Genomic DNA, 230,686 nt, shown 5'->3' on the forward strand with positions numbered 1-230,686 from the left:
GTGGGTGGGGCTGAGCGTGGGAGCGTGCAGGCGCGAGGAGTATGAATGAATAGCGGGATACAGCTCCTGAAATATATCGTTGTTATTTACTAAACTATTTCCCTGTATAAACGGGTTTTACTCGAATAAATTCAATAAGTTTGTAGGAGTTTTCCAAAAATAATTATAATGTCAGGAAATATTCTGATCATCGATGATGAGATCAAGCTCCTTAAACTCCTAGGAATGATCCTTTCCCAAGAAAATTTTAATGTAAAAGAAGCTTCTACGGCACGTTCTGCTATGACGATGCTGGAGCAGTATGACTTTGATGTAGTTCTAAGCGATGTACGTCTTCCTGATGCTTTTGGGGTAGAGCTGGTTAGGTCTATTAAAACCAAATATCCTCAGCTGGAAATTATCCTGATGACAGCATTCGGTAATATTACTGATGCAGTGCAAGCTATGAAAAATGGAGCTTATGATTATCTTGTTAAGGGTGATGATAATGAGAAAATTATCCCATTGGTGTATAAGGCTCTTGAGAAAGTAAAAGACAACAAGTCAAGAATAGTTCAGCAAATTGTAACGAAAGGATTTGACCAAATCATTGGTAAGTCACCTTTAATTTTGCAATCTAAAAAACTGGCAGAAAAAGTGGCTCTAACGGATGCAGCGGTTCTTCTTACAGGAGAAACAGGGACTGGGAAAGAGGTTTTTGCGAGTGCTATTCATGAAGGCAGTGACAGAAAGAAGAATAGTTTTGTAGCTATCAATTGCTCTGCATTCAGTAAGGAAATTCTGGAGAGTGAACTTTTTGGTCATAAACAAGGTGCTTTTACCGGTGCTTTGAAAGATAAAAAAGGGCTGATAGAAGAAGCTAATGGAGGGACTTTATTTTTGGATGAAATTGGTGAAATGCCTATAGAACTTCAGGCGAAACTACTCAGAGTTTTGGAAACCAGGGAATTCATCAAAATGGGGGAAACAAAAGTTTCAAGATCCGATTTTAGATTAATTGCAGCCACCAACAGGGATCTGGAAGGTGAAATAAAGCAGGGGAATTTCAGAGAAGACCTTTATTTCAGACTTAATGTCTTTGAGATCACTCTTCCGGCTTTAAGAGACAGAAAAGAAGATCTGAAGGCACTTGCGAAGAATTTTGTTGATATTTTTTCACATAAACTTCACCTGTCTTCTGTGCAGGTTGATCCGGATTATTATAAAGCTTTAGAGAAAAATGATTGGAAAGGGAATATCCGTGAGTTGAGAAACGCTGTAGAGCGGAGTTTGATTTTAATGGATAACAATATTCTGGATGCAGAAAGTCTTCCTCATTATTCTGAAAAAAATGCTAAAGAAAGTGATTCTTTAAGTATCAGATCACTGGAAAAAATACATATACAGAAAGTTCTGCAGTATACAAAAGGGAACAAAGCAGAAGCAGCCCGTCTACTTGAGATTGGTATAGCCACATTATACCGTAAACTGGAAGAATACGGATTAAAATAAATCTTTTATCATTTTAATAAAGAGCCTATCATTTTGATAGGCTTTTTTGTTTTAGTAGATGTTGTATTTTTATCGTAAGTGTTTTTATTTCAGTTGTTTAAGTGTTTTTATTTGAGAATGGACTTTCTTTTGGCATATAGTCTCTGAATAAAATATTTAACAATGACAATTTCAAGAAAAACGTTTAAAAAACGGGAGCATTCGACTTTGAGTCTGCTGATTGTATCGTATGTATTACTGACTCTTTTAACCCTAATGATTAAGATATGATGCTTATAAGTTTAATTCTGCTTTTTGCAGTATTGTTTTGGCTTTTATATAAATCAGTTGAATTTTTTGATAGAATATAAATTATGTGGAGTTTATTTTTCCTCTCAATACTTGCCTTTGTGTATATCTGTTATGTTTTAATAAAACCTGAAAAATTTTAAACGATCATGAATACAGAAATTTTAGGCATTATAGCAATGTTTGCTGTCACGTTAGTTATAGGAATATTTTTAGGTAAATATATAGCTAATGTCTATGGACACAAAAAGACTTTTCTTGATCCGGTTTTTGAACCTATTGAAAAGTTAATTTATAAATTATCGGGTATTAATCCTACCCGTCAGATGAATTGGAAACAGAATATGTACGCCATGCTGGCCATTAATCTGATCTGGTTCATCATTGGTTTTCTCCTCTTAATGAATCAGGCTTGGCTTCCTTTAAATCCAGATGGAAACCCGAATATGTCGCCCGATCTGGCTTTTAATACTACCATTTCATTCTTAGTTAACTGTAATTTACAGCACTATTCAGGAGAAACAGGAGTAAGCTATCTGAGCCAGCTTTATCTGATGTTTTTACAGTTTGTAACGGCAGCAACAGGAATGGCGGCAATGGCGGTTCTTTTCAAAGCTTTTAAAGAAAAAACAAGCACAGAATTAGGGAATTTCTATGATTTTTTTACAAAATCAATGATCAGAATCCTGGTTCCGATAAGTGTAATTGTTGCTTTAATTCTTTCCATCAACGGAAGCCCGATGACTTTCGAAGGGAAAGATCATATCATAACACTGGAAGGTCAGAAGGTTGATGTTTCCAGAGGTCCTGTATCCGCATTTGTTGCGATCAAGCATTTGGGAACTAATGGAGGTGGATTTTTCGGAGCAAACTCAGCGCATCCACTTGAAAACCCTAATTATATTACCAATATGACAGAGATGATCACTCAAATGATCATTCCATTTGCCTTGGTATTTGCACTGGGTTTTTATCTGAATAAAAGAAAACTTTCATGGGTGATCTTTACTGTAATGACCGTCGGTTTCCTGGCACTTACCATTCCGAATATCGTGAATGAAACCGGAGGAAATCCTTTAATTACCAAAATGGGAGCAGATAACAGTCTGGGAGCAATGGAAGGCAAGGAAATCCGCTTTGGTAGTGCAGCATCCGGTTATTGGAGTATTGCCACTACGGTGATTTCTACAGGCTCTGTAAATGCCATGCATGACAGTACGATGCCGCTTTCCGGAATGAATGAACTGCTTGCGATGATGATCAACTGTTTCTACGGAGGTTGTGGAGTCGGAATTCTGAACTATTTCATCTTTATTATTCTGGCAGTATTCATCAGTGGTCTGATGGTAGGAAGGACTCCTGAATTTATGGGTAAAAAGATTGAAGCCAAAGAGATGAAGATTGCGATGATTGTGGCTTTATTCCATCCTTTCTTAATTCTTGCAGGAACAGCTTTAACAGCCTACTTACCTGAGTTTGGAGCAAAAACATTGAACAATCCTGGCTTCCATGGTTTTAGTGAAATGCTGTACGAATTCACTTCTTCAGCAGCCAATAACGGATCAGGATTCGAAGGACTTGGAGATAATACACCTTGGTGGAATATTTCAACGGGAATTGTACTGTTACTATCCAGATTCATTCCGATTATTGGACCGGTAGCGATTGCAGGACTATTGGCACAGAAGAAATACATCCCTGAAAGTTCCGGAACCCTAAAAACAGATACAGCTACTTTCGGATTTATGACACTGGCAGTGATTCTACTGATTGCAGCACTGTCTTTCTTCCCTGCATTGACATTAGGACCTATCGCAGAGCAGATCCAGTATTTCTCAAAATAAATGTGAACATTAAAAATTATAATCAATATTCAACCATTAAGGAAGCTAAAGTTTGAGGAAGCTAGTCTGACACTTACTGAAACGTTCACTTAATATTATCCATATCTATCCTTATTATTTGGCAGACCTTGATGGTGATTATTGATTTACAATGATATAAACTCTTTCAAAAAAATGAAAAATCAGTCACAAACATTGTTTCAAAGAGATTTGGTAAACGAAGCGATAAAACAGTCTTTCGTAAAGCTGAATCCGAAAATTATGTTTAAAAATCCAGTAATGTTCCTGGTGGAAGTCGGAACAGTTGTCATGTTTATCGTGAGCATGTTCAGCCTTACTGGTGATAAAAGCCAGGGAAGCTTTTCCTATAACTTTTTAGTATTTATTATTTTATTTTTCACGGTTCTTTTTGCCAATTTTGCAGAAGCTATTGCAGAGGCAAGAGGAAAAGCACAGGCTGATACCCTAAGAAAAACAAGGGAAGAAACTCCAGCCAAACTAGTGGTTGATAACAAACCCGGATTTCAGGTAGAAACAATGCTGAAAATGTCTGCTGAGATGAAATTAGGGGATATTTTTCTTTGTGAAGCCGGAGATCAGATTCCAATGGATGGCGAGATCATTGAAGGTCTGGCTACCATTGATGAATCTGCAATTACCGGAGAAAGTGCTCCTGTAATCCGTGAAGCCGGAGGAGACAAAAGCTCTGTAACAGGCGGTACAAAAGTACTTTCAGACAGAATTAAAGTAAAAGTGACAACAAGACCCGGAGAATCCTTCTTAGATAAAATGATTGCCCTTGTAGAAGGAGCTTCAAGACAGAAAACACCCAACGAAATCGCATTAACTATACTTTTAGCAGGATTTACGCTTACATTTATTATTGTTACCCTCACTTTAAAGCCTTTTGCAGACTACGCGCAGACTCCGATTACCATAGCGGCATTTATATCTCTTTTCGTTTGTCTTATTCCGACAACAATCGGAGGTCTGCTTTCTGCAATCGGGATTGCAGGGATGGACAGAGCACTGAGAGCGAATGTGATTACCAAAAGTGGGAAAGCCGTAGAAACGGCAGGAGATATTGATGTTCTGTTGCTGGATAAAACCGGAACAATCACTATTGGAAACCGTAAGGCAACCCAATTCCATCCAGCTAATGGAATTCAGCTTGAAGACTTCATTAAAGCCTCGGCATTAAGTTCTGTGGCTGATGAAACACCGGAAGGAAAATCAATTATTGAACTGAGTGCTTTGAAATCTGAAGACTTGTTGGTTTCCAATCCTACTTATATTGATTTTACAGCGGAGACCAGAACTTCAGGGATCGATTTTGAAGAAACAAGAATCCGTAAAGGAGCTTATGATACCATAAAAAAACTGACTGAAAAAGCCGGGAATATCTTCCCTCAGGAAACGCAGGATGCGGTAACCAAAATTTCCGAAAATGGTGGAACGCCTCTTGTAGTTGCTGTTAATGAAAAAGTATGGGGCGTTATTGAACTTCAGGATATCATCAAAACAGGAATTCAGGAGCGTTTCCAGAGACTGAGAAAAATGGGCGTGAAAACCGTAATGGTAACCGGAGATAATCCCCTGACCGCAAAATTTATTGCAGAAAAAGCAGGAGTAGATGATTTTATTGCCGAAGCCAAGCCTGAAGATAAAATGAATTATATCAAAAAAGAACAGCAGGAAGGTAAGCTGGTAGCCATGATGGGAGACGGTACCAATGATGCTCCGGCACTGGCACAGGCCGATGTAGGCGTAGCAATGAACAGCGGAACACAGGCAGCGAAAGAAGCCGGTAACATGGTGGATCTTGATAATGACCCGACAAAGCTGATCGAAATTGTAGAAATCGGAAAACAGCTGCTGATGACAAGAGGAACATTGACCACTTTCAGTATTGCAAACGATGTTGCAAAATATTTTGCCATTATTCCTGCGCTCTTTATCACTTTTATTCCTTCGCTTCAGAAGCTTAATATTATGAACCTTCACAGTCCGGAAACTGCCATATTATCGGCCGTTATCTTCAATGCGGTGATCATTCCGTTCCTGATTCCGCTGGCCTTGAAAGGAGTAGCTTACAAGCCAATCGGTGCAAGTGCGTTATTGAGAAGAAACCTTTTGATCTACGGTCTGGGCGGAGTAATTGTTCCGTTCATTGGGATCAAAATCATTGATCTGGTAATCAGTTTATTCTATTAAAATTTAAAAAATGAAAAATCATATTGTTTCAGCATTCAGATTAACTCTTGTAATGTTGGTGGTTACAGGTATTTATCTGGCTGTTGTATACGGAGGTTCTAAAATACTTCCCAACAAAGGAAACGGAGAAATTGTGTATGATAAAGGGCAGAAGTTTTATGCCAATATCGGACAGGAATTTAAATCTGAAAATTACTTTCATGGCCGACCGTCTTCAGTCAATTATAATGCTGCAGGAAGTGGAGGAAGCAACAAAGGTCCAAGTAACGATGAATATCTGGAAACGGTACAGAAAAGAATTGACACGTTAAAAATGGAGAATCCTGAAATGAGTGGTGTTAAAGTTCCTGTAGAACTGGTGACGGCAAGCGGAAGCGGTCTGGATCCGGATATTTCTGAAGAAGGAGCATTATATCAGATAAAGAGAATTGCAAAAGTGAGAAATGTTTCAGAGGAACAGATCAAAAACTTGATTTATACCCAAATTGAAAAGCCTTTCTTAGGTCTTTTCGGACCATCAAAAGTAAATGTGCTGAAGCTTAATATTGCTTTAGACCAATTAAAATAGTAATTTAATAATCAATAATCATGTCAATGTTTTAAACCTTGACATGATTCACATACCTTAAAATAAAAGTGAAAAAATATCTAGCTATAAGTGCACTATTAGGATTATTTTTAACAAAAGCACAGTCATCAGATTCATTGAAAACAGGGAATAAAGTTACATTTTCCGCTTATGCAGAATTGTTTTATACCTATGATTTTAATGAACCGGGAAATCATATCCGTCAGAATTTCTTATACTCCTATAACAGGCATAATGAAATGAACCTCAATCTGGGATTGGTTAAAGCCAATTATCAAAGTGAAAATATCCGCGCCAATGTAGCTTTAATGGCCGGAACTTATGCCCAGGATAATATGGCTGCTGAACAAAATGCACTGCGCTATGTAAACGAAGCCAATGTAGGGATCAAAATATCGAAAAATAAAAATTTATGGATTGATGCAGGGATCATGCCTTCTCATATTGGCTGGGAAAGTGCTATAGGAAAGGATAATATCAACCTGACCAGAAGTTTTGCAGCAGAAAATTCTCCTTATTTTGAAACAGGTGCTAAAATTTCTTATACCTCAGATAATGGGAAATGGTTTTTAAGCGGATTAGTCCTGAATGGCTGGCAACGTATCGCTAAACCGGAAGGAAACCAAAGTATTTCTTTCGGACATCAGGTGACTTATAAACCAAATGAAAAAATCACGCTGAACAGCAGCTCATTTATTGGAAATGATAAAGCAAAGGATGATAAAAGAATGCGTTATTTCCATGATTTGTATGGAAGTTTTCAGCTGACAGATCAGTTTTCCGCGGTCTTGGGATTTGATATCGGAGCAGAGCAGAAATCAAAAGGAAGCGAGCAGTATAACATCTGGTACAGCCCGAATGTTCTTATGAAATATCAGTTTGATGGCAAATGGGCGCTGGCTGGAAGATTAGAATATTACAATGATAAAAATGGGGCTATTATCAACACCGGAACTCCAAATGGATTTCAGACCTTTGGATATTCTCTCAACGTAGATTATGCGATCTTTAAAAATGTGGTTTTCCGTACAGAGGCAAGAGGTTTTACTGCGAAAGATGCCATTTTTGCAAAAAATGATGAATTTAAAAAAGGAAACTTCTTCATTACAACAAGCCTTTCAGCCTGGTTTTAGGAGTCAGCTTAACCACGATTAAAGGTGTTTAAAGTAAAATTAAAAAGAATAAAATCAATGTCATCAGCAAAAGATTTTTTAGAACTTATCCAGAAATCCCGCAAAGGAAAATTCAAAATTTATATCGGGATGAGTGCAGGCGTAGGAAAGAGTTTCCGTATGCTTCAGGAAGCACATTCTCTTTTGCGAAATGGCATTGATGTAAAGATTGGGTATATTGAAACCCATGGCCGTGAAGAAACCGAAGCTCTGGTAGAAGGGCTTCCTCAAATTGAAAGAAAATCCGTTTTTTATAAAGGAAAAAACCTTGAAGAAATGGATCTTCAGGCCATTATCAATGAGCATCCTGAGGTTGTTCTGGTAGATGAGCTGGCTCATACCAATGTGGAAGGTTCTAAAAATAAAAAAAGATGGCAGGATGTACTGGAAATCCTGGATAACGGGATCAATGTCATCAGTGCTATGAATATCCAGCACATTGAAAGTCTGAATGAAGAGGTAAAGAAAATTACAGGAGTAGAAGTAGCAGAGAGGGTTCCTGATAAAATACTGGCACTTGCCGATGAAGTGGTGAATATTGACCTTACGGCTGATGAACTGCTGACCCGTTTAAAAGAAGGAAAGATTTACAAAAAAGAAAAAATTCAAACGGCACTCAGTAATTTTTTCCAGGGCGGACATATTCTTCAGCTTCGTGAGCTGGCTTTAAAAGAAGTAGCCACCCATGTAGAAAGAAAGGTAGAAACAGAGATTAAAACTGAAAATTTTAAACCGATAAAATTCCTGGCCTGTATCAGCAGTAATGAGAAGATTGCCAAAACAATTATTCGTAAGACTGCAAGATTAGCCAGCTATTATAACAGTCCGTGGACGGTTTTATATGTTCAGAAGCCCTCTGAAAATCCGGAAAAAATAGCGTTGGATAAACAGCGGTATTTAATTAATAATTTTAATTTAGCACAGGAATTAGGGGCAAAAGTAGTCCGGATCAAAGAAAGCAGTGTTCATAACGGAATTCTGGAATATGTGATTGCTCATAATATAACAACGGTCTGCATTGGGAAGCCTCATGCCAGTTTCTGGCAGCGGATGTTGGGGTACAGCTGGATCTATACTCTGATGAACAGATTGAATGAGAGACAGATAGATATTATTATTTTATCTTAAAAAATAATGAAACTTAAAACGAAACTTACCTTAGGCGTTGGCCTTTTATTTCTGCTGATTGTTCTGCTTTCAGTGATAGGTTCTGTATATATTAATAAATTAAAATCTGATACTGAAAAAATCCTTACTGCCAATTACAACAGTCTGGAGTTTTCCAAAAATATGCTTCTGGCACTGGATAATATCAGTACTGACAGTACCGTTGCGGTAGCAGATTTTCAGAAAAATAATAAACTTCAGGAAAAAAATCTTACTGAATTCGGAGAAAAAGAAGCCACTCAGAATCTGAATCTGCATTTCAACAGCTATCTGAAAGCTCCTGATATTCATAAAGAGAAACTCATCCGTGAAGATCTGTCCAAGATTATGTCTTTGAATATGAAAGGGATAGAACGAAAGAGTGATATCGCCATCATTACAGCAGAAAATGCCACTTTCTGGATTGTAAGTTTAGGAACGGTGTGCTTTCTGATTGCTTTTATTCTGCTTTTCAATTTACCACAAACGATTGCAGAACCTATCAATCAGCTTACTTTCAGTATCAAACAAATTGCTGATAAAAATTATAGTGAAAGAGTTCATTTTAAAGGAAGTGAGGAATTCAACAGCCTGGCAGAATCATTCAACAGTATGGCGGAGAAACTTCAGGAGTACGAAAGCAGTACACTTTCCAAGCAACTGATGGATAAAAAACGGATCGAAACATTGGTTAACAATATGCACGATGCGGTGATTGGGCTGGATGAAAATCATTTTATCTACATGATCAATGATGAAGCTTTGAAGATTACGAACCTTCACAAGGAAGAAATTATTGGAAAAACTGCCCATGAAGTAGCTATCAACAATGATCTGATACGTGAACTGCTGAAAAATATAGACCATCCGGTAAAAGATCCGATTAAGATTGTCCGTGATAACAAAGAAAACTATTTTGAACAGGATGTTATCCCCATCAATATAGTAAAGACAGGCGAAAAAGAGAAAAAATATATCGGAAAGGTAATCTTGTTGAGAAATATTACGCCTTTTAAAGAACTTGATTTTGCTAAAACCAATTTCATTGCAACAATATCCCACGAACTGAAAACTCCAATTTCAGCTATAAAAATGGGCGTACAGCTTCTTGGGAACCAAAAATTCGGAGAACTGAACGAACAACAGCAGGAATTATTGAAAAGCATTAATGAAGACGGACAGCGTTTACTGGATATCACAGGTGAGCTGCTTAACCTTTCCCAGGTAGAATCCGGAAATATAAGACTAACAGTGGAAAAATGCTCTCCTAAAGAAATTGTACAGACCGCTGTAAAAAATGTTGAAAAGCTTGCGGAACAGAAAAATATCTCCATCAGTACAGAATATCTGCTAGAAGATAGTGATGCCGTGACAGCAGATTTTGATAAAACAGTCTGGGTGATGAATAACTTTCTAACGAATGCCGTAAAGCACTCTTTCCAGGATGAAAATATTAAGATCGTGGTAGAAAAACTGAATTCATTGATTCAGTTCAGCATTATTGATACCGGAAGCGGGATTGATGAAAAATACCACCGCCAGATCTTTGACCGTTATTTTCAGGTTCCCGGAGAACATCAGAATGGAACAGGCTTAGGTTTGGCCATTTCAAAAAACTTCATTGAGAAACAACATGGAGAAATAGGAGTGAAGAGTTCTCTGAATAATGGAAGTACTTTTTACTTCAGACTGCCGGTTTCATAAGGATTATTGTTATATATTTGACTCAGAAAATATCTGATTTTCTTATTAACAACGTGTAATTCTATTCTTTTAAATTCATGGATCCTTTTTTCTATTTGCCATTGGCAGGTATAGCATTTTTTATCGTTTCAAGAGTTTTCTTTTATACCCAGAAAAATAAAATTATTGAAAAATATCAACAGCCGGATGCGGTAATTTTTAAAAATATCCATGGTACAATTGTTTCAGTAAGTAAAGGAGGTCTTAGCTATAGTAAAAAATTTCAATGGTGTAGTTTTGAAATTTTCATGAATCAGAATTCTATATTTTTGTTTCCTAAAGATTTTTATATTTTTCCTGGTAAGTGTATTAATCTGAGATTTGGATCAGATCGCAGAAATACAAGAAAGCCTGAAGTTCTGAGAGAGTTTCATATCCATGATAATTCTGTGGAATTGATTCTTTATCCTGATTGGATGCCCAATACAAAACGTACCATTTCTTTGGAAGGATTAAACAAGGACGAAATTTTACTGTTTCGGAAAGCTTTGATTAAAGAATAATAGTATTTCACACTACCGGTTTGGAAGGATTATTATATTTTAGCGCTATTAAATTAAATAACCTATACCTGTGAATATTAAAACAATTGCTCTTTTTTTTGGACTAATAATTTCGAATTTTTGCTTTAGTCAACAAGAATTTCGTGAAAATTTTACTTTAAAACTTCCGGTTGATTCTGTGAGATACTATCAGCAGGAAGTTAAAAAATCTCCATATTTTGTTGAGGAAAATACTTTGCAAATTTATCCTGGTGAACACTTATTTATTGAAGCAGATGTTAAAGAGGGAAAACTGGAATTTATGAAGGTGGTTAAAGAGAATGTAAACCCGTCAAAGACCATAGAAATAGAGTTTTCGCAGGATGTTGAAGACAGAAAACATAAAGGAATGATGCTTCAAGTAAGTAATCCCTTTGATAAAAATCTCTTATATGATGCGACAATGTATACTGTAGGGGAACCTAAATGGGTTGACACCTCCATTCTTCCGGTAAAACCTAAGTTAATAGGCTTTGAGTTATGGAACGACGTTATTATTACCCTTGTCCTTCATGACTGGAGATTACAAAACTGATAATCCTATTCTTTATATTTGTCATAAAAATAGAAATGAGAAAGACTTTAGCATTTATATTATTTTCAGTCGTACTGAGTATTCAGATCTCTGCTCAGACCTTCACATTAGAACAGCTTGACGGTTTCAATAAACTTACAATGGATGAGTTTAAAAAGGAAATGAAACAGCAAAAGTTCAAGTTTTATGACAGAACTGAAGGGCTGCGTTTCGCTTTAACCGAATATGAAGCCCCCGATTATACCTCAAAAATTGGGAAGTTTGAATATGCTGAAGAAAAATCAGAAGACAGAATTGAATTTGAGTTTAAAACAAAGAAAGAATATGATCAGTACCTTACACTGATTTTAGCCGACGGATATAAACCAACAGAAAAAGGAAAAATTATCACCAAAGAGCCATATGTAGATTACTACAAGGATAAAGAACATTTCAGGCTGATTCTGCCAAAGACAGGAGAAAGTTCTCCATATACTATTATTGCTTTTAAGTGAAATATGAATTTTGAGACAGATTCGAAAACATAAAAAGGCTGCGAATAATTTTCGCAGCCCTTTTTTATAACATTTACAAGTCTACTCTTTAATAAACTTCTGTACAATTACATTCTCTTTCGTGAAAGCTTTTAGAATATAGTTTCCTTTAGTAAGTTCAGAAACAGAAATTGAGTTTCCTGTTACACTTAATGAGCTGATAATTCTTCCAGTCGCATCATAGATTTCAGCTTTGATGATTTCCTGCTTGGATCTGATATTTAAAACATCTTTTGCAGGATTAGGATAAACAGAAATACTCTGGTTTTCCTTATGGGTTTCTGCTGTTGCCAATACATTTTGAACACTTGTCGTATAAGTATTGGTAATAATCGGATGGTTGTAATCAAAATAGATTTTTGCAGTATTGCTGAAGCTATCCCCAAGATTTAAGGTAGACTTTGTTTTGATTTTAAACGAAACATATCCATCATTATTCGCATTATTAAAAGGAAGCTGAATATTTTCAAAGATAAATTCAACGATATTCGGACTGCTGATTTTAGTCACAAAATTATGGCTTCCACTTAACGCAACAAGCGAAGAAATATCAAATTTATTTATGTCAATTTCATCCTTTACCACAATATTCTGTGCATTGGCTGTTCCTGTATTTTCAAACCGGATCAGGTAATGAACATAGTCTCCCACCTGAGTTTGGGTGATCGAAGTTCCCTCCAGACAGGTTTTATCATTGGGATCAAAAGAGTTGACCACAGTTTGGTTTAATGTAAAACTATTGTCAGCAGGCGTTTCATCAGTTGCACCATTGATCTGTGCCGTGTAATGCAGAATATCACCTCCATTGACTGGCGGAGTTTGTGTTGGAGTATTTAATTTCAGAGTTACGGTAATTTCTTTGGTTTCAAAAGGAAGAAGATTTGTGAAGTTCCAGTTCAACATTCCGGTAGATTGAGCGCTTGGAGATGTCGTTGCACTCAGATAGTTCATCAGGTTATTATTGAAATTAAAAACTATATTTCCCGACTGAGGTGCAGTACCTTTGTTTTTATAGATGATTTTATATTTTGATTCAAAACCAGGTGAAGCTGCTGTCACAGGGATAAGAACCGTTTCTAAATCATTGTGAATCCCGTTGGGAGTAATGCAGAAATTTTGAGTGAAAGGACTTACCTGTTGAGGGAAATTAACCGTAAAGTTTGCCGGAGAAATATTGAAATAGGTCGGATTTTCCAGAACCGGAGTTACCGTATGACTACCTGCCTGTACCGGAATACTGTAATTTCCGGAATTATTGGCAATCATGCTTCCTGTTATTCCGCCTCCTGCTATTGTGAATTTCTGAAAAGCTTTGTTGGGATCATTGGGATCGCATCCGTTATTGTTGATGTCAGCTTTTGTATTCCCTTGAATAGTATAGAATGTGCCTCCCGGGGTGAATGAGCAATAGGAATTGACCATAGTAGTGGGTAACAAAGAAGTGATATTGGGAATTTCAAAATCATCTGCACAGATATAAACAAGATTGGGAGTCCCTGAAAATGTTGAAGTATTATTCTGTGTAAAGTTATTGACCCCATTTTTAATAAATAAATACTTAAGATTCGGATTCATATCACATCCGAAAATTTGAAGTTTTTCATTTTGGGAGAGATCAATACTTGTAAATTTATTGTAGGTACAATTTAGGGATTCAATTTTTGGAAAAGCACTGAAATCGAGTGACGTAAACTTATTACCGGGGATCCCTAGAAATTTCAGATTAGGAGTCTGGTTTAAAGGAAGTGTCTGAAGATTATTGGAAACCAGTGATAAGTTGGTAAGATTCGTGTTGTTATTTAAAAAGATATTAGCAAGCTGGCACTGGGTCATATTCACATCATATAAATTTGTCAATCCTGATAGATCAATCGAAAGGACTTTAGTAAAGAAAATATCCAGATCATGCAACTGGCTGCAACCCTGAAGATTTACTGATGACAAAACATAGCATCTGCTGATATCCAGTTTATATAATACTGTATTGTTACTAAGGTCTATACTTTGTAACAGTGGAAAATTGTCAATATTAAAATGTGTCAGATTCGTAAAGCTTTTTATCCCTTCTATTGAAATCACATTATTAGAAAAGGAGGTGTAATTTTGCAAAGTAGTGGTGTCAAAGTTTAATTTACTGATGTTGGCGGCTTCAGATAACTGGATTTCTCCATCATGGTTGGTATCAATAATTGTACTGTTACCCATAATATTTGTAGCCAGATAAGGTATATTGGCTACCAGCAGGCTTTTAAAATTAGCATCAGGAATATTGACAATCTGCGACTGAAGTACAGAAAATAGAGTCAGCAGAATGGCTGAGTAGAGTTTTTTCATGGTTGAGTTGGTTACGTTTTAGTTTTTTACTATTTGATTACAAATCAAAAGCAAATGTAAACTTTTAAGTGAATACTTTATTGTTTTTTTATCTCTGAATTCAAAGCACTTATGTCAAAATGAAAATAAAAAAGACTGTGATAGATTTCACAGTCTTATATAAATGATTAAATCATTATTCTTTATTGCTTTTCAATCAAATCAAGGAACTGTTGTTCGTCCAGGATTTCAATGGTTCCGATATCCTGAGCTTTCTTCAGCTTGCTTCCTGCTTTTTCACCTACTACAAGGTAATTGAGGTTCTTCGATACGGCAGAAATGTTTTTTCCACCATGTTTTTCTACCATTTCCTCAGCAGATTCTCTTGTGAATAAAGACAATTTCCCGGTGAAAAGGAATGTTTTTCCCTCCAGCACATTGGATAATACTTCATTTGTGCTTTCTCCTTTTTCAAGCTGTACTCCGTAAGATTTTAAACGTTCGATCATCAATACGTTTTCAGAATTCTGGAAAAATTCAACGATACTTACTGCAATTTTAGCCCCAATATCTTCTACCTGGCAAAGCTCTTCTGCCGTTGCATTCCTTAATTCTTCAATGGTTGGGAAGTTCTTTACCAGTTTCTTGGCAACCGTTTCTCCCACATGCTTGATCCCGATTCCGTACAGTACTTTCTCAAAAGGAATTTCTTTAGATTTTTCAATTCCTGTAATAATATTCTGAGCAGATTTCTCAGCCATTCTTTCCAAAGGAAGAAGCTGATCTTTCGTTAAAACATAAAAGTCAGCAGGATTTTCAATTAATTTTTCTCTGTAAAGCTGTTCAATAGTTTCGCTCCCCAGATTATCAATATTCAAAGCTTTTCTGGAAACATAATGAATCATTCTTCCCACTACCTGTGGTGGACAGTGAAGTTCATTCGGACAGAAATGAATAGCCTGGTCTTCAATCTTTACCAGCTCAGTACCACATTCAGGACAATGTTTGATATATTCTATTTCCTTGCTTTCTTCCGTTCTTTTATCCGTGTTTACCCCTACAATTTTCGGAATAATTTCTCCCCCTTTTTCCACATAAACAAAGTCGTTTTCATGAAGATCCAGTTTCTTGATGATATCCTCATTATGGAGAGATGCTCTTTTTACGATCGTTCCGGCCAGTAAAACAGGCTTAAGGTTGGCAACAGGAGTAATAGCACCCGTTCTTCCCACCTGATAAGATACACTTTGAAGCTCTGTTTCTACCTTTTCTGCTTTAAATTTATAAGCCATTGCCCAACGGGGAGATTTGGCTGTATAACCAAGCTGTCTCTGCTGTTGTAATGAATTAACCTTCAATACAATCCCGTCAATTTCAAAAGGCAGATTATGGCGTTCAGTATCCCAGAATGTAATAAATTCCTGTACCTCAGCCATCGTTTTACATAATTTTGCCTGCTGAGAAGTTTTGAATCCCCAGCTCTGAGCCTTTTGAAGCAGCTCCCAATGGGTTTCTGCCGGAATATCTTCAGAGATAAACTGATACAGTACCGAAGAAAGTCCACGCTTTCTTACCTCAGCGCTGTCCTGCATTTTCAAACTTCCGCTGGCTGTATTTCTAGGATTCATGAAAGGATCAAGACCTTCTTCCTCACGCAGTACATTAAGCTTGTCAAAGTTTTTTCTGGTCAGATAAATTTCTCCACGCATAAAAAACTGAGCAGGGAAATCACCTTTTAAAGTCAAAGGAATATCCGAAATGGTACGTACATTCGGAGTAATCTCATCCCCCTGGAAACCGTCTCCCCGGGTAACTGCCTGTGACAGTTTTCCGTTTTCATAAAGAATAGAAATGGAAGCACCGTCATATTTCAGTTCGGCAACAAATTCTACCGGATCTTCAATCGTTTTGATAATTCTCTTTTCCCAATCTTCAAGATCATCAAAATCATAAGAATTATCCAGAGAGTACATTCTGAATTTATGCTGAATCGTAGGGAAAACCTTAGTGACACCACCACCTACACGGACCGTAGGAGAGTTCTCATCGTAAAATTCCGGATACTTGGCCTCCAGATCCTGCAGTTCCTGCAGAAGCATGTCGAATTCAAAATCCGTAATGGTGGGAGTATCCAGTTGATAATAGTTGTCGTTATGCTGGTGAAGCTCTTTGCGGAGCTGTTCTATCTTTTGTTGAATGTTTTCAGACATTGCTTTTCTATCTTTTGAGCAAAAATAACCAAAGTAATTGCATTTAAAAAATAACAGAATAAAATAGTACAGGAAAATTAAAAATAGGTAACATGCTTTAACAGGTTGATTGTGTTGTAAATAAAACATGTGTTTAAATTAATTTAACATAACGTTCTGATTTAATTAAAAAAATGTTAAAACTTTCTTAAACACTGCGCTCTTAAAGTCAAAATACCTTTGCACATCTAATGGAAAAACACCTCATCATGATCTATCATCATGAAAATCAAAGAGGTTTCCTGGCGAAAATCAAAAAATTAATAATATAGATCTTCGGAAGAAATGAAAAAAGTAAAGATTGTACTGGGATTATTGTTTTTAGGGCTTGGGACAATGGCATATGCACAGACCACGCAGGCTTCTATTGTAGGGAAAGTTACCGGGCCGGGAACTGTGGCTCAGGAAAAAGTGAAAGTAACGATCGTGAATGAATCTACCGGATTCAGAACAGAAACGGAAACGAACTCGAAAGGGGAGTATATTTTTAAAGAAATTCCTCTTGGTGGGCCTTACACTGTCATTGTAAATGATGATAAAAAAGAAGGTTACAATGTCAACTTCGGGGATCAGGTTACCGTAAATATGGATCTTGGAAGTGAGAAACAAATTGAAGAAGTAAAGATTACGGGAAATCTTAAAAACAAGATCGGAAACCTTGGAGCTGCTACAGCAATTTCTGCTAAAAATATCAGTATACTTCCGGTAAACGGACGAAACTTTGCGAATCTAGCCGAATTATCACCATTAAGCGGAAAAGGTGGAAACCTTTCCGGACAGCTTGGATCTTCCACAAACTTTACTATTGATGGAATGACAGCCAAAAACCCTACTTCTGCAGGAGCCACTACCAGCCGAAGTGGTGCCCCTTTCTCCATTTCTATTGAAGCAGTACGTGAATTCAAAATTACAACCAACCAATATGATGTGACATTGGGAAGAAGCGGAGGTGGAACGGTAAGTGCCGTTACCAAATCAGGAACCAATAAATTTTCAGGAAGTGCCTGGGAATATTTAAGAACCAACTGGCTTTCCAGTCCATATGATATCAGAGGGAACAAAAGAGATAATGATTTCTCTACTTCTCAGTTCGGATTTTCATTGGGAGGTCCCATCATTAAAAATAAATTACATTTCTTCGTAGCATGGGATCACCAGCTGGATTCAAGACCTTTGATCATTGCTGATATCAAATCTCCGGATGATGAGAAGAGGTTTAATACCACAACACAGACTCTTAATCAGTTTGTGGATATTGCAAGAGCAAAATATGGCGTGGGAAGCAGTCCTCAGTTTGGAAGTTTTGACAAAGTAAGAAACTCAGATGCAGGATTTTTACGTTTAGACTGGCAGATTAATGAGAAGCACTTATTAACATTAAGAAATAACTTCACCTATGACCTGAATAAAAACGGGTTGGGGGATAATACCAATATCAATTTCTTTGAATCTTACGGAAACGACAAAAATCTTGATAACAGCTTATTGTTAACCTTAAGGTCAAATCTGAAACCTAATTTAACCAATGAATTAAAGGCTCAGTATCTTTATACTTTCCAGGACAGTTACCAGAACAATCAGCTGGGAAAACCTGTGCCAAGAGCGATTGTTGAAGGAGTAGCATCAAGTGCCGGATCTACTAATATTCAGATTGGAGGACACCGTTTTGCCCAGGAAAGCTTTAGAAATAATGTATTCCAGATTGTAGACAACTTGTACTACAATACAGATAAAGTAAAATATACTTTCGGAGCTGATTTGATGTATACAACTTCAAAATCGGTCTACGGAAGTGAAGTAAACGGAAGATTCCATTTCCAGGGAATAAGTAATTTTGATGCGATGACTCCTTACAGATTCTATAGAGAAGTTCCTTTGATGGAAGATCCGTCTGTAAGGTCAAATATCTGGAATCTCGGTGTCTATGGACAGTTTCAGACGAAAGTGGCAAAAGGTCTTGACTTAATGGCTGGTTTGAGGTTAGACTACGGAGGGTATCCTAAAGCAGAATTCAACCAGAAACTGTTTGATGAAATGGGAATCAGAACTGATAATCAGATCAAATCATTTGTGATCCAGCCGAGATTCCAGTTTGACTGGAATATCAATGAAGGAAATAAAGACTTCCTTAAGTTCGGTGCCGGAATTTTCTCTTCCGATATCAACAATTATATGATCATCAACAACCTTGTATTCGATGGAAAACATTTGGCTACAGTGGATGTCACGGCTAAAGATGTCCCTTTCCCGGATTTCAACAAATATAGAAATGATTATAATTCGGTGCCTTCACTTTCCCAGTTTCAGATTCCAACCATCAATTATACGGGTAAAGATGCAAAGATTCCAATCGTTTATAAAGCGAATATCTCTTATACCCATTTCTTCAATGAAAGATTCAGAGCAGGTATTGCAGGATACATGGCATTAGGTAGAAATAATTACTATTACTACGACAGAAACATGGTGGCAAATCCTTTCTTTACATTGGCTAATGAAGGCGGAAGAGGTGTATTCATTCCTACAGGTGCCATTACCAATAATGCCAATAACAGTGTAAGTTTCGACTGGAAACAGGGAAGAATCAATAATAATTTCGGAAGAGTACTGGAATTGGTGAGTGATGGTAAAGTAAACCAGTTCTCATTCGTCATAGATACAAGCTACCGTTACTGGAAAGACGGAGAAATCACAGCGAGTTATACATGGTCTGATATCAAAGACAATACCTCTTATAACGGAAACGTAGCGAACTCAGCAACCTTGTCCACCATGATTCAAAGTGATCCGAGAGATTTAAGAATGACGTATTCTGATAACCAATTTAGAAATAAAGTAGTGATCTATGGGAATTCTCCTACCATTGCAGGATTTACCCTAGGAATCAGATATTCAGGAATTGGAGGAACCCGTTTCTCAGCAACAACCGGAGGAAATATCAATGGTGATTTCGTAGATTCCAATGACCTTGCCTTTATCTTCCCAAATCTTACCAAATCCATTCTGGATGATCCACAGGTAGGGCAGGCTCTGAAAGATTATATCAACGAGTATAATGGTAAAATTGCAGAACGTAATGGAGGTAAAAATGGCTTCTATGGCGTTTGGGATGTACGTGTAGCGAAGAAAATTAAATTTGATAAAGTAGGAGCTTTTGAACTTTCTGTTGATATCTTCAATGTGGCAAACCTGCTTAATAAAGAATGGGGTGTAAACAACTCATATGGAAATACCTCTCTGTATAAAGTAACCAAATTTAATAAGGAGACCATGCAGTATGAATATACTAAAAACGTAAGTGGAGGAGGTTTGGTTCCAATGTCTGGAAATCCATACCAGATTCAGATTGGGGCGAAGTATTCCTTCTAACAATTATCTTGTGTAACCACTGAAGGCATAAAAGAAAATGAGGCAGCTGCTGTAAATCTTACTTAGCTGTAGTCTGTAAATCTTTTATGTCTTTGTGGTTTTTATTTATTAATAACTACCTTTATCAGGAAGTTTCACAACTTTATTTTTAATAATTTAAATTATATTATGAAAAATTTTATCTTAGGGTTAGCAGTTTTAAGTACAGTTATGATGAAAGCACAAACCCAGATTATTGCCCATAGAGGATATTTCCAGGCTCAACCTCCTACAACGGAGAACTCACTTCAATCATTGGAGAATGCTCAGAAATTGAAAGTATATGGGTCTGAATTTGATGTAAGAATGACAAAAGATGGTGTATTGGTTATCAACCATGATGAACACCACGGTAAAATGGAAATTTCAGAAATGAACTTCAAAGAATTGGAAGCATTGAAATTATCCAACGGAGAAAACTTTCCTACTTTAAAAGATTATTTAAAACAAGGAAAAAAAGACAAATCTCTGAAGCTTATCGTTGAAATCAAACCAGCTAAGACTCCTGAAATTGAAAATGAGATTACGCAGAAAACAATCAAAATGATCAAAGATATGAAGCTGGAATCTCAGAGTGAGTTTATTTCATTCAGCCTTAATATCTGTAAAGAGATCAAAAAATTAGCTCCATCATTTAAAGTTCAGTACCTCAACGGGGAACTGTCTCCTGAGCAGATCAAAAAAGAAGGATTGGATGGGATGGATTATCACTACAGCGTTTTCCAGAAAAACCCTACATGGATTGCTGAAGCAAAAGGATTAGGATTAATCACGAATGCCTGGACAGTGAACGATGTGGCTGTGTATGATGAATTAAAAAAACAGGGAATCGGATTTGTAACCACCAATATTCCTGATCAGTTAAAGAATAAATAACCGTTGGAAATTTCTCACAAAGAGTACAACCGAAGGAAGAAACATTCCCCTCCTCCGGAGGGGTGGCAAAAATTCAAAGAATTTTTGACGGGGTGGTTTAACGAAATTTTTTAATCATCTCAACAGATAACCAATAATTTACACAGTCTGCCTCTTTTAAGGGGCAGACTGTTTCTTTTTACGGGCTAAGCTCTTCTTTTTAGGGATCGTAAAATAAAGAGTATCACTAAGGTGATATTTATTTTATTGTAAATCAGTTGATTATGTTTATTTTGTGGTATTATCTCAAGTAAAGACAATAAAGATACATAAATACCACTGGAGACAGGTATTAAAAATGATTAATTGATTAATTTATTGATAATTAGTTATTTGTGTAATGTTATTAAGGCTGGATTAATATATGGTTTAATTATTTTTTAAGAAACGTTAAAATTGTGTTAAGGCTATCCTTGTAATGTCGTTTTAATTTTGCGCAAACAAAAAGAAATGCGTAAAGAGACACAAAAACTGCTGGTTTTGTCGCTGTTAGGATGTATCAGTGTCAACCTGGCAGCTCAGCAGAAAGTAAAAAAAGATACCGTTAAAGGTCTTGATGAGATAGTGGTTACTGCTTTGGGGATTAAAAGGCATGACAGAGCTTTAGGATATGTTGCGGAAAAAGTAGATGCCAAAACATTTGAAGAAACCCAGAACAACAACTGGGCACAATCCATGGAAGGAAAAGTGGCAGGTCTTAAAATTCAGACTGCAGGTGCAGGACCGCTGGGGACTTCCAGAATTACGTTGAGAGGTGAAAAATCCATTATGATGGATCATAACTACGCGCTAATCGTGGTGGATGGTGTTCCATTGGGAAATTCTACTACAGGTTCCGGTACGGCAGCATATGGAGCGGGTTCCGGAGGTGATGTTCCGATTGATCTTGGAAATGGACTGAACAGCATCAATCCGGATGATATTGAATCTGTAACAGTTTTAAAAGGTGCTTCTGCTGCCGCATTATACGGATCACGTGCTGCCAACGGAGCATTAATGATTACCACAAAATCCGGAAAAACAAAGAACGGAAAACTGAGAGTAGCCTTCAATTCTTCCTCCAGCTTTGATTCCGTATTAAAGTGGCCGGACTGGCAGTATGAATATGGACAGGGAACTCTGGCAACCAATAATGGTAATTTTTACTACTCTTATGGTCTTTCTCCTGATGGACCAAGTACAGGAGGAACCAGTAGTGCTTTCGGACCTAAATTTGCCGGACAGTATTACTTCCAATATGATCCTAATGTACTGGGACAAAGCAAAGAAAGACAATTGTGGAGACCTTATGAAAACAACATCAAAGGTTTCTGGAGAACAGGTTCTACCTATTCCAACAGCATTTCCGTAGAAAGCTCTAACGAGAAAACAAGTTTCAGATCTTCACTTACCTACCTTAATAACGAGTGGATGATGCCGAATACAGGCTTTGACAGATTCAATTTTGCTCTGTCATTTGCCCATCAGCTTACCCAAAAATTAAAAATTTCTACAAAATTTGCCTATAACACTACTTCCAGTGACAATCTTCCTGCGACGGGATACAACAACCAGTCGATCTCGTATTTCATGATTTTCCAAAATCCCAATGTAGATCTTGAATGGTATAAACCGATCTGGAAACCCGGACAGGAGCAGGTTGATCAAATCCACCCGTTCAGTTCATATATTGATAATCCTTACATGATTGCTTACGAAATGCTGAATGGCGTAAGAAAGAAAACCATCACAGGTAATATCACCGCAGATTATCAGTTTAATAAAAATTTCAGTTTGATGCTGAGGTCAGGGATTGAAATTCTGAATGAAAAAAGAACCACCAAAAGACCGTGGAGTTCTGCCAATTACCTGAAAGGTTTTTACAGAGAACAGTTTATCAAAAATCAGGAATATAATAATGACCTTTTATTCTCTTACAAAGCAGATTGGAATAAATTAAGCATTTCAGCATCAGCAGGAGGAAGTATCCGTTATAATGAATACCTGATGACCGATTTTCAGGCAATAGGATTGAAAACTGCTGGAGAATACAGCCTTACCAACGCGCTTTCCATTCCTGTTAAATATCCCGCTCCAAGAGATAAACATGTAGACAGTGTTTACGGATTGCTGACATTGGGATATGATAATAAAGTATTTGTAGATGTCACTGGAAGAAATGATTGGAGTTCCACTCTTCCAAAGCAGAACAGATCTTTCTTTTATCCTTCAGTGAGTACCAGTTTCATTCTTTCAGATATTTTTAATCTGAAAAGTAATAACCTGAACTTATGGAAACTGAGAGCTTCATGGGCGAAAGTAGGAATAGACAGTGATCCTTATCTTTTGGATAACTACTATACAGCAAGTAATATCACCGGAAGTGTGATAGCACCAACTACGTTCAACAATCCTTCCCTTAAACCTGAAAAAAATACCAATATAGAAACCGGTATGGATTTCAGCCTTTTCAAAAACAGATTGAATCTTAACCTTACCGCTTACCAGAATGTTAGTGAAAACCAGATTGTCCCGGTATCGCTGCCTAGCGAAAGTGGATATTCCAAAAGGATAATCAATGCAGGGAAAATCCGAAACAGAGGTCTTGAACTTTCAGCCGATATCTTAGCGGTAAAAGGCAAAGACTTTTCCTGGAAAGTAGGGGGAAACTGGTCTACCAACGAAAACAGAGTAATGACCTTACCTGAAGGATTCGATGGAATTGTTTCCAACGTTGGAGATGTGGTATTCTATAAAATGGAAGTAGGAGGTTCTTTGGGTGACATGTATGGATTTAAATTATTAAGAACTCCGGACGGAAAAGTAATTTATGGAGATAACGGACTTCCCGCCAGACCTGCAGATATTGAAAAAGTAGGAAATGCCTTCCCGAAATGGAGAGCTGGTCTTCAGAATGATTTCAGAATTAAAAACTTTACCATCAGTTTTTCATTTGATGGACAATATGGTGGTATTGCTTATTCACAATCACATCACAAAATGTCTGAGCAAGGTAAGCTGAAATCCACACTTCCGGGAAGAGACAATCCTGGTGGAATGATTGTGGGAGACGGTGTTGTTCAGAATGCTGATGGATCTTTCAGCCCCAATATAAAAGGAGTATTGGTATCCTCTTATTACGGAGATTATTATAGAAGAGCCAATGTGGAAACCAACAGTTTCAGTACAGATTTTATTAAGCTGAGAGATGCAAGAATTGCCTATTCTTTCCCGAAAGAAACCATAAAATCCATAGGTCTGGATGATCTTACGATTGCCATTTTTGGAAAGAACCTGTGGATGTGGACAAAGTTCCCGCTTTTTGATCCTGAAGTCGCTACGCTGGATAATGCAACCATTACTCCGGGAGTGGAAATGGGGCAGCTTCCAACAGCAAGAACAGTCGGTTTTCAGTTAAATCTTAAATTCTAAAATTTTAAAAATGAAAAAAATAATCATACATCTGACATTGGCAGCTTCTGTTTTCATGCTTCAGTCCTGCGACAGAACTTTCGAGGAAATGAATACAGATACCAGCAAGATCAAAGATCCGTCAGTAGGAAGTCTTCTTGCTCCTATCCAGTATGAAATGGGAAGTTATGGCTATAACAGAGCCGACGATTTCACTTTTGATATGATGCAGATCGCTTTAGATTTTCCCAATGAAGGAAATTCCTACAGCAGATATTATATGGACGAAAAAAGTGGTAACGGCTACTGGAATACTTCTTACAGATGGCTTAAGCAGGTAAGTGACCTGAAAAAATATGCGGCCAAAGAACAGAATAATAATTACCTGGCTATTTCAATGGTTTTAAATGCATGGATTGCCTCCAATCTTACTGATGCTTTCGGTGATATACCTTTATCTGAAGCCGTGAGAGTTGAAGAAAATATTTTAAAACCAAAATATGATAAGCAGAAAGAGGTCTACATCCAGCTGTTAAACGATCTGAAAACAGCCAATTCTCTATTCAATACCAACCAGGCATTAACGGAAACAGATTTGTTTTATAATACCAATACCAACAGCCAGACCGGTATCTTAGGATGGAAGAAATTCTGTAACTCCCTTTCATTAAGATTACTGACCAGAATTCTAAGCAGAAACGGAGAAGTAAATGTATATGAAAGAATCCAGGAAATTGTGAATAATCCTACTCAATATCCTGTTTTCCAAAATAATACAGACAGTGCAGTACTGCCACTTTCCGGAATATCTCCATACTTACCTCCAATAGCTCGTCCACAGGATTTTACCGCTTACAGGGCAGCAGGCGAGTTTTTTGTAAATGCGATGAAAGATAATAATGATCCCAGGATGAGTCTGTTTTTTACGAAAGCAAAGGCCACATCGGGAGAAGATCTTGGCTATAAAGGAGCTCCATCAGGATATGCTCTGGGAACATCTTTCAACTATCAGCCTTCTAACCTTAACCAAAACCTTGCAAAAGCACCTTTAAAAATATTAATTATGACCTATTCTGAAGTTCAGTTTATTCTGGCAGAATTGGTTAACAAAGGAATCATCGCAGGAAACCAGCAGACCTACTACGAAACCGGGGTAAAATCAATTATTGAACAATGGGGAGCAACAGTTCCTGCCAATTATTTCAGTAATACCAAAGTGGCTTATGACGGCTCTCTGGAAAAAATTATGCTTCAGAAATACATTTCCCTGTTTTTTGTAGACCATCAGCAATGGTATGAATTCAGACGTACAAAACTGCCTGTACTGCCTAATAACGGAGGTCTTCAGAACGGAGGGCAGATGCCTGTGAGATTCATGTATCCTACCGCTACAAAAGTGATGAATACGGATAATTATAATGCCGCCGTACAATCCATGGGAGGAGACAATATCAACGTAAAAATGTGGTGGAATAAATAATATCCTTAATTGAAAAATTAAAAAATAATTTAAAGATTTAAAAATTATGAGTATCAATATAAAATTTTTAATGCCTTGTGTATTGGTTTCAGCAATGGCATTCTCACAAGCTTCTGTTTCCGGATATGTATACGAAGACAGTAATAAAAATCAAAAAAAAGAAAACCGCGAAAAAGGAATTGAAGGAGTAGCTGTTTCCAATGGTGTTCAGGTAGTTCTTACTGATAGAAACGGACGATACAGCCTGCCGGTTCAGGAAGATCAGACTATTTTTGTGATCAAGCCTTCAGGATATCAAACCGCTTTGAATGCAAATAACTTACCTCAGTTTTATTACCATCATAAACCCAAAGGTTCTCCGGCGGATTTTAAATACAAAGGCGTTGCTCCTACAGGAGATCTTCCCAAAGAATTGAACTTTCCACTTTATAAACAAAATGAAAACAAAAATTTTGATATCCTTGTTTTCGGTGATCCACAGCCTTACACAGAGAAAGAACTGGATTACTTCAAAAGAGGAATTGTAAATGAAGTGAAGAACACCAAGAAAAATGCTGTGTTGGGAATCAGTCTGGGAGATTTGGTAGGAGACAATCTAAGCCTTCAGAAGCCTTATGCAGAAGTGATGAAAGAAGTGGGACTGCCTTGGTACAATGTGATGGGAAATCATGACATGAACTATGATGCGAAGGAAGATAACCTTTCCGATGAAACCTTCGAGTCTAATTTTGGTCCTGCCAATTATTCCTTCAATTACGGCAATGTACACTTCATCATTCTGGATGATATTCTTTATCCGGATCCGAGAGATGGTAAAGGATATTGGGGAGGTTTCCGTGAAGATCAGCTCCAGTTTATAGAAAACGACCTGAAGCTGGTTGATAAAAATAAACTGATCGTTATATCTTTCCATATTCCATTGGAACATAAAAATGAGGATAGCTTCAGAAATGTGGACCGTCAGAAATTATTTGATTTCCTGAACCCTTTCCAGAATGTATTGCTTTTGTCCGCACATACTCATATCCAACAACAGATTTTCTATGGTAAAAAAGCAGGCTGGAACGGTATTAAAGAATTACACGAATATAACGTAGGAACCACTTGTGGCGACTGGTATTCAGGAACACCGGATGATGCCGGACTTCCTACTTCAACGATGAGAGACGGAACGGCCAAAGGATATTCATTCATCAGCTTTACAGACAATCAATATAAAGTAAAATACAAAACAGCCGGAAAACCGGAAGACTATCAAATTAAATTATATATCCCAAAAGTGATTCCTTCTTCAAGAACGTCAGCAAAAGTATTGGCTAATTTCTTCATGGGAAGCAAAAAAGACAAAGTAGAATACAGAATCGATGGTGGTAAATGGGAAGAAATGGAGTATGATGAAACCATAGACCCGAATTTTGCCCTTTCTGTTTTCAAATGGGATTCTACAGAGAATATTCTTCCGGGAAGAAGACCTTCCAATCCTGAAATGTCAAAACATATCTGGGAAGCAGACTTTCCTAAAAAATTATCATTAGGAAAACATAAAGTTGAGGTAAGGGCTGTTGACATGTACGGAAATGAATTCTCATCTTCAGAAGAGTTTGAAGTGCAGAATTCAATTCAGATTCCTTAAGCTTTTTATTTTTTTTACTATACTTTTTTTAGATTTTGAAACCGGTTCTTATGAGCCGGTTTTAATTTTATTAGAGGCTTAGATTAACCACAAAAGTCACAAAAGTTTTTTTACCTATAATTTGGGGGATAAGAAGTACATTTAAGTTGTATAAAAAATCTACGTTTTCATCTTATGTGAACTTTTATACAGGAGGATTATAACTTTTAAATATTCTCAATGTTAATCATCTTTTGTGACTTTTTTGGTTGAATAAAATATAAGTTAAATCTGTATTTTCACCGCTTCGTAAAAATGTTCTTTCGTAACTTTGTATAAAGAAAAGTATTACTACTATGAATATAAACGGAAAAAATGCCATCGTAACAGGTGGTGGAAGAGGATTAGGGAAAGCTGTAGCATTAGCTTTGGCCAATGAAGGAGTAAACGTTGCCATTACAGGAAGAAATGAGGAAAACCTTAAAATGACAGTTGAAGAAATCAAAAGACTGGGCGTAAACTCGGCCTATGCAGTTTTTTCTGTAGACAATGAAATTCAGGTAAAAGCGGGAATAGAATCTTTGGCAGAACAATTGGGAGGTATTGATATTCTGATCAATAATGCTGGAATCGGAGACTTCGGAAGTATCGAAGAAATGCCTTCTGAAACATGGGAGCAGGTGATTAAAACCAATCTGTTTGGGGTATACTATGCAGCCAAAGCAGCGCATCCATTTATGAAAGCTAAAGGGGAAGGTGATATTGTAAACGTAGCTTCCACAGCAGGACTTAAAGGTGGTCCAAATATGTCAGCCTATGCAGCTTCAAAAGCAGCCGTAGTATCTCTTTCTCAATCTATGATGGCAGAATGGAGAAAACAAAATATCCGTGTGATTACGCTTACTCCAAGTACCATTGCTTCGGATATGAGCATCCAGGGTGGACTTACCGATGGAAATCCTGATAAAGTATTACAACCGGAAGACTTTGCAGAATGGGTAAGAGATATCCTGAAAATGAACAGAAGAGCGCTGATCGCAAACGGTTCAATCTTCTCTACCAATCCATAATAAGGTTTAAAATTTAAAGTTCAAGATTTAAAGTTTACAGTTGTCAGCAAAGAACTGTTAATCTTCCATGAACAATGAAATTCAATAGGAGCGGGCTTTAGCCCGCTTTTTCTTTTCATAAGCTCTAATGACTTTAGTCAAAACTTATAATTTTTTAGCATTTCAAAAATCTGTGTCATCTGTGCAATCCGTGGGATAAAAAATCATAACTTAAACTTTCCGTATCATATTCATTAATAGAAGCGGGCTTTAGCCCGCTTTCTTTTTTACGTTTCCATTTAGGCTTTAGCCAAAAACTGGAATTTCTTGCATTTCAAAAAATCTGGGAATTTATTTCCATGTCTTTTATAATAAGTTTTGGCTAAAGCCAATGGAATTTGTCTTGATTTTGAAGACGGGCTAAAGCCCGTCCCTATTGAATATATGATGGTAATAATCTGCGTAATCCGTGCAATCTGTGGGATAAAAATTCCACAAATAAAACTTTCCTATCTTATTCATTCAATAAAACTGGCTTTCATCCCTTTAAAAAAAATAAAAATCCCCGGTTTCAGCCAAAAATCACAACTTCATTTTTTTAACCGTAATAACATTAGTATTTTTGCAGCAAATTAGTCACATGCAAAATTATTTAGAATTCAATTTCAAAATTTCTCCATTACAACCTTGGAATGAGATATTAATGGCGGAACTTATAGAAATAGGTTTCGACAGCTTTACAGAAGAAATTGACGGAATTTTAGGATATATTCAGACAGAATTGTTTCAGGAAGAGCAGTTGAAAGCACTTCCGATCTTTGAAAACGAAAATGTAAAAATTGAATATTCTTTCGAAGAAATGCCGAATATCAACTGGAATGAAGAATGGGAAAAGAATTTTTCTCCCATCAATATTGATGATAAGGTATTGATCAGAGCTGAGTTCCATGAATCTGTACCAGGAATGCATGAAATTATCATTCAGCCTAAAATGTCTTTTGGAACAGGGCATCATCCTACCACCCATTTGATGATCCAGCAAATGATGGATATTGATTTCAATGGTAAAAAAGTATTGGATATGGGATGCGGAACTTCTGTATTGGCTATTTATGCAAAACAGCAGGGAGCAGGCGATACAAAAGCCATCGATATTGATGAATGGTCCGTGGAAAATTCAAAAGAAAATTCTGTAAGAAACAATGTAGAATTGGATATTGAACAGGGAACGGCTGAAAACTTAGGAAAAGAGAACTATGATATTATTCTGGCCAATATCAACAGAAATATCCTTATTTCAGATATTCCAACTTATGTTTCAGTATTGAATAACGGAGGAAAACTATTGCTTTCAGGGTTATGTTTCTTTGATGTGGATGATATTCTGGAAGTATGCAAAGAAAGCGGCCTTGAACTTAAAAAGAAGCTACAGCGTGAAGAATGGGTAAGTCTTCTGCTTGAAAAATAACACACAAAAAACAAAATACGAATATGAAAACTTTATGGACAGCTTTATTCTTACTGATGCTGCAGTTTTTTACTGCTCAGGAAAATGAAGTATATGCAGATGGTGTCTTTGGTTTTGAAGAAAATAAAACCCAGAAGATCTTTACAGACCGTACCCGTGTGAGATTGGATCCTGGAGTGAATGCTCAGATAATAGACTCATTGTATACTAATCAGCAGATCATGATTCTTAAAAAAGAAGATGGCGTTTTAAAACTGGGCGAAAGAGCCGCTAATTGGTATAAAATCTCTTATCAGAAGGGAGAAAATACATTGGAAGGATATATCTGGGGAGGTAATCTTTCTGTAGGATATCGTAACAAAAACGGCTATGATTTCCTTTTTGGGCTTTCCAAAACGATAGACAGAAAGAATAAAGAATACAATGAGATCCAAAAACAGAATATTGCCGGAATAAAAGTAATGGAAGGAAATACACTTATTGATGAGGTGTATTTTGATACAGGAAGAGGAGAAGAATTGAGTTCAGCATCTTTCAATGTTGAAAGCAGTCACAAGCTTCAAAATGTAGAATTCACTCTTAAGGCAATGGTTTCCGGAGAAGCCTGCGGAATTGCAAGCTATGATCAGTATGTTCTTTTTAAAGATAAAAAACTGATTACACTTCCACAATTAATGAACGTAGGGGATGCAGGAGCTTTTTATCACAGCGAAGAATATGTTTTTCCGAATGATAAAGGAGGAATTTCCAACGCATTTATCCTAAAAGTGGAAGATATGGAAGTGGATGAAAAAGACAGAGAGAAAAAGAAAAGCTCTTCCAAAACTTATCTTTGGAACGGAAGTTCCTATAAACTGAAATAATAGTATGTATTTCCAATAAATTAAACCGTTGTATCCACAGCGGTTTTTTTTATAAAGATGAGAAGACTCTTTTACAGTTGAAAAAAATCGAATACATTTAGAAGATAAAAAAGCAAATGGACATACTTGAAGATTTACTTCCCATTCTATTTTCAGTTTTTGTAGGCGGTATCATTGGAATTGAAAGAGAATACCAGTTAAAGTCAGCCGGATTAAGAACCATGATTCTGGTGACACTGGGAGCCTGTATTTTTACCATGCTATCCATGAGTTTGGGCGGCCCTGGAAGTCCTGACCGTATTGCCGCCAATATTATCACAGGAATAGGATTCGTTGGAGCTGGAGTTATTTTTAAAGAAGAAAACAGGGTTTCTGGTCTTACAACTGCGGTTACCATATGGATTTGTGCTTCTCTGGGTATGACAATAGGAGCCGGATATTATCAGGAAGCAATTATAGGTTCTGTAGTTGTTTTTCTGTTGCTTATTATGTTCAAATATGTTCAGGATATTATTGACAGAATAAGTGTGCGTTATACCTATCAGATTACAATTCCCTATGAAGATGGAGTGGTGGAGAAATATGAGTCTATCTTCAATGAACATGGACTGAAATCGATCAGAGGAAAACAGGTAAAAAGCGGAGAAAAATACACCATTATCTGGCGTGTTCAGGGAGCAGCAAGAAAACACGAAGTTTGTACAAAAATCTTACTTAACGATTTATCCATTGAAGAATTCCGATTTTAAATAAAAATCAAAATAAATCCATATTATCCGCAAACATCTGTGAAAATCCGTGCAATATGTGGGAAAAAACAGATTCAAAAAATCATTTAAACATAAAAAAATAGGACTGGAAAAACCAATCCTACCCAAACATGATTAAGTGTATAGTTTAGCCATCAATGGCTATAAGGAATTAAAGCACAAAAAGATTTTTATTGATCCTTAATCAATGTTCCTTACTACTAATTAAACTAACTAAGTGACCTTTCGGCAGCGTTTACCATGTAAAAGTAGGGCGTCTTCTCATCCATTGACGTAAAAGATAAACTGATTCAGCGAAATAGATCAGTGAAACGGAATTTTCATCCAATGAAACGGATAGGGAAGAGGGAAATTGTTTTCTGCTTTTGTTAATTTTTGTTTTGCTGTACGATCCAGTCGTTGACCTTAATAACCTCTGCCTGCCTAGGAAAAACCTTTCTCATCAATACGTCATATACTTCTTCATCTCCGTCTTTACAACAGTCTTCAATCACGGTAAGGTCGTAATCTTTATCAGCAGCCTCTCTTAGCGTAGATAAAACAACCCCGCTGGTAGAAACTCCTGTCAGTAACAAATGTCTAACATCCAGTCCGCGGAGAACGACTTCAAGATCACTTCCTGTAAAAGCACTGAATCTTCTTTTGGTAATAACGACATCCTCCTCTTCAGGACTAAGTTCAGGATGAATGGCCATCCATTCTTTCATATTGACATTCGCCATATGTTGTTGAAGACCTGAAAATACTTTGTTATGAGCGCTTATTTCCGGCATTCCTTGTCTGAACCCGATGACAACATAAATAACCGGAATTTGGCGGTGTTTTGCAGCTTTAATAACCTTTTTAACGTTGGAGACCACCTGTTCAGGATCACTTAAACTGCTTACTATTGACGATTGCATGTCCATCACCAACAATGCTGTTTTTGTTTTTTCCATTTTAATTATACTTTATTGATAAATTGTTCCTCTGATTCTTCCAATAGCTGGGGATTGACAGCTTCAGTCTTATTTTTCTTAAATAATAAACGTCTAAAGACAATCACAATTAAAATTCCTGAAATCCCTTCCAGTAATAAAGTTTTGGGAGCTCCTATTTTCTCGGAGATAAATCCAATAAGTACACTTCCCAAAGGCAGCATCCCAAATATAGCAGTCAATAAGATGCTTATTGCTCTTGACCGCATTTCAGGAATCACTTCAGACTGCACAATAATGTTGCATGTGGTAAATTGTGCCACACCTCCCAATCCCGTTAATGCTGCAAAGAACATGGACCAGTAGAAATTGGTGGCATAAGAAAAACATATCAGCCCAATACTCAGAATAGCTGTACTCAGAATCAGAATGTTTCTCATAGAGGCTCCTTTCTTCAGTGAAGCCAGAAATACAGTTCCGAGTACCGCCCCAATCCCAATGAAGCTTGAAATATAACCGAATGTTTTAGCATCCCCTTTAAAAATTTCCTTTGCATAAACAGGAATCAAAGTATCGTAGGGTAAGATCAACAGGCCTGTAATACTCAGCATAATGATGACCAGACTGATAGAAGGTTCTTTTTTCAGGTATCTGAAACCCTCTGCCAGTTCTGTGAAAGTTCCTTTTTTAGTCGTTTTTTTAGGAATGATCTTTATTTTCATCAGCGAAATGGAAAGCATTACTGCGGCAAAGCTGGCTGCATTAATGAGAAAACAGGTTCCGGCTCCAAACTTTTGAAGGATAATTCCGGATAGGGCAGGACCTGCCAGTTTTGCAATACTTGCCATGGCTGCACTTAGAGAAAGGGCACTGGGAAGATCTTCATCATCTGTTACCACTTCATTGATCATAGCCTGCCGTGCCGGAATATCATAGGCGTTGATAATTCCGAGGAAAACACTAAGTACAATGAAGCTCCAAATATTCTGATGTCCGGTCATTACCAGGAATGCCAGTAAAGATGCCTGAATTAATGATAAAATTTGAGTGATCTGTATAATTTTATAGCGATTGTACCGGTCTGCAGCCACACCACCAAAAGCTGAAAATAAAAATGAAGGGAATTGTTCTGCAAAAATGGTGAGCCCCAGCATAAAAGCAGACTGCGTCATGCTGTATACCACCCATACCACGGCTGTACGCTGCATCCATGTCCCAAATTGTGAGACAGAACGCCCGAAAAAATACAAAGTATAATTGGTGCTTTTGAAAGCCCGGAATGTACTGATATTACTTAGTTTGTTCATTTTTTTTGAAATAGACTATTTGACAAATAATGTAAAAGTGTCAAAATTTGGATAAAAAATTTTAACTGATGTGCTTAATAACCATAGAAGTCAATGTGTTCACGGTATTGTTTAAGCTTTCAAAATTGTTTTTTAAGCTCATTTCACGCCTTATTCCTCTGATACTGCTCTGTAGAATGAAGATTATGGTTTCCTGCTCTTCAATGGCCACTTCCGGAATTGAACCTTTGGTAATGCCTGTTGAAAATAAATTGAGCAGAAGATTTCTTTCCGCTTCCATCATTCGGTTGTGGGCATCGGTAATATGTTTTGATTTCTCTTCATGATCCATTCCTGCTTCAATAGCTCTGAAAAATGAAGATCTTTCTTCTGAGGTCTTCACTTTAGCAAGACAAAACTCCTGAATCTTTCCTTCGAAAGTTCTTTTCTTCTTCATCTTGGAATCAATCTCAGAAATCACTTCTTTGATCAGGTTTTCCAGAACTGCCTGGAACACTTCCTCGCGATTTTTATAATAGTAATAAATTGAGGTTCTGCTTTTACCCACTGCTTTTGAAATGTCATCCATTGTCACCTTCTTTAAACCATACTTCAAATACAGCCCTGAAGCGGTATCCAGGATTTGTTGGGAAAGCTGATCTTGTTCTGTGTGAGATGACATTGTCTGAAAATTGTCTGAAATATGAGTACAAAAATAAAATATTTTTGACAAAAAAACAAATTTTGTCAAATTGTTGGTAGGTTTTTATTTTTTAATGCCGCTTAGAAAAATCTTAAAATAAGGTAATGTAAAAAATAAACTTTGCGTTTAATAAAAAAGACTCACTGTTTCCAGTAAGTCTTTAAGTGAGTGCGAAAGGATTCGAACCTTTGCCGTCCCGATTTAAATCGGGATGCTCTATTTCGTGAGCTATAATCATATTTTTGAATAAGGGTAAAAACAAAAAAGACTCACTGTTTCCAGTAAGTCTTTAAGTGAGCGCGAAAGGATTCGAACCTTTGCCGTCCCGATTTAAATCGGGATGCTCTATTTCGTGAGCTATAATAATATTTTTGAATAAGGGTAAAAACAAAAAAGACTCACTGTTTCCAGTAAGTCTTTAAGTGAGCGCGAAAGGATTCGAACCTTTGCCGTCCCGATTTAAATCGGGATGCTCTATTTCGTGAGCTATAATCATATTTTTGAATAAGGGTAAAAACAAAAAAGACTCACTGTTTCCAGTAAGTCTTTAAGTGAGCGCGAAAGGATTCGAACCTTTGCCGTCCCGATTTAAATCGGGATGCTCTATTTCGTGAGCTATAATAATATTTTTGAATAAGGGTAAAAACAAAAAAGACTCACTGTTTCCAGTAAGTCTTTAAGTGAGCGCGAAAGGATTCGAACCTTTGACCGTCTGCTTAGAAGGCAGATGCTCTATCCAGCTGAGCTACGCACCCATTAAGTAATTTTGAGAAAACTACTAAAACAGTCGGGGCGGCAGGATTCGAACCTGCGACCTCCTGGTCCCAAACCAGGCGCGATGACCGGACTACGCTACGCCCCGAGGGTGTCATCAGTAACGATATTTACTTCGTTTTTGCGGTTGCAAAGGTACAATACTTTTTCAAATAAAAAAATAAAATGAAGAATAATTTTAAATTAATTTTTCGTGAAAACTTTTTTGTTACCTTTACCCGGCTAATAACCATTGACTTATCTTGTTTTAAAAATGATGAAAAAATTTTCATTTTTTTTCTCCTTTATTTCATTTTTAAGACCTGAACCGTTTGTTTATGGGAGTTCGTTTTTAAGATAACTGGAAATGAAAAAAGAAGAATTTTATCAAATTTATATCCCCGTATTGGAAAAGGCTTTTCAAAATGATTCCATTAATTTGGGGTTTTATGTCAAATCTCCGGAAAATTATATGGATGATGAACTTGCTGGTAAAGTTGAACAATACTTAGAAGAACATGAAGATACATTTCTTGAAAAAGTTGCTTATTATTTTGATGCAAAATCTCACAACTTTCCCTCAGTTCAAAATGTTCTTATCGACTTATATAAAGCAGATCTAATGAATGAAATGGAACTGATAAAAAAGGAATTTATACAATGAAATCTAAAAATGTAAATCTAAAAACCGGATATGTTTTTATTCTACTCAATTGTTTTTTGATCATGTTATCATCTTGTTGTAAGAATGAAAAATTTGTAACCCATAGAATTTCCAATATATCCTTAAGTTTACCCCAATCATTTGTTGTGAAAAAAGAACTTGCTGAAGATTCTCAGGTATTTAGTATCAACGCCCGGAATAAGCGTGTCGGATATATTTATTATGGTGATTATAAGCCCTTTGAGGAAGATTCTTTTTTCATTACTGATGATAAAGAATTATATGAAAAATATAAAAACAGAGAGTTAAAAGCTTATTTCTCAAAAAATACTGAAAGAGATAGTAAAAATGGTATTTTTAATGTTAATTATTATTACTACGATACAATCAATAAATGCAGAGCACAAATTATGATGCCGAAAAAAGCAAATAAAGGACTTATCGGAATCCATTTTGACAGCGTAGATATTTACAAAAATAAAATGGCAATTATTGTGAATGATTTGAGTGAAGAAAATAAAGAACTGTTTTTAAAAATCTTTAAAACCATTAAAATCAATTCTGCTCAACATTAATGTTAGTAAAAAATAAAATACAAAGTGATCATTACTCAATTACATATACTAGACTGGTACGATGATATTATAACTTCAGTTACTTTATTTGAAAATGATGTATATGTTTTTAATTGCATTCAAAAAGATGTTAATAATGGAGAGAAAACATATTACTGTGTAAAAATAGATGAAATATCATCTCAGCAAATTCGGGATGTAATAGAGAAAAAGAAACTTACTACAAGTGATTGGAATGTTATCAATTTGATTTTTGAAAAGAATAATAAAAATGATCATGTTTTTTTATTGAAGGCAGAATCATTATTCATTGGCTCTGATATTATTTTTAAGAAAATAAAAAAAACGGATATCAGATCTATTAAGCTTCCTTTTGATATTTCAACTTTACATACTACAGCAAAATAATAATGAAGGATATATTTCAGTTTAAAATTCTGATTCATGAAAATCTGTCGGATACTTTTATTATCGAAAAATTTATTGTTTTTCTTGAAGAGCGTTTGGTGTATTGGGGTGGAGGCGGTTCTGATAATCAAATAAACGGAAGTCTATATACTGATGAGAATGTGATGATTACTATTAATGATTTTATAAAAGAGTTTGTTACATTTTTCATCAATCTTAAAATTGAGATCAGTAAAATTGAGATTAATATTGAATATGGTTATTCTCACTCTTTTGTATGATGATTTTATGAAGACCCATTTATCATTGCCTATACACATGAGCCGTTGGAAGATATAAAAAACCAAAGTATATAAGCATTTATCGAAAATTCCACTAAATTTTTATGAAAAAATATACAGATACCAATACCTATTACCTGTCAAATTTTTTAAGCAGCGATGAGATGCATTATGAGAATCTTTGGTTGTTTTATAATCGTGGAGATAGGTTTCAGCTGGGTGATTTTTTTCATGATCAAAAAAAAGTTTATTCTTTTTTATGGGAATATGGAGATACGGATATTTTAATGAAAATTGATGAATGGAAAAGAGCTTTCAGGAGAAATAATATTGAAATTTTACAGGAATCTAAGTTTCATAGCCGGAACTACTTATCATCTGGACAAAAGGTATATCTGGACTGCCTGGAAACCGATTTTATCACTGCTGATGAAAAATTTAATGACATTACAGCCTATGATATCGGACAACGCTTTGTTCAAATTGTGACCGATGAACATATTTCTTTTGAAGATTTCGACTTAAGTTTTCTGGAATGGTCTGATAAAGTGGATAAGTTTAAAGCTTTAATCAGGATTTTAGATATAAATGGTATCTGTGCATTAATCTTAAATGGCTATCATCACCGTGGAGAATTGCTTAAAGTCTGTATTGTTAAAAATGATGAAGTAAGTTTGGAAACAGCAGAGATTTTACCTTTACCTATTTTTGAAAATACTTATGTTGCGATGCCATTTAACTGGTGAAAATTGAAATTCTGAATACTATAAATTTTATCTCTGATGATGAGCGATTTATCTTATAGATAGAATGATTGAGATAATTTTGTCCTTAATAACCATTATCTTTGCCGCATGAAAAGATTAATGTTGATGTATGTACTTTTCCCTGTATTTCTATTCTCACAGACTACCGGAAAAGTAATCAAAATTTCAGACGGAGATACCATTACTTTATTATTAAAAGGAAACCAGCAAAAAAAGCTCAGACTGGCCGAAGTTGATTGTCCGGAAAGTGGGCAGGCCTTCGGAAAAAATGCGAAACAATTCACTTCAGCTCAGGTATTTGGGAAAACGGTAAGTTTTGTGGAAACGAATACGGACCGCTATGGAAGATCCATTGCAAAAGTGTATTATGATGACGGAAAATACCTTTCCAAAGAGCTTATCAAAGCAGGGATGGGATGGTGGTATTTTTCCTATTCAAAAGATGCTTCATTGGGGAAAATTCAGGAAAACGCCAAAAGTAAAAAGATGGGCCTTTGGCAGGATATTAATGCCGTTGCTCCTTGGGATTACCGTAAAATGAAACGTGATCTTAGGAATAATAAGAAAATTGAGGCTGCTAAAACCGGAACAAAGGCAAAAGCTGTGGCGTAAACATTTGGTCATGAAGCTAGAAGATAAGGATGATTTATGAAAACTTATCGTGTTGAATATGCTTTGTTTTTTTTAAAAGACAACACAAAAGTAAAGTAACCGTTCTTGAAATTTGATATGAAAAGGATTTTAATTCAAAATATTTCTTCCATTCAGCTTTAAAAAAATATTGAGAAAAAACCTTGGTCGGGTGTTGTAATTGGTTGTTTTATAGTGTTTTGTAATTACTCGTACTTCTTTTAAGAATAATCCGTACTCATTTTTTAAGACCAATAAGACAGAATACGTTTATTCGGTCGCACAGGATTTTTTACTTTTTCAAATTTGTATCAAGATAATTGTTAAACATTAAACAACGATACAATGAAAAACTCATTCACACTTTTAGCGGTTCTATTATTCATCAGTACCTTTTCTTTCGGACAGAATTTTTCACAAAAGATAGATTCTATTATAAAAGATAATTATCAGAAAAATCCGGATGTGGGAATCAGTGTTGGTTTCATCAGTAATAATAAAGAATATTACACAGCGTATGGTAAGCTGAGCAAAGAAAGCGCAATGAATATTGATAAGAATTCCTTATTCGAAATTGCTTCTATTACAAAGATTCTGACTTCAAATTTAATAGCACAAGCTGTTATTGATAAGAAATTAAAACTGGAGGATTATATTGATGGTTACCTGCCAAAAGGGTATCATCTCCATGAAAATCTTAAGAATAAAATAAAAATTTCGGATCTTGCTTCCCATCAATCGGGCTTACCTGATATAGATTTTGGGAAGTTGATCGAACTAAACCCTCAGCAGCCGGTAAGTAGTGTTACCGAAGAATCATTAATCTCCATCATCAATAATTGTAATGAGCTTATTGACTATGGCAAGTACCGTTATTCTACCATGGGCTATACATTACTAGGGCAGATATTGGAAAAGGTTTATGGCAAGAGCTATGATGAAATCATTCATAAAAAAATAATCAGTCCTTTGAAAATGACGAATACCTTCACAAAAGAATTTGATGTAAAAAATAAAACAACAGGTTACAATCCCAATGGTGGCGCTCAGGAGTTTTTCAAATGGAATATTACTGCATCCGCCGGATTGGTTAAATCCAATGCTTCTGATATGGTTACGTATCTGAGAGCGATTCTTGCAAAAGGAAATCCAGTTTCAAATGCCGCATTAATCACAGAAAACATCTATTATAAAGATGAAAAAAGAGAAATGGGCTTAGGACTTAACATCAGTACGGATGACCAGAATACAATCTATTTAAAGTCTGGTGATTCCATGGGAGAATCTTCAATCATCTGCTATAACAGGGCTAAAAATTGGGGATTTATCATCCTTCTGAATAAAAGAGACTCTAAAATGAGACAAAACCTGTTGAATGAAATCTACGAGAAAGTTTTGAAGTAAACAGGAAAAGATCATAACACATGAAACTAAAAACCTCACAATTTTGTTGTGAGGTTTTTAAATTTATATCTAAGGTTTAGATTTTATTTAGGGATTAGATTTCACTGCATCATACATCATAGAGTTTTTCTGCTGCTCAGTATAATCGTATTTGTAATGGTAGAATGAGGATTCCCAGTCTCCATACCCCACATTGGGAATAATAATGAATTTTTTACCAAAATCATCCGCTGAATTTTTCACGGCAGCAGAACGATCTATTTCTGATTTTTTATCAAATATATCTGAGAAATCGGCAAGGTTATCACCTAGCAGCAAAACAATATTGTAATTTTTAGCAATGTCTTTTCGTCGGTTTTCTTTACTGCTTTCTTTTGATCTTAAAATAAGGCTGGCATCACTTTGAAGCGGGAAATTGTATTTTTTTAAATTCTTCAAAGTTCCTTCGCGCTCCACTTCGGCACGGTTGGTCACATAAAAAACCTGAATTCCCTTACTGGCAGCATACTGATAAAATTTTTGAGAACCTGTAAGTGGAGTGGCAATACCTTTTGCAGTCCATTCTTCCCATGTTTTCTGGTCATAATTCTTTCCCATTTTTGAGCGCTCCACAGCGTAATAAGAATTGTCTAAAAAGGTCTCATCAATATCGGAAACGATGGCTAAAGGTTTGTCGGATTTCTGCGCTAACGCTTCATCCAAACGGAGGGTCGCAATATTATAAGCCTGAAGACATAAGGCTTCGTATTCAGCAGCTCTTTGCTGGTAAAAAGCAGCATATATTTTTCCGTCACGTCCAAGGTTTTGATAAGGTGTATCCTGGATGGAATTCTTTGAAACCGGTGCTGCCGTTGTACACGATATAACTGAAGCCAACAAACAGCTTGCGATAATGAGATTTAAATTTTTCATTGAATTTGAATAGGAAGAACAAAATTATGACAATTTGATTGTATGACAAGTATTTTTGGGAAGTAAAAAAAGGAGACCGGTAACAAAAACAGACCAGCCTCCTAAAAATCAAATATATCTTTTAAAATTATTTTCTCTTTTATTCTCCTTTAAAATCAGGGTTTCTTTTTTCTATAAATGCGCCAATACCTTCGTGATGATCCTTCGTATCGAATAATTCCCCGAATAAAGCTGCTTCCTGTTGCAAACCTTCTGTAATAGGTAATTCGACACCTGTGTTCAACGATTGTTTTGCTTTCGCTATGGCTACCGGACCTCTTGAGGCTATTGTTGCCGCTAATTTCCGGGCTTCATTCCATAATTCTGCAGGAGCAATCACACGGTTTACAAAACCTAATTCTTTACAGGCTTCTGCTGAGTAAAATTCACCGGAAAATACCATTTCTCTTGCTTTGTACAATCCAATTGCTCTCGGTAAGCGTTGTGTTCCTCCAAAACAGGGTAATAATCCAAGTGTTACTTCCGGTAATCCGAATTTCGCTTTTTCACTTGCCAGAATGAGGTCACAGGACAAAGCCAGTTCACATCCGCCACCTAGCGCAAAACCGTTGACTGCTGCGATCACTGCAAATGGTAATGCTTCAATGGAATCGAAAGCGGTTTGAGCCATGGTAGAAAAATCTGTAGCTTCTTGGGGCGTCATCCCCTGCATTGCTTTGATGTCGGCACCTGCAACAAAAGCTTTTTCCCCGGATCCGGTAATGATTAAAACACGAATGTCTTTGTGGGATCGGATCTGTTCTGCAAATGATTTCAGTTCTTTTAAAACAGTTTCATTCAAAGCATTTAAAGCTTCAGGGCGGTTAATGGTTAAGGTGCCAATATATCCTTCCTGTTGGTATAATAATGTTTCAAAATTCATGATTACTGATGTTTGTTTAAGAATTGAATAATACTTGAAAAATCGCTGGTACCATTTCCGGCTTCACTCCAGATTCTATAAAGATTTAAAGCGGCGTTTCCCAATGGAGTTGAGGTTCTGGTTTCCAGTCCTGCTTCTGCAGCCAATCCCAAATCTTTTGTCATTAAATCTACGGCAAAACCTCCCGAATAGGCTCTTGATGAAGGGGCATTTTCCATCACTCCCGGATAGGGATTATATACTTCCAGCGACCAGTTTCTACCGGAGCTTTTCTGCATGATCTCACTTAATATTTTAGGTTCTAAACCGTGACGGACTCCTAAATTGATGGCTTCAGAAGTACCGATCATATGGATGGCTAAAAGCATATTGTTACAAATCTTTGCGACCTGTCCCGCACCGGAGTCTCCTGCATGAAAAATATTCTGTCCCATACATTTTAGAATAGGCCTTGCCTTTTCATAGTCTTTGGTTGGGCCGCCTACAATAAAGGTTAATGTTCCTGCCTGTGCTCCTGCAGTTCCACCTGATACGGGTGCATCAATCATTTTGCATCCTTTCGAAGCAGCCATTTGAGCCACAGAACGGGCGGTTACCGCATCAATCGTACTGCTGTCAATGATTAATGTATCAGGTTTCAGCTGGCTGATGAATTCTTCAGAATAAAGTTCTGCAACATGTTTACCTGATGGAAGCATTGAGATGACCACATCAGCATCCTTAGCAGCTGTTATAGCTGAGTCTGAGGTTTGTCCGCCTGCAGCAATCAGTGCTTCTGAAGCGGAATGGGAAAGATCAAATCCGATAACGTGATGACCTTTCTTTACAAGGTTGATGGCCATAGGTCCACCCATATTTCCTAATCCTATAAATGCTATATTTGACATATTTAATCTTTTTTTCCTAAGTTTTTTAATGGATGTTCTTCATGAGCCCAAAGCGGAGTAAAATAGCTGTCTACCCATTCTTTGGTAATATCAGGTAAGGTAGCAGGCTGCCATTTTGGGGAAAGGTCTTTATCTACCAGCAATGCTCTTACACCTTCTGCGAAATCAGGATGAATGCAGCATTGGCAGGAAAGATTTAATTCAGATTGAAAAACTTCTTCAAGGCTTACATTTTCACCTTCTTTCAATTGTCTGAAAATGATGTGTGCTGAACTTGGAGAGCCTGTTTCAAAGCTTTTTATTCCTGTATTGATCCATTCGTCCTTATCCGGATGCTGCATCAAAATTTCTCTGAACGCTTCTAAAGAATTTGCCCCTTCAAACTGTGCGATGAATGAATGATGTATCTGTGCCTGTGATTCGGGTGTGGTGGTTTCTTTAGAAATATTTTCCAGAATTGCAGAAACTGTCTGATGGTTATTTCCATTCCATTGGGCATGATCGAGAGCATCTAATAGAGCCACTTTTGAACTGGAGGAAATATAGTAATCTGCCAGCCCTAAAAACTTACAGTCGGCACCATCTAATCTTGCCCCCGTTAATCCTAAATAAATTCCATAAGCGGAAGGCATTTTATTTAAAAACCAGGTACCGCCAACATCGGGATATAAACCGATAGTAATTTCCGGCATTGCCAGTTTGCTTCTTTCAGTAACAATACGATGAGATGCTCCCACCATAATTCCGATTCCGCCACCCATCACAATTCCGTGTCCCCAGACAATGACAGGCTTGGGATAGGTATGAATGAGGTAATCTACCTGATATTCCTTTGAAAAGAAATCGAAACACTGCTGAGGGACTTTTGTACCATCAATGCTTTGCTGCTCTATAATGGCATCATGTAGTTTTCTTACGTCTCCTCCGGCACAGAGCGCTTTTTCACCTGCTCCCTGAAGAAATATACAGGCGACTTCACCAGAGGTCTTCCAGTCTTCCAGAACAGCTTTCAGTTCTTCAATCATTTCTAATGAAAGCGAATTGAGTGTTTTTTCGGAATTCAGGGTGATGATCCCGACTTTATTTTTTATTTCTGTTAGTACTAAACTCATTTTTACTCTTTTGAATTAACGGATTTGTATCATAGCTCCTTCTTCTAAAATCTTTCTTGAAATTACCAGTTTCATAATTTCATTGGTTCCTTCTACCACCTGATGTACTCTGGCATCACGCATAAGACGTTCCACAGGAAAGTCTTGCGTACATCCATAACCGCCCAGTATTTGTAATGCTTCATTGCATATATTAAAACACATGTCGGTTGCCAGACGTTTTGCCATGGCACAGTACGTTGTAGCATTTATATCATTTGAATCCAACTTGAAAGCTGCTAAATGTACCATCTGGCGGGCTGCCACCAGTTCTGTTGCCATATCAGCAATTTTAAACTGAAGCGATTGAAACTGTGCTAATGATTTCCCAAACTGGAGTCTTTCATGCATATATTTTTGGGCCTGGCTGATAGCTCCCTGTGCAGCTCCTACAGAACAGGTGCCAATATTAATACGTCCGCCATCCAGTCCTTTTAATGCTATTTTAAATCCTTGTCCCAAATCACCTAAAAGATATTTTTCATCTACTTCTACATGATCAAAGAAAACAAATCGTGTAGGCTGGGTATTCCAACCGAGTTTTTTTTCTTTTTCTCCAAAACTGATCCCCTCAGAATTAGCCGGTACTATAAAAGCACTGATTCCTTTTGGGCTAGAATCTCCGGTACGCGCCATTACGATGAGTATATCACTTTCACCTGCTCCGGAGATGAACGCTTTTGTGCCGTTAATGATGTATTTATTGTCTTTTTTCACTGCCGTTGTTTTTAAGGCTGCTGCATCTGACCCGGAACCAGGTTCTGTAAGACAATAGGACCCTAATAATATTCCTGATGACAAATCTGGGCATAATTGTTTTCTGATTTCATCATTCCCAAATTCATCAATCATCCAGGAGACCATGTTGTGTATGGTAATGTAGGCGGTAGTGGAAGGGCAGGCTGTAGCCAGTTCTTCAAATATAATGGTAGCGTCCAGCCTTGATAATCCCAGACCTCCGGCATCTTCACTGGTGTAAACGCCACAAAAACCAAGTTCTCCGGCTTTTACGATAGCTTCTCTCGGAAATATCTTCTGAGCATCCCATTCCGAAGCATAAGGAGCCAGTTCTTTTTCGGCAAATCTTCTTGCGGCATCCTGAAATGCCCGTTGATCTTCATTTAGGTTGAATTCCATAGAAAGGTTATTTTAAACTGATCGTCATATTCAGATCGCCTGCAGGAATATCTTCTTCAAACCAACGTGCTGTAATCGTTTTGGTTTCTGTGTAAAAACGAATACCTTGTTTTCCGTAAGAATGCAGGTCGCCAAAGAATGATTTTCTCCATCCTGTAAAAGAGAAAAACGGTAATGGAACAGGAATCGGAATGTTTACCCCGATTTGTCCCACTTCAATTTCATGCTGGAATTTTCTTGCCGCTGCTCCTGAATTGGTAAAGATGGAGGTTCCGTTTCCATAAGGATTGGCATTAATGATTTTAATGGCTTCATCCAGTGTTTCCGCCTTTAATAATAATAAAGCAGGGCCGAAAATTTCTTCTTTGTAAATGTCCATATCTGTTGATACGTTATTGAATAACGTTGCTCCTACAAAGTATCCGTTTTCATAGCCTTCCACTTTACAGTCGCTGCCATTCAGTAATACCTCGGCTCCCTGATCATAGGCACTTTTAATCAATCTTAAAACCTTGTCTTTTGATTGTTGGTTTATCAGAGGCCCAAAGGCAGCAGATTCATCAGACCATACTCCGGGTTTAATGGTACTTAGAGCTTTTTTGATATCATCCACCCAGTTTTGAGCTTCACCTACCAAAACAGCTACGCTGATTGCCATACAACGCTGGCCGGCTGCTCCGCAGGAAGCTCCTACAAGATTGTTAACAACCTGTTCTTTATTGGCATCCGGCATGACTACCATATGATTTTTTGCTCCGCCAAAAGCCTGAACTCTTTTCAGATTATCGGTTCCTGTGCGGTAAACATGCTCTGCTACGGGAACAGAACCTACAAATGAAATGGCTTTGATCTCTGGATGGTTCAGAATATGATTCACCTGATCTTTGGAGCCGTGAACAATGTTCAGAACTCCTTTAGGGAAACCTGCTTCTAAAAATAGCTCAGCCATTTTCATAGAGGTCATGGGAGTTTGTTCTGAAGGTTTTAAAATAAAGGTATTTCCACAGGCAATGGCCATAGGGAACATCCATAAAGGGATCATTGCAGGAAAATTGAAGGGTGTAATTCCTGCGCATACTCCAAGTGGCTGGATATAGCTGTAGGTATCCACACCTCTTGCTACATTTTCTACTGTTTCTCCCATCATAAGGGTAGGAATGTTGCAGGCATGTTCTACCACTTCAATTCCGCGCCATACATCTCCCATGGCATCAGGGAATGTTTTTCCGTTTTCTCTGGAAAGGATTTCAGCAATTTCTTTTTGGTTTTCTTTTAAAAGCTGCTGGTATTTTAAGAACAATCTGGCTCTTTCCGGAGTAGCTACTTCTTTCCATGTTTTGAAAGCTTCCTGAGCAGCTTCTATGGCTTGATCTATTTCAGACAATTCCGTTAAAGGAACTTCTGCAAGAATTTCCTGAGTAGCAGGATTTTCTACGGGAAGATACTCTGTAGTTTTACTTTCTATAAAATTTCCGTTGATTAATATTTTTACTTTTTGTGACATGATTTTTAGATTGAGAGTGAAAAGTTGAGAGTAAATATTCATTTCACTCTCAACTTTTTATTACATTATATTACCAGCAGATCAACAAATTCGTTGACATCTAAGTTGACAAGAGTATCATATTCTAAGGAGTTTTCTAATACAATTCTCTGTTGTTTTTCCGGGAATATTCTGGCCAGGTTTACTTTATATTTCTTGATCAGTTCAGGAATTCCTTCGTCTCTTCTGCGTTTGTGGCCGATTGGATATTCTACAACAATTTCGTCTAAAATAGTTCCATCGTTTAATTCTACCGTTAAAGCATTGGCAATTGAACGTTTTTCAGGATCATGGTAATCTGTAGTGAACTGTACGTCTTCTACACATTCAATTTTATCACGAAGAATGTCGATTCTTGGGTCTGTTGCTACATTATCTTCATAATCAGCGGCTGTTAATCTTCCGAAGATCAATGGAACTGCTACCATGTACTGAATAGCATGGTCGCGGTCAGCAGGGTTGTTCAGCGGTCCTTTTTTATCAATAATACGAATACATGCTTCGTGGGTACGGATTGTTATTTTTTTGATGTCTTCAGCAGATTTTCCTGATTTTTTTAACTGATGGTGTAAGGTCATAGCTGCTTCTACAGCCGTTTGAGAGTGGAATTCTGCAGGGAATGAAATTTTGAACAATACATTTTCCATCACATAAGAACCATACTCTCTTTGGAATTTGAATTCATTTCCTTTGAAAGACACATCATAGAATCCCCAGGTTTTTGCTGTTAATACGGATGGATAACCCATTTCACCTGTTTTAGCAATAAGGGCTAAACGTACAGCTCTTGAAGTGGCATCTCCGGCAGCCCAGGATTTACGGCTTCCGGTATTGGGAGCATGGCGGTATGTTCTTAAAGACTGTCCGTCTACAAATGCTAATGAAACGGCATTGATCAGTTCATCACGGGTTAAGCCGATCAGTTTTCCGACAACGGCTGTAGAGGCTAATTTTACCAATAATACATGGTCTAAACCTACTTTATTGAATGAATTTTCCAATGCGATAACTCCTTGAATTTCATGGGCGATGATCATCGCTTCCAGAACCTGTTTCATTTTAAGCGGAGCTTTTCCTTCAGCAATATTTGTTCTTGAAAGCCAGTCTGCTGTTGCTAAAATTCCTCCCAGGTTATCTGAAGGATGTCCCCATTCAGCGGCCAGCCAGGTATCATTGAAATCTAACCAACGGATAATTGCTCCGATGTTGAAAGCAGCCTGTACAGGATCCAGCTGAAATTGTGTACCCGGAACTTTAGCTCCATTCGGAACTATGGTACCTTTTACAATAGGTCCTAAAAGTTTGGTACATGCAGGATAGGTAAGTGCTTCCAATCCACAACCGATTGTGTCTAATAAACAGTAGTGGGCTGTTTTCCATGCTAAATCGTTTTTGATTTCATAGTGTAATACATAATCTGCAATATCTGTTAATACCTGATCCGGCTGTGGTCTTTCGTTTGAAATGTGTGATGACATCTTTATTTTTTAATTTAATTATGAATTGATTTTTTTATTTTCTGTTTTCGATGGATACAAAGTCTTTATTTTCAGGACCTGTATAATTGGCACTTGGACGGATAATTTTCCCATCTTGTCTTTGTTCAATAATGTGTGCACTCCATCCTGTGACTCTTGAAATCACGAATAGTGGAGTGAACATCAGGGTAGGAACTCCCATCAGGTGATAAGATACTGCGGAGAACCAGTCCAGATTAGGGAACATTTTCTTTTCTTCCCACATCACAGTTTCCAGTCTTTCAGCAATATTGTACAACAGCATATCTCCGGCTTCCTCGGAAAGTTCTTTGGCTACTTTTTTGATGACTACATTTCTTGGGTCTGAAAGGGTATAAACAGGATGTCCGAATCCTATAATTACTTCTTTGTTGGCGATACGTTTTCTGATATCTTCTTCTGCCTCATCAGGAGAGTTGTATCGGCTTTGGATTTCAAAAGCTACTTCATTGGCTCCGCCATGTTTAGGGCCTCTCAATGCACCGATAGCCCCTGTGATGCAGGAATAAAAGTCTGATGAGGTTCCGGCAATGACACGTGCGGTGAAAGTAGAAGCATTAAACTCATGTTCGGCATACAGGTTAAGGGAAATTTCCATTGCTTTCACCCATGAATCAGGAGCTTTTTTACCATGTAAAAGGTGAAGGAAATGTCCGCCGATAGTATCATCATCAGTCTCTACATTGATTTCTTTGCCATTATGGGTATAGTGATACCAGTATAAAAGCCCTGAACTGAATGATGCTAATAATTTATCTGCAATATCTCTTGCTCCGGCTACATTGTGATCATCTTTTTCCGGCTGAATACTTCCAATTGCTGAAACCATTGAACGCATGACATCCATTGGGTGTGCAGCTGCCGGAATACTTTTTAAAATATTTCTTACAGAGTGAGGAAGACCTCTCAATGATTTTAATTTTGCTTTATAGTTTTTGAGTTGAGCTTCAGTGGGCAGCTGACCATAAATAAGCAGGTAAGCAACTTCTTCAAATTGTGCTCTCTCTGCAAGGTCCAATATATCATAACCTCTGTAATGGAGATCATTTCCACTTTTTCCTACACTGCAAAGAGCGGTATTACCTGCTGTCACTCCGGAAAGTGCTACGCTTTTTTTAGGTTTAAATGTTGGTTCGCTATTCGTTGACATGAGTATTTTGTTTAAAAAGGTTATCTAATTTTTGTTCATAATCATAGTAGCCGATACTTTGGTAGAGCTCTTCTCTTGTTTGCATCGTGTCCAGTACATGAGTCTGTGTTCCGTCTTTACGGATGTGATGGTATACGTTCTGTGCCGCTTTATTGGCGGCTCTGAAAGCGGAAAGAGGGTAGAGGATGAGTCCTACACCAGCGTTTTTCAGTTCTTCTACAGTGTACATTTTAATCATTCCAAACTCAGTGATATTGGCAAGGACCGGTATTCCGGAAGCATCAACAAATTTTTGATAAAAGCTTAAGTCAGGAACTGCTTCAGCAAAAATGAAATCTGCACCGGCTTCTTTATAAGCGATGGCTCTTTCTAGCGTTTTTTCCAGTCCTTCACTAGCAAAAGCATCTGTTCTGGCTCCGATCACAAAATTTTCATCGGTGCGGGCATCTGTTGCGGCCTTAAGTCTGTCTACCATTTCCTCTTTGCTTACGATTTCTTTTCCGGGGCGGTGTCCGCAACGTTTTGCGCCCACCTGATCTTCAATATGAATGGCAGCAGCTCCGGCTTTGATTAATGATTTTATCGTTCGGGCAACATTAAAAGCAGAAGGCCCAAATCCTGTATCAATATCTACCAAAAGTGGTAAATCGCAAATATTAGTAATACGCTGAACATCTATGAGTACATCATCCAGAGTCGTAATTCCTAAATCAGGAATACCTAAAGACCCTGCAGCAACACCTCCTCCTGAAAGATAGATGGCATTAAAACCAGCCTGCTGTGCCAATAATGCATGGTTTGCATTGATGGCTCCAACAATCTGAAGGGGATTTTCTTTTTCCATAGCCTCCCGGAATTTTAAGCCGGGCGACTTCCAATTTTCATTTTTGATCATTATAATATTTATTGTTGAGTTGAAATTTGTTTGTCATTAAAGAAGCAGAAGAGCTGTAAAGACATCGCTTTTGAGTAAAGAGTAAAAAGTAGGAAAGGAGTCGAGGAATCTTCCCATTGTGCTGATGTTGGGAATTTTGAGAAACCCTGATTGTACAGGTTTGTAAAATAAACCTGTTGGAACTCCACGAATAATTAAAATTGCTTTGGTACACCTTATCCCTTTTTACATTGATTAAATCCTATAAAAAGTTCTCTGTAAACTTCGCGGTGCTTTATTAAGAAAGAAAAATTACGGAAAGGGGATACGAATGAGCTACAGAATCATGAGGAGTACGCAACGTACGCTCATATTCATCTCAAAAAATAACACAGTTTGATAAAAAAGTTATCGTACTATATCCATATCGCATCATACCTGACTGTAAGCTTCAAATCGCGAAAGCATCGTCAATACGAAATAGGCAGGTCTCCTGACTTGTAACTGTTTTTATCATCCTTCCCATATAAAAAATATACAGTGGATATCAATGGATAAAAACTTTTTGTATGTTACTTACAGTTGCGCGACAGTTCGTGATTTACACACGATTCCCTTTTAATACACAGCTAAGTGTAACCAGTTTCGGTTGATAAAGAAGGTTTTAAGAACTCCTTGGTGGTAAATATAAGTATTTTATAATAACGAAAAAGATATTTTATGTAATCAATAGTTTTTTTAATTTAATGTATTGAAAATGTTGTTGTTGTAATCTGTGTTTTGGGAGTAAAACAGCTTGTTTGCGTTGTTAAATTAATATAAAAGATGACCATAAATTAAAGATAGTTAATAAATTTGCTGTTCTGTTTTCATTTTACAAATCTTATTAACCGAATATAATTGACCATGATAGAAATTACAGAATTTAAACAAAACTTGAATCTACAGGAAATTCCGGTAGAACTGGAAAAACTGATCTACTTTCAGAATACTATTTCTTCGTATGAAAATTATTCACAAGGTTTTGGTGTTTTAATTGATGATAAATCCGGATTGAAAAGCTGGAGTGAGGACGAAGGTTTTCTGAATAGTTTACTGCCTTTTGCACAGGCGAATGGTTCCGGTTCCTTCTATGCCATTTGGAACAACGGAGCAGAGCAGCCTTTAAATAAAATGCCTGTGGCGGTTTTTGGGGATGAAGGCGGTGTTCACATTGTGGCTGAAAATATACTGCAGTTTTTGCATCTGCTCACTTTTGACAATGAAATTTCAGTAGGGTTTGATGAAGCTTATTTTTATAAAGAGGAAGATGATTATGAAGAGAGTGAAGGATTAAGTGAATATTTAGCCTGGATGAAAGGAGATTATGGGCTAAGCCAGATTGAAGAACCTGACTTATTGATTAAAGCTGCTCAGGATAAGCATAAAGAACATTTTGATGAATGGTTGGGGCAGTATTTCGAATTATAATTTTTTTGTTGTGAGCGCGAAAGGATTCGAACCTTTGCCGTCCCGATTATAAATCGGGATGCTCTATCTGGTCTTATCTTGTTGCATGGAGCTAATAAAAACAAAAAAACTCACAATAAAAATTGTGAGTTTTAAGTGAGCGCGAAAGGATTCGAACCTTTGACCGTCTGCTTAGAAGGCAGATGCTCTATCCAGCTGAGCTACGCACCCATTGAGTAGTTTTGAGAAAACTACTAAAACAGTCGGGGCGGCAGGATTCGAACCTGCGACCTCCTGGTCCCAAACCAGGCGCGATGACCGGACTACGCTACGCCCCGAATATATAAATGAGCGGAGGGTAAGGGATTCGAACCCTTGCGACACTTTCGCGTCGACAGTTTAGCAAACTGCTCCATTAACCACTCTGGCAACCCTCCTTTTTGTTTATTTTTTAATGATCGTTGTTCCGTTATTGCGAGTGCAAATATAGAACAGATTTCTTTATTTACCAAATAAAATTCAAGAAAATTTTGTGTATTTTTGAGGTAATAAATCATTCAAAAACCAAACTGATGCGTAAGACATTATATATCATCGGATTAAGCACATTCGTTTTTTCCTGTACTTCCCAACAAAATGTAAAAAAAAATACATACAAACCAAAAACCCCAATAACACAGGCGAAACCAACGGTTAAGACAACACCGCCGATAGCTCCAAAACCAAAAGTAGTTTCTGATCATGGAGTAGATTTTTTTACTACGAATATCGCAGACCCAACAAAAAATGATAATACGGTAAGTTATGGTTCTATTGTATCTGCAAAACCAGGTGGATATAAAGTGGTAAAGACTTATTTCCCTGCGGTTGCTCAAAATTTCAGACAACGTTACCTGATATTACATTATACTGCAATTCCGGATGATAAATCTATTACTGTTCTTACCCAGCAGGCGGTGAGTGCTCATTATTTGGTAAATAATACAGGAGATAACGAAATCTATCAGTTGGTAGACGAAAATAAGCGTGCATACCATGCGGGAGTTAGTGCATGGAGAAATGACAAGAATCTCAATGATACTTCTATCGGGATTGAAATTGTAAATGCAGGTTATACTACAGATAGTACAGGTAAAAGAACCTTTGCTCCTTTTAGCGATGAACAGGTAAGAAAAGTGGCAGCACTGGTTAAGGATATTGTGACAAGATATCAGATTCAGGCTACGAATGTATTAGCCCATTCAGATATTGCTCCTACAAGAAAACAGGATCCGGGGCCTATGTTCCCATGGAAAAAGCTATATGACGAATACCAGATTGGGATGTGGTATGATGAAGCAGCTAAACAGACCTATTTTGAAGCGGCTCAGGCAGACATTACAGCGAGATATAATGATACCAGCTTTATATTCCTTATTCAGACTGCCTTGCAGAAATTCGGATATGCGCTTGATCTTAGCGGAAAATGGGATGATGCGACCAAGAAAACCATTGAAGCATTTCAGTACCACTTCCGTCCACAGAATTACGATGGAATCATGGATGGCGAAACATGGGCAATACTGCAAGCTTTAAATCAAAAATATCCCGTAAAATAATTCAAATTAAAGCGCATCGGTTAGATGCGTTTTTGTTATCTTTAAACGATCAAAAACAGTAAAATATCTGTAATGGAAAATTTCAGAAAAGAAAGTGATCTATTAGGCGAACTGAATGTGCCTTTAGATGCTTATTATGGGGTTCAGACACAAAGAGCTATCAACAATTTTAAAATTTCAGGACAGCTTTTGTCTTCATATCCGGATTTCATAAAAGGATTGGCGTTTGTAAAAAAAGCAGCTGCTAAAACCAATTATGAATTAGGACTTCTAGACGAAAACCTGTATTTTAAAATAGCAGAAGCGTGTGATGAAATTGTAGAAGGGAAATATCATGAGCAGTTTCCGGTAGATATGATTCAGGGTGGAGCAGGAACTTCTATCAACATGAATGCCAATGAAGTGATTGCCAATATCGTATTGGAAAAATTAGGAAAAAATAAAGGAGAATACGAATTCTGTTCACCTAATGATCATATCAATCTTTCTCAGTCTACCAATGATGCTTACCCTACAGCAATCAAAATGGGATTGCTTCAGATGAATATAGGACTGGTAGAAAAACTAGAAAGGATTATTACCGCTTTCCGTGCCAAAGGACAGGAGTTTCATGATGTTATCAAAATGGGTCGTACGCAGCTTCAGGATGCTGTTCCAATGACTTTGGGACAGGAGTTTGAAGCCTATGCTGCTACTTTGGAAGAGGATATTTCCAAGCTCAATAATAATGCAAACCTTTTCGTAGAAGTGAATATGGGAGCAACGGCTATCGGAACAGGATTAAACGCTCCGGTAGGATATGCCACTCTTTGTGCTAAAAACTTAGCTCAGATTACAGGATTCCCGATTGTTTCAGCTCCGGATTTAGTAGAAGCTACTCCTGATACAGGATCTTACGTAATCTACTCTTCAGCAACAAAACGTCTTGCCGTGAAATTATCAAAAATCTGCAACGATTTAAGATTACTTTCATCAGGTCCAAGAGCAGGTCTTTTTGAAATCAATCTTCCACCAATGCAGCCTGGATCTTCTATTATGCCAGGTAAAGTAAATCCGGTAATTCCGGAAGTGGTAAACCAGGTTTGTTTCAAAGTATTCGGAAATGATCTTACTGTAACTTTTGCTGCAGAAGCAGGACAATTACAGCTGAATGTAATGGAGCCGGTACTTTCTCATGCCATCATGGAAAATATCAACTTCCTTTGCAATGCCTTAGATACCCTTCGTGACAAGTGTGTAGTAGGAATTACTGCCAATAAAGAAATTTGCCTGAATATGGTGAAACACAGCATCGGTATTGTAACAGCATTGAACCCTTATATCGGGTACAAACAGTCTACACAGATTGCAAAAGAAGCATTGGAAACCGGAAAAAGCGTTTACAACCTTGTTCTTGAAAAAGGAATTCTTTCTCAGGAAAAACTGGACGAAATCCTTGATCCGAAAAACATGCTGAAACCGCATAACAAATAAATCCTATAAACGATGAATGATCAATGATAACTGATATCCTAAAAAACTTCTTATCATTGATCACTCATCATTAATCATTTATAATTCCGTGAGGTTTTTAATTATAATTCCTGCCCATAACGAAGAAGACAACCTCTCGTTTACTCTTGATTCTTTACAACAGCAAAGCTGTAAAGATTTTAAAGTAGTGGTGGTAAACGATGGTTCTACAGACAAAACCCCTGAAATCATCCGGAAATATACCGAAACTGATTCCCGTTTTGAAACCGTTAACCTTCAGAAATCTGAACATCAGCCGGGATCTAAAGTGGTTCATGCTTTTAAAAACGGACTTCAGACCCAATCTATGGCTGAGTTTGATATCATCTGTAAGTTTGATGCCGATATCATTCTTCCGGAAAATTATCTGACAGCAGTAGAAACCGCTTTCGCCAATAACCCTGAATATGGGCTGGTAGGAGGACTTCTGTATATTGAAAAAGAGGGGAGCTGGGTGTATGAAGGGAATTCAAATAAAAATCACGTAAGAGGTCCTATGAAAGCTTACCGTAAAGAATGTTTTGTTCAGATCGGAGGTTTAAGGGAAACATTGGGCTGGGATAATATTGATTCTATATTACTTGATAATCTGGGATGGAAAGAAGTGGTGCTTCCGGAGCTTCATGTGAAACTGATTAAAGTAAAAGGAGCTGATTACACTATACGTCCGGCAGATTATTATGGAAGGTATTTTTATTTCCTGGGACTGAACAGGTTTCTGGCTTATATTGCCTCTTCCAAAGAAGCTATGAAAAGCAAATCTGCTTCATTTTTCTTTGATATTATCAAATCTTACGAGAGTTGCAGATCAAAGAAACTGGAGCTTAAAATTACTAAAGAAGAACAAAAAGCGGTTAATGATCAACGTTGGAGAATGTTGAAAAAGAAATGGCTGAAGATGTAGAAGGTGATTTTTTATACGTTGTAAATGTTCATCAATAGAAACGGGTTTTAACCCGTTTAATAAAAAAATAAAAGATTCCATTGGCTTTAGCCAAAACTTAAGATATAACTCTCGCAAGCCTGTGAAAAAAATAGCTTACATAGAAATAGACACGCACGCAGAAATTGCTCAGGCTTTCATGGATATTATGAAAGGGTCTCAGGATTTTGCAGTAGACTATTATTTTTCAAAAAGAATCAAAGATCAGATCAGTCATGGTGATGAAGCGGTGTTTTTATCAGACAGTTCTATGATTCTTGATCAGCTGAAAGGGAAGGGGTATGATCTGGTGGTAATAGGTACGGTTCATCGCTATTTCAATACGTTTTTAGCCATAACCAGAAAGTACAACACGGCAGTCATTGCTCATAATCTTAATTTTATAAAAGCTTCAAAGCTGGATCTGATGAAAAGTGTTTTCAAAGGAGATGTTATTTTCAGACTGAAATTATGGCTGAAAGAAGGACTATTCTACAAAACCAAAGTTTATCAGACATCAAGATCTCTTTTCGTACTTGATGATGCTTTGATTTCAGAGAGATATCAGCTTTTACCTCTGTTCTATACCAGAGATTTTGACAAGACAAAAAATGAAAATCTTGTCGTGGTAATCCCGGGTGGCGTTTCACAGAAAAGAAGAGATTATGCTTATATTTTTGAAACGATTCAGAATCTAAATACAGATCAATCTTGTAAATTTATATTCCTGGGAAAAGCCAGCGGACATGAATTAAAACAACTTGAAAATCTGTCTAAAAAATGCCCTGAAAATATTGATATTACCTATTTTTCTGAAAGAGTTTCTTCTGAAGACTTTGAGAAATGGATGCAGAAAGCAGATGTTTTGTGGTGCCCGATTCAGCAGGATACAGAGTTTTTCAGCATGAAAGAAGCTTATGGGCAGACTAAAATGACGGGAAACCTTGGTGATGCCATAGCGTATGGAAAACTGGCTGTTTTCCCCAAAAATTACCCTTCAAAAACTGACTTTATTATTCCTGAAAAAGAAAATATTCTTGAGCAGTTGAAGGCACTTTCAGACACTCCGTTTGATTTTTATACAACCTATAGCAAGAAAGAAGTTCAACAAAAAATGGAACAATTCTTACAGGGTCTAATCTGATTTTCTTTGCCTTAAATAGTCTATTTAATCTTAAATACACTCTTAATAAACCTCATATTCAGATAGTCTTCAATCGGGAATATTTTTGTGAAATAATTTCCTACATAAATGAGTATCAGAACAACTGCTGGTTTGTAAACGAGATTCAGCAGGTTACTGTCGAAGTTCGGAAGGACAATGGCTACTGTAATGGCCAGCGTACAGATGATAGAGACAAAAATCATTTCAATACTTAAAGGAGAAACTTTAAATACAATATAATTGAAAATGATTTTTACAACATTGTAAATGGTAAGGGAAATCGCTGTAGATAAGGCAATTCCAATCAATTTAAGATCCGTATTCTTAATGAAGTAATAGTTCAGTCCGATAGTAAGTCCGGCCAGTAAAAGCATGACCAGAATATTGAATCTGTAATATTTTGAAAGCGAAATAATATTCCCGTTAAATCCTGTTGCAAGGTCTATCAATACTGCAGAACCCCAGATCCAGACTACAGGCTCATATTCTCTTAGCATGATTCCGTTCTTTGGCATGAATTGCGTCAGGTAAGGGAATCCCACCATGATACACGAGAATAAAACGGCTCCAAGGAAATACAGGGTTAAAGATGTCTTTTTGTGGAATCTGTCCAGCTCTACCATATCTCCATCTGCCAGAGTTTTGTTGATGATAGGTGCAGAAATATTAAATAATCCAAGTTGTGGAATAGAAATCAATGAGATCAAAGCATACAGAACAGAATAAATCCCTACTTCTTCCATTCCCATAAATTCTCCAATCATAAAGCTGTTGATCGCCAGATAATTTCCAAAAGTACCCAGAAATCCGAAGAAACTGTAATTGAAAAATTCTTTCCAGAAGTTATTTTTTTTGAAGTAATCTGTACTGAAATCCAGCTGAATCTTTTCCAGTTTGTTCGTGTAATAGATATACCCCAAAAGCATTAAAAAGAAGATTCCAAAAAAGAAAACATATGCAATGGTTTGTGATGTAGAAGCAGTGATATTCTGCGATAAAGCAAAGAAAAAGAGACAAAATGCTCCCAGATTGGCTATTTTCGGAAACAGATTATCGAAAATATTGGAAACCACAATTCTTTTATAATTGGATGTATATTTATTGAAAATAGCACAAAATGAAAGAATTAAAATCAGTGGAAGAATCATTTCTTTGATTTTCCATGCCTCAGAATGCCTGAACTTTGGATAAAAATAAGGAAGTATAAAAAATACAACGGTGAAAATAAGAAAGTTGATAAAAACCGTCAGCAGAGACAATGACAGCATATTCTGTTTTTTACCATCCTTTTCCACGGTGTGAAAAAACTTTACATTCGAATAGGAAATACCCAATACAACAAAGGGAACCAGCATCTCAGCCGTCGGAAGAATGTAGCGCAGCTTTCCGTAAAATTCAAAATCATTCGGAAATATGAATATTGCGGAAACGGTGCCCAGCAAAAAACCAATATAACCGATAATGGAATATTTGAAGCCTTGTCTCGCTACTACACTCATAAAGTCGTTTTAATTGTTTTTAGGTATAAAAATAATATTGTTGATGTACTGAGTTTTATTTTTTTCGTCGTTTGTATTTTGTGTAATGATATCTTCTGTAAGATTTTCCAGGGTAAAGCTGTTTCTGTTCAGATATTTGGCGTCATATCCCCAGCTCATCACTTCAGAAATCTCATTCCATATAGGAGTTTGGTGGTGTCTTTGTTCCATTTCGACCATTAAAGTAGGCTTAAATTGTCTGATGGTTTCTCTCGCCCCCACAAGGGTTTTTATTTCGTTTCCTTCAACGTCTATTTTGATAAAGTCTAATCTGTTGAAGTGTTCCAGGGCAGCCCATTCATCCAGTTTTATCACTTTTACTTTCTCTGTATAACTTTTCTCTTCTCCTTTTTCTTTGTAAGAAGTGTTTAATGTACCGCGGGAAGCAATTGTTTTTCCATTAATAATCGGTACTTTGAATTCTGCTATTCTGTTTTCATCAGAAAGAGCCAGAGGAAAGATGTGCATTGCCGGAAACAGCCTTTTCAATCGTCGGTAAAGCTTTTTATTAGGTTCAAAACCATAAATATGATCATGGTTCAATGTATTTTCCAGCTGATAAAGGAAAGTTCCTACATTCGCACCAATATCCAGAATTACAGCATTTTTAGAAAGGTATTGTTTAATCCATACCAGTTCCGGTTCTACATTACGTTCCGAAAAATTATTTTTATTAAGATTATTTAAAGTTTTAAAATATCTTTTTTTGTAGAAATTCGGGCTTATGTATTGTAGTTTCTCTGCAATTTTTTGGTATAAAGACATTGTAAGCTTTTTGGCGAACAGCAAAGATACGTAAAAATGTAAAACTTTTCTTAAAAAAATGTTAATTATAATGCGTTGATTTTCAACAATTATCCTTCGTTTCTGTTTTTGTAACCGGTTGGTTTTTAATTATTTTAAATTTGTCATATAGACATCTGTATCCTCTGAATGCCATGTTAAAACATCCAATAAAGATGGTGAGCAGTAAGAATATTACAGATTATCTGTGAAAATCTGTGTTATCTGTGGGAAAAATTGATCCTGTGCGTTAAAGAAAAGGAGTATTCAGGAAGTCATTTAAAGGTTTCATGAGTTTGAAAACTTTGCTCATATTTTTCACTGCATTTTTGTCCAGTATTTCCTCATCTTTCAATGAATATACAACAATGAAGTTTTTAAGTTTAAGATATTCTCCCATAGGATCTTCCTTTTCAAAACCTTGAGGGATTTTCTTCAGTTTGTCGTCCTGATCAAGCTCAGGAAAATGTTTTTTAAAATCTTTATGGTTGAGAATTGTAAGAAAATCATCTCCGTATAACGAAATCTCTTTACGCACTTCTTTCAGAACAGAAGATTCGGGCATGTAAATTCCTCCTGCTAAAAAAGATTTTCCGGGTTCCATGTGAAGATAATAGCCTCCTTTCTGATTGCCTTTTCCCATTCCCAGAGAAGCTCCGAAATTGGTTTTATAAGGAGATTTATCTTTTGAAAAACGGGTGTCTCTATAAATTCTGAACAGGGCTTTTTTACTGTCTATTTTCGCAAGTTCTTCATCAAAACCGGACATCTCTTTAATCAGTTCATCTAAAAATGAAACCACATTTTGCTGAGATTCTGTGTACAGGTTTTTGTTTTCAGTAAACCATTCGCGGTTATTGTTTTCAGTTAATTTTTTTAAAAAATCAAATGTTTTTGAAGAAATGCTTGCAGACATATTGTGTGAGGTGTTTTTGGTTGTTAAGTGAGATTTATAAAGGCTTTTCAACCCCGAATCCCGAAACTTCGCAACCCGTATCTCACAAGTCAAATGTACAAAAACTATTCATATCTCAATGCTTCAATAGGATCAAGTTTTGATGCTTTCAACGCTGGATAATATCCGAAAAATACTCCGGTTACCGCACAGACAATGAAGGAAACTATAATTGAAGATTCTGTAATAAAAGTTGGCCATGAGAGGAAAAAAGTGACCAGTTCTGAAGACAATATTCCTAAAAGTACTCCAAGGATTCCCCCTGTGATACTGATGAGCACGGCTTCAATAAGAAACTGGTGTAAAATATCTTTTCCTCTTGCGCCAATAGACATTCTCAGCCCTATTTCTTTGGTTCGTTCCGTTACTGAGACATACATGATATTCATGATTCCGATGCCTCCTACAATAAGGGAAATACCTGCGATTGCCGATAAAAGGACGGTCAGTAGCTGACTGGTAGAGCTCATGGTAGAGATAAGTTCAGCCTGGGTTCTCACACTGAAATCATCATTGCTTCCGTCCGCAGGAAGTTTATGCTGTTTTCTTAAAATCTCAGAAACCTGATCTGTAGCCTGTTGTGACGTGTTTTCATTCGAAGAAGCAGCATAAATAGTTTGAACATACGTGATTCCTAAAAATCTTCTCTGAACGGTATTGAACGGAGCGATGATCACATCATCCTGATCCTGCCCGAATGCATTGGACCCTTTTGAAGCCAGAATTCCAATCACTTTCATAGGGACTTTATTAAATCTGATGATACTTCCTACGGCATCTTCCCCGTTGGGAAATAAATTATTATAAACGGTTTGCCCTAAAAGACAGACTTTATTGGAAGATGTTACATCTTTTTTGGTGAAAAGATTACCTTCTGCAATGCTCCAGTCTCTGATGCTGAAATATTCTTCGTTCACTCCCTGTAACTGAGTTGGCCAGTTATTGGCTCCGTTGATAGACTGTCCGTTGGTTTGTACTGCAGGGGAGACGTAGGAAACATCAGTAGCTCCTTTTGAAATGGCATCCGCATCCTGAGGTCTCAGGGTTTGTAATCCCGATGCACCAATTCTTGCTCCACCGGAAACATTTATATTACTGGACGGACGTATGGTGATCATATTCGAGCCCATAGAAGAAAGCTGGTCACTGATACTTTTTTTTGAACCTTCTCCAATAGCGGTCATTGCAATCACTGAAGCCACCCCGATAATAATACCAAGCATGGTTAAAAATGCACGAAGCTTATTCCGTAAAAGAGCTTTCCAGGCAATTCTGAAGAGATTGGAGAGGTTCATTGCAGTAAGTTTTTAGTTTATATTATCAGTAATCATCATTTACCGGAAGGTTTTCCAAAGCTTCTTTAGCTGACTTTATGTGATCGTTTTTTATGTCTTTAATGACTTTTCCATCCTGCAGCGTTACTGTTCTGCTGCTGAAAGTAGCAATATCAGGTTCGTGGGTTACAAAAACGATCGTTCGTCCCTGATGGTGCAGATCCTGCATCAGAGCCATAATTTCATAAGAAGTTCTGGTATCCAAATTTCCTGTAGCTTCATCAGCCAGAATCATTACAGGTTCATTCACCAACGCTCTGGCAATAGCGACTCTTTGCTGCTGCCCTCCGGACATCTGATTGGGAAGATGATCAATTCTGCTCTCAAGTTTTACAGATGTCAAGGCCTGTATGGCTCTTTTGTGGCGCTCTTCTGTGGATATTTTTGAATTGTAGAGAAGTGGCAGTTCTACATTTTCTTTGGCTGTAGTTCTGGGAAGAAGATTATAGGCCTGAAACACAAAACCTATTTTTTGATTTCTGAGAACAGCAAGTTCATCACGGTCAAGATTTTTAATATTAACCCCATCCAGAATATAATCTCCGCCAGAAGGTTTATCCAGGCAGCCAATGATATTAAGTAACGTAGATTTTCCGGAGCCGCTGCTTCCCATAATCGTCACAAATTCTCCTCTCTCTACCGTAAATGTTACACCTTTCAGAGCATGAACAATTTCTTCGCCCATCCTGAATTCTCTTTTCAGATCTGTAATCTCCAGAATTTTCTCCGTCATGACTTTTGTTTTTAGGTTTGCTAGTTGTTTAGGCTTGATTTGAATTATCTCGGTCCGCCACCGCCGCCGCTGTTTCTGTTGTTTCCACTACCTCTTCTTTGAGGCATGAATGGGCTTTTGGTTTGTCCTCCGGAAGATTTTTTGGATAAAACTTTGTAGCCGGTAATGATATTGTCATTTTTATTTAACCCTGAAACAACCTGTATTTCGGTGTCATTATCCATTCCGGTTTTTATCTTTTTACGGGAGATCGTGCTATCTTTCGCAATGATCCAAACTGCCGCTTCGTTCTTGTCCTCACTTCCTTTATTTTGTTTCTTCCCTTGTCCTTTTTCATGTTTTTTACCATTGGCAAACGGAGAATTTACTTTATACTTTTTAATCACCAGGCTGTCTGGTCTGAAACTGGTAGCAGCTACCGGAATCTTCATGGCATTATTTAAAACCTCAGTGTAAATTGTAATATTGGCGGTCATTCCCGGCTTTAGCTTTAAACTGGAGTTGTCAGCGTTGATAATGGTGGTGTAATTCACAACATTCGATGAAACGGTAGGATGAAGACGAACTTCCGAAACTTCACCGTCAAAAGTTTCATCAGGAAAAGCATCTACTGTAAATGTGGCTTTTTGACCTACTTTTACATTTCCGATATCAGCCTCATCTACTGAGGCGCGTACCCTCATCTTGGTAAGATCCTTGGCAATACTGAAGAGGGTAGGAGTACTGAAGCTTGAAGCTACCGTTTGTCCTTCACTTACATTTCTGTTGAGTACCGTTCCGTCAATGGGAGAATAAATATTAGTTAACGACAGATTTTTATTGGCGGTGGAAAGCTGAGCATTCACTGAACCTACCTGCGCCTTTGCAGCATTGTACTGATTGGTGGCAATATCATAATCCGCTTTACTAATCGCACCCACTTTGTACAGCTGTGACTGTCTGTTGATATTGATTTCGTTATAAGCCAGATTACTTTTTGCGTTTTGCAGATTGGCTTTGATCTGCTGTGACTGGAACTGAAGCAAATCCGGATCTAAAGTAGCCAGTAATTCCCCTTTTTTCACAGTAGAATTGAAATCCACATAAATATTTTTAATGATTCCCGATACCTGAGTACCCACTGCCACTGTATCTACAGGCTGAATGGTTCCTGTAGCCGTAATGGAGTTTGAGATTTCTCCCATTTCAGGCTTTACTGTTTCCAGCTGAATTTTCACTTCTTTTTCTCTGATGAAGAAAAACCAGGCTGCACCAAGGGTAATAATACCACCCACAACCCAGTACAACCATTTTTTATTCTTTGTTTTCATAGCTTACTTTAGATTTATAGGGTTATCTGCGTAAAATTCGTAGATCTGTTTATTGAGAACTGCGGTGTATTTCGCCTGAAGAAAATTCTGAACAGACTGAATATAAAGCAGTCGTTGTTGCTGAAGCTGTACATAATCAATGCTTCCGATTTTCATCTGGGCATTTACAATATCATAACTCTGTTGGCTGATGTCCATTTGTGTTTTAGCAGAGTCATACTGTGAAAGGGCATTCTGAAGATTGATATAAGACTGCTCTATCTGTTGATTAAGAATTGTTTTGGTATTTTGTAAATCAAGATTGGCCTGTTCTATAGCAATTTTTGATTTCTCAATCTGTGTTTTATAGATTCTGTTATTGTAAATCGGAATTCCAAGGCTTAAACCAATGGGCATGTAAAAATTGTTTCCCAGCTGGTTAAAATAATTTCCTTTTCCGTTGGAATAATTGGTGGAAATATTTCCTGACAGGCTTAAAGTAGGCTGGATGGATGCCTTGGCCATTTTCAGATTGGTATTGGAATTTTCAACATTCAGTTCGCTGTATTTTATTTCCGGACGCTGATTTTGTGCCAGATTCTGGACATCTTCAAGGGTTTTCAATTGATTGTCTACGATAATACTGTCGGGTTTTACAATCTGGAAATCATAATTTGAAGGCAGCTGCAGGATTTGTTTTAAATTCACAGTATTGGTCCGCAGATTATTTTGAGCTGCTGTCAGATTGTACTGATCCTGGGCCACCTGAGACTGGATCTGAAGGTAATTTAATTTGGAAAGACTTCCTGCTTTGTAGAGCTGATCTCCTTGCTTTAATTGTGTTTGGGTTGTTTTCAAAACATTTTCAAGGGAAATGATATTTTCCTGGTTCATCAGAATGTTCAGATAGGCCTGGGTGATATTCAGGGTGATATTGTTTTCGGATTCCTGTACGGACAGATCGGCCATCTGTACCAGAAGATTCTTTGACGTTTCGTTATTTTTAATGTAGTCAGCATGATAAAGTGTCATAGAAGAATTGGCTCCGATGCTTTGAGAGGGTGCTCCCGTCATGTGAAGGCCGTCGCTTCCGTTGAGCGCAAAAAGTCCTTGTGAAACCGTTCCGCTTAAGCTGGGATATTTTGCTTCTTTTGCCTGAAGGAGATCTTGGTAGGTAGAATTTTTTGAAAGTCTGAGAGAATGAATAGAAATATTATTCTCCTTTGCATATGCAATGCAATTTTCCAGAGTCCACGCGTTGGGATAATTGGGAGTTTGGGCAAATATTTCAATGACTATGCATGAGAATATCAAAAAGAAAAATTTGCTTTTCATGGCTTTATTTTTGAAAATTCATAAATAACACAGAAAAAATTAATCCAATTTAATAAAAAAAAATAATGTTTAACAACTTTTTAACCTAAAGCTTGTTTTTTTAGATTAAATTTTCCAAAAATTAAAAATATATTAAAGGATTGTGAATTTAAGTTTGGATATTTAAAAATTTGTTCAAAAACAAATCAAATATTTATTGTATCTTTGCAAAAATTTTAAAATAGTTAATGAATTTATTTACGGAAACCAATTTAAGTCCTGATATCCTTAAGGCAATTGGCGAACTGGGCTACGAAAGCCCAACAGAAATCCAAAAACAGACTATCCCTTTTATTCTTTCAGATATTCGCGACTTGATCGCACTTGCGCAGACAGGGACAGGCAAAACAGCAGCGTTTTCGCTTCCGATTTTGGATATGATTGACGATACGAGTCGCAAAATCCAATTATTGGTGCTTTGTCCGACACGGGAATTATGTCTTCAGATTTCGAAGGACATAAAGAATTACTCTAAGTATATGAAAGACATCAAAACTACTGCGGTTTATGGTGGAAGTAGTATCGTAGAGCAAATGAGATCTTTGAAGGATAAACCACAAATCATTGTGGGAACTCCAGGTAGAGTAATTGATCTTATTAACAGAAAAGCATTAGACTTTTCTGCCATTCATTGGTTAGTATTAGACGAAGCTGATGAAATGCTTTCTATGGGATTCAAGGATGAATTGGAAACCATTCTAAGCGAAACTCCGGAAACGAAACAAACTTTCTTATTCTCTGCAACGATGAATAAAGAAGTGGAAAGAATTTCCAAAAATTATCTTACAAAGCCACACCGTATTTCAGTAGGTTCTATCAACGAAGTGAAGAAGAACATTACTCACGAATATTATGTGGTAGGATACCGTCAGAAAAAAGAAGCATTAAAAAGATTAATTGATGCTAACCCTAATCAGTACTCCATTATCTTCTGTAGAACGAGAATGGAAACTCAGGAGGTTGCAGATTTCTTAATGCAGAACGGGTATGCAGCTGATGCTCTTCATGGTGATCTTTCTCAGGCGCAGAGAGATACGGTAATGAAGAAATTCAGACTGAAAAACATTGATATTCTTGTAGCTACAGACGTGGCAGCAAGAGGATTAGATGTAAACTCACTGACTCACGTTATCCACTTCTCTTTACCAGATGATCCTGAAGTATTCGTTCACAGAAGCGGAAGAACAGGTAGAGCTGGAAAAGATGGTATTTCTATGGCGTTAATCAAGCCTGAAGAAAGCAGAAAACTGAAACAGATCAAATCTGCAACGAAAATTGAGATCAACGAAAAATTCATTCCTACAGGTGAAGATATTATCAAAGCTCAGGTAGGTGGTGTATTCGAAAAATTATTGACGGAGCACGAAGATCTTTTCGAATTTGACGATAGCTTAATCCCGGATCTAAGCAACTTTACAAAAGAAGAATTGGTGCACCAGTTGCTACAGTTCCAGTTGAAAGACCTTGCTTTATACTACAAAGATAAGCATGATCTTGCTGAGCAGAAATTAAGCAGCAGAGATGATGATTACTCAAGAAGAGACCGTGGACGTGATAGAGACAGAGATAGAGACAGAGGTCGTGATAGAGACAGAGGAGAACGCGGAAGAGACAGAGAGCGTAGTGGAAAGCCAAGAAGAAGAGATGAAAACATGGTAAGATTCTTCTTCAACCTTGGTAAAAAAGACCATTTGAAGAAGCTTGATGTTTTAGATATTATCAATAAAGCAACTGCTGGCGGAAAAAGCAAGAAAAGAGCTGAAATCGGTGATATTGAAATCCTGGAGAAGTTCTCTTTCTTCGAAGTTGAAAAATCGTTCAAAGACAATGTTTTGAGCAATATTCAATCCATGAAGTTCAAAGGAAAAGATATGAGAGCTGAAGTAGCAAACTAATCTCTTCTTATACCATACAAAACCGGCCTTGATGCCGGTTTTTTTATTTGATAATCAACAGGTAAGCGAATGTTAACAAAACTTAATGTTATATAGTTTCACGTGCAATCCTTTTTTAAGAAATTTGCACACGAATTATAAATACTAAAAAATGGGAATTGGTAATATTTTCCACGCTTTTCAACCAAAAGATAAAATCTTCTTTGTACTTTTCGAAAAAGTAACTGAAAATCTAGTTGCAATGTCAGAAGAATTCAACACAGGAATCAAGGATTTCGATCTTAACGACGATTCAATGTTGAAGAAAATGAGCGACTTCGAACACAAGAATGATGAACTTACTCACGAAATCTTCGTAGAACTAGGCAAAAACTTCATTACACCTTTTGACCGTGAGGATATCCACACACTAGCAACAGGACTGGATGATATTGCTGATTATATCTACGCATCCACAAAATATATTTTCCTGTACAAATCACCTGAGATGAAGGCATATTCTGACTTCTCTTTATTGATCCACAAAGCATGTCTGGAAATTCAGAATGCAATGAAAAACCTTAAGGGGTTCAAAAACATGGAACAGGTGAAAGAAGCTTGTATTAAAGTGAACTCTATTGAGAATATTGCTGACGATTTGCTTTCCAATTCAATGGTAGAATTATTTGAAACCAATGATGCCATCAACATTATTAAAGTTTCATCAGTATTGAACTACCTTGAAATTGTAACGGACAAAGCAGAAGATGTTGCCAATACAATCGAGAACATCATGATTAAATACGCCTAATACATAGCAAAAATGGAATTTCCGATTTTACTTATAGTTATTATTGCGCTGGCTCTGATCTTCGATTATATCAATGGTTTCCATGATGCTGCCAACTCAATTGCAACTATAGTTTCTACAAAAGTTTTAACTCCATTCCAGGCTGTACTTTGGGCGGCACTTTGGAACTTTGCAGCGTTCTTTATTGCTGCTTACATCATTGGAGAATTCAAAATTGGTAATACAATTGCCAAAACAGTTAATGAGAATTTTATCACTCTTGAGGTTATATTTTCCGGTCTTATAGCTGCTATTGCCTGGAACCTTTTAACATGGTGGTTTGGGATTCCTTCATCATCATCACATACGCTGATTGGAGGTTTCTTAGGAGCGGCTCTTATGCACGCTTTCATGATGGATTATCATGATGTAGCTGCAGCACAACCGGAGCTTGGGATGTGGGATACCATTAAAGAAGCTTTCAGCCAGGTAACGCAACAGGGTGTGGTAAAGTTTGATAAAGTAATTCCTATCTTCCTGTTCATTTTCATGGCACCCATTATAGGGATGATTATCTCCATCATTATCACATTGATTATTGTACACCTTTATAAAAGATCAAACCCTCACAAAGCAGACAAATCTTTCAAAAGACTACAGCTGGCTTCATCAGCACTGTTTAGTTTAGGACATGGTTTGAATGATGCTCAGAAAGTAATGGGAATTATTGGAGCAGCGGTAATTTATTACCACGTTAATATGCTTCAGGATACACAATATTTGAATATTCCTTCTGCGGAACGTTTTGATTATTTTGCACAGCATTATATCTGGGTTCCTTTAGTATCATTTATTGCCATTGCTTTAGGAACAATGAGTGGTGGTTGGAAGATCATCAAAACAATGGGTACGAAGATTACGAAAGTAACTTCATTAGAAGGAGTAAGTGCAGAAACTGCAGGGGCTATTACCTTATTCATCACAGACCACTTCGGTATTCCTGTATCTACTACACATACGATCACAGGTTCTATTATCGGGGTAGGATTAACGAAAAGAATTTCAGCAGTAAGATGGGGGATTACAGTAAGCCTACTTTGGGCTTGGGTTCTAACCATTCCAATCTCTGCAATAGTAGCAGCAATTACCTATCTTACGGTAACCTTCCTGTTCTAAAAAAACAAATCATATAATTATATAAACTTTGTCCGTTTGGGCAAAGTTTTTTGTTTTTATCCTATTGAAACTTAACTCATTAATTAAAAAACAAGATATTTATTGTTATGATGAATGTGTTTGTATTTTGTTTAGTATAAATTTCGTATTGTTATGATTTTCATTGCTTTATATTTTTATTGTTTTATAAATTCAACAAAAGTTTTGTGAATTTTTTTGACATTAAACAATATTACTAATTTAAAAACTTAAAAAACAAAATGAAAAAAATTATTTTATTAGCTGCATTTGGAATTACTGGATGGGTAAGTGCCAAAAGCTTAGAAATTAAAAAGTAGAAGAACATATTGAAAACGCGAAGGCTTTTACCCGTTATTTAATAACGTTAAAAACTATTTGTGGAACGACTTATCAAACTGTTCTTGACACTGATTTTGATACCTATGATTGTGTAAATAATGAATGGGAAATGTATAATCAGCAGGATTGTGGACATACTAGTTATGAAAATCCACCTGTTTAATATGATCTAAACTAAAGTAGTTTAGGAGATCTTTTTACACTTATTATTTATGAAAAGAAGTTTCAATATATTTTTTTGTTTTCTTTTAATTCTTTTTAAAAGTCAGACTCCAAAGCAAGAGAAAAACCTCTCTATATTAGAAGTCAAATATAACTTCTCCTATTTAGAAGATACTTTAAACGCCAAGAACCTTATTTCAGAGCCCATGATACTGCTTACTAATGGTAAGAAGTCTCTTTATTACAGTGAAAATGATAAAGCCTTTTCAGATGGTTTTAAAAAACAATTAGATGCTGCAATAAAGACAGGAAGTATTGTGGAGCCTGGCAAATTATTACAATCAAAAGTAAGACATTCTGTTTATAAGGATAATGATTCTCTTTATATATCGAATCATTTAGGTAGAGATTTTTATACATTTTATGTAAAAGGTATTCAGTGGAAGGTTGATAATTCGATTCATAAAGATATTCAAGGATATAAATGTACAAAAGCTGTGGCAAAAGTGGGTAGGAGAACATATATCGCATGGTTTACTTATGATGTACCCATAAATGATGGTCCTTACAAATTTAAAGGTCTTCCAGGATTAATTTTGAAGGTCAATGATGAAAGTCAATACTTTAATTTTGAACTTCTTTCTATAACTAAAATAAATTTACCTATATCCTATAAAAAAGGACTGTTAATTACTAAAGATCAATACTTAGCAAAACGTAAAGAATATAGTAATGATCCTTCTCAAGGTAAAATTAATACTCCTGCGTATAGAAAAAGGATTAATGAAAATAAGAATAAGTTTAATAATTTTTTAGAAGAGTAGATAATGATAAAAATCCTCATCAAAACGATGAGGATTTTTGTTTTATAAAGCCCCGAAAAATCGTATTTTTGTTCAAATTATAAGATTTTATGGAATTTTTAGACAGATACCAGCAGATTGTTGCAGATGCCATCACTAAATATACTTTTAAAGATAAACCTTCGGAGCTCTATGATCCGATGAATTATATTATTTCCCATGGTGGAAAACGTCTTCGTCCCATTATGGTGCTAATGGCATGTGATATGTTCGGTGGAGATCTAAAGCAGGCAATCAAACCGGCATTGGCTATTGAATTCTTCCATAACTTCACCCTAATCCATGATGATATTATGGATGAAGCTCCTTTAAGAAGAAACAAACCTACCATTCATACTTTACATGGTCTTAACGTAGGAATTCTTTCCGGGGACGGGCTGATGCTGAAAGCATATAAGTTTTTTGAAGATCTTGAACCTGAAATTTTCAAAGCGTGTATCAGAATATTTACCCACACCGGACTTCTTTTATGTGAAGGACAGCAGTATGATATCAATTTTGAAACTCAGAAGGATGTTACTTTTGATGATTATATCAGAATGATTACTTACAAAACAGGAGTTCTAAGTGCATCTTCATTTGAGATCGGAGCTCTGATTGCAAGAGCAGATTTTAAAGATGCCAAAGCTATTTTTAACTTCGGAAAGCATATCGGGATTGCATTCCAGATTATGGATGATTATCTTGATGTATTCGGAGATCAGGCTCAGTTTGGAAAAAAACACGCCGGAGATATTTACGAAAATAAGAAAACTGTTCTATATCTATTAGCAAGAGAACACGCTACGGATGAAGAAAGAAAAGAACTGGATTACTGGTACTCTAAAAAAACTGAAAATGTGGATAAGGTGTACGGAGTAGAAAAAATATTCAGAAGAACTAAAGTAGATGAAAAAGCGTTACGTTTGATTGAAAAACATAATGAAATTGGACAAAGTTATCTTCAGAAAATAGATGTTCCGGAAGAAAAGAAAAAACCTTTTATCGAACTGGCAAATTATTTGTTGAGAAGAGAAAGTTAATATAGGTAGTAGAGGGTAGGTCGCAGGTAGTAGCAATTTACCTGCAACCTATTTCCTGCAACCTAATCCCTATACAATGAAATTCAGAACAGAAGTTGATATTCCTGCATCAGAAAAGAAAATTGAAATTGAAGATAAAATATTTTCAATAGGTTCGTGCTTTGCCTCTGAAATGACGGATTTACTGCAAGACGGGCAACTTCAGACTTTAAATAACCCTTTTGGGACAATTTTTAACCCTTTTTCCATCAATTATGCGGTCAATAGATTACATGATTCCGCATTTTATGAAGAAGAGGAGTTGATTACCTATAATGAAGAATATATTTCTCTGGATCATCACACCAGTTTTGATACCCGTTATATTCATCAGACCTTAGATAAGATTAATGGAGCCATTGAAGCGGGAAATGCCTTTCTTCAGGAAGCCGACTGGATTATTATCACCTACGGATCTTCATTTATTTATGAATTTCTTCCCAAGAAAAAACTGGTGGCCAACTGTCACAAAATTCCTCAAAAGTTTTTTGAAAAAAGACTGCTTTCCCATCAGGAGCTTACAAATTCCATTTATCAAACAATTCTTGATCTTAAAGATATTTGTAAAGAAGGTGTACAGATTCTGTTCACGGTTTCACCTGTAAGGCATACAAAAGATGGAATGGTGGAAAACCAGTTAAGTAAGTCTAAACTGATTACTGCTATCCATGAATCTATTTCGATGCTCGAAGACTGTCATTACCTTCCTGTCTACGAAATTTTAATGGATGATCTCAGAGATTACCGTTTTTATAAAGAAGATATGATTCATCCCAGCACACAGGCGGTTAATTATATTTTTGAAAAATTCGGGAATGCTTATTTTTCAGGAGAAACCCAGAATTTTATTAAAGAAAATTTTAAGATTATCAAAGCGCTGGAACATAAGACGAGTGATAAGAAAGATCCAAAGTTTATTGAATTCAGAGAAAAGCTGGATCAAAGAATCGAAGTTCAGCGTAAAAAGGTAAAACATAAAATATTTTAAATGCGTGATTTTACCAAAATTGATTATCTCAAAAGCGGTAATGAAAGACAGAGAAAAGCTTACGAAATTCTTACAAAACATGGTGTCTTTGAGAAGTTGAAAGATTATTCCCCGATTTTGGCAGGAACTGTTCCTATTGAGATTGACATTGAAGGAAGTGATCTGGATCTTATTTTTGAGGTGGATTTACAATTTGAAGAAGACTTTCTGGATGATTTAATGTTCAGCCGTTTTATTCCTCATGATGTGGACGTTGAATATCCGATTATAAACGGTGAAAAATGCATTACCTTAAATTTTATGCTGGAAGGGTTTCCCATCGAAATTTTCGGACAGAATAAGCCTACAATACAGCAAAACGCTTATCTACATATGATGGCTGAATACAAAATATTACAGGAAAAAGGAGAAGAGTTTAAACAAAAAATAATAGAACTTAAAAACCGGGGAATAAAGACAGAACCCGCTTTCGGAATATTGCTGGGACTTGAAAATCCTTATGAAGATCTATTGAAATTTTAAATAAAATGATTGATACACATACACATCTATACGCAGAAGAATTTGATGAAGACAGAAAAGAAGCTATTCAGAGAGCTTTAGATAAAGGAATTACAGAATTTTACCTTCCTGCCATTGATTCTGAATCTCACGAGAAAATGCTGCAACTGGAAACAGAATATCCGGGACAGATTTTTTCAATGATGGGATTACATCCTTGTTATGTAAAGCCGGAATCGTGGGAAAAAGAACTTGAGATCGTAAAAAATTACCTTAATCAGAGACATTTTCCGGCAATAGGAGAGATTGGAATTGATCTGTATTGGGATAAAACAACGTTAGATATCCAGGTAAAAGCTTTTGAACAGCAGATTGACTGGGCTATAGAAAAAGACCTTCCCATTGTTATTCATACAAGAGAAAGCTTCGATGAGACATTTGAAGTACTGGAAAGAAAGAAACATCCTAAACTAAGAGGGATTTTCCACTGTTTCTCAGGAAATCTTGAACAGGCACAGCACGCTATTGATCTTAATTTTATTTTAGGAATCGGTGGAGTAGTAACCTTTAAAAATGGGAAAATAGATCAGTTTCTGAGCGAAATTCCTCTGGATAAAATTGTTCTGGAAACAGATTCTCCTTATCTGGCTCCGGTTCCCCACAGAGGAAAAAGAAATGAAAGTTCCTATCTTGACTTGGTAGCAGGAAAGTTGGTAGATATTTACGGAAAGGATTTTTCTGAAATTGACCGCATGACTACAGAGAATGCAAAAAATCTTTTCAAATAATAAAACATTAAGTTTTAAGAGAAATAAAAACCCCTTTCCAATGTTGAAAAGGGGTTTGTTTTTTATTTCTTTCTGGTGAAATTCTTATTCTTTGGCTTTTTAAACCCAACGGAAGCTCCCGCAGAAGGCTTTTTACGGTTATTATTCGGCCTTGAATTATTGTTGTTACCTGTTTTTGGCTTTTCACCACCTCCAGACATTGGTCTGTTATTGGAATCTCTTTTTTGGGCTACCAGATCATCAGTATGGAACGGATGGTCTTTGATGACAGGAATTTTCTTTCCAATCAGTTTTTCGGTATTCTTTAAGTTCAAAAGATCCAGCCCATCTACAAAAGAAATAGAGGTTCCTTCAGCTCCGGCTCTTCCTGTTCTTCCGATTCTGTGTACATAAGTTTCAGAAACATCGGAAAGCTCAAAATTGATCACGAATTTCAATTCATCAATATCAATTCCCCTTGCTGCAATATCAGTGGCTACAAGAACCCTTGTTTTCCCGGATTTAAAGTTGTTCAGAGCATTTTGTCTCGCATTCTGAGATTTATTACCGTGAATAGCTTCCGCAGAAATATTGTCTTTCTGAAGTTTTCTGGAAATCTTATCTGCACCGTGTTTTGTTCTTGCAAAAACCAATACAGACTCCGAAATATCATTTTGCAGAATGTGAGAAAGCAAATTCAGTTTGTTATCTTTTTCTACAAAATAAACAGATTGTTTAATGGTATCTGCTGTAGAAGAAACGGGAGTAACCTCTACTTTTATAGGATTATTTAAGATAGAATTAGCAAGCTTCTGAATTTCAGCAGGCATTGTTGCCGAAAAGAATAAAGTCTGTCTTCTTTGAGGTAAAAGTTTAATGATTCTTTTTACATCATGTACAAAACCCATATCCAGCATTCTGTCTGCTTCATCAAGAACAAAGATTTCAAGATTTTTCAGGCTGATGATTCCCTGAGCAATAAAATCAAGAAGTCTTCCTGGTGTAGCTACCAGAATATCAACTCCTTTTCTCAAAGCAGCTTCCTGGTTTCCTTGCTTTACCCCTCCGAAAATAACAAGTTGCTTTAATGGAAGATATTTACCGTAAGCATTAATATTTTCCTCAATCTGAATCGCCAGTTCTCTGGTTGGAGTAAGGATTAATGCTTTTATATGTTTATTGGGAATTTTATTTTTGGATAAGTTCTGTAGAATAGGGATGGAAAAAGCAGCTGTCTTTCCTGTTCCTGTCTGCGCACAACCTAAAAAGTCTCTGCCTTCTAAGATATCAGGAATAGATCTTTCCTGGATAGGAGTAGGAGTCGTGTATCCCTGCTCCTGGATTGCTTTTGCAATAGGTTCTATTAAGTTTAAGTCTGTAAAATTCAAATGAATTATTTTAAAATTTAAATAAAAATTCCTTCAGTCTGAAAGAATTACATTTTGCAAAGGTAGGTTAAAAAAAATAAAGATTTTTTCACTGTTCCCAAGTATTTATTTGTCTTAAAACAGGAGAATAATAAGGAGTGTGGGTAAGCTTTTTAGAATATTTTTATGTATTTCTATGTTTTTAATTTAAAATTTAATAAACATGTAATCATTTTGTGAAATTATATAAGACTGTGTGAGAGGGTTATGTATATATTTGGTATACTAATAATCTTAAACATGAGAAAAACAATCGTTTTACTTGCAGCTATTGCAGGGATACAAGCCAATGCGCAATCCTGGAATCTTACTGGAAATTCAGGAACCAATTCAACCACCAACTTTATTGGAACAACAGACAATCAGTCTTTGGTTTTTACTACCAACAATGCTGAGAAAATGAAAATCACTACGGAAGGAAGATTTATTTTTCATGGTGTAACAGCTCCAGGACAAATTTGGGACAAAAATTTATTCTTTGGAGGCGGAGTGAATACTACAACCACTGCCAATAATACCGTTTTCGGAATGGGTGCTCTTACTCAGCTTACAGAGGGAGGAGGAAATACCGCCGTAGGAACGAATTCACTGTCGCTATTTACCAATGGGACCATGAATGTGGCTATAGGGTTTAATTCTATGAGAAGCACGGTCTCCGGCAATAGTAATACAGCTTTGGGAATGAATGCTCTGGAGTCTTTTAAAACAGGTGACTTTAATGTAGCAATAGGGCAGGCTGCCATGGCATCAGGTTCTTTGACAGGAAACTTTAATGTAGCACTGGGAGTAAGTGCATTACGGTACATTAATAGTGGAAACAGTAATATCGTTGTAGGCGCAGAATCTTTCAGGTCCATTGTCAATGGATCTAATAATATAAATCTGGGATTTTCGAATGCTAAATTAATTACCTCAGGGAATAATAATATTTTCATAGGAAATTATATAACACCTTATAACACAGCTTCTCCGGAAAATGAACTGAATATTGGAAACTGGATTGTAGGAAACAATGGTACTATAGGAATTGGTGAATTTACCAATCAGCTTCCTGCTGATGGAGTTGCACCGGATGGAAAGAAATATAAGCTTTTTGTAAAAGATGGAATCAGAACTGAAAAAGTGAAAGTAGATATTGCTGATAATAACGGTTGGGCAGATTATGTTTTTGAAAAAGATTACAAGTTGATGCCATTGAATGACTTAGCTAAATTTATTGATAAAAACGGTCACTTACCTGAAGTTCCTACTACAGAACAGGCTATTAAAAATGGGATTGAACTTAAAGAAATGAATATTCTTTTGCTTAAAAAGATTGAAGAACTGACATTATATACCCTTGAGCAACAAAAAAGAATAGAAGCTCTTGAACAAAAAGTGAAATAATAAAAATAAATATATGAAACGATTTTATATAGTTTTTATATTGGTTATACCCTTGTTTTTATTTTCTCAGAAAGAAAATGATAATTGGTATTTTGGAAATAAGGCGGCTGTTAATTTCTCAGCTTCTGCTGCTGTAGGTTTAAACAATAGTGAGATGGAAGCTTCTGAAGCATGCGGCACCATAAGTGATAGCAGTGGGAAACTGCTTTTCTATATGAATGGACAAACAGTATGGAATAGGGAACACCAAATTATGTCTAACGGTACTTTAGCTCCTAGTAATAATAATAGTGCACAGCAGCTGGCTATTGTTAAAAATCCGGCAGACAGTAATCAGTATTATGTTTTTATTACGGGTGAAAACGCGTTCGGGCAGTTTGCGATTAATTATTCAATTGTTGACATGACTTTAGGAGGTATCGGAGCTGATGGAGCGCCGTTAGGTGATGTTGTAAAGGATAAAAAAAATATTTCAGTCCTGAATCCATCCGGAAATGAGTTGTTCTCGGAAGCGGTAACTGTTGTAGCTCATTCCAATAAAGAAGACTTTTGGGTTTTAATACCTAATGGTTCGGATATTTATGCCTACAAGATTGATAGTAATGGATTTAGTAATGGACAGCCTATTGTAAGTAACCTGAATCTTCCGTTAAATTTAGGGTCTGGTAGATATTACAGTATTAAGGCTTCTCCTAAGATTAATAATCCAATGTATTCTAACCTTGTAGGTATTTCTTTTTGGGGAGATTTTAATGCGGGAAATGTTCCGGACACCTATTTCTTTAATCAGGTATATTCATTCAATGCATCTACCGGATTGATTACAAATGATTTTTTTCTGCATGTAAAAGGACTGAAAGCCTACCTGCCTGAATTTAATAGAGATGCATCCGTATTATTTCTTGGTTATGGACATATATATGCAGTAGATCTCGTTAATTCAACGTCTTCAAACGTTCAATATATGGAAATTTTTCACGATCCATCTAGTATTACTTCTTCTTCAGCTACTGGGATTCAGAGGAATATCTACGGGGATGTTTATATCAGCCGACAGTCTAAATCATTCCTAGGAAAAGTCATAAATCCTGATGTCTATAGTTCCTTTATGAGTGTAGATATGAACGCGGTAAGCTTGCTGAAAGCATCTGCAAATTATGGACTACCTCAGATAGTTCCTATACATGATAAATCCGGATTTGAAGGTTATTATCCTTGTGTAGGAAACCTGACTCTTTTCTCAGAACCGAATGTGTCTTTTTACTACAAAATAGCAGAAACAATAACGACAAAAGATAAATATATTTTGCAAGGGAAACATAATATAACCATGCAGGCGGGAGAAAGTATTAATCTTTTATCAGGTACTTTTATTGATAATGATGCCTCATATTATGGTTTTATAGCTCCTTGTAGCAAAGAAGAGGATAAGTTATCGAGGTCAGCATATAGAAAACCATCTCCTGTAAAAATGTTTTTAGAGTTGGATAAGAAAGAGAGAGTGGAAACTAACAGTGATATCAAAGTATATCCAAACCCTGTATCTGATTTCCTGACTATTACTGCTGCTGCAAAAATAAATAATGTTGAAGTATATGATATTTCAGGAAAAAGAATTGAAGTCAGTTTAAAAGATAATAAAGTAGATGTAAGAAACCTTTCTGGAGGTGTATATCTTATTATCATTGAAACGAAAAACGGAAAAATGACCAAACAGTTTATTAAGAAATAAAATCTGTTAAAAATAAATGGCTGCCCAACGGCAGCCATTTTTATAATTGAGCAAAATTACTTGACTTTAGTCCATTCCTGGTTCTTTCTTAAATTTTCCATAAACTGATACACTTCTGACAGCTTTTCACTTCCGCGTTTTCCATAGTCTTCCACATTTTTTGAAGTTCCGTCAGCAAATTTGATCCTTAAATGAGAGGTTGGGAGATCAGTAATATTGTGCTCGCCATATTTATCGTTTAAGCCTTTTACATTTAATCCATCCAGTAAACTGATGAGTTTATTGTAATCTTCTTCTTTGATGGTTCCTTTAAAAGTTCCCTCACGTGGCTTTGAAAACTCATCTTTTGAAGGTTTGTCATTGAAATTAAAATGTTCCGCTTCAAAAACGGCAGTTCTGTCGGCACTGATGGTCATTTTAAAGACAGGACAGAATCCAAAACATGGGGTAGCCTCATATTCAATGGTAGAATATTTGGAGTTTACTTTTTGAGAAGTACAGGAAAATAATAATATAAATGCACAAAGGCCTAGTAAATATTTCATAGTTTTTTTCAATTTCAGAGGATGTTTCAATAATTGTTCCAAAAAGAGAAAAGCTTCTTTTGTTTTTATGTTAAATATAAAATGGAAAACCTGCTTAACCTTTTATTTGAAACATTAAGATTGTATTAAGTGTTAAGAATATGAAGATAAGCTCCGCTTTATACTTAAGAATCGGAATGATTCATCTTAACTACTCTTTATTTCTTAAACCATTCTTAATGGTTTAATATAAAATATAAATTAACCTTTTATTTGAACCATTAAGATACGATGAAGATGTTAAGAATATGAAGATAAGCTTCACTGTACGCTTAAAAATCAGAATGATTTACTTAACTATACTTTATCTCTTAAATCCTTCTTAATGGTTTAAAATATTGTCTAAAAGAAATAGAATTAATTTTATTAAAAAACAGCCTCAGATTTTTCTAAGGCTGTTTTGTATGTTGCAGTTCCATTTTAAAATAAAACTGGTGAATCAATGTTTTTCTATCCGTGCAATTGCTTCCAGATAGCATCTTTAAGCTCCATAAGACCTTCTCCGGTAACTCCTGAGAAGAACAAAGGTTGTTTGTTTTCCGGAAACTCTGCTGCAATTTCTTTCTTCAGTTCATCATCCAAAAGGTCAGATTTTGAAACCGAAACAATGAAATCTTTATCTAAAAGTTCAGGATTGTATTCTTTCAATTCATTCTCCAGAATTTTAAACTCCTGAAAATGATTTTCAGAATCAGCCGGAATTAAGAATAAAAGGATAGAGTTTCTTTCAATATGTCTCAGGAATCTGTGTCCTAAGCCTTTTCCTTCTGCTGCTCCTTCAATAATCCCGGGAATATCAGCCATTACAAATGATTTGTAATTTCTGTAATCCACGATCCCAAGGTTAGGAGTCAATGTCGTAAACGCGTAGTTTGCAATTTTGGGTTTTGCTGCAGAAACAGAGGCTAAAAGTGTAGATTTTCCGGCATTTGGAAACCCAACTAACCCTACATCAGCCAAAATTTTAAGCTCGAAGACAACATAGCCTTCTTCACCGTCCATTCCGGGTTGAGCAAATCTTGGAGTCTGATTGGTAGAAGATTTGAAAAATTCGTTTCCTTTTCCACCTTTCCCTCCTTGCATCAAAATTATTTCCTGCTTGTCATCAAGGATTTCTCCGATAATTTCACCTTCTTCATTTTTAGCGATAGTCCCAATGGGAACATCGATATAAATATCAGAACCGTCAGCTCCTGTCAGCTGGTTTTTTGCTCCGTTTTCACCTCGTTCTGCTTTTATGTGACGGGTGTATCGAAGTGGAAGTAAAGTCCATTCATTAGCATTTCCTCTCATGATGACATGGCCTCCACGACCTCCGTCGCCTCCGTCAGGACCTCCTTTAGGAATATACTTTTCACGGCGAAGGTGGGCAGAACCAGCACCTCCGTGTCCGCTTTTACAATGGATCTTTACGTAATCTACAAAGTTAGACATATAGTATTTGTTACGAGTTGCGAGCTACGGGACGAAAATACGAATCCCGTATCCCGAATCTCGATTATTTAATTTTCTCTACCTCAGCGAAAAGTTTTTGGGAAATCTCATCAATTTCTCCAACACCGTTTACCTCTACATATTTACCCTGCTGCTTATAAAGCTCGGCAACTTCTGCTGTTTTAGTATAATATTCTTTAATTCTGTTTTCAATGATCTCTACATTGCTGTCGTCTGATCTTCCGCTGGTTTCTCCTCTTTTCAGAAGTCTTTCAACCAAAATAGTGTCCTCTACTACCAATGAAAGACAGATATCAATATCGTCATTCAATACTTCTTTAACGATAGTTTCCAAAGCTTCTGTCTGAGCAGTTGTTCTTGGGTATCCGTCAAAAATAAAACCATTGGTATCAGTAGGTTTTTTGATCTCGTCGATCAGCATATCTGTTGTTACCTGATCCGGAACCAATTCTCCCTTATCGATGTATGACTTAGCCAGTTTTCCAAGTTCAGTGTCGTTTTTCATGTTGTATCTGAAAAGATCACCTGTTGAAACCTGTTTTAAATTGAATTTTTCGATTAGATTCTGAGCTTGTGTTCCTTTTCCACTTCCTGGAGGGCCGAACAGAACAATGTTTATCATAATGTTGATACGCTTCCAGCCGTTAGTAATACACTGTTGGCTTTTAGCTTTTTTAAGTTAATATTTTACTTTTATTTCGATTAAGTTTAAAGCTAACAGCCAATAGCCAGTAGCTAATGACAATAATTAATGGTTGATTTGTCCGTCTTCCAATTGATATAAATTAGGTAGGTTTCTTCCCAATTCATCATAATCAAGGCCGTACCCAAGTACAAATTTGTTTGGAATTTCCATTCCGATATAATCCAGCTTGAAATCCTTTTTGTAAATCTCAGGTTTTAGTAAGAAACTAGCCAGCTTTACAGATTTAGGACGTTGTGTTTCCTTAAAATATTTGAAAAGACTTTCAACCGTATTTCCTGTATCTACGATGTCTTCTACAAGAATAATGTGACGGTCTCTTACATCTTTAGTCAACTCCATTTTCTGATAAACAATCCCTGTAGATTCAGTTCCAACATAAGAACTCATTTGAATGAAGGCAATTTCGCATTCCCCCGGGTAATATTTTAAAAGATCTGAGAAGAACATTACCACCCCATTTAAAACACCAATGAAAACAGGTACTTCATCTTTGTAATCTTCATAAATTCTTAACGCTGTCTCTTTTACAATTTCCTGAATTTCGGCATCCTTTAAATAAGGAACGAAAGTTTTGTCGTGAACTTTAATGCTTTCCATAAAATTTTTAGTAGGAGGCAAAGTTACGTATTTTTGATTAAAATACTTTCCTGTTTTTATCAGTTTGAAAAGTTTGGTGGTTTCAGGACTGTAGAATTGAATAATGAGATGAAGTCTGTTTAAATCATAATAAGGGTGAGCCTTTTTATGGGATAGAAAGGTATAGCTTCAAAAAAAGGACTTTGGAAATGATTCAGAAAAATAAGTGTTTAAAAAAGGAGCAGAAGAAGGGATGATAAATGTCCTGATTATGAATGAAAAGTGAATGTTCTCAAAAATTACTATCTTTGTTCTTTCAAAACCCAAAATACAGACATGTAGGATATCATTTCTTTCAGATTCAATAAGACGGTAACAAAGATGTTGCTGGTGTTCAACCATTATTAAGAAAGAAATCATGATTTTACTGCAAAATATATCCTTTGGGTTTCCGGGAGGAAATCTTCTATTTAATCATATCAATTTAACAATACAATCTCACACCAAATCAGCTTTGGTGGGAAGCAACGGCATGGGGAAATCAACCCTGTTGAAAATGATTGCTGGCGAAATACAGCCTTTAAACGGCAATATCAATATCCATGGTGATATTTTTTATGTTCCTCAGATGTTCGGGAATTGTAATCATCTTAGCATTGCTGAATGTCTGAAAATAGATCAGAAACTTCACGCTCTCCAAAAAATTACTGAAGGAGAGGTGGATGAAATTTATTTTGAAATTCTCAATGACGATTGGGATATTGAAGAGCGTTGCCAGCATGCCCTGGAACATTGGAACCTCGATAATTTTGAATTAACTCAAAAGCTGGAAGGCTTGAGTGGCGGTCAGAAAACCAAGGTCTTTCTTGCCGGAATTGAGATCAGCCAACCTGATAGTATCATATTGGATGAACCTACCAATCATCTGGATCTTGACGGAAGGAAGCTCCTGTATGACCTTATTGACAAAACAGATGCAACAGTTGTTATTGTAAGCCACGACCGTACCTTGCTCAACCTCGTTGATGTCATATTTGAGTTAAGTAATCAGGGAATTGCATCTTATGGAGGGAACTACGATTTCTATGCTGAGCAAAAAGAAGTGGAGGAGGAAGCTTTGCATAATGATATTCATTCGAAAGAAAGAGCTCTGAAAAAAGCCAAAGAAAAGGAAAGGGAAACCCTGGAACGAAAACAAAAACTGGATGCAAGAGGTAAAGGAAAGCAGGAAAAATCAGGAGTAGCGAGGATTATGATGAATACGCTTCGTAATAATGCTGAAAAAAACAGTTCAAAACTGAAAAGTGTACACGCTGAGAAAATCAGTGGTATTTCTGATGATTTGAGAGACCTGCGTTACTCTTTAAAAAATTCGGATCAGATGAAAGTGAATTTTAATGATTCCAATCTGCATTCAGGAAAAATACTTGTGGCTGCTGAAGCTATTAACTTCAATTATGGAAAGGAAAAACTCTGGAAAGAAAATATCAGCCTTGAGTTGCGAAGCGGCGATAGAATTTCAGTTAAGGGTTCCAATGGCTCCGGAAAAACTACGCTGATTAAGCTTCTGCTGGGAAATAGTAAGCCTTCGGAAGGGAAAATAACAAGGGCAGAATTCAACAGTATCTATATCGATCAGGAGTATTCTCTGATTGATCATGATTCAACTCTTTATGATTTTGTTCAGACTTTCAATGACAGTGCATTACAGGAATCTGAAGTGAAAACATTATTGTCAAGATTTTTGTTTTGGAAAGATAGCTGGGACAAAAAATGTGGAATGCTGAGTGGAGGTGAACGTTTGCGGTTGCTTCTTTGCGGACTTTCCATCAGCAATAAGGCACCTGATATGATTATTCTTGATGAACCTACCAATAACCTGGATCTGCAAAATGTAGAAATTCTCACCAGTTCTATCAAAGATTATCACGGAACTCTGCTGGTGATTTCGCATGATGAAGTTTTTCTTGAAGAGATTGGTGTGAATAGTGAGGTTTTGTTGGATTAATAACTATATTCATCCTTTGTCATTCCGTAGGAAGCTAAATATTATGGGATTTCTGCGAAATGCTAATTATTTATTTTCTGCGAATGAACATTGTAGTTAGTATTCAATAGGGATGGGCTTTAGCCCGTCTTTAAATATAGAATAAGAATCTATCGGCTTTAGCCAAAACCTATCATAAAAAAATCTGGAAATCAATTTCCAGGTTTTTTATTTTTATATGAAAAAAAGATTATTTCTTCGTTTTCTTAATCGCATCCAGATAAATCTTTTTAATACTGTTTTTCTCTTCCTTTTCACTGATATTTTCAAGAGCTGGAAGTAGAGTCGTATTATGCTTAGTCTTCAGTTTCAAAACTTCTCCCAAGGCAAATGCTGCACTCCAGCGTACCACAGTTCCTTCATGTTCTGTGTTACCCAAAAGGTTGCTGATGGCCTGATCCAGATTTTCAGGGAATAAATGAGCGGTATTTCCTATTACTTTGGCACTTTCCCATTTTATTCTGGGTGCTTTTTCAGTAAGCGTTTGGGTAACAAATAAAAATATGGTTTCATCTGCAAGGTTGGGATTCTGTTTCGTAGCATATTCCAAGGCTTCTATGCAGGTGGCTTTTGCAGGATCTTTTGATTTCTCAGCGAAAGCAATCACTTCATCAGCAGGCAAAGAAGAATCAATAATCCATTGGCTGATGATTTCTACTTTTTCCTTTGATTTTACAGTTTTGTCTTTTATAAGTTCTTCTATGGTCACAGGTATTGATTTTTTTTAGTGTCCTAAATTAATAATTCTGCTGAAAGTAACATAACCTTTGTCACTGCGAGCAAAGCGAAGCAATCTCTATATAGTCTGTTTTATTTTATTCAGAATAATATCCATCTTCTGGTGCAGTTCATAATCACCTGAAAGCTCAATCAAAGGAGTATTCATCCCGGACAGCCATTCCAAATGGGCTTTTAAAGTTCTGTTCGCAATACCGGTATTGTGATCGTAATCTTTAGCCCAATCCATAAACTCCTGGAACTTTTTAGCTCTTTCCGGGCTGGTAATCATTTCATCACCATATCTTTCGTATTCCCTTTTTCTCAGTCTTTCCATCCTGAGTTCAGAAGGCAGATAGAGAAATATAATCAGATCGAATGCCGGAAATATATTTTCACCCCAATGAATGATTGAACCTCCAAAAATCCAGCTGTCTGTGGAGTGAAGTTTATCTGAAACAACTGCGTTTCTTATTTCCGGATCTTGTCTTTCTGTAAAAGGATTTGATGTGGTAAGCCAGAAAAAATCATCACTGTCGAAATATTCAATATGGAGTTCCTCAGACAATACCTTCCCTAATGTTGTAACTCCGGAGCCGGAAGCTCCGAAAATATGTATTCTCATGGTTTTTAATTTTATAAAATCTGCGGGAATTTTTAATGTTTTGAAATCCAATGATCAATTTCATCCAATACCTGCTCCCGTATTTCCTCATTCAAAATCTCATGACGCATTTCCGGATAGATCTTCACGTCCACATGCTGAAAACCGTCAGTCTTTAAGTTGTTCACGGTATGCATTACCCCTTTTCCAAAATCGCCAATCGGATCATTCTGACCACTTACAAATAAAAAAGGAAATGACTTTGAAATAGAAGATGCCCAGTTTCTCGCTGTAGCCTTTTTATAAATGGTAAACAAAGTATAAAAAGCATTATGAGTAAACGGAATACCACAAAGTTCATCCTGCTCAAAAGCTTTTCTGTTGTTAGGATTTACACTGAGCCAGCTGGTATCACTGAAATCTTTATCCTTTTTAAAATGCTTGTTATTGACACTCGTAAAAACAGAATTCAAAAAAGTACGATGACGTGGGGCGATGGCATTGGTTAATGATAAATAAGCTCTCAATAGATCTATTCCTAGTAAAGGTCCTCCAGTTCCCGTAATGATAGCTCCTGCAAACTTAGTGCTAGCCTTTTGAAGGAGACAACGGGTGATAAAAGATCCCATCGAATGACCCATAATAAAATGAGGAACCTCTGGAAACTGCTCTGCAAGATGATCTGCCATCATTTCTGCATCTGCAACAAGCCTTTCATCCGGTTTTTCAAGCTGAAAAAAACCAATATCTTTTTTCTCTTTAACAGATTTTCCGTGTCCCAAATGATCATACGTCAATACAGCAATCCCATGAGCTGCAAAATATTCTGCAATCTCTGTGTACCTTCCACTGTGTTCCTGCATGCCGTGAACGATAAGTAGCGTGGCTTTTGCTGTTTCTGGTGAAAACAGGGTGTGGAAAAGTTGAGAGTTGGTGTCTGTTTTTGAGGGTAAATACGCAGATTTTTGTGATGGTTTCATAGTAATTAATCAATCAGATGTATCCTTAAGCTGACAATCAAATATAAAAATATATTGTTTTAAAATTAAAGTCAAATTAAAACTTATTTAATCTTTACTTTTTAAATTTTTCAAATCCAGTAAACAAAAACCAAGTTATATTAGATACAATGAGTAAAATAATTGTCCAAATTAGACTGGTTCCTGTTCTTGTTTCATAGGTTCCTGTCTCTTCTCTAAGAATAATTAAATCATTAGTATTTATTCCTGCATTTTCTAGTGTTTCTCTGTAATCATCAACCTCTCCAATAGACATTTTTTTTAGGAATTTTGTTTCAAAATAATGCTTCTTAAATTGAACTTCTGACGAATCAATAAAATTAAAAATTAATTTTTCCTGCTTGTTCTTATTATCAAAGACCCGATTGCTGAATTTTTGACCAATCAGTAATCCCATCCATAATTTATTTGATTCGTTAAATGTTTTTCTTTTATTTATAATAGGAGAGACATAATAACACCCTACGCCAATTTCATTTCCTCTATCAACACTTGATTTAGATACAGAGAATCTATAGTTAAGTTTATCAACTTCTGCATTTTGTATTGAATAATATAAAGTCTTCGGCTTCATAAATATCTCATCAGGGTTATTTAAATAAGTTATTTCACCATTTTTCCTATTTAAGTAAAACGTAAAAGTTATAATTGGAGCTGTTAATAGAAAAAAAAATATAAATAGAGAAAATGAATATTGTTTTTCACTAATGATAAGTAGTTTAAGTTTCTTTCTTACAACAAACCAGACAAGAATTAGTGAAGTCATTATAGGAATCCAATATCCAAAATATGAGTCATCAATTTCTAAATATGTATTTTGAAACCAATAAATTATTGAAAACAAAATGAAATAGGTGATTGAAGTGATAAGATAGGGAAGAATGATTCTATTTAATTTTTCTTTCATGATGGGATTAAAAGTAACAAAAAAAATATAATCCCATGATTTTCACCCCAACCCAAAATAAATATCCTCTAGAATTTGGTCGTCATTTTTTTTAAAAGTAATTTTGCACGAATCTAAAAACAAAAGTAAAATATGTCAACTTATGTAGTTGTAGGTCTTCAGTACGGAGATGAAGGCAAAGGAAAAATCACGGATGTTTTATCAGCAAAATCGGACTATGTAGTACGTTTCCAGGGTGGAGACAACGCTGGTCACACGGTTTATGTGGGTGAAGAAAAATTCGTTTTGCACCTTCTTCCTTCAGGAGTTCTTCAATGCAAAGGGAAATGTATCATTGCGAACGGAGTAGTGGTAAACCCTAAATCTTTTATTAGAGAAGTTGGTCAGATCGAGAGCAAAGGCTTGAGAACAGATCACATCTTTATCAGCAGAAGAGCGCATGTAATCATGCCTTACCACATCCTTTTGGATACTTACCGTGAAGAGGAACACGGAGGAACACAAATCGGAACTACCAAAAAAGGAATCGGACCTTGTTATGAAGATAAAATTGCAAGAGTCGGGATCAGAATGGTAGACCTTTTAAATCCTGAAATTTTAAGAGATAAAATCGAGAAAAACTTAAAAGTTAAAAATTCTCTTTTTGAAAAATATTACGGAAAACCAACTTTAGACGTTGAAGAAATCTACAATGAATATTTAGAAATCGGAAAACAACTTCAGGACAGAATCGTTGATACTGAATTAGAACTGAATGAAGCAATCAGAGACGGTAAAAACGTTTTATTCGAAGGAGCACAGGCATTAATGCTTGATATCGACTTCGGAACGTATCCGTATGTAACTTCATCTTCTCCATCTACAGGAGGTGTTTGTTCAGGAGCAGGAGTTCCGCCAACATCACTTCAGAACTTAATTGGTGTGGCAAAAGCATACTGTACAAGAGTAGGAAACGGACCTTTCCCTTCTGAATTGGATAACGAACTGGGTGAAAAAATCAGACAGATCGGTGGTGAATTCGGAGCGACTACAGGTAGACCAAGAAGAACAGGTTGGTTAGACCTTGTTTCTTTAAAGCATGCTTGTATGATCAATGGTATCAATAACCTTGTAATCACTAAGCTTGACGTTCTTACAGGAATTGAAAACCTAAAAGTGGTAACACATTACAAAACTGAAGACGGAAAAATCATCGATTATTTCACTTCTTCAACAGAAAAGTTATACAACTACGAGCCAATCTATCAGGATTTACCAGGTTGGAGCGAAGATATTACTAAAGCAAGAAGCTATGATGAACTTCCTGACACTGCTCAGAAATACATTGAGTTCATTGAGAAATATTTAGGAATCAATGTATACTTAGTTTCTGTAGGTCCTGAAAGAAGTCAGAACATCATCAGAAAAGAATTATTCTAATATTTTTAGACTAAAAATAACAAAGAGATCATCATGGGATGGTCTCTTTTTTTGTTTAAAATCTACTTTAATAGCTTATTGTATCCTTGTCAAGGTTTTAAACCTTGACAAGGATACTTATTCCCATCTTTAATTTTTTATATACTTTTGTCTTAAAACAAAGTGCAAATAAGAAATTATGGAAGAAAATAAAATACCGCAACGCTTTCTGGATAATATTGTGATCAGCTTATATTTTACCATTGCCTATGCTGTTTTGATTATTGTTTATTTAGGCTTACCGCTAAATGTAAGTGCAGATTTTTTATTGATTCTGTTTATTGTCTGCAGTTTGATTTTTAGCATAGGAGCCATTTATTTTGCTGCTAAAAGTTATTCGAAAACTAAGATCAGTTCTGTTATTCTCATCATTATTAATGCTTTAGGGTTATTAATACCGCTTACGCTTCTTTTATTGCTTGTTTAATCTTCTATACTGATCTAATAATCTGTTACTTGTGTTCTTTTTCTCTTATTTGTTTTTATGAAAAAATAAGAGTGTTTTTCTGTATGAATTTTCTATTTATAAATGTTAAAATTTAAACATTGTCATAAAATTTTCTAATATTATGTTGTTTTGGTAAAATTTTGGCAAATGTTTTGATATTACAACAGTGCTTATCGATAAGAACTAACAAAACTAATAATCACAATTTTTAACAGTTTAAATAGTAGTAGTGATGAAACAACATAATCAAAACCAGGAATTTCGTTTTAACGAAGTTCTGTTCGAGCACCGCAATAAAGACTATGGTGCCTATGCATTAAGAAACGAATCAGATAGAATATTAACCAAAGCACTTTTCATAGGAGCAAGTTTAATGGCAGCAGTATCCATTACACCATTTGTGATCTCTGCGTTACAAGGACCAAGTATCACTGAGAAAATTATTGCTTGTGATTTTGGACCGTTTGATGTTAAGAATGTAGATACACCAGAAGTAGTACCTCCTGTAGAAACTATAAAACCTGTAGCTCCATCTAATACAAAAACATTTGACAGTACAGTTCCTACGCCATCAAGTACAGCTCAGGATAATGTGAAAAAAGATCACATTCCTGATGATGCTGTAGCAGGTTTTAAAGACAACTTTAAAGGAGATCCGGTAACACCTAATACCCCAAATGTTCCGACAGTATCGGTAGGAACAGGGCCTGTAATAACGACAGCTCCACCAGTGATTTCTGCTCCCGTAGACAAAAATAAAATTGTCGATTCCGGAGAACTTGGTGTAGAAGCTAGCTTTGCAGGAGGAATAGACTCCTTCAGAAATAAAGTAATGAACAGCTTCGACGGCTCAGGAGTCGAATCAGAAGATGTTGTAAAAACGACAGTTACCTTTATTGTAGAAATGGACGGAACCATCTCAGGGGTAAAAGCTAACGGAACCAACGCCGATTTTAATAATGAGGCAATGAGAACAATTAAAATGATTTCCAATAAAGGAAAATGGATTCCCGCCAAAAACAAAAAAGGAGAATACGTAAGAAGTTATTTCAAATTTCCCATCTCCATGAAATTTGATAATTAATACGGAAAAGTAAATTTCAAATAGTTATCCACAAAGAATTTTTTTTGTGGATAATTTTTTTTATTGTTAAATTGCTTATTAACAATATTTTAACTCAATTTTGATTTTCCCCACTTACCGAGAGCAAAGAAAAAAGTGTATTTTTGAAACTTAAAGTTCTAATAATGGCAAAAATCATAGGTATTGCTAATCAAAAAGGAGGGGTGGGTAAAACTACCACCGCTGTAAATTTAGCAGCAGCATTAGGAGTATTGGAAAAAAGAATATTAATCATTGATGCTGACCCTCAGGCGAATGCAACATCCGGCCTGGGTGTGGAAGATGTTCAGTATTCTACATATAATCTACTGGAGCACAGTGCAGATACAAGAGTTTGTATCAAAAGAACGGCAACTCCAAACCTTGATATTATTCCGTCACATATCGACCTGGTAGCTGCGGAAATCGAATTGGTAGACAAGGAAGACCGTGAATATATGCTGAAGAAAGCATTAGCTACAGTAAGAGATGATTATGACTATATTATCATCGATTGTGCACCGAGTTTAGGTCTTATTACAGTCAATGCACTTACGGCAGCAGATTCTGTAATCATTCCGATTCAATGTGAATATTTTGCATTAGAAGGACTGGGGAAACTTTTGAATACTGTTAAAAATGTTCAGAAGATCCACAATAAAGATCTTGGAATTGAAGGTCTTCTTTTAACAATGTATGACAGCCGATTGAGATTATCCAATCAGGTTGTGGAAGAAGTGAATCTACACTTCCCGGAAATGGTTTTTGAAACCATTATCAGCAGAAATGTAAGATTGAGTGAAGCACCAAGTTTTGGAGAAAGTATCCTGAATTATGATGCAGAAAGTAAAGGAGCAGTTCAGTATATTCAGTTAGCTGAAGAAGTTCTTTTAAAGAATGAAAACTTAATAAAGAATTAAATTAATAATAAATGGCCAATAGGTGAATGCTAGGCATCACTTATCAAACATCATTTATCAATTATATCTATGAAGGACAAAAAAAGAGCTATGGGACGCGGCTTGGGCGCCATTTTAAGTGCAGAATCCAAAGCAACGATCAACTCCGCTACTGATGAGGGAGCAGATAAGTTTGTGGGAAATATTGTAGAAGTTGCGCTTGAAGATATCTATCCGAACCCGACGCAGCCGAGAACTTATTTTGATGAAAAAGCATTAAACGAACTTGCTCAGTCGATCAAAAATCTGGGTGTAATTCAGCCGATTACTTTGAGAAAAGACGGTGAAAGGTTTGAAATTATTTCCGGGGAAAGACGTTACAGAGCAACGAAGATTGCAGGGTTAACAACGATTCCTGCTTATATCCGTTTAGTCAATGATCAGGAGCTTCTTGAGATGGCTCTTGTGGAAAATATCCAGAGAGAAGATCTTGATGCTATCGAAATTGCATTGACTTATCATAGGCTTTTAGAAGAGATCGGCCTTACTCAGGAAACACTGAGCCAGAGAGTAGGGAAGGACAGAAGTACCATCACCAATTCCATCAGGTTATTAAGGCTGAACCCGGATATTCAGAATGCCATCAGAAGCGGTGAAATTTCTGCAGGACACGGAAGAGCTATTATCAGTCTTGAAAGTGAAGAAGATCAGCAGATTCTGTTTGATCTGATTATCAAAGAAAAATTAAACGTTCGTCAGGCAGAGCAGGCTGCTGCTGTATTGAAGAATCCAAAGTCTCCCGCTGCAAAAAAAGCAAAAGTGGAACTTTCCAATAACTATAAAAAAGCCCAGAAGACCATCGCTGATATCTTAGAGGTAAAAGTGGAAATCAAAGCTTCTGGAAATGGTAAAAAAGGTAAAATTGTTCTGGACTTCAAAAACGAAGAAGAGCTGGAATATATTTTATCCCATATTAAATAAATGAAGAAAATATTTTTCACATTTTTCTTGTGTATTGCTGCACTGGCCTCTTCACAAGTAAAACCTATTGATACCGTTCGGATGCAGACTCCTCCGAAAGAGGAATCACGTTTAGTGAAGCCGAGTAAAACAGAGGCAAAGATCATTGAAGATCTTGAAAAAGCAAATGGCCCCACGGTAAAAACGATAAAGCTTAATCCTACCAGAGCAGGATTGTATTCTGCAGTTTTACCCGGATTAGGACAGTTTTATAACAAAAAGTACTGGAAAATTCCCATTGTATGGGGAGCGGTAGGAGCTGGAGTCGGTATTGCTGTATGGAATGATAACCAATACAAAAAATATCGTGAATATTACGTAGCAAAGCTGAATGGTACACCTAATGAATTTGTAGACAGTCACCCGTGGCTGGACAAAAAAGCTTTGGGAAATGCTCAGGACAGAGCCAAAAGACAAAGGGATTATGCCATTGCCATTACAGGGTTGATCTATATTCTGAATATTGTAGATGCTGTAGTAGATGCTCACCTTTACGAAAGCCGTCATGACCCGGATTTGGTTTTTAAACCATCAGTAATTCAGGATCAGTATGGATATAGTGCTCCAAAAACAGGATTCAGTTTAAGTTACAGATTTTAAAATATAACATACCTGCAGAAAGATCTGAAGATTGAATGCAGTAGTAAAAAAATAAAAAGATCATATGAAAATAGCATTAGTGGGTTATGGTAAAATGGGTAAGATCATTGATGAGATCGCACAGAAGAGAGGTCATGAAGTAGTTGCCCGCCTGAAGGAAACCCCAACTGCTGAGAATCTTAATAATCCGGATGTTGTGATTGAATTCTCATTACCGGAAGTAGCATTTGAAAACATCAAAGCTTGTCTTGAAAATAAAATTCCGGTGATTTGCGGAACTACAGGATGGCTGGATCAAAAAGATGAAATAGAAAAATTAGCTGTAGATAACGATTCAGCTTTCTTATATGGTTCCAACTTCAGTTTAGGAGTGAATTTATTTTTTGCCTTAAACGAAAAGCTTGCCGATCTGATGAAAAATGTAGATGAATACTCTTGTCAGTTAGAGGAAATTCACCACATCCATAAAAAAGATGCTCCAAGTGGAACGGCTATTTCTATTGCCGAAGGAATCATTCAAAACAACCCGAAATTCGATGCATGGAAACTGGAAGAAACAGAAGGTAAACAGCTTGGAATTTTCGCAGTACGTGAAGATGAAGTACCGGGAACTCACAGCGTGTATTACAGAAGCGAAGTAGACGAAATCGAAATCAAACATACTGCTTTCAACAGAAACGGTTTTGCATTGGGAGCTGTAGTAGCTGCTGAATGGATTAAAGATAAAAAAGGAAACTTCGCAATGAAAGATGTTTTGGGACTTTAATTTGTAACAAATTCTGTAAATTGCAGACCAATAAAACAGAAAATGATGAATAGTGAATTGTAAATAGCGGACTGCTTTTATCATTTATTACTCATCATTTTATCATTTATATCATAAGAATAGGCACAAAAATTTATGAATTATTTTTTAACTTATACAGTATATGTCCTCATACTATCCGTATTGATGGGGATTTCATCTTGGAAACTGTTCAAGAAAATGGGCTATAGCCCTTTATTTGCTTTTATCCCTTTTTACAACTATTTCATCATTTTGAAAGAAACAAAACACCCGAAATGGTGGGCAATTCTTTCTTACCTTCCGATAGTAGGGCCCATTATGATGTCTGTTTTTCACCTTTATCTAGTGAAAAAATTCGGGAAAACACTTTTCAAAGATCAGATTCTTACCGTAATCCTTCCATTTATTTATATGGCGGTGATTAACTATTCTAAAGATGTAGAGTTAGAAGATGAAAATGCCAACGAGCTATTTCTTACAGATGAAGAGAAAAATGATAAAAAGAAAGATACATTCATTGGTTCAATTACCTTTGCAGTAGTTTTTGCAACCATCATCCACGTTTTTGTAACACAGCCATTCGGAATCCCTACAGGATCTATGGAAAGAACATTATTGGTGGGAGACTTCCTTTTTGTTAACAAATGGAGCTACGGATACAGACTTCCGATGCGTCCGGTAGCTATACCTTTCCTTCAGGGAACAATTATGGATACAGGGCAGAAAGGCAATCCGAAAGATGATCCGAAATCTTATGTAGATGGAGTAAAACTTCCTTACACAAGAATTTTACAATTCAACAAACCACAGAAAAATGATGTTGTAGTTTTCAACTATCCTCAGGATTCAGTACATACTGCAATTGATAGAAAAGATCCCTACGTAAAAAGATGTGTGGCTGCTGCAGGTGACACTTTTGAAATGAGAGCCGGAAGACTTTTCGTAAATGGAAAGCCGGAAACCGTTTTAGGTGATCAGGAAGTACAGCACAGATATATTGTCACTACAGATGCGCAATTAGATATCCCTACTTTGTATAAAGCTTATGGATTTTTACCGGTTCAGGAGGTTCAACAAAATAGCGGAGGTTTCCTTTATGGTTTTCAGGGTTTAACAGATAAAACGGCTAAAGAAATTAAAGAACTTCCTCATGTTATTGATATGAAGGAAGAGGTTTCAACAAAAGGTGAAGCTGCAGTATATTACAGAGACGAAGCTAAAACTAAAATTGATACAACACAATCGATCTTCCCAATCAACAAACCTTGGAATCAGGATTGGTACGGTCCGGTTAGAATTCCTAAGAAAGGAGATGTTGTAGCCATTAATCAGGAAACACTTCCAATGTATCAGTGGATTATTTCTGAATATGAACACAACAGCTTAGAGAAAAAGAACGGAAAAGTTTTCATCAACGGAAAAGAAGCTAGCCAATATACTATTCAACAGGATTATTATATGATGGTGGGAGACAACAGAGATGCTTCACTAGACGCAAGATTCTTTGGTTTTGTTCCGGAAGAAAATATTGTTGGAAAGCCAATGTTTACATGGATGAGCCTTCAGGGTGCATTTGCAGACAGCAGTTCTACTTATCAGGCGCCATTCAAAATCCGTTGGGAAAGAATGTTCAAAGCAACCAATACAGGAGAAGCCAATAAAACCTCTTACTGGTGGATTGCAGCGATGATTCTGATCCTGTTCTTCGGATGGGAGTATTTCATGAAATTATTCGGAAAGAAAAAAACTGAAGACGACTAACAGAAAAATTAAACTTAAAATAGAATGAAGTATTTGAAAAAATACTTCATTTTTGTATTATGAATATGAAGAATGTATTATTGCCGGCATTTTATATGCCACCAATTTCATGGTTTTCAGTGTTTTTAAATCCTGAGAGTGAAATTGTACTGGAACAGTTTGAAAGCTTTCCCAAACAGACTTATAGAAACAGAGCCAACATCTATGGAGCTAACGGGAAATTGTCATTAATAATCCCTATCAATCATAACGGAAAAAGAGAATACAAAGATGTTGAAATCTCTTACCGTGAAGACTGGAGAACGCTTCATTGGAAATCAATCAAAACAGCGTATCAGAGCTCTCCGTATTTTGAGTATTATGAAGATAAGTTCAGAAAAATATTTGACCTTAAAGAAAAGTTCCTTCTTGACTTTAACCTTAAAGGGATAGAAGTAATCCAACAGATACTGAAAACAGAAAAGGCACACTCTTTGAATGAAGAATATATCAAAAATCCTGAAAGTATCAGTTTCAGAGAAAAGTTTTCGGCAAAGCTTCCTTCAGAATTTCAGATGGAAGACTATTACCAGACGTTTTCTGATAAATTAGGATTCTTGGAAGACCTTTCGGTTATTGACCTTATTTGTAATAAAGGTCCGGAATCACTGGTGTATATAAAAAATATAAAACAATTATAGCATACCATCGCTATTAATGAAATATTTAGCATAGAACACATGAAGGTGGCGATTGGGATATGTCTTTAAAAAATTAAATATCAAAATATGAAAAAGGTATTATTAGCTGCAGTTTTTTTAGCAGGCTTTAATTTCTCTTTTGCGCAGGATTCTAAAGCTAAAAGTATTGATCCAAACGAAGATAAAGATCTGATGACATGGTATCATAAAGATTTTGCAACTTCAAAAGTATATGGAGTAAATACGGCAAATGCTTATAAATACTTAGAATCTAAAGGATTGAAGCCTAAAACTGTTGTGGTAGGAGTTCTGGATAGTGGAGTACAGGTAGATCACCCCGGATTGGTAAAGAACTTATGGTCAAATCCTAATGAAATTCCTGGAAACGGTAAAGATGATGATGGAAACGGATATATTGATGATGTACACGGATGGAACTTTATAGGAGGTAAAAACGGTGATATCGATATCGATAATATGGAGGTAACAAGAGTTGTTGCTAAATATAAACCTGTTTTCGAAGGTGACGATTCCACAAAGAACAAAGCCAACCAGGCTAAAATGAAGGATGAGTTTGATATGTATATGAAGGCCAAAGATATGTTCAATAAAAAAAGTATCGAGGCAAAACAAAGCTTTCAGACCTATTCTATGCTAAACGAGCTGATTCCTAATATGGTAAAATTATTAGGAGGGAAGCCTGTGACTGCAGAAACAATCTCAGCCATTAAAGCCCCTACAGATCAGAAAGATGCTATTGCTCTGGAGTTCTTGGGACAAATCTCTCAAAGTCCGGAATTCAAAGGAAAATCTGCAGAGGAATTTGAAAAGAAGATGAAGGAGGAGATGAAAGAAGCGATCGATCATTTTGCTCCTGCAGCAAAACAATATGACCTTTCCTATGATCCAAGAAAAGAAATTGTGGGTGATAACTATGATGACTATTCTGAAAAAATCTACGGAAATAATCACTATGAAGGAGCAGACGCAGAACACGGAACCCACGTAGCAGGAATCATTGCCGGATTGCCACAAGGAAAAGAAGTTCAGTACGGGGTAGCTTCCAAAGTGGCTAAAATCATGTCTGTAAGAACCGTTCCGAATGGAGATGAAAGAGATAAAGATGTTGCTAATGCTATCAGATATGCCGTTGATAACGGAGCAAAAGTACTAAACATGAGCTTCGGAAAACCTGTTTCTCCAGGTAAAGATGTTGTTTGGGATGCTTTTAAATATGCTGAAGATAAAGGGGTACTTTTAGTGAAAGCAGCTGGAAACGAAAATGAAGATGTAGCAGAACATTTGGCATATCCTACCAACTTTAAAAACGTTACTGATGAAAAGCCATTTGTAAGCAACGTTCTTGTGGTAGGAGCAAGTACCAATAAAAACAATGCCTTGAGAGCCGATTTTTCTAATTACAATAAGAAAATGGTAAATGTTTTTGCTCCGGGAGAAGAAATTTATTCTACTGTTCCTAAAAATCAATATAAATACCTTCAGGGTACTTCTATGGCTTCACCTGTAGTTGCCGGAGGAGCAGCTGTTTTATTAGCTTATATGCCAGATCTGAAGCCTTATCAGATTATTGAAGCACTGGTGAAAAGCAGTAACCCAAGTACAGCAGATGGTTTTGGAGACCAATCCCAGGCGGGTGGAGTGATCGACCTGAAAAAAGCTGCAGAATACGCTTATACCAATTTCTACAAAGGAAATAAGCCGTCAAGTACTGCCAGGCCTTCGAAATCCGTAAAAAAGGCTGTTAAAAAATAATTTATCTCCCTGTGTTTAAGGAGAAATCATAAAGAGTCCGAATTTTTTCGGACTTTTTATTTTTTATTTTAAATTTTGGCACGGTTTTTTGTAACTTTATAGTAACAAAATAATAAACAACAAAATGAAAAAGTTACTACTTGCAGGGATGTTGGGAACATCACTTTTTGCAGTTTCGTGTTCCTCTGTTAACAAAGCAGCTACATCTCAAAATCAAAGAGCAGATTTCCTGAAAATGAAAGGAGACTGGCAGATTGTGAGCATAGATTATGATAAAGGTTATAAAATTAAACCTTTTGACGAAGGCGCAGACGCACAGTGCTTCGTAGGAAGCCACTGGAGATTGATTCCTAATAACTGGACAGGAGCGTATACTTTAAACGGAGGTGGAGATTGCCCGGCAATTACACAGCCTATCAAATTTGAAGTAAAAGGAGGTAATACTTTTATGTTTAAAAAAATTGCTTCAGGTACAAAAGCAAAACAAAATACAGCGGGGTACAGCCTTACTCTGATCAATCAGACTACAGATCAGTTTTCGCTTGAGCAAGATGTTCCTTTCGAAGGAGGTAATGTAAAAGTAGTTTACAACTTCCAGAGAGCAGGAATGAAATAATTTATCAACATAAAAGATCAAAAAAATGAAATTTACAAAAACATACGTAGGAGCTCTTTTCTTGTCATCAGCATTATTATTGACAAGTTGTGAAGCCGTTCAGAATTCAAATCACCAACAAAGAGGTACAGCCGTAGGTGTTGCTTCAGGAGCAGTACTGGGAGGTATCCTTGGTAATAATGTAGGTAAAGGAGGAAACGGTGCTATTGGTGCTGTATTAGGAGGTATTATCGGAGGTGTTGCTGGTAACGTTATCGGTAACAAAATGGATAAGCAGGCAAAAGATATTAAAGAAACTTTACCAGGTGCTCAGGTAGAAAGAGTAGGAGATGGTATTAAAGTAACAATGAATGAAAGTATTGTTAACTTCGCTTTTGACTCTTCAAACCTTACTTCGGTAGCCCAAACAAACCTTGATAAATTAGCTGAAGTATTGGTTAATAACCCAGATACAAATATCAATATCTATGGTTACACAGACAGCAAAGGTGCAGATGCTTATAACCTTAAACTTTCTCAAAGAAGAGCTGATGCTGTGAAAGCATATTTATCAGGAAAAGGAATTGCATCAAACAGAATGTTTACAAAAGGTGAAGGAGAAGCAATGCCTGTAGCAAGTAACGATACTGACGAAGGAAGAGCTAAAAACAGAAGAGTAGAGTTTGCTATTACTGCCAATGAAAAAATGATTAACGATGCCAAACAAGGCCAATAGTTAATTTAATATATAAATATTTTCGTAAAAGACCGCCCCGGCGGTTTTTTTTGTATTTTTATGCTAGAAACTTTGAATTTATTATTTTTGTATTTGAAATAACATAAATGAAGAAATATTTAAAGCTGCTCCGTGTGGAGCAATGGGTGAAAAACCTTTTTGTATTTGTCCCTCTGTTCTTTTCAGGTAATATTACCAATATAGATCTGCTTCTCAAAAGCATTTTTGCATTTGTTATATTTTCGCTTGCTGCCAGTGTGGTGTATATCCTGAATGATTATAATGATATTGAAGCAGACAAAAAACATCCTGAAAAAAGGAGAAGACCTTTGGCGAGTGGAGCTATTTCAAAATCAAAAGCCATAGGAATTCTTATCGGTCTTATTGTTGTAGATATTGCTCTTGTATTCTTTACAAAACTTTATTTCCATGAGCTACTCTGGAAATTTGCCATCATCATAGGGTTTTATGTGGTCATGAATCTTGCCTATACTTTTAGGCTTAAACATGTTCCTATCATTGATATTTTTATTATTGCCATAGGATTTGTATTGCGTGTACTGGCTGGAGGTTATATTACCGGAATCAGTATTTCGCAATGGGCGATTCTGTTAACGTTTGTGTTGGCATTAGTACTGGCTATTGGGAAAAGAAGAGGAGAGCTTATCAATGCTCAGGTTTCAGGAAAGACAAGAAAAGCACTGGATGGATATAACGTTCAGTTTGCAGATATTGCCTTATCCATTTCTATTACGTTAGCTATTATTTGCTATTTGATGTTTACACTGTCTCCGGAAGTTCAGGAAAGATTTCATGAACGGGTTTTCTATACGGTAATTTTCGTTGTGTTCGCATTGTTAAGATATCTTCAGCAGACATTGGTTTATAACAGGACAGAATCTCCTACAAAAATTGTTTACAGAGACCGTTATATACAGGTTACTCTGTTGCTTTGGGTAGTTACATTTTTAATTCAAATTTATTTTAAGAAATGAAGCCTAATTTCATACAGAAAGTTACAAACTGGGGAAACTTTCCCATAGTAGAGAAGGAAATGAGATCCGAGGACAGTTTCAGAAAAATAAAAGAATTTGTACTCAATCACAACGAAGTTATTGCAAGAGGGAATGGAAGATGTTACGGAGATGCTTCGCTGGGAGAATCTATATTTTCAACAAAAAAATTAAATAAGTTCATCAATTTTGACCGCTTGAACGGGATCATAGAATGTGAATCCGGAGTACTGCTTTCCGATGTACTGGAAATAGCTGTTCCGCAAGGATATTTTCTGTATGTAACTCCCGGGACAAAATTTGTATCAGTAGGAGGTGCTATTGCTTCCGATGTTCATGGAAAAAATCATCATGCAGAAGGATGTTTTTCAGAATATGTGATTGAATTTAAGCTAATGACTGAGAACGGGGAAATTATTACCTGTTCCAGAGAAGAAAATTCAGAAAAGTTTTGGGCTACCATTGGAGGAATGGGACTTACAGGTATCATTCTTACAGCGAAATTTAAACTTAAAAATATAGAATCTGCATACATTCGTCAGGAAAGTATAAAAGCAGACAATCTGGATGAAATATTTAAACTGTTCGAAGAAAGTGAAAACTGGACCTATACGGTGGCCTGGATTGATTGTCTTCAGAAAGGGAAAAATATCGGTAGAAGTATCCTGATGAGAGGTGAGCACGCTTTCCAGCATGAACTTCCCCAGAGCTTTTCAAAAACACCACTACGGTTGAAGAAAAAATTACAGCCTACAGTTCCTTTTTATTTTCCGGGATTTGTATTGAATGCCCTTACCGTTAAAATATTCAACTGGCTTTACTATAAAAAACAGTCTAAAAAAGAAGTGAAAAACTTTATCGACTATGAGACGTTTTTCTATCCTTTGGATGCCATCACAGATTGGAATAAGATCTACGGGAAATCCGGTTTTATACAGTATCAGATGGTGATTCCTAAAGAAACCGGAAAAGAAGGAATGAAAAGAATCCTTGAAACGATTGCCAATAGTGGGAACGGATCATTCTTAGCGGTTTTAAAACTTTTTGGAAAGAACAATCCTCAGGCTTACAACTCATTCCCTGTGGAAGGGTATACACTGGCTCTGGATTTTAAAGTCAATTCAAAACTGAAAAAGCTGGTAGATCAGCTTGATGCTATTGTTCAGGAGTTTGGAGGAAGAATTTATCTTACCAAAGACAGTATGAGCAGATCATCATTAACCAGCTACCTGAAAAATATTCAAAATCCTAAATTTGTGTCTTTACAGCACAAAAGAATCATAAATAATAACTCATAATGATAGTTCTGGGAAGTACATCTGAAGTGGCACAGGCTTTTGTGGAAAAAGCACTTCAGGAAGGAGAAAAGTTTGAAAAAATCTATCTTTTTACCTCAAATAAAGAAACTACAGAGCGTTTTGCTAGACATATTGATGTAAAGTTTCTGCAGCAGGCGGAAGTCATTGAACTGGATCTGACGAAAGAAATTGATTACAATAGATTTGATAATATCAGTTCAAATGTATTATTTTGTGCCGTAGGATATTTAGGAGACGGAACAGAAGAAGGATTGTATGATAATCGAAATACAGAACGTATCATCGATATCAATTATTCAAAATTGGTTCCTGTGATGAATTATTTTGCCCATAAGTTTGAAAGCAGAAGATCCGGAACGATCATCGGGCTTTCATCCGTGGCAGGAGACCGAGGAAGGCAGAGTAATTTTATCTATGGAAGCGCAAAAGCAGCTTTTACAGCTTATTTGAGTGGTTTGAGAAACTATCTTTTTGATAAAAAAGTACATGTTCTTACCATAAAACCAGGGTTTATGGCCACTAAGATGACAGAAGGACTTCCTTTGAATCCGAAGTTGACAGCGACTCCCAAACAGGCCGCTGCGTGTATTTATAAAGCCTTCAAAAAGGAGAAAAACGTGGCATATGTTTTGCCGGTTTGGAGTGTTATTATGATGATTATCAGGAATATTCCTGAGTTTATATTCAAAAAATTAAAGCTTTAAAAAAATGAAAAAATTGTATTGTTTTGATTTTGACGGAACCCTGACGTATAAAGATACCATGTTTATGTATCTTAAATTTTACGATTCTACAAAATACCGTATACAATTTTTAAGACATGTACCCTTGTTTATTCTGCTGAAACTGAAACTGGCCGAAACGGAAAAAGTAAAAAAAAGCTTTATCGGTTCCATTTTAAGAGGACAGACCCAGGAAAAAATCGAACAGAAATCTAAACAGTTTTTTGACCAGCATTATCCTAAAATAGTGAGGGAAAATGCGTTAGACTTTATAAAAAATATCGATAGGAATAATACACAAAGTTTATTGGTAACTGCTTCATTAGATATCTGGGTGAAACCTTTCGCCGATGAACTGAAAATGGAGCTTGTTTCTACGCGGGCAGAGTTTAAGAACGGGGTTTTCACAGGAAATTTTGTAGGAAAAAACTGCAACGGGAAGGAAAAACTGGTAAGAATTAAAGCAGAAATCAACGATTCTAAGTACGATAAAATTATTGCATTTGGGGATACTTCAGGAGATCGGCCAATGTTGAAATGGGCAAATGAGGGACATTACCAATTTTTTCATTAATTTTGGGAGATAAAATTGTAAAAAATGAAAAGCCTGTTAATAGCATGTGCAGTAATTTTTATGAGCTGTGCAAGCACTTCAACTCAGAAATCTTCTGCTGTACAGGAAAATACGGAACTTCTTGTCTCTGAATCTCAGGGAGGAGCTGAAACACCCGGCTTTAAAATCATTAAAGACGAAACAGATTTCCGTACTATTATTAAAGGAAGTTTTGGCATTGCAGACCTGGGGAATGAATCGTATATCAAATACCCGCAGTTTCCAAAAAACAAAAAAGTCGTTTTATACAATTTGGGAACCTTCAGATCAGGGAGCCATAAAATTGAAGAGATCAAAAGTATATCTGTGAAAAACCAGATTCTGTATGTAGAAGTTCCGGCCGGAGAACCCTCAGGCGGAATGGAAATTCAGGTAATCTCCAGCCCTTGGTTTATTTTTACTGTTCCCGCAGATTACAAGTTTACCTCCGTAGAATTAAAATATTCAAAATAATAATGGATAAAGTATATTTAGATAATGCCGCAACCACTCCGCTTGCAGAAGAAGTTATAGATGCAATGGTTGGCACTATGAAAATGAATTTCGGAAACCCGTCTTCAACGCACAGTTTTGGTCAGGAAGCAAAAATCCTTATTGAAAATGTAAGAAGACAGGTTGCAGACTATCTTCATGTAAGTCCTGCTGAAATCATTTTCACTTCCTGTGGTACCGAATCAAACAACATGATCATCAAATCCTCGGTAGAACATCTGGGAGTAGAAAGAATCATCAGCTCTCCTCTGGAACATAAATGTGTTTCTGAAAGTATTCTGGATATGAAAAGCAGAAAAGGAGTAGAGGTGAACTACATCCGTCCCAATGAAAAAGGAGATATTGATCTTGCTAAATTAGAAGAGCTTTTAAAAGCTTCAGATAAAAAAACACTGGTAAGCTTAATGCATGCCAACAACGAAATCGGAAATATCATCAACCTTAAACAGGTTGCCCAACTGTGCAAAGAGCATCATGCTCTTTTCCACTCAGATACTGTACAGACCATGGCTCATATGAACCTTGACTTTTCAGATATTCCTGTAGATTTTGCATCCTGCAGTGCCCACAAATTTCACGGGCCAAAAGGAGCAGGGTTTGCATTTATCAGAAAAGCAACAGGTTTAAAAGGAATTATTACCGGAGGACCTCAGGAAAGAAGCCTTAGAGCCGGAACAGAAAATGTTTGCGGTATCGTAGGGTTAGGTAAAGCATTAGAGCTTTCTCTAAATCATATGGAGGATTATACCCACCATATGCAGGATATCAAAGATTATGCAATTGAAAGACTTTCTGCAGAAATAGAAGGGATTAAATTCAATGGAAGAAGTGCTGAAAAGGAAAACAGCCTTTATACCGTTTTAAGTGCTTTATTGCCTTATAAAAATCCATTAATCGGACTTCAACTGGACATGAAAGGAATTGCAATCTCTCAGGGAAGTGCATGCTCATCAGGAGCATCAAAACCTTCAATGGTAATGATGATGGTGCTTTCTGAGGACGAAATGGATCACTGTACACCATTACGTATCTCTTTCAGCCATATGACGACCAAAGCGGAGATCGATACATTAGTCAATGCTTTGAAAGAAATTTCAAGTGATTACACTATAGAAAAAACTAATGTTGAGCATAGATAGTCTTATGCTCTAAAAATTGTAATTTTGAACATCCGATAAAAGGATTTAAAAGAAAAATAATATTAATTAAAATAAAAGAGACAAAAAATGGCTTTAGAAATTACAGACAGCTCATTTCAGGATACGGTTTTAAAATCAGATAAACCGGTATTAGTAGACTTCTGGGCAGTATGGTGTGGACCTTGCAGAACTTTAGGACCAATCATCGAAGAAGTAGCATCAGATTTTGAAGGTAAAGCAGTAGTTGGGAAAGTAGATGTAGACAACAACCAAGAGATTTCTATGCAGTATGGTATTAGAAATATCCCTACAGTTCTTATTTTTAAGAATGGAGAAGTAGTTGATAAATTAGTAGGTGTAGCTCCAAAAGAGGTAATCGCTGAAAAATTAAGCGCTCACTTATAAAAAAAATAAGTTTGATAATGAACGCCTTCCAGCATTGGGAGGCATTTTTTTTAAAATAATTTGCAGATAACAAAAAAAGTTGTAATTTTGCAACCACGAAAAAGAAACGACGTTCTTTAAAATTATGATCCGGTAGTTCAGCTGGTTAGAATGCCGCCCTGTCACGGCGGAGGTCGCGGGTTCGAGTCCCGTCCGGATCGCAACTGCGATATTAAAGTAGTCAAAATACTGTAAAATAGATATATTTTACAGTATTTTTTTTGTGTTATATGTTTGAATAGAGTGAGTATGAAAAGTCTTTTTCGTAAGCTGTTCAGGGGTTTTGCTTTTTTAACTTTATTCTCAAAATATTTCTGATATGGAAGATTATATTTTGAATAAAAATTAACATGTAATATTAAAATTAATAATAATAATTATTATCTTCGTTTGATAATAAAAACCACCAGGTGTTGAATTAATGAAAATGGGGTTTTAGGTTTATTTGTATATGGGGGATGTATTTAAAATCAGGGAGTTAAGGTATATGCCCAGGTGGTCGGTTTTTCTTATTGATATTTCTGTCATTTTTTTTTCTGTTTTAGTTTCATATTTGCTTTTAAATAGTCTAAAAGTAAAATTTAATTTTGCAGAATATCAAAATGAAAAAATATTTTCCGTAGTTGTTGTGAATGTTTTGTGTATACTTCTATTCAAAACGTATGCGGGAATTATAAGGCACTCTACTTTTTTTGATTTTTTTAAAATTTTATGGTCTTCGGGTAGTGCTCTTGTTGCTATGCTGGGACTTAATTTTATGTCAGAACTGATATTGGGTAAGCCTGTATATTTATACCCTGTTCTTTTTCTGTTTTTCTTTATCTCTATTTTTCTGATGTTCTTTTTCAGAATGGTAACCAAACAGATTTTTGGTATTTTGCTTCCTAAGGAGGTTGCATACAAAGAAAGAATTGCTATTGTAGGGGTGGAAGATACTTCTATTTCATTAGCAAAGGCTATTATTCATAATCCCGACCATCCTTACCGTCTGGCAGGATTTCTTAGCACAAGATCGGATTCTCAAAAAGCGATGTTGCTTGGTCATAAAATTTATAATAAAAAACAATTTTTCAAGAGTGATACTCTGAAAGATCAATTTGATGCGGTTTTAATCAAGGATGTTATGACAAAGCCTGAGATGGAAGAATGGACCAGTCTGGCATTAGATAAAGGGCTGAAAGTATTAAAAGCTCCTGTAGTGAATATCATAAAAGAAGATGATATTGTAGGAAGTATCCGCCCGCTTCAGATAGAAGATTTACTTGATCGTCCGATCATTAAAATAGAAAATGATGAGGTAAAGAGTTACCATGTTCATAAAAATATTTTAGTAACCGGAGGAGCCGGATCTATAGGAAGTGAAATTGTAAGACAGGTTTCTCAGTTAAATTCCTCACTTATTGTTGTTGTAGATCAGGCCGAATCTCCTTTATATGAGCTGCAGCTTGAATTGTTGGAAAGATTCCCTAATCAAATGTTCAAATTTGTATTGGCGGATATTTCGAACTATTCCAGAATGGAAAAATTGTTTGATGATAATCAGTTTTCAATAGTTTATCATGCCGCAGCATACAAACATGTCCCTTTAATAGAAGATAATCCACATGAAGCTATTTTTGTAAACATTGGCGGAACCCAAAATGTAGCACTTTTATCAAAAAAATACAATGTTAATCGTTTTGTGATGGTCTCTACAGATAAAGCGGTAAACCCTACGAACGTAATGGGAGCTTCTAAAAGGGCAGCTGAACTCTTTGTGCAGTCTCTGCAAAATTCTTCACAGAACACAACAAAATTTATTACAACCCGTTTTGGAAATGTACTAGGTTCCAATGGTTCCGTAATACCACATTTCAAAAAACAAATTGAAAAAGGAGGTCCGGTGACGATTACTCATCCTGATATCATTCGTTATTTCATGACTATTCCTGAGGCCTGCGAATTGGTACTTCAGGCAGGAACAATGGGACAGGGAGGCGAAATTTATGTTTTTGATATGGGAAAACCGGTTAAAATTCTGGATTTGGCGGAAAGAATGATCAAATTATCAGGATATACTCCGGGTATTGATATTAAAATTGACTTTATAGGTTTAAGGCCTGGTGAAAAGCTGTATGAAGAACTTTTAACAGATCATTCTACTACTATTCCTACCCATCATGAGAAAATTATGATATCCAGAGATCCACTTATGGAGTTTGAAGAGATAGAAATTTTGTGTAAACAAATTATTCTGTCAGCAATGAATAAAGATAGTTTGCAGATTGTGAGAATATTAAAAACCATTGTGCCGGAATTTATAAGCAATAATTCCGAATTTGAAATTCTTGATAAGATATCTGAATATGAAGTATATGAATAAAATTAAAGAATAAAATAAACAAAAAACTAATATAAAATAATAATTTTGCTGTTTTATTTCCAAACGGAATGAAAATTGCTAGAGAAAGAATTAATTTTAATATACAGATTAAAACAGGCTTCACATCAATAAATCCTCTAATAAATATAGAGAAATATGAGTGGTTAGCTTTCTTACAAGAAATATCTTAAATAAAATTAAGATAAGCTCAAGTAGACTTAGAATAAACAACACAAGTAGATTTAGAATAATAACATATGAATAAAAAGATTATTACATATTTAGTATTGTTGTCGGTTATTTTGTTATCATGCAGACCGAAGCAGAACATGGTATATATGTCAAAACATAACATGGAAGAGGAGGTTGCGAAAGCAAAATTTCAGGGCTTGCATATTCAGGAAGGAGATGTGCTTCTGATTCTTGTTTCCGCACTTGATGAAGTTGCTGTAAAACCTTTCAATCTTAATACAACAAACAAAGTAGGAAGTAATTCTAATACCGGAGTAAATCAATATGTTCAGCCAAGTGAATATTTGGTAAATGAAGAAGGAAATATATATTTTCCTGTAATAGGAAATGTATATGCTAAAGGAATGACTCAGATACAGCTTAAACAGGACCTGGAAACTAGGTTAAAAAGATACTTGACAGACCCTTTAGTTACGATTACCCTGAAAAATTTTAATGTAAGCATCTTAGGAGAAGTAAAGAATCCTGGACAAAAAGAAAGTGTTTCCCAAAAGATCAACATTTTCCAGGCTCTTGGTCTTGCGGGTGATATGACAGATTTTGGAGACCGTACCAATGTAAAATTGATCCGTTCCGGAGATGATGGATCAGATCAGGTTGTTAATGTTGACCTTACAAGATCAGATATTGTAAATTCACCGTACTATTATATGAGGCAGAACGACATATTGTATGTACAACCGGACAAAAACAAACAGGTTCAGGCCAACTCTAATCCGAACAGAGCCCTTACATTCCAGATTATTGGTGCATTACTGACAGCTGGTACACTTATTATTGCTTTAACTCGAAAATAAAATATGCAGCAGATAGAATTTCAGGAAAGTGAAGAGTCTTTAGATCTGAGAAAGATCATTGGAAAGTATTTAGGCAAATGGCCTTGGTTTATAGCATCTGTATTATTATTTATTATCGTAGCTTTTGTATATCTTCGGTATGCTATACCTCAGTATCAGTCTACCACAACTCTAAAATTTGATAAAAAACAATCGGATCTAAGTGGTGCTTTAATTGATCTTGACAATCTTGGGCTTGGATTGGGAAATGCAGACGAGCTTAAAAGTGAAGTTGCTGTAGTAAGTTCCAGACCTATTCTAATGAAGGTTGTTGAAAACCTTAACCTTAATGTACAATATTATAATTCTGGTGAAATAAGGGATTCTGAATTATTCACAAAAGTACCTATCGAAGCCAAAATTATATCCTATAAAACGGATATCAAGAAATTTGTTTCATCCGAATATCTTGTGAAAGAAGTCAGTGGAAATGATTTCGTTTTAGAGGGTATAGATAAGAAAAAAGTAAAAGGCAGTTTCAATAAAAATCTGACTCTTGATTTCGGAACTGTAGTTCTCCAAAAAGTTCCAGGACTTACCTTTAAAGATAAATATAAAATTGTATTCTGGAATCCGCAAGAGAAGGTAAAATCTTTGGAAAAAAAGATTCAGGTTGATCTTCCGGATCAGAAAGCGATGCTTATGGACATTAGCATCATAGGAACTGTTCCTGAAAAATCAGAAGCTATTCTTAATGAAGTAACCAAACAGTATAACCTGGATGGGCTACGAGATAAAAACTTACAAGCTCAAAATACTCAAGAGTTTATTGATAAACGATTAGAAGTTATCTCACGAGATCTTTCTGGCGTTGAAAATCAGAAAGAAGATTTCCAAAACCGTAACCGAATCGTAGACTTGCAGGCGCAGGCGCAGTTGGCGCTTCAAAATACGACCGACAACACAAAACAACTTCTTCAGCAGCAAACGCAGCTAGATCTCCTTAACTCTCTTCAATCTGAAGCTTCAAAAGGGTCTAATCAGCTTATGCCTTCTAATTTAGGATTAAACCCTTCTCTGGAACAGGCAATTTCACAATATAACACTCTTGTTATTAGTAGAAATAAAACTCTGAAGCAGGCGACCAATGAAAACCCTGCTGTGATAGAAATGAATAAAGAAATTTCTTCATTGAAAGAAATTGTAAGAGATAATATAAGTCAGCAAAAGGCTACAATTCAAGCGTCTATTGCACAGATAAACAGTCAGATTTCTGCCAGTAACGGAATGATTGAAAAAGTTCCCGGACAGTCGAAAGTTTACAGAGGTATCGAACGTCAGCAGAATCTTAAAGAACAGCTTTTCCTTTTCCTTTTACAGAAAAGAGAAGAAAACGCAATCAATCTTTCTGTTAATGTTCCGAAAGCTAAAATTGTAAATCCGGCTTATACAATTGATGCACCTGTCTCTCCAAAGAAGATTATAATTCTTTTGGCTGCACTTATATTAGGATTGCTTGTACCTGCAGGAATATTTTATCTTTTCTTTATGTGGGATGATAAAATTTACAATCGTGCCGATATTGCAGAAATTTCATCACTTGGGGTACTCGTAGATATTCCTGCGCTGAAAGACGATCAGAATCACCTTGTACAGAGAAATGATTTCTCAGAATTAGCAGAATCATTCAGAATATTGGTTTCCAATCTTAAATTTGTACTTCCTAAGAAAGATTCGGCGAAAGTCATATTGGTAACTTCTTCAGTGAAAGGAGAAGGAAAAACACTGGTTTCAGTGAATCTTGCTCTGACATTGGGAAGCAAAAACGGAAGATCGTTACTAATTGGTTCGGATGTTAGAAATCCGCAGATACAGAGATATGATGATGAGCGTATTAAGAATACTGGTCTTACGGAATATTTATATGATGAAACGATAAATGTGGAAGATCTTATCCATACTTCCGATACCAACCCTGAATGTGATGTAATTTATGCGGGATCTATCCCTCCAAATCCTCAGGAGCTTCTTTCTAATGGTCGTTATCAGAAGCTTATCAGTGAGATTTCGTCCCGATACGAATATATTGTGATTGATTCCGCTCCGCTGATGTTGGTTTCAGATACATTGAGTATTTCTGATACAGCTGATGCTTCTATATATGTTGTAAGATCAGGAGTATCAAGAAGAATATTAATAGAATTTGCAAATAAACTCGTAAAAGAATCAAAAATAAAAAATGTCTCTTTCGTAATTAATGATGTTGCTAAAAATGTAGGAGGATACGGCTACGGTTACAACTATGGCTATGGTTACGGATATACTGTGGATAAAAAGAAAAATTGGTGGCAGAAACTTTTTAATAAATAATCAAATTAGCTTCAAAAATAAACATAAAATAAAGTAAGAACATCACATATAATATGAATATACAGAATAAAATTGGGATAATAGGTTTGGGGTATGTAGGACTACCTCTGGCTCGTTTATTTGCAACAAAATACGCCGTTGTTGGTTTTGATATCAATCAGGCCAGAATTGCAGAACTTAACAACGGAAAAGATTCCACTTTGGAAGTAGAAGATGAAGTATTACAACCGGTTTTAGTAAAAGAGAATCCCTTTTCAAGCTCATCAAAAGGATTGCTTTGCTCATCTAATCTAGAAGATATTAAAGAAGCTAATATCTATATTGTAACTGTTCCTACACCGGTAGACAAACATAACCGTCCGGATTTAACGCCATTATATAAGGCGTCTGAAACAGTGGGGAAGGTATTGAAAAAAGGAGATATTGTTATTTATGAATCTACTGTTTATCCTGGCGTTACAGAAGAAGAATGTATCCCTGTCCTGGAAAAAGTTTCAGGATTGAAATTTAACGAAGATTTTTTTGCAGGATATTCTCCTGAAAGAATCAATCCGGGAGATAAAGAACGTACTGTAGAGAAAATTTTAAAGGTAACTTCAGGTTCTACACCGGAAGTTGGTAAAAAAGTAGACGAATTATATAAATCTGTAATTGCAGCAGGAACACATTTGGCACCTACGATTAAAGTAGCAGAAGCATCCAAAGTGATCGAAAATTCACAACGTGATATTAATATTGCTTTTGTGAATGAGCTTGCAAAGATATTTAATCTCTTGAATATTGATACACACGCAGTTTTGGAAGCTGCAGGAACGAAATGGAATTTTCTGAAATTCAAGCCAGGATTGGTAGGAGGACACTGCATCGGGGTAGATCCTTTCTATCTTGCCCAGAAAGCGCAGGACGTAGGATATTATTCTGAGTTGATCCTTACAGCAAGAAGACTTAATGATTCTATGGGGCAGTTTGTAGCTTCAGAGGTTGTAAAAACGATGATTAAGAAAAGAATCAACATTACGGATGCCAAAGTGCTGAATCTTGGAATCACCTTTAAGGAAAACTGTCCGGATGTAAGAAATACAAAAGCAGCAGATGTTATTAATGCACTGGAAGACTATTCTATCAATGTGACAACGTATGATCCGTGGGCGAATCCGGAAGAAGTAATGCATGAATATGGTATTAAATCTACAAGCTCTATGGAAGATATTAAAGAGAAGTTTGATGCAGTTGTTCTCACAGTTTCTCATGATGAATTCCTGAATATTGATCTTTCCAGTTATTTAAAAGAAGATGGGGTGGTATATGATGTTAAAGGAATTTTAGAGAAATACGATAATCGTTTATAAAAAAGAAATTAGAAAATGAAAATAGCAGTAGTAGGAACAGGATATGTAGGTTTGTCTAATGCCGTCTTATTGGCCCAGCATAATGAAGTTGTGGCTTTAGATATTGTTCAGGAAAGAGTAGAATTGCTTAATTCTAAAAAATCCCCTATTGAGGATGAAGAGATCAGTACATTTTTAAGTACGAAACCACTTAATTTTAAAGCTACTTTAGATAGAAAGGAAGCTTATGATAAAGCTGAATATATTATTGTTGCCACGCCCACAGATTATGATCCTACAACAAATTACTTCGACACAAGCAGTGTTGAAAAGGTAATAAATGAAATTGCAGAATATAATTCCGAAGCTGTAATTATTATTAAATCTACAGTTCCGGTGGGGTATACTGTAGAGTTAAAAAGCAGACTCAATGTAAATAATGTGGTGTTTTCTCCTGAATTTTTAAGAGAAGGCAAAGCCTTGTATGATAATTTATATCCTTCCCGAATTATTGTGGGGGAACAGAGTGAGCGCGCAAAAATTTTTGCAGAATTACTGAAAGAAGGTGCCATAAAAAAGGATATTCCGGTTTTATTTACAAATCCTACAGAAGCAGAGGCAATTAAATTGTTTTCAAATACCTACTTAGCATTGCGTGTGGCTTATTTCAACGAATTAGACAGCTATGCACAGATCCATGAACTGGATACCCGCCAGATTGTAGAAGGTGTTGGTCTGGATCCAAGAATTGGTTCACATTATAATAATCCGTCTTTTGGCTACGGAGGATATTGTCTGCCTAAAGATACCAAACAGCTTTTGGCAAATTATAACGCTGTTCCTAATAATATTATTCAGGCAATTGTAGATGCAAACAGAACCCGTAAAGACTTTATAGCAGATTCTGTACTTGCCAAAAAACCAAAAAAAGTAGGCGTTTTCCGTCTGATCATGAAATCAGGTTCAGACAACTTCAGAGCATCTGCTATACAAGGTGTAATGAAAAGGATTAAAGCTAAAGGCGTTGAAGTTGAAGTGTTTGAACCGGCTCTTAAGGAAGAATATTTTTTCGGTTCCAAAGTGGTAAAAGATTTAGCGAAATTTAAGGAAGAGTGTGACGTAATTATATCTAACCGTAACACTACTGAACTATCGGATGTCCAAAGTAAAGTGTATACTAGAGATTTATTTGGAAATAACTAATGGAAAAAATATTAATAACAGGTTGTGCTGGATTTATTGGTTTTCATTTATGTGAAAAACTTTTAAATCTTGGCTATGTCGTTGTAGGTCTGGATAATATCAATGATTATTATGATATAAACCTGAAATATGATCGTTTAAAAGAATTAGGTATACATCGATCAGAAGCCGAAAAGGAAAATAATTTAGTTGAATCCTTTACACTTTCTAAATTTAGTTTTATACGTTTGAATTTAGAGGATAGAGAAAATTTGCCGAATCTTTTTAAAGTACAAAATTTTGACTATGTAATTAATTTGGCTGCTCAGGCAGGCGTTAGATACAGCTTAGAAAACCCGATGGCTTATGTTGACAGTAATTTGGTAGGTTTTGTAAATGTATTAGAATGCTGCCGACACAACAAAATTAAACATCTGGTATATGCATCAAGTTCATCTGTATATGGTGAAAACGATAAAATTCCGTTTGGTGAAAACGACCAAGTGGATCAGCCGGTAAGTTTGTATGCTGCAACTAAAAAAGCAAATGAATTAATGGCACATACTTATAGTCACCTATATAAACTTCCAACCTCTGGTTTGCGATTTTTTACAGTATATGGACCTTGGGGAAGACCAGATATGGCACCCATGCTGTTTGCTGATGCTATGACCAATAATAGAGAAATAAAGGTTTTCAATAATGGCGAAATGAGCAGAGATTTTACCTATATCGATGATATTGTAGAAGGAATCATTGTTACTCTTAACCACCCTTCTGATAAAGGTAATTTTTATCAATTATTCAATATTGGAAATGGATCTCCTGTATCATTATTATATTTTATTGAGTGCATGGAAAATTCTTTAGGATTAAAAGCAAATAAAAAAATGATGCCAATGCAGGCGGGAGACGTTGTAAGAACCTGGGCAGACACTACTGAGTTGAATGAATTAGGATATAAGTGTATTGTACCTATAGAAACAGGCGTTTCAAAATTTGTTGAATGGTTTAGTGAGTATACAAATGAATAAGCTAATCAGCATAATTAAAAACAACGAAAAATTGGTAAAGAATTTTTCTTATTTATCAATTATCAAAATTGTAACATTGTTTTTACCGCTTTTTACTTATCCTTATTTATTGAAAACCTTAGGTCAAAGTAACTATGGATTATTAATATATTCTCAGGCGGTTGTTGGATATTTTGTTATTTTCGTAAATTTCGGATTCAGTATTACAACAACTAGAGAAATTTCCCAAAATAGAGATAACTTATCAAGAATATCAGAGATAATATCAGCTACTTACTTCGCTAAAGTTTTATTTTTTGTTATTTCGCTCTTAATCTTGTATTTGTTGAGCATATATATAAATGATATTCATCAGCACTTTTCTTTATTTTTATATACTTTATTATGGCTGGGATTATTTGAAGTTTTTTTTCCAATATATTATTTTCAGGGAGTTGAAAAAATGAAATATATAACGATGATTACTCTTGTCAGCAGGGTGATTTTCTTTATTTGTATTTTTATTTTTATCAAATCAAAAAATGACTATGTACTTTTTCCTATAATAAATTTGGCAGGTTCACTCGTTGGAATTATTTGTTCCCTTTATATTCTTTATAAAGATGGAATAAGATTAATAAAGCCCTCATTTAGAGAGACTATTTATCATATAAAAAGTTCCTATATCATGGGATTGGCACTTGGCTCTAATTCTTTGAAATCAAATTTAAATCTTATTTTAATTAAGAATGTTCTTAGCTTTAATGAGGTTGCTGTATTTGATTTAATTTCAAAGTTGTTAAATATAGCAAATACTGTAATAGATTTAATTAGTCAAACGGTTTTTCCAAAGCTAGCGAAGGAAAAAAATAAAAAATTCTTTTTAAAGCTTTTAAAATTCGTTACAGTAATATCTATAGCCATGACTCTTTTATATATAGCTTTTGGAAATATGGCCATTGATCTTCTTTCAAATAATCAAATAAAAAATGCATATCCTGTTTTGATTTTAATGAGTGTGATGGTTCCTATATATTCCATCGGAACAATGTTAGGAAGAAATTGTTTGAATGTATATGGATATGACAGACATGTACTTTATAGTATGATCATATCAAGTTTCATATATATTCTAGTTTACTTATTACTTAAAACTATTCTAAAAGTAGACTTCAACATATATGTGTTTGTTGGTGTTTATTTATTATCGTTTTTTGTTGATACTTTATATAGATATATTATCTGTAAAAAAGAAAAACTAATTTAATATGAAGAAGTTATATAGAAATTTGATAAAACTGTACCAATATGTGTACAACTTATTTTACAGTATATTTTGCCTTAATAATGTAAGAATTTTTGTTAATAATCACATTACAGTAGGTCTTAAGTATATAAAAAAACAAAAAACAAACTTTCCTCACCCAATAGGAATTGTAATAGGCCAGAAAGTTGTTTTAGGAAATAATTGTACAATATATCAAAATGTTACCATTGGATCTAAAGATACGGCAAACTATAAGACCAGTAAATATCCAACCTTAGGTGATAATGTAACGATATATCCTAATAGTATAATAATAGGTAATGTGACAATTGGAAACAATGCCATCATCGGTGCGGGTTCGTTAGTTCTTACTGATGTAGAAGAGAATTCTATAGTAGCAGGAGTGCCTGCAAAAAAGATTGAAAAAAAATAGTATGGTTAGTGCAAGTGTAATAATGTCTGTTTATAATGAAAATATTGATTGGGTTAAGGAATCAATCGAATCCATTATTCATCAGACTTTTAAAGACTTTGAGTTTTTAATAGTATTAGATAAACCGGATAATATTGAATTAAAAGAATATATACATTCAATTTGTGAAAGTGATAACAGAGTTATTTTCATCATTAATGAATCCAATATAGGCTTAACAAAGTCACTAAACAAAGCGATCAGCATGTCTACCGGTCAGTATATTATCAGAATGGATGCTGATGATATTTCTGTTAAAGATAGGTTTGAAAAGCAAATAGCCTTTATGAACTCAAATAAAGACATTTTAGCTTCAGGCGGTAGCATAGAAAAATTTGGTAATACAAGTGAACTCCTAAAAATAGAGACGGATTCGATAAAAATTTTGGAAAAATTTGTTATTCCCAGTCCACTCTATCCTCCATTACCACATCCTACTGCTATCATTAGGAGAGAGGTTTTTTTTGAAATGGGAGTTCGCTATAATGAGGACTTTTTAGTGACTCAGGATTATGAGTTGTGGAATACTATTATTAAGATAGGAAAGATTGGTAATCTTGAAGATATATTATTAAAATATAGAATAACAGATAATCAAATTACTAGTAATAAAAAGCAATTACAGAGAACAAATAAAAGTAGAATAATAAAAGATCATATAGCGTTTTTTATTAATAAAAATACTAAAGGAAATTATAAAATTCCCTCTAAAATAACAATTAACGAAATCAAAGAATTAAAAGTTTTTCAAGATAGAAGTGAATTATTATTTAGAAATCAACTTACAAATTTTATGATTTGTTATTATCTATCGTTAGATAATTATAGTGTTTCCAGTCTGTTTTATTTCATAACACACGATTTTTTTAATAATAGAATACCTAATTCTCTTAAGAAAACTATAATCTTAAATCATATTAGAAAAAATCCAAAAATTATTCAGTAAAATAAATGAAGTATAAAATATTCTTATATATAATATTATTTTGCTATATATATCCTATATATATGAAATTTTTCCCTATCCCAACCGATAGAATTATTCAAGTATTGGGGTTAGGATTTATTTTTATGGATATTCCATACAGAAAATTAGTTTTTAAGATTAAAAATCTCAGCTCATTTTATTTTGCTTCATTATTAATTTTAATTGTAATACTAATTGTTCAGAACTGGAACTATAGTTCACTTGATCTTTACTATTTTAAAGATCATTTAGATATCTTTTTGTATTTTTTTCCAGCTTATCTTATCATTTATATTTTATATAAAATTAATAAGAATAAAATTGTTAATAATTTATTAGATTCAATTGTTATCCTTGCAGCGTTACAGGCTATTATTTCTTTGGTTTTCTTTTTCGTACCATCTATATTTGATGCCTACACTTCTTTGTTATCTCAAAATGCAAGTCAGGGTTTAACAAGTAGATTAGGACAGGTTGAAAAAAGATTAATAGGTGTTGGAAGTGCTTTTTTTACGGGTGTAATAAAATATGCTGTTGCTTTTTTCATAGCTATTATTCTTCCCTATTTAAAAACTGATTTATATAAAAGAAAAACAATTTATATAATATCCTTTGTGTTAATCATAATTGCCGGATTGATGACAGGAAGAACTTTTTTCGTTGCTATTTGCTTGGGATTAGTTTTATACCTTTTGATTGATCCCCGAAATACCCTTAGACTTATATATAAGGTTATCCCATCAATTCTTGTATTAACAATGGTAATATATTCAATAATGATTTCAATAGGAAATCAAGAGCGTATTGATAGGGTTTTTAATTTTGTTTTTGAATTATTTATTAATTATCAAAAAAGTGGAGAACTTACAAGTTCTTCAACTGAAGGGTCTATAAGTATGTATAAATTTCCAAAGACATTAAAAACATGGGTCATTGGAGATGGAAGGATGCAAAACCCAAATGGTTCATATTATATGGGATCAGATATAGGATATGTTCGAATGATTTTCTATTTTGGGATAATCTTCACTGTACTCTATATGATATATCAGGCATACTTATGTTATTTACTGTCAAAAAAAAGCCCTTCGTGGATCTTCAAAGCATTTTGTTTAATCGTATTATCTTGGATTATTGTTTTAAATTTTAAAGGGTTAGCGAATTTGAACATGTATTTGTTGTTGTTGTTTATTGGGTTAGGTGTTAATAATGTTGTTGCTAAACAAAGTAGCATGATCAAAAATAAAAGTATAAAATGATAATTGATTTTTTAGATAGGGTTTATTCTTCATTAAGATCTAAAGAAAATAAGATCGAATCATTATTTCGGTTTATTATTAGAAAGCTAAGCAATCTGACATTACCACTATATCTTAATCTTACAAAAAAAGATTCAAGGTTGCCATTAGGTGATAAGGAAAATATTATCGTATCACTCACAACATTTCCAGGAAGAATATCCAAATTATGGATGGTTATAGAATGTATGTTACGACAAAGTCTGCTTCCCAATAAAATTGTACTGTATTTAGCAAAAGATCAATTTCCGAATGGGTTAAAAGATATACCGGATAATTTGCTGGGATACTATGAAAAGAAACAGTTAGAAATAAAATTTGTAGAGGAAGATCTCAGGTCTCATAAAAAATATTATTATGCCTTTAAGGAATATCAAAACGATGTTATCATAACAATAGATGATGATATTTTTTATCCATCCAATATCATTAAAGATTTAATGGATTTGCATGAAAAATTTCCTGATACAATTTGTTGTCACAGAGCGCATAAAATCGTGAGAAATGATGATAATACTATAAGCAAATATTCTGAATGGAAAAAAGTCTTCGGAAATTTTGGACCGGCATTTGATCTATTTCACACAAGTGGGGGAGGAACTTTGTATAAGACTAATTTTTTTAGTGAAGAAGTTGTAAACAAAGATGCCTTTGTTAGTTTATGTTTTATGGCAGATGATGTCTGGCTGAATATGATGGCTCAATTAAATAAGACAAAGACCGTGAAATCCAGTTATTTTTCAAACTTAATTCCCATTGAAAATAAAAATTCCCTCTTTAAATTAAGCCAGGAAAACGTGGCAGATGGAGGTAATGATAAGCAGTTACAGAATCTGATTCAAAATTATAATATAAATAATTATGAAATATTTAAGTGATTTTATAAAGCTTAGTGCGTTATTATTATTTAGCTTTTCTTTTGCTCAGCAAAACAGAGTAAGCAGATATAATGCAGATATGCAGGCATCCAAAAGTTTTGGTGTGCAGAAAATGGAACTGTCATCGGTGAGTAAAAATACTTACGATTTCATGGCATTAGGATATTTTATTAATGCAAATAACAATATGTATCTTAAGACAAAAGATAAAAAATACATTGATACTAATATTTCTGTCATAAAACCCATTCTGATTGATACCAATTCAAATACGTCATACCAAAAAAATGGTTGGGTGATGAATGCAGGAAAAGGCAACCAGAATGCAAAAGAGAACGGAAAGGAACATTTAATTTCAGAAGGCTATTTTTTCAGATACATCGGTGAGTTTTTGGATATATTAACCAAGAATAAACTGTATACAAATTATCAGCCGGCGATAGAAAGTGGTTTAAAATACTCCTTCGATAAATGGAAAGCGAGAAGCTTCAGCCAATATGGAGATTATTCATTATTGTTTCATCAGAGACTTCACACAGGAGCAAATTGGGCTGTTGTTGCGTTATATCTGATGAAGTATGACCAATCCAATAAAAATTCATATGCCACATTTGTAAATCAGTTTGATCAGCAGCTGAAAAAAGCATTGGTTTTAAATAAAGGCACAGGTAGCGTTTTGTATTATACGTGGAACAGTACCTATCCGGATACTTTTTGTAAGGCGTTACAGAAAATTAAAAATTATAAACCGGTTGTACAGGATGTATCGCATGGAAATCACGTCGTATTATATTTAATAAAAGCAAAAGAATTGGGAAATGCCAATTGGGCTGACTTTAATTTCAGTTACCTCTGCAATACCTTGAAGCTTAAGATTCTTAAAGGAGATAGTATTGCAGATAATGTAGATGGCACTACAGATCCAAGTGTACAGAATACAGGATGGAAAATATCCGATGGCTGGATGAAACTTATCTATTTTGATGCAAGTTTATATCCATTAATCGAAAAAAACCTTACCAATTACAGTAATAAAATTAGCAATTCTGCTTTAGAGCTGCAGTTTAATTCAATTTATCCATAATGATACTTCACATTACAAACGATTACTCAGGATCTACAGTTTATAAAAATTTAGTGAGGGAACTGGATAATAACGGGGTAGAGCAGATTGTATATAATCCATTTCGGGAAGTTTCCAGAATAGGGAAAAATAAAATAGATTTTAAAAATACCCGCTCTCAGATTATCTACAGCCATATTTTATCAAAATATGCAGATAGGGTTTTGTATAAGAAAAAAATTAAAAAAATAGTACAGGACATTGAAGCAAAAATAGACCTCAAGACTGTCAGATTTATTCATGCTCACACATGGTACAGCGATGGTGGAGTAGCATATGAGCTTCATAAAAAATATAATATCCCCTACATATTGGCCGTACGGAATACGGATCTTAATGTGTTTTTGAAATATTTTCTGCACGAAAGAGGCTATGGTAAAAAAATACTTCAGAATGCAGATAAGATCATAACCATTTCGGCAGTCTATAAAAAAAGAATGTTGGAAGATCCCCGCCTGTCTCATATCCTGAACGATCTACAGCAAAAAGTAATGGTGATCCCAAATGGTGTAGATCCTTACTGGATAGAATCAAGAGTTGAGAAAAGGAAAACTGTAGAGAATGAAAAAAGCATTCGGTTGCTTTATATAGGGAAATTTAATAAGGGGAAAAATGTCTTCAACCTTATTAATGCTGTTAAGAATCATAATCACAAAATTCAGGATAGGATAAAATTAACACTGATTGGAGGAGGTGGAAATGATGAGAAAAGAATCCTGGATTCTATTAAAAACGATCATTCCTTTGAGTTTGTAGGAAAAGTAGACAGCCTGCCCGTTTTAAAATCCTACTATGAACGGAGCGACTTCTTTACAATGCCTTCCAAAGCGGAAACCTTTGGCTTGGTCTATATAGAAGCGCTTCTGCAGGGTTTACCGGTCATGTACACGCAAAATGAAGGAATCGACGGTTTTTATGATGATTCTATCGGGGAAAAAGTGGAAGATACTTCTGTTTCTGCAATCGAACGAGGGCTTGAACGTTTAATCCAAAAAGGGAATCATTATAGTTTTGATATTGAACAATTGTTAGAAAATCATGACTGGAAGAAAATAGCTGAAGTATACCAACAATTATATACATAAAAAATAATGAATATATTATATATCCACCAATATTTTGTAACTCCTCAGGAACCTGGAGGAACAAGGTCATATTGGCTGGCACAGGAACTTATTAAAAACGGGCATAAAGTCACCATGCTCACCTCATCATCCAAATTTTCAGAGGATATTAAAGTTGTACAAGTTGATGGTATTGAAGTCGTTTATATAAAAGAAGACTACGACCAGAATATGAGTGTTTCCAGAAGGTTAAAGGCTTTCTTGAAATTTATGTACAAATCGTCTGTGCTAGGATTGAAACAGAAAGATATCGATTTGGTGATTGCTACATCTACTCCTCTTACAATAGGTATTCCGGCACTTATATTGAAGTGGTTTAAAAATAAACCTTTTGTTTTTGAAGTAAGGGATCTGTGGCCGGAGGTACCCATACAGATGGGCGCCATAAAAAATAGTTGGACAATAAAAACGACTCGTCTGCTGGAAAAAACGATTTATAAAAATGCTTCCCGTGTTATTGCACTTTCTCCCGGTATGCAGGCTGGAGTTGTAAAATATATTCCCAAAGAAAAAACATCAATGATTCCTAATATGGCTAAAATGGATGAATTCTGGCCAAGAGGAAAAAACGATCAATTGATGGAAAAGCTAGGCTTAAAAAAAGATTCCTTCAAAATAGTTCATTTTGGGTCTCTGGGATTAGCAAATGGAGCTCATTCAATTATTGAATCCGCCAAATTATTAAAAAATAGAGAAGATATAGAATTTTTGTTTGTAGGAGGTGGTTCTACCGAAAATGATTTGGTAGAGGAAGTAGAAAAAAACAATCTTAAAAATGTGAAATTTCTCGGAAAGTTCCCTATGAGTGACGTATCTGAGATTGTCAATTTTTCGGATGTTTCTGTGATTTCCTTTTTGGATCTCCCGATTTTGTATACCAACTCTCCCAACAAACTTTTCGATTCGTTGTCTGCAGGAAAACCGATTATTGTAAATTCTGCCGGATGGACGAAAGATATAGCTGAAAAATACCATTGCGGATATTATGTAAACCCAAACCGTCCGGAAGAACTTGTACAAAAAGTACTTTATCTGAAAGACAATCCTGATGTGGTAAATGAAATGGGGCAGAATGCAAGGAAATTGGCTGAAACGGTTTACGATAAATCTATTTTGTGCAAAAAATTTGTTGAAGTTATCGAACAGACAGAATAAATGATCAGTAAAAAGAATTTTGTACATAAGTGTAAGTAGGTATTTGTTCAATCATTTTTTAATGCTAAAACTACCTGAATTTTGAAGAATAATCTTTTAAAAAGCTTTTAAAGTAGGATATTTTATTTTTTTTGTATTTGACAATCTGAACCTTACAAAAGCTTTGAAAGAAAAGGAATAGGTTTCTTTGGAAAAGCTAAAAAAAGCTATATATTTGCACCAGTTAAAAACAACGCTTTTTAATTGATCCGGTAGTTCAGCTGGTTAGAATGCCGCCCTGTCACGGCGGAGGTCGCGGGTTCGAGTCCCGTCCGGATCGCAAAAAGTCTTCTAGAAATAGAAGACTTTTTTTATTTATACTTAGAAAGAAAAAATTTATAAATAGATCTTTACTATTTATTTACACGGAGAGTTTAAAGGATTATTAAGATAATCTTTCCCCTGAGGAGGTTGTACAAAATAAGGCGTTCCATAGGTGTTTCCGGATCGGAAAAAATCAGTTGAAATAACCTGGGCACCACTGCTGAAAGCAGCCTTAGATCTTGTAAAATCATTAGTTTTAGCTTCATAAGTTTCAATGTCAGATCGTGTTCTTACCATATAACCTTGTTTTACCAGATTTTGTATTTCTTTCTGTCTCACGATTGCGTTATCTCTCAATATAAATCCGGCAAAAGAATCATCAGGTTCACTGTTCAAAAACATCACTCTTTCCTTTAATGATCCATCAATGAGATAGGGATTGTTTTTAGAAGATAAGGTTCCTGCACTACCGGGAAGCAGCATGAAAATGAATTTCCCTTTACTGTCATTAAGCTTTGGCCAGTTGTTGTGGGTTACAGCTTCTTTAAGGGTCTTGTATTTACCCTGAACTTCTTTTGGGGTGATGATTTTATCCCTTCCCAGATAGTGTACAATTTCTTCATCCAGCTCATCATAAACTTTTTTATCAAAAGGGAGTACTTTTGTACTGTTTTCAAGAATAGGAAAACCGGAATCCTTAGCTTCAATCATCATGAAGACTGGAGTGTGTTCCGGATGTTGATCAGACCATGTTTTAAGAGTTGTAAGCGCATCTTTTAAAGTAGGATAGTGCGTTCTGAAATCTATATCTGCCATATGAAGTACTTTGAATCCCGGCTTATTGAGTCCTTTGGTATTGAATGGAGCCAGATCAGTGATTCCTTTGGCTTTTAATACTTCATACGTTGCCGGATGGCTGAATCTGCTGCCTTCAGGATCATAATAAACATCTATTTCCAGACCTCTCAGATTGGCGTTGAGCTGCTCTGTGAAGTCAGGATGATTATAGTTTAATCCCTCTTTCATATCCATTCCGTAAGGATGATACTCTTTAAATTTTGCTTTTTGCTCCTCAGACATCATGCTGCTGTATTTTTGCATCATTCCGTTGATGATAGGAGCTACCAGATCCAGTACTTTTGGATCTGCCGGCTGGGCATAAGAATTGTGAGTTCCCAAAATCTGCAGCTGATTGATTCTTACATTCTGGCATTTATCCTGTGCCTGTACCAGTGCTGTCATACACAATGCAGCTCCATATATATACTTTTTCATATGAATAAAAAACTTTGATTAAAAATTGAAATTGAATCCCAGTTGCCCGCGTATTCCTGAGTAGGAGATATTTTCTACACGATCCTTTGTTCCCATATAATAGCGGTTGGGTTCATTAAAAATATTGTTGAGCTCTACAAACAGACGGACTTTTTTTGTAAGGCTGTAAGAAGTGGAAAGGTCTACCGTAAAATTTTTATCAAAATACTGATAATGATCTGCTCCGGCAGCAGCTCTGATTTCGCTTACATAATTTCCTTTATAATTTCCGGCAAGACGGATCATCAGCTTACTGGTTTCATAAAACAGGATCGTATTGAAAATATGTTTTGCCTGATTAGGAATCGTGGTAGACATAGTTCCTGTCTGTTTGCCGTTTTCATAGACCGGCATATTCATTTTAGAAGAAATATAAGTGTAGTTTCCTTCAAAACCTATGTTTTTCAAAAATCCCGGAAGGTTTTCAAAACGTTTAGATATCCCGAATTCAAAACCAAAGAGCCTGGCTCCCTCCAGGTTTTTAGGGGCAGTAAACGTATACGTTCTTCCTGCCAGATCTACCACAGACTGATCTTTGTAGATGAGATTGGTGATATCTTTATAGAAAACTCCGGCTGTTATTAGATCAAGTTTTCCGAAATAGTTCTCAAACATAAGATCAAAATTATTTGAAAATGTAGGATCCAGTTTGGTATTTCCCTGAGTGATGGTGCTGGTGATATCATTAACGATGGTTCCGGGATTCAGATCATTAAAATCCGGTCTTGCAAAAGAGCGGGTATAAGCCAGCCTCAGGATGCGGTCACTACTGATATTCCATTTCATATTGACCATCGGAAGAACTACATTGTATGTTTTATTGTCCTTAATGTCCTCCGTTTTATTATCCTTATCAGCTACTACTTTTTTGCCCCAGAACGTAACATCATTATATTCATTTCTGAAGCCTCCCAATACCTGAAGTTGTTCTGAAATCTTCCATGTTCCCATCAGATAAGCAGCCCATACATTTTCCGTACCTCTGTAGGAACTGGTAATATTAGAATTGCTGTCTTTACTGCTCACCTGCATCAGTCCTAAGCTGTTTTGGGTACCCGGATTGTACATTTGATCTATCTGTGCATTGGTCATCTGATCAATGATCACCGCATTGTAAGGATTTCCTAATGGATTCATGAAACCTCCTTTATACGGGAAATTCTCACGCTCAAGCTGATTCAGATAAGTGACCGGAGTTCCGGGAATTCCCAATGAGGATTTGGGCATCCAAACCAATACGGAGCTGTCAACTATTTTATTCTTGTTGTTGTATTTTGTTCCGAATTTAATCTCAAAATTATCCGCTGCTTTGTATTTGATATCAACCTGTCCTCTAAGATCCGTTTCACTATTATGATTCTGGCTTAGGATAATCTGATTTAATTTAAGCTTATCTGCAGCTATTGCCTGCTGATTGTAAGGCTGAGTGTATCTTCCCGTGTCACCAATGCTGTCCGGAGCATCCATTGCCATATATTTTCTTCCGTCAGCAGATAGGTTTCCATAGGTCATAGCTTGTGTGAAATTAATGATGGGGTAGCCTCTTTGATCTTTTTCAAGATTATCCGGCGAATCAAACTTAAACTCAGAACGTGCTTTCGATAAGGACCAATTAACCTCCATACGCTGTCCTACCTGATGATTACCACCCAGCTGCATAGAATACAGGTCCGTAAGATAATCTGCATGACGAGCCTGCAGAAGGACATTTTTACTGTCAAAATTAAAATAAGTTTCCCTTACCGACTGACCGTCTTTATATTGGCTGTATAATCCTTTTGCATATAATTTATTCCTGCTGTCTATCTCATAATCCAATCCTAAATTAAATCCTAAAGTTCTTCGGTTAGCCAGATAGTCACGAAGCTGCAGCTGATTGATAGAATAGGAGGCTGTTTTATCTTTCAGGCCGTAGTTGTAAATATTTCTCATCTGATCAATAGCTGTAGAACGCTCCCAGATCACTGCTGAGGTAATGAATTTCAGCTTATCAGTAATTTTATTCCCATAGACAATGGAAGTATTATAAGTAGGGGATTTGGACATGTTGACATAGCCTGAAGCCATACTTATAGCTAAAGTCTCCTTGTTCGGGGAGGTTTTTGTAATAAAATCCACATTTCCGCCAATGGCATCTCCATCAAGATCGGGGGTTAAAGCTTTAGATAAACGTACATTCTGAATAAGTTCCGAAGGAAAAATATCCATCTGCACCCCGCGGTTGGCGTTATCACCGCTGGCACTCGGCATTCTGTTGCCATTCAGAGTAGAAGCTGTCCACTGAATAGGTGTTCCTCTTACCGCTACAAAACGTCCTTCACCCATATCTCTTTCAATAGATACTCCCTGCATACGCTGTACGGCGTCTGCAGCATTACGGTCCGGAAGTTTTCCAATAGCATCAGCGGAAAGTACTTCTGTAATGGTATTGGAGTTTTTCTTCATCGTAATCGCTCTGGCCTGTGATGCTTTATATACACTGGTAACAACTACTTCCTGAAGATTGTTTTCTTTAAACTTAGCTCCGAATTTAATTAATCCAAGATCTACTTCCTTTTTATCCGTAACGGTGAAAGGGATATAAACACTATCATATCCTTTATATTCTACAACAAGTCGATAACTTCCGTCATAAATAGTATTGAGAATAAAAGAACCGTCAGTATCAGAAGTTATCTTCTGTCCGCTGTTTTCAATATAAACCAGGGCATTGGGTAGGTTTCCCTGACTGTCTACTACGGTTCCGTGAACGGTAGTTTGTGCAAAGGCCAATGGGCCAAGAAGAAAAAATGCTGCTTTTGTTAAAAAAAGTCTTTCTCGTGACATCCTTATAAAGTTTGGTGCAAAGATGTCAGCTCCTTCAAAAGTTTTGGTTCATTTAAATTTTATGCAACTTTTTCTGTGGAGTTCGAGGTGAACTGTATTGTAAATCAGTAAGTTGCTAATGTTAAATAATTGTAACTAATGAACAAGCTGGGAAGGAAGACAGTCAAATTCCTTTTTAAAATATTTATAAAAAGTAGATTTGGATTTAAAACCACATTGAAACGCAAGATCTGTTACACTGACAGACGGATCTTCCAACAAAATCTGTTTGAAGTGCTGTATACGGTTTCTGTTGGTATACTCATGAAAATTGGAATGAAGATGTTTATTAAAAGTGATACTTAAATCTGCTTTGCTTATTTTCAGGTGGCTGGAAAGCTGGTCTAATGTAAACTCTTCATCCAGATATTCATGGCTCTCCTTATAGAACGAGATGATAGCATTCTGTACAGCATCAAAATCTATTTTTGAAAGATCCTTATACTGATAGGTTTCTTTAGGTACAGAAAAATCTGCAGTATTTTGTTGTTCCTGTAGTTTGTGCTGGTACGTTAAAATATAAATGTACAAAATCCACCCGAACTGGAAAAGAAACAGGAGGCTGTAGATCTTCTGATAGATCAAAGTATCCCAACCCAGCTTGTAAACGGTCCAGAACATCAATACTCCCAGCAATACATAGCAAACCAGATAACGGAAATTACCGGCTACAGGATGAGTAATATTTTTGCGGTATTTTGTAAGTAAGTAAATACACAACACAAGACAGACAATCCAATAATAACTATAATAAACGAAATAAGACTTATAAGATGTGATGGCCAGATCTGCCCAGGAAAGATCGAGCATCTTTGCCGAAATGGCGATCGCATGATGAATGACCACAAAAGTTAGCGGAACAATAAGGTATTTAAGTTTATCTCTCCATTTTGCGTGGATTAAATGCGTAGTGATATATAAGAAAATAAGACCTTTAAAAACACGAAGGCTTCCCGGAATTTCATACAGAACAGATTCATAGCCAAACCTTTGGATAATGAAATATTCATAGCCCATATCCAGAGTAACCACTCCGATATACAGGAGCAGCATATTCAGTACAGATTCTCTGTTTTTGATCAGAGACATGAGCAGCGTAAGGGTGATAAGTGCCTGTAGTACAACTACCATAATGATGTATAACATGATAACTGATATTTTGCCAAAATTATAGATAATATGGGGATGGATTCTTTAACAAATTATTAAATATCAGCTTAAAAACAGACAGACGGTGAAGGGGGAAATCCTGATCCGTTTTTCAGGGATTTTCCGGTTTTGTACATTGAGTGGATATTAGTACTTTAGCTAATAAGCATACACCGAATGTCCAAAGGAAGATTTATTTTGTTTGCAATACTTAAGACCTGGCTGATTTCCACTTTGGTTTCCTTCGTATTTTTGATTCTTTTTTTAAGCTTTACCAAAGAAGTAAGAGATCCACCGAGAAACTGTGACATGAGTGGATTGGTCTATGGTTTTACCCTTTTCTGGATAATATTTTTGAGTCTATTGTCTTTAAACAGTCTGCTTTCTCTTTTAAAACCGTTCCAAGGAAAATTAAAAACCGCAGTATGTTGGTTTCTTTTACCTGTTATAGCTTCTGTTTTTTCCTTTTTTACCATCACTGATGGAAAGATAGATGGTGAGGAAACGATCATTTTTCTGACTATGAATCTACCCTGGCTGGCTTTTTGGATGTTTTACTATTACAGATTCAATATCCGTTTCAATACAATCAACCCCTGATATTATTATTCATGAAAAAACAATTTCAAAACTGGACTCTCTTTTTTCTGGTAGGAATCATTGCCATCATTGCCGGATTGATTGCCTCTGTTGTTCTCATGACAGGATCATCTGCCGAAGACGGATTATTCGGAATGTATATTTTGTTCAGCCTGATTCCCATATTACTCGTGATTATCATAGACAGGATTCTGGTATGGAAATTCGGAAATAAAATTGTCAATAAAGTTCAGTTTGCCATACTGTTGTTTATTATTCTTTTATGGATGGTAAGATTTGTATTGAACCTTTTTCTTTAAATAATCATGCAGAGGAGGAGCCAGATGGCATGAGGATACTTACCGATTTAACAAAAAAGGAACTTTAGAATGGATTTCTACAAAAGAAAAGACCGATGAATAACGTTCCTGCTCAATGTCTTGAAATATCTTTAAAATCTATGTTTTTTTTAGATTATTGAACGATAACTCCTCATTTACAGTGATAAACCCTCCGTTTTTTTACGGTATTTTTAAGAATGTCTTTTATGATTCAAATTTAGGTCTGATATTTGTACTGGGTAGCCAAACTAAATGGCCGATTTATTTATGAAAAACATATCTGTGAAAAAATCCTTTCTTTATGCATGTTTTTGCGCTGTTTTCCTTGTTTCCTGTAAAAAAGAAATAGAAAAAATAAGCGATACTTTTAAAGACACTGTTTCTTCTTCGGAAGTTCCGGAGGTAGAAAAGGATTCTATAAAGAAAGATTCTGTTCCTGTCGTAAAAAAAGAATCTGTTCCGCCTGTTATGCAGGAGAATGGTTTTTATAACGCTTTTGTTCTTCCAAAGGATAAAAAGATGCGTGATTCTATTTATTCAGAATTCAGCAAGAAATACAGTGTAGAAGAACGAACTGCTATTTTAGCTTTAAACAGGCTGGATTCTAAGAGTAAATGGAATTCTGATACATTGGTAGTTCCTGCGAAAATAGATACAACATTGATGGCGTATTCACCATTTCCTATGCAGCTGGATATATTGAGCGGGGTGAAAAAGTTTGTCATCTTCTCATACCCTATACAGGCTTTTGCGGTATATTCCAATGGAAGTCTTGTGAAATGGGGGCCAACAAGTATGGGTAAAAAAGCTGCCCAGACTACTAGAGGGCTTACTTTTGCCAACTGGAAAAAGAAACTCGCAATTTCTACCGTGAGCAGCGAGTGGAAACTTCCCTATAACTTTAATATTCACAATATAGGAGGAATCGGATGGCATGAATATACCCTTCCTGGATATCCTGCTTCCCATTCCTGTTTACGATTGCTGAGAAAAGATGCCCAATGGCTGTATTCTTATGCAGATACCTGGATTCTGAACCCCGGAGGTGCTACAACCAAAGCCAGAGGTACAGCTGTAATGGTATTCGGAGATTATAAGTGGGGCGGAAGAAAACCATGGAGAAACCTTTTGGATGATCCTAATGCCAACAATATTTCTGTAGAAGAGCTTACGAAACTTTTAGAACCGGACGTTCCGAAAATGCTTAAAGAACAAAGCAACAGAGAAAAAGTAGCGGATTCTATCAAAGCAGCAAAAGCCTCAGCTACACCTATTCAGAATGAAAAACCTATAGAACCTGTGTCTAATTAATTTTTTTTTCAAACTGTAAAGTAGATTCTTCAGCAAACGTTCTAAGCTTAAGCATTTCCTCTTTACCTTTATGCTGTCCGAATCTGGCAGCAATATAAGTAAGAAGAATAAAAAATAACATGATAAAAGAAGCGCTCAGTGCCCAAGGGTATTCGGCGCTTTTTATTTGCTTTTCTACATAATACATAGTAAAAAAAGTCATCCATAGGATAGAAAAAGAAAAATACAGGAACATAAAGAATGTCCACACTGCAGAACTGGGTCCAAACACTCCGCGTATTGTCGTATGTTCATCTTCTATTTCTACCCGTAGGGCAAGATGAGGTTTCCAGTAGTTATCATATTCTGTTTTCACCCAGATGGTGGCAACTTCTTTATTGATATTCCCGGAAAACTCGTCTTTATGTTCTTCTATATATTTTTTCAGATTTTCAGCATACTCTTCCTTGGTAAGATGAGTAAACATTTTAAATCTGGGCCTGGTTCTTATTTTGTCTAAGGTAGTTTCTTCAGTATTCATATGTTTATTCTTGATAAGGAATCGGATCTTGCAGGGTGAATCTTACCGTGAGCTTTTCATTTTTCCTTTGAATGATCATGGTAATATTCCGGCCTTCGCTAGACTTCATAATCTCTACAATTTTTTCCAGTGTCATCTCAGAAGTTAGATCTCCGTTAATACTCAGAATTCTGTCATCCTTTTTAAGGCCTGCTTCATAGGCTGGTGAATCCTTTCTTACTCCAGCAATGGAAAATATAGGTTTTAAACTAAATTTATACTGAAAGGCATCCTTATACACTTCATTTACTACCGTAGCTGATTTCTGAGTTTCAATAGTTATTCTGTCCTGCTGCCATTCCAATCCGTCCTGCTTGAAATCCAGTCCGCTCATATTAAAGTGAAATGGATCATTAAAAAAACGGTTTTTTTTCAAATATAATTTTTTTGCGGGATAATCAAAAGCTACTGTAAACCTTCGCATAATTTCGCTGCCTACAGAACCCTTTCTGTTTTCCACTAAAGTAACGTGCTGTATTGAGTATTCATCCGGCATAGCGGTAAGAGGTTTTTCAAACTTAAAGCTACCCAAATAAAAATTATGAATACGACTTCTTTTGCCCAAAATATCTCCATTGAAACCACGGCCAAGAAAATCATCGATATTAGGTCTGTTGTACACAAAGTTTTTAATAAGAGTGGGAAAGAGCCAGATCGCATCGTTATTTCCAAGGTCAATCAGAAGCTTTGAATCTTTCTTCTCATTTGTCATTTCTACTCCGGCATACAGGTAAGGCTTATCCCTTTCAATGGTAATAGGGAATTCTTCAAATTTTCTGACTTTCTTTTTTAAAAGATCAGAATTTTCATACACCGTTAATTTTTTTGAAATATAGTCGATGTAAACCGGATGGTCTTTAAAAAACTGATATCCTATCACTCCGTTTACGGGAATTCCTACATGGGAGGAAATGTTAAACTCTTCATCAAGAATGATATAAATAGACATGGACGTATTTACAATTTCATCACCTATTTTGCCCATATTGCGCTCAGACTTCAGTCCATCAATACTTAAGCTTCCTCCAAGTCCGGAAAATTTTACTTTTTCAACATTGCTGAGCTTCACTTCTTTATTTTCCAGGCTAAAAAGAATAGTTTCCGAAACCCCGGTATCCAACAGAAAGGTAAGTTCAGCACCATTAACATTGATAGGAATAAAGATAAGATTATTGATAAACTGAAAAGGAATAACCGCTTTTTTAGTATTGATGAGTTCAAAAGAATTCTGGGCATTTACAAAAATGCTTAGAAATAATCCCAGTAAAAGCAATTTAAATTTCATTTACTGAATTTAGTGAATTTATCTATATGATAATAAAAAAACATTCCAAAAGCTGGAATGTTTATATAAACTACAATGAAGTAGTATTTTTTGTTGAATTTGTTTTAAAATGCTTTCTTTTTATTTTGAAAAGAAATCCATCAAATCCATATAGTTCTTCTGATTCACCCCATGGCCACTCATATATTCTCTGAATGTGAAGTAACAGCTAAGGTCGTAAAGAAGATCTGCTGCTTTTCTTCCCCATTCAAGTGGGATCACAGCATCATCCGTACCATGGGAAATGAAGAAACGAAGTCCCTCCAGTTTCTTTTTATCTTTTACAATGCCGTCTAGAATTTTCTCTTCAGGATAACTGCTCAGACATGCCACATAGTTGAAAAGTTCAGGATGTTGTAAGGCCAGTGCATAGCACAGTATTCCTCCCTGGCTGAAGCCGCAAAGATGAGCTTTACTTTCCGTCAGCCCATAGTGGTTGATAATCTTTAGCATACTTTCCAGAACTGCATGTAAAGATTCCTTTGCCTGGGGAACATCGATAAAGTTTTCAGGATCATTAAAATTGATATCATACCATGAGTATCCTTCAAATTGAGTATCACGCGGAGCTCTGAAACTTACAATAATCCAGTCATTGGGAAGCGTTTCCCTAAAACTGAAAAGATCCTGTTCGTTACTGCCGTAGCCATGAAGCATAAAAAGAATAGGGGTATTGGGGGTAATATTTTCGGGTTCTCTTACTAGATAATCTAAATTCATACAGCAAAGATAATTAAATTACCTACAGAATCTTAAGTTTTATTATTCATACAATGAACTTCTGCTGCATGATGGTTTATGTGTAATGATTAATTCTTTAGAGTATATTTTTGAATTTTTCCCGGCCTTTTTCTTTTTATTGATTTGATATTATTTGGAAATCTTTATTGGAAAATTTTCATAAAAGTTATTTTTATATTAATAAAAAACTTATATTTGAAACATTAAAAAATCTATTTGGAGAAATGAAGCAATTTTACAATTCAAAAAGTTTACTTAGACTTTCTTTTTTATTCGTTTTATTATTTTCTGTAATTACCGTTGTGAATTCTTGTAAAAAAGATGATGACGAAGAGTTTCAGGATCATGTGGTTCAATTCGAGGTGAAGACAACTGCCGGAGGAAACATCATAAGTGTTGTTACGCAGGTAGGTACAGCTCAGAACACAATATACAATACACCACAGTCACCTGTGACTTCACCATGGACAAGCGGGGAATTCTTCGTGAACTCCAGCCAGGCACAGTTGAATCTTGATGCAAATGCATCAATGCCTGATGATAATTCTGAATTAACGATCAATCTTTATATAGATGGAGAAGTTGTAAGAACTGTTAAGAAGAAAGGTAAAGGTGTACTTGTTGCTTCTATTGATTACAGTTTCCTAGAACCATAAAAATTATTTATTTTTAATATTTATAAAAAAAACCGCTCTTAGGGCGGTTTTTTTATTCTTCAATCATACGCTGTTGAACAGCTCTGTTGATGAGTTCCGTGGAATTTTTTGCATGAAATTTCTGGAGCAGATTTTTACGGTGGGTATCTACAGTAAGAGGACTTAAAAACAGTTCCTCAGCAATCATATTACTTGTTTTCCCCTGAGCTACCATCTGTAGTATTTGTTTTTCTCTTTTCGTAAGCCTGGGTGCAGGTACCTCATTTTGAGAAGGACGGCTGATGATCAGTTTGGTTTCATTGCAGAACACAATATCTCCGGAAAGCGCACCTCTTATGCATATTACCAGCTCATCAATAGAAGTGTTTTTGAGAAGGTAACCACTTGCTCCGTTTTGTATAGACTGCATAATGATACTTCTTTCAGAACGGTTGCTGAACATGATGACTGAGGTATTCGGGGATATTTTTTTTATTTCCCTGCAAAGTTCTGTTCCATTGGCATCGGGAAGCGTAATATCCAGGAGAATAATATCTGCCATTTCTGACCGGACAAAGTTTATCGTTTCTGTACCGGACGCAAAACTTCCGGCTACATTAAAGAAAGGCTGGCTGTTCAGCATCATTCTCAGTCCTTCAATCACAATAGGGTGATCGTCTACGATGACAATATTTATTTTTTCATTCTCCATGGATGTTGAGTTCTATATTAATTGCTGTTCCCTGATGATCAGAATTGATTTCCATTTTTCCTTTCAGGTAGTTGACTCTGTTTTTCAGATTACGAAGCCCCATACTTTTGGTGGTATTCTCTCTGTTTTTATCAAATCCTTTTCCGTTATCTTCAATGGTGATCAGAAAATTTTCGCCGGATTGGGAGCATTGAAGTAAAATATTGTTGGCTTCAGCATGTTTTACTGCATTAGCCAGTAATTCCTGTACAATCCTGTAAATATTAAGCTGGATATTCAAAGGTAATGTCTTTTCAATATCAATAGCCTGAAAATCTATGTCGAGGTTTTTTCTGCTGTAGAATTCACACAAATCCTGTATGGCAGTTTCCAAACCAAAATTAAGCAATGATTCTGGCATTAAATTTCTGGCAACGTGGCGCAGCTCACTTACAGAACTATCCAGCTGACCCAAGATTTTATAAAACTCCTTATCCTTTTCCGGATTCAGATGGCTGGAAGACCAGGTGGAAAAGTTAATTTTAACCCCTGCAAGCATTCCGCCCAAACCATCGTGAAGATCCCTTGCAATACGTTCTCTTTCTCTTTCTTCCCCGTCAAGGATGGCTTTCGTCAGTGATAATTCTTCCTTTTGCTTGATATCATTGAGTTTCTGTTCATTTATCTTTTTATTTTTTCTGAAAATGATAAACAGGAAGATCAGAAGACTTAAGGCTAATAATAAAACAAGACCCATTCCCCATAAATAAGAGTTCTTCTTGTTTACTTCCAGATCTTTTTGATTTTTTTCAGCATTTAAGGTCGCTATTTTTCTTTCTTTTTCAGCGGTGTTGAATTTAGATTCAAGTTTGTTGATTTCAAGCTTTACATTCTCCGTGTTCAGACTATCGTTGAGCTTAGAATATTTTTGCTCCCATAGAAGTGCTTCTTTTGTATTTCCCAATTCTTCATTGAGTAAAGAAAGTTGTTTGTAAAAGGTTTTTCTGTTATTAAGATCAATGGTCAGAGATTTTTCTGTTAAAACATCCTCCAAAGTAGCCTTGGCTTCCTTATATCTTTTGAGTTTTTTTAAAATATCATATTTGTTGAAATAAAACATTTGAGCCAAAAGATTCTGATTGTACTTTTGGGTATAAAAAATTCCTTTTTCTATTACAGGAAGAGCTTCTTCATTCTTTTGACGGGTAATATACAACAGAGTTTTGCTGTAATAATAAAACGCATTGGATGAAGATTCCGGATAAGGATTGATGAGTTTTTCAGCTTTATTTAAATATTTTTCAGCCTCATCTCCGTTAGCCTGATAACAGAAATTGTTGGCAGAGTTGAGGTAGGTGAAAAATAGTTCAGCAGAATTTGGATAGTGTTTTTCGAGGATTTTCAGCGCTTTGACATTATAATCTTCAGCTTTTTTAAACTGGGCATTATAAGTAAGAATCACGGCAAGCTGAGTGTACAGGAAACCTAAATTTCTGTTGCTTTCATATTTTTCAACCAGAGGAATACTTTTTTCAAGTATCATCTTCACTAAAGGAATATAACCTTCCTTATCCTTTTGAGAAACTCCGTAGCTGTACCAGGCAAGAGCCTGAAGAAAATCAGATTCCTCATTTTTGAATTTTGATAAAGACCGGATGGCTTGCTGATAGGAAACTGCAGCTTTCTTTTTGTTCCTGTCCAGATTATATTGTCCTTCGTAATAATAATATTTTGCTGAGATAAAAGGATGGCTTTGAGCCAGTAATTTTCCGTTTGCAAGATATTTCTTACTTAAAATAGAGTCACTGTTTCTATAATAATTTGATAAAAGCAAAGAAGCCGTTGCTTTTGAAGCATCGGGAAGATGACCTTTTGTAATAGTTTGTAAGCTGTCTATATAAGCTTTCTCATTAAGCGGAATGATTTGTTGGGATTGTAATTTAAAAAACAAAAACAGGCTTAGCAGGACAAGTAATCTCTTCATTATGGATCAGTTCTGTAAAATATTTTTTTAAACGCTCAATTTAATTAAAAATTTCAGCATAAAAAATACCTGAATTTAGGTAGAAAAAATTCCTTGTTTTTCAGGATTGATAGACGTAGAGGATGCTCATAGCTTTGCAAATATCAAATCATGAATCATAGAATATTCAATATAGTAACTAAAATTTAAACAAAAAGATTATGAAAAAAATGAAAATGAATCAGCTGCTAAGAGGAGTCTTCGTTGCTGTAATAGCGGCATTGCTTATTGGGTTTACAGCTTCATGCAGTAAAGATAATGACGACAACAATGTGAATGGGGCAGGGAAAAGCCATAAAGTGGTTTTTAAAGCCATCGCTTCTTCGGGAAGTAATATTGATGTGGCCGTTTACGGAATTGATGGTAACCCTACCACAGCATCAAGTCTTAGCGGATCAACCTGGAGCAGCCCTGAAGTAACCTCAGAACCTGGAGCATATACTGCTAATGCTGCTGTAAATGCTATCGGACCGGACGCTTCTGCTACTTTGAAGGTTCAGATCTGGGTAGATGGAGAACTTAAGAAAGAAGGAACTTCCAGTGGACAATATTTGTCAGCTTCTACAAGCTATACATTTTAATATCAAATTATTTTAGGACATAAAAGTGGCGCTGAGATCATCTCAGCGCCACTTTTTATATGGTGTTTAAGCTTAGCCTACTTTTACAATAAAGTAGCTTTTCTTACCTTTTTGCAATAATAGGAATTTACCGTCGATAAGATCCGTTTCATTGGCGGTAAAAGTATCATTTACTTTTTGTTTGTTTACAGAGATTGCATTTCCTTTAATCTCTCTTTGCGCTTCACTCTTAGACTTTAAGAATCCTGATTTTTCAGAAAGAAGCTCAACAATATTCACTCCTAAAACATCGGTTTTTGCAATTTCTTTCTGAGGAACTCCATCAAAAACTTCAAGGAAAGTTTCTTCATCAAGACTTACAAGATCTTCAGCTGTGGAACGCCCGAAAAGAATTTCAGAAGCTTTCAGTGCTTTTTCATATTCTTCTCTTCCATGTACCCAAACAGTAACCTCTTCAGCCAGTCTCTTTTGTAGTTTTCTTTCGTGTGCTGCTGTTTTATGTTCTTCAATTAAAGCTTCAATTTCTTCTTTTCCTAAGAAAGTATAGAACTTGATGAATCTTTCAGCATCATCATCAGTAGCATTCAGCCAGAACTGGTAGAATTTGTAAGGAGACGTTTTCTTTTTATCCAGCCAATAGTTTTCTCCACTTTCAGACTTCCCGAATTTAGAACCATCCGCTTTAGTAATCAAAGGAACTGTTAATGCAAACGCTTCACCCTGAGCTTTTCTACGGATCAATTCTGTTCCTGTAGTGATATTTCCCCACTGGTCAGAACCTCCCATTTGTAGCTTTACATTGTTGTTTTGGTATAGGTGAAGGAAATCATATCCTTGGATGAGCTGGTACGTGAATTCTGTAAAACTCATTCCGTCAACCCCTGCGTCTCCGGAAAGTCTTTTCTTTACAGAATCTTTCGCCATCATATAGTTAACGGTGATATTCTTCCCTACATTTTTAGCAAAATCAAGGAAAGAAATATTCTTCATCCAATCGTAATTGTTAACCAGTTCAGCCTTGTTGGGCTCATTTCCTTCAAAGTTTAAGAATTTTGAAAGCTGGTTCTTTAAACAGTCAACATAATGTAAAAGAGTTTCTTCATCCAAAAGATTTCTTTCAGCCGATTTCCCGGAAGGATCTCCAATCATTCCTGTAGCACCTCCTACCAAAGCAATCGGCTTGTGGCCATGCAGCTGGAAGTGAGCTAAAATTTTTATCTGGATAAGACTTCCGATATGTAAAGAATCGGCAGTAGGATCAAAACCAATATATGCAGTAGTTACCTCTTTATTCAGTTGTTCATCGGTTCCTGGCATCATATCGGCAAATAGACCACGCCATTTCAGTTCTTCTATAAAGGAATTCATTGATTTTTAACTTTAAAATTTTAAGATGCAAAGATAGTAAATTCAGAAGGAAGAGAAAAAAGGATAAATAGCAAATAAGCAAATTGATAAAAACCTGAAAATGCTTTGGTGGTAACTTTAGAAGCAAAGGTAGATTCACTGTTTCCCTTTTGCAATTATGCCCCAAATACGCTATATTTGTTATTAATGAATGACGAACAGCTATTCCTGCTCATACAGAAGGCCAAGGATAAAGACCAGAAGGCCCAGACTAAACTCATTAATGTTTTTTGGGTGGATGTTTTCTCTTTTGTCATGAAAAAGGTGAGAGATGAAAATGATGCAGATGAAATCACCGTAAATGTTTTTTCAAAAGTATTGTCGAAACTGGATATGTTCGATCCTCATTTTCAGTTTAAAACCTGGATTCTTACCATTGCCCAGAATACAGTTATTGATTTCTGGAGAAAAAAGAACCGTGAGAACGAAGATGCTGTGGAAAATCTTGATGAAGTTAAAAATCAATATGCAAAATCTCCGGAAGAACTTCTGATTTCTGAAGAAGAACAAAAGAAAATCATCAAAACCATAGAATCTCTGGATGCCAATTACCAGGATATTATCAAATTGAGATTCTTTGAAGAAAAAAGCATCAAAGAAATTGCTGAAGAACTGGGAATTTCAGTAGCCAATACCAAAGTACGGGTAATGCGTGCTAAAAAAGTCTTAGCTGAGCTGTTGAAAAATAATGAGTTTGATGATAATTAAAAAGAATATATTCAATAGAAACGGGCTTTAGCCCGTTTACTGAAAAAAAAATCAAAATCGGCCTTAGCCAAAACATAATCTCACAATTTAATTTAAAAATAAACCTCTTCTTTTGTTTTCGGAAGAATTATTTTTTGCTGCTTTTCCTGATTTCTGTTTTGTAGATTGATCTTGAGTCCTTTTTTAATATAGGTTTCCTTTAAAGATTTACCATATTCAGCTGTGTTTTCCACTTCTTTTGAATAGTTCAGCTGACCTGTTGAAAGATTAAAATCAATATCTTTCCAGTAATCGCCCGGCCTTCCTGAAGTGGAAGAGGTTCCTATGAGTTCAAAATGTCCGTTCTGAAATCTATATTTGTCTGTAACATCCCATTTCCAGCTGCTTCCTCCGTTTTGGGAAATGATCAGAATGCCTTTTTCTATTTTTGTTTCTCTGTAAGGATCGCCCATCATGCCTCCGCCATTGCTTTCCATAACAGCATTTCTAGATTTTTCAAGGATTGTCCATGCTCCGCCTGCCTTTTTCAGAATCTGAATTTCACGGATGTTTCCCATATCTGTGGTGTCCTTTGTATTGTAAATAATTACTTTTTCAGGAATTTTATCACCATCAAGATCTCCGTCTACCGTTTCAATGATACTAGAACCCGAAGGCTGAAATTGTTTTTGGGCAAGACAAAATGTTCCGCATACCGCAAATAAAAGGAAGAATATTTTTTTCATAAGAATATTTTGAAGAGATAAATATACAAATGAAATTTCGAATTATAAGTTTCATCAATATTTCCGGTTGATGGTTTCCATTAAAAAATCCTTAACTTTGAACTTCAATTTTAGAAATGGAAAATTCAGTTCAAGACACTACCGTTCAAAAACCAAAATGGATCCGCGTAAAACTTCCTACCGGAAAGAATTACAGAGAGCTGAGAACTTTGGTTGATAAATATAAATTAAATACCATTTGCCAAAGCGGAAGCTGCCCGAACATGGGAGAATGTTGGGGTGAAGGTACAGCTACTTTCATGATTTTAGGAAATATCTGTACAAGAAGCTGTGGATTTTGTGGCGTTAAAACAGGAAAACCCCTTGATGTAAACTGGGATGAACCTGAAAAAGTAGCCAGATCAATCAAATTAATGAAGATCAAACATGCCGTTCTTACCTCTGTAGACCGTGACGATCTGAAAGATATGGGATCTATTCTTTGGGGAGAAACAGTGAATGCTGTGAGAAGAATTTCTCCGGGAACTACCATGGAAACTCTGATTCCGGATTTCCAGGGTATTACAAAACACCTTGACAGATTGGTAGAAGTAGCTCCGGAAGTGATTTCTCACAATATGGAAACTGTAAAACGTTTGACCAGAGAAGTGAGAATTCAGGCTAAATATGAAAGAAGCCTTGATGTATTGAGATATTTGAAAGAAGCTGGCCAAAGAAGAACCAAAACAGGGGTAATGCTTGGATTGGGAGAAACTAAAGATGAGGTGTTCCAGACTATCGAAGATATCAGAAATGCCAATGTAGATGTTATTACTATGGGACAATATCTGCAGCCGACTAAAAAGCACCTTCCTGTAAAAAAATTCATCACTCCGGAAGAATTTGATGAGTTCGGAGACTTTGCAAGAAGCCTAGGGTTCAGACATGTTGAAAGTTCTCCTCTTGTAAGAAGTTCTTACCACGCAGAAAAACATATTCACTAAAATATAAACCGTTCAGAAATGAGCGGTTTTTTGTTTTTTAGGTGGCAGGTGGTAGATGATAGGTAGCAGGGATTAGGGAAAAGCTTTCATTTGTAATAACGAATTCCATCATTCCCCTCCTCTGGAGGGGTGGCAGAAATTCAAAGGATTTTTGACGGGGTGGTCAAAAATATAACGTTTCATTTAAATATCAATAGGAGCGGACTTCACTCTGCTTATTATAAAATTAAAATTCATCCGGCTTTAGCCGAAACCTAAAGCTGTGAATATTTTGTACACCCTGCAAATTGATCCTATTTATTACAAGCCGTCTCCTTGGTAATCACTCCAATGCGGCCATTAATTTCTATAGGTCTGAAATGTTTCTTTTTGAATTCTGAAGGGGTTTCTCCCGTGTGTTGTTTGAATAATTTATTGAAATAGGATAGACTTTCAAAGCCTACCTGAAAACAGACTTCCGTCACAGACTGATCTTTCAGCAGGAATATTTTAGCCTGATTGATTCTGTAATTGTTGACAAAATCAGTAAAGGTCATATTGGTCTGCTTTTTAAAATACCGGCAGAAAGCAGGAGTACTTAGGCTTACCACTTTGGCTACTTCATTAACATTGGGTTTTCGGTCATAATTTTCGTGGATATAGTCGTAGATGGTTCCCATTCTGATTTTATCATTCAAAAACCATTTAATTCGGGTATCTTCTTTATTCAGTTCTTTTACCTCAGTGGAATTGGCAAGAATTTGTAGAATCTCAATCAATCCAACCAAAGATTCAAAAGCATTTTTATCTTTAATAATCTGTAGTTTTTCAACCACTGTATTTTTGGTCTCTCCGAAAAATGAAAGCCCAAGATAGGAACGTTCTAAAAGGGTTTTGATATTTTCAAATTCGGGAACGGGAAGGATAATATCCTGAAGGAAGCTTTCCCGCATCTGCAAGACAAGCTGTTTGCATTCGGTCTGAATACCATAATCAAAATTAAGGTGGGGAACATTGGAACCAATCAGTAAAAGATCACTGTCTGTAAAGCCTGAAATATTTTTTCCAACATGCCGGATTCCATTCACTGCTTCTACATATACCAATTCGATTTCCGGATGATAATGCCAGAAAAAACAGTTCTTAAGCGAAGGGGCAAATAGCTTGAATGATTTCCCTTTTTCAAATTCAATAATTTCTTTCTGGATTTTCATTTTGTTCTGATTTGATTGTTTCTGAATTTAAAATTAAATAAAAAGGTTAATATGGAGCAAATTTTTATCATTCAAAGAGGAGTGAAATTCAAACTTTCTTTCGATTTTTGCACTTTCAAAATAAAGATACTCAGGTATTCCTTTAATTTGGGCAAAATTAATTCAGAAAAAAGATTTAGATACAATGAAGATTGATAAAAGAATAATACCACTGGCTATAGGTGGTTTAGGGATAGGAACTACGGAATTTACCGTAATGGGACTGTTGCCGGATATTGCGAAAACATTGCAGATCACTATTCCGCAAGCCGGACATTTGATTTCTGCTTATGCCATGGGAGTGGTTATTGGAGCTCCCATTCTGATTGGATACTCTGTGAAATTTCCACCGAAAAAAGTTTTGATGGTTTTTATGATCCTTTTTACCCTGTTTAATGGCCTTTCCGCTATTGCTCCGGGTTACAACAGTATGCTGGCCATAAGATTTCTATCAGGGCTTCCTCACGGAGCATTCTTCGGAGTAGGAACTGTTGTTGCATCAAGAATGGCGGGAAAAGGAAAAGAAGCCTTTTATATATCGATGATGTTTACAGGGCTCACAGTCGCCAATTTGGCAATGGTACCTCTGGTCACCTATATAGGGCATACTTTCCACTGGAGGCTGTACTTTGCTATTGTAGCAGTGATTGGGCTTTTTGCTATTTTGTTTTTAAAACTGTGGCTTCCGCCCATGGAATCAAACCAGAATACCCACTTCATGGAAGAGTTGAAATTCCTTAAAAATAAACAATCGTGGCTGGTACTGGCGATTACAGCAATTGGATTTGGAGGGCTTTTCACATGGTTAAGTTATATAACACCTTTAATGACGGTAGTGGCAGGAATCAAGAGCAGCCAAATGGCCTATGTAATGGTGCTGGCAGGAGCTGGAATGGTAGTTGGAAATCTGGTTGGAGGGATTGTTTCAGATAAATTGGGACCGGAGAAAACCTGTGCATTGTTGATTTTCCTGATGATGATTTCTCTTGGAGGAGTTTTCTTCCTTGCTGAGCATCAGAATATTGCACTTATATTGACCTTTATGTGTGGTGCTTTATCAATGTCTATTGCATCGCCCATCAATATTATGATGATGAAAGCTGCTCCGAAAAGTGAAATGATGGCTGCTGCTTTTATGCAGGCTGGTTTTAATATTGCCAATGCTATGGGAGCTTTCCTTGGTGGAATTCCTCTAGAATATGGTTATTCATTCAACTATCCATCGCTGGTAGGAGTGGGGATGACCTTTATAGGGGTCGTTGTAAGTGTAAGGTACATGTATCTGTATGGTTCGGGAACTCAAGATGAAGAGAACGTGGTTACAGAATGTGTATCATGCGATAAATAAAAACGCAATCAGATCATATTTTAACATAAAAAAAGCCTGTTTCATTGAAACAGGCTTTTTGATATAACATAATTTTTATGCCTCTACTTCATCTCCGTTTTTGCACCAGTAGAGGGCATTGTATAAATTTTCTTTCGGAAAAGACTTAAACTCTCCCGGCATCAGAACACTGAAGATACTGGTAAAATCACGTATTCCTTCCTTATCTGTAACAATAGCTGAGCGATTCCAGTTGGTAAGATTCTTTAATCCTAACAGCAAATCTTCAAGCCATGCTCCTACCGTAAAATTATCCAGATCGGTATCCAAATACAATAAATAATTCAGTTCACCGAATTGCTCTACCTTCTCTTTCACACGCGGAATTACCAATCTTTCAAAATCCTCTTTCGTTACTTCTCCCGTTGCATTAAATGCTGCAACATTCTCCGGAGCTTCTGGAATAATTGTTATCATAATAAATATTTTTTGGTGGTTTGAGTTTAAAACAACAACAATAATTACACCATTATTTGGTGAATAATTGTTAAAAAAGGTATAAATATTGTTATTTTAAATGTAAAATAGTAATATGAATCTCAAATCAAATGAACCTTTTTGGCTTTTAAAAAACGGACTGTTAGCTTCTTATCCTTCTTTAAAATCAAGCAAAGAATGTGATGTTCTGATTATAGGCGGAGGTATTACGGGAAGCCTCATAGCCCACCAGATGATAGAAGACGGATACACTACAATCCTTATTGATAAAAGAGAACTTTGTAACGGAAGTACTTCTGCCACCACTTCAATGCTGCAGTACGAAATAGATGTTCCTTTATATGAACTGATAGAAAAAATAGGCAAAAAGGGAGCTGTTCTGAGCTATGCAGCCTGCAGCGATGCTATTGATACAATAGAAAGACTTTCAAAGCTTATGCACTCTAATGCTGGATTCAAACGAAAGAAATCACTGTATTTTGCTTCGAAAAAGAAAGATGTGGAATGGTTGAAGAAAGAATACGAAGCAAGAAAACAAAACGGATTTGATGTGAAATGGCTGGAAGCAGAAGAGATTTTTAAAAAAATTGAATTTAAAAATACCTATGGTGGGATTCTATCGAGACAGGGAGCCAGTATTGATGCTTTTCAGTTTGCCCATGAGCTGTTCATCCATAATGTAAAAAAAGGATTGAAAATATTTGATAAGACTGAAATGGTAAAAGTGGAGGAGCATAAAGGTTTTAATCTGATCACTGTAGACAATGGATTCAAGATTAAAGCAAAAAAGATCATTTACTGTATAGGCTACGAAAGTAAAAACTTGCTGAAAGAAAACTTCGTTAATCTGAAAAGCACCTATGCCATTGTTTCTGAAATAGAGAAAGACAAGTTTAAAAATATCAGCAGTACGTTAGTCTGGAATACTGATGATCCTTATCTCTACATGAGAACTACGGATGATGGAAGACTTCTTATCGGAGGAGGAGATGAAGATTTTTATGATGCAGAAAAGCGTGATGCAATCCTTCATAAAAAAGAAAAAGAGATCCTGAAAAATCTAAAAAAAATAAAACCGGATTATCATTTTTATACAGATTTTGTCTGGGCCGGAACTTTTGGGGAAACAAAAGACGGGCTTCCTTATATCGGGGAACATCAAAAATTTAAAAACTCTTATTTTGTCCTGGGTTTTGGAGGAAACGGAATCACTTTTTCAGTAACAGGAATGAAGATGGCTTCTTTGTTTATGAAAAATAAAAAGCATCCGTTGTCAAGGTATTTTAAATTTGGAAGGTGATTGTATTTTTACCATAAAAGTCACCAAAGTTTTTAGAGTCTTTGTTCATTTCAAGTTGAAAAATTTGTGGATATAGAGTACATAAAAGTTAAAAAAACTATGATTTTCAAAACTATAATAAAAATTGTTTAGATTCCTACGGAATGACAAACTACCTGGATAAATTGTTATTCCAATTGTGTCATTCCGTAGGAATCTAAGTGAGATTATTTGTATGATAAAAAGAGGTTCTTTACCATAAAAGTTGTTGGATAAAATAAAAGCGGGTCTAAACCCGCTTCAACTACAAACTATACCCATTCTTTTTAGCCAGTTCAACAATAGAACTTTCAATGGCTTTTCCCAAATCATCGGAATCAACTGCTCCTCTTTTTTTCATCTCACCGTCAATATAGGTCTGGCGCTTTTTGGAAAGTTCCTCTATTTCTTTCTGGATTTTATCGCGGGCGGCAGACTTTGCCGTAATCGTTTTTTGAATTTCTTCTTTGCTTTTTCCCTTCAGCTCAGCAGGAAGTTCACTTTCTTTTACATGGGCAATAAATCCGGCATCCTTTTCAGCTTTATCCACCAGATCCCAATGGTCATTTTTGTAAGCATTCTTTTTAGATTTAGCAACAGCCCTTTCCACCAAGTTGGATGCTGACTGTGATTCTGCGTTTTTGTCCTGGGTGATCTGCTTAAGCCTGTATTCCGAACCATGGTTTCCATAATAGATATAGGTATCATTGAGCTTTGCATTGCATTCGGAAATTTTGATGTCGTAAGGTGTTTCAATATAGATTACTTTTCTGTCACTGTCGATATTGAAATATTTTCCACCTCCTAAAGATGCTCCGTTTTGCCAGAACGTCTGAATTCCTTCCTCCCGGCTTCCACAGAAAATGGTGTTGGTATAAATATTTTTATCCTTCGCTTTTGAAACAACATCTTTATAATTTATTTTTCCCTGATTGAATGCTTCATTCCCTGCAATATAAATCAGTTTCATACTTTTATCATTACTGTCCCAGTTCAGGTTGGCAGAGGCATCACGAATAACAGCTCCACAATATTCACTGCCGCCATTGGTTCTTAAGGCGAATAGTTTTTCGGAAATAAGATCCAGATCCTGAGTAAGAGGAGCAACCTGGCGGATATAATTTTCATCACGGATTCCGTCATTTCCGTATTCGTACAGGGCAATTTCAATCTGGGGCGCTTTTCCGTTATATTTTAAAGTGGTCAAAGTATTCACAATATTCCACAATCTGGATTTTGCCTGATCAATCAGCCCGTCCATACTATTGGAAGTGTCCAGTAAAAGAGCGACCTGAATTTTATTATCCTTTAAGGTTGAGTTAGCCGGAATCACTGTAACTTTTTGCATCGGTAAATCACGGTTAACCTTACTTTGTATAGAGCGGTTGTCCGGAATATTACCGGAGCTTAAAAAAGCTGTACCCGCTGCAAGTGCTAAGATTTTTAAAGTTGTCATATTATTATTTATTATGGGTTATCTGCTGTAATACTGAATCTGCATATCTTTAGGATACTTTACTTCATAGGAGAAAGTAATCTTCTCTGAATTGCCTGAACCTATGTTTTTATTCCACAGGATACTTCCCGTTTTATCATCAAGGCTTCCACCGCCAAGGTCTAATGTTTTAACCAGAATCTTAGAGTTTTCGCTGATCGGAAGCTGATCAAGAACTTCCAGTTCAATATTTTCTTTCGTATTATTTCTGATGCTGATTTGATAAGATTCTGTTTCCCATTTGTTTGTGTTCATGGTCTTTTGAGAGGTTTTGTCTCCAACTTTGATTCTTTTTACTGTAATTCTTTCATCTACTCCAAGAGAAATCGGGAACTCATCTTTTACATAATTGCTGGTAATATTGGTTTTTCCAATATAATTGTCTTCAAAATAGATATTCGCTTCTCCATTGATGAGGTTGAGGTTCTGCCAGTTCTTCACAAAGGCCATCAGGAATACCTGGTTGTTAAGTTTTGGAACTGTGTGGTATTTGTAAGTGGCATCAACCTGTTTTTTATCAAGGATCACATATTGTTCTTTTTCCTGGCTTACAATGGTTTGATTGTAATTCAGTTCATAGATCACATTCATCTGGCTGTCAGCAACTGTAGCTACAGGAATCTGGCTTGGTTTTGCAGCAACATCTTCTCTCATCTGATAAGCATTGGCTGCTGAAATTTCTTTTTTAGATTTATAACCTGCAATTTCCATCTGAGAATTGTAAGGAGTATATTCTGCTACATAGAGTGGCGACAGAATAGGTCTGTCCTGATTGTATGACGGTCTGTACGTAGAGACAAACAATTTTACATTTTTCCAGTCCTGTCCGGTTTTCTGATAAATTTTACCTTTATAAACCATTTCAAGAGGTTTCTTTACAGATTCAGCACGCAAATCATAAGAAGGAATCCATCCGGCATCAGAAACAATATAGCTTACTCCAAGATTCAGACTGGTTTCGTTATCCGCAAGAATTTCAAGAAGAAGTTCTTTCCGATTGGTATTTTTATGGGTTTGCTCTTCAGCAGACTGATTGTTGAGCTTTGCGATACTTTCATCCAGAACCGTTTTCTGCTCATTAAGAAGGAATACCTGGTTATCAATTTCCAGCATTCTCTTTCTGTAAAACTCAGTAAGTTTAATAAGCTGTTCCTGTGGAGTAGATTTATCATTGGTAGAGATTTTTAAATTATCATTAATGATATGCTGCTCACCCGTCAGATTTTTGATCTGAATATTCAATAGGCTTACCTGTCTTTGAAGCTTTTTTGTCTCTATTTGAAGTTTCTTTTCATTATCTGACAATTCATCATTTTTCAAAAAATTGCTTTGAGGAGTAATGGAAAGCAGTGTCGTATTTTTTTCAAGATTGATTTTATAGGTATTCTCATCCAGATTATTGGGAAGATTGACAATTCTTATGGTATTTCTACCTTTTTGAAGGCTCACATTGGTACTTCCGAAAACCTTTGCTCCCTGTAAAAATACAGTAGCCTGCTTTACTTCAATTTCTTTCTTAATTTCCTGTGCGTTGATAAAGGCAGCTGAAAATATGATTAATAGTAAAAAATAACGTTTCATTGTTTATTATTTTGAATTCCTGAAGTAAAATTATCCCTATTTAAGGCTGAAAATTGGGAAACTTGGTGAAGCAGCCTTTTGACTTGGTGAGTTTTTATAGGAGAAAAGACAGAGGCCTAAAAAGTGTTATTCTGACGAAGTAAGAATCTCTTTTACAATAAATCAGAATCCGTTCAAAACGACAAAAAACAAAAAAAGCTACCCTTTGGGCAGCCTTGTTTTGAACTTATTCTTTTAAAGGATTTCGTATCTTGTTTTGATGCTGTATTTCAGCTTGATGTTTTCAATATTATCAAAAGAATAATCTACCGGAGCATCTGCCATTTCCATCTGTACGCTGTTCATTCTTCCTTTGTAAGCAGCCGGCATGATCATATCGCTGGTATAGTCTTCTATTTCTACAATTTCAAGAGCATTTCCTGTCTTTTTGCCCATACTTTCCAATAAATAATCTGCCTTTTCTTTAGCGGCCTTCAAAGCATTGATCTTTACAGCTTTTCTGAAATCTGCAATTTTGGTATTCTTTACCTCAGCAATGTTCAGGCTGCTTACCCATTTTTGGTTCAGGTCTCCAAAAATTTTACTCAGACTTGATTTTGTACTGGCTTTAAACTGATAACTTTTAGTAAACTTGGCTGTTTTAGAATAGATATTCTGGTACATTGATTTGAACTTGATATCCTCGTTCTTTACTCCTGCATTTTTTAAAATTTCAAATAACTTCTTTTCATTATCTGCCAGATCATTTTTGTTATCTGCTTTTATTCCGATGCTGAAGATAATTTCATCCGGTTCCACTTCCATTTCAGCAACACCTGTTACTTCAATTGCATTTTTCTTTACTTCCTGAGCATTTACAAAGCTTCCAAGGGTTAAAATTCCGATTAATAAAAAATGTTTCAATTTCATAATTTCCTGTTTTAAATTTTTAATTCTGATGTAAAATTATGCAGATCAGAAACCGGAATTCGGGAGACTTGGTGAAATGGAGCTTTCACTTGGTGAGGCTGGAGAAATGAATTACTTCTCTTTATTTTTCTTCAGATCATACTTTACGCTGAGGTTCATAATATACTGTATACCTACCTCAGGATCGGAGTTGTTGATGACTTTATCAAAGCCGGTATAATCTGTTCCGTCATAGTAAAAGGTCTTTGACTTTCGCTCCTCCTTTTTGATATATCTGGTGTCATATCCATAGGTGACACTGGCACTTTCAAGAGCGGTATAATGCTGATATTGATTTTTAGGAAAAGTATAAGTAAAACCTGAAGTCGCTGTAGGGGTTCCAATAATTTCTTTTTTAAACAGTTTAAAATAATTATCCTTCTTTTTGTCAAAAACAGCATAAGCCTCTTTGAGAAGGTCTTCCTGGATTTTATCAATATCACTGTTGATGTAATCTACTTTAATAACATCATAAATCTGGAAATCTGAAGCTTCAGAGATCAGTTTTTCTATCATTGAATGCTTGTTTACGGTAATAATGATATTCTTCTTGGTTTCGAAACCATCCATTTTCTGAATGGTTACCTGAGTGTCTTTATTAATGTCATAATCATAGATTTTTGTCTGCGAGATAAAATCCACAAAAATATTATCGTTTTTGATGCCCATTGATGATATTCTTTTTATAAAACCATTGATTCTCCTGTTGATATTTTCGATGGCAATTTTAGGCGTTGCAGCTTCTTCATTCAACCCCAGAGTAAGTTTATAGCGGTCTGCAGTCTTATTCATCAATACTTTTACATTAACAACCAGCGTGGAATCACTGGTGAAATAACTATTGGTATTGTTGAATTCAGGGAGATGTTTTGGAGCGGAATAATCATAATTATTTTTGTCTCTGTAAATCTGGTTTCCTCCTACCTGTGCTTTGGAAAGACTTAAAAGAGAAGTCATGATGAGGAAAAATACGGATGTTTGTTTTTTCATAATTTTTAAATTTGAATTATTTTGCCCCAAACTTAGCCTTACGGTCACAGTGTCAATGACTCAACTTGGTGAAAGGGAGGCTTCACTTGGTGAATAGTTTTTGAGCAGACTATATATATGTATATCTTTGTTTTATGAAAATGCTTAAACTCTTTACCTTCTTTTTACTGGCGCTTTGGGGAAATACTATACACTCCCAAACCACGAATAACAGCAGTGCTGCTGTGGAAGAAGTGCAGGTAGAAACGAAGAAGCTGAAAAAAGCAATAGATACTAAAAATGAACCTGCTCAGGCAGATTCATATTATAATATTGGTGAAACATTTTTTAATAACGGGAATTTTCCGAAGAGTGAAGAGTATTACACCAAAGCTAAAAATCTGTATGAAAAACTCAACGACAAACCCAATATTGAAAAAGCAACCCGCAGATTGGCTCAGTCACAGGAAAAACAAAACAAAATAACGCCTGCTATCAGTAACTATGGCAGAGCGGCACAAATGGGGTACAGTGTAAAAAGTAAAGCTGTAAATACTAATGATGTTGCAAGACTTTCTTCTCCAACGCCCGAACTTAAGGCGGAAGCCATCCAGAATAATATCAATCTGAGTAAAAAAGAAAACGAACAGGGAGATCTTGCAGAAAGCTACAGCCAGCTGGCTGATGTTAATCTTAAACAAAAAGATGTTTCCAGCGCTGAAGAAAACCTGAATACCGCTTATACAATTTCCAAAAAAGAAGCTCCTCAACAGGCATTGGCGATCAATCAGAAATTAGCAGATCTCTATGTTGAGAACAAAAACTATGATAAAGCTATTGAAGCTAAAAAGAAAGTACTGAAAGAAGATTTTGTAAAGGAAAATTCGCAGGAAAAAGTCAATCAGATTCAGGAACTGGCAGATATTTACATCAAAAAGAATGATCCGAAAGAAGCCGTAGATCTTTTGAAAAATGCCTATGGAATTGCCTTAGATAAAGGTCATACACTGGAAGCACAGAAAAGTGTAAAAAAACTGGATAGCCTTTATGCGATTTCAGGAAATGTAGATGCTTCAGTTCAGTTATACAGAGACTTTTTAGGAAAACTGCCGAATCTTGTTTCCAAAGACAGAAGTCTGGTAGATAATAAAATTCTGGAAGATACCGAACAGAGAATATCCCAGCTGGAAAAAGAAAAAGAGCTGAAAGATGAGCTTATCAGAAAGAAAAATGTGTTCAATTACAGTCTTATCGGTGCTTTGATTCTACTGACGGGATTGATGATTTTTATTTTCAGAACACTGAAAAAGGTTCAGACGAAAAATAAAAAAATTGCCCTTCAATCATTACGCAGAGAGATGAATCCGCATTTTATTTTTAACAGTTTAAATAGCGTTAATCACTTTATAGCTACCAATAATGAACTGGAAGCCAATCAGTATCTGACTAAATTTTCAAAGCTGATGCGTGGGGTAATGGAAAACTCAGCCGAAGATTTTATTCCTTTCCAGCAGGAGCTTGATCTTCTTCAGAATTATCTTGCTTTAGAAAAAACACGTTTTGCAGATAAGTTCGATTATGAAATTGATGTAGATGAAAGCCTGAATATGCAAAACCTGCAAGTTCCGGGAATGCTTATACAGCCGTTTTTGGAAAATGCTGTCTGGCATGGGCTCCGCTACAGATCTGAAAAAGGATTTTTAAAATTAAGCTTTGATAAAAGTGAATCACACCTTAAAATTCTTATTGAAGACAACGGAATAGGAATTGAGGAAAGTAAAAAGCAGAAAACCCAGCATCAAAAGACAAGAGAGGGCAGAGGAATGAAAAATACACTGGAAAGAATCCAGCTTCTGAACGATCTGTATAAGAAAGATATTACCTGCTCTGTAAAGGATAAGGAAAACAATAATGGAGTGTTGGTGACCCTTCAAATCAATCTGAGCTAAGTTGAATTCAGATTGATTTACTCTATTTTTTCTTCAAATTTGATAGTGCATTAAGTTATCTCAAAGTCCTGCAAACACCCGGAAATTTTGTGTTTCTAATAGCTCTTAACTTATATCTGCTACCCGCCGCCTGAAAAATTCTGTAACCATTTTGAAACAGAAATTGTCTTAATAGACAAAAACATAACCCAAAATGAATACCCACAGAAAAACAGCCAGACTCGCGGGATTTCTTTATCTCATTGTTGTGCTAACCGGATTTTTCAGTTTAATGTATGTTCCATCTAAGCTGATCGTCTGGGAAAATCCTGCATTGACTTTTCAAAATATTTCTTCCTCAGTACAATTGTTCAGACTGAGCATTGTCAGCAGTATGATCTGTTATATTGCTTTTACTTTACTCCCTTTAGCACTCTATCAACTGTTAAAAGAGGTAAATGGAAGCTATGCAAAACTGATGGTTATTCTTGCCCTTATCAGTGTACCCATTTCATTCATCAATCTTCAAAGCAAATTTTCAGTGCTTACCCTAATTGAAGGTGCCGATTATCTGAAAGTATTGGATATAAAGCAGCTTCAAGCTCAAATGATGCTCCTGCTGAGCAATTATAACAAAGGACTTTTAATAGCACAGGTCTTTTGGGGATTATGGCTTTTCCCTTTTGGCTATTTGGTCTGTAAATCTGGTTTTTTACCCAAGATTTTAGGGATTTTCTTAATGATGGGTTGTTTTGGATATCTGCTCAACGTTTTTGGAAGAACTGTTTTTTCTCATTTTTCAGACTATGCCCTATCAAATTATATCACGTTACCGGCAACGATAGGAGAGATAGGAACCTGTTTGTGGCTGCTGTTGGTGGGAGTACAAAATAAAAAAGTAAATCAAAATTAAAATATAAACCATGAACAATTCTACAAAATTTGAAGATAGTAAAGTCAATACAAAGATCATACTGGCAGGTCTTTGGACTTCAGTTACCTTGTGTTATCTGTACGGCGATTATTTCGAATTGTATACTCCCGGAAAGGCACGCGGCCTTGTGGAAGGAACCAATTTATTAGATTCTCCTCTGAAATTACTTCTTGCTTCCGTTGTTTTAGCTATTCCAGCAGTAATGGTATTCATTTCTCTGATCGCAAAACCAGTGGTCAATAGGATGCTCAATATCATCTTGGGTACATTTTTTACTTTGATTATGTTGTTTATTGGGATTACTTCCTTTTCAGATTGGTATTTGTTTTATACTTTTCTGGCAATAGTAGAGTGTGTGATCACCATACTGATCGTCAAATATGCCTGGAGCTGGAAGAAAGTATAGGAAGCTACTGGCAGATTGTATGGATGATTAAATATTCCTAATTTGCATTCGCAACCTAGTAGCTGCTACCTAATATCTATTCAAATGAAAATAAAAGCTGTCATTGTAGATGATGAAATCATAGCAAGAGAAGTTCTGAGAAGTTATCTTACCAAATACTGCCCGCAGGTGGAAATTCTTGGTGAAGCTGAAAATATTAAAGAAGCCGTTCCTTTAATCACTGAGAAACAGCCTCAATTGGTCTTTCTGGACGTAGAAATGCCTTTTGGAAATGCTTTTGACGTTCTGGAAGCAACCAAAGATCTATCCTATGAAACCATTTTCATTACGGCATTTTCACAATATTCATTGCAGGCATTAAATAAATCGGCAAGTTATTATATTTTAAAACCTATTGATATTCAAGAGCTTATTCTGGCGGTCAATAAAGTGGTGGAAAGCCTTGAGAAAAAAGAAGAACTTAACAGAAATAAGATTCTCCTTGAAAATCTGAAATTAAAACCTGAAAAGCAGCAGTTGATCCTGCCCACTTTACAAGGATTTGACGTGGTAAAAACCGAAGATATTGTAAGGCTTCAGGCAGATGGAAATTTCACACAGGTATACCTTACAGATGGTTCAAAGAAGATGGTATGCCGTTTTCTGAAACACTTTGACGACCTTCTGGAAAATCCGTTTGTGAGGGTTCACCGTTCCCATATTATCAATACAGGTTTTGTGAAATCTTATCATAAAAGTGGAACCGTAATGTTGTCTGACGATACGGAAATTGAAGTCTCCGGAAGCTTTAAAGATAATTTTCTGAAAGTTTTTTCATAGAATTTATTGTTCCTTAACAGGTGTAAGGCATTATTTTTGACGTTTTCCTAAATAACCATACAAAATCTTACTGTCATGAAAACCATTCATAAAATTATCCTTCCCGTTTCGTTGGGAGCATTGGGTCTTATCATTTTCAACTCCTATTCAGTAAGAATTCCCAGAGGTGCCTCTGCTGTAAAGAATTTTGATCTTAAAAAATACCTTGGCAGATGGTATGAGATAGCCCGTTTTGATTACAGATTCGAAAAAAATATGGATAATGTCACTGCAGAATATTCGTTGAATCCGGATGGTACTGTTCAGGTCAGAAATAAAGGATACGATTACGTTAAAAAAGTATGGAATGAATCTATCGGGGAAGCTAAATTTGTAAAAGATCTAAAAGAAGCCCGCCTGAAAGTTTCATTTTTTAAGCCGATCTGGGCTGGTTATAACGTCATAGATATTGATGAAGACTATCAATATGCGCTGGTGGCTGGCAGCAGTTTAAAATATCTATGGATTCTTTCCCGTACTACCAATATTCCGGAAAGTATCCGTGAGCGTTTTCTTCAGAAAGCTCGAAAAATTGGTTATAATACCGATGAACTCATCTGGGTGAAGCATAATTAATAATAAAAAGATAAAAGGGCAAAATCGTACAATTTTGCCCTTTCATACTTTTATCTTGTAGATATTAGCTTTTAATATATTCCTTCCATTCCTCAAAACGATGGTCTATAACCTGCTTCATCAGATCGTAGTTTTCATAGGTATCTTCAATGTGGTAGAAGGTTTCATATTCATAATCACTTTCCTCTGCTTTTGCATCAAAAATATTGACGTAATCATCAGCAAATGAGCTGTATCTGTTTCCGAAATCGGTATCATCAGCATAATAATCCTTTGCAAAAAGATTTCCCAGTTCATTCAGATCATATTCAGAAAATTTTCCGTCACAGGAATCCATAATGAACTCTGCACCCGTAATTTCTCTGCGTTTTAATTTTTCAATTTCTTCTTCGTGGTCTTCTTTCAGTTCATCAGAAATCATATTGTTGTGAATGCACCAGTTCAGGAACATTCCTGTGTGTGTTGCCCCGTTTTTCTGAGGAAGTCCTTCCGGAAAATCACCGCCATAATGCCATGAAGCATCATCATATTTAGACATAATTTGTATTGTAGTTTTAAATATTTTCATCAAAAATAGAAAAAATCAATTTATATTGTCACAGCCACAGAATTTTCCGTCATTTGCAGAGAATTTTTTTCAACAAAAAAACATATGGAAAAAGCTGTTCTGATCACCATTGGTGACGAAATCCTTTCTGGAAATACGGTAGATACCAATTCTAACTTTATTGCTGCCGAACTTAAAAACATAGGAATAAAAGTTACTCAGATTCTTACCATCTCAGACGAAATTGAAACCATTAAAAATGCATTGAATATTGCTTTTGAAACCGGTGATTTAGTCATTACAACAGGAGGGCTCGGGCCTACCAGAGATGATAAAACCAAAAAGGCACTGGCAGAGTATTTTAATGATGAGATTGCTCTGGATGAGGTGACTTTCAATCATCTTAAAGGCTACATGGAAAGAAGAGGACGGGCAGATATTCTGGAGAGAAACAGAGAACAGGCTTTTGTCCCTACAAAATCTATTGTTTTTCAAAACCATTACGGAACTGCACCCTGTATGATGATGGAGCAGAACGGAAAATTGTGTTACAGTCTTCCGGGTGTTCCTTACGAAGTAAAACCGCTTATTAAAGATCAGATTATTCCTTATTTGCAGCAAAGGTTCAGTCTTCATTACATTCATACCAGAATTGTTTCTGTAGTGGGAATTCCTGAGAGTATTCTTGCAGATAAGATTGAAGACTGGGAACTGGCACTTCCTGAAAATATTGCACTGTCTTATCTTCCGGTAGGAACACGTGTGAAGCTTCGTCTGACAGCTTCCGGTGATAATGAAGAACAGTTGAAGCAGAGAACAGAAGAAGAAATACAGAAATTGCTTCCTTTGGTAGAAGGCCACGTTATTGCAGTATCTGAAGATAAAATCGAGAATATTCTGGCAGAAATGCTTACTGAAAGGAATCTGACGATTTCTACGGCAGAAAGCTGTACAGGAGGTGAACTGGCAAAAATGATCACCTCAGTTTCCGGCAGCTCAAAATACTTCCTTGGCGGAATGGTGGCTTATGCTACAGAGAAAAAGATTAAAATTTTAAATGTTTCCAGAGATACCGTAGATCAGTTTACGGTAGTGAGTGAGCAGGTGGCACAGGAAATGGCAAAAGGATGTCAGCAATTGTTTGAAACCCATATTTCCCTTTCTACCACTGGAGTTGCAGGGCCGGGAAAAGGAGAAGATGGTAAAGATATAGGAACTGTTTTTTATACCATCAGGATCAATGATCAGGAGGTGACCTCCAAATTATATATGCCACATCTGGAAAGAGTAGATTTCATGGATTTTGTTTCCCAAAAGGTGATTCAGGATTTGGTAAGTCTTCTTATAAACAGTTAAATACGAGTCTGTTTTTTTAATTTTTTTTTAATTAATTTTTATACAGTTTTTCACACTTTTTGAAAGCCATTCAATAAATTTCAAAATCGTGGAAAATTCCAAACAGATTTTTCAGACCAACAGCAAGAAACGCTGGAAAAGTGTACAATGGGGAAGCCGTGTTTTTATCTTTATAGGAATACTGCTTCTGCTTGCGTTGGGTCTGATGATGACCCTGGACAGAAGTCCTAAAATCCCTTTTAAAGAAGACTATAAAGCTGTCATTACAGCCAATAAACCCTATCTTCAGGAAAATAAAATATCCAAAGAATATAAAGGTTTCAGAAGCTTTATTTCTGAGAAAACAATCCATACCAGTCTTGACAAAATTGAGAAGGCCAGAGCTGAAAGATATAAAAATCAGAATCGAAACTGGGCTCAGTTTCCTGGAGGAATCCGTTCTGCATTTTATGTGGCCTGGGATCCTCAGTCTCTCATGTCTCTGAAAAGAAATATCAGACACGTCAATCTTGTTTTTCCGGAATGGTTTTTCCTTGATCCTAAAACAGGAGATCTGAAAACGAATGTAGATCCGGAAGGGTACAAAGTGATTAAAAGAACAGGAGTTGCTGCCATGCCGATGCTCAGTAACAACTCAGACAGAGAATTCCGGTCAGAAGGACTGGTAAAAGTTCTTAATGATCCGCAAAAAAGAACGCATCTGATTCAAAAAATTACCCAGCAATGTAAAAAATATAACTTCAAAGGAATTAACATTGACTTTGAAGATATGAACCTGAACTCTGATGAAAATCTGATTGCCTTCATGAAAGAACTGTCAGAGACCTTCAAAAAGAATCAGCTGCTGGTGACCATGGATATCATGACGGATAATGATGATTATAATATCCCAAGACTGAATCCTTATGTAGATTACTTTGTGCTGATGGCTTATGATGAATATTCTGCAGGAAGTGATGCCGGGCCGGTTTCTTCTCAGAAATGGATTGAAGAACAGACAGGAAAAATTGTGAAGCAGACCTCTCCTCAGAAAATCATTTTGGGATTAGGAGCGTATGGCTATGACTGGAGTTCCAATAAAGATGACAATACCTCCGTTACCTATATGCAGGCCATTACCAAAGCCAGCGCCAGTAAAGCGGTCATTGATTTTAATGACAATACTTTTAATTTAAATTATTCTTACACAGATTCTAAAAATCTCACACACACGGTGTTTTTCAATGATGCAGCATCCATTTTTAATACAATGCGTTTTTCATCAGAATATCCATTGGCAGGAACTGCACTCTGGAGACTGGGAAGTGAAGACAGCAGAGTATGGAATTTTTATGATAAAGATCTTACGTTTGCCGGACTTTCCAAACTAAATTTGAAAACGCTGGAAAATGTAAAAGGGCAGACCATGGTGGATTACATCGGAGACGGAGAAGTGCTGGATGTTCTGAATACTCCTCATGACGGAAAAATCGCGCTGGAAATTGATCCGAAAGAGAAAATTATCACAGACGAAAATTATATAACATATCCAAGCTCTTACGAAGTGAAAAAATATGGAAGTGCTCCTCAGAAAGAACTTGTCCTTACTTTTGATGACGGTCCGGATGAAACGTATACTCCGCAGGTATTGGATATCCTGTCCAAGTACCACGTTCCGGCAGCTTTCTTTTTAGTAGGACTCAATGCCGAAAAAAATCTTCCGCTTGTTAAAAGAATTTATCGCGAAGGACATGAGATTGGAAATCATACATTCACTCACGAAAATGTAGCAAAAGTAAGCCCCGAAAGAGCTTTGTTGGAAATGAAGCTTACAAGACTTCTCATCGAATGTATCACAGGGCACAGCACAATTTTATTCAGAGCTCCCTATAATGCAGATTCTGAGCCTACCACTTCAGAAGAGATTATTCCGGTGGCTTTGGCAAGACAGCAAAACTATCTTGATATTGGTGAAAATATTGATCCCGAAGACTGGCAGCCCGGAATAAAAGCTGATGAAATTGTAAAACGTGTAATGGCCGGAATCAAGCAGGAGAGAGGAAATATTATCCTCCTTCACGATGCGGGCGGAGATACGAGAGCAGAGACGGTGAAAGCTTTGAAAATTCTGATCCCAACACTTCAGAAACAAGGCTATCATTTTACCAACCTGACGAATATTTTACATAAAAGCAGAAGCGAACTGATGCCTGCAGTTCCTAAAACAAAGTCCTATTACATCATGCAGCTGAACCTTGTGCTAGCGACCGTTATTTACGGAATAAGCCATTTTCTGGTGGCTTTGTTTACCATTTTTATTGTATTGGGAATGATCAGACTGCTGCTGATGGCCTATTGGGCTTTTAAAGAAAGAAGAAAAGAAAAAAAACTGGGTGAATTTCCGGTTCTGGAATCCTATCCGAAAGTCTCCATTATTGTGCCTGCTTATAATGAAGAAGTGAATATTGTTTCTTCCCTTCAGAATTTGTTGAAACAGACTTATCCGAATTTTAACATCATCATGGTAGATGACGGAAGCAAAGATTCTACGTATGAAAAAGCAGTAGAAGCATTCCCGAATCATCCGAACCTGAAAATTTTCACCAAAAGTAATGGCGGAAAAGCCACTGCTTTAAACTTTGGAATTTCAGAAACTGATGCAGAATATGTAGTGTGCATTGATGCGGATACCAAACTTCAGCAGGATGCTGTAAAATACATGATCGCCAGATTTTTGAATTCAAATACTGAAGAGAAAATAGCTGCTGTTGCTGGAAATGTGAAAGTAGGAAACAGAGTAAACTGGCTCACCAAATGGCAGGCGATAGAATATACAACAAGTCAGAATTTCGACAGACTTGCGTATGCTCATATCAATGCTATTACCGTAATTCCGGGGGCTATCGGAGCCTTTAAAAGATCGGTGATTATTGAAGCTGGAGGCTATTCATCTGATACTTTAGCGGAAGACTGTGATATTACTGTGAAAATTTTAAAAGCAGGATATACTGTGGCCAATGAAAACAGAGCTGTTGCAGTTACTGAAGCTCCTGAAACCGTAAAGCAGTTTTTGAAACAGCGTTTTCGCTGGACCTATGGAATTATGCAGATGTTCTGGAAACAGAGACAAACTTTCCTTAACCCCAAATATAAAGGATTGGGACTTTGGGCAATGCCGAATATTTTATTATTCCAATACATTATTCCATTTTTCTCGCCATTGGCAGACGTGATTATGTTCTTTGGAATTCTGTCCGGAAACGGAGACAAAATATTCACCTATTATCTGATCTTTCTTTTAGTGGATGCTTCATTAGCTTTAGTGGCATTCATTATGCAGCGGGAAAAACTGATTAACCTCCTGTATATTATTCCGCAGAGATTCGGGTATAGATGGCTGATGTATATTGTATTATTTAAAAGTTTAAGAAAAGCATTGAAAGGCGAAATGCAGTCCTGGGGATTCCTGAAAAGAACCGGGAATGTGAAAGAGATAGCAACTTCTTAAAAAGTTGGGAAGCTGGAAATTATTGTCTGATTTTTCCAGTAAAAGTTTGGACTAAAAAATATGGTCATGTAGCTGGAGGTTGTTTTATGACTTTCATAACTTCCAGCCTCCTGCTCCCAACTTCCCACTTAGGATACTTTCATGTTATTTATTTAAATTTGTTTTATTGAAAAGTAACAAATTCGAAATAAATCATACCTATTCTAAAAATTGTTATCATAATGAAAAAAATAACGCTTTCTTTGTTTTTAATAGCAGGGATCTGCACTCAGACTACGATGAGCGCACAAGCTAAAGCTGCTAAAGTAGCAGTGAATAACACAGATAAAGGCTTAGACCTTAGCTTGATGGATACTTCGGTGCGTCCTCAGGATGATTTTTACAACTATGTGAGTGGAACCTGGATGAAAACAGCCAAAATTCCATCTGATAAACCAACTTGGGGAAGCTTCAATAAACTGGCTGAGGATACGGATAACAATTCCATGACGATCCTGAACTCTCTTTTGAAAGATAAATTTGCTGACGGAAGTGAAGGGAAAAAGATCCAGGATTTGTATGCTACTTATATGAATATGGAGAAGAGAAATGCTGACGGAATTAAGCCTATTCAGAATAATCTGAATAAAATTGATGCGATTAAAAGCATGGCTGATCTTCAGAATTATCTGATTTCTGTAACGAAAGAAGGAGAAAATACTTTATACGGATGGGGAATTGATGCAGACCTTAAAGATTCTAAAATGAACGCTGTTTATTTAGGAAACGCTTCTTTAGGTTTAGGAAGAGATTACTACCAGAAAGTAAACGAGAAAAATACAGAAGCTATTGCTGAATATCAGAAGTATGTAGCTTCCATGTTAAAAGAATTAGGATATAAAAATGCTGATGAAGCAGCAAAAGGTATCGTTAATTTTGAAAAAAGCATCGCGAATACTTATCTGACAAACGAGCAGAGCCGTGACAACACCCTTCAGTATAACCCTAAAACAATGGCTGAGCTTTCTACTTTGGTAAAAGGAGTGGATATCCCTGGCTACCTTAAAAAAGTAGGGGTAAATTCTGACAAAGTAATCATCAGTGAATTAGGATACTATAAAGACTTTGATAAACTAATCAATGCTCAGAATCTTTCTGTGATCAAAGATTATCTTAAATTCCATATGATCCACGGAAGTGCTTCTTATTTAAGTGAAAACTTAGGAAACATGAAATTTGCTTTCTATGGTAAATATCTTAGAGGTCAACAGGAACAAAGAGCTCTTAACAAAAGAGGTTTTGAGCTGATTAATGGTACTTTAGGAGAGGCTTTCGGAAAGTTATATGTTGAAAAATATTTCCCTGCTGAAGCAAAAGCTCAGATGGTAGAATTGATCGACTATTTAAAGAAAAGTTTCGCCGTTCATATCAATAATTTAGCTTGGATGTCTTCTACAACTAAGGAAAAAGCAATGCAGAAACTGAACAAGTTTACGGTAAAAGTTGCTTATCCGGACAAATGGAAAGACTATTCAAAATTAAATATCGTTTCTGAAGCTAAAGGAGGAAATCTATATCAGAATCTTCAGAACATCGGTGAATGGCAGTACAACAAAGACTTAGCTAAAATTGGTAAGCCGGTTGATAAAACAGAATGGGGAATGACTCCGCAGACTGTAAATGCATATTACAACCCGGTAAACAACGAGATTGTATTCCCAGCTGCAATCCTTCAGCCGCCATTCTTCAACCCTAAAGCTGATGCTGCTGTAAACTTCGGAGGTATCGGTGCCGTTATCGGTCACGAAATGAGCCACGGATTTGATGATTCAGGAGCACAGTTCGATGCAGACGGTAACTTAGTAGACTGGTGGACTCCGGCAGATAAAGCCAACTTCGAAAAAGCAACAAAAGCTCTTGCTTCTCAGTATGATAAATACGAGCCGGTAAAAGGAACTTTTGTAAACGGTACTTTCACAAATGGAGAAAATATCGCTGACTTAGGAGGGGTAAACATCGCTTATGACGCTCTTCAGATGTATCTGAAAGACAAAGGAAACCCAGGGAAAATCAGCGGATTCTCTCAGGATCAGAGATTTTTCCTAAGCTGGGCAACGGTTTGGAGAACATTATCAAGTGAAAAATATATGGTAAATCAGGTGAAAACTGACCCACACTCTCCAGGATATTTCAGAAGTTTTGGTCCGCTAATCAACGTTGATGCATTCTACAAAGCATTTGATGTGAAAAAAGGAGACAAACTATACAAAACGCCGGAAGAAAGAATCAAAATCTGGTAAAAATAACAACCGCTCAGCAATGGGCGGTTATTTTTTTAGGTAACAGGTGGTAGATAATAGGTAGCAGGTGAATAGGATTAGGGATTAGGGATTAGGGATTAGGGAATTGGATGATATATATTTGTCGTAGTGGCTTCCATCATTCCCATCCTTTGGAGGGGTGTCAAAAATTCAAAGAATTTTTGACGGGGTGGTAAACTCAAAACTTTAAATTTTTAATCCAAATCCTCAATTTCCACCCATATATAAATATCATTCATAACATATCATTAAAGTTTGTATATTTGATAAGTTTGTGTAAAATCAAAAATTATCTTTAATGAAAAAGCTAAATATTGGAATACTTGCCCTTTCAGGTATTGTATTTCTTAATTCGTGTGGTGCAGCCAAGACTGCAGGGACGGAGAACAAAAAAGAAGCTACCGCTGTAGTGGCTGAACCGGTAAAAGAAGAAGCTAAAGAGGAGGGGATTAATTTATCGTATATGGATACAAGTGTCCGCCCACAGGATGACTTTTTTAGCTATGTGAACGGAAATTGGGTAAAAACGACTCAGATTCCTTCCGATAAAGCAAATTGGGGTTCTTTCAATGCTTTGAGAGAAAATGTTGATGATGCTTCACTAGATATATTAAACAAAATTCTTACAGAATCATATCCTGCAGGTTCAGAAGGACAGAAAATCCAGAATCTGTATGCTTCTTTTATGGATACCAATAAGAGAAATGCAGAAGGTCTGGCACCCATCAAAGCTGATCTTGCCAAAGTAGATGCTATTAAAAGTCTTAATGACCTTCAGAAATACCTTTTGGAAGCTACAAGATTAGGAGACAACTCTTTCTACGGATGGAGAGTGGGCGCTGATATGAAGAATTCCAATATGAATGCAGTATATCTTGGCGGTCCGGATCTGGGATTGGGAAGAGATTACTACCAGAAAGTAAATGAAGCCAATACTAAAACATTGGCGGAATACCAGGCATATGTAGGAAAGCTATTTGGAGTTTTAGGATATAAAAACTCTCCACAGGCTGCACAGAATGTAGTAGACTTTGAAAAACAGCTAGCTAATTATTTATTGACTCTTGAGCAAAACAGAGATGCTAATTTAAGGTACAACCCTAAAAATGTATCAGAATTATCTGGTCTTGTTAAAAATGTAGATCTTGCAAAATATCTGAAAGATGCTGGCGTAAATACAGACCGAGTGATCATCGGTGAACTGAAATACTACCAGAATATGGATCAGTTCATTACCCAGAAAAACCTTCCTTTACTGAAAGATTATCTGAAATATCACATCATCAATGGAAATGCAAGCAATCTGGATGATAGCCTGGAGCAGATCAGATTCGATTTTTATGCTAAATATTTACAGGGGCAGAAAGAACAGCGTCCAATGAACAAAAGAGGGCTTACCCTTGTGAATGGTGTTCTTGGAGAAGCATTCGGAAAACTGTATGTAGACAAATACTTCACTCCTGAAGCTAAAAAGCAGATGGAAACGTATATTGATTACCTTTTAAAATCATTCAAAACACACATCGCGAATATAGACTGGATGTCTCCTGAGACCAAAATAAAAGCTCAGGAAAAACTATCCAAGTTTACCGTGAAAATTGCGTACCCGGATAAATGGAAAGATTATACTCAACTGAAAGTAGAATCTCCAAAACAGGGAGCAACCCTGTATTCTAACCTTCAGAATGTAGCAGCATGGCAGTATCAGAGAAGTCTGGATAAAGTAGGAAAGCCTGTTGATAAAACCGAATGGGGAATGTCTCCTCAAACTGTAAATGCTTATTACAGCGGATCAAACAACGAAATTGTATTCCCTGCAGCCATTCTTCAGCCACCTTTCTATAATCCTTTAGCGGATGCAGCGGTGAACTTCGGAGGGATCGGAGCTGTTATCGGCCATGAAATTTCTCACGGATTTGATGACAGTGGTTCACGTTTCGATGGTGATGGTAACCTTAATAACTGGTGGACAGATGCTGACCGTAAAAACTTTGATGCAAAAGTAGGTCAGTTAGCGGCTCAGTACAGTGCTTATGAACCTGTAAAAGGAAGCTTCGTGAACGGTAAGTTTACAAGTGGTGAAAACATCGGTGACTTAGGTGGAGTAGCGGTGGCTTACGATGCGCTGCAGATGTATTTAAAAGACAAAGGAAATCCAGGAAAAATCAGCGGATTCACTCAGGATCAGAGATTTTTCTTAAGCTGGGCAACTGTGTGGAGAACAAAAGCTACCGATCAGTATATGATCAATCAGGTGAAAACAGATCCGCACTCTCCGGGAATGTTCAGAGCCTTTGGACCACTAGTAAATCAGGATTCATTCATCAAAGCATTTGATATCAAACCGGGAGACAAAATGTATAAAGCTCCTCAGGACAGAATAAAAATCTGGTAATTTTACCCGAAAATTGTTAGAAAAGAAAGAATCCGCTTCAATACGAAGCGGATTCTCTTTTTAATATTCTTTCTTATAATTCCGGAGAACAAACTTTATTCCGGTTTCTATAATGTCTCCCATCGTTTTACAATACTTGAAGTTGACATCGTAGGTGAGCTTTTGTAACGCTGTCCTTAATTCTATGACATTGGCTTCCGGTGCGATATTATCTTTTTTCATAATAGAAATAAGTTCATCAAATCTGTTTTGGCTGCTGGTCACTCTTTTTACGATTTGTGATCGTACCTCCTTACGGTATTGTTCTATAGAGCTGGGCTTCAGTTTTTCCAGTACCATATTGACCATTTGACTATTTTCTTTGAAATACTGCGGAAGATAGACTTTTAAATTCCCTTCGTAAGTTTGCTGATCAAAGTCTATGGGGCGAATTCTGTAAATAACCTGGTCGAAATCATGTATAGGAATAACGACGTAATTATAAGAACGCATATCCCCAAGCAACCCGATGAGACATCGCTCATTGAATTTTACAAACTCTTTGGAAATCTGGGCCTTTTCAAGTTCTGAACAGTTGGGAAGATGCTTTTGAATAAAAACATCTCCCGGAATTCCTAAAATATGCTCTTCAATCAAAGTATTTTTGTACACCAGAAAATTAATTCGGTTGGGAGAAAGCAGATCTTCAAGCTCCAGTCCGAATATTCGTGAAGCATCAGCCTGTTTAATATAAAAATACGTATAATTATCATTCAGTACATTTCTCACCCGAATCCGGAAAGGTTTAGAATTTCCGAAAGTACAAAAGTCGATCGTATCTACTTTCAGATAAGGTAAAGTAGCGATATCTCCATCAGAATGAAGTAGGGTATAAATCTTATTTAAATTAGCCTCTATCTCTTTAAACTCATATTCAGAATACAAGACCCCAAGCCACAATGTGTCTTTGCCGTCCTTATCCAGAATACTCACACTGTCGCTAAACCTTAGAAGGTCTTCATACAGAAACCTGATTTTGGTGGTTCTGTTATATTTTTCCAAATACTGCTGTAATGCTTCTGAAACTGGAAATATCGGTTTTCTAAATGCTATTTTTACATCTTTCATTACTCCTGTTTAACTTTATTTAAATATAAAGAATATTTTTCTTCGCATCAGACGATTTCTTATTTTTTAATAATGTCAGAAAGCCGGAAAAGGGGAAGATTGATAATAAAATAAGAACTACAGGCCGTTTTATTCTATCTCTATCAAGATTTAAAACCTTGACATGAATAGCTTTTAGCCTCCTTCTTCCGTCCTCCTGGCAGATAATATGAATTTCTAATCCTGGTTAGCTTAAGTTTATTTATTTTTTCATAGCTTAGTGATATCGTAATGCGGTGATTGTATGTTAAATAAATGTAAATAGATTTAGATGAATCAAGAAAAATCTTAGTAAAATTTTGTATGTTACAGTTTTTTTTTAAATTTAAACATTGGATTGGTAATTTATTTGATTCATCGGTAAATTACTCAAAGACAGATCCAAACCAAAATAGTAAATCTCAAAATAACAATAATATGGCAATGTTTAATTATGGTGTTGGCGGAAACGAGGTAAAAGTAGACGCTAATGAAGCTATTCAGGAAATACAGGAAAATAAATCACTGATAGTAAGCCAACTTACAACAGACGAGTCTTATACCCCTGAAATCGTAACAGGATTAAAAACAGTGGAAGACGTTTTCAAACATTTTCAGCCTTCAGTATCTGTACAACACGAAACAGAAGACGGCGGAATGGTAGAAGAAGAATTCCGTTTTCAAAACCTTGGAGACTTTACCCCTAAAAGCCTTACTCAGAAGTCAGATTATCTGCAGCAACTGAGCATGGAACAGGAGCAGTACAATAAAATAGTACGTCAGCTGAAAACCAATAAAATTCTACGCAACATGCTGGAGAACGATCAGACAAGAACTGCGTTCATAGAAGTATTGAAAGAAGTGGCACAAGAACTTGAAAAATAATTAAAGACTAACATTAAATCATGGATAGCAAATTACAGGCACAAGAAAGCCAGCAGCAGGGGCAGCAGCAACATGCAGGGCAGCCGAAGGGCAACCCGCTTGCAGAGCTCAATAAAATGGGAGGATTTGGCTTTGTTGAATCCGTTGTAGACGGTATTGCCAATATGAACCCAACAAGAAAGGCAAGAAAAGAAATCTTCCTGAATGACAGCAATAAAGCAGACGAAAGAAAAGAACTTCTTCAGAAGATCAATCTTTGGGTAAACCTTTTAGAAGGGAGTGAATCTGCAGATAAAATGGCCGATACCTGCAAAACTAAAGCACAGCAGGCCGATCAAAACCTGAAAACAAACTTAAAAAATACACTGGATGCCGTTCGTCTGTTGGAAACCAACTACAGAACAGTAGCTCAATTCTACAAAAATACAGAATTGGATAAAGTGGATAACGTAAGTATCGTAAATGCAAGCCTTGAACAGGTTTCCGATTTGGATAACCCTTTGTTCATTGATGCAATCTCAGAAGAATTTAAAAACTATTACGACCGTCTTGACCTTAGAGATAACTACTCAATCCTTGCCATTCCAGGATATTTAGGATCTAACAAGGTGATCGAGAAATGGGCAAAAATCTGTAACGAAAACAAAGTTATGATGGTTACAGACTTCGCCAACCTTGATAAACCGGATGACGTTGTAGATTTATTCCACTCTGCAAACCTTACAGGAGGTGAGCTTCACAGAAGTAACGTTATTATGACATGTAACTGGCTGGTAGGACGTGGGAAAGCTGAAGAAGTAGGTGAAGAAGAAAATGTAGAACTTCCACCTTCCACTTCATTAGCCGGAAAAATCCACAAAACACTGATGTCTCAGGTGGCAGCAGGTAAAAAACATGGTAATATCAACGAGGTAGATGCCGTAAAATTCGAATTGAAGAAAAGTGAAATTTCTCAGTTGGAAAAAATGGGTCTTGTACCTATGGTAAACGAGTACGGAAAAATTATGGCTTTCTCAGCGAAGACATTATTTACAGGAGACAATATCGGTCTTCAGACGTATTCTGTAGTTCGTGTATTCGACTATGTAACCAAAGTATTGCTTGACTTCCTGAACAGAAGAGCTTTCGAAAACTGGAATGCTAAAAACGAAGACGATTTGAGAAGACAGATTGTGACATTCCTTGATAACATCAAAGGACCGGACAAATTGATCGAGAAATTCAAAATTGTTCGTTTTGAACAGGATAGAGTAAACAAAGACAGAGTATGGCTGGATATCCGTATGACCCCTTATTTCCCTACAAAAAGTTTCGTTATTAAATTGGACGGACACAAAGGAGATGATGGTAACGAATGGGATGCAGAATATACTCAGGAGTAACATAAACGTACTTTATATAACAAAAACCGATGCAATTTTACATCGGTTTTTTTTCAACCAACACCTATGAAATTTAATATGAATAAGAGGCTTATTATGGGTTTACCTGCGATAATGATGGTACTTTTGATAAGCTGTGAGAAAAAATACCAAAGTCCGGGCACTTACGAAAATGATCTTTTCGCACAGGAACGTCAGGAAGGAAAAGCATACATCATGAATAGAGATGAATGTTTTGATGGCAGCGAACTCGTCCTTGCAAGTTCAGAAGTAAAACTGGCAGACAGTTCCAAAGGCCGTGGAAAATCATTCTTTCTTTATAAAGTAAAATCAGGAAAAGTATTGAAAACAGTAAGAGATTCTGCCGTAGAAATGCCTATGATGTTTTTATCCCAATATAAATTAAAGATCAAGAATACCGATTCCATGTATGTTTATCTGAAAAAACTGGAAGGGTATCGTTTCATTGCCAAAGACAGGAATTTAAAATATCAATGGTTAAAAGCTGCGCCTGTATATTCTGTGAAAGCTGATAAATAAATTTTATCTTTGCAAATATAAAATTCTTCGACTCCACAATGCATGTGACAGTACATAATATTCGCTTATTGAAGATGGGTGGTATTAGCAATGTCATACGGAGTGTAAACTGAAAGTTTACGAACATAGTTCACGAAGTATCTCATAAAAGCAAAACGAAAATTTTTGGAGAAGGATAACCAAAGTTCAGATTTTCTGCATATTGGCAGCAAAATCCTAGAATGGTATAAAAATAATGCAAGAGATCTGCCTTTCAGACAGACAAAAGATCCGTACAAAATCTGGATCTGTGAAATTGTATTTCAGCAGACAAGAATCAATCAGGGATTAAACCATTATAATAATTTTATTAAAAGATTTCCCAATGTAAAAACGTTGGCAGAAGCTGAAGAAAATGAAGTTTTATTGTATTGGAAAGGACTAGGCTATTATTCAAGAGCCATCAATATTCATAAAGCTGCCCAACAGATCATGAATGATTATCGGGGTGTTTTTCCGAATCAGTATGAAGAAATTTTAAAATTAAAAGGAGTTGGAAAATATACTGCAGCAGCTGTTTCGAGTATCTGTTTCGGTGGAAGAATGCCAGCGGTTGACGGGAATTTCTACCGTGTTCTGAGCCGTCTTTTTGCCGATGATTTTGATATTTCAAATTCCAGAGCATTTACTTATTTTTCTGAGCTTGCTGCTTTAGTAATGCCTGAAAATGTGGGCGATTTTAATCAGGCCATGATGGATATAGGGTCAGAAATCTGTAAACCCAAAAATCCAATTTGCGGAGAATGCCCTGTAAATGAAGACTGTCTCGCATTTTCTATGCATAAAATGTCAGATTATCCCGTGAAAACTAAAAAAGTAAAGGCAGAAGATCTTGCTTTGACCTATTATTTTGTGCATAGAAACGGAAAGTTCCTGATCCGTCAGAGAACAGATGACTTCATATGGAAGAAATTGTTTGAGTTTCCAGCTGCCATTTCTACAGATATGGAGGAATTCATTACAGGCTCAAAAATAGTCACCCATAAACTGACCCATAAGAATTTAACTATTGAAATATTGAATGTTGAAATCACTTCTGAGAAGATCTGGAACGATTTTATTGCTGAAAACCAGTACCTGATTACCGACGTTGAAGGTTCTCATGAAAAATCCTTTCCGAAGCCTCTGGAAAATTACATTCAAAACTCTCTGAAAGACTGAAATTTGTCTTCCGAAATCTGAAATCTAATTTGTACTTTTGCAAAATGATTAAAAAAGTCATTTTTATTTTTGTATCGCTGCTTTTAATTTCATGTGGAAAAGACGCTTCACCAAAACCTTATGGGGAACTGCGTCTTGAATATCCTGCACCGAAATACCAAAAGTTTGAAAACAATTGTGCCTATACCTTTGAATATTCCGATTTTGCTTCGATTGCACCTGCTAAGAAACCCTGCTGGTTCTATGTGAATTATCCGAAAATGAAGGCTAAGCTTTTTGTTACCTATTACCCGATACAGAACGACTTTGCAGACCACATCAAGGAAGCTGAGAAAATGGTGTATGAACATACCATTAAAGCGAGTTCCATTGATACAAAATCTTTCGAATACCCTGAAAAGAAAGTATATGGGAACTTCTATGAGCTGAAAGGCCAGAGTGCTTCCAATCTTCAGTTTTACATTACAGACAGTACGAAGCACTTCGTGACTGCTTACTTATATTTTAATACGAGACCGAAACCGGATTCTCTTGCGCCTGCAGTGAACTATATCAAAAATGATATGAAACACCTGCTGGACACTTTTGAATGGAAAAAATAATTACTTTTAATATACATTGAAAAATATATGAAACTTTTAGTTGTAGGAAGTGTTGCATTTGATGCAATTGAAACACCATTTGGTAAAACGGACAAAATTTTAGGAGGTGCAGCCACTTATATCGGGATCACTTCATCAATTTTAGGCGTTAAATCCGGAATTGTTTCTGTAGTAGGAGGAGACTTTCCACAAGAACATCTTGACATGTTCACAAACAGAGAGGTAAACATCGAAGGAATTGAAATCGTAAAAGAAGGAAAAACATTCTTCTGGTCTGGAAAATACCACAATGATCTGAATACAAGAGATACTTTGGCTACAGAAGTAAATGTACTTGAGAATTTTGATCCGAAAATCCCGGATTCAATGCAGGATGCCGAAATTTTATTACTTGGAAACCTACACCCTGGAGTGCAGCTATCTGTACTTGAAAAAATGAACAACCGTCCTAAGCTGGTTATCCTTGATACCATGAACTTCTGGATGGATTCTGCATGGGATATCTTAATGGATATGATTGCAAAAACAGACGTTATTACCATCAATGATGAAGAAGCAAGACAGCTTTCAGGAGAATATTCTTTAGTAAAAGCGGCTAAAAAAATTCACACAATGGGTCCTGAGTATGTAATTATCAAAAAAGGAGAACACGGAGCTTTGCTTTTCCATGATAATAAAGTATTTGCTATTCCGGCTCTTCCATTAGAAGATGTTTTCGATCCAACAGGAGCAGGAGATACTTTTGCCGGAGGATTTGCTGCTTATCTTGCTAAAAAAGAAAAAATTGATTTCGAAACGATGAAATCTGCACTTATTGTAGGATCTGCAATGGCTTCTTTCACTGTAGAGAAGTTCGGAACAGAAAGAATAGAGGAAGTAAGCGAAGCAGATATGTTCAGCAGATTGAGACAATTCAAAGAATTAACGACATTTGATGTTGAACTGCAGTAAATAAGTCTTTTTAAGAAATATTTATAATAAAAAATTGAGTGTAATTCGTTAAGAATTCTAAATTTGCAACTTGTTAAAATAGTAAAATGACAAATAAACTAAAAATCACTTTTCTTCTTGGGATTTTCATCATGATATTCTCTTCAAATATGATGAATGCCCAGCTAAAACAAGGAGATTTGGTGGATGGTATTGCAGCTGTTATCGGGGATGAGATTGTTTTGGAATCTGATGTAAACGAGCAGATGAATTATGGGAAACAACAGGGAGCTGCGAATACAGACAAATGTGAGTTCCTGGAAAACCTTATCAGCAACAAGCTTCTTGTATACGAAGCAAAAAAAGATACCTTAATTGAAAACCGTTCTGCAGCCATTAAGGAACAGGCTAACGCAAAATACCGTCAGTTGCTTTCTCAATTTCCGGATGAAAAAACATTGCTTGCCGCTTATAAGTTCAGAAACTCTTATGAGATGAAAAATGCTATCGAAAAGATAGACACAGACCAGTACTACGGACAGGCAAAATACCAGAGAATTACTGATAAAGCTGACGTTACCCCAAATGAGGTTACTGATTTCTACAATATGTATAAAACACAGTTGCCACAAGTAAAAGATGAGGTCACTTTAGCGCAGATTATGATCTATCCGGCACTTACGGAAGCTCACAAGCAAGATCTTATCAACAGATTGAAAAAGATCAAGCAGGATATTATTGGAGGAGAAACCTTCGAGAGCCAGGCAAGAATCTATTCTGAAGATGAAGGATCGGCTGCTAATGGTGGATTGTATAAAAATATCAATAAAGGGCAGATGGTTAAGCCATTCGAAGCCGCTGCATTGAACCTTCAGGAAAATGAAATCTCAGATCCTATCGAATCTGAATTTGGTTTCCATATTATTCAGTTATTGAAAAGATCAGGTAAAGTATATGATGCAAGACACATCTTGTTAAAAGCTACTCCCACTGATGAGGAAATTAAAACAGCAAAAGCAAAACTAGACAGCATTAGAGGTCTTATTTTGAATGGCAAAATGACATTTAAAGATGCTGCTTTTAAATTCTCAGAAGATAAAAGAACAAAATTCAACGCTGGAGTAGTTCCTGGAGCTGATGGTTCTGATAAAATCGAAAGAGAAAGTATTCCTGGAACAATCAGCTATGAATTGGCAGGATTGAACAAGGGAGACATCACTACTGCTTTTGAAGATGAAGAAAACAAGAGAAAGCAAATCAAGATCATTAAAATTGAAGATGTGATTCCTTCTCACCAGATTACACTGGAAACAGATTTCAGCAGAATCAAGCAGATGGCGCTGAATAAAAAGAAAAGTGAAATGGTTGAAAAGTTTGTCAACTCTAAGTTACCGACAACTTTTATCTCTATTGACGGACGTTACGACAGCTGTAGCTTTAAGTCTAACTGGAAGAAACAATCCATAACAAAATAAAATCAAAACCTTCAGAATTTCTGAAGGTTTTTTTTATGATAAAGCTTTAAAACATGAGTGGGAATGATAGAAAATATTGACATATTCTTCCCTGAAAACCATTGTTTTTAGTATTTTTACGCATGAGCAATTTTATAGATTTCAACGCTGCAAAAAAACTTCATGATATGGAGGCAACACAAAATAGAATTTCACACCTTTTTAATATTAAATATCCAATTATCCAGGCTGGGATGATCTGGCACTCGGGATGGAGACTGGCTTCTGCTGTTTCTAACTGTGGCGGATTGGGTATTATAGGAGCGGGAAGTATGTATCCTGACATTCTAAGAGAAAATATCCAGAAATGTAAACAGGCGACTGATAAACCTTTCGGGGTAAATGTACCGATGTTATACCCTAATATTGAAGAAATCATTCAGATTATTCTTGAAGAAAGAGTGGGAATTGTATTTACGTCAGCAGGAAATCCTAAAACCTATACAGAAACCCTGCAGAAAGAAGGAATAAAAGTAGCTCACGTAGTTTCCTCTACCAAATTTGCTGTAAAATGTGAAGATGCAGGAGTAGATGCTATTGTTGCAGAAGGTTTCGAAGCAGGAGGACACAACGGAAGAGATGAAACAACAACGTTCTGTCTTATTCCGAATGTAAAAAAACATATTTCTAAACCATTAATTGCAGCAGGTGGAATTGCCTTAGGTTCACAAATCAAAGCAGCTATGATTCTTGGTGCAGACGGTGTACAGATCGGTTCCCGTTTTGCTGCCACTACAGAAGCAAGTGCTCATGAAAACTGGAAAAAGAAAATTACAGAACTACAGGAAGGAGATACTCATCTTACATTGAAAGAACTGGCACCTGTAAGAATGGTGAAAAATAAGTTCTTCAATGAACTGGAAGATATCTACCTGAATGGAAGAGATAAAGAAGCCTTAATTGCTTCATTAGGAAGAGCAAGAGCAAAACGTGGAATGTTTGAAGGAGATATGGAAGATGGAGAATTGGAAATAGGTCAGGTTTCGGCTCTGATTAATGACATTCTTCCGGTGGAAACTGTTTTCAGTCACTTATTAAAAGAATTTGAAGAAACGAAAATACCTACGTTATAATAAAAAAGGAACTCAGATCTGAGTTCCTTTTTTATTAAAAATAAAGCTCTGTAGACTGCTTGATAGGATTCATAACAAATGAACTCTTGATTTTACTGATATGAGGTATAACAGATAGCTTCGTTGCTATAAACTCACTGAAAGCCTCCGGATTCTGCACCACAACTTTTAAGATGTAATCAAAAATACCTCCTGTAACATAGGCTTCCACAACTTCATCCAGCGTTGCTATTTTCTTTGAAAATTCTTCTACATATTCAATCTGCTGGCTGTTGAGAGATACTGTTATAATGACCGTGAAATTCAGTCCTACCTTTTTAGGGTCAATCAAAGCTACATAATTGGTAATGTAACCTTCATTCTCAAGCTTCTTTATTTTGTCATAAATAGAAGTACGGGACATGTTCAGCCTTTCTGTAAGGTCAGTAATATCAAATCTTGAACTCTTTTGAAGAATTCTTAACAGTTCCAGTTCTTGTTTTCCCAACGTGTCCATCCGGATTTTTTCCAATAAAGATATAAAAATATATCGCTTTTTGAATATTGTTCTGTTTTTAACTTATATTAAAGGATATTTTACATATTTAATGTTTCTATTTCGTATTTATTTTGCTATTTGGTATTTTTGTTCGGATTTAAATCGATAATATTTATTGATATAAAACTTTAAACTGATTATAAAAATGATAGAAAACAAAATACTAAACGTAGGCGGACAAAACCTTTTTACGGAATATAATAATGCATTTGAAAATAGACCTACCATTGTTTTTCTGCATGATTCACTCGGTTCAGTACAGCTTTGGAGAGACTTTCCAGCTAAATTATCTGAAGCTGCACAATGCAATGCGCTTGCTTACGATCGCTTAGGCTATGGAAAATCATATCCAATGCCAACTCATGAAAGACCTGTAAATTATATGGAGCTGGAAGCAGATCTGTTGAATGATGTATTGACTGAAATGAATATTGATAACGCAATTCTATTCGGACATAGTGATGGGGGAACAATTGCCCTAATCACTGCTGCAAAATATCTTGAAAAAGTAAAAGCTGTTATTTGTGAAGCAGGGCATATTTTTGTGGAAGACGTAACATTAAAAGGAGTCTATGATGCTTGGAATGCTTACAAAACGACCAATCTTTCTGAACGTTTACAGAAGTATCACGGAGATAAAGTAGAAATGCTTTTCAAAGCCTGGACGGAAACCTGGACACGTGAAGACTACAGAACATGGAATATTGAACATCTGTTGAAGCACATTACTTGTCCATTATTATTCATCCAGGGAGAAGCTGATGAATACGGGACATTGGATCAGGTAGAAAAAACAGTTACTCAGGTAAGTGGAAGTGCTGAAAAATATATCATTCCTGCTATAGGTCATACACCGCATAAAGAAGTTCCTGAGCTTGTATTGGAAAGAGCAATAGAATTTATAACTAAGTATTTTTAAACCGAAATAGTAAAAATTAAGACACCTTTAAAACGGGTGTCTTTGTTTTATATAAAATAAATTCCGGTTACAAGAGATTAAGTTCTGCAGCAATATTTTCTTTTGCCTGAACTTCATATGTATTCTTAAAATATTCTGTTTTAAAAATGCTTTCAAGTTCCAGAAAATGCTTGAGTACTTTTTTTCGTCCCGGTTTATACAAAAAATCAGGGTAAATAGAATATTCTCTTCGGATATTTTGAGTGTATTCCATATAGGTTTTAAAATCTTTGCCCAATACGGAAAGATCAGCATCCAAAAGATAATTGGTGTCTCCATGATCAGACTGCTGGTGAGATTTTGTCGCCAGAATCTGCTCTGAGATAATTGAGATTTTATCGTTATTTACATGAAGTTCAGAAAGTCTCTTCTCTGCTTTAACAGCACTTTTCTCCTCATTAGACTTGGAAGTCGCATCGTAGATAATATCATGATAAAATACAGAAAAGGAAACGGCTGTAAAATCTGAAATATTTGCCTTCACTGCTTCAAGTTCATGAAACATATTTTCAAGATGAAAAAGATTGTGATAATGTCTGCCTTTTTCAGAATATCTGGTTTCAATCTCCTTCCAAAGACTGTTAATCAACTGCTGATCGTTTGTAAACGAAAAACAAAGCTGTTCAAATTGCTGATTCAGATTCATAAAAATAGGGTATAAAAAAAGGAACTTTTAAAAAGTTCCCTGATTTGCTTCCAGAACAGCCTTTAGCTCAGCCCAGCCTCCGCCGTTATAACCGTCCCTTAATCCTTGAGCAGTAAGATAATCCAATGCTTTTCCGCTTCTGTTTCCACTTCTGCAGAATAAGATGACCGGCTTTTCAATAGATAGAATCTCATCTTGTCTATCTTCTACTTCACCTAAAGGAATATTCTTAGCACCATCTATATTACCGTCCATTTCAAGCTCCATTGGCTCGCGAACGTCAATTAATTCATAGTTTCCGGATTGTATTACTTCTATTAAAGACATAGTTGTTGGGTTTAAACATTAAATTAAAAACGAAATTACGCAATTTTTTTTTGAAAAAAATCCTAATGAAAACATAATTTTTCAGAAAAGAAGCTGGGTAGAAGGTATAGATCAGGGGAACTTCGGCCAAAATCAGAAGATTGATAAAATAATCTTAATTTTGCACTGTGAAATTATGAATGCAGCTGCTGAAAAATATTCCCAACTGATAAAGTCCAAGGCAAAAAGTTTTGGGTTTCAGAATTGTGGTATTTCCAAAGCTGATTTTCTGGAAGAAGAGGCTCCCCGCCTCGAAAAATGGCTCAAGAATAATTTTAATGGCGAAATGAAATATATGGAAAACCATTTCGACAAAAGACTTGATCCACGCCTTCTCGTAGAAGGTTCAAAATCTGTGATTTCCCTTTCTTATAACTACTTTCCCGAAGAAAAAATTTCAATTCTGGAAAACTATAAGATTTCAAAATATGCTTATGCAGAAGATTATCATGAAGTAATCAAAGAAATTCTCCGTGAGATGGTAGCTGAGTTACAGGAAGAAATAGGAGAATTCGGATTCCGGGTTTTTGTAGATTCTGCACCGGTTTTGGAAAGAGCCTGGGCGAAAAAGTCAGGAATAGGCTGGGTAGGGAAAAATGCCAACCTCATCACCAAACAAAGCGGTTCTTTCTATTTTTTGGCTGAAATTATCTGTGATCTGGAACTTATTCCGGATCATGCGACTACAGATCACTGCGGAAGCTGCCGTAAATGTATTGATGCATGTCCCACAGATGCTATCGTTTCTGAAAAAATTATTGATGGAAGCCGCTGCATCTCCTATGCAACCATAGAACTGAAGGATGAGATTCCCAGCCATTTTAAAGATAAAATGGAGGACTGGATGTTTGGTTGTGATATCTGCCAGGATGTATGCCCGTGGAACAGATTCTCAGCGCCTAACAAACAGAGCCGATTCCAGCCTAATGAAGCTTTAAAAAACTTCAAAAAAGGAGAGTGGAAAGAAATCACTCAGGAGATTTTCTCAGAAATCTTCAGAAAATCACCTGTGAAACGTACCAAATTTGCAGGACTGAAAAGAAATATTGAGTTTTTACAGAAGTCTTCTGACTGATTTTTCTCTGAACTTTCGGTGACAATCCCTCCTTTGGAATTTTTTGTAGTTCCAAACTAAAGCTGATAATCGACCATTCCTTAAATTTTTCGCTTTAAGGAGGTGAAGATTTATTTCAATAAGTTTCTTGAAAAACCTTTCCTATAAAGAAAAATTGATTTCCAGGAGATTAAAATCTCACCGAAAATCAACGTTTTTTCTGTATTCTTTTAGGAGCTGTTTTTACTCTTACTTTAAATCTTTTTTGGGATTTAGTATTTTTACGCATATTTGTGAATATTTCGTAACTAAATATAGCCATTTTTTCGATTAAAACAAATACTTTTACTAAAAATTAAAGATTAAATTTTATTAAAAAACATGACTGTGAAATCGATATTAATGTATCTCCTGAAAGTGATAGGAATTATTTTAGGAATTGTGATTATTTATGTAATCCTCGGGCTGCTGATTCCCTATATTCCTGTTTCTGCAAAGGATGACGGACAGAAGAAAGAAATTCCCATCTACATTTATACCAACGGGGTGCACACAGATATCGTAATGCCTGTGAAAAACGATCTGCAGGACTGGAGCCAGCAAATTCCTTTTGCCAATACAAAATCAAAAAAAACAGATTATCAGTATATCGGAATAGGATGGGGTGATAAAGGGTTCTATCTTGATACTCCAACCTGGGCAGACCTTAAGTTTTCGACAGCCGTAAAAGCCGCATTCTGGCTAAGCGATTCTGCCATGCATTGTACCTATTATAATACAATGAAAGAAGGAGATGACTGCAAAATGATTATGATTAGCAGAAGTCAGTATCAGAACTTAGTGAAATTTGTAGAAGATAAATTTGACAGAGATCAGAACGGAAACTTCATGTTAATCCCCACAAATGCGGTGTACAGTGATAATGATGCCTTTTATGATGCTAAAGGAACTTACAGTTTTCTTTACACCTGTAATACATGGTCAAATAATGCTTTAAAAGCAGCAGGACAGAAAGCAGCACTTTGGACACCTTCTGATTTCGGAATTTTTCAACACTATAAATAATACATGAAGAGGGTTTATCTGTTTTTCATCATCTTTTGGATAGTTTCATGTTCACAAGAAAGAAAAAATAATAGAATAAGAACTGCTGAAACACCTGTAGTTACAGAAAAGAAACCTGAAGCAGATCTTTCTAAACTAAAAATAAAAGCGGAAGAAGCATTGAAATTCTGTACTTCAAAGAACCTTAACAAGGATTTCTGTATCCTTATTGATATGAGCCTTCATTCAGGTGTTAACCGTTTTTTTGTTTGGGATTTTAAAAGTAATAAGATCTCAAAAAAATACCTGGTAGGGCATGGCTGCGGTTCCAATTCATGGAGTAAGGACAATTCTAAAGCAGATCCTGGATTTAGTAATGAAGACGGAAGCCATCTGTCTTCTTTAGGGAAATATAAGCTTGAAGGAAGAGGGTACAGTGATTGGGGAATTAATATAAAATACCTGATGCACGGCCTTGAAGAAACCAATAGCAATGCATTGAAAAGATTTATTGTGTTTCATTCCTGGAATCTGATGAGCGATAATGAAACTTTCCCGAATGGATCTCCTGAAGGATGGGGCTGTCCCACTGTTTCCAATAATGCGATGAAGGAAATTGATCCGATGATTCAGAAATCCGGAAAACCTGTATTAATGTGGATCTATAATTAAATCTTTGTCATACATTTGTTTCATAACAATCATGTAAACTGATTCCGTCTTATGAAACATACCCTTTTCCGCGAACAACAGCTCAACTGTGATATAGAAACCGCATGGAAATTCTTTTCCTCAGCAAATAATCTTTCAGAGATCACTCCGAAAGATATGGGTTTTATTGTTTTAACGGAAATGGAAGATGATGAAATCTATGAAGGAATGCTCATCGACTATTATGTCTCTCCATTGTTTGGGATTAAAATGAAATGGCAGACCGAGATTACCCACGTTGATTTTCAGAAAAGTTTCATTGATTTTCAGAAAAAAGGGCCATACAAATTATGGAATCATCATCATGAATTTATTCCCAATGCAGAAGGCGTTTTGATGAGAGATACTATAGATTATAAACTTCCTATGGGCTTTTTAGGTGAAATTGCCCATCGCATTTTTGTCAGAAAGAAACTGGAACATATTTTTGATTATCGCTTCAGAGTACTCAGCAAATTGTTTTAGCGATACAATTTTAATCATTCAATAGGAACGGGCTTTAGTCCGTTAATAATAAACCAAAATTCATCTGGCTTTAGTCAAGACTTTTAACGGTTCTAGTTGGATTCCTATAGAATCACAGACCGTATGAATAGACTTAGCATTCTCTTTGTCATTCCGAAGGAATTCAAATTCCAATTAATAGAATTATTAATCGATTGTTTAAGTTTTTTTAACAGTTCAAGGGCTGGATTTCCCAGTAGAAATCCCTATTTTTGCAGGATTATCGTTTTTACTGAAAAACTAATGTGTTCTGTTTGACATGGCAAGTCTGAGGTCATTTTTCTTATTCTATATCATACTGGTTTTTTCCCTTTTCAATTCGAATTGGGCAGAAAAATCGTTGCAGAATATTCCTCATGTTCCGCCTGTAACAAACATTCATGTTCTTGATGTTTACGAAGAAGCAGATATGAATACGCATGCATTGCCTGCTGCTGCTAAAATTGTAAAACATTCAGTTAAAAAAAGCGATCCTTCAATTGCCGATTTTTCAGGAATTTTAAAAGTTATTCCAAAAGTTACGCTTCCTGAAATCGCAATTTCTATTATTTGTGGAGTTAAATCCTTTCTCCATCTTCTCCAGTTGTACTAGATTTAAGTTATTGAATACCAAATCATTTTAACGGAAATTTTATAACTTAAACATTTAAAAAATGTATTTTAAAACTGTAATAATTTGCCTTATGGCAACATTATTCGCTGTGTCATGCAGTAAAGACAAAGAAAAAAGTAATCAAAAAGATAAAGAAGTTCCCGTACTGGAAATCAAAGAAAAAGATACATTGGTGAGCAACCAGTTTGTGACCGATATCCAGGCTAAAAAAAATGTAGAAATGCGTTCGAGAATCGGAGGCATCATACAGCATATTTATGTGAATGAGGGACAATTTGTACATCAGGGGCAGGCTTTATTTAAAATCAATGATGCTGAACTACAGATGGAACTTCTGAAGGCAAACGCTACATTGAAGCAGACGGAAGCAGATGTTCGCATAGCAGAAGTAGAGCTGAAGCAGATTCAGAGTCTTCACGCTAAAAAGTTTGTTGCCAATAACGAACTGGAAATGGTGAAAGCCAAACTGTCCTCTGCCAAAGCAAAACATGCCTTTGCCGATGCAGAAAAGAGAACCGTTCTTCAGAAAATAAGCTTTACAAGAATCACAGCACCTTTTGACGGAGTGATTGACGTAATTCCCCATAAAGACGGAAGTTTGGTGGAAAATGGAACCCTATTGACCACACTTTCCCAATTGAACGAAGTGTATGCCTATTTCTCTATTCCTGAAAACTTATATTTCGAGCTTTTAGCCAACGATAAAATCGGGAGTCATCAAAAGATTGAACTGACTCTTCCCAACGGGGTTAATTATCAGTTTAACGGAGCTTTAAAAACAGCTGAAGGAGAAATCGACAGAACCACAGGTTCCATTCGGTATAAAGTACTTTTCCCAAATCCTGACCGTTTGATTAAACACGGAACTTCCGGGAAACTTATTATTTCTGAACAACAGAATAACGCGATTCTTATTCCGCAAAAATCTACCTTCTCCATTCAGGACAAGACTTATGTTTTTGTAGTGGATAAGCAGAATAAAGTGAAAATGACCAATATTAAGATCGGTACTACACTAAGAGATTCTTATATGGTGGAAAGTGGTCTTAAAAAAGGAGATTTAATCATTTATGAAGGGACTCAGTCTTTGAAAGATGGTGATATTATCAAAATCAAAAAGAAGCATTAACCTTTCATAATTTTTAAATCAATTAACTATGGTAGAAATGTTTATAAGACGAAAGGTTCTTTCGTTGGTTATTTCCATATTATTTGTTCTGCTGGGGATCATGGCTTTACTGAAGATGCCAATCACTCAGTTTCCTGATATTGTTCCCCCTTCAGTAACCGTTACTGCAAAATATACAGGAGCGAATGCTGAAGTGTCTGCCAATGCGGTAGCCCTTCCTCTGGAACGTGCTATCAATGGAGTACCGGGGATGACCTATATGTCAACGGTAACTTCCAATGACGGTCTCACCCTTATCCAGGTTTTCTTTGAAGTAGGAACAGATCCTGATGTAGCGGCGGTAAACGTTCAGAACAGAGTGACAACTATTCTTGATGAGCTTCCTGAAGAGGTAATCAGAGCCGGTGTTACCACTGAAAAAGAGGTAAACAGTATGCTGATGTATCTCAATATCACAAGTGCGGATCCGAGTCAGGATGAGCAGTTCATTTATAACTTTACAGATATTAATGTTCTTCAGGAGCTGAAACGTATTGATGGAGTAGGGCGTGCGGAGATTATGGGACAGAAAGAATACTCCATGAGAGTATGGCTGGATCCTCAAAAAATGGCAGCGTATAATATCTCTGCAGACGAAGTAATTACTTCCCTTCAAAAACAGAATATTTCCGCAGCACCCGGAAAAGTGGGTGAAACCTCTGGGAAAACTTCCAGCCAGCTTCAGTATGTAATCAAATACAAAGGAAAGTTTTTTGAGCCTAAACAATATGAAGAAGTTCCCATCAGATCTGATGTGGACGGAACAATCTTAAAGCTTAAGGATATTGCGAAAGTTGAATTCGGTGCCATGAACTACGGAATGGTTTCCAAAACAGACGGAAGACCTTCTGCATCCATCATGATGAAGCAGCGCCCGGGTTCCAACGCTTCCGAAGTGATTGAAAGTGTAAAAGCAAAAATGGAAGAACTAAAAGTCACATCTTTCCCTCCCGGAATGGAGTACAACATGGCTTATGATGTTTCCAGATTCCTGGATGCTTCCATCAGTGCGGTATTGACAACCCTTATTGAAGCCTTTATTCTGGTAGGAATTGTAGTATTTATCTTCCTTCAGGACTGGCGTTCCACATTGATTCCTGTATTGGCTGTACCCGTGGCATTGGTAGGAACTTTTGCCTTCATGAATATGCTGGATTTCTCGGTTAACCTTTTAACGCTGTTTGCCCTGGTGCTTGCGATAGGTATTGTAGTGGATAATGCTATTGTCGTCGTTGAAGCCGTCCACGTTAAAATGGAAGAAGGAATGAATGCCATGGATGCCACCATTAGCGCAACCAAAGAAATTGCAGGAGCGGTAGTGGCTATTACCATTGTGATGTCAGCAGTATTTATTCCTGTGGCGTTCCTTGATGGTCCGGTAGGAGTATTTTACCGTCAGTTTTCATTAACACTGGCAATCAGTATTGTGATTTCCGGAGTGAATGCTTTGACGTTAACTCCAGCGCTTTGTGCAATTATTTTAAAACCTCACAATCATGATAAGAAGAAAACAATCATCGACAGAGCTTTCCAGAGTTTCAATACAGGCTTTGAAAGACTGACGAATGGCTATGTAGGAATTTTAACAAAATTCGCAACAAGAACTACCGTAACTTTTGGACTGTTATTTTTATTTGTCGGACTTACTTTTGTGACCAGTAAATTCCTGCCAACCGGATTTATTCCCATGGAAGATCAGGGAATGGTATACATAAGTGTGACGACTCCACAGGGAGCAACAGTAGAGAGAACAGAAAAAGTACTGGATGAAGTGACCGTTATTGCCAAAAAAATTAAAGGCGTAGAAAACGTGACCACTCTTGCCGGGTACAGTATTGTAACAGAAATTGCAGGCTCATCCTACGGAATGGCGATGATCAATCTTAAAGACTGGAAAGAAAGAAATATTTCTGTCAATGATCTGATCACAGAACTATCAGATAAAACAAAGAGTATTGCAGATGCACAGATTGAAATTTTTGCACCGCCAACGGTCCCTGGTTTCGGTAATACCAGTGGTTTTGAATTACGTTTATTAGACAGAACCGGAGGAACGATCGAAAATACCGATAAGATCACTAAAGATTTTGTGAAAAAACTGAATGAAGCTCCGGAGCTTCAGAATAACTTCACCAGCTTTGATGCTACTTTCCCCCAATACATGATCAATGTAGATTATGATATGGCTGCAAAGAAAGGTGTATCGGTAGATAATGCGATGTCCACGTTGCAGACCATGCTGGGATCTTATTACGCTACGAATTTTATCCGTTTTAGCCAGATGTATAAAGTGATGGTACAGGCAAGTCCTGAACACAGAGATACTCCTGAAAGTATTCTGAATTTATATTTAAAAAATGACAAAGGTGAAATGGTTCCCTTCTCCACATTCATCACTATTGAAAAAGTATACGGACCTGAAGTACTGACAAGGTATAATATGTATATGTCTGCTATGATCAATGGAGAGCCTGCAGATGGCTATAGCTCAGGAGATGCTATTGCAGCGGTAGAACGTGTGGCCAAAGAGACTTTGCCAAGAGGGTTTGATATTGAATGGTCAGGAATGACAAGGGAAGAGATTTTATCAGGAAACCAGACTGTTTATATCTTCGCAATCTGTCTTTTATTCGTCTATCTTTTATTGGCGGCACAATACGAAAGTTTCCTTCTTCCAATGCCTGTATTATTAAGCCTGCCAACAGGGATTTTCGGTTCTTATATCGCTTTGGTACTGATGGGATTGGATAATAATATTTATGCACAGGTAGCATTGGTCATGCTGATTGGTCTTTTAGCTAAAAATGCTATTCTGATCGTAGAATTTGCAGTGGCAAGAAATAAGCAGGGATTTGATATCATTCCGGCAGCTATTGAAGGCGCAAGACAACGTCTGAGACCAATTCTGATGACTTCTTTTGCATTTGTAGCAGGACTTATTCCGTTATGTATTGCATCCGGAGCAGGTGCAATAGGAAACCGTTCTATTGGTACAGCGGCTGCAGGAGGAATGCTGATTGGAACCATCTTCGGATTAGTAGTCATTCCGGGACTCTATATATTCTTTGCAAAACTTGAAAATAAGAAGAAAGATGAAAAGATTAAATCATAGAAATATAATATACGGAATAGCCTCACTAAGCCTTGTTTCATGCGCTGTTCCCAAAGTAACAGAGCTCAAAAAAGCTCAGGAATTGCCCAATGAAATCATCAGAACCGATAAAAATAAAAATCAGGATGAATTTCAGCAGATTAACCTGAAGGCTTACTTTACAGATCCGCAGCTGCTGGAACTTTTTGATAAAGTAGTTCAGGCAAATCCGGATTTCCAGATTGCCCAGCAGAGAGTGGAAATTGCCAACAGCTTCCTTCAAAGATCAAAGATGGATTTATTGCCTTCTCTTGAAGTGGGAGTACAGGCTTCCGGCGACCGCTACGGAAAATATACCATGGAAGGAGTAGGAAATTATGATACGAATCTCTCACCCAATATTACGGAAAATCAGAAAATCAACAGAGATTTTACCCCGAATTACTGGCTGGGAGCAAGAAGCAGCTGGGAAATTGATGCCTGGGGAAAACTGAAAAATAAAAAAATTGCTGCCCAGAAGAAATATCTGGCTTCCACAGAAGGGTTAAGGTTGCTACAGGTAGAACTCTTCACTGATATTGCCAATCTGTATTATCAGTTGGTAGCCTTAGACAATCGTCTTGCCATTTATCAGAAGAATTATAAGCTTCAGCAAAGGGCTTTTGAAATCGTTTTAGCACAGCGTGAAGTAGGAAAAGCTACGGAATTGGCGGTGCAGCAGTTCAAAGCACAGAATAACAACTGGCTGGCAGAAATTGAACACATCAGAGTAGAAATCGTTACGGTAGAACAGGCGATTACCACATTAACAGGAAGTTATGGTGGAGAGGTAAAGCGCGGCAAAATATTAATGCCTACCAATATGGAAGTGTTGAATAAAGCCATTAATGTGGAAAATGTGATCCATTCCAGACCGGATGTTGCAGCTAATTATTATGTTTTAGAAGCTTCGCAGGCTGATGCGAAGGCTGCAAGAGCTGCTTTTTATCCAAAGATTGATCTGGGGGCTGGTTTCGGGCTGAATTCTTTTTCTGTGGAAACATTCTTTAAACCAAGCTCACTGGCAGGGCAGTTGTTAGGAGGATTGATGGTTCCGGTTTTCAATAAAGGACAGCTGAAATATGAATTTAAAGTAGCGAGTAAAGAGCAGGAAATTGCTTTTTTGAATTATCAGAAAAGTATTACGACTGCTTTTAATGAACTTCAGTCTATTTTGAAACAGACAAAGATCTATGAACGTGTTTTGAAACTGAAATCAGAAGAAGTAGGCTTTCTTGACCGTGGTGTTGAGGTTTCCAATGATTTGTATCTGACAGGTTACGCGAACTATTTTGAATTGATTAATTCTCAAAAGAGCAAATTAACGGCTGAACTGGATTTACTGCAGTTTCAGCATCAGAATACCAGAAATAACGTCCTGCTGTTTAAAGCACTGGGCGGGAAACTGGATTAATTTTTACTTTTTTTACGATGAAGGAAGCTGTCTTTTAGGCAGCTTCTTTTATATTGTAATCAGCTTCTACGGATTCCCGTAATGATAATTGAAATAATTCAAGGATCTTGCGTAAGAATCCAACTTTTACAAGTTGAGTTAACTTTTTTTATATGTCCCCAAAAAAGAGACTGCCCTTCAGGCGGTCTCTTTGTATAGGGTTTAAAATGTATCTACTTTGTGGAAGAAAATGTTTTCTTTATTATCTTCCGTAATGAAACCATACCTTTTTTCATTCAGGAAAGTAACAATTCCTGTTTTCTTCCGCTCCTTTGTTGTTGTTCGTTTTATGTTCTTCGCGTCTTAGCGCCTTTTCTTTTTGCTTTTGAACTATTTTGTTCCTGACCGCATATTTGATGAACTGAATTTTTTAGAACATCAAAAAATGACTTTTGGGAAAAACACCTGCTTTATTTCTTGAAGTACATTTGTAATGTGAAAATCAGATAGTTATTAATACATCAAATACAATCAGGAAATCATGAAAATCAATCCAAAATCTTCACTGCTTATAACGGGATTACTGCTCCTCGGATTTGTAAGCTATGCTCAGATTATTAATAATGAAACTCCTTTTTATGGTAATCACTGGAAGGCACAAAAGGTGAATAAAGATACTTATCTGATCAGTATCAATGATAAGGCGGAAATTGTTGCCGCATTTACCGATTTCTGCCAGAAAAAAGCCATTAAATCTGGACGAATTACAGGACTGGGGGCAGTAAACAGAGCTGAGCTTCGATTTTTCAATCCTCAAACAAAGAAATATGTTGACAAAACATATAAAGAACAGATGGAAGTGGTGAATCTGACCGGAAATATTGCACAAAAAGACGGACAGTTATATCTGCATATTCATGTTTCTTTAGGGAATGACCAGTATCAGGGAATTTCAGGGCATTTACTGACTGCAGATATCAGAGGTGCAGGCGAATTTTATATCACCGAAGATGCGGTAGTAATCAACAGAAAATTTTCTGACGAGATAGGTTTAAATCTCTATGACTTATAAAAATCACATATATAATAACACTGATATATAAATTATCAGATAATACAATTTAAAATTATGGCAATATTAACAGGTAAAAAAGTAGCATTATTAACAGATAACGGTTTTGAAGAATTAGAATTGACGAAGCCAAAAGAGGCTGTAGAAGCTGCAGGAGGTATAGCTCATATTGTTTCATCTCAGGCAGATAAAGTGAAATCATGGGATTTTACAACATGGGGACCGGACTACAAAGTAGATGTTTTGTTAGACAATGCTGATCCTGCAGATTACGATGCATTAATCCTTCCGGGAGGTCAGATCAATCCAGATTTATTAAGGGTAAATCCTAAAGCATTGGCTTTTATAAAACATTTCATAGATGCTCATAAACCTATTGGAGCGATCTGTCATGCAGCATGGTCGCTAACGGAACTGGATTATGTAAGAGGTAAAAAAATGACATCTTATAAATCTATCAGTACAGATATGAAAAATGCTGGAGCGAATTGGGTAGATGAAGAAGTGGTGGTTGATGGCAAATTTGTAACAAGCCGTTATCCGGATGATTTAAAAGCTTTTAACGAAACAATTGTAGAGGTAATCGCAAAAGGATAGATCATATTTATTAACACGTTCTGTCTGAAATTCTTAGCAATGCTATTGAAAGACAGGCAGGACATTATATGATTTTTAAAACTAAAATTTATGGTATTTGTAATAGCAGAATTAAATCCCCGAAAAGGAAAAGAAGAAGAAGTAAAAAAGGCAATGCTGAAAATGGTTTCGCCTACTGTCATGGAAACCGGATGTATCTATTATTATCCTCATGACAGTATGGATAAAAATAATTCTACATTGTTTTTTACAGAATTATGGCTTTCTGAAAGTCATCTGGAAGAACATCTTAATACAGAACATTTTATCAGTTTTCAGAAGAAATTAGCAGGTATTTTGGAAGTGCCCATGAAAGTTACAAAACTAAACAAACTAAATAATTCATAGATGAAATCAGTCTTTGCATTTTTGTAATGCGTGGTTTCATGGAATAACAATGTATTGTGTCAAAATATAAAAATAAAAAAATGAGTGTACAAAGTAATTATAACGTAAAACAAATTTCTTTTCTAAGCCACGGAACAAAGATCTCAGGATTGTTATTTCAACCGGCAGGAAAACCAAAAGGTACAATAACAATCTTTGGACCTATTGCTTTCGTCAAAGAGCAAAGCCCGGTGCAATATGCAGCAAGACTTGCAAAAGAAGGCTTTATGACACTGATCTATGATCCAAGATATTATGGTGAAAGTGAAGGAACCCCACGTCAGTTTGAAGACAGGAAAAGCAAAGTAGAGGATATCATTGCTTCCGTAGATTACCTTTTATCTTTGGATGATGTCTCAAAAGACACGATTTATGCATTAGGAGTCTGCCAGGGAACTAACTGGATAGCAGAAGCTGCCACAAAAGATAAAAGAATCAAAAAAGTGATGCTGGTAGCTTCAGCATTATTATCTCCGGCCATGGGAGCCAACTATTTATCCAGAGATGAAGTGGAAAAGAAAATAGAAAGAGGTCGCAGATCAAGAGAGAAATATGAAAAAACAGGAGAAATAGACTACATGCATATTGGCCTTGTTGAAGGTGATGATATGCCTGCTATAATGCCTTTTCAGCATATTACTAACTGGTATGGACCTTGGGAATTACGTACCGATTTCACTAAATACAAAGGAAAATGGGAAAATAAAATCACCCAAATGTCTGAAGAATTGATATGGGGGTATGACGTAAGCGATATCATGAGTAAGATCATCCAGCCCGTTGTGATGATCCATAGTGATAAAGCTGCAAGTGGTCCCATTACCCCAAAACAGATGTTTGAGAAAATTCCTTCCAAAGAAAAGAAACTGATCTGGTTTGACGGAGATCAGGTGCAATATCAGTTCTATGAAGATCCGATTACAGTGGATAAGGTCGTTTTTGAACTTACTAACTGGCTTTAGAAAATTTAAGTCTAAAGAATTCCCCGGCGTTGAAAAGACTTAATTTAAAGATCATTATAATACATAAGCGGAATGGTTTGAACGATTTTATAGTATTTTTGTAATGATTATCTTATAAATGTTTAAAATTGGTTATGATGAAATAGATATACAATGAGTGAAGAAAAATATTTTGACCCGGAAAATTATATTATCTATAATAATAATGATGATGACCTGGTTTGCTACTATAGTGACCAACACAATATTTGTGAAACAAGAATTAATTATCATTGTCTGATATACATTATTTCAGGGAAACTGACCCTTCGTTCACCGGAAGAGGATGTCTCTTTTGAATCAGGACAAACCGTTTTTATAAAGCGCAACCATTTTTTGCATAAGGAAAAAATCCCTTCTTCTGATTCTCCATTTTGTTGTATTTCATTACATTTTAAACCCACTGTACTTAGACGGCTTTACAATGATTTTAGGCCGATACTTTCAAAACTGGAAGATATTATTCCTATCAATAATAATCTTTACGAGATCATTCCTGAGAATTTTTTTACCCAGACCTATTTTGAAACCCTGCATTCCTTTGTAAAACAGAATTTTCATCCTTCTCGGGATATTATGTTGTTGAAAATAAAAGAAATCCTATACTATATTATTGAAGTAAAGCAAGACCTTATCCCTCACTTTTTTGATATTTCAGATCCCTGGAAGATTGATTTGGAAAAGTTTGTGGAAGAAAATTATACCAGTGATTTAAGCATTAATGAACTGGCTCATTTTACAGGAAGGAGTATCTCAACATTAAAAAAAGATTTTTATAAAATATTTGGAGAAACACCCAGCAGATGGATAACGAAACGAAGGCTGGAAAAAGCCCGTGATTTGATACTGAATTCAGACAAAAAACCTAATGAGGTATATGGGGAAGTAGGTTTTAAGAATTTTTCCCACTTTTCAAAATCATTCAAGAATCAGTTCGGTGAAACTCCGAGTATGATAAAACCGAAACTTTAAAACGATTTAAATAAGCACAAAAAAAGACAGTTTGAAAGAGTTCAAACTGTCTTTTTATTATTGTATTACATCACTAAAGCACTTATCTTACAAAAAATAGGTGCTCTGCTATGTGTTTATTTAACAAGCTGAATTTCAACAGCAGAAAATCCTTTAGGAGATTTCTCTTTTTCGAAAGATACTTTGTTTCCTTTTTTCACAGGCTCTGCACAGTTGTTGTTGTGGAAGAAGATATTTTCTTTGTTATTATCTTCAGTAATGAAGCCATATCCTTTTTCACTCAGGAAAGTAACAATTCCTGTTTTTCTTGGATCTTCTTCAATGATAGGTGCAGCACCCAATTGAATATCATCCAGGTTTACTTCCTGTCTTTGTTCAGGTGGAGTAGAAGTTAATCTTCCGAATTCGTCTACATACATGAAGACATCCTCCGCTCCTTTGTTGTTGTTCGTTTTACGTTCTTCGCGTCTTAGCGCCTTTTCTTTTTGCTTTTGAATTTTTTTCTTGAAATTTTCCTTTTTAGAAAAAGAATCTGCCATAAATTATTTTTAGTATTTAGTTTCTATAAATTAATTGGTTCAATCTGATCTGTTTTAGACCCTATAAAGCCTGGCTATGTTTTCTGTTTTGGATCATCCCAATCATACAGAGCTTTAAAATTCCGACAAGTATTGTTCTTAATAGAAGAATAAAAGTTAAAAAGATGGCTGCTCAAAAGGCAAAGACTGAATAAAAATATTCGGGTCGTTACAGAAAACAAAGTAGAGACTTGGTTTATAATGTACAAATATACAACAATAAAATGAATAATCAGGTTTTAAATGATTGATTATCAGAAATGGTTTTGCCGGATATGTTATGTTCTGAGTGTAAGAGTATAAAGAAAGCGGTAATAATCCTATAAAAAATCCCCAGAAACCTGAGGATTATAAAAAAATATATTAAAAATGAAGTGGTGGTGCGTGATACGGGAGGAACGTATCAAATGTTATGCCTAAAATTGATGTGATTTTGGGAATTATACAAAAGTGTTTAACTGAAAAGGCTGGTCTCAAGGCGTATCTGGCTGGTAAATAGCATTCTATTAGAAAGCTATTGTTTACATAAAAAATAAAAAATATTTCACCTTCAGCAGGAGATTCGAAATTAAAAAATCCCGAAAATTTCACCATGTTGAGGCCGTTTTTATTATTCATCTTTGTCTCATTAACATTTAAATATAAAAACATGTCAACACAAAATGTAAAAGGGAAAGTTGTTTTAATTGCCGGAGGTGGTAAAAATTTAGGCGGATTATTAAGCAGAGATTTTGCGGCAAAAGGGGCAAAGCTGGCCATCCACTACAACAGTGAAAGCTCAAAAGCAGAAAGTGAAAAAACACTGGCTGAAGTACAGGCATTGGGAGCAGAAGCATTTCTATTCCAGGGTGACCTTACCAAAGTAGACCATATTACAAAGTTCTTTGAGGAAACGATTTCCCGTTTCGGAGGAATTGATATTGCAATCAATACCGTGGGAATGGTACTTAAAAAACCATTTTCGGAGACTACAGAAGCAGAATATGATACCATGTTCAATGTCAATTCAAAATCTGCCTACTTCTTTTTACAGGAAGCGGGTAAAAAGCTGAATGATCACGGAAAAATCTGTACCATAGTTACTTCATTGCTGGCGGCTTACACTGGACTGTATTCCACATATGCAGGAGCAAAAGCACCGGTAGAACATTTTACAAGAGCAGCTTCCAAAGAATTTGGAAACAGAGGGATTTCGGTAACCGCAGTAGCACCCGGTCCAATGGATACTCCTTTCTTCTACGGACAGGAAACCGATGATGCGGTAGCTTATCATAAATCAGCATCAGCACTCGGAGGACTGACGGATATTAAAGATATTGCTCCATTGGTAGAATTTCTGGTAACAGAAGGTTGGTGGATCACAGGACAGACGATATTTGCTAACGGCGGATATACAACCAGATAGTATATTGTAAAATCCATTAAAAAAGAAACTCACTGAAAATAGCTTTCAGTGAGTTTTTTATGGTAAAATGAATGAAAAAATTAAGTCGTTTTAATCTTTCCTTTCTCCAATATACTTTTAATGATAAAAAATAATCCAAGAAGAACAAATGGAATGCTCAGAAGCTGTCCCATATTCAGGATCATTCCGTGCTCAAATTCTACCTGATCCACCTTGATAAATTCAATCAGAATTCTCATAATAAAGATGAGCAGAATACTGATCCCAAAATAAAACCCTTTTCCGATTTTAAAAATATTTTTCCTATAAATAAGGTAAATAAATAAGAAAATAAGGGCATAAGAGATGGCTTCATACAGTTGTGCCGGATGTCTCGGAAGATCATCTACCTGACGGAAGATAAACGCCCATGGAACATCAGTAGGAACTCCGATGATTTCAGAATTCATCAGATTAGCCAGCCTGATGAAGGTTCCTCCCAACGGAAGTACAATTGCTATAGCATCCAGAACCGTCATAAACGGAATAGAAAATTTTCTTGCATATAAAAGAAGCATAATCACCAGACCGATACCACCACCATGACTGGCAAGACCTGCAAATCCTGTAAAATGATAAACTCCGTCTGGTCCTTTCTGAATCGGTAAAAATATTTCAAGCGGATGTTGTAAATAATAATCAAAATCATAAAAAAGACAGTGTCCCAGCCTCGCACCCACCAAAATTCCTATAAGCGCATAGGAGAATAAAGCTTCGTGTGCTTGGGTACTGAGGCCTTCTTTTTTATAAATACGTTTTAAAATATTTAGTGATAAAACAAGTCCTGTAAGAAATAATAATCCGTAATATTTTATAGGAAGTCCTAGGATATTGACGATTTCGGGATTGATGTCCCAGTTGATATATAATAAATTCATTGTTGCAAAGATAAGAAAATAGGAATTTCCGGACAGAATGGGGTGGGTTTGTGATTTTTGGTTTTGATTTTTAAGGTGTTATAAATTGTTTGAGAACCCCTATCCGAAATAAAAATGAATATAATTTAAAATGATTCTTGATGAAATATTGGGTAACTTTAGCCTAACACCAAAATAAAAGTTATGCATCATCAGCTGGAGAAACATTATGTAAACAGAGTAGGCTGGCTTCGGGCAGCGGTATTGGGAGCGAATGACGGGTTGTTATCCACCACAAGTATCGTCATAGGAGTTGCAGCTGCAGAACCGGATCGGCATATGATTATTCTTGCAGCACTGGCGGGTATGATTGCCGGGGCAATGTCTATGGCAGCCGGTGAATATGTTTCCGTAAGTTCACAGGAAGATACAGAGAAAGCAGATCTGATCCGCGAAAAACGTGAGCTTGAACAAATGCCGGAGGTAGAACTTAGAGAATTGGCCAAAGTGTATGAAAAAAGAGGCTGTACCAAAGAAACAGCGATGCAGGTAGCCATTGAATTGACAGAACATGATGCATTGGGAGCACATGCCCGTGATGAACTTGGAATTAATGAAATAACACAGGCTAAACCTTTACAGGCAGCAATGGCTTCTTTCGGTTCATTTGCTGTAGGAGCTTTATTGCCATTTACCGTTTCTCTTTTGGCTCCAATTAAACAGATGGTGTACTTCCAATATGGATTCTCCATCATATTCTTGATGCTTTTAGGAGCAATTTCTGCCAGAGCAGGAGGTTCAAGTATCAAAATAGCTGTATTAAGGATCTGTTTCTGGGGAACTGTTGCCATGGGAATTACCGCATTAGTGGGAAGGCTTTTTGGAGTGAGTGTAGCATAAGTTTTTATGAAGAGAGTTGTCATCAGGCAATAATTTTAACCAGAATAAAAGCTCAATAAACGCTATTGTTTTTGTGAAAAATGAGTTTTAGAAAGAGAATAATTTAGAATTTAAAGCATAAAATAGGGATAAAAAGCCTCACAATAAAAAATGTGAGGCTTTTTGTGATCATAGAAGATCAACTTTCTAAATATTCTTTTTTTAAACAAAATTTGTTATTTGATGGTTCTGAAAAAAGGGGGGGAATTGATCAACGTGTATGAAAAAAACTTTTTAGATTGATTGAAAATTTATCCTAAAAAAGAAATAGTTATGAATGTAGTTTATAGACTCAGAGGTTCGAGGTTTTCTTTTTTCATAATGCGTATAATGTGTTGGTTTTTTACTTATTTGCAGCTTTTTGATGTACGTTTGATGTAGATTTGATGGGTGTTTGAGTTTATTTAGCTGTTGGCTTGTGTTTAACTTTGTTAAGTTAAATTATCAACATTAATAAACTTATTATTTTATGAAAAAAAAATTATTACAATTGGTGTTGTTGCTTGTTTTTTTTAAAGCATACACTCAAGTAGGTATTAATACACCTAGCCCTGCTGCTACTTTAGATATTAATGCAAAAAATGCTACAGGCACTTCTACCAGCGTAGAAGGAATTCTGATTCCCCGGATAGATCGGCAAAAAGCCCAGAGTATGGCAGGTATTCCCACTTCAATTTTAATTTATGTCAACAGTACAGCTACCGGATCACAAACGGGAACAGCCGTCAATATTGATACTGTGGGGTATTACTACTATGATGGAACAACGTGGCTAAAGCTACATAATCCAACAAATTCAACAGTGGGTAATATCTACAATACAGATGGTACCCTTACAGGAAACCGGATTGTCTCTCAGGGAAATAGTACCCTGGCATTTACAGGAACGGCTACAAATGCTTTTTCAGTAGATAATACCACGCTTTCAGTAGATGCTGCCAACAACCTTGTAGGAATTGGTACCATTACCCCTGATACCAAACTTACCATCAATACTCCTGATGGTAGCTTTGGTTTGAATCATACCAATGGTACGATTAATCTGAAAACTTATATTGGAGGAGGATCTTCTTATTTTGGAACTACTACAGCCAATAATCTCTATCTTATGAGTAATAATACGATAAGAATGGCTGTTACTTCAGATGGCAATATAGGAGTAGGAACCAGTACCCCGGATACTTCTGCTTTGCTGGATATTTCTGATTCCAACAAAGGATTTTTGCTACCAAGAATATCGCTTACTTCTATAACAGATGCCAGTACGATTGTGAGTCCTGCAAAAGGTCTTCTGGTTTATAATATAAATCCAGGGTTAACACCTTATGGGGAAGGTATTTATTATAATGAAGGAACAACTGTATCGGCTAACTGGCGACGATTAAGTCCCCAGACTACAGATTATCAGCTTGCCGGGATTTTTATAGATGCTGCTACTGCTCCTGTAGATCAGGCAGCATTGGGAAGTGGTGTTGTTGTAAATGATATAAACTTAGGTTTGTCAACCCCGATTACGATTCCTGCTAATTCTGAAGCTAAAATTTCAGTAGATTATAGCATTCCTGTGGGAACTACAAATACGGTTGGGAGCGAATCAGGATATTATGGTATTCGGTTTCTTAAAAATGGAGTGGAAGAACCTCTAGGATCAAGAAAATATACAATCCCTGAAGGAGATAATGGATCTCAAATGGTTTCTGTAGGAGGGAAATTTGGGGAAACAATTGTAAATTCTTCGTCTTCTCCTATTACGGTAACTTATACTTTAAATGGATATGCGGAAAGTAATAATCATGCAATTCGGTTTAATATGTGGTCTACATCGGGAAATAACTTTAACTGGGGTAAAGGTTCAATGGCTGTTACTGTTTTTGTGAAATAAAATGGGGGTTAGGGAGAATAAATTTAGAATTTAAAAACATAAAGCGGCTCACAATAAAAATTGTGAGCCGTTTTGTGATCGGTTGGAGAAATTAAAACTTTTGTATCTTGATTTACAATGAGATGCTCTATTTTGGTTTATTGAAAATGCTAAAATAATAATTTTGAACAGAGTCGGTTGTTTTACTTCTTTAAAAAATTGCGCTATAATTCCTTCTTTTACACCTTAATAAGTTTCACAGGTTCAAGTTTATGATAGGTAATAAATATTATATATGTTTGATTATTAAATGTTTATGTTGTTGTAGAGTATATTTGATGTATCCATTGGTGTACATTTGATGTATATCTGATTTTCATTTACGAGCAGGTTTGTACTTAGTTTTGTCGAATCGTTAAACTTATATTTTATGAAAAAAAAAATATTACCATTGGTGATGATGTTTGCTTTTTTAAAAGCGTACACGCAAGTAGGTATTAATACGACCGGTCCTGCTGCTACTTTAGATATTAATGTAAAAAATGCTACAGGCACTTCTACCAACGTAGAGGGAGTTCTGATTACCCGGCTAGACCGGCAGAGAGCTCAAAGTATGACAGGTGTTCCTATTTCAACTTTAATTTATGTCAACAGTATAGCTACCGGATCACAAACGGGAACGGCGGTAAATGTTGATACTATAGGTTATTACTATTATAATGGAGCAGCATGGGTAAAACTGCATAATCCTACAAATTCAATATCTGCTAATATCTACAATACAGATGGTGCCCTTACGGGTAATCGTATTGTTTCACAGGGAAGTAATTCGCTGGCATTTACAGGAACACAAGCCAACGCATTTTCGGTAGATGGTGCTACCTTTTCAGTAGATGCAGCCAATGACCGTATAGGAGTTGGAACCCAAACACCCAATGCCAAGTTAGAAATTAACTCAAGCTCTTCGGGTGTTTCAGGTTTGAAATTTACAAATCTAACTTCATCTTCACCTACAGGAACAGGACAGGCTATCGGTGTAGATGCTTCAGGAAATGTTATTTCAGTATCTACAGTGGCACAGGTGTTAACAGTTGAAAATGCTGTTAGTAATCCTCCGAGCTCCCTAAACTTTACTGTGAATGATTTAGGCTATATTATTATTCCGGGAACTATTCAGAATATTACAATACCGACAGATGGTAAAGCTTTATTTATTAATTTTATGCTAGGTATTGATTATAGCTTGCCACCTTCGGGTTCGGGTTCGGGCTTTTATCAGGCTATTTTATTTATAGATAATACGGCTACAAATGTTTATCAAACAGTTCAGGAGTCAGGTGCGGGAGAACAGGCGCAATTCAATTTATCATCTGTTAAATTTTTAACTAGTGGTAACCATACATTGGATATAAGAATGATCAGAAAATATAATAACGGAACTACATCCGGAGCAAATATATCTTGTACTCCAGTATCTGTTTCTTTTAACTCATCCTATATTAATTAATGTCGATTTAAGCAAAGATTAAAGATTAAAAATAATTGATCATCATTTGCTTTTTTTTAAGTTTTTAGAATGGTGTAAAAAATTGATAAATAGAGAAAGAGATTAATATATAATAGTCACCATTTAATTATTCTAAAAAACAAAAACCTCTGAAAATCAAAAGATTTCAGAGGTTTTTTGTACCCAGGACCGGGATCGAACCGGTACTCCTAAGAACTGGTGTTTGAGACCAGCGCGTCTACCAATTCCGCCACCTGGGCTTGATGTTGAGTACAAACAAGATGTTTGTTTCAAATTGGTGTGCAAATATAGGAACTTTTTTCAATGTTCAAAAGCTTTTTTGAAGAATTTTTTTAAAAATTAAGTTCCAAACCATCGTAGGCAAGGTGTATTCCGGGTGGAAGCTGCTTATCTTCAATGTCATGCAGCCCTAAATGATGACTGATGTGTGTTAAAAATAATTTCTTCGGTTTGAGCTCTTCGAACAGTTTAATAACATCCGGAAGGATAAAATGAGCAGGATGGGGATCAAATTTTCTGATGCAGTTTAAGATCAGGACATCAAGATTCTTTAATTTTTCTTTTTCCGTTTCAGAAATAAATCCGGCATCTGTAATATAGGCAAGCTTTTTAAACTTATATCCAAACACGGTAATTTTATAGTGAATCACTTCCACAGGAGTGATTTCCGTATCCAGTACCTGAAAAGGCTTATTTTCAATTTCGTGAAGTTCAAAAGCGGGTGCACCGGGATATCTTACGTCTGCAAAAGCGTAAGGAAATCTGTTTTTTATTTCATGAGCCACTCTTGAATAGCAGTAGAGCGGAACATCTTTTCCACTCTTAAAAATCAGTGGCCGCATATCATCCAGTCCGATGACGTGATCATTATGTTCATGGGTAATCAACGCAATATCTACGTTATGTTCATGATTGGTAAGCATTTGCTGCCTGAAATCCGGACCGCAATCGATCAGTATTTTTTTATTTTCTTCCGTAGTAATCATCACGGAAGAACGTAAACGTTTGTCTTTGGGATTTTCTGAAGTACACACTTCACATGTGCAGCCTATAACAGGTACACCTTGAGAAGTACCAGTTCCTAAAAATTTCAACTTCATTTTGTTTTGAGGTTGGTTTAATTTTGGTAAATTTACAAAAAATTTCATGTCCTAATGTATCAGAAACTAACTCCTAAACAAAAAGCATTAACAATTAATCTAGATCCTACTATTTATGGTACTTTCGCAGAAATTGGAGCAGGGCAGGAGACTGTTCGCCACTTTTTTAGAGCAGGGGGAGCTTCCGGTACGATTGCTAAGGCAATGTCTGCTTATGACAAAGATTTTAGTGATGCCATCTACGGAAAGGAAGTAAAAAACAGGTATGTTACCCAAAACAGGCTTCGCAAAATGCTTCGATATGAAGTAGCTTTGATTGAAGAGAGAATTTCAAGGGATAATAATCCTGACAGAAAATTCTTTTCTTATGCCAATACGGTAACCACCATTAATTTTGACAAGACTGTAAAAGGCCACGGCTGGGTAGGAATTCGTTTTCAGACCAAAGAAAATGAAGATTACAATGAAATCGTAATTCACGTAAAATTCAAAGAAAATGATGCCACTCTTCAGCAGGAAACCTTAGGAAATCTGGGAGTGAACCTTATTTTCGGGGCTTTCAATTATTTTGACAACCCAAGAACTTTAGTAGAATCTTTATACGATGATGTTGCAAAAGACAACCTGGAAATTGATATGATTGATTTCAGCGGACCTGCCTTTGCCTATGTTGATAACAGACTGATGTCTCTTCAATTGGTAAAGAATGGAATGACGGATGCAGTAATCTTCAATTCTCAAGGAAGTAACATGCTTCCGGCAGATGTATTGTACAAGAAAAATATTTTTGCGGTAAGAGGAAGTTTCAGACCGGTAACGAAAGTAAACATTGATATGCTTAAAAATGGGATGGATATGTTTTTCAAAGATGCTATCTGTACCCATGAAGAAACAGAAGTTCTTATTGAGATTACTATTTCCAATCTGAGAGCAGACGGAGATATTGACGAAAGAGATTTCCTTGACAGAGTTGATATTCTGGCTAAACTGGGATATACTGTTATTATTTCCAACTTCTCTGAATATTACAGACTGATCGATTATTTTGCCTCTTACACCAGTGGAGATATTGGTGTGGCGATGGGGGTAAACAACCTTTTGATGGTATTTGATGAGAAATACTATAAAGATTTGTCGGGTGGAATCCTTGAGGCATTCGGGAAATTTTTCAGAAACGGAATGAGAGTATATCTGTATCCTTACAAAGATCCGGAAACACACCAGTTACTGGATTCTTCAAACCTGAAAGTAGAGGAAAACCTGAAAGAATTATATAAATATTTCAAACACAACAACCGTATTGTTGATATTACCAATTATAACCCGGAGTTTTTGGAAATTTATTCCAGAGAAATATTGAGAAAAATTGCCTGCTGTGTAAAAGGTTGGGAAACTCAGGTTCCGGAAGGTGTAGCAGAAATGATTAAAGAGCGTGGAATGTTCGGATATAAAGAAGAACTTTCCCTAAAACAATTCTCTTAAAATATATATACAATGTCAGAATTAAAGAAAAGACTTTCCTCAATTCTTGAAAGTCCTAAACATAATACAGAAGAAAAACTTGAAAAAGTTTGCCACTTGTTGGATCAGGAAATTCCTTACTTCAACTGGACTGGATTTTATTTCAAAAACGGAGATAAGGAAGAATTGATTTTAGGCCCTTATGTGGGAGCACCAACAGATCATACCATTATTCCTTACGGTAAAGGAATTTGTGGTCAGGTAGCGGTTTCCAATGAAACATTTGTAGTTCCTGACGTACATGAAGAAAGTAACTACCTTAGCTGTTCTATCGATACAAAAGCTGAAATTGTAGTTCCGATTTTTAAAGACGGAAAAAACATTGGCCAGATTGATATTGATTCTCATACCATTGATCCTTTCACGAAGGAAGACCGTGAATTATTAGAATGGCTCTGTAATGAAGTTTCTAAGATTTTGTAATTGAAAACTTACAATAAAATATAGACTCCGGCTGATTGAGCCGGAGTTTTTTATGGATTGTTAGTGGTAATGACAAACATAATTAAGGGTTCATCTCCAGTGTTTTCCACAGAATGATACCCGATGGAACTGATAGCCGTAATATCCCCTTTTTGTAATGTTTTCTTACGTATATTTCCCTCTGTTCCTGTTCTTTCTCTATATTCTCCGGTTCCATGAACAACAACGTACAATTCCTGTTCATTTCTTTGATTGTGCGTATGAAAACCAGACTCGTCCCCTTTGTTCAATAAAACCATATAGGCAGCTAAACGATTATTTGCTAATTCTTTCTGATCAAACATCTGCAGCATATAAACAGTTCCGTTTCCTCCATACATATTTTCACGTTTATCCATGCGTGTAATGGTGCGTTCACTTTTTTCAAACGCCATTACATAAAGATTGATGTATTTCGAAACTTCCTGTATAACGTGATCAAATTCCGCTCCCTCAGATAATATAATGGTATCAGACATGTGAATTAAAAATTTAAAGTTTAATGTTTAGAGTTTAAAATTGATGGTTGAAAAACTAGCTTTGCTGCATCAGTTGAATTTCAGCAATAAGTTCTTTAAAGTAATTCTCACATTTCGCAATATGAGTTCCATACCAGGAAAATGCCTCACCATCCACAATCATCATCTTTTTATCAGGATAAAAAACCTGTAGTTCCTGAATATGTTTTTCTTTAAATGGAAAAGGTTCAGAAGAAAGCATGATGACGTCAGCATCCGCCAGATCTTCAACGGTAATTTGAGGATAGCGGGTTTTATCTTTGAAAATATTTTCAAAACCAATTTCCGATAAAATTCTGTGGATGAAAGTATCTGAGCCAATGGTCATATAAGGATTATTCCAGATAAGATAAGCTGCTTTGACGGGAGTTTCCAGCTTTGCCTGATTCAGGATATCATAAATTTTAAGATTGAAAAGCTGTGCTCTGTCTTCCTTTCCGAAAAGCTTTCCGAGATTTTTGAGCAGATAATAATTATCCTCAATCGTGTCAATATTGGTTACCATTACTTTATGATCGTCCATCAACGCTTCTACCTGTTCTTTTACGTTTTCTTCCTTATTGGCAAGAATAAGATCCGGTTGCAGCGCTTTAATTTTCTCAATATTGATATTTTTGGTTCCACCAATTACGGATACATTTTTTATTTTATCCTGAGGATGAATGCAGAATTTTGTTCTGCCGATCACTTCATTTTCGGTAAGCCCAAGGTCAAATAAAGCCTCAGTAATAGAGGGTACAAGAGAAACGATTTTCATATTGGCATGTTAGAGGATGCCTAAAATTACAAAAGTTTTCCGGTTAAGAAAAGTCCGGCTACGGTAAAATAGATAATAAGCCCCGTAACATCCACCAATGTTGCTACAAATGGAGCAGAAGAGGTAGCAGGGTCAAGGTTTAATTTCTTTAAAACAAATGGAATCATAGAACCAGATAACGTTCCCCATAATACAATGGCAATTAAAGAAACCGAAACACTTAATCCGACATATACCCAATACTGGCCATAATCAAAAAGACCAATCTGCTGCCAAAGCATAATTCGTATAAATCCGATGACTCCTAAGATGGCACCCAGACATAATCCGGAGATAATCTCTTTTTTCATGACATACCACCAGTCTTTGAGATTGATTTCCTGAAGGGCCATGGCACGGATAATCAATGTGGCTGCCTGAGATCCGGAATTTCCTCCACTGGAAATAATCAATGGAACAAATAGGGCCAGTACAACGGCTTTTTCAATTTCTTTATCAAAATATCCCATTGCTGATGCAGTCAGCATTTCCGAAACAAATAGAATGATCAGCCAGGTTGCCCTTTTTTTAATCATCTCTGTCCATGAAGTTTGGATATAGGGAAGATCTAATGCTTCCAATCCCCCGAATTTCTGGATATCTTCCGTGTTCTGCTGTTCAATCTGATCGAGGATGTCATCTATCGTTACGATTCCTACCAAAACACCGGCTTCCGTAATAATAGGAAGAGCGCCACGGTCATACTTTTCGAAATAGGTTACCGCATCCTCTTTAGATGTAGTGGTAGTAATAGCTACAAAATGATTGTCTGTAATATCTGAAACCAAAGTATCTTCCTCTTCCAACAGTAAAGTTCCGATAGCAAGGTCATCAATGAGGCGGTTTCTTTCATCCACAACATACAGATAGTTCATGGTTTCCACTCTTTTTCCTACCTTTTTGATTTGCTGAAGACATCTTTTTACCGTCCATTCCTTACGGATCTGGATATAATAGGGAGTCATCAGACGGGCAATCGAATCCGAATTGTATCCAAGAAGCTTTAAAGCAATTCTTCTTTCCTGCGGATTAAGGTGGTTGATGGAGTACTTGATAAGCTCATCCGGGAAATCCTCAAAAAGAGCAGTTCTGTCATCCGGAGTCATAGCATTCAGGATTTCGGAAACTTCATCGCTTCCGATACTTCTGATGGTATCCTCCTGGAAATCAGGGTCAAGATGTGAAAAGACTTCTGCTTTGTATTCTTTCGGAACCTTCAGGAACGCGAGCAGCCTCTCATCAGCAGGAAGTTCGCTGAGGGTTTCGGCAATATCGGCAGGGTTGAAGATAAGTTCGTCTCTAGAATTCAAAACGTGAAATTTTTTGGATATGCAAAAATAATTCAAATTTTTAAGACTGAGCTATAAACTGACAAAATTAAGGATTAATTAAAGTTTAATGCTTCACTATAAGGGCAAAAAAAACACCCGCCGAAACGGATGTGCAAAAATTAAATTTTAAATTCCAATATTCTTTACATTGGTTCGCATTCTGAAGTAGGAATGTATATACAAACAGCATTTGTACAACATTGGTATGGTCCGCAATCTGAATTGTCACCACACTTTTTTATTCCGCTTCCTTTAATGTTTTTTTGTTCCAGCCTGTTGAGCTTCTTAAGATTTGAATTTTTCATGGTAATCAAATATAATAAGATTAAGGCTCTATCGGACAGTCATGATCAAGGCATTCTCCGTTACAGCAGTATCCAACGGAACAAGGTCTGGTTATGCTGCATCTGAATGGTCCAATACCTCCATTAATTTGTTTGGCAGCTTCTCTGCTGAGTTTTTTTAGATTTTTCATATAGTTTATAGTTTTGATTTTATGTTAGACTAAAATAGTAAATATTTCTATATTATTCATTTGTGAGTGAAAATATTTTACTATGAATCAATGTTTTGTTTAAGTTTTAAATAAAAAACACCTACAAATGCAGGTGTCTGTAATGATCATATATTATTCCAGGGGACAAGGATTTACCACACAGATGTTATGGCAACATGATCCGCCCGGACATTCGTAATGCTCTGTGCATCTTTTGAAAGGTCCGCTGCCTTTGATTTCTTTCTGTACTTGTCGGCTGAGTTTTTTTAGATTTTTCATGATGTTTATTTTATAGTTGATGGTTAGGTGTACTTTTATTCAAGGCAGATAAATGGTGAGCAAATACCATTGCAGCAATATCCTACAGGACATGGATTGCTTTCACTGCATCTTTCAATGGATCCTCCGTTAATTTGTTTGGCGGCCTGCCTGCTGAGTTTCTTTAAATTTTTCATGAGATTTTGGTTTTAATGTTGAACTAAAATAGTAAAAAATATTTAATAAATCATTATTTGGTGAAAATATTTAATTGTTAATCAATTATTTATAGTGTTTTTTAAACAAAAAGCACCTGTTCGTAAAAGTAAACAAGTGCTCTGTATAACATGAAAATTTTTATAATTCCGGACATGCATAAGCAACGCATACCCGATGACAGCATGATCCGCCAGGACATTCAAAATGATACTGGCATTTCTGAAGACGGATGATACTTCCTAAGATTTCTCTCTGACTTTCTCTGCTTAACTTTTTTAAATTTGAATTTTTCATAATAATTTAGATTTAAGATAAAACCAAATTAATGAAAGCCTTCAAATGGTTGATAAACACAAAGATATTCTGCAGGAAAAGGGCTATGAATGAATTATGAATTATGAATTATGAATTATGAATTTATTTTGGTAGCTGCATGAAGAAAAATTCACAATTGACTTGCGAAGCAAAATTGACTATTGACAATCAAAGGTCTTATATTCCAACCTTAAACCTTAAACCTTAAACCTTAAACCTTAAACCCGAAACTCAAAGCTCTGCTTCCGTGGGTTTTAATTTTCTCAGCTTCTTAATGATTCCTTTTATTGCTCCTTCAGTTCCTAGTTTAACAGAATTTACGGTAGAGCCTAGCAGACGCATATTTTTTCGGTAAGTATCGTGATCTGTTTCGGTTACAAGATTTCCGTCAGAACCAAAAAGTTTCATGCTGACCACCACCTGGTTGGAGAATACGTATTTTCCAAAACCTACTTTGAAATATCTTACTTTGGAAACAATGGCAAAGTCTGCATCATTATTATGGCAGTAGTCTACGATAGTCTGTTTATCAATGCTGTCGAAGGGAACCTGAACTTCTGCACGAAGCATTTTATTCTTTCTGTCTCCAAAATTATCAGTAACTGCATCAAAGAAAGCACTGTTGGTAGGGTCTTTTATTTCATCAATATCAGGCTCTACCTCGGGATTGAAGTATAGAACTTTTTTTATTTTATCATCAGCATTCCTCTGGGCTTTTACCGAAGTAAATCCGATGAATAAAAAAGTAGTAACCGCTGTAAAGAATATAATTTTTTTCATTTGTAATTCGTATGCAAAATTACTGCCTTTTCGTTGGATTGCATATAATTTGTTAAGAAATTTTTAACATTTTTTTCTATCAATTTTGATATATGAAATCAATAATGTTTGCAGGATCAAAAAATAGTCGTAATTTTGCACCCGTTACATAATAATCATTAAACAATATTGGAATGTACTTAACAACAGACAAAAAGCAGGAAATTTTCGCAAAACACGGAAAATCTGCACAAGACACAGGGAGTGCTGAAGGACAAATCGCTCTTTTCACTTTCAGAATCAACCACTTATCTCAGCACTTAAAGGCTAACCGTCATGATTTCAACACAGAGAGATCTCTAGTGAAATTGGTAGGTAAGAGAAAAAGTTTACTAGATTACCTTAAAAACAAAGATATCGCAAGATATAGAGCAATTATTGCTGAACTAGGTTTAAGAAAATAATCTATAAAGATTTTCAAAATAAAAAGCAACTTCGAAAGAGGTTGCTTTTTTAGTTGTAATATAACCACAAAAGCCACAGAAGGTCCTGATCAATTTTGTTGAGATTCCTACGGAATGACAAATTGAATGATTAAAACTCTATTTGAATTGTGTCATTCCGTAGGAATCCAGTCAAAAGCATTAGGCAACAATGCATTAAAATATATGACAAACATCCCAATTGAAGGTGCCAAAATTCCCATCCTCCGGAGGGGTGGCAAAAATTCAAAGAATTTTTGACGGGGTGGTTAATTCTCTGTAGTATCCATTTACTCAACCTTCTTTCCAATTTTCCCCAAATGGGTATTCTGAAAACTATCAGGATATTTCAATCCATACCCCAGAATTCTGTCAAAAGCAGAATGGGAAAATAAGATTGTTCCAATCATTTGTAAATAGGGCAGTGAGAGAGCTGTTCCGGCAAGATATACCACAATGGCTACTCCAAAATGATGGAAAAGGTTATAGCAAAAAGCTCCCACTTTATTATTAACCGTATATCCCAGCATGGAAATATCGGGTGCCAAGAAAAGTCCTGCAAACCACCACCAGGAATATCCTGTCTGGGCAAAAGCATATGCTCCTAACGACAGAAATGCTGCGTATTCAAGCTTTAACTGTATTTTCATTGTAATGGTGTTTATTAACAAGATAAGTTCCTTTTTTCAATGAAAAGTTACATGATAAGATCCAAAAAAGAAGCGGAACACCTTTGAGATATTCCGCTTATACATTTTGATTTGATTTTGATTTTAATGTCCTGATTTGGCTTCAGTGCTTTCCACATGACCAAGATATTTGGTACAGTAAGCTCCAAAAATAAGAATCACCAGATAACAGAATACAGGAATAATAAATGAATGCTGTACTCCAAACTGATCTGCAAGGTATCCCTGGAAAATAGGAACAATGGCTCCTCCCAAAATAGCCATTACTACTAAAGATGATCCCTGACTGGTATATTTCCCCAGTCCCGAAATGGCGAGGGTATAAATGTTAGAGAACATAATAGAGTTGAAGATTCCGATTCCTAAAATACTGTACATGGCCATTTCACCATGATTCACCATTGCGGAAATCAATAATACAACATTAATTGCGGCAAAGATTGATAATGTTCTTGCCGGTGCTGCTTTACCAATGAAGAAGGCAATGAAATTAAGTATGATAAATACAATGAAAAAACTGATCTGAGAGAAGGTAAGATTCACAATACTGAAGATCACAAGGAAAACAGCTCCTGCTGCTCCCAGCATATAAACCGCCTTTTTACTTTGGCTCAAAGACTGATTTAAAGAGATAGCACCAAGAAAACGTCCGATCATGGCTCCACCCCAATACATAGAAAGATAATTCTTACTGATGATTTCATTAAAGCCCATAATTTGGGGCTGCTCCAGGAAGCTGATGATAAAACTTCCCACGGCAACTTCTCCGCCTACATAGCAGAACATGGCAAATACTCCAAATTTCAGGTGACTGAATTCAAGCGCTCCCCAGCCTTTTACAATTTCTTCTTCACCCATCTGGAATGAAGGAAGCTTAACTCTTGAGATCAATAAGGCGACCAATAAAAGAATCCCTGCAAAAATAAGGTAAGGAATTCTTGTGGCTACCGCGCTGAAAGATCCGTCCGGAGAAGAGAAAAATTCAAAAATAAGGTGACCTCCAAGTACCGGAGCAATGGTTGTTCCGAATGCATTGAATGCCTGAGTCATATTCAGACGGCTGGAAGCAGATTCTTCACTTCCCAGCAGCGAAACATACGCATTGGCTGTAATCTGAAGTACTGTAAAACCGAGTCCTAAAATAAACAAAGCACCCAGAAACAGAGGGTAATACGAAAAAGTAGCTGCCGGATAAAACAGGACACAGCCAAAAGCGGCCAGAAAAATTCCGAACAGGATTCCTTTTTTATATCCTAATTTATTAATGGGATCTCCTTTCGTGATAGAGATCAGAAAATAAATCAGTGATCCGATAAAGTAAGCTCCGAAAAAACAGAACTGTACCAGCATGGATTCGAAAAAGGTAAGATTGAAAAGTTGTTTCAGATAGGGGATCAGGATGTCATTCATACAGGTGATGAATCCCCACATAAAAAACAGCAGGGTGATGGTAATCAACGGAACCGTGTAATTCCTGCTTTGAGGTTGTACTTCTTTATTTATCATAAACATTTATTTATCTTAAGGAATAGCCCTTAACTTTTTGCCTACAGCATGGTATTTGGTGAAGTAGGGCAAATATAGGAATCAACCTATGTCTTTGCAATAATTTTAATGGTTTTTATAATGAAATGTATACTTTCTTCATAGGATAGTATTATTTTCATTTTTTGAGACAATAATACAAAAACGACTGGATTTTTCAATGCATTATCTTTAAAAAAACACTTTTTTATTTTTATAAATGACAGAAAAGTTGACATTAAGGATATAAACTTTGAAACTCTCATCAATTGATAGCCAATTTTTTGTATTTTAAGAGCCTATTTATGCAATCGAAAAATTTAATATATCATTATTATATAGTACCTTTGCAGACGAAAATTTAAAGAGTTTAAATATTAATTCATACTCAATACGGAGTATTAAGAAGACAAATTTATGAGTATACCTCAAGCGTTTACAGAAATGATTACTCTTGCTGATGGCAGAGAAATCACTATCGAAACAGGGAAGTTGGCTAAACAGGCTGATGGATCTGTGGTAGTAAAAATGGGTGGAACAATGCTTTTAGCAACGGTTGTAGCCAATAAAGAAGCCAATCCTGGTGTAGATTTTTTACCATTAACCGTTGATTATAGAGAAAAATTCTATGCAGGTGGAAGAATTCCTGGAAACTTCTTCCGTAGAGAAGCAAGACCTTCTGATCAGGAAATTTTAACGATGCGTTTGGTGGACAGAGTATTACGTCCGCTTTTCCCTGAAGATTTCCATGCTGAAGTTCAGGTGATGATTTCATTAATTTCTTATGACGGAAAAACAATTCCTGATGATTTAGCTGGTTTGGCAGCTTCTGCAGCTATTGCTATTACAGATATTCCTTTCAACGGACCAATGTCTGAAGTAAGAGTTGTAAGATTTGATGGAGTACTTTCAATCAACCCAAGTTACGAAGAATTGAAAAATTCTGAGTTAGACATCATGGTTGGAGCTACTAAAGACTCCATCGTAATGGTAGAAGGAGAAATGAAAGAAATTTCCGAGCAGGAAATGTTAGAAGCTATCAATTTTGGTCATGCTGAAATTAAAAAGCAAATTGAAGCTCAGGAAAGATTAGCAGAAAAAGTAGGTAAAGCTTTCCCTAAGAGAGAATATTCTCACGAAAATCACGACGAAGAAATTCGTGAAAAAGTGTGGAAAGAAACTTACGATAAAGTATATGAAGTAGCAAGAACTCCATCTGGAAAAGAGGAGAGAGGAGAGAAATTCAAAGCGGTTCGTGAAGAATTCCTTGCTCAGTATGCTGATAATGAAGAAGAATTGGAAAGAGTAACACCTTTCGTAAAAGTATATTATCATGATGTAGAGAAAGAAGCCATGCGTCAGATGATTCTTGAAGATAATATCCGTCTTGATGGTCGTGATCCTCAAACGATCCGTCCAATCTGGTCAGAAATTGATTACCTTCCGGGAGCTCACGGTTCTGCAGTGTTTACAAGAGGTGAAACTCAGTCTTTAACAGCAGTAACTTTAGGTTCTGTGAAAGATGCAAACATGGTAGACAGCGTAATCACGCAGCATGACGAGAAATTCTTCTTACATTATAACTTCCCTCCATTCTCTACAGGTGAAGCAAGACCTCTAAGAGGAACTTCAAGAAGAGAAGTAGGACACGGTAACCTTGCTCAGAGAGCATTGCAGGCCGTAATTCCTGAAGAAAATCCATATACCATCAGAATTGTTTCTGATATCCTTGAATCAAACGGTTCATCTTCAATGGCAACAGTTTGTGCAGGAACACTAGCACTAATGGATGCTGGAGTACAGATTACAAAACCTGTTTCAGGTATTGCAATGGGATTGATTACAGATGCAAAATCAGGTAAATTCACTGTACTTTCTGATATCTTAGGAGATGAAGATCACCTTGGAGATATGGACTTTAAAGTAACAGGTACTGCAGATGGTATTACAGCTTGTCAAATGGATATTAAAATCCAGGGACTTTCTATGGATATCATGGAAAAAGCTTTAATGCAGGCTAGAGACGGAAGATTACACATCTTAAATAAAATCACTGAAACAATCTCTGAACCAAGAGCAGACGTGAAGCCTCACGCTCCGAAAATGGTGGTAATGGAGATTCCAAAAGACTTCATTGGTGCTGTAATCGGGCCTGGAGGAAAAGTGATTCAGCAGATGCAGAAAGATACGGATACCGTTATTGCTATTGAAGAATTAGGTGAGATCGGACGTATCGAGATTGCAGGAACAGACAGAGAGAAAATCAATGCTGCTGTTGCAAGAATTAACGAAATTACTTTCGTACCGGTTATTGGTGAAGTTTACAAAGGTAAAGTAGTGAAGGTAATGGACTTTGGTGCATTCGTAGCGATTGCTAAAGGAACAGAAGGACTTCTTCATATTTCTGAAATTGAATGGGCTCGTCTAGACAAAGTTCCTTATGCAGAAGGTGATGAAGTAGAAGTGAAGTTCATGGGTTACGATGACCGTAAGAAAATGAAACTTTCCCGTAAAGTTCTTTTACCAAGACCTCCAAGACCAGAAGGACAAGGTAGACCAGAAGGTCAAAGAAGACCGGAAGGACAAGGAAGACCTGAGGGACAAAGAAGACCTGAAGGACAAAAGCCACAAGGTGATAAACCCGTGGAAAACGAAACTCCTTCTAACGAAGCTTAATAAGATTCATTCTTAAATATAAAAAATCCCTCAATTTTGAGGGATTTTTGCTTTTTTTGTCATTGCGAAATGCAGAGCATTGAAGCAATCTTATTATTTAAATTTTCAAAATTGAGATTGCTTCGCCTTCGGCTCGCAATGACCATAGTTATTAACTTCCCACTCTCTGCTTCAGATCCTCGGCACCTCCTGTTTTTCTTGGCTGTCCGTTTTTAGAAGAGCCAAAATTATAAGTATAGGATAGGGTTGCCACACGGGTATCTCTTTTTACGGCAAAGTTTTCGATATAATCATTATACACCGTCTGTCCTTTGAGATTGCTGGTAAAGAATACATCGGTGAAAGAAAGCTTCAGTACACTGTTGTTTTTGAATTTCTTCTGCGCTCCGATATTCAGGTACCAGTTCGCGCTTGCATTAAGATAGGCGTAGACTTCCCTTGCCTTATAATTTCCGGTAAGTTCAGCAGTGAAGCCATTTCCTAATTTAAAGGAATTAATACTGTTAATACTGAAGGTAAAATTCCCCTGGTTATTAATCTGTGTTCCGGAAACGTTTCCTGTATAAGAACCATAGTAGAAATTGGCGCTGTTGCTCATGTCCCACCATTTTATCACTTTTACCGGAGCGATCAGATTTAGGCCATAATAAGAAGCAGAACTCAGGTTTTCAATCGTCTGTACCGTTACTATCTGTCCGTTTTCTGTTACAGGTTTTAAGATATCTGTAATGTTGTCGGAAGTTTTGCTGTAGCTTAATGTGGCGAAATACCTATTGCTCAGGCTGTAAGTCAGCTCATAATTCATTGTGATTTGCGGGTTCAGATCTGGATTTCCTGCTCTCAGGGTAGTCGGATCAAGATAGAATTTGAAAGGATTCAACTGGTTGTAGCTAGGTCTTGTAATCCTTCTGCTGAAATTGATTTCAAGGTTGCTTTTATCCGTCAGATCATAAGCGAAAACAGCACTTGGAAACAGTTGGGTATAATTTCTTTTATTGATTTGATTGGTGGTAATTTGAGTCCCTTTTACATTGGTGTTTTCAAGTCTTAAACCTGCTGTAGCTTTCAGTTTTTCCCATTTTTTTGAGACATTTCCGTAGACTGCATTGATGTTTTCTTCATAAATAAAATGATTGGTTTTATTAAGATCAGGAATAAGAGTACCGGAAGTTGCATTGAAGAATTTCAGATCATTATCTGTCTTTACAAAACTTGTTTTAACCCCGCTTTCCAGCTTCCAGTCGTTGCTGAAGTTTTTGGTAAGGTCGGATTTCAAAGAATAAATATTCAGTTTTCCATCCATATCACCTTTGATAATATCCAGATTGCCCGTCCCGCTGGCGATTTGATGGGTTCTTGTATCAAAACTCTGTAAAGAAGAATTGGCGTAATTGATGTAGTCAAAATCCGTAGAAATATCAGATCCTAAAGAATCAATGGTATACTTATGATTAAGGTTGAATGAAAGATTGGTCCAGCGGTCATTCGATCTGTTGACGGTTGTAAATGAGCTTTCAGGAAGATGGCTGCTGCCCAGCGTCACATTGGAATTATCGCCATTGATATTGAATTTGTTCGAAACCAATCCTACAGAAAATCCAAGTACATTCTTATCATTCAGATAATAATCCATTCCCGCTTTGGCCACATGACTGTTGAACTTGAATTTCAGATAATTGTCCTGTACATAGGCTTTTTTAAAAGTATTGTTTTCATAGAAATTCCTGTCCAGTACCAGACCGTTATAAGCTTCTCTGTAGGCAAAGCTGTAGTTTCCGAAAATATTGATTTTTTTATTTCGGTGATTGATGCTGAAGCTGTTGTTGTTTTTTACGTATTTACCTGTTCCTAAAGACGTAGAAATACTTCCGTTGGTTCCTTTTCTCTGCTCTTTTTTAAGTTTAATATTGATGATTGCAGATCCCGATGCATCATATTTTGAAGACGGATTGGTAATGAACTCTATCTTTTCAATAGTGGAAGAAGGAATTCCCTTTAGATAATTGGCAAGATCACTTCCGGTCATGGGCGTGTTTTTACCATCTATCTGAATCAGCAGATTTCCTTTCCCTCGCAGACTGATATTATCGTTGTTATCGATATTCACTCCGGGAGCTTTTTCCAATACTTCAAAAGCAGAATTTCCGGTACTGGCAATGCTGTTTTCAACGTTCATGATCATTTTCCCGTCCTGTCTTTCAATCAAAGGTTTGGTTTTCGTGATGGTAACTCCTTCAATGGATTTTACACTCAAATCGATGGCCGTAAGAGTCTTGTTTTCGGTCAGTGAAATATTTTCCGAATGATAGACTTCCGAACCGTTTTTATTAATTTTTACTTGATACGTTCCTTCTTTTAACTCATTAAAATTAAACTTACCATTGCTATCCGCAATTTCTGTTTTGATTAATTTCTGATCTGCATCAAAGAGATTGATCTCCATCTGTTCTGCATTGCCGGATTTTATATTTCCTGACAAAGACAAACTCTGCGTGGTCTGCTGGGCGGAAAACCTGCTGGTACATACCATCAGCATCCAGACCAATAAGAGTAAAAATATTCTGGTCATAGCGTTTTACTTTTTAGGGGTGAGACAGTTTTCTGAAATTTTCAGTAAAGCTGAATACATCACTTCCATTTCTTTTTCGCTGATTCCCTTTAAAGCAGTGGTACGGTTCTTCTCTACAATATTCTGAACCTCTTTGATTACTTTTACCCCCGAATCTGTCACTTCCAGATGGGTTTTTCTTCGGTCTTCAGGATGAACATATCTTGTGATATATTCGGATTTTACCATTAAATCAATAATTCTTGTCACAGAAGCATTGTCCTTGAAAACAAGATCACCAATCTCATTCTGGGTAATTCCCGGGTTTTCCAGAATGGCTTTGATGATCAGCCACTGATCAATCGTAATGGTAAAACCATGGGCTTTCAGCTGGCGCTGAGCATAGTTTCTGTAGGCTCTGATTGCTTTGTCTATGTTGTAGAATATAATTGAATTTAATTTTTCCATACTTTCAGATTTAAAATGATGTATCAATTATTGATATATCAACTAATTAGTAAATCATCATTTTACTTTGTTACAACTCCTGAAAAATATTTTCAAAAATACATTAAAAATGCAGCCTGATTATTTGATATTTGCTTTTGCTGAGGTGCTTGTAGAACCTGAATTAAAATTTATATTTTCTACGGTTTTGAATAATCTGTCGATCTCTTTTCTGACATCCGGGGCAACATTGTAAAACTCATTGATCAGATCTAATGAAGTAGGTTTCTTGGGATACTGATTGTGGGTAAGGAAATTTTTCAATGCCCTGTTTACTTTGCCTTCACCTATTAGATTGCTTAATTCTACCATGGCCACAGCACCTTTGGAATACGAAATATGTGGAGCATCTCCGGTAGCTTTATAGATCGGGACATTTTCAGATAAACCTTTTTCATTGTCATAGATTTGTTGGTGTACTTCAATTCTTTCCCTCATTTTTTCTTTGCCATGCATTTTTTTGTAGAGCATCATTTCTGTGTACATCGCCAGTGTTTCAGTGAGCATCACAGAACCTTCTCTGTCATCAGGATTTATCTGACTGTTTCCCCACCAGAGATGTGAAAGCTCATGCCCGGCCAGTTCATTGATGACATCCTGCTTTTTGTCTGCATGAATATTAGCATGAAAAACCATGTCTTCCGGCATAAAGACCGCAGATGGGTAAGCTGTAGCCGCAAAACCACGCGTAAAAGAAGAAATTTCTGCAAAATTGATGGTTTTAAAAGGATACTTTCCAAAATTCTGCTGACAGTAATCCAGGGTAAGCTTGGCATTTTCAAGAAGATGATTTACATTTTCAGCATGCTTCTGATGGTAAAAAATATTAACGGTAATTCCTTTATAATTAAAGCTCTTAATTTTATAATCTGCTGAAGAAACTGCAAACCGGAATGGAATCTGATCTGCTTGATATTCAAAATAATTACGTCCGGATTTTGACCATTTTTTAACAAGATCTCCTGTTCCTATCGCTGTCTGTCCCTGTTCTGTAGAAACAATCATAGTGAGGTTGATAAAATCTTTTTTTGCCACTTCAGGGGCTTCCGGTTTCTTCAATTCAGTGAGCTTTCCCAGTTTGAATGTACTACGCTGTTTTTCATCCTGAATTTCATAATCTTTTTGGTAGCCAATCACAGGATAATATCTGCTGATTCTCATAAAAGATCCGTCTTCAATAATGGCATTAAAAGACTGATGGCCATTTACGGCAAACCATTGGTAAGACAGTGTAAAATCAAGTGAAGCTGTTTTACCAGGCAGAAGAGGCTGTTTTAATGAAACTTCCGTGATGTTCCTATGGATCTTGGTTGTTTCACTTCCTGAGGTCATGGCAGCAGATTCAATTTGTAAATCCTCATTGAAATTGATCAGAACCTTACTGATAGGCTGATTGGTTTGATTTTTAAGAATATATTTTCCTATGATCTGATAAGCATTTTCAGAAGGGAAGAGTTTGATTTCTGTGGTAATATCAGAAATATCAGGCTGTGGAAGATGTTCATATTTCCGATAGTTTTTTTCATATGCTGCGGAACTTAGAATAGCCTGATCTTCATTTTTTGGAATATAACCTTTCATAAACAATACTCCGGAAAAGATCCCTGATATTAACAGAATGATACTGAAACCAGATACAAGTACAGGCGCTTTCTTAATTTTTATAATGCTGTTGAGTATCCATAAAATACTGATGATTCCAGCTCCAAACAGAAGTCTTTGTGCAAAAGCCTGTTCATAGATTCCATACCCGTTAAAATCACTGTAAGTCCCTTTAAAATCAGAAAATATTCTGAAAAGCGGGTAGGAGATCAACTTTCCGGAAACCGGCCCTGACAATACAAAAACTGAGAGAATGGAAATCCCCAGTGCAATGAATTTATTGGGAATCCTGTCATTAATCAAAAGGATAAACCCGGAAAAGAGAATCAGTGGGAAAGTATTGAAAAGGAAAACACCCAGATAAGCCTTCCAGTCTATATGAAAATACTGATAAGCGGCCTGAAAGATTATTCCCTGAATAATTAGAATTCCGGTAAAGAAAAACAATAAAAGGGTGATTGAAATAAAATGTCCGGTCATCCTGTTTTTTGAAAAATAAGTACTGCTTTCAATCAGAAAAAATCCTGAAGATGAGCTTCTCCAGTACATATCGTTTAGAAAATAGGCTGAAATAAGGAGACCTGTCAGATGGAAATTTTCTGAGATGGTTGTTGCCATAAGTCCCGAACCGGCATATTTCTGAGGAAGACGAATTCCCTTTTCAATTTCTGCATACATCTCCATTCCAACAGAAAATAGCAGAATAATAGAAACAGCAGGAACAGCAATACTTTTGAACAGATAGGTGAGATCTGTTTTCGTAAAAGAGATCACAGATCGAAATGAGCTCTGCCCATTGAAACTTGGGGACAAAATGGAATATTCGGAGGTATTTGTTTCAGATAAGAGATGAGTGTTTCCCTGTGTTTTTACTTTTCGTTCGGAAGTATTGGAGAAAGAAAATAGTCTGTATGAAACGAAGAGAAGCCCAGCTGATACGACGAAAAATAAAAGTCTGTTGAACAAGAGATATCCAGTGAAAGGAACAATCTGCATATTTTTCTGATGAGCCGTAAGGCCACGAGCCTGCATGAAGTAAGATGACAATCCAAACGGATCTATCAAAGCTGAAAATTGTTGTGTTTCCAATGATTGAGGAAGGCTTCCCGCCATAAATGGTGAATTGGAAAACAACAAAATAATCATATAAAACACATACAAAAGCAGACCACCCACTACTACCAGCAATTTTCTTTTTATCACAGAAGAAATGAGAAACAGAAAACTACAGACAAACAGGCTATTGATAAAGCCAAAAATTAATACAGGGTACATGTAGTAAATGATGCTCATACCTTCCTGCATTTCGCTTCCGGTACGCATGATTTGTCCGATGAGAAACCCTGTCATTAAGAAAGAAAAACTTAAAAACGTCTGTAGAAAATAGGTGCAGAATTTTCCTTTCAGATAAGAGAATTTTGAAAAAGGAAACGAAAACAGAATACTGTCAAATTTTGAATCCTGATCTTTAAAAAGCAATTGTAATGCATAAACGGTGGCGAAAAAAATAACGGCAAGACTCAGCATTCCCGTCATAAAACCAATGGTATACGGTGAGTTTAAGTAAATTCCATCTCCTACTGAAAGATTGAACTGACTGCCGCAGAACATACCAAGACCCACCAAAAGTAAGGCCACAAGATAGGTGGGCCAGTGCTTGGTACTGCGTCTGGCTTCGAATAAAAATATAGTGTTCATGATTAAGGTTTTTGGGTGAGGGTGTGGAAATAAACGTGTTCCAATAAAGGCGTTACGGAACTGAAGTCTTTCGGATATTCTTCAGAGAATACCGTGATGTGAAGCTCTCTTTCCAAAAGCTGTCTGCTGATGATTTCATAGCTGGAATGGTAAGTTTCCAGTTCATCTTTATCAATAGGTTTTGACCAGATCTTGTTTTCCAGTTCTGCAATCAGTTTTCCGGGATTTCCTTGTCTGAGGATTTGGCCATGATTCATCACTGCCATTTCCGAACAGAGGTTTCTGACATCTTCAACGAGATGTGTGGACAGAATAACGATTACATCCTGGCTGATATCATTGAGCAGTGTATTGAAACGGTTGCGCTCTTCCGGATCCAATCCTGCCGTGGGCTCATCTACAATGATGATTTTCGGATCTCCTAATAAGGCCTGAGCCACCCCGAAACGCTGTTTCATCCCACCTGAAAAAGTATGGACTTCTTTTTTAGCAAAATCAGAAAGGTTGACCTTTTCAAGAAGACTCAGAATTTGATTTTTACGTTTGTTTTTATCAGTAATGCCTTTCAATAGGGCGATATGTTCCAACAGATCATAGGCAGACACTTTCGGGTATACCCCGAAATCCTGTGGGAGAAATCCAAGATTCTGTTTGATATAATCCGGATTTTTAATAATGTCCACTTCATTGAAAAGCAGGGTTCCGGAGGTTGGTTTCTGAAGTCCGACAATGGTTTTCATCAAAGAAGATTTTCCGGCTCCGTTCGGACCCAACAGTCCGAACATTCCGTTTTGGATGTCCAGTGAAATGTTTTTAATAGCCTGAAAACCATTTTTATAGGTAAGGCTGAGGTTGTTAATGGATAGTGTATTCATAACGTTGTGTTTGGGGAATAGAAGGACAGGCGGCCTTTCGGCAGCGATTTTAGAAGTTAGAAATTAGTGGCTGGAAGCTAGAAGCAGGAGGCTAGAAGCTAGAAGTTAGAAGTTAGAAGTTAGAAGTTAGAAGTTTCAGATACCATGCTCAAACTCTCTTACCCTACAGCTCTCAAACTCAGAAAGTCTACTCTTTAAATTCGAGAATATCTCCCGGCTGGCATTCCAGGATTTTACAGATGGCTTCAAGGGTATCAAATCGGACACCTTTGGCTTTTCCGGTTTTTAAGATAGAGAGGTTTACGGGCGTGATACCCAGTTTTTCTGCCAATTCTTTACTCTGCATTTTTCTTTTGGCAAGCATCACATCTAAGTTGACTATAATTGGCATTTTAAATAAATAGGTCTTGTTCGTTTTGCAAATGTAGTCCTTGCTTAAAGATATTCGCAAGAAACAGACAGAAAATTCCAAGCATAAAGTGAATAAACACCAGTCCCCATATCATACTTTCTACTTCCACAAAGAAACTCGCGATAATAACCAGTGGAAGAGGAATGAAAATATTATACAGGTAAAATTGCTTAAGCTGATTGATGTTTTCCTGAGTAAACAGCTTCTGTTGGAAAAATACTTTGAAAACTTTGGCTGATAAACAGAAAAAGGTTCCATAAGTGATGAGTACCAACATAAAGGAAAAGATCATATAAGGATAATTGTTTTCGATATTCAGAAACGGTTGTTCCGTAAATGGATAATTGATATGAAGGAACTTTCCGTTTTTATAGGGCGTAACTGCAAATCCGCTGCTCAGACAGAATAGAGAATACACAAAAGTGATCAGATATCCGGCTGAAAGTAAGGAGCAGATATAAAATAAAATCTTTGAAATAAGTTTAGTCTGGTTCATGGTATGAAGCATAATTGATATTGCAAATGTATAATTAATTATCGTAAAACAATAATTAATTTAAATAAAATTTTATTTTTTCAGATTGAGATCTTTCAGAAATCTCAATGGAATAGTGTGATAATCATTGTTTTTGATTAATTTTAAATAACAAAAAAATTGAAATCATGGCTTACAGTACTGAACTGGCCGACCGGGTCCGTGAACGGCTTTCAATAATAAAAAATATTGAGGTTGAAGAGAAGAAAATGTTCAGCGGACTGTCTTTTCTTGTCAACGGGAAGATGTGTATCAACATCAGTCACGACAATCTGATGTGCCGTTATGATCCTGAGCTGGAAGATGAAGTTTCGGAAAAGAAAGGCTTTCTGCCGATGATCATGAAAGGAAAACAGTTAAATGGATATTGCTATGTAGAACCCATTGGTTTTCAAAAAGCAGATGACTTTGAATACTGGATCACAATCTGCCTTGATTATAACCCGGTGGCAAAAGCTTCGAAGAAGTGAGTTTTGGGTTGTAGGGTTTGAGTCGGAGAGTTTGAGGATAGGAGAGTTTGAGAGTTTGAGAATTTGAGAATTTGAGAGTAAGAGAGTGGGAGTGTTGGAGTTTAACAATCCCACATTCATAACTCATCATTTATAATTTATAATTCTTATCGTATAGTTTTTTCCGTATTTCAATCAGTGTTTTTGTTGTTTTTTCTAAATCCGGATATTCAGGAAGACTGGATGTAGAATAATGTTTTTCTATAGATTCTATAAGGTTTTCTGCCTTTTGCATTACATCTTCATACGATTGATTTCCCGCTTTGATGTCTAAGAGTTCATCACGGTTTTCTACACGGATGGTCAGTGAATTGGTTTTAAAAATCTGTTCACAGGACTGCAGCAACCGGATGGTGTGCATCATGTTCTTGCTGTCATAATTCTGTCCGTGAGTCTGATTGACATTGTAACGGTCTTCATTGCGCTCAGCTACCCATTTCCAGTATTCTCTATAATCTTTGCAGTACACAGAGTACGCATCAAGGTTGCAAAACAGGTAAGCAACAGGTTTTTCATTTTTAGGAATGGAGGACACGGAAACCTGATTCGCTTCTTCATGATGAATAACACCTTTATAGCCCAACTTTCCCGATTCATCATAAAATAACGAATACATTCCTTTTGTATGGTCAATGTTTATTAGTCCGCATTTCTCTTGTGATAAACCACCCCGTCCTTCGGGCACCCCTCCAGAGGAGGGGAATTCATGCAGCCATTTTTTCAAAGGTACAGAACCTTGTCCTTCCAGAATAAAACAGAAATCCAGGATTGATTTTCTCTCTTTATCAATAGGGTTTAGAATCTTTTTATTGAGACCTTTTGCTTTTTTAATCTGCGAAACAGCATAGCCTGCAAAGGTATCTTTACATAGTTTTGACAGGAAATCTTCGGTTTTCAATAGATCCATCAACGGATGTTTATATTGAATACAATCTTCCGGACTTGCCAGAATTTCCAGAATATTGGGATTGTTTTTCTGCAACAATTCTACAAATCTCCCGATTTCATAATACGTAATATCATTCGTCTCATTGGAAATCTGCGGAATATAGTTCAGGCCAAAGAAATCTTCCTTCGGCAGATAATAAACCCCACGGATATCCGTATCAGAATTCTCTGTTGCCAACCCAAAAGAACGGCTTCCGGAAATGGCTTCGAAGAGGAGGAGGTTGCGGGATTTGAGAGTTTGAATTGTCATTCTGTAAAATTTTTAAAACTAATTTTTGGAACTAAGCTTGGACAAACTTCTTTCAGTTTTTCTTCGAAAACTCTTTTGATTAATTTTTTTTTTTGCTCAGTCTCTGATGATGGAACTTGATATAAAATAGCATCATGCATAGGTAATAAAAACTCAATTTCTTTATCTAAATCATATATTTCTTTAATTGATTTTTTTAAAATTAAAGATGCGGTTCCTTGTATTTTTTGGCTAACTAACCAACTTATGTTTTCCTCAAGTTCAGTTTCAGGAGTTATATATCTATGGTTGCCTAATAATGTACTGATCATTTTTTTTTCTATAAACTCTTTTTCTAATTCTTCTCTGAAAGGTTGAAATTTTGTGAAATTTCCGAAAAAAACTTCTAAATCTGTCGATGTGTATTTCTTTTGAATCTGATCTTTGGATGCACCATAGCTATATAAAAAGAAAAGACTTTTACATTTATCTCTAGTAAATTCCGGTAATAACTTTTCCATTTCTGAATAAATATCTCCAGAAATATACATTTTTATAAGTTCTTCGTCTTGCATTATATCTGCTAAAATACCCGCTTCAAATTGGCAATAATCTATGTATATTAATTCTTTTCCTATATCTGGAGTAATTATCTTTCTATATTCTCTTTTTAATTGCTGAAAAGATGGATTTTTTACTAAAATTCTACTTGTAACAGTTCCAAAATATTCAAAAAAAGGATAAACTCTATTTTCTTCTAATGATCCAATCCTAGTAAGTACGCTCTTACTGTCATTTAATCTTCTTTCCTTATATAAAAGACCTATTAGTTCGTATTCTTGTTGATGGTATTTAAGAAAATTGTAATATTTTTCTGTACCAATTTTATCAATTTTATCAATATTATTACTAAATCCTAACTCTAATATTTTTGCTTTAATTTTGGAGTAATCTTTTGAAGAAAAAATGCCAAATTCCAACTGTAATTTATTTCTTACTTCATATAAATCTATTATAATTTGCTTTAGGTAGGTTTTTAATAGTTCTGTATTTATAGTAATACCTTTTTGAGTTCTTTCAAAAAGTATGGTGTTTAGTGATTTTTCAATTTTTTCAAATCTTTCTAATTCATTATTATTTTGTAAGTCTCTTTTATTTTTCACATATATTTTATATATAGATTCTACTAACAAAAACATAGCTTTATCTACTTCGTCCTCTTTAATATTGTCAGTTAAGTTTTCAAATATCTTTCTGTATTCTTTAATTTTTTTTCTATCATCTACATAATTTTTTAGCTGGTACCAAAAAGACCAATGTTTTTTAGTTTTCTCAAAATATTCTTTTGGTAATCCCAATATTTGCTTTAATTGCTGTTCTATATCTATAAAAGTATATTGATGAATATCTTTAATATCAGAAATCAAACTTAAAAAGTCAAAGGAAATTATCGTTTTTATTCCTTGAATTTGAAGAAAATCTAAATTACCTTCTTTTCTAGGGTCCTTTACATTTTCTTTGACAAAGAAATAAGTTTTCAAAATACCTTTTTCATATCTATTATATTTTAGTATAGCTACTTCCATTTACAGTGAAATTAATGTTGGAGAATCCTTGATAATGTCAGAAATTTTTAGATCGGGTAAATCTGCTACAAAGACTTCTTTATTTCTGGCATAAAGTTTCTCATGAAACCCTCTTAAATCTTTTGCCACATGAGTATTTTCTATTTTTTCAGGAGATACCATTCTTAATGCTATTAATACGTTTTTTTGTAGAAAATAATTTTTACCAATATCTCCATGATTTAAAGATTTTAGCATGATATCTTTATAATCTTGCCATTTTATGGATGCTAAATATAAATAGGCTCCAGCAGTGTCTGCTTGATTGTCTTGATTAGGTGATCTAACTGTTTTTACTGCATAGTCTATTAGAGATATATTGCTAAATCTGTGATATGCTAAGAATAACCATAAATAGTAGGTCTGTCCTTCGTATATATTTTGATTTGGGTCTAATAAAATTTCTTTAATTTTTGTGTAGTCCTCTGTTTTAAAATAGGATTTATCAATTGCTCTTAATAATTGAATAAAACTTACTGTTAACCAAGGCTGTTTGGTTAATTCGTTTAAAGTGTAATCAATTATGGTTCTGTAATCTATAGACTGTTTTAAACCTGGTATTCTTGCAAATTGTTGTAGTTTGCTGATACAGAAACTTATTTTTCGCTTTTTTAGAAATGATTCCTCATTATTATCATCACTAATTGTTTTTTGAAATAGAGTATAAGTCATGTGTACTGCTTTTTGAACTTCTCTTTTTCTTTTTGTTTTAATAAGACTTGTGATCTGTTCTAATTGCAATAACGAATCTGGTAAATGTTCTAAAATATTTTCTTTGTGTTGTTGATTGGTGAAACATAATATTTTAGTTTTAGAGGAATTTAGATTTAGTCCATTTTGCCTTAAAGCTTTAGATAAATCACAAATAGCCTTTCGGGCTTCGGATTCTGTTTTACAAACAATACGAATGTCATCCATATATCTATAATAGAAAGAATAACCATTAGTATTAATCATAATATTGTCAATTTTTTTTAGAAAAATGTTTGCTAAGAATGAGGAAGCATCGCGATTTTGGGGAATTCCAAATTCTTTATTAATTAGTTTTTCATTCCATTTTGTTATTAATGATTGAAGAGCATTAATAATTTTTTCTAATTCATTACTAAGACTTTCATTTTGTCTGAAATGGTCATGAATTAATTCTTTTATATTTTCTATTAAAAGTCCAATGTGTATGTTTTCATAAAAATTGGTAATATCTGCAATAACTAAATAGGGGCTTTCTTCATTTAAAATAAATTTAGTTTGATATACATATTTCATCCATTGTTCTATAGAATAATGAAAAATGTATTTATTATTATTTTTTCCTGAGTTATACCTGAAAGAGTAAATTTTATTATCTAGTATAAAATCCAAATGTTCAGAAAGTTTGTCAATATATGCTTGATAAATAACTCTATCAATTAGACTAGTTTCAATACTTGGGCGAGTTGAAAACCCTGATTTTGGTATTACATAATGCTTTGCAGGAATTGAAGGTTTGTAATCTCTTTCAGAATTATTCAAAAATTTTTTTATTCTTTTGAAAATAAAATCTTTAGGAAGCCAAAATTTAAAGTCTAAGGGATCCTGAAACCAATCATCTCTTAAATCTTGTTTCAGTCGTTTTATAGCTCTCCATAAATTAATTTCAATTCCATTAATATTGATTTTTTTATAATCAATAATATTATTATTATCGTCTAATCCAATGGAATCACTATCTTCTGTTGATCGGAAGAACTCTAAAGTTTCTACTTCGTATTTTGAAAGATAAGAATTTAACTTTTCTGGAATTAGTTTTTTTGCAATAAAACCATTAGCTAAACCATATTCATCAGTTATTTTTGTAATTATTCCAATTAAAACGGGTTTGTTTTGTTCTAATAATCCAGTGCCTGAATATCCTGAAAGTTTTTCTAGTGAATCATGTGAGTTTAAAGAACTCTGACACTCTATTTTAAATTCTTTGTCTTCTTTATAGTGAGTTTTGGTATTATGAACAAAATCGTATGGATCTCCATCAGAATATTTTGGATATCCGAAAGAATTTAAGCTTCCTCTAAAATTTGAGTCTCCCAGAACAATTTCTCTAGCAGCATTAAATTTATTTTTTTCAACTAATAAGATTGCTATATCAATAGATTTAATAGGGATGATTTTATCACTTTTTATTATCGTTTCATCGAAAATGCTCTTCTCATTTTTTCGGCTAATTTTTACTTCATTGACTAACTCTTCATATTTGTAATTAGTATCTGTTCGTTCTCCATATACACAATGCAAAGCCGTTAAAATATAATCAAAATTACTATTGAGACTTGTTTTATATATGATACCACTTCCAGAAGAAGTGTTTGATATTCCATTATATTTGGTTTCGAGTTTTATTGTAATACTCTTTAAAAGCTGTTCTTGATTCTCAGATAAACCTTTCATATCTACAATTCTATTTTATAACCATGTTCAAAATTTTCAGAATAACATTCAAATTTAAATTTTTCTTTTTCATCTTTTAAAAAATTTAAATCTTTCAAAACTGAAGAATAATTGAAATAAAAATTATCTTTAGTATCTTCCTTATTTATTCTTGTTAAAATTTTAGCAAAAGTCAGTTTATTAGGTAAGTTTTCTTTTTTACCATTTGTGCTAATTATAAAATTATTACATTTTATATAGTTAAATAAATTCATACTTAAGCTTTTATGACTTCCATGATGGGAAAGTTTTAAATAATCAATATTTAATTCATCTAAACCTCTCTCATTTAATATTTTTTCTAATGATTTATGTGTTACTGTAGACTCCGCATCTCCTAAAAAAAGAATTTTTTTACTTTTGTATTCTAGTAAGAATGCTATACTAGACTTGTTTTCAACAGAAGTGTCTAAATCTTCAATTTTATCAGCAAAAATTCTTGGATTTTTATCTAATATTTCTTTTAGAGATAATTTGTAATCACTTGATGAAGAACTAATATCAATGTTTTTTACGATTAACTTCTCAAGGTCTTCCCTATATGGTGATAGAATAGAAAAGTTTATACCAAATAATGAAATTTTTGGTGTTTGTTCTAATGTTATTTGCCTATTAATAGATATATTTAAGGAATTAATTATACTTTCAACTCGTAGTGCTTCATCAAAGCTAATATCATTATTTATTGCAGTAGTCGAAGAGAATGAGTTAAACCACAAGTTTTTAATTATATCTCTGCTTATTTCTTCATCTTTCAATAAATACTCTATTCCTTTTATATGATCTTGATCTATATGCGTGATAATAAGAAGGTCAATAAATTCTTTTCTTTTTTGAATTTCGAGAATCTCTTGCTTAAGATTATGTTTGTAATCATTTATGTTATTTCCTCCATCAATAAGAATATTGAAAGTATTATCTAATTGTAAAAGAATAGAATCCCCGTTTCCTGCTTTGAGAATTTTTATTAGCATTGCTATTAGTTTTTTCAAATATAGCTTAAAAAAATAGAACATAATTTACTAAGTTAATATCTCCCTAAAAACCCTCTCCATCTCACCCTTATCAGCCTTTCCTCCTGACAGACTTTTCGATTTTTTTTCATTTTCAGCGATTGTTTTCTCCAGAAAATCAAATAGTTCCCAATCGTTCGGATGATAATAGGATTCTCCTTTGGTTGCTTTTAAGGCGATAAGATCTTCTATTTTTCGTCTGGTTTCGTCATCGGTTAAAACAAGCAGATCACTGAAGAGTACAGGCGGAACTGTTCCTTTCTCTATGATCCATTTTCCTGTTAATGTGGTTCGTAAGCAATAGAAGTAACTTTTTAATTTTACTTCATCACTTCTGCACGCTTCCAGATATTTTTTGCTCATGCTTACATAATGGTAAGAAACGGCTACCGGAGAAAAACAAGCATCTGCCAGAGGCCTGAACAGATCTACAAACTTTTCGTCCGCTTTGTAAACGATAGGAGAATAAAACCAGCTTAGCAATGCCGCATTCGATTTCAGCAATAGATGGAAGGTCTTTCGAAGATCCCATCCGGAGCCGTCAAGATCATCTGCTGTCATAAATTCTATCGTTTCATCCTTGTCCCAGGGGGAAAGATACCAGTCCTTTCCATGGCGGTATATAAAACGTATATCATAATCACTGTCAGGAGAGGCAAAACCCCAGGCTCTGCTTCCTGATTCTACTGCAAGAAGGACTTTTACACCCCGGCTTGCCTCAACTTCTTTTATTTTTTCAAGTATTTTTGGTGTCATTGTTATTGATTTATAATACAAAGTAAAAGATGAGGTGCGCAATGTTCTTACGTAGAATTTTTTATGTTGGAGAGTCAGAGGGTAAGAAAGTGAGAGAGTTTGAGGGTGAGAGTCTACCTTCCAGCCTCAAGCTTCCAACTTCTGGCCCTTATATCATTAATACATTTTACTTTTTACATTGTACACCATACAAAATCCTCGCTATTTCACTAATATTGCATTTTTCCATTTAACATAACTACAAACATCCATGTTATCATCAGAATTACAGCATAAAATTGATTTTAAAACAAAACCGCTGGGCGCATTAGGGCATCTGGAACACGTTGCTCACAAAATCGGAATGGTTCAGAAAACCACTTCACCACAGTTATTGAATCCTCATATGGTGGTTTTTGCGGCTGATCACGGGATTGCTACTGCAGGAGTAAGTGCTTATCCACAGGAAGTCACCTACCAAATGGTGATGAATTTCCTGGGTGGGGGGGCTGCCATCAATGTTTTTTGCAGACAGAATGGTATCAAGATAAAAATTGTGGATGCCGGAGTCAATTTTGATTTTCCGGAAGGGCTGGATCTGATGGATAAAAAAGTCAGAAAATCCAGCCGTAATATTCTGAAAGAACCAGCCATGACTTTAGAAGAATATCAGCAGGCTCTTGAAAACGGAAAATCTGTAGTATCTGAGATCAGCAGAAAAGGCTGTAATATTATTGGTTTTGGTGAGATGGGAATTGGGAATACATCAGCTTCTTCTTTGATGATGAGCAAACTGTTTGATATTCCGATTACCAATTGTATCGGACGCGGAACCGGGCTGAATGACCATCAGATGCAGAATAAGATCAGTATCTTAACGGAAGCGATTGAAAAATATCCGACTGAAATGAGTGAAGATGAAATTGCTCAAACCTTCGGCGGATTGGAAATTGTACAAATGATTGGGGCTATAGAAGAAGCTTATCATCACAATATGCTGATCATGGTAGACGGATTTATAGCCACTGTTGCGGTAGCCACCGTCTGGAAAAAGAATCCTGAAATTCTGAACAACTGTATCTTCTGTCATGTAAGCAATGAAAATGCCCATCCTCAGCTGTTGGGACTGATGAGAGAAAAAGCTATTCTCAATCTCAATCTGCGTCTGGGAGAAGGAACAGGTTGTGCACTGGCTTATCCGATTATTCAAAGTGCCGTTAATTTCCTGAATGAAATGTCAAGCTTTGAAGATGCTCATATTTCGAATAAATCATCTTAGTTTTATAAAATAAAAAAGGGGGCAATGAAGCCCCTTTTTATCTTACATTCAATACAATTAGTAAGTATGCGCAACATCTTTACCTGTAAACATCATTCTTACAGGTTTATTTTGAATTGCATCTTCATTGAGTTTATATGAATTAAATATCTGCATGGTTGGAATATACCTGTATAAACCATCATCTACCAGATATAGTTTTCCGGTATTGCTGTTTCTTACCAGTTGAGTTCCTGAAGTGATATCGGCTCCTCTTTCCCCTGTGTAATCTTCTATATTCACTTTAGAAACCAGATAAGCTTTTCCCTGAACAGCAAACAGATGATTGATCACTGAAAAGGATTCAATACGTCTCAGGGTACTTTCAAATACGATGTACAAAGCTCCTGTTGCATTATCCTGGAAAAACTGTCCGTCACGAACCCGATACGCTTTAGGTTCTGAATCTTTCAAATAGAAAGCAATTCCCTCATAAACATAGCCGTCTTTCCCGTCACCCAGCTCATTCTTATCTCTGGTATAAAAGTGAGTTTTTTTATCACCATTAAAATACCTGTAAATAGGAAAGCTCCCCGGCTCATCACCGTTATAACTTGTTCCGAGATCTCTTTTCTCCCAGTAGCTTTGCCCTACAAGCTCATTAGGATTTGTTGTTAATACAAGATCATTACTGCCTGTGTGAAACCATCTTGTGATGACCGGACCAGGCCCATCTGCAGATCCTAATAATCTTTCCTGAAAATAATAGCTTAATCCAGGATAGGATTTAGGAAGTTCGGATGGTAAAGGAGAGGTATTGTACAGATGTTTTTTAGTAAGATCACTGTAGAAACCGTAAATAGGATTCGTTAAGTAAAAAGATTTGGACCAGATTCCTGCAGGCGGAGGAGTAGGAGTATCAGGGTTGTCTCTGAAACCTCCTTTTGCCAGCATGTTGTTGCCGGATGCATGTAAGGCTTGTGATTCATTTGTAGTTTCCAGCTCATCGCCGGGAGCTGAGCAGCTTATGATGGATATAAGACATAATCCAACGAAATAAGATTTTTTCATTTGATTTTTTTCATGGTTATTATGATGCAAAACTAAAAATACTCCGGAGATAAAAGGATAAATTTAAAATGATAAGATTCATGTTTTGTATTTTTTCAATCGATCCCTTTATCATTGTTGAAAGCTTTCCTATTTTTACAGAAATTGATTAATCCAGTTTTATATTAAAACGAACAGATGAAAGTCCTCAAGAATGAACTGATCTACTTTGCAACGGCAATGATGTTTTTTACAAGAATTCCGATACCGTTTACCATTCCTTATTCCAGTGAGATTATGAACAAATCTCAAAAATATTTCGCGTGGATTGGGCTGGTAATAGGACTGATTAATGCCGTGATTCTTTATCTTTCTACAATGCTTTTTAACCTGGAAATAGGGATCGTTTTAATGATGATCGCCAGTGTTTTGCTGACCGGAGCTTTTCATGAAGATGGTTTTACAGATATGTGCGACAGTTTCGGGGGCGGATATGGGAAAGAAAAAATTCTGACTATTATGAAAGACAGTCGGGTAGGAGCCTACGGAACCATTGGTATTATCCTGCTTTTTGCTCTGAAATTCTACAGCATCCAGGCTCTGGGAGCTATGAATCCATTGAAAGTTTTAGGGATCATCATTTTGGCTCATACGGTAAGCCGGTTTATTTCAGGAACAATGATTTATACGCATCAGTATGTTACTGATATTGATGTCAGCAAATCAAAACCTTTAGCCAATAAACCATTAGACGGAATGGCTTTACTGATAGGATTCATCAGTGTTTTAATGGCTTTTGTCCTGATTCCGGACTGGCGGCTGATTTTTGCTTTTGGTCTGGCCTATTTAGGGAAAATCTATATGGGTTGGTATTTTAAAAAACATATCGGCGGCTATACGGGAGACTGCCTGGGATCTGTACAGCAGGTTTGTGAAGTTTTATTTTATTTAGGAACAATGATCGTATGGAAATTCATTTAATTCGTCATACCGCTGTAGAAAATCCGGAAAACCTATGCTATGGTTTTGCTGAAATGCCTTTAAGAAAAGATTATCCTGAAGATTTTAAAACAGTGGATATAGAAGATGATTATGATCTAATTATCTCAAGTCCTTCCCAGCGTTGCTGCCTTTTAGCTGACTATTTTAATTTCAATTATCAAACGGATGAAAGACTTCGGGAAATGAATTTTGGGAACTGGGAAATGAAAAAATGGACGGATATTCCGGAAGAAGAAATCAATCCCTGGTATCAAGATTTTGTTAATGTCAAAGCTTCAGGAGGAGAAAATCTCCTTGAAATGCAGGCTCGTGTTCTCCGTTTCTGGAGAGAACTGATTCAGAAAAAAGAAGCGGAAAAAATACTCATCATTGCCCATGCCGGAGTGATTCGTCTGATCCTTCATGCTGTGCTTCAGTTTCCGCTGGAAAATATGTTTAGCATCCAGATTGATTATGGAAAAAAAGTGATTATTCATGGGGATGAAGGACTATTTTCTGTTAAAAAGATGAATGTATAGCATTGGGAAAGTATAAACGTTTTTTAAACTCCGGAATGACACCATTGTAAGGATAGTTTATCCCTCTAGATTGTCATTCTGCAGGAATCTGGATCATGTTAATATTCAATAGGAACGGACTTTAGTCCGTTTGATAAAGATTACAATTTTCAAACGGCTTTAGCCGAAACTTAAGCTGCTTGTAATAGAATACATAAGGTAATTCTGATTTTTGGAGTCTGGATTCCTGCGGAATGACAAACTGTGTGGATAAACCATCATTACAAATGTTTCATTCCGCAGGAATTCAGCTTTCTTGTATCAAAAGTACAATCCTGACCAACCTCTCAACTGAAGACGTGAAAATTCCCTTCCCTCGGAGGAGTGGCAAAAATTCAAGGAATTTTTGACGGGGTGGTTATCCCACATTTTTCCTAAAACATTCCACAAAAAAACGCCACCCGATACAATCAGATGACGTGATGGAATTTATTTAAAAATTCTGATAAAACTATCTTTTTCCAGACTTTCCAGTGAGAAATCAAAATCAGCTTCTGCTTTTTCTGTAGTAATCTCTGCACCAAGCTCTTTTACAAGCTCATTGAAAGACATGGCTTCAGACCATTGCTGATATAATGCGGTTGTTGCCATGGTGGAAACTTCGCTATTTCCCGAAACATGAGAATGTCCGGCTCCGAAATTCAACAGTACGAAACATTGTTTTTCGTTTTTAGGGATCAGCATTCCCAGAATCATTTGTTTCTGAACCGAATTACATCTGGCTTCCGCAAAAAGCTGATTAGGATTCATCATATAATCGTAGGAAATATGATCTCCTTTTCCGACAATGATTTTATATCCACAATTTGCATCACCGCTGAAAACGTTATTCATGATAAGAGTTGGGGTAGTCAGTCCTTTATCAGCATACAGATATTCCACAGCACCATTAGGAGCAGAAGTCATATCTCCTGAGTACATCAATTGTCCGTTACCATAATTATAGGCAGCATTCCAGCCTATTTTCCCGGCGATGTTCAATCCTGAAAGGTCAAGGTCATTCGCTCCCCATTTGTTTTCCCAGTAAATACCTACAGCCAGTCTATCACCATAAAAACGGGTTCCGGTAGGAATATTCCCGACAAACATTTTCTCAGAGGTCGGTAATGCAAATTCTACATTCTCAGGGAAATAGAATTTCTTTCCGGATAAGTTTTCATACTTCAGTTTCAGATAATCCAAAATGAATTCATAGTTGTACTGGTTCACATAAGTTTCCTTACCTTTTTTAGTCCATGATTTTCCATTTCGGACTCTATACACAAAAGTATCCTGACCATACATTCTTGAATGACATGCCGCCAATGCTTTG

General features: G+C 36.0%; 205 protein-coding genes, 8 tRNA genes and 1 riboswitch (1 of these 214 cut by a window edge). Of the genes, 130 read left to right on the plus strand and 83 right to left on the minus strand.

Going from position 1 to position 230,686, the window contains the following annotated elements; genetic code table 11:
* The first annotated feature begins 168 nt into the window (after positions 1 to 168).
* The 11 genes from CQ022_RS18290 to CQ022_RS18340 all read left to right on the plus strand — a co-directional run bounded on the left by CQ022_RS18290 (position 169) and on the right by CQ022_RS18340 (position 12,058).
* Positions 169 to 1,491, plus strand: coding sequence for a sigma-54-dependent transcriptional regulator (locus CQ022_RS18290; protein WP_105683749.1), 1,323 nt, complete (start codon positions 169 to 171; stop codon positions 1,489 to 1,491).
* Positions 1,492 to 1,844: 353 nt separating this feature from the next.
* On the plus strand, positions 1,845 to 1,922 hold the full coding sequence (locus tag CQ022_RS23355; protein ID WP_077415921.1) for a potassium-transporting ATPase subunit F: 78 nt from the start codon (positions 1,845 to 1,847) through the stop codon (positions 1,920 to 1,922).
* Between the two features lie 6 nt (positions 1,923 to 1,928).
* Positions 1,929 to 3,623, plus strand: a complete 1,695-nt coding sequence (gene kdpA / locus CQ022_RS18300) for a potassium-transporting ATPase subunit KdpA (RefSeq protein ID WP_105683750.1) — start codon at positions 1,929 to 1,931, stop codon at positions 3,621 to 3,623.
* 174 nt (positions 3,624 to 3,797) lie between these two features.
* Entirely contained in the window at positions 3,798 to 5,837 is a 2,040-nt protein-coding gene (kdpB, locus tag CQ022_RS18305) for a potassium-transporting ATPase subunit KdpB (RefSeq protein WP_105683751.1), read from the plus strand.
* A 10-nt stretch (positions 5,838 to 5,847) separates the two neighbouring features.
* Entirely contained in the window at positions 5,848 to 6,405 is a 558-nt protein-coding gene (kdpC, locus tag CQ022_RS18310; RefSeq protein WP_105683752.1) for a potassium-transporting ATPase subunit KdpC, read from the plus strand.
* Between the two features lie 68 nt (positions 6,406 to 6,473).
* Positions 6,474 to 7,559: a porin gene (locus CQ022_RS18315; RefSeq protein ID WP_228421784.1), complete on the plus strand. Its 1,086-nt coding sequence runs from the start codon at positions 6,474 to 6,476 to the stop codon at positions 7,557 to 7,559.
* Positions 7,560 to 7,616: 57 nt separating this feature from the next.
* The gene (locus tag CQ022_RS18320; RefSeq protein WP_105683753.1) at positions 7,617 to 8,726 is read left to right on the plus strand and encodes a histidine kinase; all 1,110 of its coding nucleotides are present in this window, start codon (positions 7,617 to 7,619) and stop codon (positions 8,724 to 8,726) included.
* A gap of 6 nt (positions 8,727 to 8,732) precedes the next feature.
* Positions 8,733 to 10,448 (plus strand): ATP-binding protein, encoded by a 1,716-nt coding sequence (locus CQ022_RS18325; RefSeq protein WP_105683754.1) that lies wholly within the window; start codon positions 8,733 to 8,735, stop codon positions 10,446 to 10,448.
* Positions 10,449 to 10,525: 77 nt separating this feature from the next.
* Entirely contained in the window at positions 10,526 to 10,990 is a 465-nt protein-coding gene (locus CQ022_RS18330; RefSeq protein ID WP_105683755.1) for a hypothetical protein, read from the plus strand.
* 70 nt (positions 10,991 to 11,060) lie between these two features.
* The gene (locus CQ022_RS18335) at positions 11,061 to 11,564 is read left to right on the plus strand and encodes a hypothetical protein (RefSeq protein ID WP_105683756.1); all 504 of its coding nucleotides are present in this window, start codon (positions 11,061 to 11,063) and stop codon (positions 11,562 to 11,564) included.
* A gap of 35 nt (positions 11,565 to 11,599) precedes the next feature.
* The gene (locus CQ022_RS18340; protein WP_105683757.1) at positions 11,600 to 12,058 is read left to right on the plus strand and encodes a hypothetical protein; all 459 of its coding nucleotides are present in this window, start codon (positions 11,600 to 11,602) and stop codon (positions 12,056 to 12,058) included.
* Positions 12,059 to 12,139: 81 nt separating this feature from the next.
* Here the strand turns inward: CQ022_RS18340 and CQ022_RS18345 are convergent, their stop codons facing one another.
* Together CQ022_RS18345 and ligA are read right to left on the minus strand one after the other, a co-directional pair.
* The gene (locus CQ022_RS18345; RefSeq protein WP_105683758.1) at positions 12,140 to 14,431 is read right to left on the minus strand and encodes a T9SS type A sorting domain-containing protein; all 2,292 of its coding nucleotides are present in this window, start codon (positions 14,429 to 14,431) and stop codon (positions 12,140 to 12,142) included.
* A gap of 182 nt (positions 14,432 to 14,613) precedes the next feature.
* Complete coding sequence (gene ligA / locus CQ022_RS18350; RefSeq protein WP_105683759.1) at positions 14,614 to 16,620, minus strand: NAD-dependent DNA ligase LigA; 2,007 nt, start codon at positions 16,618 to 16,620, stop codon at positions 14,614 to 14,616.
* Positions 16,621 to 16,944: 324 nt separating this feature from the next.
* Between ligA and CQ022_RS18355 the strand changes: the two genes are divergently transcribed.
* From CQ022_RS18355 to CQ022_RS18400, 9 genes are all read left to right on the plus strand, one after another.
* Positions 16,945 to 20,028 carry a TonB-dependent receptor gene (locus CQ022_RS18355; protein WP_105683760.1) on the plus strand — a complete coding sequence of 1,028 codons (3,084 nt, stop codon included), beginning with the start codon at positions 16,945 to 16,947 and terminating at the stop codon, positions 20,026 to 20,028.
* Between the two features lie 168 nt (positions 20,029 to 20,196).
* On the plus strand, positions 20,197 to 20,943 hold the full coding sequence (locus CQ022_RS18360) for a glycerophosphodiester phosphodiesterase family protein (protein ID WP_105683761.1): 747 nt from the start codon (positions 20,197 to 20,199) through the stop codon (positions 20,941 to 20,943).
* A 489-nt stretch (positions 20,944 to 21,432) separates the two neighbouring features.
* Positions 21,433 to 24,393: a SusC/RagA family TonB-linked outer membrane protein gene (locus CQ022_RS18365; protein ID WP_105683762.1), complete on the plus strand. Its 2,961-nt coding sequence runs from the start codon at positions 21,433 to 21,435 to the stop codon at positions 24,391 to 24,393.
* A gap of 10 nt (positions 24,394 to 24,403) precedes the next feature.
* Positions 24,404 to 25,852, plus strand: a complete 1,449-nt coding sequence (locus tag CQ022_RS18370; protein ID WP_105683763.1) for a SusD/RagB family nutrient-binding outer membrane lipoprotein — start codon at positions 24,404 to 24,406, stop codon at positions 25,850 to 25,852.
* A gap of 70 nt (positions 25,853 to 25,922) precedes the next feature.
* Entirely contained in the window at positions 25,923 to 27,485 is a 1,563-nt protein-coding gene (locus CQ022_RS18375; RefSeq protein WP_105683764.1) for a calcineurin-like phosphoesterase C-terminal domain-containing protein, read from the plus strand.
* Between the two features lie 335 nt (positions 27,486 to 27,820).
* Positions 27,821 to 28,534: a 3-ketoacyl-ACP reductase gene (locus tag CQ022_RS18380; protein WP_105683765.1), complete on the plus strand. Its 714-nt coding sequence runs from the start codon at positions 27,821 to 27,823 to the stop codon at positions 28,532 to 28,534.
* Between the two features lie 619 nt (positions 28,535 to 29,153).
* Positions 29,154 to 29,981: a 50S ribosomal protein L11 methyltransferase gene (prmA, locus tag CQ022_RS18390; RefSeq protein WP_105683767.1), complete on the plus strand. Its 828-nt coding sequence runs from the start codon at positions 29,154 to 29,156 to the stop codon at positions 29,979 to 29,981.
* 23 nt (positions 29,982 to 30,004) lie between these two features.
* Positions 30,005 to 30,844, plus strand: coding sequence for an SH3 domain-containing protein (locus CQ022_RS18395; RefSeq protein ID WP_105683768.1), 840 nt, complete (start codon positions 30,005 to 30,007; stop codon positions 30,842 to 30,844).
* A gap of 116 nt (positions 30,845 to 30,960) precedes the next feature.
* Positions 30,961 to 31,593, plus strand: a complete 633-nt coding sequence (locus CQ022_RS18400; protein ID WP_105683769.1) for an MgtC/SapB family protein — start codon at positions 30,961 to 30,963, stop codon at positions 31,591 to 31,593.
* Positions 31,594 to 31,982: 389 nt separating this feature from the next.
* Here the strand turns inward: CQ022_RS18400 and CQ022_RS18405 are convergent, their stop codons facing one another.
* The 5 genes from CQ022_RS18405 to CQ022_RS18425 form a co-directional block, all read right to left on the minus strand.
* Positions 31,983 to 32,552: a cysteine hydrolase family protein gene (locus CQ022_RS18405; protein ID WP_105683770.1), complete on the minus strand. Its 570-nt coding sequence runs from the start codon at positions 32,550 to 32,552 to the stop codon at positions 31,983 to 31,985.
* A gap of 5 nt (positions 32,553 to 32,557) precedes the next feature.
* Positions 32,558 to 33,838: an MFS transporter gene (locus CQ022_RS18410; RefSeq protein WP_105683771.1), complete on the minus strand. Its 1,281-nt coding sequence runs from the start codon at positions 33,836 to 33,838 to the stop codon at positions 32,558 to 32,560.
* 61 nt (positions 33,839 to 33,899) lie between these two features.
* On the minus strand, positions 33,900 to 34,499 hold the full coding sequence (locus CQ022_RS18415) for a TetR/AcrR family transcriptional regulator (RefSeq protein WP_105683772.1): 600 nt from the start codon (positions 34,497 to 34,499) through the stop codon (positions 33,900 to 33,902).
* 702 nt (positions 34,500 to 35,201) lie between these two features.
* Positions 35,202 to 35,275, minus strand: a tRNA-Arg gene (locus tag CQ022_RS18420).
* A 32-nt stretch (positions 35,276 to 35,307) separates the two neighbouring features.
* Positions 35,308 to 35,382: transfer RNA gene (locus CQ022_RS18425), tRNA-Pro, on the minus strand.
* A gap of 258 nt (positions 35,383 to 35,640) precedes the next feature.
* Here CQ022_RS18425 and CQ022_RS18430 point away from each other — a divergent pair.
* The 7 genes from CQ022_RS18430 to CQ022_RS18460 all read left to right on the plus strand — a co-directional run bounded on the left by CQ022_RS18430 (position 35,641) and on the right by CQ022_RS18460 (position 40,002).
* Positions 35,641 to 35,937, plus strand: a complete 297-nt coding sequence (locus tag CQ022_RS18430) for a hypothetical protein (protein ID WP_105683773.1) — start codon at positions 35,641 to 35,643, stop codon at positions 35,935 to 35,937.
* A 146-nt stretch (positions 35,938 to 36,083) separates the two neighbouring features.
* Positions 36,084 to 36,512, plus strand: coding sequence for a hypothetical protein (locus tag CQ022_RS18435; protein WP_105720533.1), 429 nt, complete (start codon positions 36,084 to 36,086; stop codon positions 36,510 to 36,512).
* Between the two features lie 24 nt (positions 36,513 to 36,536).
* Positions 36,537 to 36,920, plus strand: a complete 384-nt coding sequence (locus CQ022_RS18440; protein ID WP_105683775.1) for a hypothetical protein — start codon at positions 36,537 to 36,539, stop codon at positions 36,918 to 36,920.
* A 2-nt stretch (positions 36,921 to 36,922) separates the two neighbouring features.
* On the plus strand, positions 36,923 to 37,201 hold the full coding sequence (locus tag CQ022_RS18445; RefSeq protein ID WP_105683776.1) for a hypothetical protein: 279 nt from the start codon (positions 36,923 to 36,925) through the stop codon (positions 37,199 to 37,201).
* Between the two features lie 104 nt (positions 37,202 to 37,305).
* A complete protein-coding gene (locus CQ022_RS18450; protein WP_105683777.1) occupies positions 37,306 to 37,947 on the plus strand; it encodes a hypothetical protein in 642 nt (213 codons plus the stop codon).
* A gap of 108 nt (positions 37,948 to 38,055) precedes the next feature.
* Positions 38,056 to 38,580 carry a thermonuclease family protein gene (locus CQ022_RS18455; RefSeq protein WP_105683778.1) on the plus strand — a complete coding sequence of 175 codons (525 nt, stop codon included), beginning with the start codon at positions 38,056 to 38,058 and terminating at the stop codon, positions 38,578 to 38,580.
* Between the two features lie 363 nt (positions 38,581 to 38,943).
* Positions 38,944 to 40,002 (plus strand): serine hydrolase domain-containing protein, encoded by a 1,059-nt coding sequence (locus CQ022_RS18460; RefSeq protein ID WP_105683779.1) that lies wholly within the window; start codon positions 38,944 to 38,946, stop codon positions 40,000 to 40,002.
* Positions 40,003 to 40,089: 87 nt separating this feature from the next.
* On the opposite strand, the gene CQ022_RS18465 is transcribed toward CQ022_RS18460, so the two are convergent.
* The 9 genes from CQ022_RS18465 to prpB form a co-directional block, all read right to left on the minus strand.
* On the minus strand, positions 40,090 to 40,914 hold the full coding sequence (locus CQ022_RS18465) for a 5'-nucleotidase, lipoprotein e(P4) family (RefSeq protein WP_105683780.1): 825 nt from the start codon (positions 40,912 to 40,914) through the stop codon (positions 40,090 to 40,092).
* A 139-nt stretch (positions 40,915 to 41,053) separates the two neighbouring features.
* Positions 41,054 to 41,836 (minus strand): enoyl-CoA hydratase/isomerase family protein, encoded by a 783-nt coding sequence (locus CQ022_RS18470; protein WP_105683781.1) that lies wholly within the window; start codon positions 41,834 to 41,836, stop codon positions 41,054 to 41,056.
* A 2-nt stretch (positions 41,837 to 41,838) separates the two neighbouring features.
* Positions 41,839 to 42,723 (minus strand): 3-hydroxyisobutyrate dehydrogenase, encoded by an 885-nt coding sequence (mmsB, locus tag CQ022_RS18475; RefSeq protein WP_105683782.1) that lies wholly within the window; start codon positions 42,721 to 42,723, stop codon positions 41,839 to 41,841.
* 2 nt (positions 42,724 to 42,725) lie between these two features.
* Complete coding sequence (locus CQ022_RS18480; RefSeq protein ID WP_105683783.1) at positions 42,726 to 43,835, minus strand: enoyl-CoA hydratase/isomerase family protein; 1,110 nt, start codon at positions 43,833 to 43,835, stop codon at positions 42,726 to 42,728.
* Positions 43,836 to 43,850: 15 nt separating this feature from the next.
* Positions 43,851 to 45,011: an acyl-CoA dehydrogenase family protein gene (locus CQ022_RS18485; RefSeq protein ID WP_105683784.1), complete on the minus strand. Its 1,161-nt coding sequence runs from the start codon at positions 45,009 to 45,011 to the stop codon at positions 43,851 to 43,853.
* A 7-nt stretch (positions 45,012 to 45,018) separates the two neighbouring features.
* Complete coding sequence (locus CQ022_RS18490) at positions 45,019 to 46,515, minus strand: CoA-acylating methylmalonate-semialdehyde dehydrogenase (RefSeq protein ID WP_105683785.1); 1,497 nt, start codon at positions 46,513 to 46,515, stop codon at positions 45,019 to 45,021.
* 65 nt (positions 46,516 to 46,580) lie between these two features.
* Positions 46,581 to 48,032 (minus strand): bifunctional 2-methylcitrate dehydratase/aconitate hydratase, encoded by a 1,452-nt coding sequence (locus CQ022_RS18495; protein WP_105683786.1) that lies wholly within the window; start codon positions 48,030 to 48,032, stop codon positions 46,581 to 46,583.
* A 34-nt stretch (positions 48,033 to 48,066) separates the two neighbouring features.
* Entirely contained in the window at positions 48,067 to 49,221 is a 1,155-nt protein-coding gene (gene prpC, locus CQ022_RS18500; protein ID WP_105683787.1) for a 2-methylcitrate synthase, read from the minus strand.
* A complete protein-coding gene (gene prpB, locus CQ022_RS18505; RefSeq protein ID WP_105683788.1) occupies positions 49,208 to 50,116 on the minus strand; it encodes a methylisocitrate lyase in 909 nt (302 codons plus the stop codon). The genes prpC and prpB overlap by 14 nt, the downstream gene beginning before the upstream one ends.
* 444 nt (positions 50,117 to 50,560) lie before the next feature.
* Positions 50,561 to 50,754: riboswitch (cobalamin riboswitch) on the minus strand.
* 247 nt (positions 50,755 to 51,001) lie between these two features.
* Between prpB and CQ022_RS18510 the strand changes: the two genes are divergently transcribed.
* Positions 51,002 to 51,565: a hypothetical protein gene (locus tag CQ022_RS18510; protein ID WP_105683789.1), complete on the plus strand. Its 564-nt coding sequence runs from the start codon at positions 51,002 to 51,004 to the stop codon at positions 51,563 to 51,565.
* A gap of 136 nt (positions 51,566 to 51,701) precedes the next feature.
* Here CQ022_RS18510 and CQ022_RS18515 read toward each other — a convergent pair.
* From CQ022_RS18515 to CQ022_RS18525, 3 genes are all read right to left on the minus strand, one after another.
* A tRNA-Arg gene (locus CQ022_RS18515) sits at positions 51,702 to 51,775 on the minus strand.
* 32 nt (positions 51,776 to 51,807) lie between these two features.
* Positions 51,808 to 51,882, minus strand: a tRNA-Pro gene (locus tag CQ022_RS18520).
* A 14-nt stretch (positions 51,883 to 51,896) separates the two neighbouring features.
* Positions 51,897 to 51,981 (minus strand) — tRNA-Ser (locus tag CQ022_RS18525).
* A gap of 135 nt (positions 51,982 to 52,116) precedes the next feature.
* Here CQ022_RS18525 and CQ022_RS18530 point away from each other — a divergent pair.
* From CQ022_RS18530 to CQ022_RS18545, 4 genes are all read left to right on the plus strand, one after another.
* Positions 52,117 to 53,142, plus strand: a complete 1,026-nt coding sequence (locus tag CQ022_RS18530) for an N-acetylmuramoyl-L-alanine amidase (RefSeq protein WP_105683790.1) — start codon at positions 52,117 to 52,119, stop codon at positions 53,140 to 53,142.
* A gap of 72 nt (positions 53,143 to 53,214) precedes the next feature.
* Positions 53,215 to 54,615, plus strand: coding sequence for an aspartate ammonia-lyase (aspA, locus tag CQ022_RS18535; protein ID WP_034700201.1), 1,401 nt, complete (start codon positions 53,215 to 53,217; stop codon positions 54,613 to 54,615).
* Between the two features lie 88 nt (positions 54,616 to 54,703).
* Positions 54,704 to 55,558, plus strand: coding sequence for a glycosyltransferase family 2 protein (locus tag CQ022_RS18540; RefSeq protein ID WP_105683791.1), 855 nt, complete (start codon positions 54,704 to 54,706; stop codon positions 55,556 to 55,558).
* Positions 55,559 to 55,679: 121 nt separating this feature from the next.
* Positions 55,680 to 56,720, plus strand: coding sequence for a glycosyltransferase (locus tag CQ022_RS18545; protein ID WP_105683792.1), 1,041 nt, complete (start codon positions 55,680 to 55,682; stop codon positions 56,718 to 56,720).
* Positions 56,721 to 56,740: 20 nt separating this feature from the next.
* On the opposite strand, the gene CQ022_RS18550 is transcribed toward CQ022_RS18545, so the two are convergent.
* The 7 genes from CQ022_RS18550 to CQ022_RS18580 form a co-directional block, all read right to left on the minus strand.
* A complete protein-coding gene (locus CQ022_RS18550) occupies positions 56,741 to 58,240 on the minus strand; it encodes a lipopolysaccharide biosynthesis protein (protein ID WP_105683793.1) in 1,500 nt (499 codons plus the stop codon).
* A gap of 9 nt (positions 58,241 to 58,249) precedes the next feature.
* The gene (locus CQ022_RS18555) at positions 58,250 to 59,044 is read right to left on the minus strand and encodes an FkbM family methyltransferase (protein WP_105683794.1); all 795 of its coding nucleotides are present in this window, start codon (positions 59,042 to 59,044) and stop codon (positions 58,250 to 58,252) included.
* Positions 59,045 to 59,312: 268 nt separating this feature from the next.
* Positions 59,313 to 59,978, minus strand: coding sequence for a DUF2461 domain-containing protein (locus tag CQ022_RS18560; protein WP_105683795.1), 666 nt, complete (start codon positions 59,976 to 59,978; stop codon positions 59,313 to 59,315).
* A gap of 104 nt (positions 59,979 to 60,082) precedes the next feature.
* A complete protein-coding gene (locus CQ022_RS18565) occupies positions 60,083 to 61,312 on the minus strand; it encodes an ABC transporter permease (protein WP_105683796.1) in 1,230 nt (409 codons plus the stop codon).
* A 25-nt stretch (positions 61,313 to 61,337) separates the two neighbouring features.
* Complete coding sequence (locus tag CQ022_RS18570; RefSeq protein WP_105683797.1) at positions 61,338 to 62,084, minus strand: ABC transporter ATP-binding protein; 747 nt, start codon at positions 62,082 to 62,084, stop codon at positions 61,338 to 61,340.
* A 44-nt stretch (positions 62,085 to 62,128) separates the two neighbouring features.
* The gene (locus tag CQ022_RS18575; RefSeq protein ID WP_105683798.1) at positions 62,129 to 63,394 is read right to left on the minus strand and encodes an efflux RND transporter periplasmic adaptor subunit; all 1,266 of its coding nucleotides are present in this window, start codon (positions 63,392 to 63,394) and stop codon (positions 62,129 to 62,131) included.
* Between the two features lie 3 nt (positions 63,395 to 63,397).
* On the minus strand, positions 63,398 to 64,708 hold the full coding sequence (locus tag CQ022_RS18580) for a TolC family protein (protein WP_105683799.1): 1,311 nt from the start codon (positions 64,706 to 64,708) through the stop codon (positions 63,398 to 63,400).
* 227 nt (positions 64,709 to 64,935) lie between these two features.
* Here CQ022_RS18580 and CQ022_RS18585 point away from each other — a divergent pair, with 227 nt between their 5' ends.
* The 8 genes from CQ022_RS18585 to CQ022_RS18620 all read left to right on the plus strand — a co-directional run bounded on the left by CQ022_RS18585 (position 64,936) and on the right by CQ022_RS18620 (position 73,310).
* On the plus strand, positions 64,936 to 66,642 hold the full coding sequence (locus tag CQ022_RS18585; protein WP_105683800.1) for a DEAD/DEAH box helicase: 1,707 nt from the start codon (positions 64,936 to 64,938) through the stop codon (positions 66,640 to 66,642).
* Between the two features lie 151 nt (positions 66,643 to 66,793).
* Entirely contained in the window at positions 66,794 to 67,432 is a 639-nt protein-coding gene (locus CQ022_RS18590; RefSeq protein ID WP_027374906.1) for a DUF47 domain-containing protein, read from the plus strand.
* A gap of 12 nt (positions 67,433 to 67,444) precedes the next feature.
* Complete coding sequence (locus CQ022_RS18595; protein ID WP_105683801.1) at positions 67,445 to 68,587, plus strand: inorganic phosphate transporter; 1,143 nt, start codon at positions 67,445 to 67,447, stop codon at positions 68,585 to 68,587.
* 572 nt (positions 68,588 to 69,159) lie between these two features.
* On the plus strand, positions 69,160 to 69,933 hold the full coding sequence (locus CQ022_RS18600) for a GLPGLI family protein (RefSeq protein WP_105683802.1): 774 nt from the start codon (positions 69,160 to 69,162) through the stop codon (positions 69,931 to 69,933).
* An 89-nt stretch (positions 69,934 to 70,022) separates the two neighbouring features.
* On the plus strand, positions 70,023 to 70,994 hold the full coding sequence (locus CQ022_RS18605) for a polyprenyl synthetase family protein (protein ID WP_034697588.1): 972 nt from the start codon (positions 70,023 to 70,025) through the stop codon (positions 70,992 to 70,994).
* Between the two features lie 76 nt (positions 70,995 to 71,070).
* Positions 71,071 to 72,021: a GSCFA domain-containing protein gene (locus tag CQ022_RS18610; RefSeq protein ID WP_105683803.1), complete on the plus strand. Its 951-nt coding sequence runs from the start codon at positions 71,071 to 71,073 to the stop codon at positions 72,019 to 72,021.
* The gene (locus tag CQ022_RS18615) at positions 72,022 to 72,543 is read left to right on the plus strand and encodes a DUF4269 domain-containing protein (RefSeq protein WP_105683804.1); all 522 of its coding nucleotides are present in this window, start codon (positions 72,022 to 72,024) and stop codon (positions 72,541 to 72,543) included.
* 5 nt (positions 72,544 to 72,548) lie between these two features.
* Entirely contained in the window at positions 72,549 to 73,310 is a 762-nt protein-coding gene (locus CQ022_RS18620; protein ID WP_105683805.1) for a TatD family hydrolase, read from the plus strand.
* 62 nt (positions 73,311 to 73,372) lie between these two features.
* On the opposite strand, the gene CQ022_RS18625 is transcribed toward CQ022_RS18620, so the two are convergent.
* The gene (locus tag CQ022_RS18625) at positions 73,373 to 74,677 is read right to left on the minus strand and encodes a DEAD/DEAH box helicase (RefSeq protein ID WP_105683806.1); all 1,305 of its coding nucleotides are present in this window, start codon (positions 74,675 to 74,677) and stop codon (positions 73,373 to 73,375) included.
* Positions 74,678 to 74,956: 279 nt separating this feature from the next.
* On the opposite strand from CQ022_RS18625, the gene CQ022_RS18630 reads away from it, so the two are divergent.
* Both CQ022_RS18630 and CQ022_RS18635 read left to right on the plus strand, forming a co-directional pair.
* Positions 74,957 to 76,102 carry a hypothetical protein gene (locus tag CQ022_RS18630; protein ID WP_105683807.1) on the plus strand — a complete coding sequence of 382 codons (1,146 nt, stop codon included), beginning with the start codon at positions 74,957 to 74,959 and terminating at the stop codon, positions 76,100 to 76,102.
* 13 nt (positions 76,103 to 76,115) lie between these two features.
* Positions 76,116 to 77,834 carry a T9SS type A sorting domain-containing protein gene (locus tag CQ022_RS18635; RefSeq protein ID WP_105683808.1) on the plus strand — a complete coding sequence of 573 codons (1,719 nt, stop codon included), beginning with the start codon at positions 76,116 to 76,118 and terminating at the stop codon, positions 77,832 to 77,834.
* Between the two features lie 56 nt (positions 77,835 to 77,890).
* Here CQ022_RS18635 and CQ022_RS18640 read toward each other — a convergent pair whose 3' ends face one another.
* The 4 genes from CQ022_RS18640 to hpt all read right to left on the minus strand — a co-directional run bounded on the left by CQ022_RS18640 (position 77,891) and on the right by hpt (position 81,176).
* On the minus strand, positions 77,891 to 78,379 hold the full coding sequence (locus CQ022_RS18640) for a DUF6438 domain-containing protein (RefSeq protein ID WP_105684004.1): 489 nt from the start codon (positions 78,377 to 78,379) through the stop codon (positions 77,891 to 77,893).
* A 489-nt stretch (positions 78,380 to 78,868) separates the two neighbouring features.
* The gene (obgE, locus tag CQ022_RS18645; RefSeq protein WP_105683809.1) at positions 78,869 to 79,852 is read right to left on the minus strand and encodes a GTPase ObgE; all 984 of its coding nucleotides are present in this window, start codon (positions 79,850 to 79,852) and stop codon (positions 78,869 to 78,871) included.
* Between the two features lie 64 nt (positions 79,853 to 79,916).
* Entirely contained in the window at positions 79,917 to 80,495 is a 579-nt protein-coding gene (locus CQ022_RS18650; protein ID WP_105683810.1) for an adenylate kinase, read from the minus strand.
* A gap of 126 nt (positions 80,496 to 80,621) precedes the next feature.
* Positions 80,622 to 81,176: a hypoxanthine phosphoribosyltransferase gene (gene hpt, locus CQ022_RS18655; RefSeq protein WP_047380929.1), complete on the minus strand. Its 555-nt coding sequence runs from the start codon at positions 81,174 to 81,176 to the stop codon at positions 80,622 to 80,624.
* Positions 81,177 to 81,573: 397 nt separating this feature from the next.
* On the opposite strand from hpt, the gene CQ022_RS18665 reads away from it, so the two are divergent.
* A complete protein-coding gene (locus CQ022_RS18665) occupies positions 81,574 to 83,163 on the plus strand; it encodes an ABC-F family ATP-binding cassette domain-containing protein (protein ID WP_105683812.1) in 1,590 nt (529 codons plus the stop codon).
* A gap of 229 nt (positions 83,164 to 83,392) precedes the next feature.
* Here CQ022_RS18665 and CQ022_RS18670 read toward each other — a convergent pair whose 3' ends face one another.
* The 4 genes from CQ022_RS18670 to CQ022_RS18685 all read right to left on the minus strand — a co-directional run bounded on the left by CQ022_RS18670 (position 83,393) and on the right by CQ022_RS18685 (position 86,449).
* Positions 83,393 to 83,911, minus strand: a complete 519-nt coding sequence (locus tag CQ022_RS18670) for a HEAT repeat domain-containing protein (protein ID WP_105683813.1) — start codon at positions 83,909 to 83,911, stop codon at positions 83,393 to 83,395.
* Between the two features lie 87 nt (positions 83,912 to 83,998).
* A complete protein-coding gene (locus CQ022_RS18675) occupies positions 83,999 to 84,544 on the minus strand; it encodes an AAA family ATPase (RefSeq protein WP_105684005.1) in 546 nt (181 codons plus the stop codon).
* Between the two features lie 32 nt (positions 84,545 to 84,576).
* Positions 84,577 to 85,503: an alpha/beta fold hydrolase gene (locus tag CQ022_RS18680; RefSeq protein WP_105683814.1), complete on the minus strand. Its 927-nt coding sequence runs from the start codon at positions 85,501 to 85,503 to the stop codon at positions 84,577 to 84,579.
* Positions 85,504 to 85,597: 94 nt separating this feature from the next.
* Positions 85,598 to 86,449 (minus strand): hypothetical protein, encoded by an 852-nt coding sequence (locus CQ022_RS18685; RefSeq protein WP_105683815.1) that lies wholly within the window; start codon positions 86,447 to 86,449, stop codon positions 85,598 to 85,600.
* Positions 86,450 to 86,581: 132 nt separating this feature from the next.
* Here CQ022_RS18685 and CQ022_RS18690 point away from each other — a divergent pair, with 132 nt between their 5' ends.
* From CQ022_RS18690 to CQ022_RS18860, 35 genes are all read left to right on the plus strand, one after another.
* Complete coding sequence (locus CQ022_RS18690) at positions 86,582 to 87,868, plus strand: adenylosuccinate synthase (protein ID WP_047380949.1); 1,287 nt, start codon at positions 86,582 to 86,584, stop codon at positions 87,866 to 87,868.
* A 178-nt stretch (positions 87,869 to 88,046) separates the two neighbouring features.
* On the plus strand, positions 88,047 to 88,334 hold the full coding sequence (locus CQ022_RS18695; protein WP_105683816.1) for a hypothetical protein: 288 nt from the start codon (positions 88,047 to 88,049) through the stop codon (positions 88,332 to 88,334).
* 253 nt (positions 88,335 to 88,587) lie between these two features.
* Entirely contained in the window at positions 88,588 to 89,439 is an 852-nt protein-coding gene (locus CQ022_RS18700) for an energy transducer TonB (protein WP_105683817.1), read from the plus strand.
* Between the two features lie 164 nt (positions 89,440 to 89,603).
* Positions 89,604 to 90,377 (plus strand): ParA family protein, encoded by a 774-nt coding sequence (locus tag CQ022_RS18705; protein ID WP_105683818.1) that lies wholly within the window; start codon positions 89,604 to 89,606, stop codon positions 90,375 to 90,377.
* Positions 90,378 to 90,446: 69 nt separating this feature from the next.
* A complete protein-coding gene (locus CQ022_RS18710; protein WP_105683819.1) occupies positions 90,447 to 91,337 on the plus strand; it encodes a ParB/RepB/Spo0J family partition protein in 891 nt (296 codons plus the stop codon).
* Entirely contained in the window at positions 91,338 to 91,976 is a 639-nt protein-coding gene (locus tag CQ022_RS18715) for a DUF5683 domain-containing protein (RefSeq protein ID WP_105683820.1), read from the plus strand.
* A gap of 64 nt (positions 91,977 to 92,040) precedes the next feature.
* Positions 92,041 to 92,742, plus strand: a complete 702-nt coding sequence (dapB, locus tag CQ022_RS18720) for a 4-hydroxy-tetrahydrodipicolinate reductase (protein WP_105683821.1) — start codon at positions 92,041 to 92,043, stop codon at positions 92,740 to 92,742.
* A gap of 135 nt (positions 92,743 to 92,877) precedes the next feature.
* The gene (gene lepB / locus CQ022_RS18725) at positions 92,878 to 94,524 is read left to right on the plus strand and encodes a signal peptidase I (protein WP_105683822.1); all 1,647 of its coding nucleotides are present in this window, start codon (positions 92,878 to 92,880) and stop codon (positions 94,522 to 94,524) included.
* Positions 94,525 to 94,583: 59 nt separating this feature from the next.
* A complete protein-coding gene (locus tag CQ022_RS18730; protein ID WP_410492645.1) occupies positions 94,584 to 95,204 on the plus strand; it encodes a WbqC family protein in 621 nt (206 codons plus the stop codon).
* A gap of 87 nt (positions 95,205 to 95,291) precedes the next feature.
* On the plus strand, positions 95,292 to 96,977 hold the full coding sequence (locus tag CQ022_RS18735; protein ID WP_105683823.1) for a S8 family serine peptidase: 1,686 nt from the start codon (positions 95,292 to 95,294) through the stop codon (positions 96,975 to 96,977).
* 124 nt (positions 96,978 to 97,101) lie between these two features.
* On the plus strand, positions 97,102 to 97,593 hold the full coding sequence (locus CQ022_RS18740; protein ID WP_105683824.1) for a lipocalin family protein: 492 nt from the start codon (positions 97,102 to 97,104) through the stop codon (positions 97,591 to 97,593).
* Positions 97,594 to 97,618: 25 nt separating this feature from the next.
* The gene (locus CQ022_RS18745) at positions 97,619 to 98,308 is read left to right on the plus strand and encodes an OmpA family protein (protein WP_105683825.1); all 690 of its coding nucleotides are present in this window, start codon (positions 97,619 to 97,621) and stop codon (positions 98,306 to 98,308) included.
* Between the two features lie 107 nt (positions 98,309 to 98,415).
* On the plus strand, positions 98,416 to 99,303 hold the full coding sequence (locus tag CQ022_RS18750; protein ID WP_105683826.1) for a decaprenyl-phosphate phosphoribosyltransferase: 888 nt from the start codon (positions 98,416 to 98,418) through the stop codon (positions 99,301 to 99,303).
* Positions 99,300 to 100,619 (plus strand): FAD-binding oxidoreductase, encoded by a 1,320-nt coding sequence (locus CQ022_RS18755; protein WP_105683827.1) that lies wholly within the window; start codon positions 99,300 to 99,302, stop codon positions 100,617 to 100,619. Before CQ022_RS18750 ends, CQ022_RS18755 begins: the two co-directional genes overlap by 4 nt.
* Entirely contained in the window at positions 100,619 to 101,344 is a 726-nt protein-coding gene (locus tag CQ022_RS18760; protein WP_105683828.1) for an SDR family NAD(P)-dependent oxidoreductase, read from the plus strand. Before CQ022_RS18755 ends, CQ022_RS18760 begins: the two co-directional genes overlap by 1 nt.
* Positions 101,345 to 101,348: 4 nt before the next feature.
* Positions 101,349 to 101,936 (plus strand): HAD family hydrolase, encoded by a 588-nt coding sequence (locus CQ022_RS18765; protein WP_105683829.1) that lies wholly within the window; start codon positions 101,349 to 101,351, stop codon positions 101,934 to 101,936.
* Between the two features lie 24 nt (positions 101,937 to 101,960).
* The gene (locus CQ022_RS18770; RefSeq protein WP_105683830.1) at positions 101,961 to 102,428 is read left to right on the plus strand and encodes a hypothetical protein; all 468 of its coding nucleotides are present in this window, start codon (positions 101,961 to 101,963) and stop codon (positions 102,426 to 102,428) included.
* 2 nt (positions 102,429 to 102,430) lie between these two features.
* Complete coding sequence (locus tag CQ022_RS18775) at positions 102,431 to 103,606, plus strand: cysteine desulfurase family protein (protein WP_105683831.1); 1,176 nt, start codon at positions 102,431 to 102,433, stop codon at positions 103,604 to 103,606.
* Between the two features lie 87 nt (positions 103,607 to 103,693).
* Complete coding sequence (trxA, locus tag CQ022_RS18780; protein WP_027374941.1) at positions 103,694 to 104,011, plus strand: thioredoxin; 318 nt, start codon at positions 103,694 to 103,696, stop codon at positions 104,009 to 104,011.
* Positions 104,012 to 104,137: 126 nt separating this feature from the next.
* Positions 104,138 to 104,211 (plus strand) — tRNA-Asp (locus CQ022_RS18785).
* Between the two features lie 290 nt (positions 104,212 to 104,501).
* The gene (locus CQ022_RS18790) at positions 104,502 to 106,412 is read left to right on the plus strand and encodes a polysaccharide biosynthesis protein (RefSeq protein WP_105683832.1); all 1,911 of its coding nucleotides are present in this window, start codon (positions 104,502 to 104,504) and stop codon (positions 106,410 to 106,412) included.
* 338 nt (positions 106,413 to 106,750) lie between these two features.
* Complete coding sequence (locus CQ022_RS18795; protein WP_228421786.1) at positions 106,751 to 107,461, plus strand: polysaccharide biosynthesis/export family protein; 711 nt, start codon at positions 106,751 to 106,753, stop codon at positions 107,459 to 107,461.
* A 3-nt stretch (positions 107,462 to 107,464) separates the two neighbouring features.
* Entirely contained in the window at positions 107,465 to 109,810 is a 2,346-nt protein-coding gene (locus CQ022_RS18800) for a GumC family protein (protein ID WP_105683834.1), read from the plus strand.
* 53 nt (positions 109,811 to 109,863) lie between these two features.
* Positions 109,864 to 111,159 carry a nucleotide sugar dehydrogenase gene (locus tag CQ022_RS18805; protein ID WP_105683835.1) on the plus strand — a complete coding sequence of 432 codons (1,296 nt, stop codon included), beginning with the start codon at positions 109,864 to 109,866 and terminating at the stop codon, positions 111,157 to 111,159.
* A gap of 15 nt (positions 111,160 to 111,174) precedes the next feature.
* Positions 111,175 to 112,341 carry a nucleotide sugar dehydrogenase gene (locus CQ022_RS18810; protein WP_105683836.1) on the plus strand — a complete coding sequence of 389 codons (1,167 nt, stop codon included), beginning with the start codon at positions 111,175 to 111,177 and terminating at the stop codon, positions 112,339 to 112,341.
* Positions 112,341 to 113,354, plus strand: coding sequence for an NAD-dependent epimerase (locus tag CQ022_RS18815; RefSeq protein WP_105683837.1), 1,014 nt, complete (start codon positions 112,341 to 112,343; stop codon positions 113,352 to 113,354). Before CQ022_RS18810 ends, CQ022_RS18815 begins: the two co-directional genes overlap by 1 nt.
* The gene (locus tag CQ022_RS18820; RefSeq protein ID WP_105683838.1) at positions 113,347 to 114,600 is read left to right on the plus strand and encodes an oligosaccharide flippase family protein; all 1,254 of its coding nucleotides are present in this window, start codon (positions 113,347 to 113,349) and stop codon (positions 114,598 to 114,600) included. Before CQ022_RS18815 ends, CQ022_RS18820 begins: the two co-directional genes overlap by 8 nt.
* 1 nt (position 114,601) lies before the next feature.
* A complete protein-coding gene (locus CQ022_RS23315; RefSeq protein ID WP_062676395.1) occupies positions 114,602 to 115,033 on the plus strand; it encodes a serine O-acetyltransferase in 432 nt (143 codons plus the stop codon).
* Positions 115,020 to 116,018 (plus strand): glycosyltransferase, encoded by a 999-nt coding sequence (locus tag CQ022_RS18830; protein ID WP_105720534.1) that lies wholly within the window; start codon positions 115,020 to 115,022, stop codon positions 116,016 to 116,018. Before CQ022_RS23315 ends, CQ022_RS18830 begins: the two co-directional genes overlap by 14 nt.
* 62 nt (positions 116,019 to 116,080) lie before the next feature.
* Positions 116,081 to 117,298, plus strand: coding sequence for a hypothetical protein (locus tag CQ022_RS18835; protein ID WP_105683840.1), 1,218 nt, complete (start codon positions 116,081 to 116,083; stop codon positions 117,296 to 117,298).
* Positions 117,295 to 118,215 carry a glycosyltransferase gene (locus CQ022_RS18840; protein ID WP_105683841.1) on the plus strand — a complete coding sequence of 307 codons (921 nt, stop codon included), beginning with the start codon at positions 117,295 to 117,297 and terminating at the stop codon, positions 118,213 to 118,215. Before CQ022_RS18835 ends, CQ022_RS18840 begins: the two co-directional genes overlap by 4 nt.
* Positions 118,199 to 119,299, plus strand: a complete 1,101-nt coding sequence (locus CQ022_RS18845; RefSeq protein ID WP_105683842.1) for a hypothetical protein — start codon at positions 118,199 to 118,201, stop codon at positions 119,297 to 119,299. Before CQ022_RS18840 ends, CQ022_RS18845 begins: the two co-directional genes overlap by 17 nt.
* Entirely contained in the window at positions 119,299 to 120,423 is a 1,125-nt protein-coding gene (locus CQ022_RS18850; RefSeq protein WP_228421788.1) for a glycosyltransferase, read from the plus strand. Before CQ022_RS18845 ends, CQ022_RS18850 begins: the two co-directional genes overlap by 1 nt.
* A 6-nt stretch (positions 120,424 to 120,429) precedes the next feature.
* Positions 120,430 to 121,617: a glycosyltransferase family 4 protein gene (locus CQ022_RS18855; RefSeq protein WP_105683844.1), complete on the plus strand. Its 1,188-nt coding sequence runs from the start codon at positions 120,430 to 120,432 to the stop codon at positions 121,615 to 121,617.
* 245 nt (positions 121,618 to 121,862) lie between these two features.
* Positions 121,863 to 121,936, plus strand: a tRNA-Asp gene (locus tag CQ022_RS18860).
* A 77-nt stretch (positions 121,937 to 122,013) separates the two neighbouring features.
* Here the strand turns inward: CQ022_RS18860 and CQ022_RS18865 are convergent.
* The 3 genes from CQ022_RS18865 to CQ022_RS18875 all read right to left on the minus strand — a co-directional run bounded on the left by CQ022_RS18865 (position 122,014) and on the right by CQ022_RS18875 (position 127,245).
* Entirely contained in the window at positions 122,014 to 123,195 is a 1,182-nt protein-coding gene (locus CQ022_RS18865) for a phosphatidylinositol-specific phospholipase C domain-containing protein (RefSeq protein ID WP_105683845.1), read from the minus strand.
* An 18-nt stretch (positions 123,196 to 123,213) separates the two neighbouring features.
* Positions 123,214 to 126,060: a TonB-dependent receptor gene (locus tag CQ022_RS18870; protein WP_105683846.1), complete on the minus strand. Its 2,847-nt coding sequence runs from the start codon at positions 126,058 to 126,060 to the stop codon at positions 123,214 to 123,216.
* 135 nt (positions 126,061 to 126,195) lie between these two features.
* Positions 126,196 to 127,245: a helix-turn-helix transcriptional regulator gene (locus tag CQ022_RS18875; protein WP_105683847.1), complete on the minus strand. Its 1,050-nt coding sequence runs from the start codon at positions 127,243 to 127,245 to the stop codon at positions 126,196 to 126,198.
* A gap of 180 nt (positions 127,246 to 127,425) precedes the next feature.
* Here CQ022_RS18875 and CQ022_RS18880 point away from each other — a divergent pair, with 180 nt between their 5' ends.
* The 3 genes from CQ022_RS18880 to CQ022_RS18890 all read left to right on the plus strand — a co-directional run bounded on the left by CQ022_RS18880 (position 127,426) and on the right by CQ022_RS18890 (position 129,479).
* Positions 127,426 to 127,848, plus strand: a complete 423-nt coding sequence (locus CQ022_RS18880) for a hypothetical protein (RefSeq protein WP_105683848.1) — start codon at positions 127,426 to 127,428, stop codon at positions 127,846 to 127,848.
* An 11-nt stretch (positions 127,849 to 127,859) separates the two neighbouring features.
* Entirely contained in the window at positions 127,860 to 128,147 is a 288-nt protein-coding gene (locus CQ022_RS18885; RefSeq protein ID WP_105683849.1) for a hypothetical protein, read from the plus strand.
* 288 nt (positions 128,148 to 128,435) lie between these two features.
* Complete coding sequence (locus tag CQ022_RS18890; protein ID WP_105684007.1) at positions 128,436 to 129,479, plus strand: L,D-transpeptidase; 1,044 nt, start codon at positions 128,436 to 128,438, stop codon at positions 129,477 to 129,479.
* On the opposite strand, the gene CQ022_RS18895 is transcribed toward CQ022_RS18890, so the two are convergent.
* From CQ022_RS18895 to CQ022_RS18905, 3 genes are all read right to left on the minus strand, one after another.
* Positions 129,472 to 129,999, minus strand: coding sequence for a hypothetical protein (locus CQ022_RS18895; RefSeq protein ID WP_105683850.1), 528 nt, complete (start codon positions 129,997 to 129,999; stop codon positions 129,472 to 129,474). The two genes, CQ022_RS18890 and CQ022_RS18895, sit on opposite strands and share 8 nt — an antisense overlap.
* 4 nt (positions 130,000 to 130,003) lie before the next feature.
* Entirely contained in the window at positions 130,004 to 131,323 is a 1,320-nt protein-coding gene (locus CQ022_RS18900) for a PDZ domain-containing protein (protein WP_105683851.1), read from the minus strand.
* 120 nt (positions 131,324 to 131,443) lie between these two features.
* Positions 131,444 to 132,082: an alpha/beta hydrolase gene (locus CQ022_RS18905; RefSeq protein WP_105683852.1), complete on the minus strand. Its 639-nt coding sequence runs from the start codon at positions 132,080 to 132,082 to the stop codon at positions 131,444 to 131,446.
* 245 nt (positions 132,083 to 132,327) lie between these two features.
* Here CQ022_RS18905 and CQ022_RS18910 point away from each other — a divergent pair, with 245 nt between their 5' ends.
* The gene (locus CQ022_RS18910; RefSeq protein WP_228421792.1) at positions 132,328 to 132,759 is read left to right on the plus strand and encodes a hypothetical protein; all 432 of its coding nucleotides are present in this window, start codon (positions 132,328 to 132,330) and stop codon (positions 132,757 to 132,759) included.
* Between the two features lie 52 nt (positions 132,760 to 132,811).
* Here the strand turns inward: CQ022_RS18910 and CQ022_RS18915 are convergent, their stop codons facing one another.
* Positions 132,812 to 133,450, minus strand: a complete 639-nt coding sequence (locus tag CQ022_RS18915) for a response regulator (RefSeq protein WP_105683854.1) — start codon at positions 133,448 to 133,450, stop codon at positions 132,812 to 132,814.
* Positions 133,440 to 135,413 (minus strand): ATP-binding protein, encoded by a 1,974-nt coding sequence (locus CQ022_RS18920; protein ID WP_105683855.1) that lies wholly within the window; start codon positions 135,411 to 135,413, stop codon positions 133,440 to 133,442. Before CQ022_RS18920 ends, CQ022_RS18915 begins: the two co-directional genes overlap by 11 nt.
* Before the next feature lie 200 nt (positions 135,414 to 135,613).
* Here CQ022_RS18920 and CQ022_RS18925 point away from each other — a divergent pair, with 200 nt between their 5' ends.
* Positions 135,614 to 136,033, plus strand: a complete 420-nt coding sequence (locus CQ022_RS18925; RefSeq protein WP_105683856.1) for a hypothetical protein — start codon at positions 135,614 to 135,616, stop codon at positions 136,031 to 136,033.
* 72 nt (positions 136,034 to 136,105) lie between these two features.
* Here CQ022_RS18925 and tyrS read toward each other — a convergent pair whose 3' ends face one another.
* Positions 136,106 to 137,401 (minus strand): tyrosine--tRNA ligase, encoded by a 1,296-nt coding sequence (tyrS, locus tag CQ022_RS18930; protein ID WP_105683857.1) that lies wholly within the window; start codon positions 137,399 to 137,401, stop codon positions 136,106 to 136,108.
* A gap of 186 nt (positions 137,402 to 137,587) precedes the next feature.
* Here tyrS and CQ022_RS18935 point away from each other — a divergent pair, with 186 nt between their 5' ends.
* Positions 137,588 to 138,148 carry an RNA polymerase sigma factor gene (locus CQ022_RS18935; RefSeq protein ID WP_047420407.1) on the plus strand — a complete coding sequence of 187 codons (561 nt, stop codon included), beginning with the start codon at positions 137,588 to 137,590 and terminating at the stop codon, positions 138,146 to 138,148.
* A gap of 92 nt (positions 138,149 to 138,240) precedes the next feature.
* Here CQ022_RS18935 and CQ022_RS18940 read toward each other — a convergent pair whose 3' ends face one another.
* Complete coding sequence (locus CQ022_RS18940) at positions 138,241 to 138,873, minus strand: hypothetical protein (protein WP_105683858.1); 633 nt, start codon at positions 138,871 to 138,873, stop codon at positions 138,241 to 138,243.
* A 116-nt stretch (positions 138,874 to 138,989) separates the two neighbouring features.
* Here CQ022_RS18940 and lipA point away from each other — a divergent pair, with 116 nt between their 5' ends.
* Positions 138,990 to 139,856: a lipoyl synthase gene (lipA, locus tag CQ022_RS18945; RefSeq protein WP_105683859.1), complete on the plus strand. Its 867-nt coding sequence runs from the start codon at positions 138,990 to 138,992 to the stop codon at positions 139,854 to 139,856.
* 293 nt (positions 139,857 to 140,149) lie between these two features.
* Here lipA and CQ022_RS18950 read toward each other — a convergent pair whose 3' ends face one another.
* Positions 140,150 to 141,049 (minus strand): AraC family transcriptional regulator, encoded by a 900-nt coding sequence (locus tag CQ022_RS18950; RefSeq protein ID WP_105683860.1) that lies wholly within the window; start codon positions 141,047 to 141,049, stop codon positions 140,150 to 140,152.
* 184 nt (positions 141,050 to 141,233) lie between these two features.
* On the opposite strand from CQ022_RS18950, the gene CQ022_RS18960 reads away from it, so the two are divergent.
* Positions 141,234 to 142,436, plus strand: coding sequence for an MFS transporter (locus tag CQ022_RS18960; protein WP_105683862.1), 1,203 nt, complete (start codon positions 141,234 to 141,236; stop codon positions 142,434 to 142,436).
* 75 nt (positions 142,437 to 142,511) lie between these two features.
* Here CQ022_RS18960 and CQ022_RS18965 read toward each other — a convergent pair whose 3' ends face one another.
* A complete protein-coding gene (locus tag CQ022_RS18965; protein ID WP_034692101.1) occupies positions 142,512 to 142,892 on the minus strand; it encodes an STAS/SEC14 domain-containing protein in 381 nt (126 codons plus the stop codon).
* Between the two features lie 115 nt (positions 142,893 to 143,007).
* Here CQ022_RS18965 and CQ022_RS18970 point away from each other — a divergent pair, with 115 nt between their 5' ends.
* Complete coding sequence (locus CQ022_RS18970; protein WP_105683863.1) at positions 143,008 to 144,213, plus strand: NAD(P)/FAD-dependent oxidoreductase; 1,206 nt, start codon at positions 143,008 to 143,010, stop codon at positions 144,211 to 144,213.
* A gap of 283 nt (positions 144,214 to 144,496) precedes the next feature.
* On the opposite strand, the gene CQ022_RS18975 is transcribed toward CQ022_RS18970, so the two are convergent.
* The 4 genes from CQ022_RS18975 to CQ022_RS18990 all read right to left on the minus strand — a co-directional run bounded on the left by CQ022_RS18975 (position 144,497) and on the right by CQ022_RS18990 (position 149,245).
* On the minus strand, positions 144,497 to 145,687 hold the full coding sequence (locus CQ022_RS18975) for a vWA domain-containing protein (protein ID WP_105683864.1): 1,191 nt from the start codon (positions 145,685 to 145,687) through the stop codon (positions 144,497 to 144,499).
* Positions 145,688 to 145,705: 18 nt separating this feature from the next.
* The gene (locus CQ022_RS18980) at positions 145,706 to 147,307 is read right to left on the minus strand and encodes a DUF4139 domain-containing protein (protein ID WP_105683865.1); all 1,602 of its coding nucleotides are present in this window, start codon (positions 147,305 to 147,307) and stop codon (positions 145,706 to 145,708) included.
* A gap of 234 nt (positions 147,308 to 147,541) precedes the next feature.
* Positions 147,542 to 148,216: an SIMPL domain-containing protein gene (locus tag CQ022_RS18985; RefSeq protein ID WP_105683866.1), complete on the minus strand. Its 675-nt coding sequence runs from the start codon at positions 148,214 to 148,216 to the stop codon at positions 147,542 to 147,544.
* 111 nt (positions 148,217 to 148,327) lie between these two features.
* A complete protein-coding gene (locus CQ022_RS18990; protein WP_105683867.1) occupies positions 148,328 to 149,245 on the minus strand; it encodes an SIMPL domain-containing protein in 918 nt (305 codons plus the stop codon).
* 134 nt (positions 149,246 to 149,379) lie between these two features.
* Between CQ022_RS18990 and CQ022_RS18995 the strand changes: the two genes are divergently transcribed.
* From CQ022_RS18995 to CQ022_RS19015, 5 genes are all read left to right on the plus strand, one after another.
* On the plus strand, positions 149,380 to 151,173 hold the full coding sequence (locus CQ022_RS18995; RefSeq protein WP_105683868.1) for a histidine kinase: 1,794 nt from the start codon (positions 149,380 to 149,382) through the stop codon (positions 151,171 to 151,173).
* Between the two features lie 193 nt (positions 151,174 to 151,366).
* Positions 151,367 to 152,065 carry a DUF4386 domain-containing protein gene (locus tag CQ022_RS19000; protein WP_105683869.1) on the plus strand — a complete coding sequence of 233 codons (699 nt, stop codon included), beginning with the start codon at positions 151,367 to 151,369 and terminating at the stop codon, positions 152,063 to 152,065.
* Positions 152,066 to 152,075: 10 nt separating this feature from the next.
* On the plus strand, positions 152,076 to 152,492 hold the full coding sequence (locus CQ022_RS19005) for a DUF6326 family protein (RefSeq protein ID WP_105683870.1): 417 nt from the start codon (positions 152,076 to 152,078) through the stop codon (positions 152,490 to 152,492).
* 84 nt (positions 152,493 to 152,576) lie between these two features.
* On the plus strand, positions 152,577 to 153,311 hold the full coding sequence (locus CQ022_RS19010; protein ID WP_185126828.1) for a LytR/AlgR family response regulator transcription factor: 735 nt from the start codon (positions 152,577 to 152,579) through the stop codon (positions 153,309 to 153,311).
* Positions 153,312 to 153,386: 75 nt separating this feature from the next.
* On the plus strand, positions 153,387 to 153,926 hold the full coding sequence (locus tag CQ022_RS19015; RefSeq protein WP_105683871.1) for a lipocalin family protein: 540 nt from the start codon (positions 153,387 to 153,389) through the stop codon (positions 153,924 to 153,926).
* Positions 153,927 to 153,990: 64 nt separating this feature from the next.
* On the opposite strand, the gene CQ022_RS19020 is transcribed toward CQ022_RS19015, so the two are convergent.
* Complete coding sequence (locus CQ022_RS19020; RefSeq protein WP_105683872.1) at positions 153,991 to 154,464, minus strand: hypothetical protein; 474 nt, start codon at positions 154,462 to 154,464, stop codon at positions 153,991 to 153,993.
* A 114-nt stretch (positions 154,465 to 154,578) separates the two neighbouring features.
* Between CQ022_RS19020 and CQ022_RS19025 the strand changes: the two genes are divergently transcribed.
* The 4 genes from CQ022_RS19025 to CQ022_RS19040 all read left to right on the plus strand — a co-directional run bounded on the left by CQ022_RS19025 (position 154,579) and on the right by CQ022_RS19040 (position 164,011).
* Entirely contained in the window at positions 154,579 to 155,829 is a 1,251-nt protein-coding gene (locus CQ022_RS19025) for a CinA family nicotinamide mononucleotide deamidase-related protein (protein ID WP_105683873.1), read from the plus strand.
* An 88-nt stretch (positions 155,830 to 155,917) separates the two neighbouring features.
* A complete protein-coding gene (locus CQ022_RS19030) occupies positions 155,918 to 159,316 on the plus strand; it encodes a polysaccharide deacetylase family protein (RefSeq protein WP_105683874.1) in 3,399 nt (1,132 codons plus the stop codon).
* 221 nt (positions 159,317 to 159,537) lie between these two features.
* Positions 159,538 to 161,595, plus strand: coding sequence for a M13 family metallopeptidase (locus CQ022_RS19035; protein ID WP_105683875.1), 2,058 nt, complete (start codon positions 159,538 to 159,540; stop codon positions 161,593 to 161,595).
* A 319-nt stretch (positions 161,596 to 161,914) separates the two neighbouring features.
* Entirely contained in the window at positions 161,915 to 164,011 is a 2,097-nt protein-coding gene (locus CQ022_RS19040) for a M13 family metallopeptidase (protein ID WP_105683876.1), read from the plus strand.
* Between the two features lie 60 nt (positions 164,012 to 164,071).
* Here the strand turns inward: CQ022_RS19040 and CQ022_RS19045 are convergent, their stop codons facing one another.
* Positions 164,072 to 165,118: a hypothetical protein gene (locus tag CQ022_RS19045; protein ID WP_105683877.1), complete on the minus strand. Its 1,047-nt coding sequence runs from the start codon at positions 165,116 to 165,118 to the stop codon at positions 164,072 to 164,074.
* A gap of 456 nt (positions 165,119 to 165,574) precedes the next feature.
* Here CQ022_RS19045 and CQ022_RS19050 point away from each other — a divergent pair, with 456 nt between their 5' ends.
* The 8 genes from CQ022_RS19050 to CQ022_RS19085 all read left to right on the plus strand — a co-directional run bounded on the left by CQ022_RS19050 (position 165,575) and on the right by CQ022_RS19085 (position 173,262).
* Complete coding sequence (locus CQ022_RS19050; RefSeq protein WP_165791687.1) at positions 165,575 to 166,021, plus strand: type VI secretion system contractile sheath small subunit; 447 nt, start codon at positions 165,575 to 165,577, stop codon at positions 166,019 to 166,021.
* A gap of 20 nt (positions 166,022 to 166,041) precedes the next feature.
* The gene (locus tag CQ022_RS19055) at positions 166,042 to 167,403 is read left to right on the plus strand and encodes a DUF5458 family protein (protein ID WP_105683879.1); all 1,362 of its coding nucleotides are present in this window, start codon (positions 166,042 to 166,044) and stop codon (positions 167,401 to 167,403) included.
* Between the two features lie 66 nt (positions 167,404 to 167,469).
* A complete protein-coding gene (locus CQ022_RS19060) occupies positions 167,470 to 167,943 on the plus strand; it encodes a hypothetical protein (protein ID WP_105683880.1) in 474 nt (157 codons plus the stop codon).
* Positions 167,944 to 168,108: 165 nt separating this feature from the next.
* On the plus strand, positions 168,109 to 169,143 hold the full coding sequence (gene mutY, locus CQ022_RS19065) for an A/G-specific adenine glycosylase (protein WP_105683881.1): 1,035 nt from the start codon (positions 168,109 to 168,111) through the stop codon (positions 169,141 to 169,143).
* Positions 169,144 to 169,187: 44 nt separating this feature from the next.
* A complete protein-coding gene (gene gldD / locus CQ022_RS19070) occupies positions 169,188 to 169,745 on the plus strand; it encodes a gliding motility lipoprotein GldD (RefSeq protein ID WP_105683882.1) in 558 nt (185 codons plus the stop codon).
* Between the two features lie 27 nt (positions 169,746 to 169,772).
* The gene (locus CQ022_RS19075) at positions 169,773 to 170,696 is read left to right on the plus strand and encodes a PfkB family carbohydrate kinase (protein WP_105683883.1); all 924 of its coding nucleotides are present in this window, start codon (positions 169,773 to 169,775) and stop codon (positions 170,694 to 170,696) included.
* Positions 170,697 to 170,782: 86 nt separating this feature from the next.
* Positions 170,783 to 172,150, plus strand: coding sequence for a peptidylprolyl isomerase (locus CQ022_RS19080; RefSeq protein WP_105683884.1), 1,368 nt, complete (start codon positions 170,783 to 170,785; stop codon positions 172,148 to 172,150).
* Positions 172,151 to 172,317: 167 nt separating this feature from the next.
* Positions 172,318 to 173,262 carry an NAD(P)H-dependent flavin oxidoreductase gene (locus tag CQ022_RS19085; RefSeq protein ID WP_105684009.1) on the plus strand — a complete coding sequence of 315 codons (945 nt, stop codon included), beginning with the start codon at positions 172,318 to 172,320 and terminating at the stop codon, positions 173,260 to 173,262.
* A gap of 34 nt (positions 173,263 to 173,296) precedes the next feature.
* Here the strand turns inward: CQ022_RS19085 and CQ022_RS19090 are convergent, their stop codons facing one another.
* Complete coding sequence (locus tag CQ022_RS19090) at positions 173,297 to 173,758, minus strand: Lrp/AsnC family transcriptional regulator (protein ID WP_105683885.1); 462 nt, start codon at positions 173,756 to 173,758, stop codon at positions 173,297 to 173,299.
* A 187-nt stretch (positions 173,759 to 173,945) separates the two neighbouring features.
* Here CQ022_RS19090 and CQ022_RS19095 point away from each other — a divergent pair, with 187 nt between their 5' ends.
* Positions 173,946 to 174,719 carry an alpha/beta fold hydrolase gene (locus CQ022_RS19095; RefSeq protein WP_185126829.1) on the plus strand — a complete coding sequence of 258 codons (774 nt, stop codon included), beginning with the start codon at positions 173,946 to 173,948 and terminating at the stop codon, positions 174,717 to 174,719.
* A 67-nt stretch (positions 174,720 to 174,786) separates the two neighbouring features.
* On the opposite strand, the gene CQ022_RS19100 is transcribed toward CQ022_RS19095, so the two are convergent.
* Positions 174,787 to 175,404, minus strand: a complete 618-nt coding sequence (locus CQ022_RS19100; protein WP_105683887.1) for a hypothetical protein — start codon at positions 175,402 to 175,404, stop codon at positions 174,787 to 174,789.
* A 27-nt stretch (positions 175,405 to 175,431) separates the two neighbouring features.
* Positions 175,432 to 175,731 (minus strand): rhodanese-like domain-containing protein, encoded by a 300-nt coding sequence (locus CQ022_RS19105; protein ID WP_105683888.1) that lies wholly within the window; start codon positions 175,729 to 175,731, stop codon positions 175,432 to 175,434.
* Positions 175,732 to 175,906: 175 nt separating this feature from the next.
* On the opposite strand from CQ022_RS19105, the gene queG reads away from it, so the two are divergent.
* From queG to CQ022_RS19175, 13 genes are all read left to right on the plus strand, one after another.
* Positions 175,907 to 176,845 carry a tRNA epoxyqueuosine(34) reductase QueG gene (queG, locus tag CQ022_RS19110; RefSeq protein WP_105683889.1) on the plus strand — a complete coding sequence of 313 codons (939 nt, stop codon included), beginning with the start codon at positions 175,907 to 175,909 and terminating at the stop codon, positions 176,843 to 176,845.
* A 360-nt stretch (positions 176,846 to 177,205) separates the two neighbouring features.
* Positions 177,206 to 177,889 carry a TIGR02117 family protein gene (locus CQ022_RS19115; protein ID WP_105683890.1) on the plus strand — a complete coding sequence of 228 codons (684 nt, stop codon included), beginning with the start codon at positions 177,206 to 177,208 and terminating at the stop codon, positions 177,887 to 177,889.
* A gap of 3 nt (positions 177,890 to 177,892) precedes the next feature.
* The gene (locus CQ022_RS19120; protein WP_105683891.1) at positions 177,893 to 178,540 is read left to right on the plus strand and encodes a murein L,D-transpeptidase catalytic domain-containing protein; all 648 of its coding nucleotides are present in this window, start codon (positions 177,893 to 177,895) and stop codon (positions 178,538 to 178,540) included.
* Between the two features lie 51 nt (positions 178,541 to 178,591).
* Positions 178,592 to 179,044 (plus strand): SRPBCC family protein, encoded by a 453-nt coding sequence (locus tag CQ022_RS19125; protein WP_105683892.1) that lies wholly within the window; start codon positions 178,592 to 178,594, stop codon positions 179,042 to 179,044.
* A gap of 298 nt (positions 179,045 to 179,342) precedes the next feature.
* Positions 179,343 to 179,675, plus strand: coding sequence for a hypothetical protein (locus tag CQ022_RS19130; RefSeq protein WP_105683893.1), 333 nt, complete (start codon positions 179,343 to 179,345; stop codon positions 179,673 to 179,675).
* A 61-nt stretch (positions 179,676 to 179,736) separates the two neighbouring features.
* The gene (locus tag CQ022_RS19135; protein WP_105683894.1) at positions 179,737 to 180,825 is read left to right on the plus strand and encodes an efflux RND transporter periplasmic adaptor subunit; all 1,089 of its coding nucleotides are present in this window, start codon (positions 179,737 to 179,739) and stop codon (positions 180,823 to 180,825) included.
* Positions 180,826 to 180,853: 28 nt separating this feature from the next.
* The gene (locus CQ022_RS19140) at positions 180,854 to 183,976 is read left to right on the plus strand and encodes an efflux RND transporter permease subunit (RefSeq protein WP_105683895.1); all 3,123 of its coding nucleotides are present in this window, start codon (positions 180,854 to 180,856) and stop codon (positions 183,974 to 183,976) included.
* Entirely contained in the window at positions 183,957 to 185,408 is a 1,452-nt protein-coding gene (locus CQ022_RS19145) for an efflux transporter outer membrane subunit (protein WP_105683896.1), read from the plus strand. The genes CQ022_RS19140 and CQ022_RS19145 overlap by 20 nt, the downstream gene beginning before the upstream one ends.
* A 520-nt stretch (positions 185,409 to 185,928) precedes the next feature.
* Complete coding sequence (locus CQ022_RS19155) at positions 185,929 to 186,459, plus strand: PPC domain-containing DNA-binding protein (protein ID WP_105683897.1); 531 nt, start codon at positions 185,929 to 185,931, stop codon at positions 186,457 to 186,459.
* 57 nt (positions 186,460 to 186,516) lie between these two features.
* Entirely contained in the window at positions 186,517 to 187,056 is a 540-nt protein-coding gene (locus CQ022_RS19160) for a type 1 glutamine amidotransferase domain-containing protein (RefSeq protein WP_105683898.1), read from the plus strand.
* Positions 187,057 to 187,146: 90 nt separating this feature from the next.
* Entirely contained in the window at positions 187,147 to 187,443 is a 297-nt protein-coding gene (locus tag CQ022_RS19165; RefSeq protein WP_105683899.1) for a putative quinol monooxygenase, read from the plus strand.
* An 80-nt stretch (positions 187,444 to 187,523) separates the two neighbouring features.
* The gene (locus tag CQ022_RS19170; protein ID WP_123864458.1) at positions 187,524 to 188,444 is read left to right on the plus strand and encodes an alpha/beta hydrolase; all 921 of its coding nucleotides are present in this window, start codon (positions 187,524 to 187,526) and stop codon (positions 188,442 to 188,444) included.
* A gap of 153 nt (positions 188,445 to 188,597) precedes the next feature.
* Positions 188,598 to 189,455 carry a helix-turn-helix domain-containing protein gene (locus tag CQ022_RS19175; RefSeq protein WP_105683901.1) on the plus strand — a complete coding sequence of 286 codons (858 nt, stop codon included), beginning with the start codon at positions 188,598 to 188,600 and terminating at the stop codon, positions 189,453 to 189,455.
* 116 nt (positions 189,456 to 189,571) lie between these two features.
* On the opposite strand, the gene CQ022_RS19180 is transcribed toward CQ022_RS19175, so the two are convergent.
* Complete coding sequence (locus tag CQ022_RS19180) at positions 189,572 to 189,994, minus strand: cold shock domain-containing protein (protein WP_105683902.1); 423 nt, start codon at positions 189,992 to 189,994, stop codon at positions 189,572 to 189,574.
* Between the two features lie 688 nt (positions 189,995 to 190,682).
* Here CQ022_RS19180 and CQ022_RS19190 point away from each other — a divergent pair.
* The gene (locus CQ022_RS19190) at positions 190,683 to 191,438 is read left to right on the plus strand and encodes an SDR family oxidoreductase (RefSeq protein WP_105683904.1); all 756 of its coding nucleotides are present in this window, start codon (positions 190,683 to 190,685) and stop codon (positions 191,436 to 191,438) included.
* Between the two features lie 80 nt (positions 191,439 to 191,518).
* Here CQ022_RS19190 and lgt read toward each other — a convergent pair whose 3' ends face one another.
* Entirely contained in the window at positions 191,519 to 192,355 is an 837-nt protein-coding gene (lgt, locus tag CQ022_RS19195) for a prolipoprotein diacylglyceryl transferase (protein ID WP_105683905.1), read from the minus strand.
* Between the two features lie 183 nt (positions 192,356 to 192,538).
* On the opposite strand from lgt, the gene CQ022_RS19200 reads away from it, so the two are divergent.
* The 3 genes from CQ022_RS19200 to CQ022_RS19210 all read left to right on the plus strand — a co-directional run bounded on the left by CQ022_RS19200 (position 192,539) and on the right by CQ022_RS19210 (position 196,641).
* Positions 192,539 to 193,234: a VIT family protein gene (locus tag CQ022_RS19200; protein WP_105683906.1), complete on the plus strand. Its 696-nt coding sequence runs from the start codon at positions 192,539 to 192,541 to the stop codon at positions 193,232 to 193,234.
* A 508-nt stretch (positions 193,235 to 193,742) separates the two neighbouring features.
* On the plus strand, positions 193,743 to 195,155 hold the full coding sequence (locus CQ022_RS19205; RefSeq protein WP_105683907.1) for a hypothetical protein: 1,413 nt from the start codon (positions 193,743 to 193,745) through the stop codon (positions 195,153 to 195,155).
* A gap of 409 nt (positions 195,156 to 195,564) precedes the next feature.
* A complete protein-coding gene (locus CQ022_RS19210) occupies positions 195,565 to 196,641 on the plus strand; it encodes a hypothetical protein (RefSeq protein WP_105683908.1) in 1,077 nt (358 codons plus the stop codon).
* A gap of 180 nt (positions 196,642 to 196,821) precedes the next feature.
* Here CQ022_RS19210 and CQ022_RS19215 read toward each other — a convergent pair.
* Together CQ022_RS19215 and CQ022_RS19220 are read right to left on the minus strand one after the other, a co-directional pair.
* A tRNA-Leu gene (locus CQ022_RS19215) sits at positions 196,822 to 196,901 on the minus strand.
* Between the two features lie 93 nt (positions 196,902 to 196,994).
* Positions 196,995 to 197,762 (minus strand): MBL fold metallo-hydrolase, encoded by a 768-nt coding sequence (locus CQ022_RS19220; RefSeq protein WP_105684010.1) that lies wholly within the window; start codon positions 197,760 to 197,762, stop codon positions 196,995 to 196,997.
* Between the two features lie 54 nt (positions 197,763 to 197,816).
* On the opposite strand from CQ022_RS19220, the gene CQ022_RS19225 reads away from it, so the two are divergent.
* Both CQ022_RS19225 and CQ022_RS19230 read left to right on the plus strand, forming a co-directional pair.
* Positions 197,817 to 199,244 carry a nicotinate-nucleotide adenylyltransferase gene (locus tag CQ022_RS19225; RefSeq protein ID WP_105683909.1) on the plus strand — a complete coding sequence of 476 codons (1,428 nt, stop codon included), beginning with the start codon at positions 197,817 to 197,819 and terminating at the stop codon, positions 199,242 to 199,244.
* A gap of 12 nt (positions 199,245 to 199,256) precedes the next feature.
* On the plus strand, positions 199,257 to 199,706 hold the full coding sequence (locus CQ022_RS19230; RefSeq protein WP_079240912.1) for a GAF domain-containing protein: 450 nt from the start codon (positions 199,257 to 199,259) through the stop codon (positions 199,704 to 199,706).
* A gap of 50 nt (positions 199,707 to 199,756) precedes the next feature.
* Here the strand turns inward: CQ022_RS19230 and CQ022_RS19235 are convergent, their stop codons facing one another.
* From CQ022_RS19235 to CQ022_RS19250, 8 genes are all read right to left on the minus strand, one after another.
* The gene (locus CQ022_RS19235) at positions 199,757 to 200,224 is read right to left on the minus strand and encodes a cupin domain-containing protein (RefSeq protein ID WP_105683910.1); all 468 of its coding nucleotides are present in this window, start codon (positions 200,222 to 200,224) and stop codon (positions 199,757 to 199,759) included.
* 55 nt (positions 200,225 to 200,279) lie between these two features.
* Positions 200,280 to 201,020, minus strand: coding sequence for an ABC transporter substrate-binding protein (locus CQ022_RS19240; protein WP_105683911.1), 741 nt, complete (start codon positions 201,018 to 201,020; stop codon positions 200,280 to 200,282).
* Positions 201,021 to 201,046: 26 nt separating this feature from the next.
* Complete coding sequence (gene mgtE / locus CQ022_RS19245) at positions 201,047 to 202,369, minus strand: magnesium transporter (protein ID WP_105683912.1); 1,323 nt, start codon at positions 202,367 to 202,369, stop codon at positions 201,047 to 201,049.
* 346 nt (positions 202,370 to 202,715) lie between these two features.
* Positions 202,716 to 202,865 carry a bacteriocin-like protein gene (locus tag CQ022_RS23020; protein WP_158521347.1) on the minus strand — a complete coding sequence of 50 codons (150 nt, stop codon included), beginning with the start codon at positions 202,863 to 202,865 and terminating at the stop codon, positions 202,716 to 202,718.
* Between the two features lie 153 nt (positions 202,866 to 203,018).
* Positions 203,019 to 203,165, minus strand: coding sequence for a bacteriocin-like protein (locus CQ022_RS23025; protein WP_156106370.1), 147 nt, complete (start codon positions 203,163 to 203,165; stop codon positions 203,019 to 203,021).
* Between the two features lie 35 nt (positions 203,166 to 203,200).
* Complete coding sequence (locus tag CQ022_RS23030; protein ID WP_165791688.1) at positions 203,201 to 203,341, minus strand: bacteriocin-like protein; 141 nt, start codon at positions 203,339 to 203,341, stop codon at positions 203,201 to 203,203.
* A gap of 160 nt (positions 203,342 to 203,501) precedes the next feature.
* Positions 203,502 to 203,657 (minus strand): hypothetical protein, encoded by a 156-nt coding sequence (locus CQ022_RS23035; protein ID WP_165791689.1) that lies wholly within the window; start codon positions 203,655 to 203,657, stop codon positions 203,502 to 203,504.
* Positions 203,658 to 203,909: 252 nt separating this feature from the next.
* A complete protein-coding gene (locus CQ022_RS19250; protein ID WP_105683913.1) occupies positions 203,910 to 204,458 on the minus strand; it encodes a pyruvate decarboxylase in 549 nt (182 codons plus the stop codon).
* Positions 204,459 to 204,631: 173 nt separating this feature from the next.
* Here CQ022_RS19250 and rpsO point away from each other — a divergent pair, with 173 nt between their 5' ends.
* Complete coding sequence (gene rpsO, locus CQ022_RS19255; RefSeq protein ID WP_034692246.1) at positions 204,632 to 204,901, plus strand: 30S ribosomal protein S15; 270 nt, start codon at positions 204,632 to 204,634, stop codon at positions 204,899 to 204,901.
* Between the two features lie 308 nt (positions 204,902 to 205,209).
* On the opposite strand, the gene CQ022_RS19260 is transcribed toward rpsO, so the two are convergent.
* Positions 205,210 to 205,569, minus strand: coding sequence for a DUF4260 domain-containing protein (locus CQ022_RS19260; protein ID WP_105683914.1), 360 nt, complete (start codon positions 205,567 to 205,569; stop codon positions 205,210 to 205,212).
* A 123-nt stretch (positions 205,570 to 205,692) separates the two neighbouring features.
* Positions 205,693 to 207,114, minus strand: coding sequence for a sugar MFS transporter (locus CQ022_RS19265; RefSeq protein WP_105683915.1), 1,422 nt, complete (start codon positions 207,112 to 207,114; stop codon positions 205,693 to 205,695).
* A gap of 435 nt (positions 207,115 to 207,549) precedes the next feature.
* On the opposite strand from CQ022_RS19265, the gene CQ022_RS19270 reads away from it, so the two are divergent.
* Positions 207,550 to 209,808 (plus strand): polyribonucleotide nucleotidyltransferase, encoded by a 2,259-nt coding sequence (locus tag CQ022_RS19270; RefSeq protein ID WP_105683916.1) that lies wholly within the window; start codon positions 207,550 to 207,552, stop codon positions 209,806 to 209,808.
* A gap of 151 nt (positions 209,809 to 209,959) precedes the next feature.
* Here the strand turns inward: CQ022_RS19270 and CQ022_RS19275 are convergent, their stop codons facing one another.
* From CQ022_RS19275 to CQ022_RS19300, 6 genes are all read right to left on the minus strand, one after another.
* A complete protein-coding gene (locus tag CQ022_RS19275; protein ID WP_105683917.1) occupies positions 209,960 to 212,377 on the minus strand; it encodes a TonB-dependent receptor in 2,418 nt (805 codons plus the stop codon).
* Positions 212,378 to 212,383: 6 nt separating this feature from the next.
* On the minus strand, positions 212,384 to 212,824 hold the full coding sequence (locus CQ022_RS19280) for a MarR family winged helix-turn-helix transcriptional regulator (protein ID WP_105683918.1): 441 nt from the start codon (positions 212,822 to 212,824) through the stop codon (positions 212,384 to 212,386).
* A 120-nt stretch (positions 212,825 to 212,944) separates the two neighbouring features.
* Entirely contained in the window at positions 212,945 to 216,163 is a 3,219-nt protein-coding gene (locus CQ022_RS19285) for a M1 family aminopeptidase (protein WP_105683919.1), read from the minus strand.
* 2 nt (positions 216,164 to 216,165) lie between these two features.
* The gene (locus CQ022_RS19290; protein ID WP_105683920.1) at positions 216,166 to 217,038 is read right to left on the minus strand and encodes an ABC transporter ATP-binding protein; all 873 of its coding nucleotides are present in this window, start codon (positions 217,036 to 217,038) and stop codon (positions 216,166 to 216,168) included.
* A 187-nt stretch (positions 217,039 to 217,225) separates the two neighbouring features.
* On the minus strand, positions 217,226 to 217,429 hold the full coding sequence (locus tag CQ022_RS19295) for a helix-turn-helix domain-containing protein (protein ID WP_002980904.1): 204 nt from the start codon (positions 217,427 to 217,429) through the stop codon (positions 217,226 to 217,228).
* 1 nt (position 217,430) lies between these two features.
* A complete protein-coding gene (locus CQ022_RS19300; RefSeq protein WP_105684011.1) occupies positions 217,431 to 217,946 on the minus strand; it encodes a DUF2975 domain-containing protein in 516 nt (171 codons plus the stop codon).
* A 167-nt stretch (positions 217,947 to 218,113) separates the two neighbouring features.
* On the opposite strand from CQ022_RS19300, the gene CQ022_RS19305 reads away from it, so the two are divergent.
* Entirely contained in the window at positions 218,114 to 218,455 is a 342-nt protein-coding gene (locus CQ022_RS19305; protein WP_105683921.1) for a TfoX/Sxy family protein, read from the plus strand.
* Positions 218,456 to 218,585: 130 nt separating this feature from the next.
* On the opposite strand, the gene CQ022_RS19310 is transcribed toward CQ022_RS19305, so the two are convergent.
* Genes CQ022_RS19310 through CQ022_RS19330 form a run of 5 tightly spaced genes read right to left on the minus strand, consistent with a single transcriptional unit; the run spans position 218,586 to position 225,528 of the window.
* Positions 218,586 to 219,692 carry a DNA polymerase beta superfamily protein gene (locus CQ022_RS19310; RefSeq protein ID WP_105683922.1) on the minus strand — a complete coding sequence of 369 codons (1,107 nt, stop codon included), beginning with the start codon at positions 219,690 to 219,692 and terminating at the stop codon, positions 218,586 to 218,588.
* On the minus strand, positions 219,689 to 221,257 hold the full coding sequence (locus tag CQ022_RS19315; RefSeq protein ID WP_105683923.1) for a DNA polymerase: 1,569 nt from the start codon (positions 221,255 to 221,257) through the stop codon (positions 219,689 to 219,691). The genes CQ022_RS19310 and CQ022_RS19315 overlap by 4 nt, the downstream gene beginning before the upstream one ends.
* Positions 221,258 to 223,720 (minus strand): RNA-directed DNA polymerase, encoded by a 2,463-nt coding sequence (locus tag CQ022_RS19320; protein WP_105683924.1) that lies wholly within the window; start codon positions 223,718 to 223,720, stop codon positions 221,258 to 221,260.
* 2 nt (positions 223,721 to 223,722) lie between these two features.
* Positions 223,723 to 224,733, minus strand: coding sequence for a ComEC/Rec2 family competence protein (locus CQ022_RS19325; RefSeq protein ID WP_165791690.1), 1,011 nt, complete (start codon positions 224,731 to 224,733; stop codon positions 223,723 to 223,725).
* A gap of 48 nt (positions 224,734 to 224,781) precedes the next feature.
* Positions 224,782 to 225,528, minus strand: coding sequence for a DNA polymerase beta superfamily protein (locus CQ022_RS19330; RefSeq protein WP_105683926.1), 747 nt, complete (start codon positions 225,526 to 225,528; stop codon positions 224,782 to 224,784).
* A gap of 250 nt (positions 225,529 to 225,778) precedes the next feature.
* Here CQ022_RS19330 and cobT point away from each other — a divergent pair, with 250 nt between their 5' ends.
* Complete coding sequence (cobT, locus tag CQ022_RS19335) at positions 225,779 to 226,786, plus strand: nicotinate-nucleotide--dimethylbenzimidazole phosphoribosyltransferase (RefSeq protein ID WP_105683927.1); 1,008 nt, start codon at positions 225,779 to 225,781, stop codon at positions 226,784 to 226,786.
* 57 nt (positions 226,787 to 226,843) lie between these two features.
* On the opposite strand, the gene CQ022_RS19340 is transcribed toward cobT, so the two are convergent.
* Complete coding sequence (locus tag CQ022_RS19340) at positions 226,844 to 227,836, minus strand: hypothetical protein (protein WP_105683928.1); 993 nt, start codon at positions 227,834 to 227,836, stop codon at positions 226,844 to 226,846.
* 177 nt (positions 227,837 to 228,013) lie between these two features.
* On the opposite strand from CQ022_RS19340, the gene CQ022_RS19345 reads away from it, so the two are divergent.
* A complete protein-coding gene (locus CQ022_RS19345; protein ID WP_105683929.1) occupies positions 228,014 to 228,796 on the plus strand; it encodes an adenosylcobinamide-GDP ribazoletransferase in 783 nt (260 codons plus the stop codon).
* Positions 228,781 to 229,335 carry an alpha-ribazole phosphatase family protein gene (gene cobC, locus CQ022_RS19350; RefSeq protein ID WP_105683930.1) on the plus strand — a complete coding sequence of 185 codons (555 nt, stop codon included), beginning with the start codon at positions 228,781 to 228,783 and terminating at the stop codon, positions 229,333 to 229,335. The genes CQ022_RS19345 and cobC overlap by 16 nt, the downstream gene beginning before the upstream one ends.
* Positions 229,336 to 229,803: 468 nt before the next feature.
* On the opposite strand, the gene CQ022_RS19355 is transcribed toward cobC, so the two are convergent.
* Positions 229,804 to 230,686, minus strand: the 3' portion of a protein-coding gene (locus CQ022_RS19355; RefSeq protein WP_105683931.1) for a hypothetical protein. It continues 872 nt past the right edge of the window; only the last 883 of its 1,755 coding nucleotides appear in the window; its start codon lies off the right edge, out of view; it ends in the stop codon at positions 229,804 to 229,806.

Source organism: Chryseobacterium culicis (genome assembly GCF_002979755.1).
Classification (GTDB): Bacteria; Bacteroidota; Bacteroidia; order Flavobacteriales; family Weeksellaceae; genus Chryseobacterium; species Chryseobacterium culicis_A.

Bases quoted from the DNA above. Each gene is read 5' to 3' on its own strand.
- CQ022_RS18290 (WP_105683749.1), top strand. From the start codon at position 169: ATGTCAGGAAATATTCTGATCATCGATGATGAGATCAAGCTCCTTAAA.
- CQ022_RS23355 (WP_077415921.1), top strand. From the start codon at position 1,845: ATGTGGAGTTTATTTTTCCTCTCAATACTTGCCTTTGTGTATATCTGT.
- kdpA (WP_105683750.1), top strand. From the start codon at position 1,929: ATGAATACAGAAATTTTAGGCATTATAGCAATGTTTGCTGTCACGTTA.
- kdpB (WP_105683751.1), top strand. From the start codon at position 3,798: ATGAAAAATCAGTCACAAACATTGTTTCAAAGAGATTTGGTAAACGAA.
- kdpC (WP_105683752.1), top strand. From the start codon at position 5,848: ATGAAAAATCATATTGTTTCAGCATTCAGATTAACTCTTGTAATGTTG.
- CQ022_RS18320 (WP_105683753.1), top strand. From the start codon at position 7,617: ATGTCATCAGCAAAAGATTTTTTAGAACTTATCCAGAAATCCCGCAAA.
- CQ022_RS18325 (WP_105683754.1), top strand. From the start codon at position 8,733: ATGAAACTTAAAACGAAACTTACCTTAGGCGTTGGCCTTTTATTTCTG.
- CQ022_RS18330 (WP_105683755.1), top strand. From the start codon at position 10,526: ATGGATCCTTTTTTCTATTTGCCATTGGCAGGTATAGCATTTTTTATC.
- CQ022_RS18340 (WP_105683757.1), top strand. From the start codon at position 11,600: ATGAGAAAGACTTTAGCATTTATATTATTTTCAGTCGTACTGAGTATT.
- CQ022_RS18345 (WP_105683758.1), bottom strand. From the start codon at position 14,431: ATGAAAAAACTCTACTCAGCCATTCTGCTGACTCTATTTTCTGTACTT.
- ligA (WP_105683759.1), bottom strand. From the start codon at position 16,620: ATGTCTGAAAACATTCAACAAAAGATAGAACAGCTCCGCAAAGAGCTT.
- CQ022_RS18355 (WP_105683760.1), top strand. From the start codon at position 16,945: ATGAAAAAAGTAAAGATTGTACTGGGATTATTGTTTTTAGGGCTTGGG.
- CQ022_RS18360 (WP_105683761.1), top strand. From the start codon at position 20,197: ATGAAAAATTTTATCTTAGGGTTAGCAGTTTTAAGTACAGTTATGATG.
- CQ022_RS18365 (WP_105683762.1), top strand. From the start codon at position 21,433: ATGCGTAAAGAGACACAAAAACTGCTGGTTTTGTCGCTGTTAGGATGT.
- CQ022_RS18370 (WP_105683763.1), top strand. From the start codon at position 24,404: ATGAAAAAAATAATCATACATCTGACATTGGCAGCTTCTGTTTTCATG.
- CQ022_RS18375 (WP_105683764.1), top strand. From the start codon at position 25,923: ATGCCTTGTGTATTGGTTTCAGCAATGGCATTCTCACAAGCTTCTGTT.
- CQ022_RS18380 (WP_105683765.1), top strand. From the start codon at position 27,821: ATGAATATAAACGGAAAAAATGCCATCGTAACAGGTGGTGGAAGAGGA.
- prmA (WP_105683767.1), top strand. From the start codon at position 29,154: ATGCAAAATTATTTAGAATTCAATTTCAAAATTTCTCCATTACAACCT.
- CQ022_RS18395 (WP_105683768.1), top strand. From the start codon at position 30,005: ATGAAAACTTTATGGACAGCTTTATTCTTACTGATGCTGCAGTTTTTT.
- CQ022_RS18400 (WP_105683769.1), top strand. From the start codon at position 30,961: ATGGACATACTTGAAGATTTACTTCCCATTCTATTTTCAGTTTTTGTA.
- CQ022_RS18405 (WP_105683770.1), bottom strand. From the start codon at position 32,552: ATGGAAAAAACAAAAACAGCATTGTTGGTGATGGACATGCAATCGTCA.
- CQ022_RS18410 (WP_105683771.1), bottom strand. From the start codon at position 33,838: ATGAACAAACTAAGTAATATCAGTACATTCCGGGCTTTCAAAAGCACC.
- CQ022_RS18415 (WP_105683772.1), bottom strand. From the start codon at position 34,499: ATGTCATCTCACACAGAACAAGATCAGCTTTCCCAACAAATCCTGGAT.
- CQ022_RS18430 (WP_105683773.1), top strand. From the start codon at position 35,641: ATGAAAAAAGAAGAATTTTATCAAATTTATATCCCCGTATTGGAAAAG.
- CQ022_RS18445 (WP_105683776.1), top strand. From the start codon at position 36,923: ATGAAGGATATATTTCAGTTTAAAATTCTGATTCATGAAAATCTGTCG.
- CQ022_RS18450 (WP_105683777.1), top strand. From the start codon at position 37,306: ATGAAAAAATATACAGATACCAATACCTATTACCTGTCAAATTTTTTA.
- CQ022_RS18455 (WP_105683778.1), top strand. From the start codon at position 38,056: ATGAAAAGATTAATGTTGATGTATGTACTTTTCCCTGTATTTCTATTC.
- CQ022_RS18460 (WP_105683779.1), top strand. From the start codon at position 38,944: ATGAAAAACTCATTCACACTTTTAGCGGTTCTATTATTCATCAGTACC.
- CQ022_RS18465 (WP_105683780.1), bottom strand. From the start codon at position 40,914: ATGAAAAATTTAAATCTCATTATCGCAAGCTGTTTGTTGGCTTCAGTT.
- CQ022_RS18470 (WP_105683781.1), bottom strand. From the start codon at position 41,836: ATGAATTTTGAAACATTATTATACCAACAGGAAGGATATATTGGCACC.
- mmsB (WP_105683782.1), bottom strand. From the start codon at position 42,723: ATGTCAAATATAGCATTTATAGGATTAGGAAATATGGGTGGACCTATG.
- CQ022_RS18480 (WP_105683783.1), bottom strand. From the start codon at position 43,835: ATGAGTTTAGTACTAACAGAAATAAAAAATAAAGTCGGGATCATCACC.
- CQ022_RS18485 (WP_105683784.1), bottom strand. From the start codon at position 45,011: ATGGAATTCAACCTAAATGAAGATCAACGGGCATTTCAGGATGCCGCA.
- CQ022_RS18490 (WP_105683785.1), bottom strand. From the start codon at position 46,515: ATGTCACAAAAAGTAAAAATATTAATCAACGGAAATTTTATAGAAAGT.
- CQ022_RS18495 (WP_105683786.1), bottom strand. From the start codon at position 48,032: ATGTCATCACACATTTCAAACGAAAGACCACAGCCGGATCAGGTATTA.
- prpC (WP_105683787.1), bottom strand. From the start codon at position 49,221: ATGTCAACGAATAGCGAACCAACATTTAAACCTAAAAAAAGCGTAGCA.
- prpB (WP_105683788.1), bottom strand. From the start codon at position 50,116: ATGATCAAAAATGAAAATTGGAAGTCGCCCGGCTTAAAATTCCGGGAG.
- CQ022_RS18510 (WP_105683789.1), top strand. From the start codon at position 51,002: ATGATAGAAATTACAGAATTTAAACAAAACTTGAATCTACAGGAAATT.
- CQ022_RS18530 (WP_105683790.1), top strand. From the start codon at position 52,117: ATGCGTAAGACATTATATATCATCGGATTAAGCACATTCGTTTTTTCC.
- aspA (WP_034700201.1), top strand. From the start codon at position 53,215: ATGGAAAATTTCAGAAAAGAAAGTGATCTATTAGGCGAACTGAATGTG.
- CQ022_RS18550 (WP_105683793.1), bottom strand. From the start codon at position 58,240: ATGAGTGTAGTAGCGAGACAAGGCTTCAAATATTCCATTATCGGTTAT.
- CQ022_RS18555 (WP_105683794.1), bottom strand. From the start codon at position 59,044: ATGTCTTTATACCAAAAAATTGCAGAGAAACTACAATACATAAGCCCG.
- CQ022_RS18560 (WP_105683795.1), bottom strand. From the start codon at position 59,978: ATGTCTGCAAGCATTTCTTCAAAAACATTTGATTTTTTAAAAAAATTA.
- CQ022_RS18565 (WP_105683796.1), bottom strand. From the start codon at position 61,312: ATGAACCTCTCCAATCTCTTCAGAATTGCCTGGAAAGCTCTTTTACGG.
- CQ022_RS18570 (WP_105683797.1), bottom strand. From the start codon at position 62,084: ATGACGGAGAAAATTCTGGAGATTACAGATCTGAAAAGAGAATTCAGG.
- CQ022_RS18575 (WP_105683798.1), bottom strand. From the start codon at position 63,394: ATGAAAACAAAGAATAAAAAATGGTTGTACTGGGTTGTGGGTGGTATT.
- CQ022_RS18580 (WP_105683799.1), bottom strand. From the start codon at position 64,708: ATGAAAAGCAAATTTTTCTTTTTGATATTCTCATGCATAGTCATTGAA.
- CQ022_RS18585 (WP_105683800.1), top strand. From the start codon at position 64,936: ATGAATTTATTTACGGAAACCAATTTAAGTCCTGATATCCTTAAGGCA.
- CQ022_RS18590 (WP_027374906.1), top strand. From the start codon at position 66,794: ATGGGAATTGGTAATATTTTCCACGCTTTTCAACCAAAAGATAAAATC.
- CQ022_RS18595 (WP_105683801.1), top strand. From the start codon at position 67,445: ATGGAATTTCCGATTTTACTTATAGTTATTATTGCGCTGGCTCTGATC.
- CQ022_RS18600 (WP_105683802.1), top strand. From the start codon at position 69,160: ATGAAAAGAAGTTTCAATATATTTTTTTGTTTTCTTTTAATTCTTTTT.
- CQ022_RS18605 (WP_034697588.1), top strand. From the start codon at position 70,023: ATGGAATTTTTAGACAGATACCAGCAGATTGTTGCAGATGCCATCACT.
- CQ022_RS18610 (WP_105683803.1), top strand. From the start codon at position 71,071: ATGAAATTCAGAACAGAAGTTGATATTCCTGCATCAGAAAAGAAAATT.
- CQ022_RS18615 (WP_105683804.1), top strand. From the start codon at position 72,022: ATGCGTGATTTTACCAAAATTGATTATCTCAAAAGCGGTAATGAAAGA.
- CQ022_RS18620 (WP_105683805.1), top strand. From the start codon at position 72,549: ATGATTGATACACATACACATCTATACGCAGAAGAATTTGATGAAGAC.
- CQ022_RS18630 (WP_105683807.1), top strand. From the start codon at position 74,957: ATGAGAAAAACAATCGTTTTACTTGCAGCTATTGCAGGGATACAAGCC.
- CQ022_RS18635 (WP_105683808.1), top strand. From the start codon at position 76,116: ATGAAACGATTTTATATAGTTTTTATATTGGTTATACCCTTGTTTTTA.
- CQ022_RS18640 (WP_105684004.1), bottom strand. From the start codon at position 78,379: ATGAAATATTTACTAGGCCTTTGTGCATTTATATTATTATTTTCCTGT.
- obgE (WP_105683809.1), bottom strand. From the start codon at position 79,852: ATGTCTAACTTTGTAGATTACGTAAAGATCCATTGTAAAAGCGGACAC.
- CQ022_RS18650 (WP_105683810.1), bottom strand. From the start codon at position 80,495: ATGATAAACATTGTTCTGTTCGGCCCTCCAGGAAGTGGAAAAGGAACA.
- hpt (WP_047380929.1), bottom strand. From the start codon at position 81,176: ATGGAAAGCATTAAAGTTCACGACAAAACTTTCGTTCCTTATTTAAAG.
- CQ022_RS18665 (WP_105683812.1), top strand. From the start codon at position 81,574: ATGATTTTACTGCAAAATATATCCTTTGGGTTTCCGGGAGGAAATCTT.
- CQ022_RS18675 (WP_105684005.1), bottom strand. From the start codon at position 84,544: ATGAGAATACATATTTTCGGAGCTTCCGGCTCCGGAGTTACAACATTA.
- CQ022_RS18680 (WP_105683814.1), bottom strand. From the start codon at position 85,503: ATGAAACCATCACAAAAATCTGCGTATTTACCCTCAAAAACAGACACC.
- CQ022_RS18685 (WP_105683815.1), bottom strand. From the start codon at position 86,449: ATGAAAGAAAAATTAAATAGAATCATTCTTCCCTATCTTATCACTTCA.
- CQ022_RS18690 (WP_047380949.1), top strand. From the start codon at position 86,582: ATGTCAACTTATGTAGTTGTAGGTCTTCAGTACGGAGATGAAGGCAAA.
- CQ022_RS18695 (WP_105683816.1), top strand. From the start codon at position 88,047: ATGGAAGAAAATAAAATACCGCAACGCTTTCTGGATAATATTGTGATC.
- CQ022_RS18700 (WP_105683817.1), top strand. From the start codon at position 88,588: ATGAAACAACATAATCAAAACCAGGAATTTCGTTTTAACGAAGTTCTG.
- CQ022_RS18705 (WP_105683818.1), top strand. From the start codon at position 89,604: ATGGCAAAAATCATAGGTATTGCTAATCAAAAAGGAGGGGTGGGTAAA.
- CQ022_RS18710 (WP_105683819.1), top strand. From the start codon at position 90,447: ATGAAGGACAAAAAAAGAGCTATGGGACGCGGCTTGGGCGCCATTTTA.
- CQ022_RS18715 (WP_105683820.1), top strand. From the start codon at position 91,338: ATGAAGAAAATATTTTTCACATTTTTCTTGTGTATTGCTGCACTGGCC.
- dapB (WP_105683821.1), top strand. From the start codon at position 92,041: ATGAAAATAGCATTAGTGGGTTATGGTAAAATGGGTAAGATCATTGAT.
- lepB (WP_105683822.1), top strand. From the start codon at position 92,878: ATGAATTATTTTTTAACTTATACAGTATATGTCCTCATACTATCCGTA.
- CQ022_RS18730 (WP_410492645.1), top strand. From the start codon at position 94,584: ATGAATATGAAGAATGTATTATTGCCGGCATTTTATATGCCACCAATT.
- CQ022_RS18735 (WP_105683823.1), top strand. From the start codon at position 95,292: ATGAAAAAGGTATTATTAGCTGCAGTTTTTTTAGCAGGCTTTAATTTC.
- CQ022_RS18740 (WP_105683824.1), top strand. From the start codon at position 97,102: ATGAAAAAGTTACTACTTGCAGGGATGTTGGGAACATCACTTTTTGCA.
- CQ022_RS18745 (WP_105683825.1), top strand. From the start codon at position 97,619: ATGAAATTTACAAAAACATACGTAGGAGCTCTTTTCTTGTCATCAGCA.
- CQ022_RS18750 (WP_105683826.1), top strand. From the start codon at position 98,416: ATGAAGAAATATTTAAAGCTGCTCCGTGTGGAGCAATGGGTGAAAAAC.
- CQ022_RS18755 (WP_105683827.1), top strand. From the start codon at position 99,300: ATGAAGCCTAATTTCATACAGAAAGTTACAAACTGGGGAAACTTTCCC.
- CQ022_RS18760 (WP_105683828.1), top strand. From the start codon at position 100,619: ATGATAGTTCTGGGAAGTACATCTGAAGTGGCACAGGCTTTTGTGGAA.
- CQ022_RS18765 (WP_105683829.1), top strand. From the start codon at position 101,349: ATGAAAAAATTGTATTGTTTTGATTTTGACGGAACCCTGACGTATAAA.
- CQ022_RS18770 (WP_105683830.1), top strand. From the start codon at position 101,961: ATGAAAAGCCTGTTAATAGCATGTGCAGTAATTTTTATGAGCTGTGCA.
- CQ022_RS18775 (WP_105683831.1), top strand. From the start codon at position 102,431: ATGGATAAAGTATATTTAGATAATGCCGCAACCACTCCGCTTGCAGAA.
- trxA (WP_027374941.1), top strand. From the start codon at position 103,694: ATGGCTTTAGAAATTACAGACAGCTCATTTCAGGATACGGTTTTAAAA.
- CQ022_RS18790 (WP_105683832.1), top strand. From the start codon at position 104,502: ATGGGGGATGTATTTAAAATCAGGGAGTTAAGGTATATGCCCAGGTGG.
- CQ022_RS18795 (WP_228421786.1), top strand. From the start codon at position 106,751: ATGTCAAAACATAACATGGAAGAGGAGGTTGCGAAAGCAAAATTTCAG.
- CQ022_RS18800 (WP_105683834.1), top strand. From the start codon at position 107,465: ATGCAGCAGATAGAATTTCAGGAAAGTGAAGAGTCTTTAGATCTGAGA.
- CQ022_RS18805 (WP_105683835.1), top strand. From the start codon at position 109,864: ATGAATATACAGAATAAAATTGGGATAATAGGTTTGGGGTATGTAGGA.
- CQ022_RS18810 (WP_105683836.1), top strand. From the start codon at position 111,175: ATGAAAATAGCAGTAGTAGGAACAGGATATGTAGGTTTGTCTAATGCC.
- CQ022_RS18815 (WP_105683837.1), top strand. From the start codon at position 112,341: ATGGAAAAAATATTAATAACAGGTTGTGCTGGATTTATTGGTTTTCAT.
- CQ022_RS18820 (WP_105683838.1), top strand. From the start codon at position 113,347: ATGAATAAGCTAATCAGCATAATTAAAAACAACGAAAAATTGGTAAAG.
- CQ022_RS23315 (WP_062676395.1), top strand. From the start codon at position 114,602: ATGAAGAAGTTATATAGAAATTTGATAAAACTGTACCAATATGTGTAC.
- CQ022_RS18835 (WP_105683840.1), top strand. From the start codon at position 116,081: ATGAAATTTTTCCCTATCCCAACCGATAGAATTATTCAAGTATTGGGG.
- CQ022_RS18840 (WP_105683841.1), top strand. From the start codon at position 117,295: ATGATAATTGATTTTTTAGATAGGGTTTATTCTTCATTAAGATCTAAA.
- CQ022_RS18845 (WP_105683842.1), top strand. From the start codon at position 118,199: ATGAAATATTTAAGTGATTTTATAAAGCTTAGTGCGTTATTATTATTT.
- CQ022_RS18850 (WP_228421788.1), top strand. From the start codon at position 119,299: ATGATACTTCACATTACAAACGATTACTCAGGATCTACAGTTTATAAA.
- CQ022_RS18855 (WP_105683844.1), top strand. From the start codon at position 120,430: ATGAATATATTATATATCCACCAATATTTTGTAACTCCTCAGGAACCT.
- CQ022_RS18865 (WP_105683845.1), bottom strand. From the start codon at position 123,195: ATGAAAAAGTATATATATGGAGCTGCATTGTGTATGACAGCACTGGTA.
- CQ022_RS18870 (WP_105683846.1), bottom strand. From the start codon at position 126,060: ATGTCACGAGAAAGACTTTTTTTAACAAAAGCAGCATTTTTTCTTCTT.
- CQ022_RS18875 (WP_105683847.1), bottom strand. From the start codon at position 127,245: ATGTTATACATCATTATGGTAGTTGTACTACAGGCACTTATCACCCTT.
- CQ022_RS18880 (WP_105683848.1), top strand. From the start codon at position 127,426: ATGTCCAAAGGAAGATTTATTTTGTTTGCAATACTTAAGACCTGGCTG.
- CQ022_RS18885 (WP_105683849.1), top strand. From the start codon at position 127,860: ATGAAAAAACAATTTCAAAACTGGACTCTCTTTTTTCTGGTAGGAATC.
- CQ022_RS18890 (WP_105684007.1), top strand. From the start codon at position 128,436: ATGAAAAACATATCTGTGAAAAAATCCTTTCTTTATGCATGTTTTTGC.
- CQ022_RS18895 (WP_105683850.1), bottom strand. From the start codon at position 129,999: ATGAATACTGAAGAAACTACCTTAGACAAAATAAGAACCAGGCCCAGA.
- CQ022_RS18900 (WP_105683851.1), bottom strand. From the start codon at position 131,323: ATGAAATTTAAATTGCTTTTACTGGGATTATTTCTAAGCATTTTTGTA.
- CQ022_RS18905 (WP_105683852.1), bottom strand. From the start codon at position 132,082: ATGAATTTAGATTATCTAGTAAGAGAACCCGAAAATATTACCCCCAAT.
- CQ022_RS18910 (WP_228421792.1), top strand. From the start codon at position 132,328: ATGAAGCAATTTTACAATTCAAAAAGTTTACTTAGACTTTCTTTTTTA.
- CQ022_RS18915 (WP_105683854.1), bottom strand. From the start codon at position 133,450: ATGGAGAATGAAAAAATAAATATTGTCATCGTAGACGATCACCCTATT.
- CQ022_RS18920 (WP_105683855.1), bottom strand. From the start codon at position 135,413: ATGAAGAGATTACTTGTCCTGCTAAGCCTGTTTTTGTTTTTTAAATTA.
- CQ022_RS18925 (WP_105683856.1), top strand. From the start codon at position 135,614: ATGAAAAAAATGAAAATGAATCAGCTGCTAAGAGGAGTCTTCGTTGCT.
- tyrS (WP_105683857.1), bottom strand. From the start codon at position 137,401: ATGAATTCCTTTATAGAAGAACTGAAATGGCGTGGTCTATTTGCCGAT.
- CQ022_RS18935 (WP_047420407.1), top strand. From the start codon at position 137,588: ATGAATGACGAACAGCTATTCCTGCTCATACAGAAGGCCAAGGATAAA.
- CQ022_RS18940 (WP_105683858.1), bottom strand. From the start codon at position 138,873: ATGAAAAAAATATTCTTCCTTTTATTTGCGGTATGCGGAACATTTTGT.
- lipA (WP_105683859.1), top strand. From the start codon at position 138,990: ATGGAAAATTCAGTTCAAGACACTACCGTTCAAAAACCAAAATGGATC.
- CQ022_RS18950 (WP_105683860.1), bottom strand. From the start codon at position 141,049: ATGAAAATCCAGAAAGAAATTATTGAATTTGAAAAAGGGAAATCATTC.
- CQ022_RS18960 (WP_105683862.1), top strand. From the start codon at position 141,234: ATGAAGATTGATAAAAGAATAATACCACTGGCTATAGGTGGTTTAGGG.
- CQ022_RS18965 (WP_034692101.1), bottom strand. From the start codon at position 142,892: ATGATAACAATTATTCCAGAAGCTCCGGAGAATGTTGCAGCATTTAAT.
- CQ022_RS18970 (WP_105683863.1), top strand. From the start codon at position 143,008: ATGAATCTCAAATCAAATGAACCTTTTTGGCTTTTAAAAAACGGACTG.
- CQ022_RS18975 (WP_105683864.1), bottom strand. From the start codon at position 145,687: ATGACAACTTTAAAAATCTTAGCACTTGCAGCGGGTACAGCTTTTTTA.
- CQ022_RS18980 (WP_105683865.1), bottom strand. From the start codon at position 147,307: ATGAAACGTTATTTTTTACTATTAATCATATTTTCAGCTGCCTTTATC.
- CQ022_RS18985 (WP_105683866.1), bottom strand. From the start codon at position 148,216: ATGAAATTGAAACATTTTTTATTAATCGGAATTTTAACCCTTGGAAGC.
- CQ022_RS18990 (WP_105683867.1), bottom strand. From the start codon at position 149,245: ATGAAAAAACAAACATCCGTATTTTTCCTCATCATGACTTCTCTTTTA.
- CQ022_RS18995 (WP_105683868.1), top strand. From the start codon at position 149,380: ATGAAAATGCTTAAACTCTTTACCTTCTTTTTACTGGCGCTTTGGGGA.
- CQ022_RS19000 (WP_105683869.1), top strand. From the start codon at position 151,367: ATGAATACCCACAGAAAAACAGCCAGACTCGCGGGATTTCTTTATCTC.
- CQ022_RS19005 (WP_105683870.1), top strand. From the start codon at position 152,076: ATGAACAATTCTACAAAATTTGAAGATAGTAAAGTCAATACAAAGATC.
- CQ022_RS19010 (WP_185126828.1), top strand. From the start codon at position 152,577: ATGAAAATAAAAGCTGTCATTGTAGATGATGAAATCATAGCAAGAGAA.
- CQ022_RS19015 (WP_105683871.1), top strand. From the start codon at position 153,387: ATGAAAACCATTCATAAAATTATCCTTCCCGTTTCGTTGGGAGCATTG.
- CQ022_RS19020 (WP_105683872.1), bottom strand. From the start codon at position 154,464: ATGTCTAAATATGATGATGCTTCATGGCATTATGGCGGTGATTTTCCG.
- CQ022_RS19025 (WP_105683873.1), top strand. From the start codon at position 154,579: ATGGAAAAAGCTGTTCTGATCACCATTGGTGACGAAATCCTTTCTGGA.
- CQ022_RS19035 (WP_105683875.1), top strand. From the start codon at position 159,538: ATGAAAAAAATAACGCTTTCTTTGTTTTTAATAGCAGGGATCTGCACT.
- CQ022_RS19040 (WP_105683876.1), top strand. From the start codon at position 161,915: ATGAAAAAGCTAAATATTGGAATACTTGCCCTTTCAGGTATTGTATTT.
- CQ022_RS19045 (WP_105683877.1), bottom strand. From the start codon at position 165,118: ATGAAAGATGTAAAAATAGCATTTAGAAAACCGATATTTCCAGTTTCA.
- CQ022_RS19050 (WP_165791687.1), top strand. From the start codon at position 165,575: ATGGCAATGTTTAATTATGGTGTTGGCGGAAACGAGGTAAAAGTAGAC.
- CQ022_RS19055 (WP_105683879.1), top strand. From the start codon at position 166,042: ATGGATAGCAAATTACAGGCACAAGAAAGCCAGCAGCAGGGGCAGCAG.
- CQ022_RS19060 (WP_105683880.1), top strand. From the start codon at position 167,470: ATGAAATTTAATATGAATAAGAGGCTTATTATGGGTTTACCTGCGATA.
- gldD (WP_105683882.1), top strand. From the start codon at position 169,188: ATGATTAAAAAAGTCATTTTTATTTTTGTATCGCTGCTTTTAATTTCA.
- CQ022_RS19075 (WP_105683883.1), top strand. From the start codon at position 169,773: ATGAAACTTTTAGTTGTAGGAAGTGTTGCATTTGATGCAATTGAAACA.
- CQ022_RS19080 (WP_105683884.1), top strand. From the start codon at position 170,783: ATGACAAATAAACTAAAAATCACTTTTCTTCTTGGGATTTTCATCATG.
- CQ022_RS19085 (WP_105684009.1), top strand. From the start codon at position 172,318: ATGGAGGCAACACAAAATAGAATTTCACACCTTTTTAATATTAAATAT.
- CQ022_RS19090 (WP_105683885.1), bottom strand. From the start codon at position 173,758: ATGGACACGTTGGGAAAACAAGAACTGGAACTGTTAAGAATTCTTCAA.
- CQ022_RS19095 (WP_185126829.1), top strand. From the start codon at position 173,946: ATGATAGAAAACAAAATACTAAACGTAGGCGGACAAAACCTTTTTACG.
- CQ022_RS19100 (WP_105683887.1), bottom strand. From the start codon at position 175,404: ATGAATCTGAATCAGCAATTTGAACAGCTTTGTTTTTCGTTTACAAAC.
- CQ022_RS19105 (WP_105683888.1), bottom strand. From the start codon at position 175,731: ATGTCTTTAATAGAAGTAATACAATCCGGAAACTATGAATTAATTGAC.
- queG (WP_105683889.1), top strand. From the start codon at position 175,907: ATGAATGCAGCTGCTGAAAAATATTCCCAACTGATAAAGTCCAAGGCA.
- CQ022_RS19115 (WP_105683890.1), top strand. From the start codon at position 177,206: ATGACTGTGAAATCGATATTAATGTATCTCCTGAAAGTGATAGGAATT.
- CQ022_RS19120 (WP_105683891.1), top strand. From the start codon at position 177,893: ATGAAGAGGGTTTATCTGTTTTTCATCATCTTTTGGATAGTTTCATGT.
- CQ022_RS19125 (WP_105683892.1), top strand. From the start codon at position 178,592: ATGAAACATACCCTTTTCCGCGAACAACAGCTCAACTGTGATATAGAA.
- CQ022_RS19130 (WP_105683893.1), top strand. From the start codon at position 179,343: ATGGCAAGTCTGAGGTCATTTTTCTTATTCTATATCATACTGGTTTTT.
- CQ022_RS19135 (WP_105683894.1), top strand. From the start codon at position 179,737: ATGTATTTTAAAACTGTAATAATTTGCCTTATGGCAACATTATTCGCT.
- CQ022_RS19140 (WP_105683895.1), top strand. From the start codon at position 180,854: ATGGTAGAAATGTTTATAAGACGAAAGGTTCTTTCGTTGGTTATTTCC.
- CQ022_RS19145 (WP_105683896.1), top strand. From the start codon at position 183,957: ATGAAAAGATTAAATCATAGAAATATAATATACGGAATAGCCTCACTA.
- CQ022_RS19155 (WP_105683897.1), top strand. From the start codon at position 185,929: ATGAAAATCAATCCAAAATCTTCACTGCTTATAACGGGATTACTGCTC.
- CQ022_RS19160 (WP_105683898.1), top strand. From the start codon at position 186,517: ATGGCAATATTAACAGGTAAAAAAGTAGCATTATTAACAGATAACGGT.
- CQ022_RS19165 (WP_105683899.1), top strand. From the start codon at position 187,147: ATGGTATTTGTAATAGCAGAATTAAATCCCCGAAAAGGAAAAGAAGAA.
- CQ022_RS19170 (WP_123864458.1), top strand. From the start codon at position 187,524: ATGAGTGTACAAAGTAATTATAACGTAAAACAAATTTCTTTTCTAAGC.
- CQ022_RS19175 (WP_105683901.1), top strand. From the start codon at position 188,598: ATGAGTGAAGAAAAATATTTTGACCCGGAAAATTATATTATCTATAAT.
- CQ022_RS19180 (WP_105683902.1), bottom strand. From the start codon at position 189,994: ATGGCAGATTCTTTTTCTAAAAAGGAAAATTTCAAGAAAAAAATTCAA.
- CQ022_RS19190 (WP_105683904.1), top strand. From the start codon at position 190,683: ATGTCAACACAAAATGTAAAAGGGAAAGTTGTTTTAATTGCCGGAGGT.
- lgt (WP_105683905.1), bottom strand. From the start codon at position 192,355: ATGAATTTATTATATATCAACTGGGACATCAATCCCGAAATCGTCAAT.
- CQ022_RS19200 (WP_105683906.1), top strand. From the start codon at position 192,539: ATGCATCATCAGCTGGAGAAACATTATGTAAACAGAGTAGGCTGGCTT.
- CQ022_RS19205 (WP_105683907.1), top strand. From the start codon at position 193,743: ATGAAAAAAAAATTATTACAATTGGTGTTGTTGCTTGTTTTTTTTAAA.
- CQ022_RS19210 (WP_105683908.1), top strand. From the start codon at position 195,565: ATGAAAAAAAAAATATTACCATTGGTGATGATGTTTGCTTTTTTAAAA.
- CQ022_RS19220 (WP_105684010.1), bottom strand. From the start codon at position 197,762: ATGAAGTTGAAATTTTTAGGAACTGGTACTTCTCAAGGTGTACCTGTT.
- CQ022_RS19225 (WP_105683909.1), top strand. From the start codon at position 197,817: ATGTATCAGAAACTAACTCCTAAACAAAAAGCATTAACAATTAATCTA.
- CQ022_RS19230 (WP_079240912.1), top strand. From the start codon at position 199,257: ATGTCAGAATTAAAGAAAAGACTTTCCTCAATTCTTGAAAGTCCTAAA.
- CQ022_RS19235 (WP_105683910.1), bottom strand. From the start codon at position 200,224: ATGTCTGATACCATTATATTATCTGAGGGAGCGGAATTTGATCACGTT.
- CQ022_RS19240 (WP_105683911.1), bottom strand. From the start codon at position 201,020: ATGAAAATCGTTTCTCTTGTACCCTCTATTACTGAGGCTTTATTTGAC.
- CQ022_RS23020 (WP_158521347.1), bottom strand. From the start codon at position 202,865: ATGAAAAATCTAAAAAAACTCAGCAGAGAAGCTGCCAAACAAATTAAT.
- CQ022_RS23025 (WP_156106370.1), bottom strand. From the start codon at position 203,165: ATGAAAAATCTAAAAAAACTCAGCCGACAAGTACAGAAAGAAATCAAA.
- CQ022_RS23030 (WP_165791688.1), bottom strand. From the start codon at position 203,341: ATGAAAAATTTAAAGAAACTCAGCAGGCAGGCCGCCAAACAAATTAAC.
- CQ022_RS23035 (WP_165791689.1), bottom strand. From the start codon at position 203,657: ATGAAAAATTCAAATTTAAAAAAGTTAAGCAGAGAAAGTCAGAGAGAA.
- CQ022_RS19250 (WP_105683913.1), bottom strand. From the start codon at position 204,458: ATGAAAAAAATTATATTCTTTACAGCGGTTACTACTTTTTTATTCATC.
- rpsO (WP_034692246.1), top strand. From the start codon at position 204,632: ATGTACTTAACAACAGACAAAAAGCAGGAAATTTTCGCAAAACACGGA.
- CQ022_RS19260 (WP_105683914.1), bottom strand. From the start codon at position 205,569: ATGAAAATACAGTTAAAGCTTGAATACGCAGCATTTCTGTCGTTAGGA.
- CQ022_RS19265 (WP_105683915.1), bottom strand. From the start codon at position 207,114: ATGATAAATAAAGAAGTACAACCTCAAAGCAGGAATTACACGGTTCCG.
- CQ022_RS19270 (WP_105683916.1), top strand. From the start codon at position 207,550: ATGAGTATACCTCAAGCGTTTACAGAAATGATTACTCTTGCTGATGGC.
- CQ022_RS19275 (WP_105683917.1), bottom strand. From the start codon at position 212,377: ATGACCAGAATATTTTTACTCTTATTGGTCTGGATGCTGATGGTATGT.
- CQ022_RS19280 (WP_105683918.1), bottom strand. From the start codon at position 212,824: ATGGAAAAATTAAATTCAATTATATTCTACAACATAGACAAAGCAATC.
- CQ022_RS19285 (WP_105683919.1), bottom strand. From the start codon at position 216,163: ATGAACACTATATTTTTATTCGAAGCCAGACGCAGTACCAAGCACTGG.
- CQ022_RS19290 (WP_105683920.1), bottom strand. From the start codon at position 217,038: ATGAATACACTATCCATTAACAACCTCAGCCTTACCTATAAAAATGGT.
- CQ022_RS19295 (WP_002980904.1), bottom strand. From the start codon at position 217,429: ATGCCAATTATAGTCAACTTAGATGTGATGCTTGCCAAAAGAAAAATG.
- CQ022_RS19300 (WP_105684011.1), bottom strand. From the start codon at position 217,946: ATGAACCAGACTAAACTTATTTCAAAGATTTTATTTTATATCTGCTCC.
- CQ022_RS19305 (WP_105683921.1), top strand. From the start codon at position 218,114: ATGGCTTACAGTACTGAACTGGCCGACCGGGTCCGTGAACGGCTTTCA.
- CQ022_RS19310 (WP_105683922.1), bottom strand. From the start codon at position 219,692: ATGACAATTCAAACTCTCAAATCCCGCAACCTCCTCCTCTTCGAAGCC.
- CQ022_RS19315 (WP_105683923.1), bottom strand. From the start codon at position 221,257: ATGGAAGTAGCTATACTAAAATATAATAGATATGAAAAAGGTATTTTG.
- CQ022_RS19320 (WP_105683924.1), bottom strand. From the start codon at position 223,720: ATGAAAGGTTTATCTGAGAATCAAGAACAGCTTTTAAAGAGTATTACA.
- CQ022_RS19325 (WP_165791690.1), bottom strand. From the start codon at position 224,733: ATGCTAATAAAAATTCTCAAAGCAGGAAACGGGGATTCTATTCTTTTA.
- CQ022_RS19330 (WP_105683926.1), bottom strand. From the start codon at position 225,528: ATGACACCAAAAATACTTGAAAAAATAAAAGAAGTTGAGGCAAGCCGG.
- cobT (WP_105683927.1), top strand. From the start codon at position 225,779: ATGTTATCATCAGAATTACAGCATAAAATTGATTTTAAAACAAAACCG.
- CQ022_RS19340 (WP_105683928.1), bottom strand. From the start codon at position 227,836: ATGAAAAAATCTTATTTCGTTGGATTATGTCTTATATCCATCATAAGC.
- CQ022_RS19345 (WP_105683929.1), top strand. From the start codon at position 228,014: ATGAAAGTCCTCAAGAATGAACTGATCTACTTTGCAACGGCAATGATG.
- cobC (WP_105683930.1), top strand. From the start codon at position 228,781: ATGGAAATTCATTTAATTCGTCATACCGCTGTAGAAAATCCGGAAAAC.